Raw genomic sequence first — 179,253 nt, forward strand, 5'->3', positions numbered from 1 at the left:
CCGGGTCCACGACTCCAGTACCTCCCGGTCGCCGTCGCGCAGCGTCAACGCCGGAGCAGGATGATTCGCCATACCCCGATTCTCGCAGGCGTCGAACCGTTCAATGATTAACGACACGCGCCACTAGGCCGCAACGCTTCGGTCACGGGGCCCAAGGATCCTTGGGTTTCGTGACCGAAGTCTTCGGTCACAGCGGCAGGGTCCACGGCTCCCGGGGCAGCCGGGCGGGGTCGAAATCGTCCAGCATCTCGTGTGGCGTGCTCCCGCGCAGCCCCAGGCTCGCGGCGATCTCCGGCAGCACCACGCCCGCCCCACCGCGCTGGGCCAGGGTGACGGCACCGTCGCGCTTGGCCAGGCGGATGCCCGTGGGGCCCAGCACCATCGGTACGTGGGCGTAGGTCGCGGGGACGCCTCCGAGCAGTGTCGTGAGGTGGGCCTGGCGGGGCGCGGAGGACAGCAGGTCGTCGCCGCGGACCACCTGGTCGACGCCCTGGGCGGCATCGTCGACCACCACGGCCAGGTTGTAGGCGTAGGTGCCGTCGCCCCGGCGGAGCACGAAATCATCGACAACGCCGGTGTATTCGCCGTGCAGCACGTCCGTCACCGTGAACGCGTCGACTGCGGAACGCAGGCGCAACGCTGCCGGACGGTCCCGCCGCCGGACCGCTCGCTCGGCCTCGGTGAGATCGCGGCACGTGCCCGGGTAGGCCCCCTCGGGTGCGTGCGGCGCCGACGGAGCGGACAGGATCTCCCGTCGCGTGCAATAACACTCGTAGACGTCGAGCTTCTCCAGCGCCGCAGCGTACCGGTCCGTCCGGGCAGACTGCCGGACGACGGGCCCGTCCCAGTCCAGCCCGATCGAGGTGAGGTCGGCGAGCTGGCGGGCCTCGGCGCCGTCCGCCACCCGGTCGAGGTCCTCGACGCGCAGGAGGAACTCGCGCCCCGTCGAGCGGGCGAACAGCCACGCGAGCAGGGCCGTGCGCAGGTTGCCCACGTGCAGGTCGCCCGACGGACTGGGGGCGTACCGACCGGCTGTCATCGTTCCAGTCTACGAACGCCGCGGACCCGGCCGAGGTTCTCGGCCCAGCGCGCCACGTGCTCGACGAGCTCCGGCGGCTCGACCACTGTGACCGGCGCGCCGAGGACCGCGATCGCCATGGCCGGCCAGTCCAGGGACTCGGTCTCCATCCGGACGACGGTGGCGGCACCGTCGGACTCGATGTGGGCGTACGGGCCGATCGCGGCCCGGACGCGCTCCTCGGGGGCATCGACGAGGAACTCGATGCGCCGACTCGGCGTCCGCGCGACCGAGGAGCGGACATAGGCCGCGGCGTCCTCGGCGGGCAGTTCGCGCGGACGGAACCGGACCCCGGTTCGCGACGGTGCACCCATCCGGTCGAGCCGGAAGCTGCGCCAGTCGTGCCGGTGCAGGTCGTAGGCCACGAGGTACCAGCGGCGCCCGAGTGGCACGAGCCGCATCGGCTCGGCGAGCCGGTCCGTGCGCGCGCCGTCGGCGGCGGTGTAGCCGAATTCGATCCGCTCCTCGGCGCGGCACGCCTCCGCGAGGCCGGTGAGGATGCGCGGGTCGGCCGCCGGGCCACCGGTGAGGACGGCGGGCTGGGTCACGGCGCCCAGTGCCTCGACGCGCTTGCGCAGCCGCGGCGGCATCACCGCCGCGACCTTGCCGAGCGCGCGCACGGAGGTCTCGGCGATGCCGGCGATCCCGGCCTGGGCCGCAGTCTGCAGGCCGACGGCGATCGCCACGGCCTCCTCGTCGTCGAGGACCAGCGGCGGCAGGGCGGCACCGGCGGCGAGTTGGTAGCCACCGTCCACACCGCGGGTGGCGTTCACGGGATAGCCGAGCTCGCGCAGCCGCTCGATGTCGCGCCGCAGTGTGCGAACGGAGACCTCCAGCCGATCGGCCAGTTCGCCGCCCGGCCAGTACCGGTGCGTCTGCAGCAGGGACAGCAGTCGCAGGGTTCGGGAGCTCGTGTTGGCCATGTCTTCCAGTGTGTTTTCCATTAAGGACAGAAACTGACACTAATACCTCATAGCGTCGTCCACATGACCGAGACACAGAACATCTCCGCAGAGCGCACCGACATCGTCGACCTCCTCGCCGAGCGCAGGCATTTCCTGCGTTTCACCGCGCAGAACCTCACCGACGAGCAGGCGAACACCCGCAGCACCGTCAGTGAGCTGACCGTCGGAGGCCTGATCAAGCACGTCACCCAGGTCGAGAAGGGGTGGCAGCAGTTCGCCCGCGGCGAGGGGCACGTGATGGCGGACGTCGATTGGGAGAACCCCACGGGTGGGCAGGTCGAGGCTTTCCAGAACGGCTTCCGACTGGTCGACGGGGAGACTCTGGAGTGGGCGGTGGCCGAATACGAGCGCACGGGCGCCGTCACGGACGAGCTGGTGCGCACCCTCGACCTGGACGTCGCGTACGAGCTGCCCGAGGCGCCGTGGCAGCCGCCCGGCGTGTTCTGGACGGTGCGCCGGGTCTTCCTGCACATCGCCGCGGAGACCGCGCAGCACACCGGTCACGCCGACATCATCCGCGAGAGCATCGACGGACAGAAGAGCATGGGCTGACGGGTTCCCGTCCGCGGGTCCGGTCCGATTGTCGGACCCGACGCCTACGATCGGACCCGTGGACCTCCCCGTGAACCCGCCGTTGGACCCGATGCTCGCGAAGGCCGCCAAAGCGGTGCCGGGCGAGGGGTACTCGCATGAGCCCAAATGGGACGGCTTCCGCGCCCTGATCTTCCGCGACGGTGACGAGGTCTTCATCGGATCGCGCAGCGGCAAGGATCTCGGTCGCTACTTTCCCGAGGTGGTCGCCGCCGCCCGCGCGGAGCTCCCCGAGCGGTGCGTGCTCGACGGGGAGATCGCCGTGGCGGTGCATCGGGAGGGCCGCAAGCGGCTCGACTGGGAGTCGCTGTCGCAACGGATCCACCCCGCGCAGTCACGGATCACGAAGCTCGCGGAGGAGACGCCGGCGATCTTCATCGGCTTCGACGCGCTCGCGATGGCGGACGTGGACCTGACCGGCAAGCCCTTCAGCGCGCGCCGCGAGGTATTGGTCTCCGCCTACGCGGGGACGGGAACCTGCAAGATCAGCCGCGTCACCACCGACGCCGCGGTGGCCGCCGACTGGTTCGAGCGGTTCGAGGGCGCCGGGCTGGACGGGGTGATCTCCAAGCGGATCGACGGACACTACCTGCCTGGCAAGCGCGAGATGATCAAGGTCAAGCACGCCCGCACCGCCGAGGCGGTGGTCATCGGCTACCGCATGCACAAGTCGCAGCCGAACGCCGTGGGGTCCGTCCTGCTCGGGCTGTACCGGGACGAGGAGCTGCTCTCGATCGGCGGCATCGGTGCGTTCACCGCCGCCAAGCGCGAGGAGTACCTGCAGTTGCTCGAGCCGATGCGCACCGCGGAGTCCGCGCAGGGCGAGCCGAACCGGTGGTCCTCGGCGGAGAAGACCGGGGAGTGGGTGCCGGTGCGGCCCGAGCTGGTCGTCGAGTTCGACTACGACCAGATGGAGGGCATGCGCCTGCGGCACACCGCGAAGTTCAAGCGCTGGCGCCCCGACCGCGCACCGTCGAGCTGCGGATACGACCAGCTCGACGTGCCGGTCAACTACGACCTCGACGACGTGCTGCAGGAGGGGAGATAGATGGCCAAGGCCCCGGCAGCCGAGGTGATCGTCCCCGGGCCCGACGGTGACCGCGCCGTCCGGGTGTCGAGTCCGGACAGGGTCATCTACCCCGCGACCGATCTCACCCCCGAGGTGTCCAAACTCCAGGTGGCGCAGTACTTCGCGGCCGTGGCCGAGCCGCTGCTCGGCGCCATCGGCGACCGCCCCACGGCGCTGGAACGGTGGCCAGGTGGTGTGCACCCCGGCGGGCGGTTGGCGCAGGGCCCGCACGACAAGGACGCCGACGGTTTCTACCAGAAGCGGATGATGCGCGGCGCGCCCGAGTACGCGAAGACGGTGCGCATCGCGTTCCCGTCCGGCCGGCCCGCCGACGAGTTGTGTCCCACCGAGCCCGCCATTCCGGTGTGGTGTGCGCAGATGGGCACCCTCACCTTCCACCCGTGGCCGGTGCGCAGTGCGGACGTCGACCATCCCGACGAGCTGCGGATCGATCTCGATCCCCAGCCCGGCACCGACTTCCGTGACGCCGTGCGCGTCGCGGGCGTGGCGCGCGAACTGGCCGACGATCTCGGCCTGCGCGCGTACTGCAAGACCTCCGGCAACCGGGGCGTGCACGTGTTCGTGCGGATCGCCCCGCGCTGGGACTTCGTAGACGTGCGGCACGCCGCGATCGCCTTCGGTCGGGAGTTGGAGAAGCGTGACGACGGCGTCACCACCGCATGGTGGAAGGAGGAGCGCGGGGAGCGGATCTTCGTGGACTACAACCAGAACAGCCGCGATCGCACCATCGCCTCCGCGTGGTCGCTGCGGGCCGTGCAGGGCGCCACCGTGTCCACTCCGCTCGCCTGGGACGCGCTCGCCGAGCTGCGGGATCCCCACGAGCTCAACCTGTTCACCGTGCCCGAGCGCCTCGCGGAGGGGAATCCCTGGGCCGGCATGGACGACATCGCCCATGACCTGACCCCCCTCCTCGAGAAGTGGGACGAGCACCCCGTCGAACTGAACTACCCGCCCGACTACCCGAAGATGCCCGGCGAGCCGCCCAGGGTGCAGCCCAGCAAGAAGGTCGCCGAGCACTGGGACGCCCAGGGGAACAGGCTGTAGTCGGAGGTGGGAGCGGGCATGCTGGACCTGCGGGACTTCTCCCTCGTTCGCATGGACCGGGGCACGTACATGTGGGTCGACCTCAAGACGTTCGTGATCACGGGTGTCGCCACCGACGACGAGCTGTTGGCCGCCCTGATGGCGACGCCCGCCTATCGCGACGACTACTGCTCGCCGTTCGACCCGGCACGCATGGACTATCCCGGCGCCCCGCGCCATGCGAATTGGTGGCTCGACCGCCTCGCGCCGTCCATGTTCACGCGAGTCGTGGCGGCGCACGCAGTGGACACCGTGACGTCGTGGGCGGTGGATCAGGAGTGGGGCGATGGCTACGCGGGTCCCAGCGACGAGACCCGAAACAGGCTGCGGGACGAGGTCTTCTCGCTGTTCGCCGGCGGTGATGTGCTCGAGTTCCAACCGCCCGGGGACGACGCCTTCCATGACTACGGCGGCGTCGTCGGCTGCACCGGCTACCACGAGTTCGTCGTCATCGACCGCGGGTCGGGAGTGCTCCACCTGATCGTGGCTGCGGACGACTGATGCATGGCGGATCCGCTGCGGCGATCACCGTCCACGCACGGTTCACGGAGGTCTGGTAAGCACAGGGCATGCGTTCACGTCGCCATCTCGTCGTCGCCCTCGTGGCCGTCCTCGCGGGCGGCTCGCTCGTCGCCTGCTCGCCCGGCAAGGGGGAGGATGCGGCCAAGCTCGACCTCAAGACCGGGGCCGGCTCGCCGCTCACGATCAACGCCGGACAGCTGGCGCGTCTCGCGCAGGGCGGCGCGGTCGTCGACATCAAACCGACGGCCGACGGCACCGTCGAGGCGGCCAAGGGCGGCGCCCTGGTGTTCAAGCCCAGGCCCGGCTTCACCGGATCGGTCCAGCTCAAGGCGGTCGTCTCGCCCGCGGTGGCGCTGTACTCGTCGGACATCGCGCCGCTCGCCACCGTCGGCGGAGTGTCCGTGGACGGCAGCGGCTACGGCTCGGCGTGGACGCCGGTCCCCGGCGCGCAGGGCGAGTTCTACGGACTCACCGACCGCGGCCCCAACGTCGACGGTCCCGGGAAGGACGAGAAGGTGTCGGTGACGCCGGACTTCACGCCGCAGATCGGCCGGTTCTCCCTCGCGGACGGGGTGGTGAAGTTGACCAGCGTGATCACGCTCAAGGGTCGCGACGGTAAGCCGCTCAACGGCCGGAACGACACGGCCGCGCCGACCGGGGAGAAGATGCTCGACCTCGATGGCCGGGAGATCCCGCCGACCGACCACGGCATCGACCCCGAGGGGCTCGTCGCGCTGCCCGACGGTTCCTTCTGGGTGTCCGACGAGTACGGGCCCTTCCTCATCCACTTCGATGCCAACGGCCAGGAACTCGATCGCCTCGTGCCCGGCAGGGGGCTGCCGGAGGTGCTCAAGTCGCGCACGCCCAACCAGGGCATGGAGGGCCTCACCGTGACGCCCGACGGTACGCGCCTGGTCGGGATCATGCAGTCGGCGCTCAACGTCCCGGGCCTGAACGGCAACGCGAAGGAGGTGCCGGCCGCGCGGATCGTCGTCGTCGACCTCAAGACCAAGGCCGTCCAGCAGTTCGTCTACCTCCTGGACAACCCGAAGGACACCAAGAAGGCGGTCTCCGAGATCACCGCGATCTCCAACACGGAGTTCCTCGTCGACGAGCGCGACGGCAAGCCCGCTCCCCGGGCGAACAAGACCGTCTACCGGATCAGCCTCGACGGTGCCACCCCGCTCGGTGAGCAGACCCCCGAGACGATCGTGGGCGTGAGCACGACGGTCGAGGCGGAGGCGGCGCTCAAGGGTGCCGGGATCACCCCGGTCCGCAAGACGACGGCCCTCGACCTCAGCGGCCTGGTGGACAAGCTCAACCCCGCCGGGACCTTCTTCGGCCACGACAAGGTGGAGGGCCTCGCGACCACCGACGGCGGGAAGACCCTGTTCATCGCCAACGACAGCGACTTCGGACTGGCGGGGATCGCGGGCCCGAAGCCGCCCTTCCAGCTCAAGGCGAAGATCCTGGCGAACGGTCTGCAGGACAGCCTCGAGGTGCTCAAGGTCGATACCTCGCGGTTGAACGAGCCCGTCGTGGAGCGGACGATCACGGTCACCGTCGGGTAGGCGCGCCCGCGGCAGGGCACGCAGACCCCGCAGCGTTCCGCTGCGGCGAGTGGTGGCTCAGGCCGCCGCGGGGGTCACCTCGGTCTGGTCGGCGGAGTCCTTCTCCGACACGGACCTCGACGGATTCGACGGTGCGTTCGCGCTCGACGCCGATCCGGCCGGCGGTTCGGCCGTGGCCGTACCCGTTTCGGGCTCGGCATTGCTCGTTCCGCCCGGTGCGCCCGGTGCGCCCGGTGCGCCCGGTGCGACCGGTTCGGGCGTCGCCGTGTCGGTAGGCGTGGGAGCTCGCGAAGCCGTCTCGGTCGGTGCGGTGACCGGGGTCGGGTCGGTGGCGGTCGGGGGATCGGCGACGGCGGAGGGCTCGGCCTGCGATGTCGTGTTCGGCAGCGGGGCAGCGCTTCTGGCGAGCTGTAGCGGAGTCGACCGATCGACCGTCGAGGGCGCGGGTGTCGGGACGGCAGCCGAGTCGGTGGCCGAGTCGGCTGCGGTGTCCGGCGCGGTCGCGGTCGGCTTCGGCGCCAGGTAGCGCGATGCGTCGCCCGTGCCCGTCGCGGCCTGGCTCACGCCCTGGACCGCGGCGCCGAGCAGGTCACCGCTGAGCCGCACCGGATCGATGGTGGGCAGCAGCCCGAAGGGCGTCGCCTTCCCGTAATCGGAGCGGTCGTAACCGGTCTCGATGATCACGCGCGCCAGCGGGGAGACGAGGTCGACGAACGGCCGGACGAGAGCGGTCGTGCCGGTCGCGGCGCCGAGGTCGAGCAACGGCAGCATGAGCGGGAGGATCTTCGCCGGCAGCGTCACGTAGCGGGTGTCGCCGCTCACCTGGCAGTAGGTGCCGGCGGTGCAGCTCGCGGTGGCCGCCGCGACGGCCGCGCGGACCTCCTCCGGCGTGTACCCGATCGGCGTCGCCGACGGATCGTCGGAGCCCTTGGGCGCCAGCATCTTCCCGTGCACGTACCAGAATCCAGCGAGCGCGTTGGCGGTCGCGAGGAGGTTCACCGGGTACTTGGGGAAGTCGGTGACTCCGTCGTACTGGAAGCCCACGTCGGTGGTGTTGACCGGCCGGGTCGAGGTGCCGGTGTTCGTCGGCGTTCCGGGGCCGAAGGTCACGTCGAGGATCGGGATGTGTCCCAGGAACGAGGGCCGGGTGAAGAGCCCGCCGTTCGGGCGGCTCGCGTTGCCGATGAGTACGAAGGAGACGTTGTCGGGCACACCGCCGTCCTCGGCGAACTGCTTCTTCACCGCCGTGACCACCGCGCCGCCCTGGGAGTATCCGAAGATCACGATCGGATCGCTCTTGTCCGCCGTGCCGTACGCCTTGTTCAGGCTCGCGACGCCGCTGGCGACGGAATCGTCCCACTTGGCGCCCTGCAGGCCGCCCCAGCCGGCGAGGGGAATCGGCCAGAACTCGGCGAGGTAGGGCACGGGCTTCGCGACGCAGGAGGTCGCGCCACACGCGCCGGTCGGCTGCACGTAGTAGCCGACGACGTTCTCCTGGTACCCCGTCACCTTCGACGGATCCTTGGTCCCTGTTCCGGGGACGACGAGCACCGTCGTGGCCGCCCAGACGACCGCGGAGGTGAAGGTGAGGGCGATCGCACCGAACAGTGCGACCAGGACTAATCCGAGCTTGCGGGCGGTTTCGCGCATGACGATGCGGCCTCTCGTGTTCAGGTTGTGCTCAGTTTTGCACGGCTCGCCCAGGTGTGCCTGCGAATTCATTCCGCCCGCGGTGACTACCGTCCGGCGGCTGCGCGCACCCGTTCTGCGCGGTCGGGGAGCAGGTGGCCCGCGCCGGGCAGCAGGGTCACCGCGGCGTCGCCGAATGCGGCGCGCGCGTGGGCCGCGGCCCGCGGACCGTCGAGCATCTTGTCGCGCTCGCCGAACGCGGCGCTGACCGGCGCGGTGATCCTCGCCAGGGCCTCGTCGGCGAAGACGGGCAGCCCGTCGGTCCGCGGCCGGAAGGCCCGGAAGGTGAGGTCGCTGAACGCCGCGAGGTCGCGCGCGAGGCCGGGCTCGTCCGACGGCGTCCAGCCGGTGAAGTAGCGCATCGCCGCCCGCCGGCCGGGCGCTCCGAGCAGGCTCAGCAGTCCCGCGACCAGCAGCGGCGCGGTCCGGCGCGGCCCGAGTCCGCCCGGTGCCAGCAGGCCGAGCGAACGCACCCGCGACGGGTGCTCCGTGGCGTAGTCCAGCGCCACCCAGCCGCCGAGCGACTCGCCGATCACCGCCGCGTGCGGCGCACCGAGGGCATCCGTCACGCCGGCGAGCCACGCGGCGTGCGCCCCGGGTTCGAGGAGGAGCCGTTCCACGACGGTGCCGCCCGGCTCGCCCGGCAGGTCCAGGGCGTGCACGCGATGCGCCTGTGCCAGCAGGGGGATCTCCGACGCCCAGTTCAGCGACGTGCCGCCCGAGCCGTGCAGCAGCACGACCGTGGGTGCACCGTCGGGCCCGGCACTGAGGACGTGCGTCCCGTCGACGACGGTGCGCTCCACGTCCGGCAGGTACGCCGACAGCAGACGCGCGTACTCCTCGCGCACCTCGCGGGCGCCGTCCTCACTGCGGAATCGGTCGTCGGTCATCGCGTTCCCCCTCGTTCGGTCCCAGTCTGGCAGGACCGAAGCTCTCCGGTGAAGGTCAGGACCGTGCTGTACTGGTCCGGTGTTCGAGATGGAGCGCGACCCGGCGATCGTGGAGCTGGACCGCTTCGTGCCGTGCACGCCCGCCGTGGTGTGGCGGGCCCTCACCGAGCCCGAGATCGTGGAGCAGTGGCTGGTGCGATCCGTCGGGCTCCGGCCCCAGGAGGGCACCACGTTCATCCTCGAGATCCCGTCGCACCCGCCCGGCGAGGTGTCCTGCGAGGTGAGCGCCGCCGTCCCCGGCGAGCGCTTCACCCACAGCTACACCGACCTTCGCGCCGCCAGGCCCACGCGGTGGGTCGTGGACTGGCTGCTGGTCCCGGAGGGGAAAGGCACCCGCGTCGTCATGACGATGTCGGGCTTCGACTCGGGCGATCGTCAGCAGATGTTCGCCCGCAACGCCGCGGAGCGCGGCTACCGCAACACCCTGATCCCCAAGTTGGCCGACGCCGCGATAGCCCTCGACAACTGATCGGCGCCACGCGGATACGGGAACGGCCCGCGACCAACAAAGCTGGTCACGGGCCGTTCCGTGGCGGAGGATAGGGGATTTGAACCCCTGAGGGCTATTAACCCAACCCGCGTTCCAGGCGAGCGCCATAGGCCACTAGGCGAATCCTCCGTGGACCACTGTAGACGAAGGCCCCCGTCGACCCAAACGGGGCCGGACCCGTATAGTGGTCCACGGACTCCGCGCGGCGTCCATCCTGTGAACTCCCCCAGGGCGGGAACGCAGCAAGGGTCAACGGGCTCTGGCGGGTGCGCGGAGTCCCCTTTATGTCCGGGCCCGATTTCCGCCGGAGGCGCACCCGATGTCCACCTATGTGTCCCTGAGTCAGACCGAACTCGCCGATGTCCACGCGAAGCTGACGGAGCTGTTCGAGACGCTGAAGGCCCAGGGGTTGAAGCTGGACCTCACCCGCGGCAAGCCGGCGCCCGACCAGCTCGACCTGTCGAACGCACTGCTCGCGCTGCCCGGTGAGGGGGACTACCGCGCCGCGGACGGCACCGACACCCGCAACTACGGCGGCCTCGCCGGCCTGCCGGAGCTGCGCGCGATCTTCGGTGAGCTGCTCGGTATTCCGGTGTCGAACCTCTACGCGCAGAACAACTCCAGTCTTGAGATCATGCACCGCCTGATCACCCTGGCGTGGATCCACGGCACCGTCGACGGTGAGCGGCCCTGGGGCGCAGAGGAATCGGTCAAGTTCCTGTGCCCGGCCCCGGGCTACGACCGGCACTTCGCCATCACCGCCGAGTTCGGCATCGAGATGATCGTGGTGCCGCTGAACCCGGACGGCCCCGACATGGCGGTGGTCAAGGATCTGGTGGCGAACGACCCGTCGATCAAGGGCATCTGGACCGTGCCGAAGTACGCCAACCCCACGGGCGCGGTCTACTCCGAGGAGGTCACCCGGGAGCTGGTCTCGATGCCGACCGCCGCGCCGGACTTCCGCATCTTCTGGGACGACGCGTACGCCGTGCACCCCCTGGTGGGCGACGCACCGTCGGACCCGGACGTCCTGGGCATGGCCGCCGAGGCGGGGCACGCGAACCGGCCGTACGTCCTGGCCAGCACCTCGAAGATCACCTTCGCGGGTGCCGGCGTGAGCTTCTTCGGCGCCTCGACCGAGAACCTGGCCTGGTACGGCAAGTACACGGGGTTGACCTCGATCGGGCCCGACAAGGTGAATCAGCTGCGGCACGCGCGGTTCTTCGGCGACGCGGAGGGGGTGCGCGCCCACATGCGCAAGCACCGCGACCTGATCGCGCCCAAGTTCGCGCGGGTGCTGGAGATCCTCGAGGCCCGGCTCGGCGCGGCGAAGGTCGCCTCCTGGAGTGAGCCGACGGGCGGCTACTTCATCAGCCTCGACGTGCTCGACGGGACGGCGAAGCGCACCATCGCCCTGGCGAAGGAGGCGGGCATCGCCCTGACGGCGGCCGGCGCCACCTTCCCGCACGGGAAGGACCCGCACGACAGCAACATCCGACTCGCGCCGACCTTCCCGTCGATCGATGAGCTCGAGACCGCGATGGACGGCGTGGCGACCTGTGTACTCTTGGCTTCTGCGGAAAAGCTGATGTCGCAGCCCGAATAGGGCGCGCGAAGAGCAGGAGGATCGCGCCGGTGGCGGACGAGAACAGCCGGCGGTTCCCCCGGCAGTGGTGGGTGCTAGCGCTCTTCGCGGTGTCCGCGGGGGCCGCCGTGTGGCAGCAGTTCGTCCGGATCCCGTTCTCCACGCCGATGTACGGGTTGTTCCACAATCAGATCGACGCGGAGGTCTATCGCAAGGGCGGTCAGATCGTGGCCCGCGGCGGTGCGGGCCTCTACGACGGTGCGCTGCTCAACGACATCCTGCCCTTCACCTACACGCCCTTCGCCGGCGTGCTGTTCGTGCCGCTGAGCTGGATGTCCACGGACGTGATGCGCTGGGTCTGGACCGTGGCGGTGCTGCTCGCGCTGCTGGCGTGCATCATGATCGCGTTCCGCTTGCTGGGCTTCGCCCGGGACTGGCGCCTGTGGTTCGCCGGGGTCTGCCTGACCCTCGTGGCGACGGTGCTCGAGCCCGTCCGCACGACGATCTGGTTCGGCCAGATCAACGTCTTCCTCATGCTGCTCCTGCTGTGGGATCTGGGGCGGCCCAGCGGTGCACGGTTCAAGGGGCTCAGCATCGGCATCGCCGCGGGCATCAAACTCACGCCCGCGTTCTTCCTCGCCTACCTCGTGGTCACCAGGCAGTGGCGGGAGGCGCGGAACGCCCTGGGCGCGCTCGTCGGCACCGTCGTGGTCGGCTTCCTGGTGATCCCGCACGAGTCGTGGCGGTACTGGTCCGGCACGTTCCTCGACGCCAACCGGGTCGGTGAGCCGAACCAGGTGGGCAACCAGTCCATCAACGGCCTCATCGCCTTCCTCACCCACGCCGAGAAGCCCTCGACGGCGATCTGGCTCGCGGTCGCGGTGCCGGCCGCGCTCGCAGGCCTGGCCGTCGCCGCGTGGGCGCACCGCCGTGGCGAGACACTGCTGGCGATCACCGTCGTCGGGCTCACGGCATGCGCCGTGTCGCCCTTCTCGTGGGGGCACCACTGGGTGTGGATCGTGCCGCTGCTGGTCCTGCTGCTCGGCCGGGCGCTGCAGGCGGACACGGGGACGGAGCGCATTCTCGCGCTGCTCCTGGCCGCCGGGCTCGTCGCGGCCACCTTCATCTGGGTGACCTACTTCCCGCATCTGCAGCCGACGGGCGTCGACGACGTGCACGACACCTACGCCATCGGCATCTTCCTGCGGCCGATGGCCGATCCACTGCTCAAGGCCCTCGCCGGCGGCGTCTACGTGTGGATCTTCGCGGCGACGCTGATCGGTGCCACCTGGCATCTGCGGCGCACGGATCGGGCCGACCGTGCAGCCTGATCGCCTCGCCGAGGACCGTCGGCTGCTCGCCTACCTCGGCACCGCGATGATCGCCGGGGGCCAGCCCGTGCACGAGGTCGAGTACGACCTCAAAGGCGTCGCCACGGCCCTCGGCTATCCGCTTGCGCAGGTCGGTGCCACACCGACGGGGCTCACGCTGGGGCTCGAGCCCGGGGCCGCCGCCAGCTTCGAGTCCGTCGACGGTCCGCTGCGGCTCGACCAGTCGGCCGTCGTCGCGGACGTCCGACGGGGCCTCGTCCGGCGCACGCTCTCGGTCGACGAGGCCTTCGCCCGGCTCGGCAACCTGCGCTCGCTGCCGCACCACTATCCGCGCTGGGTGCAGGACATCTCGTGGCCCGCGATCGCCATCGGCATCGCGATGCTGCTGCAGCCGGGGTGGCCGAACATCCTCGCCGCAGCGATCGGCGGGGTCGTCGTGATGCTGCTGGTCAAACTCGCCGGGCGGGTACGGCTCGCCGCGACGCTGCTCCCGACGATCGCGGCGTTCGTGGTGGGCACGGGCGTGTTCGCCGCCGCGCAGGCGGGCTGGCTCGACGGTCCGCTGCGCACCCTCCTCGCGCCGCTCGCGGTCCTGCTGCCGGGCGCGCTCGTGGTGACCGGCATGTCGGAGCTGGCCGCCGGCGCGATGGTGGCGGGTAGCGCCCGGCTCACCTTCGGCACGGTGCAGTTGCTGCTCTTCTCGCTCGGCGTCCTCAGCGCGACGACGGTGCTCGGCGTCGCACCCGAGTTGCTGGCGAACGTGCGGGTGAACCAGCTCGGGACGTGGGGGCCGCCGGTCGGGCTCGCGGTGATCTGCGTCGGGGTGTGCCTCAACGAGGGAGCGTCCATGCGGCTGCTGCCCGCGATCGCGCTGGTGGTGGCGGCGGCTTTCGGAGCGCAGCTCGCAGGGCAGGCGGTATCGGGAGCGGTGCTGGGCGGGTTCCTGGGCGCGATCGCGGGCAGCCTGGGCGCGTCGCTGGTGGCGTATCTGCGGCCGCAGCTGCCCCGGCTCGTGGTCTTCCTGCCCGCGTTCTGGGTGCTGGTGCCCGGCAGCCTGGGACTACTGTCCGTCACCTCGGTGGGCATCGACCCGCAGCAGGGCGTGCGGACCGTGGTCGACGTCGGCGCCGTCATCTGCGCCCTGGCGTTGGGCCTGCTGTTCGGATCCGCGATGGCCCAGGCCGCCGCCGGTCAGCTCGCGCGGGTGCGCACACCTCGGTAACGGGGTGTTCCGGGCCGCTGCTCCCGGCTTTCGGCCTCTCCGCCGTCGGTGCGCCCGCTACCGTGGGGTGCAGACGTGAACGTCGAGGGGGAGGGCCCACATGTATCCGAACGTTGTACCGATTCCACGCGTCTACCGCGCGCTCGCGCTGATCCAGGCGCTGATCGCCGGGCTCACCCTGGTGGGCCTCGTGATCTGGTGGATGTCGTCGTACTCGTCGACGGGGAACGAGTACGACAGCGACCTCGGCTTCGGCGGGATGATGTTCCTCCTGCTGGCGCCCGTGCTGATCCAGGTGGCGCTCCTGTTCGTGCCGCTCATCGGGCTCGCCGTCTTCGTCGCGCGCGGGTCGCTTCCGGCCCGCGTCGCCAGTTGCTGCATCTGGGGCGTGCTCATGCTGCTGGGTATGGTCGCGGTGCAGGTGCACCCGGCCTACGTGCTGGTGCTGTTCGTCTCGCTGTGCATGCTGCTCGCGATCTCCTTCGCCGACCGCCTCGGCGGTGCCCGCCCGCCGCAGCCGCCGGTGCCGGGCCCGGGACCGGGGCAGTTCGCACCACCGCCCCCGTATTCGACGGGGCAGTTCCCCGCGGTCCCGCCGCACCACACCGGGCAGTTCCACGCCGATCCGCCGTCCCCGTCGGACCGGTTCCCCGCGAGCCCGCCGCCGTCGGACGAGCGACCGTGACGGCGCCGTCCGCGGGAAGTGCGGACGGTGTCGGAGCGAGCTGCGCCGCTGTCGGACCCTGCCGGTAACCTGGCACCGTGGCTCTCTATCGGAAGTACCGTCCAGCGACGTTCGCCGAGGTCGTGGGCCAGGAGCACGTCACCGAGCCGCTGAGTACGGCGCTCGATTCCGGCCGCATCAACCACGCCTACCTGTTCTCCGGACCGCGCGGCTGCGGCAAGACCTCGTCGGCCCGCATCCTGGCGCGCTCGCTCAACTGCGAGCAGGGCCCCACGAGCACGCCGTGCGGGGTCTGCAACTCGTGCGTCGCACTCGCCCCCGGCGGCCCCGGCAACCTCGACGTCACCGAGATGGACGCGGCCAGCCACGGCGGTGTCGACGATGCGCGTGAACTCCGTGATCGCGCCTTCTACGCCCCGGCGGAATCGCGCTACCGCGTCTTCATCGTCGACGAGGCGCACATGGTCACGCCGCAGGGCTTCAACGCTCTGCTGAAGATCGTCGAGGAGCCGCCGGAGCACCTCATCTTCATCTTCGCCACCACGGAACCGGAGAAGGTGCTCACCACCATCCGCTCCCGGACGCACCACTACCCGTTCCGGCTGCTGGCGCCGAACGTGATGCGGCCGCTGCTGGAGCGGATCACGGGCGCCGAGCACGTCGCGGTCGAGCCGCAGGTCTATCCGCTGGTGATCCGGGCCGGCGGCGGCTCCCCGCGTGACTCGCTGTCGATCATGGACCAGTTGCTCGCCGGCGCGGGTGCTGAGGGCGTCACCTATCAGCGCGCCCTCGGCCTGCTCGGCGTCACCGATACGGCGCTCATCGACGCCGCGATCGACGCCCTCGCCACCGCTGACGGTGCCGCGCTCTTCGGCGCTGTCGAGCGGGTGATGGAGGCCGGGCACGATCCCCGTCGGTTCGCCACCGACCTGCTGGAGCGCCTACGCGACCTGATCCTCTTGCACACCGTGCCCGATGCGGCCGATCGCGGTCTCATCGACGTCCCGGTGGACGTGCTCGAGACCATGCGCGGCGAGGCCGCGAAGCTGGGCCTGGCCACGCTCACCCGGTGTGCGGAGGTCACGCACGCCTCCCTCGCCGAGATGCGCGGCGCCACATCGCCCCGGCTGTTGCTCGAGGTCATGTGTGCGCGCATGCTGCTCCCCGCCGCCGACGACTCGCAGGCCGCCCTGCTCCAGCGCATCGAGGCGCTCGAGCGCCGTCCCGCCGGTGCGCCGCTCGCCGTCGGGTCGGTGCCCACCGGTCCGGTGTCCGACGGTGCCGCCCCTGCCGCTCCCCAGCCCGACGGTGCTTCCCGGTTCGTTCGGCCCAGCCAGCGGCAGGCGGAGACCTCTCCCGCGGCTCCGCCGGAGCCCGCGGCGCCGGCGCCCGCAGCGCCGGCGCCAGCAATGCCGGAGCCGGCGACTCCGGAACCCGCCAGTGCGGCGTCGGTCATGCCGGAGCACGCGGCACCGGAGGTCGTTACGCGCGAGCCGGCGCCGGTCATCGAGTCCGAGCCGGTGTTGCACAGGCCGGCTCCGGAGCCCGAGCGTGCCCCGGAGCCGACGGCCCCGGAGCCGACCGCCGAGCCCGTCGCTGCGTCTGAGCCCGTCGCTGCGCCTGAGCAGGGCGGGGCGGCGCGCGCGGAACCGACCGCACCCGAACCGGTCGGACCACCCGAGCCCGAACCCGCACCTCAATCGGCCCCCGCACCTCAGTCGGCCCCCGCGGCGGCGCAGGCCCCGTCGGGTCCGTCGATCGACGAGGTCCGTACCGCCTGGCCCAAGGTGCTCCGCGCGGTCAGCGGCCGCAGCAAGGTCACGGCCACGCTGATGACGAACATGCAGGTGCTCGGCCTGTCGGGTGATGTCCTGCATCTCGCGCTGCCGATCCCGGCGCTGCTCGGCCGATTCAGCGATCAGCAGCACGTGGGCAACCTCCGCGAGGCGGTCCGCGAGGTCTTCGGCACCCAGTGGAACGTCGAGGTCGGCGACGGCAGCGGCGGTGCTCGCCCGCAGCAGGGTGCGTCCGCGGCGCCGCCGCAGCAGCGCCCGGCCGCAGAGCCGCAGCGCAAGGCCCCGCCCACCTTCGAACGCCGCAGCCGCGCGGGCGATCAGCGGCCCGACCCCCGGCCCGCGGCGCGGGAGAACCGCGCACCGTCGCACCACGACGACATCCCGCTCCCGCCCGAGCCGGACCCCGAGCCGGCGCCGGTCGAGGAGATCTCCGAGGAGGAGATGATGGACGCGGCGCACCGCGAGGACGCGGTGTCGGGCGCTTCCTCAGCGCCCCGCCGCGATCCCGATGAGATCGCGCTGGAACTGCTGCGCAACGAGCTCGGCGCCCGCCCGATCTGATCGAGGCGAGCGCCGAGCTCGGGGTGGGCGGCTAGGCCTCCCACCAGGGGCGCAAGGGCAGGTCGCCGGCTCCGCCCTTCGCGTCCAGCTTCACCGCCAGAACCTGATGGAGCTGGACCACGTTGCGCTCGAAGCCGAGCCGCGATCCGGCCATGTACAGGCCCCAGACCCGGGCGGTGCCGATGCCCACCTCGGCCACGGCCTCGTCCCAGTTGGCGTCCAGGTTCTTGCACCACTCCGCGAGGGTCAGCGCGTAGTGCTCGCGCAGGTTCTCCTCGTGCCGAACCTCCATGCCGCCGATGTCCTGGATCGCGGCGATGACCTTGCCGGAGCCCGTGAGTTCCCCGTCGGGGAAGACGTACCGGTCGATGAACTGGCCGCCCTTGCCCGACAGCTTGTTGTCGTGCCGGGTGATCGTGTGATTGAGCAGCAGCCCACCGGTTTTCAGCTTGTCGCGCAGCGACGTGAAGTACGACGGGTAGTTGTGCACGCCGATGTGTTCCGTGAGGCCGATGGAGCTGATCGCGTCGAAATCGCCCTCCCGGACGTCGCGGTAGTCGCTGTAGCGCACCTCGGCGAACTCGCCGAGGCCCTCGGCTTCGATCGCTGCCTGCGCCCACTGCGCCTGCTCCTTGGAGAGCGTCGCGCCGATGGCGTGCACACCCCGCCGGGCGGCGTAGCGCACCATGCCGCCCCAGCCGCAGCCGACGTCGAGCAGCCGGTCGCCGGGCTTCAGCCGGAGCTTCTCGAAGACCAGGCGGTACTTGTTCTCCTGCGCCTCCTCGAGCGTGGCGTCCGCATTCGGGTAGCAGGCGCACGTGTAGGTCATCGACGGGCCGAGGACCAGTTCGTAGAACCGGTTGGACACGTCGTAGTGGTGCTGGATGGCGTCCGCATCCCGGGCCTTGCTGTGCCGCAGTCCTTCTGCGATGCGGCGCCAGCGGGGGATCGCCTCCTGCGGTGGCGGTGCCACGGGGATCATCCGCTCGGCCCCCACGGACCGCGCGATCTGCGCGATCAGCTTCGGCCCGGGCTTGGCGAACTGCAGGTCGTCCGAGAGCGCCTTGAGCGCCTCGTACGGATCTCCCGGGGGAGCGCCGATCAGCTCGAGGTCGCCGGCGATGTAGGCGCGGGCGAGGCCCATGTCTCCGGGGGCCGTTGCGAGATACGTGGTTCCGCGTGGGGTGAGCAGGTCCAGCCCGTACTGTGCATCGTCCGGGCCGGCGGAAGAGCCGTCGTAGGCCCGCACGCGGACAGCGAGATTCCCGCCCGCGACCTTCTCGATGATCTCCGCGAGACTCAGCTTCGGGAGATGCTCCGTGGCGCGCGTCAAATCACTGCCTCCTGACTGTCTTGTCGTACAGGCCCAGGAGACGATCGTCCGGATCGTACTGGGACTTGTACTTCTCCAAGTGGATTCCGCCGTAGAGCTCGTCGAACTCGGCGCGCTCGTAGAAGGCCTCGGAGTACAGGGACTTGTGTCCACCGAGCTCCGAGACCTTCTCCTCGATCAGGCGGTTCGCCCGGCCCTCGATCTGGCCGGGTTGCTTCGGGACCGCGGACCAGAACCCGACGTTGACGTAGGTCTCGCCGGGCTCCAGCGGGTAGAGCGGCCACGGCCGATCGGCGTCGGCGCTCAGCGGTAGTGGTTCACGCAACCGTAACGGGCACAGCCAGATCGGCTCGATCGGGATCTCGGCGAGGAACCACTCGAGGAACTCGGTGGTCTCGTCGATGTGCACCTCGATGTCCTGCACCACGCGCTCGCCGTGCGGCTCGCCCTTACGGTCCGATAGCCGATCGCCGATGTCCCACTTGCGGTCCAGTGCCACGAGCTTCCAGTAGAAGCTGCTGCGCAGCAGGTTTTTCGGCCAGAGTCGTCGGACGGTGGGGTTCTGCGCCCCGAAGGCCCGCGAGCACCAGAACCAGTCGGTGTCCCACCGCCACAGGTAGTCGTGGGTGGTCAGCCGGTCCCGGGTCACGCCGTCGGCGTGCTGGATCGACCGGTAGTAGATCTCCCGGCCCGTGTAGTCGCTGACCGGCCCGTCCTCGTCGGTCTTACGGCCCAGGACGAGGTAGGACTCGTCGGCGGAGAAGACCACGCCGTCGAGGTAGTCGACCGGTTCGCCGTCGTACGCGCGCTCGTCGACGATCCGGGTCATCGTGTCCTGCAGGTCGTCGAGCGTGTGGAAACGAACATGACGCAGCTCCACGTACCGCCCCACCGGCTCCAGCTCGATGGTGAGCCGGGTCGAATAGCCCAGTGTGCCGTATGAATTCGGGAATCCGAAGTAGAGGTCCGCGTGCGGCCCGTCCGGTGCGGCGGTCACGACCTCGCCCGCGCCCGTCAGGATGTCCATCGAGCGGACCGCCTCGTGCGGCAGGCCGGCGCGGAACGAGCTCGACTCGATGCCCATGCCGGTCACCGCGCCGCCGAGGGTGATCGTCTTGAGCTGCGGCACGACGGTCGGAGCCAGCCCGAAGGGCAGCGTCGCCGCCACGAGGTCCTCGTAGGTGCACATCCCGCCGACATCGGCCGTGCGCGCCTGCGGGTCGATCGAGATCACCTCGCTCAGGCCCGAAACATCCAGGCCGGGCGCGTCCGTCGCGGCCCGGGCCCGGAACAGGTTCGAGGTCTTCTTGGCCAGGCGCACCCGGGCGCCGGCGGGAATCGCGCGATAGCTGGCGAGCAGGCGCTCGAGCCCCTCTCGGTAGGCGGATTCGCCCCCGATCGCGACGGTGGTCGGGGTGCGGGCCGGCGCGGTACTGCGATCGCTCACGTTTACCGACGCTATACCTCTCGGGCGCGCCGCGCGCGGGTCGTTACCAATTGGTTAGGCTGGCGTTGAACACGTCGGCGCGCCGACGTCCATGCCGCCGGTACCGCCGTCGGTACCGTCACCGAAGAGGATCGAAGTACGTTGGCCCAGGTAACCGCCACCAAGTCCACCACCATCGCCGCGGCGCCCGAGACCGTTCTCGCCGCGATCGCCGACTACACCCGGCGGGCCGAGATCCTGCCCCCGAACTACCGCGACTTCCGCGTGGTCGAGGGTGGGCAGGGCGCCGGCACCGTCGCCGAGTGGGTCCTGCAGGCGACCGAGAAGCGCTCGCGGAACGTGCGGGCCACCGTCACCGTGTCCGGCGACTCCGTCACCGAGACCGACGCGAACAGCTCGATGGTCACCGTCTACCGCGTGACCGGCACCGGAGACCAGTCCACCGTCACGGTCACCACCACCTGGCAGGGGGCGGGCGGCATCGGCGGCTTCTTCGAGAAGACCTTCGCCCCCAAGGGCCTCGCCCGCATCTACGACGAGCTGTTGACCAACCTCAAGGTGCAGGTCGAGTCCAACGGCTAGGCGCCCCCGCCGGCATCGCGGCGCCCCGGTCGCGCCGCTGCCGCTGCGCGACGGGGTCGACCCGACGCGCCTCGTGATCGCCGAGGAGGAGGCCGGGCGCACGCTCGGTGATGTCCTGGAGGCCCGGTTCCCGGGCACCTCCGAGTACGTGATCCGGGAGAGCGCCAACGGATGCGTCCTCGGGTCCGACGGTGCGCCGCTCGCCCCGTCGACGCCGGTCACCGCCCGGCAGGCGGTGTGGATGTACCGCGAGCTGCCCGACGAGGTCGACGTGCCCTTCGCGATGCCGGTGCTCCACGCCGACGAGCGGATCGTCGTGGTGGACAAGCCGCACTTCCTCGCGACCATGCCCCGCGGGGCGCGGGTGGTGCAGAGCGCGCTGGTTCGGCTGCGCCGCGAGCTGGGTGAGCCCCTGCTCTCGCCCGCGCACCGCTTGGACCGGCTCACCGCCGGCGTCCTGCTGTTCACCCGCGACCCGGCGGTGCGCGGCGCGTACCAGCAGCTGTTCGCGACGGGCAGCGCACGCAAGGAGTACATGGCGCTGGCACCCATCCGGCCGGGCCTGGACCTCCCCGTCGTCGTGGAGTCCCGGATCGAGAAGACGGCGGGCATCATGCGGGCCTACGAGGTCGACGGGCCGGTGAACGCGCGGTCGCACGTCGAGCTGGAGGCGGAGGTCCCGGACGGCAGGGGCGGCACCGTCGGGCGGTACCGACTGCGCCCGGAGACGGGGAAGACGCACCAGCTGCGGCTGCACATGTCCGGTCTCGGCGTCCCCATCCTGGGCGATCCGCTGTACCCGGAGCAGCGGGACGTGGTCGATGGCGATTTCACCGACCCACTGCGGCTGTTGGCCCGCAGCCTGGCCTTCGTCGACCCGATCGACGGCGCCGAGCGCGAGTTCGTCAGTGATCGGGTGCTCTCCGGCTACCTCGTCGCGCCCGAACCCAGGTAGGCGGCGATCCCGGCGGCGATCGCGTCGGCGAGCCGCTGCTGGCCGTCCGCCGATTCGAGGACCTTGGCCTCGGAGGCGTCCTTGAGGTTGCCCGCCTCGACGAGTACGGACGGCACCGTCGACAGGTTGAGCCCGGCCAGGTCGGACCGGGGGTAGAGACCGCCGGATCCGATGTAGGTCGCCGGGGTGAACCCGCCCGTGGTCAGCGCGGCCACCATCGCCTTGGCGTACACGGGATCGGCGTTCTGCTGCACGGCGTTGAGCGGCGGCGAGGAAAGATTCACGTGAAACCCTCGGTTGCCGGGAGCGGAGCCGTCGGCGTGGATGCTCACGGCGGCGTCGGCGCCCCACGTGTTGGCGGCCGCGGCGCGGGCGTCGATGCACGGTCCGACGGAGGTGTCGTCGGTGCGGGAGAGCATCACCTGGGCACCGGCGGCGGTGAGCACCTGGTACAGCTTGTAGGCCACGGCGTAGTTGAAGGTGTGCTCGGGCACGCCGTTCACGCTGGTGGTGCCGGTGGTCTGGCAGGGCTTGGTCCCGCCGCGACCGGTGGGAACCTGCTTGTCGATCGACGCGTCGTTGGCGCCGTTGTGGCCGGGATCGACGAAGATCTTCTTCCCGGTCAACGTGCCCGCGCCGAGCGGCGCCGCGTTGTTCACGAGCGCCGGCGCGTCGGACGATAGTCTGGAGGGAGCGGCCGCGTCCCGTCGCTGTCCGGCGTCACCGATGGTGCAGCCGGAGAGGACCAGCGCGGGGATCATGGTCGCGGCCAGGAGGGCGGAACGGCGGTTCTTCACAGATCGCACTGTACCGCCCCAACCGGCACAGTGGTATCACGAGTAACACGAATCGGACATTGCGGGTCGCGAGACCGGCGTAGGGAGACAAGCATGCAGCCCGGAGGCTCGATGGAAGACCTGATGGCCCAGGTCGGCGCGATGCAGCAGCAGCTCATGGCGGCACAGCAGGAACTCGCGGTGACCACCGTCGAGGGGCAGGCCGGCGGCGGCCTCGTCAAGGTCGCCGGCACCGGCGACGGCCAGGTGACGTCCGTGACCATCGACCCCAAGGTGGTCGACGCGGATGATGTCGAGACCCTGCAGGACCTGGTCCTGGGTGCGCTCACCGATCTCCAGAACAACACCGCGGCGGTCGCGCAGCAGAAGATGGGCCCGCTGGCCGGCGGCCTGCCCTTCTGACGGTCGGCACGTGTACGAAGGACCCGTTCAGGAGCTCATCGACGAGCTGGCCAAGCTCCCGGGAGTAGGGCCGCGCGGCGCCCAGCGCATCGCGTTCCACCTCCTGGGGGTGCAGCCCACCGACATCGACCGGCTCACCAATGCCCTCGTCCGGGTGCGCAACGACGTGCGCTACTGCGAGGTGTGCGGCAATGTCTCGGCGGAGACGCGCTGTCGGATCTGCTCCGATCCGCGGCGCGACACGTCGAAGATCTGCGTGGTCGAGGAGGCCAAGGACGTCCAAGCGGTGGAGCGCACGCGCGAGTACCGCGGGCTCTACCACGTGCTCGGCGGCGCGCTGAACCCGATCAAGGGCGTCGGACCGGACAAGCTGCGGATCCGGGAACTGCTCGTGCGGCTCGGAACCGCGGTCGACGGGGTCGATGTGGACGAGGTGATCATCGCCACCGATCCCAACACCGAGGGCGAGGCCACCGCGGCGTTCCTGGTCCGGATGCTCAAGGACTTCCCGGGACTGAGCGTGACCCGCCCCGCTGCGGGCCTGCCCATGGGCGCCGAGCTCGAGTTCGCGGACGAGCTGACCCTCGGCCGCGCGATGAGCGGACGTCGTACCCTCGCCGAGCCGCCCCGCGTGCTCGAAGAGATGCCGCCGAGCTGACCCGTGAACGCCGCTGACGTGCTGGCCCGGCTGGGCGCGCCCGAGGGCATCGTGGCCGTCGACGGGCCCTCCGGGGCCGGCAAATCGACCTACGCGCAGAGGCTCGTCGACGATCTCCGGGCCGCCGGTGCCCGGGTCGCCCTGGTGCGCACGGATCATTACGCGACCTGGGACGACCCGGTGTCGTGGTGGCCGCAGCTCGTCGCCGAGGTGATCGACCCGCTGATGCGCGGCCGCGACGCCTGCTATCGCCCGATGGTCTGGCGGGACGGCGTCCCCGCGCCGGGTGAGGAGCTGCGCCTGCCGTGGGCCCCGCTCATCGTGATCGAGGGCGTCTCCAGTGCACGCCGTGCGTTCGCCGACCGGATCTCGCTGGCACTGTGGCTCGACGGCGGCACCGCGCAGGAGCGGCTGGAGCGCGCAGTCGCGCGCGACGGCGAGGAGGCCCGCGCGGAGCTCGCCCGCTGGCAGGAGTTCGAGCGCGGCTGGTTCGCGGTCGACGGTACGCGGGAGCGCTGCACGATCGTCGAGTCCCCGGTCGGAGCCTAGAAACCTATCGGTGCAGTGTGGAAGGGTCGGGATATGGATGCCCCGCCGAGCGAGAAGGCGCTGAAGGCCGACCGGCAGCACTACCTGGACCAGGCGCGCAACGCGCTGATCTGGAAGCTCGACGGGCTCGGCGAGTACGACCTGCGCCGTCCCATGACGCCCACGGGCACGAACCTCCTCGGGCTGGTCAAGCATTGCGCAATGGTCGATTCCGGGTATCTCGGCGGGTGCTTCGCGCGGCCCTTCCAGCATCAGTACCTGCCGGATCCGCTCGCGCCCGGGGCCGACCCGAACGATGACCTGTGGGTGCGCGCCGACGAGTCGACCGAGGCGATCCTCGATCTGTTCGCGCAGTCGCGCGCCCATGCCACGGCCACCCTCGCGGCGCTCCCGCTCGGCACCACCGGCACAGTGCCGTGGTGGGGCGAGCGCGGGCGCGCCGTCACCCTGCACAGGCTCGCGGTGCACACCTTCTACGACCTCGACCGGCACGCCGGCCAGGCCGATATTGTCCGTGAACTGATCGACGGTGCCGCGGGCCTGCAAGCGGACAACGCCAACCTGCCGCAGGCGTACGACCGGCCGGCCCACCGGGCGCGGGTCGAAACGGCCGCGCGGGCCGCGGAATAGGATTCGAGCATGCGTCTGCGCGACAACCCCACCGTCGAGGTCTCCCGTACCGTGAACTGCTCGCCCGAACGGGCGTGGGCGCTGGTCACCGATATCGCGCTACCTACCACGGTCGGCGGTGAGCTCGAGCGCGTCGAATGGCTCGACGGTGCCACCTGCGTCGCCGAGGGAGCACGGTTCCGCGGGTACAACAGCAACGAACAGTTGGGGCAGTGGGCCACCGACTCCGTCATCGTCGAGGTGGAGGACGGGCGCCGCTGGGTATGGGCCGTCGGACTCGATGGCGATGTCCCCTGGGCCACATGGGGTTTCGAGGTCGATCCCGCCCGGCAGGGCGCGATCGTCCGGCAGTGGGCCCGGGTCGGCGACGGCGCCTCGCCCTTCGCCGCCGTGGTCGCTGCGCAGCCCGAGAAGGAGGGGCGCATCATCGACTACCGCCTCGGTGTCTGGCGGGCGGGTATGGAGGCCAACCTCGACGAGATCGCGCGGCGGGCACAGACGCCGTGACGGTCCGGTACGCCCTCTTCGATACCGCCGTCGGGCGGTGCGGGATCGCGTGGGGCGCCGACGGTGCCGTCACCGCTGTCCGGCTGCCGGAGGAGTCCCAGGAGGCGACGGCCGGCTACCTCGGCGGTGGCTCGGAGCCGTCCGATCCACCGGCGGAAGTGGCGCGGGTGATCGCCGCGATCGTCGACCTGGTCTCGGGCTCGAACCTCGACGACGACCTGGCCTGGGTGCCGCTGGACATGAGCGGGCTCACCGAGTTCCAGCGCGCCGTCTACGACGTGGCGCGTCACATTCCGCCGGGAGCCACGCGCACGTACGGCGAGATCGCCACGCAGATCGGCCTTCCCGGTTCTGCGCGGGCGGTCGGCCGGGCGCTGGGCGAGAACCCGTACCCGCCCGTCGTGCCCTGTCACCGCGTGACCGCGGCGAACGGCCTTACCGGGGGCTTCTCCGCCGGGGGCGGCGTGGAGACGAAGATGCGCCTCCTCGCGACCGAACAGGCGGTCCTGGGGCTCTGGTGACGTTGCGCCGGTCCTCCGGACGGTGCGTGATCGCCTCGGGATGCGGCGGCCGCCGTCGACCGTGCGCGCCGGCACCGACCGATCAGGCCGTGACGCGCCCGGAGCCCCTGGCGCCCGCGATCAGTGCGCTCAGCGCGACCGGCGCGTCGAGGATGCGCTCAGCCGCCCGGTGACCCGACAGCAGCGCGCTGTGCACGGTCGCCGGCTCTGCGCCCCAGGTGGCCTCGCCCGCCAGGTGCAACGCCCCTCCGCCGATCGGGGTAGCGATCACATCGTGGTCGGCATAGGTCGAGCCGGTGGCGACGTAGCTGTACGACCCGCGTGCGTACTGGTCCGAACCCCAACGGGTGACCCACGAGTTCACGGGATCCGGGACGGAGTCGGGGTACAGGCGGCGTAGCGGTGCGACCGCGGATTCCGTGACTGCGGAGTCGCTCATCGTCTCGATCTCGCGGCCCCAGCGCCCGCCGGCGAAGGTGAGCAGCATCGGACGGCCGCTGATCGCGGAGATGTCGTACCACGTGTGCCAGGGGAAGCTGGGGGCGCCCAACTGTCGAACGGCGTACACGTCGTCCGGCCAGAACCGGTGCGGGAACTCCAGGAAGACCTTGTTGAACACTCCCATGCCGAGGCGGTCGATCGCTCCGGCCACCGGATCGGGAAGCGGGGGACGAATGTCGATGGCCCCGGCCTTGAGCACGCCCAGAGACACGGTCACCACGGCGTGTGCGGCCCGGAAGCTCCCCTCGGCCGTCCCGACGCGCACCCCGTCGGCGGACCATTCGATCGAGGTGACCGGTGTACCCAAGCGGATGTCGAGGCCCTCGGCGAGGATCCGGGGCAGTTCGTCGTATCCGCCCGGGAAGATCACCTCGTCGCCGTCGATCGCGTCCTCGTCGAGACCGGAGGCCGCCACCTCGGTGATGTGCGCGCCGCACTGTTCCTCGGTCCGGTGCCGGTAGAAGGCGCCCACCCGGGAGGCGCGCGCCCCGTCCCAGCCCAGGTCCGCCACCGCACGCGCGGTGACCTGCTCGTAGGTCTCTTGCGGGCCGGCGGCCGTCACCGTCGAGACCACGCGTGCGTCCGCTTCGGCGACCTCCGCCGTCCACGCGCGGGTCGCCTCGGGCGACAGCACGTGCGCCTCCTCGTCGTAGTTCGCGATCGGGCGCCCGCCGGGCTGGAAGCTGCCCACGGTGAACTCCAGGGTGTCGATACCGAGACCGGCGACGATGTCCGTCAGCGGATTCCCCGTGAGCCCGTGGATCCAGGACGCTCCCCGGTCCACGCAGAAGCCCGCGGTGCGGTCGGTCAGGATCCGGCCCCCGATGCGGTCCCGTGCCTCGAGCACGACCACCCGCCGGCCCGCGTGCTGTAGCAGGCGCGCCGTTGTGATCCCGGCGATCCCCGCGCCTACGACGATGGTGTCGATCATGATTCGTCTTTCTCCGTGCTGTGTCGCAGTAGTGGTCGGTGGCGTGGGCGGCGCTAATCCGGCACCAGGATCTCGGTGTCGCGATTCAGGGAGCGCTTCTCGAAGAAGTCCCGGGCCGCCGGGAAGCGGGCCCAGAGCAGCATCAGTGCGACACCGAGCAGCAGGGAACCGATGCCGATCAGAAACGTGCTTCCGACGCCCGCGAGGGAGGTGGATCCGTATCCCGGGTCGGCCATGTCGATGGCCGACCGAATGAAGGCCCAGGTCATGAACGTGGCTCCCAGCAGCGGGAGGACGAATCGGTACAGCGCGTGCCGCCGGCTGTCGAAGAGATTCCGCCGGAAGTACCAGATGCACGCGTAGCCGGCGATGCCGTAGAAGAACGCGATGGCGAGGCCGATCGACAGGATCGAGTCCGCGAGCATGCTGGTCGACACCAGATTCATCCCCGCGTAGTACAGGATCGAGACGACCCCGACGAGGATGGTCGAGAAGGTGGGGGTCCGCGTCGTGTCGTCGACGGTCGCGAACCGCGCGGGAAGAGCCCGGTAGATGCCCATCGCGAAGGTGCCGCGGGCGGTGGGCAGGATGGTGGTCTGCGAGGAGGACAGCGCCGAGACGGCGACCGCGATCACCAGGAACCAGCCCATGGGGCCGAGTGCCTCGCCGGCGAGACCGGAGAAGACGTCCTCCGCATTGTCCTGATTCGCCAGTCCGACACCCGAATTGCCCAGCCCCGCATACATGATCGCGACCACCGTGACTCCCACATACGTGATCAGCAGGATCACGGTGGACAGCGTCGCCGCCCGCCCCGGTGTCCGGCGCGGATCCTTGGTCTCCTCGGTCAGCGCGAGGCAGGCGTCCCACCCCCAGTAGATGAAGAGGGCCAGCAGGATCGCCTTGCCCAGCGCGGTCCCGTCTGCCGCGAGGGGGTTGAACCAGGTCAACGACGGTGCCGTCGGGTGCGGTGCGGTGCCGGTGCTGTACCCGATCACGCAGCCGACCACGAACCCGACCAGTGCGAGGTACTGCACGGCGAGCAGGGCCTGCTGCATGCGCTCGCCGATCTGGACACCGCGCAGTGAGATCCACGTCATCGCCGCGATGACCGCGCAACCGAGCGCGGTCACGACTGTCCGATTGTGCGCGAGGGAACCGTCGCCCACCAGGTCGAGAAGGTAGATCGCGGAGATCTCGGCGAGGTTGGCCATCACCAGGACGCCGGCCATGGCGATGCTCCACCCGGCCATCCACCCCCGTGCGCGGCCCGAATGCCTTGGTGGCCCACGTGAAGACGGTGCCGCAATCGGGCATGTCCTTGTTCAGTTCGCGGTAGGCGATCGCGGTGAACAGCATGGGGATGAAGGCGAGCACGAAGGCGATGGGGGCCTGCGCGCCGACGGCGATGACGACGAGTCCGAGGGTGGCGGCGAGGGAGAAGAGCGGTGCGGTGGAGGCCACGCCGATCACCGTCGAGCCCAGGAGTCCGAGCTTTCCGGGCGCGAGTCCCTTGGGGGCGACGGTGCCCGGTGCGGGCGTGGGGTCGGCCACGGGTCGATCTGCCATCTCGTTCCTCGTTCCATTCGCGAGCCGGATGTGAGGCAGCTTACATACAGACCGACCAGTCGGTCTGTCGAATGGCGAAAGCGCGGCCACCGGTGGAACCGATAGGGGTTACGAGCGCCGCTGCGCGTACATCGACTCGAAAGCGACGGTGAGTGACTCCACGTGGTCGGGGGTCAGGACCTGCTCGTTCTCCTCGAGGCTGAGCAGGGCGTTGTAGTTCAGCCCGTCGCCCACGAACAGCGCCATGCGTGCGAGAGTGGGGTCACCGAGCGCCGACTCGAGCAGATTCAGCCATCCGGCCCGGCACTCGCGCAGCACGGTGAGGGCGTCGGGGTTGCCTGTTTGGGCGATTCGGACGCACGCCTCGACCAACCGCTCGAGCCTGCTCTGACGGTCGAGCGAGGAGCGCAGGTAGTAACGGAGCGCCCCTTCCGGGGCCTCGCGCATCGTGTTCACGTCCCGCTCGGCCTGCGCGCGCAGCTCGGTGAACAGCCCCTCCTGCAGCGCGGCCATCGAGGAGAAGTGGTGGAGCGTGCCGGACTTGGACAGTTCCGCCCGAGTCGCGACGGAAGCCAGTGTGGCGGCACGGATCCCGCGCTCGACGACGAGGTCCGTGTACGCACTCAGGATGCGCGCTGCGGGGCCGACGGCGGTGATCACCACCGTATTCTACGACGGGTCGTCGTGGAGGAGGTCAGCCGCGCAGACGCTCTCGGCGCAGCGGATCCACGTCCGCAGAACCCAGCAAGCGGTCCTGGGTCACCGCTGCTGATGTGCCAGCATCGAGTACTGTGCGCTGGCCTGCTTCGACCAGGTGACGAGCGCGCGGATCCGGGGCAGTCGGAGCGCCTCGAAATGGGCGAACACCTCCGCCGGCGACTCGCCGTCACGCTGCTGAAGGAGACTCGCGAGGACGGCGCCGTCGTCCATCGCGCTGGCGTAGCCGCCGCCCGTCATCGGCGAGACCGAGTGTGCCGCATCGCCGATGATGGCGATCGAACCGCGGGCCATTCGCTCCGGCAGGTACTCGGAGATGGGGGAGCCGCTGAGTACGGCGGGATCGGCGACGCCCGTGGCCACCGCCTCGGCCCACGGGGAGGGCCACACCTGGGGCACCAGGTCGAGCAGGTCGCGGCGCACCTCGTCGGAGATGTTCCGGTGGTTCAACGTGCCGACCACCGCGCCGTCGTCGGTGAGGCTGCCGGTCCGCCTCAGCAGATCGGCGCGGTGCGCGTCGAACCAGGCGAAATTGATGTACCGGCGCCCGGGCTCCAGCGAGCCGTCCGGGCCCGGATTGACCGCGCCGATCAGGCGGTATCCGCGACTGAAGACGATCCACAGGCCGCCCGACGAGGGCCAGTCCACGGGTTGCGACAGTGTGCTTTCGTCGACCAGTCCCCGCCACGTGATGTAGCCCGAGTAGGTGGCGAAGGGCTCCTGCGGATTCACCGCCGCGCGTACGGTGCTGCGGTAGCCGTCGGCGCCGACGACGGCGCCGACGGTCTCCTGTTCACCGTCGTCGTACGTGACCCGCACGCCCACCCCGGTGTCCACCACCGAGGTCACGTTCCGTCCCTCGGTGAGAGTGATGGCGGGTGAGCGCAGCGCGTGGTCGCGCAGCCACTCGTACAGTGCGGACCAGCTCACGAGCTGGGGGAGATCGAGGTCATGGGCGCCGTCGATCGCGGGTGAGGTGGGGAGCGAGGGTTCGGCGGCGAGGTCGAAGCCCACGGTCCGGGCGAGCGATTCGGGCTGGATCTTCAGTCCGTCTCCGCCGCGCACGCGCGCGTGCGCACGCTCCACCACTCGGACGGGGATCCCCCGTGCGGCACATGCCAGCGCCAGGGTGAGACCGGCGAGCGATGCCCCCACGATCAGTAGCTCCGTCGCGGAGCTCCGTGCGGCCGATTGCTGCTCTGACGTCTCGCCGCTCATATCGGAAAGTGTACGCAACGCGCGTTCCGGATGGTTGAACGTCCGTGCTGGCGGCCGACGGTGCCCCTACCGCAGGCGCTCGCGGCGCAGCAGATCCACGTCCGGTAGCTCCAAGGGCTCGAGCGGCTTCTGGATCGCCTGGGAGAGAAGGTGATCGGCCAGCTCCGGGTTCCGCGCCAGCGCCGGGCCGTGCATGTAGGTGCCGAGCACGCTGCCCTGGACCACACCGTCGACCGGCGAACCGGCACCGTTCCCCGTGCCCCGGACCACGCGCTGCAGCGGTGCGGCGTCGGGGCCGAGTGCGGAACCGCCGCGGTGGTTCTCGAACCCGGTGAGCGGCTGCGTGAGGCCCTCGATCAGCGGCGTGCCCTCCACCTCGCCGATGGAGCGCTTCTCCTGCGGCGTGGTGGTCAGGTCGAACAGCGAGATGCCGTCCACCCGTTCGCCCTCGGCGGTCTCGTACCAGTGTCCGAGCACCTGGATGGCGGCGCAGATCGCCAGCACGGGAGCGCCTTTCGCGGCCGCCTCCTGCATGCCGGGATACCGCGCCAGGTGCCGCGTCGCGAGCCGCTGTGCGTAGTCCTCGGCGCCGCCGAGGGTGTAGATGTCGCAGGTCGCGGGGACGGGATCGGACAGGGTGATGGGCAGGACCTCGGCGTCGATGCCCCGCAGCCGCGCGCGTTGGCGCAGTACGAGCGCGTTGCCGCCGTCGCCGTAGGTGCCCATCACATCGGGCAGGACGAGGCCGATCACCAAGGTGGACTCGGTGATCCGCTCCGCGGATCCGGAGAAGTCGATCATCGGTTGCGCCCCTCCAGTGCCGTGTTCAGGTCGCGGAACGCCGTGTAGTTGGCGAGCACCTCCACCCGCCCGGGCGGACAGGAGGCGATGGCCGCGAGCGGATCGGCCACCAGGGTGTGCTCGGCGCCCGCGTAGGTCAGGCGGACCGCGAGGTCGGCGCCGCGCTCACCGGAGGCGACGACCTTGCCGTTCTCGAACCGCTCGAACTGCACGTCCCACAGCCAGGAGAGGTCCTCGCCGTCGGGCACCTGCCCGTTGACCGCGATCACCAGGCCCTCCGCCGTGCCGTCGATCATCGACATGGCCTCCTGCCAGCCGGCGGGGTTCTTCGCGAGCAGCATGCGGACGGTGTGCTCGCCGACGGTCACGACGCCGTACCGGCCGGCGACCTCCCCGACGGTGCCCACGGCCTCGACGGCGGCGAGGGGGTCGGCGCCCATCGCGACAGCGGCGGCCACGGCCTGCGCGGCGTTGCCCCGATTCGCCCGGCCGGGAAGGCGCAGGGTGAGCGGTGCGACGAAGCCGTCGGGCCCGTAGATCGAGGTGTCGTCCACCCACCAATCGGGCTCCGGACGGGAGAAGTCGGTCCCCGTCGAGTACCAGTGGTCCCCGTCGCGGACGATCGGCTCGCCGGAGCGCGGGCAGGAGGTGGAGTCGCTGGTCCAGCCCGCCCCGGCCGCGACCCACACGACCTTCTTCGCGTCGTAGGCGACCGAGGTGACGAGCACGTCGTCGCAGTTGGCGACGACCGTCAGTTCGGGGTGGGCGTCGACGCCGGCGCGCAGCCGGCGCTCGATGGCGTTGATCTCGCCGACCCGGTCCAGCTGGTCGCGGGAGAGGTTGAGCAGCACGAGGGCCTGCGCGGCCGTCGCGTCGAGGACGTGCGGCACATGCAATTCGTCGACCTCGAGCGCGGCGAGCGGCGCGCCCTGGTGCGCGGTGAGCGCGGCGACGATGCCGGCGTCCATGTTGGCCCCGTCGGCCTGCGTGGCGACGGCGCGGCCCGTGGTCGCGAGCGCGGCGGCGGTCATCCGCGTCGTGGTCGACTTGCCGTTCGTGCCGGTCACGACGACGGTCCGCTTACCGTCGGCCAGCCGGGCCATGAGGTTCGGCTCGATCTTGAGCGCGACGAGGCCGCCGATCATCGAGCCCTTGCCGCGCCCGGCGCGCTGCGACGCCCAGGCTGCGGAGCGGGCGGCGAGCAGCGCCGCGCGGGCGCGGAGGGGGAGTCCGGGCATGCGCTCCAGGATAGGGCAAGGTGGTGGCATGGCTGAACTGCACGAGGACCGGGGCCGGGCACTGTCGTTCGGGGCGCTCGCGGAGGACTACGACCGCCTCCGGCCCCGCTACAGCGATGCGACCCTCGATGCGATCGCGACGGGCCGCTCGGCCCTCGACGTCGGCGCCGGGACGGGGATCCTGGCTCGTCAGCTGCGGGACCGGGGCCTGGACGTGCTGGCCGTGGAACCCGACGGTGCCATGGCCGCGCTCGCGCGGGCCTCGGGCGTGCCGGCCGAGGTCGCGACCTTCGAGGAGTGGGACGCCCGCGGCCGCACGTTCGACCTCATCACCTTCGGGCAGTCCTTCCACTGGGTGGACGCGGACCGGGCGATTCCGCGCTTCGCCGAGTTGCTCAACCCCGGCGGCCGGGTGGTCCTGCTGTGGAACAAGCTCCGGCCGACCTCGCCGCCCAACGAGGAGCTCCGCGTCGCGAGCAGTGACTACGTCAACGTCGAGGCCGCCGGCGCGGGGACCCTGGAAGACCTGATGGTCCGGATGGCCGCGCTGCAGAAGCGGTTCGAGGACGCGGGCTTCGCCGTGACCGAGCGCGAGGACACCTGGACCGAGACGCAGTCCAAGCAGCGGTGGCTCGACCTCGCCTTCACCTACTCGTCGCACTCAACTCTGCCGGACGACCGCCGGTCCGCCCTGCGCACCGCGCTCGCCGAGGTCATCGGCGATCGTGACGTCGAGCTCGCCGCCTCGACCACCGCTCTCATCGCCACCAGGTAGGGCAGCGGGTCTGCGCAGCATCCCGAGCAGGCAGCCGGCGATCACCGTCGCCGCCCCGGCCAGGGCGAGAGCGGTCGGATGCTCGCCGAACACGACGGCGCTCGCCGCGATACCGACGACGGGGACCAGAAGCGTCGCCGGCGCCACCGTCGAGGCGGGGTAGCGCGCCATCAGCGCGCCCCACAGCCCGTATCCGACGACGGTGCTCATGATCGCGATGTAGGCGACGCCCAGGAGCGCGAGGCGACCCGACGCACCGTCGAGGCTGTGCGCCAGGGCCTTCCAACCCGTGCTGGGCCCCTCGACTGCGGCGCTCAGCGCCAGCATGGGCAGGGGCGGGATGACCGACATCCACAGGGTGAACCGGAAGGGCTCCGACGGTGCCGCGAGTCGCTGTCCGATGTTGCCGAACGCCCAGCTCAGCCCGCCCAGGAGGGTGAGGACGACGCCCAGCACGCCGACCCCTGCCGCGGCATCGGCGCGGTCGGCGATGATCAGCGCCATCCCGACGACGGCGATCCCGATGCCCGCGACCTGCCGAACGGTCAGCTTCTCGTGCAACAGCACCGCGCCGAGCAGCACGGTGAACGGTGCCGAGGACTGCAGCACGAGCGAGGCCAGCCCCGTCGGCATGCCGATGTGCATGGCGGTGAACAGTAGCCCGAACTGGAAGGTGCCCGAACCGAGGCCGTAGAGCACCAGCCACTTCACCGGGCCCTTCGGCGGCCGCACGAACAGCAGGACCGGGATCGCGAGCACCAGGAAGCGCAGTGCGCTCAGGAACAGGGGCGGGAAGTAGTCCAGGCCGTAGCGGATGGCCAAGAAGTTCAGTCCCCACAGCACGACGACGGCGAGGGCGACGAGGCGGTCACGGGGGCTCATGATCTCCACTGTCCCGGCCAATGAACGGAAGTACAATCGAATATTTCTTGACCAACCATGTAGCGTGACTACATGGATGTTCATCGGCTACGGATCCTGCGGGAACTCGCCGACCGCGGCACGGTCGCTGCGACGGCGCGGGCGATGGACATGACCCCGTCGGCGGTGTCGCAGCAGCTCAAGGTGCTCGCGCGGGAGGCGGGTGTGGACCTGCTCGAGCCCGACGGCAGGCGCGTGCGGCTCACCGACGCAGGGCTCGCGCTGGTCGTCCGGGCGGAATCTGTACTGGGGGAACTCGATCGGGCGCGGGCGGAGATGGACCGCTACCGCTCGACGCCGGTCGGCGTGGTCCGGCTCACGCTGTTCCCGTCCGCGGCGGAGCTGCTGCTGCCGGGCGTGCTGCGGAGGACCAGGGCGGCGGGGGTGCGGGTGACGGCGTCGGACGCGGACCTGCCGGGTACGGAACTCCCGGCGATGCTCGCGGACGCGGACATCGTCGTCGCGCACCGGGACGAGCGCGCCTCACCCCTCGGCGGCCCGCGCATCGCCTCTCGCGTCCTCATGCGCGAGCCGATCGATCTGGTCGTGCCGCTCGGGCATCCCTTGGCGGCGGCGGGCCGGGTGGACGCGACGCAGTTGGCGGACCTGGACTGGATCAGTGTGCGCGACGGTTTCCCCGTCGACGACGTGCTGCGCTCGCTGGCCACGCTCACGGGCGTGCAGCCGCGGGTGGTCCAGCGGATCAACGACTTCCACACCATCCAGGCGATGGTCGCCGCGGATCTCGGCGTGGCACTCGTCGCCCGGCACGCCGTGACCCATCCGGGCGTCCGCGGGCTCGAGATCGTCGGCGTGCTCGCCGCTCGCATCCTCGAGGTCGCGATCCGGCCCGGCGCCGAGCGCCGCCCCGCTGTCGCCGCGGTCCTGCGCGCCCTCGACGAGGAGGTCGCCGCGGTCCAGCCGTGAGGCGGAATTGACCCTGAGCCGGATACATCCCATGATTCGAGGTGTGACCGTTCGTGAGGTTTCCGCAGCACCTGCCGCCCTGCGGGCGGTCGGCGCCCTGACCTGCGCGTTCGCACTGATCGTGATGGGGGTGTGTCTGCGGCTGATCTTCGGCAGCTCGTCGGCGGTGCTCTCCGAGATCCGCGAGGCCTACGGATTGAACGGCGCCGAGGTCGCGCTGCTGACCACTGGCCCCGTCCTCTGCCTCGGCCTGTTCTCGGCCGCGACGCCCCGCCTGGCCCGCAGGTACACCGCTCCGCTGGTGGCGACGGTGGCCGTCGCGATGATCGTCGTCGGGAGCGCGCTGCGGATCCTGCCGAGTTGGCCCGTGCTGCTCGGCGGGACGATGCTGGCCGGCGCGGGGATCGCGCTGGGCAATGTTCTCGGTCCCGTGCTCGTGCGGATCTTCTTCCCGCACCGGATCGGTCTCATGACGGGCCTGTTCACCGCGATGGTCTGCGTCTCCACCGGGTTCGCCTCCGCCCTGACGGTGCCCGGCGCGACCGCGCTCGGCGGCAACTGGCGGGCCGCGCTCGCGCTCTGGGCGATCCCCGCCCTGGTCGCGGTCGTACTGCTGGGCGTGGTGACGGTGCGCTACCTCCGGTTCCGCCGGAGCGTCCCCGAGATCGACGGTGCGGACGCGCCCGGTGCCGTCCGAACGGTGCTCCGCAGTCCCGTCGCCTGGGCGGTCACCGGCTTCATGGGCCTGCAGTCCCTGCAGGCCTACGCCCTGATCGGGTGGATCCCCACGATCTACCGCGACCGCGGGGCGTCCGCCGAGACGGCCGGCGCGATGCTCGCGATCGGCGGCATCCTCAGCGTGCTGACGGCGCTGACCTTCCCGCAGTGGGCGGCTCGGCGGCGGGAGCAGCGGATCGTCGCCGTGGCGGCCGTGGCGCTGCAGGGGGTCGGTTTGCTCGGCGTCCTCGCCTTCGGGAACGGGATCGGGGCCTGGATCGCGAATGTCTTCGTCGGCTTCGGCCTGGGCGCGATGATCTCCCTGGCCGTCACCATGATGAACCTGCGCGCGGCGACCACCGCTGAGGCGGTCTCGCTCTCGGCGATGTCGCAGACGGTCGGCTACCTGCTCGCCGCGTGGGGGCCGATGCTCATGGGCGTGCTGCACGGCGTACGCGGGAACTGGAACCTGCCACTGATCAGCCTGCTGATCCTGCTGATCCCGCTCCTGCTGTGCGGGCTCGTCGCCGGGGGCGACAGGACGGTGGGTGCGCCGTCACCGCTGGGCGACGGTGTGCAGCCCGGCGGGCAGAAAGCGTAGGAGCAACTCCCGGGCCGCGGCCGAGTCACCGTCGACCAGGTGGGTGAGCTGGGCGCCCTCGTACAGCGCGATGGCGAAGCGAGCGAGTGCGGCGGCGTCGTCCGCGGGCACGAACCGGGACAGTGCCCGGGACAAGCGCTCCCGGATCGCACGGTCGCGCTCCGTCAGGCGCGCCGCTGCGGCCCCGTCACGAGCGGCGAAGATGGTGAACTCGGTGGAGAGCAGCCCCCAGCGACGCTCCTCGGGATCGTCGGGGGCAGCGGCGAGGGCAGCGGCGACGATCGCATCGTCCAGCGACTCGGCCCCGTCGATCACGGCGGCGACGCGCCCGATCTGTCGCTCGGTGTGCCGGTCGAAGAGGGCCAGGAACAGCGCTTCCTTGCCGGAGAAGTTGGAGTAGAAGGCACCGCGGGACAGGTCCGCGCGCCGGCAGATCTCGTCCATCGACGCCGAGTGATAGCCGCGCTCGGCGAACACGTCCAGCCCCGCGTCGAGGAATCGCTCCACGGTGCGGGCGCGGGTCTGCTCGCCCTTGGCCATCGTTCGTCCTCCTCGTTGACGCGGGGTGTGATGCGTGCCATGCTAGCGATAAGTAGAACAGTCAGTCCAGTTATGAACCTCGAGAGGTGGGCGCATGGCCGAGGAAGCATCGTCGGAACCGGGTGGCTTCGTGCCCGACGCGATCGTGGTGGGGGCGGGCCTCGCCGGCCTCGTCGCGGCGTACGAGCTGACGCGGGTGGGGCGCCGGGTACTGATCCTCGACCAGGAGAACCGCGCGAACCTGGGCGGGCAGGCCTTCTGGAGCCTCGGCGGGCTGTTCCTGGTCGATTCGCCGGAGCAGCGGCGCCTCGGCATCAAGGACTCGTTCGAGCTGGCGCTGCAGGACTGGATGGGCTCGGCGGGCTTCGACCGCGATGACGAGGACCACTGGCCCAGGCAGTGGGCTCGCGCCTATGTCGAGTTCGCGACGCACCGCAAGCGCGACTACCTGCGGGGACTCGGGCTCGGCATCACCCCCGTGGTCGGCTGGGCGGAGCGCGGCGGCGGGGCGGCCGACGGACACGGCAATTCCGTCCCGCGGTTCCATCTCACCTGGGGGACGGGGCCCGAGGTGGTGCGGGTGTTCCGTGAGCCCGTCGAGCGCGCTGAGGCGCAGGGGCTGGTGCGGTTCGCCTTCCGGCACCGGGTCGACGAGCTGCTGCGCGACGACGACGGCGCGATCGTCGGCGTCCGCGGCGCGGTCCTCGAACCCTCGGAGCTCGACCGCGGCATCGCGAGTAGCCGAGAGGCGTTCGGGGACTTCGCGTTCCGCGCCCCGACGGTGCTCGTCACCTCCGGTGGCATCGGCCACAACTTCGAGCTCATGCGGCAGTACTGGCCGACGGAGCGGCTCGGCCCCTACCCGGAGCACATGATCGCGGGCGTGCCGGCGCACGTCGACGGGCGCATGCTCGCGATCTCCGAGAAGGCGGGCGCGAGTATCGTGGGCCGCGATCGGGTGTGGGCCTACACGGAGGGCATTCACAACTGGAATCCGATCTGGCCCAACCACGCGATCCGCATCATCCCCGGGCCGTCGTCGCTGTGGTTCGATGCGAACGGAAACCGCTTCGCCGCCCCGAACTTCCCCGGCTTCGACACCAACTCGACGATGAAGGCGATCCTCGGCACCGGGTACGACTACTCGTGGTTCGTCCTCACCGAGTCGATCATCGAGAAGGAGTTCGCGCTGTCGGGCTCCGAACAGAACCCCGATATCACCGAGAAGGACCTGAAACTGGCTCTGGGCCGGGTGAAGTCGAAGGGCGCGCCCGGGCCCGTCGAGGCCTTCAAGGAACACGGCGAGGACTTCGTCGTCGCCGACACGCTCGAGGAACTGGTGGAGGGCATGAACGGCCTCGGCCGCGGCGGGCACGTCGACCTCGACCACCTGCGTCGCCAGATCGAGGCGCGCGATCGTGAGGTCGCCAATTCCTTCAGCAAGGACGCCCAGCTGCAGGCGATGCACAATGCGCGGAACTACCTGGGCGACAAGGTGGTACGGGTCGCCAAGCCGCACCGCATCCTCGACCCGGCGCACGGCCCGCTCATCGCCGTCCGGCTGAACATCCTCTCCCGCAAGACCCTCGGCGGGCTCGAGACGGACCTGTCGGCGCGCGTCCTCGGGGCCGACGGTGTGCCCATCCCCGGCCTGTACGCCGCCGGTGAGGTCGCCGGGTTCGGTGGCGGCGGGGTGCACGGCTACAACGCTCTCGAGGGCACCTTCCTCGGCGGGTGCATATTCTCGGGGATGACGGCGGGCCGCGCAGCCGCGGCCGCCACTTCCGGACGAAAGGGAGAACGAGCGTGAGCGTACGGACGGCACTGGTGACGGGGGCATCGTCGGGCATCGGGTACGAGACGGCGAAGTTGCTCGCACAGAAGGGCTACCGGGTGCTCGGCACCAGTAGGAACCCGGACACGATCCCCGCCGACAAGCGGATCTCAGGTGTCGAGTACCTGGCACTGGACCTGGCCGACCGCGAGTCGATCGCGGCGTGCGCGGCAGCGGCGGGCGCCGTCGACGTCGTGGTCAACAATGCCGGTGAGAGCCAGTCCGGGCCGCTCGAGGAACTGCCCGCCGACGCGGTGGACCGGCTCTTTCAGACCAACGTCTTCGGCGCGGTCCAGCTCACCCAGCGACTCCTGCCCGCGATGCGCGAGCGGCGGTACGGCCGCGTCGTCATGGTCGGCTCCATGCTGGCGAGTTTCCCGCTCGCCTACCGCAGCTCGTACGTCGCGGCGAAGGCCGCCCTGAAGGGCTTCGCCTCCGCTGCACGGCAGGAGCTTTCGCCGTTCGGCGTGTGGGTGTCCACCGTCGAACCCGGCTCGATCGCCACCGGGATCGGCGAGCGTCGCACCAAGTACGTCGCCGACGATTCCGTGTACCGCGCCGACTTCGACACGATGATCGAGACCCTCGACGCCAACGAGCGCGGCGGGATCACCCCCGCTCGGGTCGCGGAGCTCATCGTCAAGGCCGTCGAATCGGAGCACCCCCGCGAGTTCTACGCCGTGGGCAGCAATGCGCCACTGGTGTTCCTGCTCAAGCGGTTGGTGCCGGTCGAGGTCGTCTCGTCGATCGTGGCGCGTCGGCACGGCCTCCGGCGATAGACGTCCTTGGTCATCGGGACATCCATCCCTGGCCGGAGAAGGGATCTACTACGTAGTGTCGTAGGAGATCCCATCCTTCAGCCCGAGGACCGATGCCCCATGCTCACCGAACCCCAACGCACCGTCATCCGCGACACCCTGCCCGCCGTCGGCGGCGCGATCGACGAGATCACGCCCAACTTCTACCTCCGCATGTTCGCGGCGCATCCCGAGTTGGAGCGCGACCTGTTCAACCGCGGTAACCAGGCGGTGGGCGCGCAGCAGCGCTCGCTCGCCGCGTCGATCGCGATGTACGCCACGGCGGTCGTGGACGACGAGGTCTCCGCACGGATGATGCTCGAGCGCGTCGCGAACAAGCACGCCTCCCTGGGTGTCGCGCCCGATCAGTACCCGATCGTGTACGAGCACCTGTTCGGGGCCATCGCCGAGGTGCTCGGGGCGGCCGTGACGCCGGAGGTTGCCGACGCCTGGACCGCGCTGTACTGGCAGCTCGCCGACGAGCTCATCGCGATCGAGAAGGGGCTCTACGCAGACGCCGCCATCACGCCGGAGACGGTGTGGCGCACCGTCGTCGTGGCGGAGCGGCAACAGGAGACTCCGCGCACCGTCGCCTTCGTCCTGGCGGACCCGTCCGGGGCTCCGCTTCCGGCCTTCCTTCCCGGGCAGTACATCTCGGTCGCGGTACGCCTGCCCGACGGTGCCCGTCAGATCCGCCAGTACAGCCTGTCCGGTGCCGGCGAGGGGCGGTGGCGGATCGGGGTCCGGCGTGACGGCGAGGTCTCGTCGTACCTGCACGAGTACGCCTTCGAGGGCACCTCGCTGCAGGTCTCCCCGCCCTTCGGGGACATCGTGCTGGACAGCGATCCGACGACGCCGCTGGTCCTGGCGTCGGCGGGCATCGGCATCACACCGGTGCTCGGCATGCTCTACCACCTCGCGGAGGAGGAGGGTGGGCGGCAGGTCGTCGTCGCGCACGCCGACCGCACTCGAGCCACGCACGCGCACCGGGCCGAGCTCGCCGAGCTGGTCGCGCGGATCCCGGGTGCCGCGCTGCACACGTGGTACGACGAGCTCCCCGACGGATATCCGTTGGCGGAGGGGGAGTCCCGCGGACGTATCGACCTGTCCGAGATGGCGATCCCGGGCGATGCGCACGCGTACCTGTGCGGACCGCTGCCCTTCATGTCGGGGACGGCCGATCAGCTCGAGGCCGCGGGGCTGCCGCGGGAGCGCGTGTGGTTCGAGGCGTTCACGCCGTCGGTATGACCGAATCCCAGGTGAGTCGGGGGCGGCCCCCAGGTCCCTGACAGGTCGGCGGTCGACGGTGGGTGCCTCAGTCCACCGACCGAAGGAATCCTCATGAGCACCCTGCCCCGCCGTATCGGCCTGGTCTGCGGCGGCACCGTCGAAGCACGCCGGCACGCGCAATGCCGCGTACCGGCAGTGCCTCGAGCAGAACGGCGTCGTGTTCCCATCCAAGGGAGCGAAGCCGTCCGGCACCGCGACGCCGAGTGAGGGGACTCAGCCCTCGGGGGCACCGTCCGCGAAGCCGCACGGCGGCGGGCGCCGGATGGGACCGCCGGCCGGCGTCTCCCAGGACACCTGGGACAAGGCGGTCGCGGCCTGCGCCTCGGTGAAGCCCTCGAAGGCGCACACCGCGCCGACGACGTGACGGTGGCTCAGGCGCCCAGCGTCGAGCCCGCGACGGCTGCGGCGAGGATCCGCGCCGCCTCCGGGAAGCGCTCGGGCTGCGGCCCGGCGTAGGCGAGACGGAGGTGGTTCCCCGTGGGCTCCGCGGGGAACCATTCGTCACCGGGCCCGACGACGAGTCCGTCGCGGCGGCAGCGGTCGACGACGGCCGCGAGGTCCACGTCGTCCGGCAGGCGCGCCCACAGCGCGAGGCCGCCGCGGGGTACCGCGTCCACGCCGACGTCGGGTGCGTGCTCGCGCAAGCTGCGCAGCAACAGATCTCGACGGTCGCCGAGCTGCCGCCCGAGCCGCCGCAGGTGCGTCCGCCAGGCGGGCTGCGTGACGACGTCCAGCGCCACCGCCTGGAGGACACCGCTGACGTACATCGCGTCCGCCTGGGTGTCGGCGAGGATCCGGTCCCGTGCCGGGCCGCGCGCGATGACCGCCGCCACGCGTACCGCGGGCGCGACGCTCTTGCTCAGGGATCTGATGTACACCACGTGCCCGGAGTCGTCCCGCGTCGCGAGGGGGACCGGCGCGGCGTCGATGCCGAAGTCCCGCGCGTAGTCGTCCTCGATGAGGAACGCACCGGCGTCGCGTACCGCGGCGAGGATGTGCCCGGCACGGTCCGGATCCCACACGGCCCCAGTCGGACTCGCGAACGCCGGCTGCGCGTAGAAGGCGCGCGCCCCGGTCTCCGCGAGCACGCGGCGCACGACGTCCGGATCCGGGCCCGACGGTCCGCTCGGTACCGGAAACACCTCCACCCCGGCCTGTTCCGCGGCGAGGATCGCGCCCCAGTAGGTGGGTGACTCCATCACCAGCGGCCGTCCGGCGCCGACCAGCGCCCGGAAGGCGGTGAGCAGGGCGCCCTGGCTGCCGGGCGTGACCACCACGTCGCGGGCGCCGGCGGGGCCGGTCCCGGTCGGCGTCTGCGCGGCGAGTTCGGCGGCGAACCAGGATCGCAGCTCGGGGAGCCCGGCGACGGGCGGGCGCCCCATCAGCGCCTCGCTCCGCGCCGCGCGCGCGAGGGCCGGCCGGACCAAGCGTTCCGGTAGCAGCTCCCGCGCGGGGTACCCGGAGTGCAGGCCGATCGCGTCCCCGTCGAAGGGCTGCAGGGCGGTGGGGGCGGCCGGCGTGCGGCGCCCCGAAGCGCCCAGGGCGGCTGTCTGCCAGCCCAGGTCGACGGGCCGCGCGGCGCGCTCAGTGCGTACGAAAGTACCGACACCCGGCCGTGTCTCGACGACACCGAGTGAGGTGAGCGAGCGCAGCGCCTGCTGGACCGTGACGGGGCTGACACGGTGCTCGGCTACGAGCGCCCGAGTGGAGGGGAGCTTGGCGCCGGGTGGAGCCGCGGCGATCCAGGATCGGAGTGCTGTCGTCAGACGTGCCCCACTGCTATCGTCAGACATGAATCAACATGATAGCGCTACTGTCCAGCGCCGACCAGTGATACCGGGGTCGCCGATCGTGCGATCGGGGCTGCTGTGGGGACTCCTGGGGGTGCTCGCCTTCTCCTTCACCGTGCCCTTCACGCGCGTCGCGGTCGCCGGCGGCGGCCTGCCGCCGCTCTTCGTCGGCGCCGGACGCGCCGTCGTCGCCGCAGCGCTGGCAGCGATCGCGCTGTTCGTCACCCGGCAGGCGCTCCCTCGCGGCCGACAGTTGGTCCGCGTCGGCATCGTCGCGTTCGGCGTGGTGATCGGTTTCCCAGTGCTGACCTCCTTCGCGTTGACCACGGCCTCCGCCTCGCACGGCGCCGTCGTGATCGCCCTCCTGCCCGCCGCGACCGCGGTGACCGCCGTGTGGCGGGTCGGAGAACGCCCGCGGCCAGCGTTCTGGGTGGCGGCGGGTGTGGGCGCAGTGTGTGCGGTGGTCTTCGCGGTGCTGCAGGGCGGTGGCCTCGGCACACTGCACGTCTCGGATCTCCTGCTGTTCGGTGCGGTGGTCGCCGCAGCGATCGGCTACGCCGAGGGTGGGTTGCTCTCGCGGGAGCTCGGTGCGTGGCAGACGATCTCGTGGGCACTCATGGTCGCCGCGCCGGTGATGCTGGTGCTCACGGCCTTCAGTGCCCGAGGCGGGGTGAGTGGCACGGCATCCGGCTGGTGGGCCTTTGCCTACCTCGGCGTGGTGAGCATGTTCCTGGGCTTCTTCGCCTGGTACCGCGGCCTCGCGATCGGACCGATGGCCACCGTCAGCCAGGTGCAACTGGTCCAGCCCGTGTTCGGGATCGCCTGGGCCGCCCTGCTGCTGGGCGAGTCCGTCGGGTGGTCGACGGTGCTCGGCGGCCTCGCCGTCGTCGCTTCCGCCGCCCTCGCCGTGCGTACCCGCAGCCGCTGACGGTGCCGGCGCGACAGAAATCCCCGCTCGCCCCATGAGAACACGGGGCGAGCGGGGATTTCTGGTGTGACCGAAGAGATCTACGGCGCCCAGGTACGGGTCGAGGCCTCGCCGACGGCGGCCTCGGCCGATCGGACGCTGCCGTTCGCGCGGTTCACGGCGGAGACCACGGCGCGCAGCGAGGCGGTGGTGATCGACGGTGCGATGCCCACGCCCCAGACGGTGCGATCCTCGTCGCCCACCCGCACGATCGCCTCGACATAGGCCGCGGCCTGGGCGTCGTCTCCGGCGGACAGGGCGTGCTCGCTGTAGTCGAGCACCCGGACATCGAAGCCGACGGTGCTGATCGCGTCGACGAACGACGCGAGCGGGCCGTTGCCCTCGCCCGAGATCTCCTGCTCCTTGCCGTCGACCTTGACCACGACGTCGATGTGGTCGACGCCACCGTCGACCTCGGAGGCCGTCACCTTCTGGCGCATGCGCTCCAGCGGCAGGATCGGATCGATGTACTCGCCCGCGAAGACATCCCACATCTCCTTCGGCGTGACCTCGCCGCCCTCGCCGCCCTCGCCGTCGGCGATCTTCTGCACCGACTGGCTGAACTCGACCTGCAGGCGCCGCGGCAGCTGCAACCCGTGGTCGGTCTTCATGATGTAGGCGACGCCGCCCTTGCCGGACTGGCTGTTGACGCGGATGACGGCCTCGTAGCTGCGGCCCACGTCCTTGGGGTCGATCGGCAGGTAGGGGACCTGCCACAGGATGTCGTCGGCGTCCTTGTCGGCCTGGTCGGCGTCGACCTTCATCTGGTCCAGGCCCTTGTTGATGGCGTCCTGGTGGCTGCCCGAGAAGGCGGTGTAGACCAGGTCGCCGCCGTAGGGGTGCCGCTCGGGCACGGGCAGCTGGTTGCAGTACTCGACGGTGCGCCGGATCTCGTCGATGTCGGAGAAGTTGATCTGCGGGTCGATGCCGCGGCTGAACATGTTCAGGCCGAGCGTGACCAGGCAGACATTGCCGGTGCGCTCACCGTTGCCGAAGAGGCACCCCTCGATCCGGTCCGCGCCCGCCAGGTAGCCCAGCTCGGCGGCCGCGACACCCTCGCCGCGGTCGTTGTGCGGGTGCAGCGACAGGATGATGCTGTCGCGGCGGTTCAGGTTGCGACTCATCCACTCGATCGAGTCGGCGTAGACATTGGGCGTGGCCATCTCGACGGTGGCCGGCAGGTTCAGGATGATCGGCTTCGCGGGCGTCGGATCGATGACCTCGACGACCGCGTCGCACACCTCCTTGGCGAAGGACAGCTCGGTGCCGGTGTACGACTCGGGGGAGTACTCGTAGCGCCAGGTGGTGTCCGGGTACTTCTTCTCCTCGCGGCGCACCAGGTGGGCGGCGTCCACTGCGATCTTCTTGATGGCGGCCTTGTCCGCGCGGAAGACCACTCGGCGCTGCAGCACGGACGTCGAGTTGTAGAAGTGCACGATCACGTTCTTCGCGCCCTGGCAGGCCTCGAAGGTCCGGATGATCAGCTCCTCGCGACACTGCACCAGCACCTGGATCGTCACGTCGTCCGGGATGGCCCCGTCCTCGATGATCTCCCGGACGAAGTCGAAGTCCGTCTGGCTCGCGGACGGGAAGCCGACCTCGATCTCCTTGTAGCCCATGCGGACCAGCAGGTCGAACATGCGGCGCTTGCGCGCGGGGCTCATGGGGTCGATGAGCGCCTGGTTGCCGTCGCGCAGGTCGACGGCGCACCACAGCGGGGCGGTGGTGGCGACCTTGTCCGGCCAGGTACGATCGGGGAGCGCGATCTGCTCGACCTCGTCCGCGTAGGGGCGGTAACGGTGGGCGGGCATGGCGCTTCCGCGCTGCGGGTTCCATGCGGGCTGGCCGGGATTGCTGGGACCGGCCGGGGCGGTGATCTTCGATACGCCGGAGGTGAAGGAATCGGCTGCAGGGCTCATGGTGTCGAGGCTACTTTCTCGGAGCGCCCCCGCGGCTGGCAGGGACGTGAATCGGTCGCGGAGCGACCGGAAGGGGCTCGACCGGCGATGCCGCGAAGCCACGGCTCAACCCGCGACGGGGAGCCGGTCTGGATCAGACCCCGCCGCGGCAACCGAGGAGAAGGGCACGCCACTGCACGCCATGAATATAGCGCACGGTGCAGCCGCGCTGAAGGGGGCGGTACGAGCGACCGCGGCGAACTGTGACCTAGAACACGTTTCGCCATATTTTCGGCGCGATTGCGGCCTCGAATTAATGATCGTGCATTCCAAGCTGCTATTGATGATCGGATCCGTCTGTGAATCCGCAGGACGGATGCCGGTTGGTGAACTTTCTTGAACCGTGATGTGTCTCACCTGCTGACTTGCTGTGACCTTCACTCGCGGGAATCCGCGCTGAAGATGTTGCAATTTCAAGGATGACCTCCCTACAATTCTGCGATTGCAACCGTTCTGCGTTGTGATCGCGATGTGAGGAGAGCTTGGTGGAGCACGTGGTGCACTCCTTGACCGGAGCCCAGTACGGAATGTGGCTCAGCCAGCAGATGTCTCCGGACGTCGCTTACACCGTTGCGCAGTACGTGGACATCCGCGGGCCGTTCGACGTCGAGACGATGCAGGCCGTGACCCGCGAGGTCGGCGACGAGTTCCAGTCGCCGTACCTGCGCATCGATGTCGATGAGTCGGGTGCGCCGGTGCAGCGCCTCGATCGCTCCATCGACGGCGCGGCACAGGTAATCGACCTGGGACTCGCCGACCTTCCGGAGGACCAGCGCATCGACGCCGCCGTCGCCTGGATGCGCGCCGAGTACTCCCGCCCGCTCGACCTCGCCGTCGACGACCTCATCATCAACCGGCTCATCCGAGTCGCCGAGGACCACTGGCTCTGGTACGCCCGTGCGCACCACGTCGTCATCGACGGGTACGGCGCCTCCACGCTGCAGCGTCGCGTCGCGGAGCTCTACACCGCCCGTGTCACCGGCGCGGAGACCCCTGTGCTCAAGCCCGCGCCGCTGGGCCCCGAGGGGTTCCTGACGGCCGAGGAGAAGTACTTCGCGTCCGCGCGCGCCGACGGTGACGCCGAGTACTGGGCGGAGATCGTCGCGACGCTTCCCGAGGCCGCCGGCCTCAGCCGCATGGCCGCGGCACCGTCGCCCCTGAACCTGCGCCGCAACGGGGTCCCCAGCTCCGAGGCGGGAGCGCGCCTGGAGGCGGCGGCCGAGCGGCTGGGCACCAACCGCACCGGGCTCGTGATCGCCGCCTTCGGCGCGTACGTCGCCGCCGTGTCGGGACGCGAGGAGATCTCGCTGTCGGTCCCCGTCGCCGCGCGCACCACCGCCGCCCTGCGCGGCTCGACGGGCATGACCGCCAACGTGCTGCCCGTCCCCGTGCGGGCCGGATCCGGCGCCACCGTCTCCGATGTCATCGACGGCACCGGTCTCGACCTGCGCAACGGGCTGCGACACCAGCTCTACCCCGCGGCCCGGATGGAGGCGCCCACGCTCCGCGAGGGCGTCGTCGGCTCCACCTTCGGCGACACCATCAACATCATGATGTTCTCCTCGGCGATGACGCTGGGCGAGGCCGCCGGCACCCTGAACCTGCTCACCTCCGGTCCCGCTGAGGATGTCGCGGTCACCGTCTACGAGTCCGAGCAGGGCGCGCTGCGGATCGACATGGAGGCCAACCCCGCGTCCTACTCCGTCGCCGACCTCGATGCGCACTACGCGCGGTTCATGGAGTACCTCGACCGGTTCGCGGCCGCCACGGGTGGCACCCCGCTCTCCGCGCTCACCGTCGCGACCGAGTCCGAGGCCGCCGAGTGGGCCCGGTTCGCCGGTGCGGCCGACGGTGCGCCGCAGGCCGCCGGGCCGGCCGTTCCGATGCCCGACCTGCTGCGCCGCGCCGCCGCCTCGCACCCGGATCGGGTCGCTGTCGTCGACGGTGACCGCACCATCACCTATGCCGAGCTCGATCGCTACAGCGACCGCCTCGCCCGCTACCTGATGACGGTCGGCGCGGCCCCCGAGGCCAGTGTCGCGCTGCGCATTCCGCGCTCGCTGGAGTCCGTCATCGCGGTCTGGGCCGTGACCAAGACCGGTGCCGCGTTCGTCCCGATCGATCCGAAACTGCCGGCGGACCGCGCCGAGCACATCGCCACAGCGGCGGCCCCGGTCGCCACCCTGACGCCCGCCGACCTCGCCCGCGTGTGGGGGCCCGGCGCCAACGCGGGGAGCAGCGACGCGGACTGGCCCGTGATCGACCTCGCGAACCCCGCCTACCTGATCTTCACATCCGGCTCCACCGGTCGGCCCAAGGGCGTGAGCGTCACCCACAGCGGCCTGTCGAGCCTCGCCGCGGAGCTGGTGCGCTCGCACGGCCTCGCCGAGGGCTCGCGCGTCATGCACTTCGTGTCGCCGGGCTTCGACGCCTCGGTGCTCGAGCTGCTCATGGCGGTCGAGGGTGCGTCCACCCTGGTCGTGGTGCCGCCGGATGTCTACGGCGGCGAGGAGCTCGAGGAGGTCCTCGCGCAGGGCGGCGTCAACGGCGGCTTCATCACGCCCGCCGCGGTGGCCACGATGGATCCGGAGAAGCTGCCCGCGCTCGGTTCGCTCGGCGTCGGCGGCGACACCGTCCCGCAGGCGCTCGTGGAGAAGTGGGCCACCGAGGGCCGGACCCTGGTCAACGTCTACGGCCCCACCGAGACCACCATCGCCGTCACGCTCGGCGCCCTCCACGCCGACGCCCCGGTCCGGCTCGGCGGGCCGATCCCCGGAACGCGGCTGTACGTGCTCGACCCGTACCTGCGTCCGGCGCCCGCCGGTGTGCCCGGCGAGCTCTACATCTCCGGCCCGGGCATCGCCCGGGGCTACCACGGCAACCCGGCACTGACGGCGGAACGCTTCGTGGCCAACCCCTTCGAGGCCGACGGTGCGCGCATGTACCGCTCGGGCGACCTCGTCCGGTGGGACGTCGACGGCGCGCTGGAGTTCCTCGGCCGCATCGATTCGCAGGTCAAGCTCCGCGGCTTCCGCATCGAGCTGGGCGAGATCGATGCCGCCGTCATGCGGGTGGACGGCACCGAGCGGGCCATCACGGTGGTCAACGGTGACGACACCGCCACCGCGGAGCTGGTGACCTATGTGACCGGAACCGCGGAGCCCGAGGCGATCTCCGCGAGCATCGCCGCGGAGCTGCCCGCGTACATGGTTCCCGCGCACATCGTTGCGCTCGACGAGTTCCCGCTGACGGTGAACGGCAAGGTCGACCACAAGCAGCTGCCCCAGCCCGAGCGCTCCGCGGTCGCGGTCGTGGCCGGGCGAGGGCCGCGGACCGACGCCGAGCTGCTGGTCGCGGACGCCTTCGCCGAGGTGATCCCCGGCGTCGTCAAGGAGGACCTCAACGTCGCGACCACGCTGTTCGATCTGGGCGGGAACTCGTTGTCCGCCACGCGTATCGCGGCCCGCCTGGGCTCGGCCACCGGAAGCCGCGTCAGCGTGGCGACGGTGTTCGCCAACCCGACGGTGGAGGGTCTCGCGGCCGCCATCGGCGGCGCGCCGGTGCCCGCCGCTGCGCTCGCGACGTCCACGGCCATCGCCGATGCGGCCGGCGTCGACCCGGAGCCGGAGTTCGCGGCACCGTCGGACCCGGAGGAGGCGGCCGAGCTGCTCCCCGCCCAGCATCAGATGTGGGTTCGCAACCGCCTCAGTCCCGATGGCTCGTACCACATCCCGGTCGCTCTGCACCTGCGTGGAGACGTGGACGTCTCCGCGATGCGCGTCGCACTGGGCGATGTGGTCGCGCGGCACACCCCGCTGCGCACCGTCTACCGCAACGGCCCCACGGCTGGCGAGCCCGAGGTGCAGGTGCTGCCGGCGGGTCCGAACCTGGTGCCGTTCACCGAGCGGTCCGTGGATCTCGACGAGTTGACCGCCGCCGCCACCGATTACGCGGGCGAGCCCTTCGACCTGGCGGCCGACGTGCCGATCCGCGCGCGGCTGTACCGCATCGACGACCGGCATCAGGTGCTGGTGCTGGTGATTCATCACATCGCCGCCGACGGTTGGTCGATGATGCCGCTGGCGGGCGACCTCGCGACCGCGTACGCGTCGCGCAGTCAGGGCAAGGCGCCGAAGTTCCCGCCGCTGCCGCGGACCTACACCGAGCACGCACGCTCCTACAAGCACCGCCTCACCGGCGCCCCGCGCCAGGCGCTGGACCGGTTCTGGGCCGATGTCCTGGCCGATCCGCCGGCCGAGTCGGTGCCGCCCGCCGCAGTCCCCCGCGCGGGCGGAGTGGTCTCCGCGGCCAGCGCGATCGACACGCGCGTGGCACCCGAGGTGTGGGCGGGTGTGGCGGGCCTGGCCCGCGCGCACACCACCACGCCGTTCATCGTGGTGCACGCGGCGCTCGCCGCCGCGATCGCCCGGCTGTCGGGCCAGGGCGACCTGGTGATCGGCACCGCCGTCGCCGGCCGCGGTGAGGCGGAGCTCGACGGACTGGTCGGCATGTTCGTCAACTCGATCCCGTTGCGCACCCGCACCACCGACGACCAGACCTTCGCGCAGCATCTCGCCGCGGTGAGCCAGGGCGACCTGGACGCGCTCGACCACTCCGACCTGCCCTTCGAGTCCGTGCTCGAACTGGTCGACCCGCCGCGCGCCGCCGGCCGCCACCCGATCTTCCAGGTGATGCTCAACCAGCGCCCCTTCGACACGACGCACTTCCCGATGGCGGGCGTCGACGTCGAGGTCGTCCCGGTCGACGTCCCGATCGCCCGCTTCGACCTCGAGGTCACGCTCGGCGCCGATGGCACTATCGAGCTGCGCTACGCGTCCGAGCTCTATCGGACCGAGCAGGCCGAGTCGATCCTCGACGCGCTCGTCGCGGTCCTCACCGCGGTGGGCCACGACCCGCAGACCACGATCGGCGAGCTGCCGATCATGTCGGCGCAGCGGCTCGCCGAGCTGACCCCCGTGCGGGGCGTGGCGGCCGACTTCCACACGCCGCTGGGCCAGCTCATGCGCGAGGCCGCGCGCACCTACTCGAACCGGCCCGCCGTGATCGACGGTGCCCGCGTGCTCACCTACCGCGAGCTCTACGCGGACGCCCGCAAGGTGGCCGCAGCGGTTCTGGCCGCCGGATCGCGCCCGGGTGAGGCGGTTCTCACGGACCTGCCCCGCTCCGCGGAGTCCATCACCGCCTTCTGGGGCATCACCCTGGCCGGCGCCGCCGTGGCCCCGGTCGACCCGAAGTACCCCCAGGACCGGCGCGACTACATCGCGAACGACGTGCGGGCACGCGTGGGCGTCACCGCGACGGGAACCGGTGTGCAGGGCGTCAACTGGGTCGCGATGGACCAGCTCGGCGGCGAGGGCTACGACCCCCAGATCGTGCCGAACTTCGACGACGCCGCGTATGTCATCTACACCTCCGGCTCGACCGGACAGCCGAAGGGCACCGTGGTCACGCACCGCGGGCTCGGCAACTTCGCCGAGGAGCTGCACGTGCGGCTGCAGAGCGGCGCCGACACCCGCGTGATGGCCTTCGCCTCCACGGCGTTCGACGCGACGGTGCTCGAGCACCTGCTCGCGATCCGCGTGGGCGCACCCCTCGTCGTGGTTCCCCCGGGCACCACCGGCGGCCGTGAGCTCGAGCGGATCATCGCCGATCACGGTGTGACCCACGGCTTCCTGACGCCCTCCACCCTGGCGACGGTCAACCCCGACGCCGTCCCGTCGTGGACCCACGTGCTCGCCGGCGGCGAGGCGCTCGGCCCCGGCCTGGCCAAGAAGTGGAGCGTGGGCCGCCGCCTGCACAACGGCTACGGCCCCACCGAGACCACCATCATGACCGCGATCTCCGACGCGCTGTCCGGCGACGGCCGCGTGCCGATCGGGCCGCCCGTCCGCGGCCAGGGCCTGCTGGTGCTCGACGACGAGCTCCGCCCCGTCCCCGTCGGCATGCCCGGCGAGCTGTACGTGGCCGGCCCGCAACTGGCCCGCGGGTACCACCGCCGACCGCAGCTCACGGCGTCGCGGTTCGTGGCGAACCCGTACGGCGAACCCGGCGACCGCATGTACCGCACCGGCGACGTGGTCCGCTGGACGCGTAGCGACGGCGGCCAGCTGATCGTCGACTTCGTGGGCCGCAACGACTTCCAGGTGAAGATCCGCGGTATCCGGATCGAGCTCGGCGAGATCGACGCCACGATCGACACGATGCCCGGGGTCGAGTTCGTCTCGACCCAGGTGCGTCCGGGGCCCGACGGTGCCCCGGCCCTCGTCGCCTACGTCAAGGGCGAGGTGGACCCGTCCGAGGTCCGCGCGCACGTCCGGAAGCGACTGCCCGGCTTCATGGTTCCCGCCGCGGTGATGATCATCGCGAAGGTGCCCATGGGCAACACCGGCAAGCTCGACAACGCGGCGCTCCCGGAGCCCTACTTCGGCGGCACCGGCAACGCCGCCGCGAAGCCGACCACCCCCGGTGAGACCCGCGTGGTGGAGGCCTTCCGGAAGGTGCTCGGCAGCGATGCGATCGGCGTGGAGGACGACTTCTTCGACCTCGGCGGCAACTCGCTCTCGGCGAACGAGCTGGTGAGCCTGCTGGGCAACGGGATCGAGGCGCGCACCGTCTTCGATCTGCGTACCCCGGCGGCGATCGCGACCGCCCTGACCGGCGATCCCGACCGCATCTCCAACGAGTCCGCCCTCGAGGACCAGGGGCTGCGCCGGGTCCAGCGTGGTGATCGCATGCCGCTCTCGTCCGCGCAGGAGCGGATGTGGCTGCAGAACAAGATCGATCCGGGCCCGACCTACAACATCGGCGCCGCCTTCCTTGCGAGCCGCCCGGTCGACAAGGCCGTCCTCGACGCCGCGCTGCGCGATCTGCTCGAGCGGCACGAGAGCCTGCGTACCCGGTACCCGTCGTCGGCGGAGGGCCCCTACCAGGAGATCCTCCCGGCGGATGCGCCGATGGTCCGCGAGTTCTCGGCCGAGTTCGGTACCGCGACGTCGAACGTCGCCGGCCAGGAGTCGGCGATCGCCGAGTTCGTGGCGCGCCCGTTCGCGCTCAACAGCGACCTCCCGCTGCGGGTCATGACGGCGCCCACCGGCAAGGGGTCCATCCTTGCGATCGCGGTGCACCACATCGCGGCCGACGGCGCCTCCGTGGTGCCGCTGACCCGTGACCTGATGGCCGCCTACCTGGCCCGCACCACCGGCACGGAGCCGCAGTGGGCCGAGCTCCCGCTGCAGTACGCCGACTACGCGGTGTGGCAGCGCGGCCAGGCGGACAAGGACGCCGGCGCGGTCGACTACTTCGCGGAGCGCCTGCGCGGCATCCCGGAGGAGAGCTCGTTCCCCGCGGACGGACCGCGACCGACCATCGGTTCCACGGACGCCGGTGAGGTCGCCGTCGTGCTGCCGCTGGCCGAGCGCGAGGCCCTCGCGGACTTCGCCGGTAAGCGCGGCGTCTCGATGTTCATGGTGCTGCACGCGGCCCTGGCCGCCCTCCTGCATCGCGTGAACGAGGCGGACGACGTGGTCATCGGCACGCCGGTGATCGGCCGTACGGACCGTCGCCTGCGGGACGTCGTCGGCATGTTCGTCAACACCGTCGCGCTGCGGACCTCGGTGACGGGCACGGAGACCTTCAACGCCCTCGTCGATCGGATCCGCAGTGGTGACCTGGACGACCTGGTGCATGCGACTGCGCCGTTCGAGCGCGTCATCGAGGCGCTGGCGCCCCCGCGCAGCCGCGACCGGCACCCGGTGTTCCAGGTCGTGCTCAGCCATCAGAACCTCGGCGACCCGCTGAGCGTGCTGAGCTCCGACGGCGGCGGCCTGTTCGACCTCGAGCCGTTGCCCCTGGCCGCCGCCACCACGACCTTCGACGCGACCTTCGAGATCCGCGAGGTCGAGGAGGGGCTGCGGTTCAACCTGCGGTACCGGACGGACCTGTACCGTCCCGGCACCGCGGAGGGGATCGTCGGCCGCCTCGTGCGCCTGGTGACGGCCGGCGTCGCATCGCCGGACACTCCGGTCGCCGACCTCCCGGTGCTGCTGCCGGAGGAGGAGGAACTGTTCCGGCGGGCAGCCACCACGATCGAGCCGCACACCATGGCCGAGATCCTGGCGCGCGCCGTGCGCCAGCGTCCCGGCGCGCCCGCGCTGCGGGCGGGCGATGTGCGGTACACCTACTCCGAGTTGGATTCGGCGATCTCCGCGCTCGCCAACCGGCTGGCCGGCCTGGGCGTGGGAACGGGCACCCGGGTCGCGGTGTCGATCCCGCGTTCCGCCGCGTCCGTCGTCGCGTTCTGGGCGGTCGCCCGGCTCGGTGCGGTGTATCTGCCCGTCGACCCGAAATACCCCGCCGAGCGGATCCAGTACATCCTCGAGGACGCCAAGCCCGCCCTGGGCCTGACGGTGCGCGACGCGGCGGGCGACCTGCCCGAGCTCGTGGACTGGGTGACGGTGGACCTGAGCACCTCCCGGGTACAGCATCCGTCGGCGGAGCTCGCGCAGATCGGGATGGACGATCCGGCGTACGTGATCTACACGTCCGGTTCCACCGGCAAGCCCAAGGGCGTCGTGGTCCCGCATCGCGGTCTGGCCGCGATGGCGGACACGCTGGTGCGCCAGCACGCCGTCGGAGCGAACGCGCGGGTCCTGCACTTCGCGTCGCCGAGCTTCGACGCGTCGATCCTGGAGTTGCTGCTCGCGACCTGGTCGCGCGCCGAGCTCGTGGTGGCGCCGGTCACCCTCTACGGCGGCTCGCCCCTCGGTGACTTCCTCGCCGAGAACGAGGTCACGCACGCCTTCATCACGCCCGCGGCACTGGCCACGATCCCGGATCGTGACCTGCCGCTGCTGGAGGCGCTCAGCGTCGGCGGCGACGTGCTGCAGACCGAGCTGGCGCGCCGCTGGTCGGACGGGCGCATCCTGATCAACGCCTACGGCCCGACCGAGGTCACGATCGCCGCGACCATCGGCGCGGTCGATCCCGACAACGTGGGCATCGGCAGTGCCGTCACGGACGCGCAGCTGATGATCTGCGACGAGCGGCTGAACCTGGTGGCACCCGGCACCGTCGGCGAGCTGTACGTCGCGGGACCCGGTGTGGCGCACGGCTACTTGGACCGCCCCGACCTCACGGCGTCGCGGTTCGTCGCGAACCCGTACAACGACGCGCAGGGCTACAAGCGCATGTACCGCACGGGAGACCTGGTGCGCTGGCGCGCTTCGGACTCCGGCGAGCCGGTGCTCGAGTTCGTCGGGCGCAGCGACGATCAGCTCAAGGTGCGCGGCTTCCGCGTCGAGCCCGGCGAGATCGTCACCGCGCTCGAGGGACACCCGAACGTGCGGCAGGCGGTCGTGGTCGTCGACCGTCCCGAGGGTTCGCTCGAGGCGCAGGCCGCGGCGCGGCTGGTCGCGTACTACGTGGCCGACGGTGCCGTCACCGTCGACGGGCTCCGGGCGTACGTCGCGGATCGACTTCCGCGGCACATGGTTCCGGCCGTGTTCCAGGAGATCGAGAGCGTTCCCGTCACGGCCCACGGCAAGACGGACCTCAAGGCCCTGCCCCCGGTCGGTGCGCCGGTCGCGCCGGCACCGTCGGCGGACGAGGCTCCGGCCTCGCCCCTGGCGGCATTGGCCGAGCCCGCTGCGCCCAAGCAGCGTGCGATCTCGTCGGCCAGCCTGGAGGGTGCGGTCGCGGAGATCCTCTCCGACGTGCTGGGTGTCGCATCGGTGGGCATGGAGGACGACTTCTTCGCCGTCGGCGGCACCTCGCTGCAGGCCGCGATCGCCGTCGACCGACTGCGCGAGCGCTTCAACTCCGAGGACGCCAGCATCCGCTGGTTCTTCGAGGACGCGCGAGTCGGGAGCATCGCGGCGCGGATCGCGGGCGCTCCGGCCCAGGTATCCACGACCGCCGTGATCACCGGTGTGGCAGCGGATTCCGATACCGCGATCACCGACCCGATCCTGCCCCTGCGCGCGGGCACCCCGGGCGTGGACCCGCTGTACTGCATCCACCCCGCGGTCGGTCTCGCGTGGAACTACCTGGGGCTCTCCAGCGAGCTCGACCCGAGCATCCCGATCATCGGCATGCAGGCGCCCGGGATCTCCTACCCGATGCCGCCCGCGGACTCGATCAAGGAACTGGCCCGCACCTACGTGCGGTCGATCCGCGCGAGCCGTCCGCACGGTCCGTACAACCTGCTCGGCTGGTCGCTCGGCGGCCTGATCGCGCACGAGATGGCGGTCGAGCTGCGGGAACTGGGCGAGAAGGTCAACCTCGCGCTCATGGACGCGTACCCGCTGGGCGACTACCGCGGACCGCGCGAGGAGATGTCGATCGCGGCACTGCTGCGCGAGTTCGTCGGCCTCGACATCGACGAGGACGCCGAGCTGAGCACGGACGACGCCCTGGACCTGCTGGCCTCCGCCGGCGGACCGGCGCGGGAGCTCTCGCGCGGCCAGATGGAACGGCTGCTGACCAACTACCGGCACAACACCTCGCTGGGCTACTCGCACCGTCCGCGCGAGTACGACGGCAACATGCTGGTCTTCCGGGCCACGGAGCAGCCCACGGGCGGCCTGGTGCCGCAGCTGTGGCGGCCGTACGTGACCGGGCTCGTGCAGGTGCACGACATCGAGGCCACGCACAACCAGCTCGGTTCGGCGCCGGCGATCGACGAGATCGCCCGCACGATGAACGTCTTCCTCACGGGCAACTACACCGCCGTGGTGAAGTCGACGAGCAAGACGCTCGATGACACCAAGCCCCTGGTCAGCGTGCGGGGCCTGACCCGCAAGTACGGCCGCGGCAAGAAGACGGTGTACGCCCTGGGCGGGGTGGATCTCGATATCGCGCCGGGCAGCGTGCACGCGCTGCTGGGCCCGAACGGCGCCGGCAAGACGACCACCGTGAAGATCATCTCGACGCTCATGAAGCCCTCCGAGGGCTCCGTGACCATCGACGGTGTCGACGCCCTGGCGGATCCGCGCCGGGCGCGCTCGATCATCGGCCTCTCGGGCCAGTACTCGGCCGTGGACGAGAACCTCACGGGCCGTGAGAATCTCGAGATGTTCGCCCGCCTGTACGGCTTCGACAAGGGCGCCGCGAAGGCTCGGGCGACGGAGTTGCTCAAGCAGTTCCGGCTCACCGGCGCCGCCGACCGCGCATCGGGCACGTACTCCGGCGGTATGCGCCGGCGTCTCGACCTGGCCGGCGCGATCATCGCGCGGCCGCGCCTCGTGGTCCTCGACGAGCCGACCACCGGTCTCGACCCGCGCAGCCGCAAGGACGTGTGGGATGTGATCGCCCGGCTCAGCAAGGAGGACGGCATCTCGGTGCTGCTCACCACGCAGTACCTGGACGAGGCCGAGCTGCTCGCCGACCTGGTCACGATCATCGACCAGGGTCGGATCATCCGGTCCGGCACGGTGCCCGAGCTCAAGTCGGCCGCCGCGGCCGACCTGATCCAGATCGGCATCCGCGAGCGCGATCGGGTGACCGCATGGCCGATCCTGGCCCGCCACGCGATCGACGGCACCGCGATCCGCGAGGCCTCCGGTCTCAGCGCCATCCGCGTGGCGGACGGCCAGTTCAAGCTGGTCGCGGTCCTCAACGACCTGCGCGAGGCCGGTGTCCACGTCGAGTCGGCGATGCTGCGCGAGGCCACCCTGGACGACGTCTTCTTCGCCCTCACCGGCGAGGACGCGAACAAGACCGAGGAGACGAACTGATGACCGCGATCACCTTCCCGCAGGAGCGAGAGAGCTCGGTCGCCGGATTCCTCAGCGACTGCGCGGTGATGACCCGCCGCAACCTGACCACCCTGATCCGGATCCCGCAGCTGCTCCTGGGCGCGACGGTCCAGCCGATCATGTTCGTGCTGCTCTTCAGCTACGTGTTCGGTTCGGCGCTGGGGGGCGAGGTGGGTGGCGACCGCTACCGCGAGTTCCTGCTCGCCGGCATCCTGGTCCAGACGGTGGCCTTCAGCTCCGGCCAGACGGCGATCGGCGTCGCCTCGGACATGAAGAACGGCATCATCGACAGGTTCTGCTCGCTGCCGATGTCGCGGCTGGCGGTCATGGTCGGGCGCACGCTCTCCGACCTCGTCGTCAACGTGATCAGCGTGGCGGTGATGCTCGTGGTCGGTCTGCTGGTCGGCTGGCGGTTCCGCGGCAGCTGGGTCGACGCGGCCCTGTCGCTGATGACGCTGCTGCTGTTCGGCTTCGCGATGTCCTGGCTGGGCGCGCTGATCGGCCTCTCGGTCTCGACGCCCGAGTCCGCGCAGGCGCTCTGCATGATCGTGATGTTCCCCATCGCCTTCATCTCATCGGCGTTCATCGCGTCGGGCGACCTGCCGGGCCCGTTGCGCACGATCGCGTCGTGGAACCCGGTGACCTCCATGGCCCGTTCGCTCCGTGAGGCCTTCGGTAATCCGCTGAGCCCCAAGCCCGTGTTCAACGAGCCCGTCAACTGGGCGGCGCAGCACGCCACCGCCTACTCCGCGATCGTCTCGCTCGTGATGATCGTGGTCATCGTGCCCTTCGCCGCGCGTGCCTACATGCGCCACTGACCCGCGCTCGCGCCGCGAGCGTGCTCACCGACAACCCAGCCGCTCATCCCTCACAAAGGAGAAATGAAATGAACAATCCCTTCGACAACGAGTCGGGCGAGTTCGAGGTCCTCGTGAACGACGAGGGCCAGCACTCCCTGTGGCCGACCTTCCGTCCGGCGCCCCGCGGTTGGACCGTCGCGTTCGGCGAGGGCGGCCGCTCGCGGACCGAGTGCCTCGAGTACATCGAGTCGGCGTGGACGGACATCCGTCCGCTCAGTCTGCGCGCCTGAGAGTTCCGATCGGCGGGGCCGGCAGGGCAGTCGTCCTGTCGGCCGTTTCCGTGCCCGAATCCCGTCACATGGCGTGTGGATAGACGCTCACCATGTGGGCGCCGTACCAGCAGGTGGCCGTGACGATGCCGACGCAGATCCAGATCTGCGCCGGGCGGGACGCTCGCGCAAGGGCGATCGCGATCGGGATGAGCAGCACGAAGGCGGGCAGCAGCAGCCGGGGCCGCGACATCATGAGGCCGCCGGAGCCGAGGAGTGAGATCACCACGAGTGCGCCGTAGAGCGTGATCGGCCACGGCATCTTCGCCCGGATCGCGAGCACGATCAGCACGATCGACGCGGCCAGTAGCCCGACCACCGACAGTTCGGCGACATCGGAGCCGTTGATCAGGCTGTAGTTGACGAACTGCCAGGTCTGCACGCCCAGGTCGAAGGTCGTGCCCCAGCCCTCCGTCTGGATCCGGAACCACCCCGTGAGGCTCCCGGTGTGGTGCGCGACGATCAGCAGATAGGTCAGCCACCCGAGCGGGGTGAGCAGCACGCAGACGACGGCCCTGACGCGCTCGGCACCGTCGGACGAGAGGACCGCGAGGAGGGCCGCCAGGGCGACCACCCCGATGAGGACCACGGAGGTGGGGCGGCACAGCCCCGCCAGCGCCGTGCAGACGCCCGCGAGGATCCACCTGCGCTCCATGACCCCGACCAGCGCCCAGCCGGCGAGGGCGCAGTACAGCGCCTCGGTGTAGGCCATGGTCAGCACGATCGACATCGGCGCGGCCGCGAACAGGACGGTCGTGAGCAGGCCCGCCCGCTCGGCGAGGTGGGTGGGGACGCCCGGCATGTGCTCGACGCACAGCTTGCCCAGCCTGTACGCGGCCACCGCGGCGACGCAGCCCAGGATCGTGTTGACCGTGAGCGCCGCGCGGTAGGCGTCGAAGCCGGGCAGCTGCGCCACGGCCCGCACCAGCATGGGGAAACCGGGGAAGAAGGCGTAGGCCGTGTCGGCGGTGTGCTCCCCGCGCGCGTCGACGAACCGCCAGGGCATGTCGTTGTAGCCGTAGGTGGCCAGCCCGATCATCCACTTGCCGTCCCACGCGGTCAGCAGATCGGCGAGGTTCTGGTTGCGGAGCTGCGCGAATCGCGCGAGCACCGCCAGCCCGATGCCGCGGATCGCGAGGTAGAACACGATCGGCAGCCAGATCGACCGGGTGCGGTCGAGCAGGGACGACGGTGCCGTCGCGGCTCCGGTCTCGGCGAGGTCGGGGGCGGTCGGCACGCGTTGCATCGTACCGACGGTCCGGTTCGTGGCGCCCCCGCGCGCGCCGACCGCGGTCACGACGTGCTGACTCGCGTGATGGTGCAGTTGACGTAGTTGTCGCCGGACTTGGCGAATTCCTGCCCGTTGACCGTGATGGTGCAGGTCACGGGGCCGGTTCCGGTGACGATCAGCGACATGGTGCGCCCGATCGTCGCGGTGCCCTGCCAGTCCCACGGCAGCGTCGAGGCCTTGGGGACCGTTCCCTCCTGGATGCCGGTGACCATCACGACGCCCGCGCCGCTGCCGCCCGCGGACAGCTTGAGCTGCACGGACACGCCGCCCGACGGTGCGCCGCTGGTCGGCCTGGGCGTGGTGGTGAGGAAACCGTCCGATTCGGTGGCGGGTGCGGTGCCCGTCGTCGGGGCCGCGCCCGTGGTGGGTGCGGCGCCGGTGGTGCTGGCATCGGCGGAGAAGGTGACGGGGGAGGCGTTCGTCGAGGAGCCCTTGTTCTGCGTCGCGACCACGATCCCGATCACGCCGGCGACGGCCAGGACGGCGACGATCGCGGTCAGCGCGATGATCAGGCCCTTGCGGCCGCCGCCCTTGCCGGGCCCGCCGTTCCCGGGCCCACCGGTCCCGGGGGTGGCGTACGGGGGCTGCGGCGGGCCGGCCGGGTATCCACCCGGCCCCTGCGGGTACCCGCCCTGCTGCGGGCCGAAGGGCCGGGTGCCCTGCGGGCCCTGGTTCGGGCCCTGCGGGTGACCCTGCTGACCCGGGAATCCGCTCTGCGCGGGCCGGCCGCCGTACTGCTGGCCGCCGTACTGCGGGCCCGCGGGTCCGCTGCCGGGCCGCGGGGCACCGCCCTGGGGGTGGGAGCCGCCGGGGTACTGACCGGGGCTCTGGCCGCCGCCGTAGGGGTTCATCGGATCTCCTGAGGTTTCGCGTTCCCACCGATCATCCCCGATGTCGCTGAACGGTGGGTTGCGCACCACTTGGAACGGTGCCCTCGTGTCGGAAGAAACCCAGGTCGGTAGGATCTACTCGCACCTGCCAAGCCCGCAACGGAGAGGTTCCACGTGGCACTCGTCGTCCAGAAGTACGGAGGCAGCTCCGTCTCCTCCGCCGAGCGCATCCGGCGCGTGGCCGAACGGATCGTGGAGACCAAGCGAGCGGGCAACGACGTCGTCGTCGTGGTCTCCGCGATGGGCGATACCACCGATGAGCTGCTCGATCTCGCCAACCAGGTGTGCCCGGCGCCGCCCGCCCGCGAGATGGACATGCTGCTCACCTCGGGCGAGCGCATCTCCAACGCGCTCGTCGCGATGGCCATTCACTCCCTCGGTGCCGAGGCGCAGTCCTTCACGGGCTCGCAGGCCGGTGTGATCACCACCAGCAAGCACGGCGCGGCGAAGATCATCGACGTCACCCCGGGGCGCGTCCAGGCCGCGATCGACGACGGCAAGATCGTCCTCGTCGCCGGCTTCCAGGGCGTCTCGCAGGACACCAAGGACGTCACCACGCTCGGCCGCGGCGGCTCGGACACCACGGCCGTCGCCCTGGCCGCGGCGTTGAACGCCGATGTCTGCGAGATCTACACCGATGTCGACGGCATCTACACCGCCGACCCGCGCATCGTGCCCAACGCCCGCCACCTCGAGAAGGTCTCCTTCGAGGAGATGCTGGAGATGGCCGCGTGCGGCGCGAAGGTGCTCATGCTCCGGTGCGTGGAGTACGCGCGTCGGTACAACGTCCCGGTCCACGTGCGCTCCTCGTACTCGACCAAGCCCGGCACCATCGTCAACGGATCAATGGAGGACATCCCCGTGGAAGAGGCAATTCTCACCGGAGTCGCCCACGACCGCAGCGAGGCGAAGATCACCGTCGTCGGCCTCGAGGACAAGCCCGGTTACGCCGCGCGCGTGTTCCGTGCCATCGCCGACGCCGAGATCAACATCGACATGGTGCTGCAGAACGTGTCCAAGGTCGACACGGGTCGCACCGACATCACCTTCACGCTGCCGCGCGAGCTCGGCCCGCTGGGTGTGGAGAAGCTCGAGGCCCTGCGCCAGGAGATCGGCTTCGACTCCGTGGTCTACGACGATCACGTCGGCAAGGTCTCGCTGGTCGGCGCGGGTATGAAGAGCCACCCGGGCGTCACCGCGACCTTCTGCGAGGCGCTGTCGGCGGCGGGCATCAACATCGAGCTGATCTCCACCTCGGAGATCCGCATCTCGGTCCTCATCCGCGATACCGAGCTCGACGAGGCGGTCAAGGTGCTGCACGATGCCTTCGACCTCGGTACGGACGAAGAGGCCGTCGTCTACGCAGGAACGGGGCGGTAGTCATGGGTGTACGGGTAGGAGTCGTCGGCGCCACCGGCCAGGTGGGCGCCGTCATGCGGCAGTTGCTGCTGGACCGGAACTTCCCGGCCGACGAGGTGCGGTTCTTCGCGTCCTCGCGGTCCGCGGGCAAGACGCTGCCCTTCGGCGACCGGGAGATCGTGGTCGAGGACGCCGAGACCGCCGACCCGACGGGCCTCGACATCGCGCTGTTCAGCGCGGGCGCGACGATGTCCCGCGTGCAGGCGCCCCGGTTCGCCGCCGCGGGCGTCACCGTGATCGACAACTCGAGCGCCTTCCGCAAGGATCCGGACGTGCCGCTCGTGGTCTCGGAGGTGAACCCCGAGCAGGTCCGCGACCTCAAGAAGGGCATCATCGCCAACCCGAACTGCACCACGATGGCCGCGATGCCGGTGCTCAAGGTGCTGCACGACGAGGCGGGCCTGCAGCGGCTCATCGTCTCCTCGTACCAGGCCGTCTCCGGTTCGGGCCTGGCCGGCGTGGAGGAGCTGGTCTCCCAGATCCGCGCCGTGGAGCCCGAGGCGGAGAAGCTCGTGCACGACGGCTCGGCAGTGGATTTCCCCGCGCCGAACAAGTACGTCGCGCCGATCGCGTTCAACGTGTTGCCGCTGGCCGGCGCGATCGTGGACGACGGCTCGGGCGAGACGGACGAGGATCAGAAGCTGCGCAACGAGTCGCGCAAGATCCTGGGCCTTCCCGATCTGCTGGTGAGTGGCACGTGCGTGCGCGTGCCGGTGCTCACGGGCCACTCCCTGTCGATCAACGCCGAGTTCGCCTCGCCGCTGTCGGTCGCGCGGGCGCAGGAGCTGCTGGCTTCCGCGCCGGGAGTCAAGCTCGTCGACGTGCCGACCCCGTTGGCCGCCGCCGGGGCCGACGACTCGCTCGTCGGCCGCATCCGCCAGGATCCGGGCGTGCCCGAGGGGCGTGGCCTCGCGCTGTTCATCAGCGGCGACAACCTGCGCAAGGGCGCCGCGCTGAACACGGTGCAGATCGCGGAGCTGCTGGTCTAGACCTCGCCCGGGCCGGTGCTTCCGGGTTTTCGACGGTCCGCCGTCAGGCCGGGGTGGGTGCGATCCTGCCGGTGACCTCGCCGAGGTCGATGCGGGTGCCGTTCGGTCCGGACGCTGTGGCGCTGATGGTGACCACGTCGCCGTCCTCCAGGAAGGTGCGCTCGGAGCCGTCGGCGAGACGCAGCGGTTCGGTGCCGTTCCAGGTGAGCTCGATGAGCGAACCGCGCTGGTCGCGCTCCGGGCCGGAGACGGTGCCGGAGGCGAACAGGTCGCCGGTGCGCAGGCTCGCGCCGTTGCTGGTCATGTGCGCCAGCATCTGCGCGGGCGACCAGTACATCTGCGCGTAGGGCGGGCGGGAGATCCGCGTGTCGTTGAGCTCGACATCGAAAACGATGTCCAGGCCCCACATCTCGGTCTCCCGCAGGTGGGGGAGCGGCACGGGGGCCTGCGTGGGGACCGCGACGCGAGCGGCATCCAGGGCCTCCAGCGGGACGATCCACGGCGAGATCGAGGTTGCGAAGCTCTTGCCCAGGAACGGGCCCAGTGGCACGTACTCCCACGCCTGGATGTCGCGCGCCGACCAGTCGTTCACCACGCACACGCCGAAGACGTGCTCGGCGAAATCGCCCGTGCCGACGCTGCTTCCGAGCGTGCTCGGCGCCCCCACGACGAAGCCCAGCTCGGTCTCGATGTCCAGGCGACCGGACGGACCGAACACCGGTGCGTCGTCGGACGGTGCCTTCCGCTGCCCCGCGGGCCGCACGACGGGCGTCCCGGAGGGGACGACGGTGCCCGCACGACCGTGATACCCGACCGGCAAATGCTTCCAGTTCGGCAGCAGCGCAGCGGAATCCGGGCGGAACATGCGGCCCAGGTTGGTGGCGTGGTGCTCACTGGCGTAGAAGTCGACGTAGTCGGCGACCGCGAAGCGGAGATGCAGCGTCACCTCCGTCAGCGGATGCAGGGCCGCGGCTCCGTCCGTCTCGCGCGCGGGATCGGTGAGCAGCGAGCCGATCTCGGCGCGCACTCGGCTCCACTCCGTGCGGCCGCGGGCGAGGAAGCCGTTCAGTGACGGCGTCGCGAACACGGGGTCTCCGAGGGCGGCCGCGAGATCGAGCACATGGTCACCGATACGCACGCCCACGCGAGCGGCGCCGTCGACCGGACGGAAGACCCCGTAGGGCAGGTTCTCGACGCCGAAGCCGGAGCCGGCGGGCACGGGCGCCCAGGTGGTGGTCACGATCGGTGTCCTTCTGTGTCGAGAGCGGCGGAGACCAGCGCGTTCGCGACCTCGGCGGGCTCCGGGAACAGGCCGGCGTCGTCGACGAGCCCAGCCAGGAGCGGGGTCATCGCGACCAACTGCGGTAGTAGACACTGTCGTCCGTGGCGCGGGCGCCCTCGCCCAACTGCAGCGGCGCGAAGGTGTCGACCATGACGGCCAGCTCGTCGAACCGCTCCATGCCGATGCTGCCCTCCATCGCGCCGGGCTGTGGGCCGTGAGCGTGGCCGCCCGGATGCAGCGAGATCGATCCCGGGCCGATGCCCGTTCCCTTGCGCGCCTCGTAGTCGCCCGCCACGTAGAACATCACCTCGTCGGAGTCCACGTTCGAGTGGTAGTACGGCACGGGGATCGACAGCGGGTGGTAGTCGACCTTGCGCGGCACGAAGTTGCAGACCACGAAGTTGTGTCCCTCGAAGACCTGGTGCACGGGCGGCGGCTGGTGCACCCGGCCCGTGATCGGCTCGAAGTCCTCCACGTTGAACGTGTACGGGTACAGGCAGCCGTCCCAACCGACCACGTCGAACGGGTGCGTCGGCAGGACGTAGCGGGTGCCGGTCGCGCCGCCGGGGCCGCGATGCTTGACCAGCAACTCGACATCGGTACTCTCGCGCAGTAGGGGCTCCGACGGTCCGTGCAGGTCCCGCTCGCAGAACGGGGCGTGCTCGAGCAGCTGCCCGTACCGCGACAGGTACCGCTGGGGCGGGGCGATGTGACCGCCGCCCCCGCCGCACGCCTCGATCGCGTAGGCGCGCACCGTCGTCCCCTCCGCCGGCACCCAGCGATGGGTCGTAGCGCGAGGCATCAGCACGTAGTCGCCCGTGCGGAACTCGAGTGCGCCGAAGACGGTCTCGACCGTACCTGCGCCGTCCTCGATGTACACGCATTCGTCGCCGATCGCGTTGCGGTACAGGGGCGACGGTGTCCCCGCTGCCACGTAGGAGATTCGCACGTCGGCGTTGCCCAGCACCAGCCGCCGGCCGGTCACCGCGTCCGCGGCGGAGGCCGCGGCGTCGTCGAACAGGTCGTGCAGCCGCAGGTGCCGGGGCAGCAGTGGGGCATTGGGCGTCAGGCTCAGGTCGCCCGGCTCCCATGGCGCGGCCGCGGTGATCGCCGACGGGATGCCGCGGTGGTACAGCAGTGAGGAGTCGGACGAGAAGCCCTCCTCGCCGACCAGCTCCTCGTAGTAGAGCTCGCCGTCCTCGCGCCGGAACTGGGTGTGGCGCTTGGGCGGAATCATGCCGACGCTGCGGTAGTAGGCCATGGGAACCCTCCTGGTGGTGGTGTCTCTTCAGAGGTTGCCGCGGCTGTCCTGCTCGCGCTCGATGGCCTCGAACAGGGCCTTGAAGTTGCCCTTGCCGAACCCGAGCGAGCCGTGCCGCTCGATGAGCTCGAAGAACACCGTGGGCCGGTCGCCCAGCGGCTTGGTGAAGATCTGCAGCAGGTAGCCGTCCTCGTCGCGGTCGACCAGGATGCCGCGCTTCTGCAGTTCCTCGACGGGCACCCGCACCTCGCCGATCCGGGCGCGCAGCTCGGGGTCGTCGTAGTAGGCGTCGGGGGTGTTGAGGAACTCCACTCCCTCCGCGCGCAGCGCGTCCACGGAGGTGAGGATGTCGTTGGTCGCGACGGCGAGGTGTTGCGCTCCCGGCCCGTCGTAGAACTCGAGATACTCGTCGATCTGTGACTTCTTCGCCGCGATCGCCGGCTCGTTGAGGGGGAACTTCACGCGGTGGTTGCCGTTGGCCACCACCTTGGACATGAGCGCCGAGTAGTCGGTAGCGATGTCGTCGCCGATGAACTCCGCCATGTTGGTGAAGCCCATGACGCGGTTGTAGAAGCCGACCCACTCGTCCATGCGGCCCAGCTCGACATTACCGACGATGTGGTCCAGGGCCTGGAAGATCCGCTTGGGGGCACCGTCGCGCTTGCGGAAGGTGCTGGTGGCCGGAACGTAACCGGGCAGGTACGCGCCCTGGTACCGCGCACCGTCGACAACGCGCTGCACCAGCGTGTGCCGGGTCTCCCCGTAGGTCGCGATCGCGCCGATCCGGACCGTGCCGTGCTCGTCGGTCATGTCGTGCGGCTCCTCGAGCACCGTCGCGCCGGAGGCCCGGGCGTGGGCGATGCACCGGTCCACGTCAGGGACCTCGAGCGCGATGTCGACGACCCCGTCGCCGTGACGGCGGTGGTGGGCGATCAGCGGGCTGTCCGGGCTGACGGCGCCCTGGACGACGAACCGGATCGAGCCGGAGCGCAGGACGTAGGACTTGTGGTCGCGGGCGCCCTGCTCCGGGCCGCGGTACGCGACGAGCTCCATGCCCCAGACGGACTGGTAGTAGTGCGCGGTCTGGGTTGCGTTGCCCACCACGAAGACGATCGCGTCCCAGCCGTTGACGGGGAAACTGTCGCGCGTGGCGTCGTAGGAGACGAGGCCGACGAGCTGCTGCAGCTGGTCGGCGCCGAGGCCTGCGAGCCTCTCCTCGTCAGTCAGTGTCTGCTCGAGGGTGGACTGCGGGGCGGTGGTCTGCGTCATGGTCTGCTCACCTTCCGGGATGGATGTAATGTGCGTCACTACGATCGGCCCCGCACGGCTAGGTGGCAATGTCGACAGCTCTGGATGCTCAAACTGTCGCGATCCGCCGGTGATACACCGAATGATGTAGTCAGATCGACTAGGAAAGAGGTCGTCATGCAGGAAGCGGTGACGCTGGATGATGTCGACTTCGCGCTGCTCGACTCGCTGAACCGCGACCCGCAGATCGGCGTGCTGGAGACGTCGCGCCGCGTGGGCGTGGCCCGCGCGACAGTCCAGGCCAGGCTGAAGAAGCTGGAGGATGCGGGCGTCATCGCCGGCTATCAGCCGCACCTCGATGTCGCGGCCGCCGGCTTCGGCGTCCAGTGCTTCGTGCAACTGGAGACGGCGCAGGGCGAGCTGAGCGCCGTCGCCGATGAACTGGCAGGGATCCCGAACGTGCTCGAGGCTTTCGCCACCACCGGCGGCAGTGACGTGCTCTGCCGCGTGGCCGCCGACTCGCATCGGGGACTGCAGGAGACCCTGCTCCGGATCGGGCGATCGCCGCTGGTCGCGCGGTCGATCAGCATCGTCGTGCTGTCCGAGATCGTGCCCTTCCGGGCGATGCCGCTGTTGCGGACGCTCGACGCCCGGCCGGTGTCGAGAGCACCCCGCTATCGCGGTTGATCACGTTCGACGCGGGTCGCTGCGCAGATTGCGCAGTTCTCGATCGCGGAACCGGCACGGGATGGGCATTCTGCGCGGTCAGTCGTGCATCGGTTGTCCGGCGCCGTCACCCGGTCGCACAGTGGTCTCGTTCACACCCGATCCCGCAGCCCCACAGGAGCGACATGAAGCAGCTGCTCACCCGGTTCGAAGCCAAGGCACCCGAGGTGGTCTTCGAATGGCACGACCCCGAGACCTCCGCCCGCGGCTGGACCGTCATCAACTCCCTGCGTGGTGGCGCGGCCGGCGGCGGTACCCGGATGCGACGCGGTCTGGACCGTCGTGAGGTCGAGTCGCTCGCCAAGACCATGGAGGTCAAGTTCACCGTGGCCGGTCCAGCGATCGGTGGTGCCAAGTCCGGCATCGACTTCGATCCCACGGATCCGCGCAAGGACGAGGTGCTGCGCCGCTGGTTCACGGCCGTCACGCCCCTGCTCAAGGCGTACTACGGTACGGGTGGCGACCTCAACGTGGACGAGAAGCTCGAGGTCGTCCCGATCACGGAGAGCCTCGGCCTGTGGCACCCGCAGGAGGGAGTCGTCAACGGCCACTTCGCCCCCGACGCCCGCGATCACGTGCAGCGGGTGGGGCAGCTGCGGCTCGGCGTCGCGAAGATCGTGGAGGACCCTCGGTTCACGCCGGACCACGGCCGCCGCTACAGCGTGGCCGACCTCATCACGGGGTGGGGCGTCGCGGAATCGGTGCGCCACTTCTACCGCGTGTACGGCGGCTCGCTCGAGGGCAAGCGCGTGATCGTGCAGGGCTGGGGCAATGTCGGTGCGGCGGCGGCCTACTACGCGGGGCAGGCCGGGGCGCGGATCGTCGGGATCATGGACCGTGACGGCGGCATCGTGCGGCCCGAGGGCATCAGCGCCGACGAGGTGACCGACCTGTACTTGGCCAAGCAGGGCAACCAGCTGGTGGCCGACGACCTGCTGACCTTCGACGAGGCCGCAGAGCGGATCTGGTCGGTCGGCGCCGAGGTCTTCCTGCCCTGTGCCGCATCGCGTCTCGTCACCCGCGAGCAGATCGACGAGATGATCGGCGCCGGCCTCGAGATGGTCGCGTGCGGCGCGAACGTGCCCTTCGCCGACCCCGAGATCTTCTACGGTCCCGTCTACGAGCACGCCGATCAGCAGGTTGCCGTGATCCCCGACTTCATCGCCAACTGCGGCATGGCCCGCGCGTTCGCGATGCTCATGGAGGGTGAGGTCGAGGTCTCCGACGAGTCGATCTTCGGTGATGTCTCCCGCACCATCGGCACCGCGCTCGAGCGCTGCCACGCCCGGTCCGCGAGCTCGACGCTGGTGGCCGCCACCGCGTTCGAGATCGCCCTGGATCAGCTGGTCTGAGCCGCGCGCCGATCACATCCGCCGGAGGTCCGGCCACAGCTGCGACCAGGGCGCGCGGGCATGACACAGTCGGATGTCGACATCGGTGGAGGCGCCCGGCATTCCGATCCGGTGATGCACGCTCCGCAGTGTGCGGGACGAGGTGCACATGTCGGTCGCCGCGGGATCGTCGGCGTCGGCGATCCACAGCACCGTCGTCGCGGAGTCGGCGGGGCGGCCGAAGAATCCGTAGCCGCGGGCCGGACTGTAGACCGGTGGAAGACGGGATCCGTAGTAGTCGAGCGCGGCCGCCTGCCAGTAGGAGTTCGTGACGATCGCGGCGGGGTGATCCGCCGGCGGCAGCGCGGCGATGGATTCCTCGACGGCCAGAGTCATTTCGGGCCATCCGAACTGTCCGTAGACGGAGATCCGTAGGCCGGCCTCGACCTCCGAGGTCGGCTCGGGGATCTTCGTCTCGGGCGTGAAGGGCAGACTCGTGATCACGACCGCGACGGCGATCGCACCGAGAGGCATTGCGACCCAACGGATCCGTCGCCGACGGAAGTGTTCGACCGCCACGGCGCCCGCGGCGAACACCACCGCGAACATGCCTCCCGGGTAGTACGGACGTCCGCTGGTGACGATGAAGACGATGACCAGCAGGATGAACGCGGGAGCGAGGAATCGATAGGGGCGCAGGCTATCCGAGCGCAGCAGTGCGTACAGGCCGACGAGGAGCAGCACGGCGCCGAGTACCCCGGCCATCACGAGCATGAGGGGCAGGAACAGCAGGCGGCCACCCGTGTACTGGCTCTCCTGCGCCACCTGACCGGTCAGCTCCAGGTACGGCCATGCGTGCCGTGCCTGCCAGAGCAGGGCCGGCACCATCGTCACCGTGGTGACCGCGCCCCGCCCACAGCGCCGGGCGCCGCCACAGATCGCGCGGCCCCCAGATCGACGAGGCGGCGATCACACACACCCAGAACAGCGGGATCAACCACTTGACCTGCATGTCGACCGCAGTGACCGTGCCGGCCGCGAACAGCAGCCAGTCGCGCCGGGTTCGCACCCAGCGCACCACGAGCCAGGAGATCGCGACCCACAGCGGGGTGTCGATCGCATTCGTCGCCAGCAGGGAGGACTGCAGCAGTAGGAAGGTCGACGTGGCGTAGGCGAAGGCGGACAGCGCTTGCGCGAACCGCCCGCCGCCGAGCTCGCGGGCGATCAGGGCGGCGAGCACCACACCGATCAGCGTCACGATCACCGAGGGCAGCCGGAAGAGGATGAGGGAGTCGCCGGGCATGGCCTCGCCGAGTCGCGCGAGGAGCGGCAGGATGGGGCCCTGGTCGGCGTAACTCACCGAAAGGTGATGCCCGGCACTGATGAAGTACAGCTCGTCGCCGAACAGGTGGTAGCGGCTCGCCCCGAACAGTGCGGCGACTGCCGCGAGCACGGTGATCGGGACGACCGTCGCGTAGTCGAAGGGCGACGGTGCGGCGGGTGCACCGTCGGAGGAGGTCTCGTCGGCGAGAGTGGGTGGGATCATCGAGCGCCCTCCGGATCGGTGACGGTCAGACGGTGCCGGGCCCGGGCGGCGATGGCTGCACCGCCCGGAGGTGAAGCGCGAGCATCTGATCAGCGTAGGGGTGGAGGCCTCGTTCCGGTTCGCGCGCCGCGCGGGACGAAAAACGGGGCCCTCCGCGAGCGGAGAGCCCCGTTTCCCGGGCTGCAATAGGTGGTCTGATCAGGCCTCGGTCGTGCGCGTGGGGCGCGACTTGAGTTCCTCGTCGAGACGGAGCAGGCCGGGGCCGTCACCGTCGATGAGCTTGAGACGACCGACGATCTCGCTGACCGTGGCCTCCTCCTCGACCTGCTCGTTGACGAACCACTGGATGAGCGCCTTCGAGTCGATGTCGTCGTTCGCCGCGCGGTACAGGTTGCGGATCGAGTCCGACACGCGACGCTCGTGCTCCAGCGCGACCTCGAACACGTCGAGGACGGTCGTCACATCCACCTTCGGGGCCGCCGAGGCGCCGATCTTCGGGTGGTTCCCGCGGTCCGACAGGTGGTCGATCCACTTGTTCGCGTGGACGATCTCCTCATCGGCCTGGTGGCGCAGCCACGCGGCGATGCCCGACAGGTCACGGATCTCCATCTCGATGGCCAGCTGGCGGTAGACCAGCGAGGCCTCGAACTCGAGCGTGATCTGGTCGTTGAACTTCTCTTCGAGTGCATCCGTCAACTTCATGTGGACGACTCTAGAACCGTTCCAGCTATCGCGCAATGCAGGCAAGGCGACCCTTTGCGCAGGTCAGCCCCTATTTCTTAGGTTAGCCGCACCCCTCTTAGTCGCTCCTATCGCAAGATCGAGCGCGATGAAGCAGAGCAGGGAAACGCCGAACACCGGCAGGAACCAGCCGAGGAAGGCCACGCCCAGAATCGCCGGAATCGCATGCGACGGTTCGACCTTCCGGATCGCACCCCGTGCGGGCGGCGTCGGGAGCCCGCCGCGCTTCGGGCGCCGCTGCCACCACATCAGGTAACCGCGCACGATGACGACCACGAGCAGCGCGGCGAACGCGACGAGCGCGATCTGATTGAGCAGACCGAACTGCCACCCCATGTGGGTGTTGATGAGGATCTCCGTCGCCTTCGCGAGCAGCGGCCAGGAAGCGAAGGAGAGCACGGTCGCGACCCGGCCCGTCTCCGGGTCGATCGCCGCCGAGTCGATGCCCATGCGCCAGGGCTGCCGGGTCTGCGCCACCGTGATCGCGACGGACGGATCCGTCGGGATCGAGACCTGGACGGCACCGTCGACGCCCCGTTCGGCGGCCGCCGTGACGGCCCGGTCCAGGACGGCGATGTTGCGGGCCCGCGTCTGCGCGGCGACCTCGGGCGAGACGGTCGGCACCGCGGTGGGCATCTGATGATCGGCGTGCTCGCCGCCACCACCGGTGTGCTCGCCGCCCGGGGTGAGCGAGGTGGACAGCGTCGGCTTGACCCAGCCCATCTCGGCGCGCAGCTGGCCGATGTTCTCGCCCGCGTACTTCGACCAGGTCAGGCCCGTCACGGAGAAGAACAGCAGGCCCACCAGGAGCCATGTGCCCATGGCTGCGTGCCGGCTCATCCTGCCGCCTCGGCCCTTCTGCTCGCGCGGATAGGCCAGCATGCGCTTCGGGTTCCCCCGTCGCTGGCGCCACCACAGGTACAGCCCGCCCAGGGCGACCACCCAGAGCCACGACGCCGCGAGCTCGCTGTAGAAGCGGCCGACGGCGCCGAGATGCAGATCGACGTGCAGCCGGTCGATCCAGAACCGGATCGGCAGCGCCTCGGTCGAGCCGTAGACCGGCAGCGCGCCCTGGACCCGGGCGGAGGCGGGGTCGACGTACACCGAGAGCTGGCGCCCCTCGGCCGCGAGAGCGGGGTCGTCGAACAGCACGCGGGTCGTGCGGCCCGGGCCGTCGCCGGTGCGGACCGCCGCGACCGGGAGGTCCGGGCGGCTCGCCTGCGCCGCGGCGACCTGTTCCGATAGCGGCCGTGCCGGTCCGTCCGTTGTCGCGGTGATCCGGTCCGCATAGACGAATCGCTCGACGGTGGGAGCTGCGGCGTAGAGCCCGCCGCTGATCGCCGCGATGAGCAGGAACGGGCCGACGAGCAGGCCCGCGTAGAAGTGCAGCCGCAGGATCGCGGCGCGCCACCCGGGCCGCGCCTGCGGGCCGGCGGGTGGGGGTGTTCGGGTCGGGGGCGCGTCTTCGGCCGCCGATTCGGTCACTGACATGGGTCACCTCAAGAGTTGTGCGCGTACGCGCGGGAAGCCCGGGCGGCGGAGCCGATCCGGGCGGAGAACAGCGGGAGGTGGTGTCAGAGCGGCGGCGCGCGCAGCGCCCCGTGCCGCGCGAGCACGGGGAGCGGGACGGCGCGGAAGGTCCAGACCGGGGCGACGACGGTGCCGCGCGGCTCCCACCGGATCGTCGCCAGGGGGGTGAGTGACGCGAGCGCGGAGCGCAGCGCGTGCTCGGCGCCCGCGACGACGGCGCCCACCGCGACGGCCGAGGCGAGGTGCGCCGCGGCCATGGTCGGGCTCATCGCGAGGTGCCCCATCGAGACGCCGAGTACAAGGTGGCCGAGGCCCTGGCCGAGCAGCAGCATCGCCGCTGCGCCGACGGGGCCGGTCGCACGCGGGCGTGCCGCGAGTGCTGCGAGCGCGGCGCACACCAGTGCCAGGAGGAGCACCGCGGTCATCGGGACCGACGGTGCCGCCGCCGGCATCGCGGTCGATGTCATGTCGTGCATCGCGTGCGCCCCTGCGACACCCATGTCGTGGCCGGGCATCGACGCCATCGACGCCGACGTGTGCCCGGCGTGCACGGACGCCATCGGCATCGCGCCACCCATGTCGTGGCCCGGCATCGTCGCCGGGCCGCCGCGCATGGCGAGTGTGTGCGCCGTCAGGCTCGCGGCGAAGGAGACCAGGCCCACCGCGGCGCCACGGATCGTGGCTTCGGGGCGGGCGGGGCGGAGCATGCGCCGAATACTACCCCGTGTAGGGGACGCGGCCGAAGGGGGAAGCGGCAGGTCAGGGCCGGGCGGCGGCGATGAACGCGCGAATGCGGGCCGGGTCCTTCACCCCGGGAGCCGACTCCACGCCGCTGGAGACATCCACCCCGGACGGCCCGAACGCCGCGATGAGTTCGGCCACGTTGTCCGGCCGCAGGCCGCCGGCGAGCAGCCAATCGGCGTCCGGGGGGACCGGCAGGTCCGCCGGGTCGAAGGCGGCGCCCGAGCCGGGCACCGTCGCATCGATGAGCAGGCGCTCGGATCCGGCGTGGCCGGAGGCGGTGTACCGGGCGGCGGAGATCGCGCGGATGGTCGCGAATCCCGCGGCGGCGGCGCGCACGAAATGGTCGTCGGGTTCGTCGCCGTGCAGCTGGATCGTGTCGACGCCGGCCGCGCGGGCCAGGCGCAGCACCTCGTCGATCGGCTGACCGCGGAACACTCCGACGGTCTCGACGCCCTCGGGCACTGCCGCGACCAGGGGCGCGGCCGCGCCCGCGTCGATCAGCCGGACGCTGCCGGGCGCGAAGACGAAGCCGACCGCGTCGGCGCTGGCAGCCACCGCGGCGGCCACGGTCTCGGCCGTCCGCAGCCCACACACCTTGACGAACATCGCGCCGAGCCTACCGGCCCGTTCAGAAGGGCTGGCCGGGGATTCCGCTCGGCCCGGTGATCCCGGGAGTCGGGGTCGGCGTGGGCAGGGGCATCGTGCACGGCGGGAAGGTGGGGTTGTACGGCGGTGTGCACAGCTGCATGATGCAGTTCTTGCCGTTGTAGAAGGGCATCTGTCCCGGCGGGCAGGGCTCGAGCGCGTTCGCGGCGCCGACCGCGATCGGTGAGACGAGGCTCATCGAGATCAGTCCGAACGAGGCGAGGCCGGTGGCCAGTGCGCGGCGGCCGAGCGGGCGACGGTGTGGCATGGGAACCCCTTCGCAGTGAATGTTCGTTTCAGTCTATCAATCCAGGGTGTGGCCGCACCCGCGATCACGGCAGGTCGTCACCGGCCCCGCGGAGGAAGGCGCCGCTCACCGCGACGGCGGGCCCGGAGCTCTCGCCGGACACAACCAGGGTCGCGAAGGCCAGATCGCCCACGATCCCGGCGAACCAGCCGTGCGCGTGGGTGTTGTCACCGAACTCGGCGGTTCCCGTCTTACCGCCCAGGCCCTCGATGTCGCGCAGGGCGGTCGCGGTCCCCGAGGTCACCGTCTCCCGCATCGCGGCGCGCAGCGCCGCGGCGATGCCGGCGTCGATGGGCCGGGCCTCGGTGTCCGCGCGGGCGGGCTCACCGTCGAACAGCGCGGGCCGGACCGTGCTGCGGGCGGCGAGCGAGGCCTCCACGACGGCGAGCCCGAAGGGCGAGGCCGTGACCTGCCCCTGTCCGATGGACTCCTCGACGCGCTCGGCCGGCGTGCGCGCAGCGGGTACCGAGCCGGTCACGGTGGTGATGCCGGGGACGGTGAAGTCCACGCCGAGGCCGAAACCTTTCGCGGTGTCGCGCAGCGCGGTGTCGCCGAGTTCGGTGCCCAGGCCGGCCATCGTGGTGTTGCAGGACTTGGCGAAGGCGGTGTGCAGAGGCATTGTGCCGAGGGCGAATTCGTTCTCGTTGGGGATGGTGCGGTCGCCGAAGGTCGCGCGACCGGGACAGGCCAGCCGCGCGTCCGGGGTGGTGATCTTCGCGTCCAGGGCCGCGGCGGTGGTGACCGTCTTGAAGGTCGAACCGGGTGGGTACAAGCCGGTCAACGCGACGGGGCCCTGCGCGTCGGCGGCGGCGTTCTGCGCGACCGCGAGGATGCCTCCGGTGGACGGGCGGATCGCGACGAGCATCGTGGCGCGCTTCTCGCCCGCGACGGCGGCATTCGCTGCGCGTTGCAGCCCCGCGTCGAGGGTGGTTCGGACGGGCGGGATCTGTTTCGTCGGAAAGGAATCGACCAGACGGACCGGTGCGCCGTCGCGGTCGACGACGGTGACCGACGATCCCGCCGCGGCATCGACGTCGCGGCGCCAACGCTCCTCCAACCCCGTGATCACCGGGGAGCGGAGCATCGGGGAGGCGGTCACCAGGCGGCCCTCCTCGCGGACCGTCACCCCGTCGATCCCGGTGAGCGGGCCGACCCGCCTCGCGTCGTCGGCCCGCAGCGAGATCACGGCGGTGGAGGAGGTCTTGCCCTCCAAGGACTTCCGGAGTCCGGCGGCAGTCACCGACGGATCGACGGTGCGGAGCCTGGTGGCGAGCGTTTTCGGCCGCGGAGGCGGCCTTCCCCGGGGCGAGGTTCACGACGGTGACCGTCTGCCGGGTCATCAGCGGCGCATTCTTCCGGTCGACGACCGTGGTGGTGTACGGCTTCTCGTCGGCGTATCGCAGACGCGAGCCCGCGGCGGTGGCGTCGGGGTGGATCAGCGTCGGCGCCCACGTGACCTTGCCGCCGCCGGCCGCGATCTTCGTGGTGTACCGGATGCCGTGTCGGCGCGGTAGGGCCGAGGAGCAGATCGCGCACACTCATCTCCACCGGATCCGACAGTGCCGCAGGTGCCGGATCAGATCCATGAGCCGGAGTCTAGGTCGAGTCGGGGGCGGCTTCGAGCTACTCCGGAGCCCGCGACGCGCCACACGCGGCGAAATCGGATACGCGGGAGGGCGGAAGGCAGCACAATCGGCAGCTGTGAGTGAGGTAGAGATCGCGCAGATCCAGGAGGCGCTGATCGCCCGGATGAGCGATGTGACGGTGGCCGTCGCCGCGTCGATCCGCGCGGACATCCCCTTCTACGGGGCATCGGACCGGGTCTCCGACGAGTTCCTCGCCGAGTCCGTGCGGGACAACCTGACGTACATGGTGGACGCGCTGACGGCCCCGTCGTTCGACACCGCGCCCGCCGCGGCGACCGGTCGTTCCCGGGCCGAGCTCGGCGTGCCCCTCGCCGCCGTGATGCACGCCTACCGCATCGGCGTGCACCGGATGTGGCAGGAGGTGATGGCCATCGCGGAGGAGCAACCCGGCCTCAGTAAGCAGTCCCTCCTCGCCGCCGCGCAGCACATGTGGGAGGCGCAGGACCAGTTCGTCGACGCGATGGCCGGAGCCCATCGCGATCGCACCACAGAGCAGGCCCTCGACGATGCCGCCGAGCGTGCCGCCCTCGCCGAATACCTTCTGCAGGGGCGTATTCCGAGCGATCAGAGTCTGTGGGAGATCGCCACGCTGCTGCGCCTGCCCACGACGGGGCCCTACCTCGCGGTGGCCGCGGCGACCACGGAGGTGGGCAAGCAGCCCCTGCCCGGCATCGTCGACCGGCTCCGGGCGATCGATGTCTACTCCGCGTGGCGGCTGCTGCCCGACCAGCAGATCGGCGTCGTGCACGCACCCACCGTCGCCGTCCGGACCGCCGTGATCGACCTGCTGCGACGCATCGCGACGGCCCGCGTCGGGGTCAGTGCGCCGTTCAGCGAACTCCGAGACACCCCGCACGGCTTGAACTTCGCGCGGCGCGAGTTGGTCGGGCCGGGGACCGGGGTGTCGGTGTTCGACGGTTCCGTGCTCGGCACGGCGGCGATCGCCGCGCCCGAGACCACCGTGGACCTGGCCCGCGCGGTACTGCGCAAGCTCCACGCACTGCCGGCGGAGGACCGGGACCCGCTGTTCGCGACCTTCCGCGCGTGGGTCGCGCACGACGGCAACGTCAAGGACGCCTCGGCCGAGCTGTTCGTGCATCCGAACACCGTGCGCCACCGCCTGCGACGGATCGAGCAACTCACCGATCGGTCGATCAACGCGCCCCGCGAGGTGGCCGAGTTGTGCCTGGCGTTCGAGGTCGACGCGCGTGTGCGTCTGCAGATCGACGCGCCGCGCGACGGGACCGCCTGAGGAGGCGGCGCCGCACGCCGCCTGGCCGGGCGCGCTCCGAAGAAACCGGTCGGGATTCCCAGCACGGGTGATTGTGCTCGGTAACACTGACGGCCGCAAAAGGCTGTTTCCATCACCATCGACCCAATGGGGTGTGGGAGGTCACTCTGGAAAGGACGAAGACGACACCACCACACGAAGGAGCCCTCGATGACGAACCTCGCCGAGAACCTCGTCGCCGCGACCGCCGCCCATCCCGACGCGGTCGCCCTCAAATGCGACGATCTCGAGTACTCGTACGCGGCGTTCGACGAGGCGACGGCGAAGTTCGCGACCCACCTCGCCGCGCTCGGCGTGGAGCCGGGCGATCGCGTCGGCGTGATGCTCCCCAACATCCCGGCCTTCGCGATCGTCTTCTACGGCATCCTCCGCCGCGGCGCGGTGGCGGTCCCGATGAACCCACTGCTCAAGGCCCGCGAGGTGGAGTTCTATCTGGCGAACACCACGGCCAAGGCGGTTTTCGTCGCCCCGACCTTCGGCGCCGAGGCCGCCGCGGGCGCCAAGGACGCGGGTGCCGAGGCGCACCTGGTCGACGACGCGGTGCTCGCGGAGCTGCTCGCCGATGTCGAGCCGACGCCCGGAGTCGTCCCGCGCGAGGACCTCGACACCGCCGTCGTGCTGCACACCTCGGGGACCACGGGGAAGCCCAAGGGCGCCGAACTGACGCACGTCGGCCTGGCCAACAACTGCGAGATCGCCGGCCGCACCCTGTTCCACGCGCGACCCGGCGACGTGATGATGGGCTGCCTGCCCCTGTTCCACGTCTTCGGTCTCACCTGCGGCCTCAACGCCGCCGTGCGCTTCGGGCTCACGCTGACCCTGGTCCCGCGGTTCGACGCCCGCAAGGCGCTCGAGGTGATCGCCCGCGACCGGGTCACGATCTTCGAGGGCGTGCCCACGATGTACTCGGCGCTGATCGCGGCGAAGCAGCCCGGCGATGACGTCTCCTCACTCCGGGTCTGTGCGTCCGGCGGTGCCGCGCTGCCGCTCCAGGTCATCTCCGACTTCGAGAGCGACTTCGGCGCAGCGATCCTCGAGGGTTACGGCCTGTCGGAGACCTCGCCCGTCGCGTGCTTCAACCACCCCGACAGGGAGCGCAAGGCCGGCACCATCGGCACCCCGATCGAGGGCATCCGGATGCGGATCGTCGACGCCTCCGGCTCCGAGGCGCCCCAGGGCGAGCGCGGCGAGGTCCAGATCGCCGGCCACAACGTGATGAAGGGCTACTGGAATCTGCCCGAGGCCACCGCCGCGTCGATCGACGCGGAGGGCTGGTTCTCCACCGGCGACATCGGGATCATGGACGCGGACGGCTACTTCTCCATCGTCGACCGGAAGAAGGAGCTCATCATCCGCGGCGGCTACAACGTCTACCCGCGCGAGATCGAGGAGGTGCTCTACGAGCACCCCGCGGTCGCCGAGGTCGCCGTGATCGGCGTCCCCCACACCGAGCTGGGCGAGGAGGTCGGGGCCGCCGTCGCGCTCAAGCCCGGCATCGCCGCCACCGTCGACGAGCTGCGCCAGTACGTCAAGGACCGCGTGGCCGCCTACAAGTACCCCCGCCACGTCTGGCTTCTTGACACCCTGCCCAAGGGCGCCACCGGGAAGATCCAGAAGCGCGACATCACCGTCCCCTCCGAGATCAACTGATCACCCCACGAACGAGAGAGTCGAGGCCGCCCGTCATGACCACCACCGCAGAAGGCGCCGACGAGATCGTCGCCCCCCTGGATCTGTTGCTCGTCAACTCCACCAAATCGTTCGCGTCCCGCATGGTGCCGAACGCCGCCTGGGCCCGGTTCGGGCAGGCGCTCGCCGGCCAGCCGGTGACCGTGGCCGAGCGCATCGCGGGCCTGACGAAGGAACTGGGCCTGATCGCCGTCGGCCGCAGTGGCCGCGAGCCGAAGAAGGGCGACTTCCGGTTCAAGGATCCGGCCTGGGCCAACAACCCACTGCTCAACCGCATCGAGCAGGCCTACCTCGCCATCGCCGACCTGGCCGACCGGCTCTACGACGACGCCGACCTGGATTGGAAGGACGCCGAGAAGATGCGGTTCGTCCTCGACAACCTCATCGAGGGCCTGTCGCCGACGAACAACCCGTTCGTCTCGCCGCTCGGCTGGAAGGCGATGATCGACACCGGCGGCCTGTCGATGGTGCGCGGGCTCACCGCCTTCGCCAAGGACATGGCCTCCAAGCCGCGCGTCCCGTCGATGGTCGATCCGAAGGCCTACAACGTGGGCGAGACCGTCGCGACGACGAAGGGCACCGTCGTGCTGCGGACCCGGATGTTCGAGCTGATCCAGTACGCCCCGCAGACCAAGCAGGTGCGCGAGGTCCCGCTGCTACTGGTGCCCCCGGTGATCAACAAGTTCTACATCATGGACCTCGCGCCCGGCCGCAGCCTCGTGGAGCACTACGTCAAGGGCGGCCAGCAGGTGTTCGCCATCTCGTGGCGCAATCCCTCGGCGCGGCACCGGGACTGGGGATTCGACGAGTACGGCAAGGCGATCATCGAGGCGCTCGATGCGCTGCAGGTGATCACGGGCGTCGACACGGCGAACGTGTTCGCCACCTGCTCCGGCGGCATCCTCACCGCGATGGTCATGTCGCACCTGTACGCCACGGGCCACGGCGACCGGATCGCCGGCCTGACCTTCGGCGTGACCGTCCTCGACCAGAGCCACGCGGGCTTCGCGTCGGCACTGGCGGACCGTCGGGCGGCCGACGCCGCGATCCGCACCTCCGCGAGCAAGGGCTACCTCGACGGTGCCGCGATGGCGGAGATGTTCGCCTGGCTCCGCCCGACGGACCTGGTGTGGCGCTACGTGGTCAACAACTACATCCAGGGCCGCCCGCCAGCCGCGTTCGACGTGCTGTTCTGGAACGCCGACACGACCCGGATGGCGGCCGCCCTGCACCGCGACATGGTGCTCATGGGACTGGAGAACAAGCTGGTCACGCCCGGCGCCTCGACGATGCTGGGCACCCCGGTGGACCTCTCCAAGGTCGAGGCCGACCTGTACGTGCTCGGCGGCATCTCCGATCACATCTGCCCCTGGCAGGCCACCGAGCGCAGCGCCGCGCTGTTCGGCAGCAAGGACAGCACCTACGTGCTGTCCACGGCCGGTCACATCGCCTCTCTGGTCAACCCGCCCGGTAACCCGAAGGCCTCCTACCGCACCGCTCCGGTCCTGCAGGAGCAGACGCCGGAGGAGTGGTTCGAGACCGCCGAGAAGCAGTCCGGCTCCTGGTGGCCGCACCACCTGCAGTGGCTCGACGCCCGCAGCGGGGCGGAGGTCGGCGCACCGTCGGCCTTGGGAGCCCCCGGTTTCGAGCCCCTCGCCCCCGCACCCGGCACCTATGTGATGGAGAAGTGATCGCGTGAGTACCACCGTCAAGACCCCGCAGGAGCTGCTCGGAATGGTCGGGCAGACGCTCGGCACCACCGAGTGGGTGAGCATCGACCAGGACCGGATCGACCTCTTCGCCGACGCCACCGACGATCATCAGTGGATCCACGTGGATCCGGAGCGGGCGGCCAAGGGCCCCTTCGGGGGGACCATCGCACACGGCTACCTGACGCTGTCGCTCGCGCCGGTGCTGTTGCAGGAGGCCCTCGTCGTTGAGGAGTACTCGGCCGCGCTGAACTACGGGCTCGACAAGGTCCGCTTCCCGTCGCCCGTGCCGGTCGGCTCGCGGTTGCGGGCCACCGTCGGCCTGGTGTCCGCCCAGGACAAGAAGGGGGCGATCGAGGCGGTCTTCCGCCTGACCTACGAGGTCGACGGTGCCGAACGTCCCGCTTGCATCGCCGATACGGTGGTGTTGTACCGATGAGCGACAACACATCCGACACGAGTAAGAGCGCCGAGGGTTCCGAGGTGGAGCTGCCCGAGGACCTGCTGATCGCCACGGGCGGGCAGCGGATCCGGGTGCGCCACCGGCCGGGAACCGGTGTTCCGCTGGTGCTGTGCAACGGAATCGGTGCGAGCCTCGAGGTGCTGGACCCGTTCGTCGAGGCGCTCGACCCCGAGCGCCCGGTGGTCCGGTTCGATGCGCCCGGCACGGGTGAGTCGCCGACCTCCCTGCTGCCCTACGGTTTCCCGTACCTGGCCTGGATCGTCGGGCGAGTGCTGGACGAGCTGGGCATCGGCGTCGTCGACGTCCTGGGTCTGTCCTGGGGTGGTGCGTTGGCGCAGCAGTTCGCCTTCCAGAACCCGATGCGCTGCCGGCGTCTGATCCTCGTGTCGACCGGCACGGGCGCGATCATGGTGCCCGGCAACCCGCGGGTGCTGTCGAAGATGGTCACGCCGAAGCGCTTCCGCGATCCCGCCTATGCGGCGCAGGTGGCTGGCGAGCTGTACGGCGGGTCGGTCCGGGAGGACTCGGCGGACATCGGCGAGACCTTCTCCCGGCAGATGCACGCGGGATCGAAGATGGGCTACCTGCACCAGCTCATGGCCGGATCGGTGTGGACCTCGATCTTCGCGCTGCCGGTGATCCGCCAGAAGACGCTCCTGGTGTTCGGCGAGGACGACCCGATCATCCCCATGATCAACGGCCGGATCTTCGAGCTGCTCCTCCCGAGGGCGACGCTCTACCGGCACGACGGAGGCCACGTCGACCTGGTGACCCGCCCGCAGAAGCTGGCGCGGGAGGTCGAGGACTTCCTCGGGACGCCGCACCTGGGGCGGCGTCAGTGGCGCAGGAGGACGGGGCTGCTCACAGCCCGCGACTGAACCTGGAATCGTTCTGACATCGGGCGTACTCTATTTCGCATGAGCGAGGTGGACACCGCCGAGGATCGGCTGCGCGGCGTGGGGTTGCGGATCACCGCGCCCCGCGTCGCCGCGCTCGGCTTCCTCGACGGGCATCCCCATGCCACCGCGGACGATGTCGCGGAGTTCCTGCGGGGCCGGCTCGGCACCGTCGCCACGCAGACCGTCTACGACGTGCTGCGGGTCTGCGCGGAGAAGGGCCTGCTCAGGCGCATCGAGCCCGCCGGATCCGCGGTCAGGTACGAGGCGCGGGTCGCCGATAACCATCACCACCTGGTGTGCCGCTCCTGCACGAAGATCGTCGACATCGATTGCGCCGTCGGGGCCGCCCCGTGCCTGACGGCCGACGAGGACCACGGCTTCGTCATCGACGAGGCGGAGGTGACCTTCTGGGGTTACTGCCCCGACTGCGCCGCCGCGCGCTGATTCCTCCAGGTACTCGCTTTCCCCGGACCGCATGCTCCGGGCACCTGCCGCCTCGGGTCGGCGCACCGTCGAACCCCGGGGACGCGCGGCGTGATGCGGACTACTGTCGAGGGGGACGCCGCCCGGAATCGGGCGGCACGAATGCGAAGGAGCGCACGATATGAGCCTGGACGTCGTCTACACCATCTCCTCGACCGCCACCGGCGGTGGCCGCGACGGTCACGTGAAGTCGGCCACCGGCCGCATCGACCTCGACACCCGGCCCCCGAAGGAGATGGGCGGCAACGGCGAGGGCACCAACCCGGAGGAGCTGTTCTCCGCCGGCTACGCCGCGTGCTTCCTCGGTGCCGTCCGCGCCGTCGGCCGCACCGAGAAGGTCACGATCCCCGACGACGCCACCGTCGAGGTGACCGTCGGTTTCGGCAAGACGGAGACCGGGTTCGGCATCAACGCCGCGATCACGGCGACCCTCCCGGGTCTCGCGCAGGCCGACGCCGAGGCGATCGTCGCCAAGGCGCACCAGCTCTGCCCCTACTCGAACGCGACGCGCGGCAACATCGACGTCGACCTGACCACCGCGGTCTGATCGTCCGCTGAGCACCCTGCTCCGCCCCGCCGCCCTGGGACTGGTGTTCCTGGGCGGCGCGGTCGGCACCTTCGTGCGCGCCGAGGTCGGGCACTGGTTGCCGCACACGCCGTTCCCGTGGGCAACCTTCGCGGTGAACATGGTCGGCACGTTCCTGCTCGGCGGCATCGTCTCCGCGCTCGCGCAGCGACCCGACGACGAGCGGCACCGTCGGGTCAGGCTCCTGTTGGGCACGGGTTTCTGTGGGGGACTGACCACCTACAGTGCGTTCGCGCTGGACATCCACGGCGCCTCCCCGGCCGTCGGTGCGCTGTACGCCGGTGCGACGGTGCTGCTCGGTCTCGTCGCGGCCCTCGCCGGGGCGTTGTCGGTGCCCAAGGTGATCCCGGCGTGACCACCCTCCTGATCACTCTCGGGGGCGGGCTCGGGGCCGTCCTGCGATACCTGGTCGACGGTGCGCTGCGCCGTCGGCTCGTCGAGTGGTCCACGGCCGTGATCAACACGACCGGCTCCTTCGTGCTCGGGGTCCTCGCGGGCCTCGCGGCGAGGAACGGGATCGGCGGCGAGGCCCTGGCGATCCTCGGCACCGGTGTGTGCGGCGGCTACACGACCTTCAGCACGGCCACCGTCGAAACGCTGACTCTGTTGCGGGACAGGCGGTATCGGGAGGGCGTGGGCTACGGACTGTGCACGCTGGTCGCGAGCGTGGTCGCGGTGTGGGGCGGCTACGCCCTCGGCGCGCTCTGAAACCGAGCTACCCGCCGCTGCGCTCCTGCGCGTACCGGTACACCGGCCGCGTGAGGATCAGCGAGAACAGCATGAGCAGCATCACGATCACGGCGCCCCACATCGGTAGACCCGCGAGCGGGGCGCCGTTGTGGTCGATACCGTAGCGGCTCACCGGATCCGAGTAGGCGCGCTCATTGCCCAGCAGCGCCGCGGCCGCGGCCGCGAGGAACCCCGCGAACACGGCGAGGCCGTAGAGCGCCGCCGCCCAGCGTTGCCCGAACAGGGCGAACAGGCCCGTGAACGCCATCGCGGCGCACACCACGAGCCCCGCGATCGCGAGCACGAGGATCGTGATGGTGCGCACGCCGAGCGGCGATCCCGGGAAACTCCCCGGGTAGCCCATCGTGCCCAGCAGGGCCGAGCACTGGATGATCGCGGTCAGGTACAGGGCGATGGCCCCCGCGCCCGCAGCGAGCGAGACGAGAACCCACAGCCACATCGCGCCGGGCCGCCGCCGGGAGCGGCGCGAGCGGGGCGAGTCGTCGCGTGCACCCGCCACTAGGCGAGCTTCGCCTTGACGGCGGTGGACAGCCGCTTTCCGTCCGCGGCGCCCGCCGCCTTCGCGTTCGCGACCTTCATGACCTGGCCCATCTGGCGCACCGTCGGGGCCTCGCCGAGCTCGGCGGTCACCTCGGCGACCGCGGCGTCGACGAGCGCACTCAGTTCGTCGTCGCCGAGCTGCTTCGGCAGGTAGCGCGACATGACCTCGGCCTCGGCACGCTCCTTGTCGGCGAGCTCGTCGCGGCCGTTCGCGGCGAAGATCTCGGCCGCCTCGCCACGCTTCTTCACCTCACGCGCGACCACCTTGAGGAACTCCTCGTCGGTGAGGGCGTGCGCGGTGCCCGAGGTCTCCTCGTTCTGGATCGCGGACAGCAGCATCCGGAGCGTGCCGGTGACCAGGGTGTCCTTGGCCTTCATCGCGGTCTTGAGATCGTCGCGGATAGCGGCCTTCACTTCTGACATGGCCTCCAAGTTACGCGGTGTGCGCTGGGGCGGCAGCTGAGTATCCTGGGGCAATGGCAGTTCACCCACTTGTCCGCGCCGGTGCCGGCCTGGCGGGCGCGGGCATCGCGTCCATCGCCTACGCCACGGTCCTCGAGCGCAACGCGTTCACGCTGCGCGAGCACACGCTGCCGATCCTGCCTCCCGGCACGCCCACCCTCCGGATCCTGCACATCTCGGACCTGCACATGACGCCCGCGCAGCGACTCAAGCAGGGGTGGGTGCGCGAGCTGGCGGCTCTCGAGCCCGACCTCGTGGTCAACACGGGTGACAACCTGTCGCACCCGCGGGCCGTGCCGTCGGTGGTCCAGACCCTCGATCCGCTGTTGGCGCGCCCCGGCCTGTTCGTGTTCGGGTCCAACGACTACTTCGGGCCCACCCCGAAGAACCCGGCCAAGTACTTCGACAAGGACCACGAGCGCAAGCACGGCGAGCCCCTGCCCTGGCAGGACCTGCGCGCCGCGTTCTCCGAGCGGGGCTGGCTCGATGCCACGCATCAGCGCCGTCGCCTCGAGGCCGGAGGAGTCACGATCCAGGTCGCAGGCGTCGACGATCCGCACATCGAGCGGGACCGGTACGAGACGATCGCGGGCCGCGCCGACGAGGCCGTCGACCTACGGCTCGCGCTCACCCACTCCCCGGAACCGCGCGTGCTCGATCGGTTCGCCGCCGACGGCTACGACCTCGCCCTCGCCGGCCACACCCACGGCGGCCAGCTGTGCCTGCCCGTGTACGGCGCGCTGATCACCAACTGCGGGTTGGATCGCTCGCGGGTGAAGGGTGCCTCCGCCTGGGGCGCGCATATGAAGCTGCACGTCAGCGCTGGCCTCGGCACGTCACCATGGGCACCGTTCCGCACGTTCTGCCGCCCCGAGGCATCGCTGCTGACCCTCGTGGGCGCGCCCGTCCGCGACCGGGAGCTCGAGCTCGGCCCCGTCATCGCCCCGGAGTCGGTACAGGCCTGACCTGCCGATTTCCCGCCCGACGGTGGCTGTAGTAACCTTATCGAGGTTGTCACCACGGGGTGTGGCGCAGCTTGGTAGCGCGCTTCGTTCGGGACGAAGAGGTCGTGGGTTCGAATCCCGCCACCCCGACTCGTTGGTTGAGACGACAGCAGGGCGCTGACCTGGGATTTCCTGGGTCAGCGCCTTACTTGTCTCTGTGGTCAGGGACCGCGGGTCTCTCTTCCCAGCTCAAGCTCCAACTCGGCGATGCTGGCGAGCACGGACGCAATCATGCGGCCCGCCGCCGTGGACGTGTCGATGCCTTCCCTCAGCGAGCGCAGCGTGATCCCGCGCGCGGACAGCTCGGCGATGGTCGAGGACACCTCGGCGACGGACCTGCCCAAGCGCTCAATGCCCACCACCAAGATCACATCGCCCGCGCGGGCGTAGTCCAGCATCGCTTGCAGCCCTGGGCGTTCCGTACCCGCTTTCCCGCTGAGGCGATCCCCGAACATGCGCTCGCAGGGGAAGCTGTGGGCGAGGAGTTGATCCTCCTGCTGATCGAGCACCTACGCGGTCGTCGATACGCGGACGTACCCGAGCATGTGCGGACGCGCGGTGGTGTCAGTTCCCCATGTGTCCCAGTGTGGGAGGGGATGCTCGTCCGGCGTCTGACCGTGTGTCATGTCCCCCAGTTCTGGGTGAGTATTCCCCAATCGGGGTTGGGGTGTGGTCTTGGTGATCAGTGCTGGTTACCGTTCGCTGTGCAAGGTATCGAATCGGGTTGAGGACTGGTGAACGGGAGTGTTGCGGGTGCGAGAGCGCTTGGGATGGAATCGGTTTCGTTCTGATGATCGGTGGGGTTCTTTAGCTTGTGGGCGTTCGTTCGCATCGCGGATGTGGTGCCCGGTGGTGCTGGTGTCGGCGCTGCTGGCGGCAGCGGTGGCACTGTTCGGTACGGCGACGGCAGGTGCTGACCCCGCCCCAAAGCCGTCCGGTGACATCACGCGGGTCAAGACCACACCTGATGGATTCACGATCACGATCAAGCTGCTCAAGAACCGCTTGGACGCAGTGCCCCCGCTCGACTCGTCCCCGTTCAGCCGCGAGGCGTTCTTGGCGGGGGACAACACGGTGAAGATCGATGGACCCCCTGGGGGCAAGCTGCTCGGCGCGAGCTTCGAAACGGGTTATCAGATTGGTTACCCCGCCAAGGTTGGCGCGGAAGGCGGCGCGACGGTGACTCTCACGACGCCTGATCTGTCGGTCAACGGCGGGGTGAACACGGGGCTGAACGCCTCCGTAACTCCCTCTGTCCAGGGCCAGGGCGGGATCAGCGGTGGTCAGCCGTCGGGGTCGGTCGGCGGCGGTGTCACGGGCACGGTCGGCGGCAACGTCGGCGCGAACGTCGGCGCGCAGTCCAAGATCATCCCTTCGCAGACGGCGACGTTCAAGATCGAGCACGGTGGGATCACCGAGGTGCCTATCGCGAAGATCGCCCTGACCTCGCCGTCGGCCTACCTGAGCCTAAGCGGCGTTCACCTGTCCGCCAGCGGTGCAGCGGGCCAAATGACCGTTCGCACCTTCACCCGCGTGATCATGCGCACCGAGCTGGGCTCGACCCAGCAGGTTGCGTACGGTCCTGCGATCCGACTTTAGGGAGATACGATGCGAGTGTCTGCGAGTGTCCGTGCACTAATCGGCTTCGTGATCGCATCGCTCGTCGCAGCGATGCTGTCCGTCACTGCCAGCGCTCCTGCGGGGGCTGATCCTGCTGCTGATTGCCAGCGCGCGTGGACGCAGTACTGGACTTCAAACTTCCCAAACCAGCCTGTTCCACCCGTTCCTGCCGGGTGGTGCAAGCCGACACAGGTTCCGACACAGCCGACAATGACCCCGCTTCCCACGGGGCCAACGAACACAGTCCCGCCGTCGCCTGTCTCGCCCACCGAGACTGCTGGGGGTACGCCTCCTGCTGCGACGGCACCGCCCGCGCAAGGGACGGGCACCCCAGCACGGACCCCTGCCAACCCTGCGGAGACGACATCGGCATTCCAACTGCCTGGTGGCGAGAGTTCGACACCGAACACGACGGCTGAAACCTCGACAACTGCGGAAACCACGTCAACGCAGCCTGAGACAACCTCTGCTACGACCAGCGCGCCCACAGAGACGACCGACTCCACGACGACGACGGACGCACCTTCCGAAGAGACGACTGGAACGACTTCTGCGCCTGCGACTACTGAGCAGACATCGCAGACCAGCGCGACGAGCAGTGAGCAATCAACCGAGTCTCAGTCTACAGGAGACTGTTTCAAGCAGAATTATCCACAGGGGCTGGGTAAGCAGATGGTCAAGTCGGGCTTTATGGGTGCGCTCCGAGGCGCTGTCCAAGGTGCCATTGTCGGATGTGTCGGCGGTGCCGTCATGGGCGCGGGCGTCGGCTGCGGACCTGCTGCTTTGGGCGGCGGGGTAATCGGTTTCGTCGGCGGCTTCGCAGGCGGCGCAATCGCTGGTGGCCCAGCCACTCAGGCTGGAAAGACCCTATACAACTGCAAGAAGAAGTAGTACGGCTCTAGGAGGTGAAGATGAGTGATTCGAGACGAATTCTAGGGATCGCAGTCGCGGGACTCCCACTGTATGTGATTGTTTCAGCGCTCGCGTACCAGTCAGTTGGTCAACTAGATGTAAGTTCGCAGTCAGATGACCTTCCGACATGGATTCTGGTCGGGTTTTTGCTATTCGGAGCGTTATCGTTGGTGATGCTCGTATGGCTTATCCGCTCTCTGCGGTCAGGCGATGACCCTGCGTCTATCGAAGCACGCAGAAACATTGCGATTGCAGTTGCTGTCGCGGTAATCGGCTCAATGCTGTTGGAGGGTGTGCTGCGAGTAGCATTTGAAATCGCGACTCCTGTACCGACCTTGATCTTGAGTGCGTGTACGTACCTCGCGGGAATCGCCCTGGCTGCGCTCGTTTTCTGGTGGCAGAATTCTAGCCAAGCTGAGCATGGTAGGGGCTAGTAGTTGACTCCGCGCGCGTAGGGCATTAGGGGGAGCTGAGCGATGGACACCTTGTGGAATGTTCTTGCGTTCGTATCGGCTTGTTGGCTAGTCGTGGTTGGTGCGATATGTGGGCGTAGGCTTGTGTGCATCAGCAATAACCGTGGGAGCGGTGGGGGTGCCTTACGTGTGATTTCGACGCACTTCGTCGTGAACTGGCGCAACTACCTGTGGTGCGCCGTTGCTGCCTCGGCCTTCCTGCTGATTTCCATCGTGCTAACCTCTTCAGAAGCCTCTTATCATCGTGCGGCAGGAGTGGGGATCACGGTAGTGATCGCCTTTCTGTGCCTGGCAGGTTTGGTTGCGTCGGGCGTTGGGCGGAGGAAGCTCGATAGCTATTTCTGGGTGGGTGCACTGTCTCTTGCGTTCGTCGTCGCCGCAATGAATGCGCCCTTATTTTCGAAACCGCCGGGAACGGTACGTTCCCTATCACACTTGGCTTCTATTCCAAACCAGTTCCCGTCTGAACCTGGAAGTGTGAAAGCGCCGATAGCGCAAGGAGATTGTACAAAGGTGACACCAAATCAATCAGGCAAGGGCGGCAAGTTTGTTGTCGCTAAGGTAGCATGCGGGGACGTCAGTCCTTATCGAGTCAATGCCGTTGTTGGAGTCGGTAGGTCGTGTCCCACGTCGGACTCCGACCTTGAGTTTAAAGCGAACGGGTACACGGCATGTCTCGATTATGACTGGGACGCAGTGAATTGCATGGTGATTAGTGGACCCGCAGTTGTGAAATTGCCGTGCAGTTCCCAAGTGACGTCGGGTAGAAAGCTGGTAGCTGACGCGCTAGTTACCGAGTCAACGGATGTCCAGCTGTGCTTAGAGGACGGTATCGTGCATGCAGACAGACGATTCACTGTGTGTACGAAGTCTGTTCCCTAATCCTTCTCTCGGCTGACCCGCGAGATAAGAAGCCCACCGAACCCTAGATAGCTTCCATATACAAGGAATGCGAGACTGTAGATCAGCACGGTGGTTGTTGTCGCGGTATTCGCAGTTGCGAACGCCGCAGTGCCGAAGAGTGCTATCGCCAGTACGGGGGCGGCTATCCAAAATGTAGCCTTCATTTTCGAGTCTCGGAGACGTCGAGGGATCGTTCCCGAAAGCATTGCTTCAACAAACCCCCATGATGGATTATCGTGCTCGTCGCCCGTCGAATGCTCAGCAGCCTGGGTTTTTGTTCGATCCGCATTCGGTTTGTGTTTGTCCTCCATGATGGGGGCGATCCTCTCTTGTCTTGCTCGTTTAGAGCGCCACGCGGCTCAAGCATACCTGGATGTCCGAGAGCTTCTGCCTGGTCTGATTCTCGCGCTCACCTGCGCGTATCTAGTCCCCGAGCGAGCCCGTCCAACCACTCCTCGACCGCCCCACCACCGCGTATCCGCAGCCCCCTGTCCTGCTCGCGGTACAGGTCGAGCACGCTGATGTACGCGCCCAGCTCCTCTGCGCGGGCGACCGTGTGCGCCTCCTCGACCCGCCCGAGAAACACGGCGCGGGACAGGGCTGGGCGGTGGATCGTCATGCCCCCATGCTCCTCGCTCACGGCCCATCCAGGACCGCCAAGGCGTGCAGTAGATCAGCCCGACCGTACGCCGTGCCGACGGTGCGAGCACGGCCCCGTCCGCCCTCGTCATCACAGACGGGTGCACGAGCACGGCCACGGGCACCCCGTTGCGGGTCAGCGTGACGGGCTCGGACTCGCACCTGGCGATGAGCGCGGACAGGGCCGCGCGGGCGCGGTGCAGTGGGATGGTCGCGGTCACGGGCACCGACCACCGCGATGCGGCACGGGCAGGCCCGCTCGGCGTAGGCGGCTCGCGAGGTTCCGTGTGCCGCGCCAATCGCTCGGCGTGCGGGCGAGCACGAGCACGGGCAGATCGGGGCGGCACGGCGGTGGGACAAGCCGCAGGTGTCGGCGGCACGTGAACCGCCCCGGGTAGTCCGGAGACTGACTCAAACAGGCACCGGCACCGGGTGGTGGGGTGCTCTTGCAGCGTAGTACGCGGCTTCGAGTTCGGCGGGTGGGATGTCGCCGCAGTACTCGTAGGGCCGCTGGTGATTGAACCAGTCGACCCATTCGGTGGTGCCGTATTCGACCTGCTCGACGGTCCGCCAGGGCTTGCGGGGTTTGATCAGTTCGGTCTTGTAGAGCCCGTTGATCGTCTCCGCGAGTGCATTGTCATACGAATCGCCAGCGGTACCAATGGAACCAGTGATTCCGGCGCCGACGAGACCTTCGGCGAAGCGGGCCGCGGTGTACTGCGCTCCCGCATCGGTGTGGTGAATGACCTCGCGCGGGTCATGCCCGTCGCGGTGGCGGGTCCACACCGCGTGGTCGAACGCCGCCAGCACCAGGTCGGTGGTCATGGTCGAGCCGACGGCCCAGCCGATGATCCGCCGGGCGTAGGCATCAGTGACGAACGCGACGTACGCCCACCCCGCCCACGTCGAGACGTAGGTCATGTCTGCCACCCACAGCTGGTTCGGGCGGGTCGGCGAGAAACTGCGTTGGACCAGGTCCGGGTAGCGATCAGCTCGGTGGCCGGAGATCGTGGTGCGTTTGACCTTCCCGCGCACCGCGCCGGCCAGGCCGGCCTCACGCATCAACCGTTCGACCGTGCAGCGGGCCACCGCCACGCCCATCCGATTGAGCACGATCCACATCTTCCGTGCCCCGAACACCGCGTAGTTCGCTGCATGAACATCCCGGATCTGATTGCAGAGCACCGCTTCCCGAACCTCGGCAGCGGTCGCGGGGCGGTCAACGTGCTCGTAGTACGTCGAGGGGGCGATCTTCACACCGTGCTCGGTGAGCACCGCGCAGATCGGTTCGACACCCCACCGCAGACCACCCCCGTCACGCCGGTCGGCATGAGCACGGATGAAGTCCACGATCAGCCGTGTGGCCGGTCGAACTCGGCCGCGAAGAAAGCCGACGCCGCCTTCAAAATCGCGTTCGCGCGTTTGAGCTCGGCGTTCTCCCGCTTGAGCCGGCGGATCTCCTCCGACTCCACCGAGGTGACCCCCTCACGCTGGCCCGCGTCGACCTGCGCGGTTCGCACCCACTTACGGATCGACTCCGCCGTTGTCACCCCCAGCAACGGCGCGATCCGCTGCATCGCCGACCACTCCGACTCCCCGTCAGGCCGCTCGGCGACCATCCGCACCGCGCGCGCCTTCAACTCCGTCGGATACCGCCTCGATGTGTTCCCTGCCATGACTCCAACCTTCCAACATTCGGAGTCTCTGGACTACCCGGGGCGGTTCAGGGGATGCTCGTCCGGCGTCTGACCGTGTGTCATGTCCCCCAGTTCTGGGTGAGTATTCCCCAATCGGGGTTGGGGTGTGGTCTTGGTGATCAGTGCTGGTTACCGTTCGCTGTGCAAGGTATCGAATCGGGTTGAGGACTGGTGAACGGGAGTGTTGCGGGTGCGAGAGCGCTTGGGATGGAATCGGTTTCGTTCTGATGATCGGTGGGGTTCTTTAGCTTGTGGGCGTTCGTTCGCATCGCGGATGTGGTGCCCGGTGGTGCTGGTGTCGGCGCTGCTGGCGGCAGCGGTGGCACTGTTCGGTACGGCGACGGCAGGTGCTGACCCCGCCCCAAAGCCGTCCGGTGACATCACGCGGGTCAAGACCACACCTGATGGATTCACGATCACGATCAAGCTGCTCAAGAACCGCTTGGACGCAGTGCCCCCGCTCGACTCGTCCCCGTTCAGCCGCGAGGCGTTCTTGGCGGGGGACAACACGGTGAAGATCGATGGACCCCCTGGGGGCAAGCTGCTCGGCGCGAGCTTCGAAACGGGTTATCAGATTGGTTACCCCGCCAAGGTTGGCGCGGAAGGCGGCGCGACGGTGACTCTCACGACGCCTGATCTGTCGGTCAACGGCGGGGTGAACACGGGGCTGAACGCCTCCGTAACTCCCTCTGTCCAGGGCCAGGGCGGGATCAGCGGTGGTCAGCCGTCGGGGTCGGTCGGCGGCGGTGTCACGGGCACGGTCGGCGGCAACGTCGGCGCGAACGTCGGCGCGCAGTCCAAGATCATCCCTTCGCAGACGGCGACGTTCAAGATCGAGCACGGTGGGATCACCGAGGTGCCTATCGCGAAGATCGCCCTGACCTCGCCGTCGGCCTACCTGAGCCTAAGCGGCGTTCACCTGTCCGCCAGCGGCGCTGCGGGGCAGATGACCGTTCGCACATTCACCCGCGTGATCATGCGCACCGAGCTGGGCTCCACGCAGCAGGTTGCCTACGGTCCTGCGACAAAACTGTAGGGGGCTGACCAATGAGACTTGACGTAACTGCGCGTACCTTCGTTTCCGCTCTGATTGGCGTATCGGTTGCGGTGACTGCGGTGGGGTTCGCTGCGCCCGCGTACGCTGATCCTGCCGCTGATTGCCAGCGTGCGTGGACGCAGTATTGGACTTCGAACTTCCCAAACCAGCCCGTTCCACCCGTCCCCGCTGGCTGGTGCAAGCCGCCGACAACTCCGACGCAGACGACTATGGCGCCTCTTCCGACCGTGCCAACCAACACGGTGGCTGTCTCGCCCGTATCGCCCACAGAAACAACGCCAACCACGTCGGCTCCGTCTGCGATTGCACCGACTGGGTCGCCATCTGCACCCCTTACGCCTGCAAACCCCGCAGAGACTACAGCGCCGTTCCAGCTCCCAGGAAACGGCTCGCCGTCGGGTGGTGATTCTGAGGTGGTTGCGCTTCGCGCCATCTCCGCGCGAAATTACAACGTCCCAATTGATCGCCTCCGTAGCGAGTTTACGCAGTACGCGAAGGCGAATGATAAGCGCTATATGGACGTTTTGAATCAAGCCAAGGTCAATGCGGACAGGGCGGTCAATAGCGACGACACGGTATCAATTGGCGGTTCAGGGGGCGTGTGCGGAAAGCCGCCGAACCAGCAGCTTGGGCGGGCAAGAAATGTAGGCGACTTCTTCTTCTCCGACTCGTGTAAGGGAAATGGCATAGCGGCGTACAACCATGGGCACAATGGCATATTTGTGACATTGGAGGACACTGTTGAATCCAATGACGAGAAGGGGGTTCACTACGTTTATCGCGCAGATTTGACAATGCGTCTTAATCCGCGCAAGTACAGTGTGAAACTCAGCAACGCAGCGCGCGAAGGCGCTGCGTCTTACGCCAAGTCGAAGATCGGCAAGGGGTATAATGCGGCAGGGTTCGCCTTCAATAAGAAGGGTGGTCCGTCGGTTAATTCGTTCAACTGCTCTCAGCTGATCTGGGCTGCGTACTACGAAGCGCCAGGAGGTCGTGACCTTGACGACGGTGGGGGTCCTGGTGTGTATCCTCGCGATCTGACCACTGGTCCATACGTGTCAAGCTACTAGCGAGGAGCTGGCAGTGCAGCTACGACGACGGGTGCTCGGTATCGGAGCCACGATTGTTCTGGCGATCAGCGCTCAAGGGTGTGGTCCCGGGGAAGCTGACATCGATGTCTCTTTATTAGGCCCGTCTGTGGAACGCCTGCCTTCGGATGCTGTGGCAGCAGTGATGTTGAGTCCGCTCGATGTCCAATTCAAGAAGGGGTCGATCGCAGACATATCACGGCTGGTTTTCTTAAATCGCGACATGCAGCCCGTCGGACACTTGCGCGCCTTAGGGATGTTTCGATCTCAGTTGGTCAGGGTTGGGGACGTTCTCGGGTTCGTCGACCGTGAAAACTCTCTGACTGTCTCCAAAGACGGTCTGCAGCGCCGCCAGATGGGGCCGTTCGGTATCTCGGCGGTTGGCGCTTCTGCACGGCAATCGGGCCAGCAGGCTGTGATTTGGACCGACGGCGGGATTAAGTCCGCGCAGACTGGCTACGAATCGCACCTCGTGCGATTCAGGCCGAACGGTACCGTGGAGAGTGCCCAAGTTGAAGGTCGACTCGTCGCCTCTGGGGTGTGTGGCTCCGACCACCTTGCGATCATGGAATCGGTCGGTTCAACCCCAGCGTCGCGAGTTGTATCGGTCAGTGACTCAGGCATTCGACAGGGCGCGCCCTGGGCGGGCGGATCGTCCCAGAGTGGACGTGAAATGCCTTGGGCTTGCCTCAATCAACAGGTGAGAGTTTACCTCACCAACTCCACCTACGGCAACGGAGTCGGGGGCACGGGAGTGTGGACAATTGCGCTGGGAACCTTAGCGTCCGACGACGGCGAGAGCCACTATTTCAACAACTCGACCCCTGCCGAGTACGCAAATCTTCAAAATGAGTGGCGTTCGGTTGTTGCGACGGGTGATGCCTGGTGGCAAGAGGGCGGGGAGAGGCGATTCGTTCGTGAGGATGGAGCCGTTGCTCAACTCGCGGCGGACGGATTGAGCGTAAGCGAGGTCTTCCGAGCCAAGGCGCGCAACGAAACTGTTATGGCAGCTGACATGGTCTCGCCTCAAAGCTCGGGGTTGACCTATTCGATTGTTCGCAACGGTGATGCGGAGGATCAGGTGCTGTCCATAGTGTCCAAGCATGACGGTAGCGCGAAGAGGTTCGCCAACCTGGAGTGGTTGCGAAAGGCGACTCTGGGGCAGCCTTTCGGGATATCCGACGTGGCGGCCCTTCGAGAGATCGGCTGACTCGTCGCTGGGCGCGAACGGCACAACGATGAACCGCCGCGAGGTCGCTGTCGGCGGCGGGATCAAGCGCACGTGCCGACGACGCCGTTCCACGCGCCAGCCGTACTCGCGGGCGAGGTCGATGAGGTCGGGCAGGTCAATGCGTCTGACCTGACTAATGGGAAGTACTAGGTCAGTCGACATCAGTTCGGCAGACTTGGTATCGGTAGCCGCTGCTGGGTGAGCACTCAACCTGACCGGGCGTGTTCTGGAGCCCTTTGTTAAGACCGTGCCCTCAGCGGTGCGCCAGGAAGGTCGATCGCTGGTGGGATGTCGTGCCGGCTCCTGTCCATCGGGGGTGTGAGCACTGATCCATTAGTTCGCGGCTTACCTTCTCGGCTCGGTCACCAGAACCCTCGATCCCCGGGGGTGACGAAGAGGAGGAGGTGCTGAAGATGTTGTTCATCGGAGATGACTGGGCCGAAGATCACCACGATGTGGAGCTTCAGGACGAAGAGGGGCGGGTGTTGGTGGTGACGGTGGCCGCCGCCGTGGTGCAGTCAGTGCTGGTGCGCCGATGGTGGCGTGGTGTCGCGACGGTGGCAGCGCCCGTGATCGGCGGGCTGATCATCCTGTGGGCGCTCGCGCACAGGGATGGATACCTCGGCGTCGACGGACCACGGCTGCCGATTCTGGTCGTATTCGTTCTGGTGCTCGTCGGCGTCGGCGTCGGGGTACGGGAGATCGGGAGTCGAGTCGGCATCGCGTCGAGGGCTGGACTGGGTGAGCAGTAGCGCCCTCTGCCAGAACCGACCGCCAGGCCGTGGTGCTCACGGTGCCGCCGAAAGGGGCACGGTGGTTGGAAGCGACGAAGCCTTACGCGCTGCGGGCCGGTCGATCTGGACGACGGTGACCGGGCGCTCGCCAGCGCCGACGTACGGCGCGCTCAGGACGATGTCGGACCGTGGACGGCGGAGCCGGTGGCGATACCGGTGACCGTGCACACTCCGAAGCGCCCGCCGCGGTCGAACATGCTGGCCGAGGAGATGCTGACACCGGCGACGGTGACGAATTGATCTGCCTCCAAGCCGATCTCGTCACTGATCGGGGCGCGAGCGAGCGCCATCGAGACATCGCCGTTGATGGTCTCGACGCCACCCGTGCCCATGCCGGTCACCAGGTTGGTGCAGTCGGAGACCATCGCGGCGCGGGCGAAGGGCGTGGTGTCCTCGCCGTCGAGCACCCGCCAGCCGACCGTCCAGATCCGTTTGCGCTCGGCGTTCGCCCACACGTCGGGAGTCTCGGCGGAGATGTAGTCGCCGCTCCCGCTCGCCATCGCCAGACGCAACCCGTCATCGTGCGGTGGCGCGGGGACGTGCGGATCGGACCAGACGACACCGTCGGGCTGCGGGGCGGGGTGGTAGAACGTGGCGGTAGCGCGGACGACGGTCTTGTCCTCCTGGACGATCTCGGCCTCCGACACCCGGATCCGGCGACCCGAGCGGACGAGGCGGGTGCGCACCTCCAGGTGCCCGGAGCGGACCATGCGGAACATGTCGCAGTGCCAGCGAGCGCCGACCAGCCCTTCGCCGAACTCGGTGTCGAGGACCTGCGCGAGGAGACCCGTGATCGCCGGGCCCGATAGGGTGCCGGGCGCCCAGCGCCCCTCCGCTGCGGCCAGCGAGTCGAAGCCGCCGCCGCTACGGGTGAATTGTGGTGATACGTCCTGCCTGGTCACCCCTATCGGTCTACCAGGCGCCCCGACGGCACCCGTCGGCAACCCGGCTGTCAGCAGCGCAGTCCGCCCCGAACGACGACCTCGGCCCTCGACCGGGCCGCCGGACGGTAGAACTGACGGATGGCGATCGACGCGATTCACCTCCCGCTGGATACTCGGCTCACCCTGCTCGCCGCCGGCCTCGTCTTCCTCTGGGCGCTCGCGTTGGGGGTGTGGAAGTACCACGGGATCCTGACCTCGCCCGAGCATCAGGCGCACGTGTACGTGGACATCGCGCACCGCGCCGCACTGCTGTACTCGTTCGCGCTCCTGCTGACGGCGGTCTTCGTGCAGCTGAGCGCCTGGCCGCAGTGGGTCGACCTGACCGCCGCCGCTGTTCTGACCTTCTTCTTCGTCGCCGCGATCGCCAGCTACTGCTGGCACGGGGCGCGCCGCGACACCGACAACCAGCTCGCCGCTCCCGCTCATGGGGTGCGAGGGTTCATGATCGCGCTGATCGTCGGCGAGATCGGCGCGTTCGTCGTTCTTCTGGCGGGATTCGTCGCAGCCTGGTAGGCGGAGCGCCCCGAACCGGGCGCCCCGTCTGTCGCAAAAGCGGGCGACGAAGATCGTCACAACTGGTCCAACCAGTTGATCTATTGATCTGTCTGTGTCATCGTGGGGTCATGGAACTTGAGCCCATCACCCGCGTCGCGGTCTCAGACGAGGTGTTCGCGCGGCTCGCCGACGAGATACTGTCGGCGCGCCTGTCACCCGGGGAGCCGCTGCCCGCTGAGCGGCTCCTCGCCGAGAAGTTCGCGGTGAATCGTCATGCGGTGCGCGAGGCGCTCAAGCGTCTGCGTCAGGCCGGCCTGATTCACATCGCCCAGGGCGGGAGGACGCGAGTCCTGGACTGGCGGGAGAACGCGGGTCTGGACATTCTCAGCGGCGTGGCCGCAGCGGGAGTGGTTCCGCCTCTCAAGGTCCTGCTCGACATCACGCAGATGAGGCTCGTGGTCGCAGCAGATGCGGCGCGGCTGTGCGCCGTACGCGCTGACGATGAACGTCGTGCGCTCATCGTCGATCTGGCGCAGCAGTACCCGCAGGGCGGCTTCGAGGCGGATGAGCGGTTCTGGACCGCGGTCATCGACGGTTCGCAGAACGTCGCCTATCGCCTGTCCCTCAACACGCTGCTCGCCGGCATGCACGACGTCGGCGAAACCGTTTTCCGCGCTCTGGAACTCGACCGCGAGTTGCTGGACAGGCAAGCGCATCTTGATCTGGCTTCAGCCATCGCGCGCGGCGATGCCGATGAGGCCCGCGCGGTGACGACTCAGATGCTCGGGGGAGTCATCACGGCACTGCAGGAAATGACCCAATCGATCGAGGAGACCACGAACTAATCATGTTTGACATCATTCTGCCGGCGATACCGGTCTTCGTCGTCCTGCTGGTCGTGGAGTACCTCTCCTTCCGGCTCCGCCCCGACGATCACGAGTTGGGCTACGACATCCGGGACTCGCGCACGAGCCTGACGATGGGTATCGGCAACGTCGTCATCAACATCGGATGGAAAATGGTCTCGCTGGTGGTGCTGGCCGCGGCGTTCATGATCTCACCGTTCTCGTTGTCGCCGACGAACCCGCTCACCTGGGTCATCCTGTTCTTCGCTGACGACTTCCTCTACTACTGGTTCCATCGCACGCACCACACCATTCGAATCCTGTGGGCGAGCCACGTCGTGCATCATTCGAGCCGGTACTTCAACTTCTCCACCGCCCTCCGGCAGACGTGGACGCCGTTCACGTACCTGCCGTACTGGATTCCACTGGCACTGCTGGGCATGCCGCCGTGGATGATCATGCTGCAGCAGTCGATCAGCTTGATCTATCAGTTCTTCATCCACACCGAGCGTGTGGGAAAGCTCTGGCGTCCTATCGAATTCGTACTCAACACCCCCTCGCATCATCGGGTTCACCACGGCTCCAATGCGCAGTACCTCGACCGCAACTACGGCGGCATCATGATCATCTGGGATCGACTGTTCGGAACCTTCGAAGCGGAGGGCGAGCGGGTCGTGTACGGCCTGACGAAGAACATCGACACGTACAACCCGGTCAAGGTGGCCACGCACGAGTACGCCGCGATCTACCACGACATGCGCGGAGCCTCGAACTGGCGCGATCGATACGGTTACCTCGTGCGAGGGCCCGGCTGGGTTCCGCAGTCCACCGCGGAAGCAGCCGCGGCGGAGTCCGCATCGAAGTGATGATGCGGTGGAGGCGGATCGTCGGGTAACGGACACGCAACGGTCACCTGCAATTCGTCACACGGGCCACTCGAGCCACCTACTGTGCGGATGGAACGGCCCCGTCCGGGGGCCGCGCAGAGAGGGAACATCATGGGGCTCGCAGGCAGCGTCCGCAGCGAACTCGACGATCTGACCACCCAGCTCACACTCATCGCCGATTCCATCGGTCGCACCGGCGACGACCTCCAGATCGATGCCCGCAGCCTGCACGAGACCGGTTCGTGCGACGCGGTCAACTCCATCGCCCGTCGCCTCGACGATCAGGGGCAGCAACTGCGCAAGCTGCAGGCGCGGATCACCACGGTGGCGCACACCCTCGCCTGATCGGCCGGGGCCGGCTCAGCCCCGGCCGATCCGCATCTCCGCGAGCCAGGCGCGGAAGTCCGTGTAGGCCGCGGTGAGCGCCTCCGCCGGCCAGTCCGCGGGAGACAGCGCCGGCGGCAGCAACGGGTCCTCGTAGAGATGGCGCACCAGGGCCACCATGGTCAGGAACCGGGCCTGCCCGTCGTCGCCGGCGTCGTCGACCGCGGCCAGCAGAGCGTGGCCGCGTCGGGACCACTCCGGCAGGTTCCACAGCGTGTGCGCGAGTTCGACGGGGTCGTCCTCGGGTCGGGCGGAGAAGCGTGTCGCGACGTCCCGCACCGCAGCGGGCCACGGACGGTCGATGTTCGCCGGCCGCATCCACACCCCCTCGCGGAGCTCCGCGAGGCGCAGCCGGGTCATCTCGACGCGCAGGCCCGCGCGGTGGCCCGCGCTCCGGCCGCTCGTCGTGATGATCGCCGTCTCCCAGGTCCCGTCCCACGCCGTCGTCGCGGGGGCGTCCGTGCGCGCCTGACGGTGCACCAGCCGCTCGGAGAGCGCGTACCGTCCGCCTTCGCGCACCAGGTCGCCCGAGGTCACCATGCGCGACATCGCCGCGCGGGTCGTCGATTCCGAGATCCCGAACAGCCGCATCGCCGCCACGATCTCACGTCCCTCCAGCTCGGGCGGGTGAGCTCCGAGCAGCAGGCTGAGCACGGCCGAGCGTGCCGAGACCGTCGTGGTGAGGGAGGGGGACATCGGCGTCGACGCTACACCGCGGTGCCCGGCCGCCCAGCGGGTCGACGGTCCGGGAGGAAGCGATGACGGAGGCGAGCCGGTGCGCACTCGGGGTCACGAATCCATTGCATTTCTGGTGCGGCTGTCATGGATATGCAACACTGAGTGCAACGGCTCGGGAGGGTCGCGCACCGTCGAACCGGAGGAACCGCAGCATGCCCACGCACGAAGTGACCAATCAGGTGCCGCCGCTGCTCGGCTTCAACACCGCCGAGACCCCGATGATCGACGACGCGTTGCGGCGTGCGCACGTGGACGCCGCGCAGTTGGACGAGATCCACGCGCTCGGGGCGCTCGGCGGTACCGCCGAGGCCCTCGAGTGGGGCGATCTCGCGGAGGCGCACCCGCCCGTCCTCAAGACCCACGACCGGTACGGCAACCGCGTCGACGAGGTGGTGTACGACCCCGCCTACCACCAGCTCATGAAGGTCCCGTCGAGCACGGCCTGCACGCCGCGCCGTGGGCCGAGTCGAGCCCTAACGCCCACCTCGTCCGCGCCGCGAAGTTCAGCGTGTGGGGCCACGTCGACGCCGGACACGGCTGCCCGATCTCGATGACCTACGCCGTCGTCCCGGCCCTTCGCGCGAATCCGGCGCTCGCCGCGCAGTACGAGCCGTTGCTCACCGCGAAGGAGTACGACTTCGGTCTGCGCGCCCCGCTCAGCAAGCGCGGCCTCATCGCCGGCATGTCGATGACCGAGAAGCAGGGCGGCTCGGACGTGCGTGCCAACACCACCCGCGCGATTCCGCAATCCGATGGGACGTACCGGATCACGGGCCACAAGTGGTTCAGCTCGGCCCCGATGTCCGACCTGTTCCTGACGCTCGCGCAGACCGAGTCGGGTGTCTCGTGCTTCTTCATCCCTCGCGTGCTGCCCGACGGGACGCGCAATGCCTTCGCCCTGCAGCGCCTCAAGGACAAGCTGGGCAACCACTCCAACGCCAGCAGTGAGGTCGAGTACGACGACACCGTCGGTTGGCTGGTCGGGGAGGAGGGCCGCGGGGTGCGCACCATCGTCGAGATGGTGAACATGACCCGCCTCGACTGCGTGCTGGGCACCGCGACCGGCATGCGGGCCGGACTCGCCCAGGCCGCGCACCACGCCGCGCACCGGAAGGCCTTCGGCGCCGAGCTCATCGATCAGCCGCTCATGCGCAACGTGCTCGCCGACCTCGCCGTGGAGGCCGAGGGCGCGACCACCGCGGGCCTGTGGCTGGCCGCCCTCACCGACCGTTCCGTCGCGGGCGACGAGGACGCCTCGGCGCTGCGCCGGATCGCCCTGGCGGTCACCAAGTACCACGTCTGCAAGCGCGGCCCGATCCATGCCGCGGAGGCGCTGGAGTGCTTGGGCGGCAACGGATACATCGAGGACTCGCGGATGCCGCGCCTGTACCGCGAGGCCCCGCTGCTGTCCGTCTGGGAGGGATCCGGCAATGTCGCAGCCCTGGATGTCTTGCGCGCCATGGCGCGGGAGCCGCAGGCCGTCGCCGCCTTCTTCGAGGAGCTCGACGCCGCCACCGGGGCGGACGCCGCGTACGACGCCGCGGTCGCCGAGCTCAAGGGCGCCTTCGGGGCGCTCGACCTCGGTGATCAGCAGGCGCTGCAGTTCGGCGCCCGTCGCCTCGTCGGTCAGATGGCCGCCGCCCTGCAGGGATCGCTGCTGGTCCGCTTCGGCCACCCCGCCGTCGCCGACGCCTACACCCGCAGCCGGCTCGCGGGCGACCGCGGCGATGTCTTCGGCACGCTCCCACAGGGTGTCGACACCGCCGCGATCCTCGACCGCGTGACGCCGAAGATCGGCTGAACAATTCACCTTCGGCCCCGCACTGGGACGTGATATCGCGCTATCATGGCATTGGAGGTGGTATCGATGCCGAACGTGCTCATTCGCGGACTCAGCGCCGCGGCCGTCGAGAGGATCGACGAAGATGCGGCCGCCCTGGGATTGTCTCGCAACGAATACCTTCGGCGCCGATTCGAGGACGGACTTCCGATGCAGTCGGACGTAGCGGTGAGCGCTGAGGACTGGGCCAGGTCGGCGGACGCCTTCGTCGATCTGGCAGATCCGGATGTCATGGACGCCGCATGGCGGTGACGGAATGGCTGATCGACAAATCGGCCTACGTTCGGCTCCAGCAAGGAGTCGCCGCGGATCGCGACACGTGGAACCGACGGATTGAGCGTGGCCTCGTTCGGCTCTCGCCGATCACACGACTGGAACTCGGATTCTCCGTCCGCTCCGGCGAGCTCGGCCGAGAAGCCTTCGCAACCCCACCGTTGTTGCTGATGCCCATCGAGCGCCTCACTCCGGCAATGGAAGACCGTGCCTGGGAAGTGCAGATGCTGCTCGCGGACAAGGGGCAGCACCGCGCCCCCTCGATACCGGACCTGTTGATCGCCGCGACCGCGGAGAAGGCGGGATTGACGGTGCTCGCCGTCGACAAGGGTTTCGGACTGATCGCGGAGATCACGGGGCAGCCGATAGAGACGCTCGTTGTCATCCAGTCGTGACGGAGTGGCCGATCAGGATGTGATGACCGGCCACATCGCCGGCGCAACCACCTCTTTGAGCTGCGCCCACGGCACGGTGATCGGGTAGTAGTCGCCCGATGCATGGCTCACGCCCGCATACACAGTGAGCCCTTCGGGTGAGGGGACCCAGTTCGCCATGTCGCGGGCCGGGTCATCGATGAAGGGGGCGAACCCGCCGGGTGCTGCAGTGCTCGACTTAACCAGCGAGGCCAGCTTGTTCAGGCCGTCGGTGCTGTCGGTGAACAGCCCGGCTACCACGCCGCCGCCGATGTACGTGCGTCGGCGATCCCGATGTCCCGGACGAGCAGGAGACGACGGTCACCGTCGAACCCGCCAGGAGGAGCGCCACGACGGCGCGTCCGCCGCGCACGTCAGTTCCCCGGGGTCGGCGCCGGCGCGGGCACCGGGCCGCCGCCCTGGCCACCCGCACCGGGGATGGTGAACTGCCCGAAGCCCGGGATGGTGATGGTGGTGCCGCCCGGCCCCGTCTGGACGCCGGGGAGGGACGGGGTCGCCGGTGCGGGGGCGATGCCGTTCGACAGGTTCAGGGTGATCGTCGACCCGGGCTGCGTGAAACCGGACGGCGAGGTGGAGACGACGGTGCCGTTCGGCGCGGAGTTGTTCACGTACGCGACCGTCGCCTTGAAGCCCGCGGCCTCGATCCGGGACCGCGCCGCGGCCTCGTTGAGTCCGATCACGTTCGGGATCTTGCCGGGGCCGAAGCCGTCCCGGTACTTCGGGTCGACGGAGGGCAGCGCGACGGGCCCGTAGATCGTCGAGATCGGTTTCATCGCGGTGTACCAGGCCAGCGCCGGCTCGTTGCCGCCGTAGACATTGCCGTCGCCGCAGGGCCGCAGCGGGCTCGTGCAGATGGGGCCGGGGGAGTTGCCGTCGTTGTAGACGTAACTGGCGCCCGCGTACTGGTTCGTGAACGCGAGGAAGGCCGACGAGCGGAAGGTCTCGGTGGTGCCGGTCTTGCCCGACAGCGGCAGTGTCCACCCCGCGCGGGAGGCGGAGCCGGCGGAGGTACCCGCGCCGCGGTCGTCCTGGCTCAGCGCGTTCGCGAGGGTGTTCGCCAGGCCCTTGTCGATGACCTGCTCGCACTTCTCGGACTTGAAGGGCACCGGGGTCGTCTCCGGCTTACCGTCGGGCCCCACGGACTGCGTGCCGTCGCTGTTGCGCTTGGGCTGGGTGATCGACTGGATCGGGTTCGCGGGGCACCACATGCCGCCCGACGACAGCGTGGCGGCGACATTGGTCAGCTCGAGTGCGCTCACCGCGGTCGGACCGAGGGTGAACGACGCCAGGTTCTGCTTCTTGAACATGTCGGCGAGGCTGTCGCTGCCGAAGCCCGAGCTCCCGGGCAGGGTGTACGAGCGCATGCCGAGCTTGACCGCCATATCGACCACCGGGGTGACGCCCACCTGCTCGATCAGCTTGACGAAGGGCGTGTTCGGCGAGGTCGCGAGGGCCTGCGTCAGCGACATGGAGTACGGGTACGAGCCCGCGTTCTTCACGCAGTAGGAATCGGACGGACAGCCCGCGTAGCCGCCGTGCCCCATCCCCTTGACCTGCACCGTGGACGGCACGGTGACATTGGTGTCCAGGCCCATGCCCTTCTCCATGGCCGCGGCCACCGTGAAGATCTTGAAGGTCGAGCCGGCGCCGTCGCCGACCTGGGCGAAGGGCTCGGGCTGGACGGTCTGCCCCTTGCCCACGTCCAGGCCGTACACCCGCGAGGAGTTCATCGCGACGATGTCGTGCGAGGTCTCGCCGGGCTTGATCACGTTCATGACCTGCGCGACATTGGAGAGCGTCGGGCTGGCGGTGGCGGTGAGCGCCGATTGCACCGAGTCCTGGACCCGCGGGTCGAGCGTGGTGCGGATCGTGTAGCCGCCGCGCATCACCAGGTCCTTGGAGATCCCGGCCTGGGCGAGGTACTGCAACACGTAATCGCAGAAGTAGCCGCGGTTGGCGACCGCCGAGATGCAGCCGCCGGGCAGCGTGTTCGGGCGCGGGAGGACGCCGAGGGGCGCCTGCTTGGCCGCCCGGTACTCCTCGGCCTGCTTCGGGAAGTTCGCGATGAGCGTGTCGAGGACGGTGTTCCGGCGGATCGTGACGCCCTGGGGGTTGGTGTACGGGTCCAGCGACGAGCTCGACTGGACCATGCCCGCGAGCATCGCCGACTCCGGGATGCTCAGCTGCGAGGCCCGCTTGCCGAAGTAGGTCTGCGCCGCCACCTCGATGCCGTAGGCGCCGTTGCCGAAGGGCACCAGATTCAGATAGCGCGCGAGGATCTGCTCCTTGGCGATCACCTTCGCCTGCGCGTCGTCGACCCCGTGCTCCTTCTTCGCGCGTTCGGTGAGCGTGCGCTCGAGCGTGAGCGCCATCCGGACCTCGCGGAGCTTGCGGGCCGGGGTGGTCTCGACCGCCGCGCGCCGATCCGCGTCCGACTTCGCGAGGACGAGCAGCTGGTAGTTCTTGATGTACTGCTGATCCAGCGTCGACGCGCCCTGTTGGACCTCGCCCGCCGACTGGTTCTTCAGGAAGGCCCGCAGGGTGCCCTGGTAGTCCACGCCGTCGTGCTCCATGAACCGCTTGTCCTCTATCGAGATGATCGAGCGCACCATGTTCTGCGAGATCTGATTGAACGGGACCTGCACGCGCCGCTGGTCGTAGAGGTAGGCCATCGGCGCTCCGGTCGAGTCGACCACCGTGGTCACCTCGGGCACCTGGCCCTCGAGCAGCTCCGAACTGATGTTGTCGACGGTGTCCGCCGCACGGTTCGAGATGAGGCCGACGCCGCCGACGTACGGGAACAGGACACCGGCGACCAGCAGACCGGCCAGCAGGATGCAGCCGACCAGTTTCGCGATCACTCCGGGTTTCGACACGGTCACCAGGATACGTGCCGACCCGCACGATTCCGGGGTCCCGACGCGCCGACCAGGGCGTCGGTACGGGCGTACAGATTTTCTTGGACCACTGTTCCGATCTACCTCGGTCCTCGACTTGTGTCCTCCGTGTGATTCAGGTAACACTATTGCAGAAGATGTGGTGACCACCTCGATCGGCCCCCCGTACACCTCCGGGACGGACCGAGGGAGGGCCGGGGCCATGACACGCGAAAGGGGATGTCACATGACAAGTGCACGGGTTCTGGTCGACGACGAGGATCGCCTGGTTTGGGTCTCCAAGGCCAAGTGTCGCGACGTCGATCCCGATGAGCTGTTCGTCCGTGGCGCCGCCCAGCGCAAGGTCGCGACCATCTGCCGCCATTGCCCGGTCCAGCTCGAGTGCGGTGCCGATGCGCTCGACAGCCGCGTCGAGTTCGGCGTCTGGGGCGGGATGACGGAGCGTCAGCGCCGTGCCCTCCTCCGCCAGCACCCGGAGGTCACCAGCTGGCGTGCCTTCTTCGAAGCTCAGCGCGAGCGCAAGCGCGTCGTCGCCGGCTGACTCCCCGCCTCCCAGCGGGAGGTATCAGGGCCTCGTACCTTCGACGGTGCGGGGCCCTTTCGTATGCTCGGCTACTGAGTTCGGCCGACGATCTGCTCCGCGACGGCCTGCAGCGCCTCCAGGTTGGCCACCTCGAAGGGCAGCGAGGGCACGCCCACCACCGGGACCGTCGGGCACCGTCGGACGAACTCCCCGAGCACGTGCACCTCGCGCGCCGCGATCTCCGCACGCCATGCGTGCACGCGGAGGACGGCCTCGGCGGTGCGGGCGGCACCGTCGGGCCCCAGGCGCCCGGACGCGGCGCGGGCGGCCTCGACGGGGAGCGCGGCCAGCCCGGGGTGCGTGCGGTTGACGATGAGTCCGGCGAGCGGCATCGATTCGCCCGCGAGCCGCTCCACGAAGTACGTGGCCTCGCGCAGCGTGTCCTCCTCGGGTGAGGCGACCACGACGAACCGGGTGCTGGGCTGTGCGAGCATCGCATAGGTGCGATCCGCGCGTTCCTGGAAGCCGCCGATCAGGGTGTCCATCTGGGAGACGAATCCGGAAGCGTCCGAGAGCATCTGGCTGCCGACGATGGTCGAGACCAGCTTCAGCGCGATCCCCATGCCGCCCGAGACCAGCCGGCCGAAGCCGCGGGTGGGGCCCGCGATCAGCCCCATCAGGCGCGAATCGAGTAGGGAGCCGAAGCGTTTCGGCGCGTCCAGGAAGTCGAGGGCGTTGCGTGACGGCGGCGTGTCCACCACCACGAGGTCCCAGCGCTCGTCGGCGGTGAGCTGGCCGAGCTTCTCCATCGCCATGTACTCCTGCGTCCCGGAGAACGAACTGGCCACGGTCTGGTAGAAGGGATTGGCCAGGATCTCCTGCGCCCGTGCGGGATCCGCATTCGAGGTGACCATCTCGTCGAAGGTCCGCTTCATGTCGAGCATCATCGCGTGCAGGGTGCCGTCGCCGGGGACGTCCACCTCCTGCGGCTCGTTCGTCAGGTCGGCCACGCCGAGGGCCTGCGCGAGCCGGCGCGCGGGATCGATCGTCAGGACCACCACCCGCCGGCCCTGTTCGGCCGCCCACAGCGCCATCGCCGCAGCCGTCGTGGTCTTGCCCACCCCACCGGAGCCGCAGCACACCACCACGCCCGTGCCCGGATCCATCAGCTGGGGACCCAGTTCCAAGCCGATCATCGAACCCCCGCCTCTTCCAGCGCGCCCGCCAGTTCGCGGATGCCACGCAGGTCCACCCCACCGGTCAGCAAGGGCAGCTCCAACCGGCCCGCGACCTCGATCGCCAGCAGGTCCGCGCGCGCCTCCTCCTGGCCGTCGACCGTCCGCGCGAACTGGATGGTCTCCGTGAGCAACCCGGCCAGGTCGTCGTCGGACAGGGCGAGCCCGGCACCGTCGAGCGCGGCCCGGACCGCAGGGCCGTCGACGGTGCCGTCGGCGGCGGCCCGCAGCTGATCGGCGTCGAGGAGTTGCGGCAGCGTCCGGTTGACGATGACCGCGCCGACCTTGAGATCGAGTTCGCGCAGCTCCCGCGCGGCCTCCGCGGTCTCCTGGATCGGCAGCGACTCGAGGAGCGTGACCAGGTGTACGACGGTGCCGGGGGAGTGCAGCAGGCGCACCACCCGGTCCGCCTGGCCGGCGATCGGGCCCGCCTTCGCGATCTCCTTCATCGCCCGCGTGACGTCCAGGAACTTCCCGATGCGGCCCGTCGGCGGCGCGTCCACGACGATCGCGTCGTAGGTGTACCGGCCGTCGCGGTCGCGGCGCTGCGTGCACTCCATGATCTTGCCGGTGATGAGGATGTCCTTGAGGCCCGGCGCCAGCGTCGTCGCGAACTCGATCGCACCGATCGACTTGAGCGCGCGAGCCGCGAGGCCCATGCCGTAGTTGGTCTTGAGGTAGTCGAGGAAGGTGGCCTCGACGTCCATCGGGAGCGCGAAGACGGTGCCGGTGCCGGCGGTCGCGATCTTCGTCTCGGTCGGCGGCAGTTCGCCCAGCTCGAAGGTGGGGGCGATGCCGGCGCGGCCCTCGACCTCGATCAGCAGGACCTTCTTGCCGCCCTCGGCCAGCGCGAGGGCGAGCGCTGCGGCCACCGTCGACTTGCCGGTCCCGCCCTTACCGGACACGAAGTGCAACCGGGAGGCCCGCAGATCCTCGGGCCATGCCGTCGCCGTGTCCTGCGCGACCCCGCTCGGGTCCGCCTCGCTCACCACCACGACCGGAGCATAGCGATACCGCCGTGCACGCCCGGGCCGATAGCCTGAACCTCCCCGTGCAATGCGACCGAGAACACGTTCCCGCGGCGGCTCCGCCTCCGCGCATCCCCGGGGTTGGGGGATCGCGCCTATCGCGCCGCCCGGGTGGTGGATAGGGTGAGGCCATGAGTGAGAAGACCACGTGGGAGTACTCCACCATCCCCCTGCTGACCCATGCCACCAAGCAGATCCTCGACACCTGGGGCTCCGACGGCTGGGAGCTCGTCACCGTGCTTCCCGGCCCCACCGGTGAGCAGCACGTGGCCTACATGAAGCGGCCCCTCTCGTGAGCGCCGTCTCCGCCCGGCTCGCCGAGCTCGGCATCGTGCTGCCCGAGGTCGTGCCGCCGCTCGCCGCGTACGTTCCGGCCACGCAGGTGGGCGACCTGGTGCACACGTCCGGCCAGCTGCCCCTCGTCGACGGCGTTCTCCTCGCGCAGGGCAAGGTCAGCGAGAACGCGGAGGGTGTGGTGGACGTCGAGACCGCCGTCGCCGCCGCCCGGCAATGCGCGCTCAACGCGCTGGCCGCCGTGCACGCCCTCGTCGGGATCGACAGTGTCAAGCGCGTGGTCAAGGTCACCGGCTTCGTCGCCTCCGCGCCCGGATTCTCGGGTCAGCCCGCCGTCGTCAACGGCGCGTCCCTCCTGCTCGGTGAGGTCTTCGGGGACGCGGGCGTGCACGTCCGGTCCGCCGTCGGCGTCGCGGAACTGCCGCTGGGTGCGCCCGTCGAGGTCGAGCTCACGGTCCAGGTATGACCCGCGAGCATCCCGCGCCGGGGAAGCTGCGGCAGGTCACTCCCTTCGCCGCGGTGCTGCTCTGCGACAACCCGTCGGTGATGACCCTCGAGGGCACCAACACCTGGCTCCTGCGGGCCCCCGGGCGCGAGGAGTCCGTGGTCGTCGACCCCGGCCCCAAGGGCGACAAGAAGCACCTGCGGCGGGTCGCGAAGGCCGCGGGCACCGTCGCTCTGACGCTCGTGACGCACCGCCACGCCGACCACACGGGCGGGCTGAAGAAGTGGGAGGAGCTCACGCGCAGCCCCATCCGCGCCTTCGCGCCGAAGTTCTGCATCAACACCGCGACCCCGCTCGTCGGCGGCGAGGTGATCGAGGTCGCGGGCCTGCGGATCACGGTGCTGCACACGCCGGGCCACACGGCCGACTCGCTGAGCTTCCTGGTCGACGTCGACGGTGCCACGGACCAGCCGGGAGCCCTCGTCTCCGGCGACACCCTGCTCGGGCGCGGCACCACGGTGCTCGACGCCACGGACGGCACGCTCGCCGACTACCTCGGCTCGCTGGAGTCGTTGTCGACGGTGGCCGACGGTCGCGTCCTGCTACCGGGCCACGGCCCGGACCTGCCGGACGCGGGGCCCGTCGTCGCGGCGTACGCCGCGCACCGTCAGGACCGCTTGCAGCAGGTGCGCGACGCGCTCGACGAGCTGGGCCTGAGCGCCGCTGACGCCAAGCCCATGAAGATCGTCAAGCACGTCTACCGCGACGTCGACAAGAAGGCCTGGCCGGCCGCGCGCATGTCCGTCAAGGTCCAGCTCAGGTATCTAGCCGAGCACGGCTGAGCGAACAGGTGGGACGCCTGCCGGACGAGGGATGGGGCGGGGAGACGCTGCAAACGATTCTGCAGTGCCCGAGGCGCTGGCCGAGGGCGCGAAGCCTAGTGCGCAGCGACTCCCCGCCCCAGACCGGTCAGCGAGCCCGACGCGCCAGGCGCTCGCTGTCCGTGATCACCACGGACTTGCCCTCGAGGCGGAGCCAGCCGCGGTGGGCGAAGTCGGCGAGTGCCTTGTTGACCGTCTCGCGGGAGGCGCCGACGAGCTGTGCGATCTCCTCCTGTGTGAGGTCGTGGGTCACGCGCAGGGCACCGTTCTCGTGCGTGCCGAAGCGCTGCGCGAGCTGCAGCAGCTGCTTTGCGACGCGGCCGGGGACGTCGGTGAAGATGAGATCGGCCAGGTTGTTGTTGGTGCGCCGCAGGCGGCGGGCGAGTACGCGCAGCAGCTGCTCCGCGATCTCGGGCCGGTCGCGGATCCACGCGCGCAGGGCCTCGCGGTCCATCGTCATCGCGCGGACCTCGGTGATGCAGGTCGCGCTCGACGTGCGGGGGCCCGGGTCGAAGATCGACATCTCACCGAACATGTCCGACGGGCCCATCACCGACAGCAGGTTCTCGCGACCGTCCGGCGAGCGGCGGCCGAGCTTCACCTTGCCGGCGAGGATGATGTACAGCCGGTCACCCGGCTCGCCCTCGTTGAAGATCACATGCCCGCGGGGATAGTCGACCTCGTGCAGATCCTTGGTGAGCGCATCGACCGCGCCAGGCTCGACACCTTGAAAAATGCCGGCCCGCGCCAGGACCTCGTCCACGGGGTACCTCGTTCCTTGATCGACCAACCGCCGCAGGCGGCGATCGCCGCGACCTGGAGTGTGAGTTTATAAAGCGTTCCGCGCTGGTGTGGGAAATCGCACAGACCTCTGTGGTGAACATTACCCGCTCGCACCATGAACGGCACGTCTGCGTTCCACATTTGGCCCGTCCGATGCCGTGGCGAGGTCCGCGAAGGCCGGCTGGGCGAGGGCCCGTCAGGTCGAGGAATGCGGTCTCAGCTGGCCCGGCGCTCGGCTCCACCGTCGAGGTCGAGACTGTCGACGGCCTTGGGGAGGCCGATCCGCGCCAGCGTCTCGACATCGGGTGCCTCGTCGTCGCCGGTGACGGGTGGCACCGCGGGTTCGGCGGTCACCCGCCTCTCGATTCGCTCCATGGCCAATGCGAACAGCATCAGCACCACCGGGAACAGCAACCCGAGCAATCCTTGCATGCCGGACAGTAAACACAGCCAAGGTCTCGATACGGCAACGAATGAGCGACGTCGCCGTCGTTAGAATCGATTCTCATGCCCCCGAAGCCGGAGTCCCACCTCGCGCTGGTGCGGCGTGCCCGCCGGATGAACCGGACTCTGGCGGCCGCGTTTCCCCACGTGTACTGCGAACTCGACTTCACGGATCCGCTCGAGCTGTCGGTCGCCACGATCCTCTCGGCGCAGTGCACCGATGTTCGGGTGAATCAAGTCACACCGGCGTTGTTCGCCCGCTATCGGACGGCCGCCGACTACGCGGGGGCGAACCGGGCGGAGCTCGAGGAGTACATCCGCTCCACCGGCTTCTACCGCAACAAGGCCACCTCGATCATGGGGCTGGGGCAGGCGCTCGTGGACCGGTTCGACGGCGAGGTACCGCGCACCCTGAAGGAGCTCGTCACGCTCCCGGGCTTCGGTCGCAAGACGGCGAACGTCGTCCTGGGCAATGCCTTCGACGTCCCCGGAATCACCGTGGATACGCATTTCTCCCGCCTGGTGCACCGCTGGGAGTGGACCGAGGAGCAGGACCCGGTGAAGATCGAGCTCGCCGTGGGCGAGCTGATTCCGCGCAAGGAATGGACACTCCTCAGTCACCGGGTGATCTTCCACGGTCGTCGCGTCTGCCACGCCCGCAAGCCGGCGTGCGGCGTGTGCGTCCTGGCCAAGGACTGTCCCTCGTTCGGCACCGGCCCGATCGACCCCGTCGAGGCGGCGGAGCTGGTCAAGGGCCCGGAACGCGACCACCTGCTGGAGATCGCGCCGCCCCCGCCCCGTCGGCGGCGGGTGCAGGCGGGAGCCGGTCGATGAACTCACCCGCCCCGTTGCTTCCGGGCGAACGGCGCAGCCGCGTCCCCGCCCGCGTGCGCGCTCTCGTCGTCTGCGCGGTCGTCGTGGTCGCGCTGGCCGTCGCGATCTGGCCCCGGGGCGGCGACGGTGCCCCGGCCTCGCCGACGCAGGGGGCGGCACCGTCGACCAGCGTGAGCCCCGGGCAGGTGACGGCGGCCCGGGAGCGGGCGGCGCAGCCGGCGTGCCCCGCCGGGATCGGCGCGGCGCAGTTGAGGAGCCTGTCGCTGAGCTGCCTCGGCGACGGCGCGCCCGTGGACCTCGCGGCCCCGACCACCCGCCCGACGCTGATCAACGTCTGGGCCTGGTGGTGCGGGCCGTGCCGCGTCGAGCTGCCCGCCCTCGCGGAGATCGCCGCACGCGCCGGTGACCGCCTGACGGTGCTCGGCGTGCACGCCGACCCGAACGCCGTCGCGGGCCTGGACCTCCTGGCCGAGCTGAAGGTGAAGCTGCCCACCGTGCAGGACCCGCAGGCGGTCGTCGCGGCGCTGCTCGGCGCCCCGCGTGCCTACCCCGTGACCGTTCTGTTGCGTTCCGATGGCACTGTTGCCGGTGTGCACGCCCAACCCTTCACCTCCGCCGACGACGTGGCCGCCCTGGTGCGCACCGAGCTCGGGGTGAGCCTGTGAGCACCCCGCAGTGGCTCGATCCACTGCTGGGCAACCTCGGCGGTGTCGCCGACGAGCTCCGGCTGCGCGGCGGTGCTGTCGCCGCGCTGCAACGGACGAAGCATCCGCGTCCGGCGTCCGTCCTGATCCTGTTCGACGGTGACCCGGGCGCGTCCGGCTCGACCCCGCCCGAGGACGCGACGGTGCTGCTCACGCAGCGCGCGTCCGCCCTTCGCCAGCACTCGGGCCAGGTGGCCTTTCCCGGCGGCAAGCGGGATCCGGAGGACGTCGACGATGTCGCCGTCGCGCTCCGGGAGGCCTGGGAGGAGACGGGGTTGGATCCGTCGTCGGTCGAGATCGTCGCCGAGCTCGACCCCATCGAGGTGCCAGTGTCGGGCTTCCGGGTGGTTCCGGTCATCGGCTACGCCGCGCGGCCCTCCGAGGTGGGCGTCGTCGATCCCGGTGAGACCGCGCTCGTCCGGCGCGTGCCGCTGGCCGAGCTCATCGACCCCGCGCACCGGTTCATGGTGCGCAAGTCCTTCTACCGTGGGCCGGCGTTCGCGGCCGGGCCGATGCTGGTCTGGGGCTTCACCGGCGGGCTGATGAACGCGCTGATCGGCGCCGCGGGCTGGGAACGTCCGTGGAACACCGGCGACGTGCGGCCCCTCACCGACGAGGTGCGCGCCGCCGCGGCGCGTGCCGCGACCTGGCAGGAGAACGCCCGATGACCGGATCGACCTGGGTCGACGTGGTCGTCGTCGGGCTCGTGCTCCTCGCCGCGCTGTCCGGCTACCGGCAGGGCGCCGCGGCCTCGGTGCTCGCGTTCGTCGGCGTGGTGCTGGGCGCCGCGGCGGGTGTTCTGCTGGCCCCGCACGTCCTCGACTCGGTGAACAACCCGACGGGGCGCGTCGTGCTCGGCGTCGGCCTGCTCGCGGGCCTGGTGATCATCGGGGAGCTGTCCGGCATGGTCCTCGGCCGCGCGGTGCGCAGTTCGATCCGGCACGGCGGCCTGCGGACGGTGGACTCCGGCGTGGGCGCGGTCGTGCAGGTGGGCGCGCTGCTGGTGGCGGCGTGGCTGGTCGCGATCCCGCTCACCACCGCCGCCGCGCCGCAGATCGCGCGGTCGGTGAACGGTTCGTACGTGCTCGGCAAGGTCAACGGATTCGCCAAGGTGGTCGGGGCCGATGGGCTGCCGCAGAAGTTCGCGTCGATCATCGACGACTCCGGGCTGCCGCAGGCACTGGGGCCATTCGTCAACACCCCGGTGGTCAGCGTCGACGCCCCCGATCGCGTCGACTTCACCGACCCGGTGGTGCAGCGGGTCCGCTCCTCGGTGGTGCGCATCGACGGCCAGGCCCCGTCGTGCAGCCGCGCGCTCGAGGGCTCGGGCTTCGTCTCGACCGCCGGCCGCGTGGTCACCAACGCGCACGTCGTCGCCGGCACCCGCAGCGTGCAGGTCACCGTCAACGGCACCAAGAAGTACAGCGCCCAGGTCGTCTACTTCGACCCCCAGACCGATGTCGCGGTGCTCAACGTGCCCGGCATGACGGCCGCACCGCTGCGGATCGTGTTCAACGGAGCCAAGCCGGGCGACCCGGGCTTCGTGCTCGGATTCCCCGGCGGCGGGCCGCTGACGCTGTCCTCGTCGCGCGTGCGCAGCCAGCAGACCCTCGAGGGCCGCAACATCTACCGCGACGCGCAGGTCCGGCGCGATGTCTACCTGCTGCGCGGGCAGGTCCGCCCGGGCAACTCCGGCGGGCCGATGTTCGACCGGCAGGGCAACGTGGTGGGGGTGATCTTCGGCGTCGCGGTCGACGACGCGGACACCGCGTTCGCGCTGACGGCCAAGCAGGTCGAGCCGGCGCTGCAGGCCGGTAGCACCGCCACCGCGGGTGTCTCGACGGGCGACTGCGTCAACCGCTGACGACGCCCGACTCGCCGGGCCGGGCCGCGGCACCGTCGGACGGGCGGCCGGCTCAGGGCAGGAGACGGGGACCGGGCAGGTCCGCGAGGAAGTCCGCCAGCTGCGGCCCGACGATGCCGGGCGCCTCCTCGTGGGCGTAGTGCCCCGCGTTCTCGACGGCGCGCACCCGGTAGTCGTCGGCCCAGTCGTGGCTCGAGTACACGGGCTGCGGCAGGACGTACGGGTCGACCTCGCCGCGGAAGGCGAGCACCGGGATGTGCAGCCGCTGATTCATGCTGCCGAGGAAGCGGCTGCCGTCGGGCCGGAACTGGCTGCGCCACGCCCAGCGCGCGTATTCGAGGGCGCTGTGCGCGGTGCCCGGGATCTGGATGGCGCTGCGGTACTGCGTGAGCGCCTCCGCGTAGTCGGCGCTGCGCCGCCAGGTCGAGCCGCTGCGGGCGGCGTAGAGAGCGCCGATCTCGGCACCGTCGTCCCTGGTCAATCGGTCCTCGGCGACACGAGGGAGCTGCGCGAAGGTGATCGGGCCGAGCATCGCCGAACGCTGGTCCTTGTTGCGCAGTGCCGAGCGCTTGAGCGCGATCGGGTGCGGCGAGGAGATCACGGCGATCGCGGAGACCACCCGCGGGTGCAGGGTGGCCGTGGCCCAGCAGCCCAGGCCGCCCTCGCCGTGCCCGACCACCGCGGCGGACGTGTGCCCGAGCGCGCGGATGAGGCCGCTGATGTCCCCGGCCAGGGTCCAGCCGTCGTACCCGCGGGGCGGCTTGTCGCTGTCGCCGTAGCCGCGCAAGTCGACGGCGACGGCCCGGTGGCCGGCGTCGTGCAGCTGGGGGAGCAGGTGCCGCCAGCTCCACCAGAAGCCGCCGAAGCCGTGCAGGAACACCACGAGCGGCCGGTCGGCGGCGGCCGGACCGGTGTCCGGCCGGTACTCGACGGCGTGCAGCCGGATCCCGTTGGCGCGGACGTCGAGATGCTCCCACGGGCCGGCGAACCGGACGCTCGACGGGTCGGGACTGGTCACCTTCTCCTCGCCTCGGGCTCGTCGGGTCAGCGCCCGGCGTCGCCCGACGGTGCGCCGCTCTTCAGGGCCGCCATCGGGTCGACATCGCCCTTGAGGAGCGACTGCGACTCCTTGAGCGAGGCGATCGTCTTCTGCGGGCCGCGGATCTTGCGCACCTTGAGGAAGCCGAAGAGCGCCGCGAGACCGGCCACGATCAGCATCAGGACGAACACGATGAGCGAGGCCGCCCACATCGGCAGCCACACGTTGAGCAGCCAGGCGAGGAAGAAGAAGAAGAAGAACGACGAGTACAGCGCGACGACGCCGGCGACGGCGAAGAACGCCGAGCCGGTCGCGGCCTTCTTCACGTCCCGCATGGTCTCGGCCTTGGCCAGCTCGACCTCGGCGCGGACCAGCGAGGAGACCTGGGCCGATGCGTCGCGCACGAGACTGCCGATCGTCGGATCGCCGGAGGCGGTCACGCTGGGATCGGTGAGCGGGATCGCCGAGAGTGTGCGCGGGGTCCCGCTCGTGGGTGTGCTGTCCAAGCTCACTGTGGTCCTCCTCTAGTTGTAGTCATCGTGCCAGAGGTTACGAATGCGCGTGCAGCCTCCCACGCCTGAGCAGCAGCAGGGACCCGATGACAGACGCCGCCACGGAGGTCAGCAGGACCGCCGCCTTCGCCAGATCGGCCTCGTCGGCGGGCAGCGCGAGCTCCGCGACCAGCAGGCTCACGGTGAAGCCGATCGCGCCGAGCACGCTGAGCGCCAGGATGTCCCGGCCGGCCAGGCCCTCGGGGCGCTCGGCGAGCCGGAGCCGCACGGCCAGCGCGGCGGCGCCCGAGATGCCGATGATCTTGCCGACGAACAGGCCGATCATGATGCCGAGCGCCAGCTCGTCGGTGAACAGGTCGCGGAAGACCCCGCCGTTCACGGCGACGCCCGAGGCGAAGAACGCGAAGATCGGCACGCAGATCAGCGCCGAGACCGGCTGGATCCGGTGCTCGAGCCGTTCGGCCGGAGACGAGAGCTCGCCGGGGTCCGGCCGCACCCGGGTGAGCAGGCCGAGCGCGACGCCCGCGATGGTGGCGTGCACCCCCGACTGCAGCACGGCCACCCAGACGACGATCGCGATCGGGACGTAGAGCAGGGGCGTGGAGATCCGACGGTGCTGGGCGAACCAGTACAGCGCGCAGCCGCCGGCGGCGACGGCGAGCCAGCCCGCGCGGAGCTCTCCCGCGAACAGCACCGCGATGACGACGATCGCGATCAGGTCGTCCACCACGGCGAGGCCGAGCAGGAACACCCGCGCGCCCGAGGGCAGCCGGGACCCGATGAGCGAGAGGATGCCGAGCGCGAACGCGATGTCGGTGGCTATGGGGATGGCCCACGCGGTGCCGATGTGCGGGTCGTCGTGGGCGACCGTGAAGGCGATGACCGCGGGGACGACGACGCCGCCGACCGCGCACAGCACGGGCAGTGCCGCGCCGCGCAGAGTGGACAGTTCCCCGACCACCAACTCGCGCTTGAGCTCCAACCCGGCCACGAAGAAGAAGATCGCGAGCAGGCCGTCCTTGGCCCAGTCGGCGAGCGAGAGCCGCAGGTGCAGGCTCTGGCCGAAGAGGCTCCAGTCGTCGCTGCCGAGGTGGATCTCGCTCAGGTGCGCGTAGCCCCCGGACCACGGCGAGTTGGCCCAGACGAGGGCGATCGCGGCGGCGACGAGAAGCGCTGTGCCGCCGACGGTCTCGGTACGGAGGAAGCGGATCAGCGCGCGTGAGGCCGTGAACCGTGGCGGTGCGTCGGTCATCCGTCGAACGTACCGCAGCACAGCCCGGTGATCCGGGTCACGCGCGTTCGTGCGCGTCGCGAACGGTAATCTCTGCGCTCATGACCGTGACCGAAACCGACCGGCCCGTGAACCGCCGTCGGATCGTCGTCGCCTCGATGGTGGGCACCACCATCGAGTTCTTCGACTTCTACATCTACGCGACCGCAGCAGTGCTGGTCTTCCCCACCCTGTTCTTCCCGAAGGGCAACGACACGGCGGCGCTGCTCAGCTCGTTCGCGACCTTCGGGCTGGCCTTCGCCGCGCGGCCCCTCGGTTCGATCCTGTTCGGCCATTTCGGCGACCGGATCGGCCGCAAGGCGACGCTCGTGGGTTCGCTGCTCACGATGGGCATCGCGACCTTCCTCATCGGCCTGCTGCCGACCTACGCCGTGGCCGGGTACTGGGCTCCCGGACTGCTCGCACTCATGCGCTTCGCGCAGGGCCTCGGCCTCGGCGGCGAGTGGTCGGGTGCGGCGCTGCTCGCGACGGAGACCGCCGAGAAGGGCAAGCGCGCGTGGGCCGCGATGTGGCCGCAGCTGGGCGCGCCCTTCGGCTTCTTCCTCGCCAACGGCGTCTTCCTCATCCTCATGGAGGCGCTGGACTTCGACTCCAAGAACCCCACCACCAGCCACGCCTTCATGACCTGGGGATGGCGCGTGCCCTTCCTGCTGTCCGCGGTCATGGTGATGGTGGGTCTGTACGTGCGCCTGCGGATCTCGGAGACGCCCGTCTTCGCGAAGGCCGTCGAGGAGGGCAAGAAGGTCAAGGCGCCCATCGGCGAGGTGTTCCGCACCGCGTGGCGTCCGCTCATCATCGGCACCTTCGTCATGGTCGCCACGTACACGCTGTTCTATCTGGTGACCACGTGGATCGCCTCGTACGGCGTGGGCAAGGTCGTGGACAAGTCCGGTATCAAGCTGACCTTCTCGTTCACCGACTTCCTGAAGATGCAGCTGATCGCGGTGCTCTTCTTCGCCGCCTTCGTGGCGGTCTCCGGGTGGCTCGCGGATCGGTTCGGGCGCCGCCTCGTCCTGATCATCGTGACCGTCGCGATCATCGTCTACGGTCTGCTGTTCAAGTGGATCCTCGACCCCGCGACGACCACGCAGGGCTCGATGCTGGCGGTGCTCATCGTGGGGTTGACGCTCATGGGCCTGACCTTCGGCCCCATGAGCGCCGTGCTGCCAGAGCTGTTCTCGACCAACGTCCGGTACACAGGCAGTGGCGTCTCGTACAACCTCGCATCCATCCTCGGCGCGGCGATCGCCCCCTTCATCGCGACCTGGCTGGTGCACAGCTACGGCGTGACCTGGGTGGGCGTCTACCTCGCGATCGCGGGCGCGACGACGCTGATCGCGCTCGTCGTCATGCGTGAGACGCGCGACGTGGAGCTCGATAAGGTCTGATCCATGCGGATCCTGATCGTCGGCGCGGGTGCGACCGGTGGCGCGTTCGGCACGCGCCTGATCGAGGCCGGGCGGGACGTGACCTTCCTCGTCCGGCCCGCCCGCGCAGCCCTGGTGCGGCGCGAGGGACTCCGGTTCACGGACCCGTCCGGCACGCGCACGCTTCGCGTCGGCGTGCGCACGGCGGACGAGATCGCCGCTGCGCCGGAGGTCTTCGATCTCGTGGTGATCACGGTCAAGGCCCCCGCGCTCGAGGCGGCGATCGCCGATGTCGCGCCCGCCGTGGGGGAGGGCACCGTCGTCCTGCCCATCCTCAACGGCATGGCCCACCTGGACCGGCTCGAGCAGGCGTTCGGGAGTCGCGTCCTGGGTGGGCTCGCCATGATCGTCGCCACCCTCGACGACGGTGCCGTGGTCCAGATGAACGACTGGTCCGCGATCACCATCGGCGACGGTGCGCCCGCGGTCGCCCGGGCCCTCGACGTGCCGGGGATCCGGCTCACCGTCGAGGGTGACATCGTCGGCGCGATGTGGGCCAAGTGGGCGTTCATCGCCGCCAGCGGCATCGACTGCTGCCTGTTCCGCAGCGCGGCGGGCCCGGTGATCCGCGCCGGCGGAGAGCCGCAGGTGCGGGCGCTCATCGCGGAGACCGAGGCGGTGGCCGCGGCGGCCGGCCACCCGGTTCCCGCGGCCTCCCACGAGCGGACCGTCGCGACGCTCGTGGACGCCGATTCGACGATGACCTCCTCGCTCTACCGGGATCTCGTGGCGGGCTTGCCCCACGAGGGAGAGCAGATCCTCGGCGACCTCGCGGCGCGCGGGCGAGCGCTGGGGGTGGCGACGCCCCTGCTCGACCTCACCCTGGTCCAGGTGCGGGCGGACGCCCTGCAGCGGGCAGGATCCTGACGCCGGCGGCCTCCGCGGCCGCGCGATAGGCCGCCGCCAGCGTGTCCACGGTCTCGTGGGCGTTGAGCCCGCTGGGATTGGGCAGGACCCATACCTGTGTCTCGCCGATGGTCCGGTCCTGCGGGCCGGGCGCGGCCTTGGGCTCGTGGAAGGCCGTGCGGTACGCGGTGATCCCGAGGACGGCGAGGATCGTCGGGGCCACCTCGTGGACGCGCTCGACGAGCGCCTCGCCGCCGGCCCGGAGCTCGTCGGCGGAGAGCTCGCTCGCCTTCGCCGTCGCCCGCGGCGCCACGTTGGTGATCCCGATCCCGGCCTCCACCAGTGCGTTCCGGTCCGCGAAGGTCATGCCGTCGGACGCGTCGATGAGGTGATCGACGATCCCCGCGGTGTACAGCGCCGGGTAGAAGCGGTTACCGGGCCGGGCGAAATGCGCCCCGGTGGCGGCCGTCCAGAGGCCGGGGTTGATCCCCGAGAACAGCAGCCTGCAGCCGGGACCGATCAGGTCGGGCACCGTCGTATCCGAGTAGGCGAGGAGTTGCTCGCGCGTGAAGCCCATGGATTACTGCCTACAGGGTCGCGCCGGCGTGGTCCACTGGGGCATGACCGTCGACGACCTCCTCGCCCGCACCGAGATCCACGACGTGGTGCTGCGCTACTGCCGGGGCATCGACCGGCTCGACCTCGATGCGGTCCGCGCCTGTTATCACCCCGGCGCCGTCGACCACCACACCGGTTTCGACGGCCCCGTCGAGGAGTACGTGCCCTGGGTGCGTGGACAACTGGAGTCGCTCGGCGGCACGCACCACCAGGTGGGCAACCACCTGTGCGAGGTGTCCGGGGACGTGGCGGTGGTCGAGACCTACTGCACCGCGACGCACTGGTCCGCGCCCGGCGCCGAGCTGCAGGCCTACCTGACCCTCGGCCTGCGCTACGTGGACCGGTTCGAGCGCCGGGCCGGATGGTGGGCGATCGCGGAGCGCTGGGCCGTCACCGATTGGACGCGGTGGGAGAAGGACCTGACGGGACCGCTCGGCGTGCCGGAGGCGGGGCCGCCGCCCGCGCGCGGCGGGGGCGACCCGGTCGACGTGCTGCGGGCTCAGGTGCTCGGGCGCGAGCGCTCGTAGATCCGCCGGACGACGTCCTCGATGTTGGGTTCCTCGACGGTGGGGTCGCGGACCGTACGGGAGAACGAGGGGCCGGACGGAACGGATAAGGGCGGCAGGCCCGGACACCGCGGTCGCGTGGTGCGACGTCACAGTGGCCTGACGTTACCGCCCTCCCGTGTCTCGGGCCAGCCCCCGGCTACCCCTTCTGCTTGCGGATGTTCTCGAACACCGACGGATCGACGAGCGTGGACGTGTCGCCCAGCTCGCGGCCCTCGGCCACGTCGCGGAGCAGGCGGCGCATGATCTTGCCGGACCGCGTCTTCGGGAGCTCGGGCACGATGTTGATCTCGCGCGGCTTGGCGATCGGCGAGATGTCCTTGGACACCTGCGCCTTCATCTCGTCCACCAGCCGCGCGGGATCGGAGGCGTCGACGCCCTGACGCAGGATGACGAACGCGGCGATGGCCTGGCCCGTGGTCGCATCGGAGGCGCCCACGACCGCGGCCTCGGCGACGGCGGGATGGCCGACGAGGGCCGACTCGACCTCGGCGGTCGAGATGCGGTGACCCGAGACGTTCATGACATCGTCCACGCGGCCCAGCACCCAGAGGGCACCGTCCTCGTCGTACCGCGCACCGTCGCCCGCGAAGTACCAGCCCTGGTCGGCGTAGCGCGACCAGTAGGTGTCCACGAAGCGCTCCGGATCGCCCCAGATGCCGCGCAGCATCGCCGGCCAGGGCTTGTCGAGCACGAGCAGGCCGGACTCGCCGCGGGGCAGGCTGTTCCCGTCGTCGTCGACGATGTTCGCGCTGATACCGGGCACGGGCTCCATCGCCGAGCCGGGCTTGAGCGTCGTGGTGCCGGGGAGCGGTGCGACCATCGCGGCGCCCGTCTCCGTCTGCCACCAGGTGTCGACGATCGGGGCCTTCCCCGCGCCGATCACGTCGCGGTACCAGCGCCACGCCTCGGGGTTGATCGGCTCGCCGACGCTGCCCAGCAGGCGGATCGAGCTCAGGTCGTGCGCGTCGGGGACCTCGCGGCCCCACTTCATGAACGTGCGGACCAGCGTGGGCGCGATGTAGTAGATCGAGACGCCGTACTTCTCGATGATCTCGAAGTGCCGGTGCTCGTTCGGCGAGTTCGGGGTGCCCTCGTAGATGATCTGCGTCGCGCCGTTGGCGAGCGGGCCGTACACGATGTAGGTGTGCCCGGTGACCCAGCCGATGTCGGCGGTGCACCAGAACACGTCCTTCTCGGGCTTGAGGTCGAAGAGGTAGTGGTGCGTGTACGCCGCCTGCGTCAGGTAGCCGCCGGAGCTGTGCACGATGCCCTTGGGCTTGCCCGTGGTGCCGGAGGTGTACAGCAGGTACAGGGGATGCTCCGCGTCGAAGGCCTCGGGCGTGTGGTCCGACGATGCCGCGCCCACGCTCTCGTGCCACCACACGTCGCGGTCGTGCCAATCGATGTCGTTGCGGCAGCGCTGTACGACGATGACCTTCTCGACCGACTCGGCCTGCTTGCCGTCCACGTCCATGTCCAGCGCCTCGTCGACATTGGCCTTGAGCGGCGTCGGCTTGCCGCGGCGGAACTGGCCGTCGGTGGTGATCACGACGCGGGCCTGCGCGTCGTCGATGCGGGAGCGCAGCGCGCCGGCGGAGAAGCCGCCGAAGACCACGGAGTGCGTGAGACCCAGACGCGCGCAGGCCAGCATCGCCACGATGGCCTCGGGAACCATCGGCATGTAGATCGCAACGCGATCGCCGGCGTTCAGGCCCAGCGAGCTGAGGTAGTTGGCCGCACGGCTGACCTCGTCCTTGAGGTCGGAGTAGGTGATGTCGCGGCTGTCGCCGGGCTCGCCGATCCAGTGGATCGCGACGCGGTCGCCGTTGCCCGCGTCCACGTGGCGATCGACGCAGTTGTACGCCACGTTGAGCTTGCCGCCCACGAACCACTTGGCGAACGGGGCACCGCTCCAGTCCAGGACCTCGTCGAACGGGGTGTCCCAGTGCAGCCGGTTCGCCTGCTCCGCCCAGAAGCCCAAACGGTCAGCTTCGGCACGATCGTACAATTCCCGACCGTGCGTGTTGGCCTGAGCTGCGAATTCAGCGGAGGGCGGGTAGGCGGCTGTCGCGGAATCAGTCATAAGTCGAATCCTAGGTACGGCGTGGGTGGCGGGCGGTGGGAAAGCTGAAATTCGACCGTATCGACCAGGGGTTGCACGAGGGTTGCAGGTCCCCGAGGCCGGGCGCCCGCATCGCCCGGCGGCCGCAATCCAGAGCATTCCGGTAGGAGTGCTCACGTTTGCCGGGACAGGCGGCGTGGACACCTTTAAGGTTCTGTTCACCAGATAGCCGAACTCAGGCGGAGGAAGTTGTGGGAATACGAAGTAGGCGGTGGCCGGCGGCGCGGGCGATCCTCGCTACCGCGGTCGCGGCGACCCTGGCGGTGTCGGGGTGCAGCATGGAGGGCGCGAGGTCCGTCAACACGACGGGGCCGAACGCGATCATCCGCGCGTACGCGGGCGAGCCCCAGAACGGGCTCGTGCCCACTGACACCAACGAACAGATGGGCGGGCGCATGATCCGCTCCCTGTTCACCGGTCTGTATCAGTACGACGCGGACGGCAAGCTGCAGCTGGCGAATGCGCAGTCGGTGGACACCACCGACAACAAGCATTTCGTCGTCAAGCTCAAGCCCGGTTGGAAGTTCACCGACGGTACGCCCGTGAAGGCCTCCAACTATGTGCGGGCGTGGAACTTCGGTGCTGCGGTCGGGAACCTGCAGAAGCAGCAGGACTTCTTCGCCGCGATCGACGGTTTCGAAGACGTCTCGCACAAGGGCACGTCGACCACCGAGATGCGCGGCTTGAAGGTCGTCGACGACAACACCTTCACGATCGACCTCACGGAGCCGAACATCGACTTCAAGCTGAGTCTCGGCCACACCCCCTTCGTTCCGCTGCCCGACGTCTTCTTCACCGAGGGCAAGGACAAGTTCGGCCAGAACCCGATCGGCAACGGCCAGTACAAACTGAAGCAGTGGCGACACAACGTGCAGGTCGACATGGTGCGCAACGACGACTACCAGGGTACGAAGCCGAAGAACGGCGGCTTGACCTTCATCCTCTACGCCACGCTCGATGCGGCGTACGCCGACCTCGGGTCGGGCAACCTCGACGTGATGGAGATCCTGCCGCCCAGCGCGCTGCGCTCGTACAAGAAGTCGCTGGGCTCGCGCGCGATGGTCAAGCCGACCGCGCAGACCCAGGCCTTCTCGATCCCGGAGTACCTGGACCACTTCAAGTACGACGAGGAGGGACGGCTGCGTCGTGAGGCCATCTCGATGTCGGTCGACCGGGACCTCATCGTGGACAAGATCTTCTTCGGTACCCGTATTCCCTCGGTGGACTTCACGGCCCGCACGATCCCCGGTTGGGATCCGAACATCCCGGGCAACGACACGCTCAAGCACAACCCGGACAAGGCCAAGCAGCTGTGGGCACAAGCCAACGCGATCCGCCCCTGGGATGGGATCTTCAGCATCGCGTACAACACCGATGGCGGCCACCAGACCTGGGTGGACGCGGTGTGCGGCCAGATCACGAACACGCTCGGCATCCAGGCGCAGGGCAAGCCCTACGCCACCTTCAAGCAGATCCGCACCGAAGTAACCGCGCGCTCGCTGAAATCTGCGGCTCGGACCGGCTGGCAGGCGGACTACCCTTCGCTCCTCAACTTCCTGGGGCCGCAGTACATCAGCACCGGCAGCTCGAACGACGCGGTCTACAGCAATCCAGAGTTCGACGCGAAGGTCCGCGCCGCGGAGCAGGCTCCCGACCAGACGGCGTCGAACCGGCTGGCGAACGAGGCGCAGGTGATCCTCCTACGCGATCTGCCGGTGGTGCCGTTGTGGGACTACCTGGCGGTGGGCGGCCGCGCGGACGGTGTCAACGCGGAGCTCACCTGGAGCGGTGACCCCGACTATCCGAACATCACCAAGGAGTGACGACCGATGCTGAGATTTCTCCTGAGCCGGCTCGGGCAGTTGGTCATCGTCTTCTTCGGTGCCACGCTGCTGATCTACGCGCTCGTCTTCCTCGTGCCGTCCGACCCGATCGCCGCGCTCGGCGGTGACCGGCAGCTGCCGCCCGACGTGGTCGAGGGCCTGCGCGCTCAGTACCACTTGGACCAGCCCTTCTTCGTGCAGTACTGGTACTACATCAAGGGCGCGCTCACGCTCGACTTCGGCACCTCGTTCTCGGGGCAGCCGGTGTGGGACGTGATGAAGCGGGCCTTCCCCGTCACCGTGAACCTGGCGCTCATCGCGCTCGCGGTGGAGGCGATCCTCGGAATCTTCTTCGGTGTCCTGGCCGGCCTCAAGAAGGGGAAGATCTTCGACACCACGATCCTGTTCGTGTCGCTGATCATCATCGCGGTGCCGATCTTCGTGCTGGGCTTCATCGCGCAGTACGTCTTCGGCGTGAAACTGCAGTGGTTCCCGGTCACCGTCGGCGGCAACCTGGACTTCTACCACCTGCTGCTGCCGGGCATCGTCCTCGGGTTGGTGTCCTTCGCGTATGTCGTGCGGCTCACCCGCTCGCAGGTGGCGGAGAACCTGACCGCCGACTTCGTGCGGACCGCCACCGCCAAGGGCCTCCCGCGCTGGCGGGTCGTGGTGGTGCACGTGCTGCGGAACTCTCTGATCCCGGTGGTCACCTTCCTGGGCGCCGACCTCGGCGCGCTGATGGGCGGCGCCCTCGTCACGGAGGGAATCTTCAACGTGCCCGGCGTGGGCGGCACCATCTACCAGGCGGTGATCCGCGGCGAGGCACCCACGGTCGTCTCGTTCGTCACCGTGCTCATCCTGATCTATCTGATCTCCAACGTGGTGGTCGACCTGCTCTACGCCGCCCTCGACCCGAGGATTCGCTATGCCTGACAACAAGATCTACCCGGGACAGGAACGCTTCGTCGCCTCCGCGGAGGACGTCAAGGTGGGAGCGGTCGACGCGGTCGACACCGACTCGGCACCCGCGGGCTTCTGGAAGTCGGCGTGGATGGAGCTTCGCCGCAAGCCCGTCTTCATCATCGCGTCGATCATGCTGATTCTGATCCTGCTGGTCGTCATCTGGCCGAGCCTGTTCAACTTCGCCGGTCAGGACCCGCAGTTCAAGGATCTCCAGCAGTCCCTGCTCTCGCCGGGCGGTGACCACCTGCTGGGAACGGATCAGCAGGGCCGGGACATCTTCGCGCGGATGGTCTACGGCGCTCGGGCATCGGTGCTCGTCGGGGTCCTCACGACGATCGTGGTGGTGGTGATCGGCGGTCTGTTGGGCACCATCGCCGGCTTCTACGGCGGCTGGCTCGACTCCGTGATCGCCCGCGTCGCCGACATCTTCTTCGGCATCCCGCTGATGCTGGCCGCGGTCGTGGTCATGCAGATGATCAAGGACCGCACCGTCTTCACCGTGGTCTTCGTGTTGGCGATCTTCAGCTGGCCGCAGATCGCCCGGATCGCGCGGTCGGCCGCCATCTCGATCCGGAACGAGGAGTTCATCACCGCGTCGAAGTCGTTGGGGGCCTCCAAGGTCCGCACGCTGTTCACGCACGTGATCCCGAACTGCCTCGGCCCGATCATCGTGATCGCGACCATCTCCCTCGGTATCTACATCGTCACCGAGGCCACGCTCTCGTACCTCGGCATCGGCCTCCCGGCCACCGAGGTCTCGTGGGGCCAGGACATCGCCTCCGGGCAGGACCTGCTGCGCGAGGGCACCCCGATCCTGTTCTACCCCGCCGGCGCCCTGGCGCTCACCGTGCTCACGTTCATGATGCTCGGTGACGTCCTGCGCGACGCTCTCGATCCGAAGGCGAGGACCCGCTGATGAGTGCTCAACCCGAACCCCTCCTCGAGATCCGCGACCTGGTCGTCGAGTTCCGGGTGCAGGACCGCCAGGTACAGGCCGTGCGGGGTGCCAACCTCACGGTCTACCCGGGCCAGACGGTGGCCATCGTCGGCGAGTCCGGCTCGGGCAAGTCCACGACGGCCGCGGCCGTGATGGGCTTGCTGCAGGGCACCGGCAAGGTGGCCGGCGGCCAGATCGTGTTCGACGGCCAGGACCTCTCGCACGCCTCGGAGAAGGACTTCCAGAAGATCCGCGGAAGCGGCATCGGCCTGGTGCCGCAGGATCCGAACACGAACCTCAATCCGTTGTGGCGGGTGGGGTTCCAGGTCCGGGAGACGCTCAAGGCGAACAACGCGGAACAGGGTGACGCCAAGAAGCGGGCGATCGAGCTGCTGGCCGAGGCCGGCATGAAGGATCCCGACAAGCGCGTCAATCAGTACCCGCACGAGTTCTCGGGCGGCATGAAGCAGCGCGCGCTCATCGCGATCGGCCTGGCCTGCCGGCCGAAGCTGCTGATCGCCGACGAGCCCACGTCGGCCCTGGACGTGACGGTGCAGCGACAGATCCTCGACCACCTCGAGTCGCTCACGCAGGAGCTGGGGACCGCGGTGCTGCTCATCACGCACGACCTGGGGCTGGCCGCCGAGCGGGCCAGCCATCTGGTGGTGATGTACAAGGGGCGGGTCGTGGAATCCGGTCCGGCGCTGGACATCCTGCAGGATCCCCAGCACGAGTACACCAAGCGGCTCGTCGCCGCGGCACCGTCGCTCGCGGCCCGCAGGACGGACGCACCGTCGGTCACCGAGGTCCGGGAGCCGGCGGCCGTTGCGCGGGACGAGAAGGTGTACGGCGAGACGCTCACGGGCGAGGCCCAGGACGCGTCGACGAAGGGGATCGAGGAGGTGGTCGTCGCCTCGCACCTGGTGAAGGACTTCCCGATCCGTGGGTCGCTGCCCTTCCAGAGCAGCGACTTCCGCGCGGTCGACGATGTCAGCTTCACCATGCTGCGCGGCACCACGACCGCGGTGGTCGGCGAGTCCGGCTCGGGCAAGTCGACGGTGGCGCAGATGGTGTTGGGCCTGCTCGAGCCGACCAGCGGCACCGTCGAGTTCGATGGGACGGACGTGCGCGCCCTGCAGGGCGCGGAGGCCAAGAAGTTCCGGCGGCGGGTGCAGCCCGTGTTCCAGAACCCCTACGGCTCTTTGGATCCGATGTACTCGATCTACCGCGCCATCACCGAGCCGCTGGTGGTGCACGGTGTCGGCGACAAGAACTCGCGGGTGGATCGGGCGAAGGAACTGCTCGAGATGGTGGCGCTCCCGAACGACACCATGCACCGGTACCCCAACGAGTTGTCCGGCGGTCAGCGGCAGCGCGTCGCGATCGCGCGGGCGCTGGCGCTCAACCCCGAGGTCATCGTGCTCGACGAGGCGGTCTCGGCGCTCGACGTGCTGGTGCAGGCCCAGATCCTGACCCTGCTCGAAGGGCTCCAGCAGGAGTTGGGCCTGACCTACCTGTTCATCACCCACGATCTGGCGGTGGTCAAGCAGATCGCGCACCAGACGCTGGTGATGGCCGGTGGCAAGGTGATGGAGCAGGGACCGACGGACCGGGTGTACGACAACCCGACCTCGGACTACACGCGCAAGCTGATCGACGCCATCCCCGGCGGGTCGATCGAGCTCGCGGGCTGATCCGCGGGGCGCCGGGCAGGGCGGCCGGGCGGCGGCGCGACCGGGCTAGGGTGGGCTCATGACCGACCCGCTGAGCCCGCTCGTCGCCGTGCCCGCCGTCGCGGAGGCGGCCGCCGCTGCCCGGGAGGCGCTCGCGAAGGTGCACCGTCATCCCGCGAACCGTCGTCAGTGGCGGGCGACGGCCACGGAATCGTCGTTGCGCGGTGCCCGCGCGTCGGCGGCGCTCGACGGTGCCGCGGTCGCGCTGAGCCGCGACGAGCTGATCAACGACCCCGTCCTGGCGGGCGCGATGCGCGCCTACCAGGCGATCGACGGCGACCTGCTGGACGCGAGCGTCGGGGTGTGGCGCCGCGCGCCGCTCCAGGTGCTGGCCCGGCTGCACACCCTGGCCGCCGCCGATCTGGTCGACGGTGACGATTCCCGGCTCGGCCGGCCACGACCGGGCGCGGGCGAGCGGCTCTCGCTGCTCGCGCAGCTGGTCACGGGCGGTACGCAGGCACCCGCACCGGTGATCGCGGCTGTCGTGCACGGGGAACTGCTGTCGCTGCGGCCCTTCGAGGTGTCCGACGGGGTGGTCGCCCGCGCGGCGTCGCGCCTGGTGACCGTGGCGTCCGGCCTGGACCCGCACGCGCTGGGGATCCCCGAGACCACATGGCTCAAGTTCGCCCCGAGCTACGCCGATGCCGCGGACGCGTTCGGGATGGGCGACCCCGACGGTGTGGTGGCGTGGGTGGTGCTGTGCTGCCAGGCGCTGGAGGCCGGCGGCGGGGAGGCGTTGGCCCTCGCTGAGCGCTGACCGGACGAGCGCTCCGTACCCCGGACATGCGCAACGGCGACCCGGCCTGAGCTCCAGGTGCGCACCTGGCGGTGTGTCCTGGAGAACGGGTCCGAATCGCCGTTCGCTAGCACGGATCCCGGTTACCAAGCGTGCGTGAGGGTGGGCTGTATTACGGCCTCGGCGTACCCGGAGAGAGGTCCACTAGCCGCAGACCTTGTGCTGACCACGAAATTTCTCCGGTGACGCAGGCTGACAGCGCTTTCCGCCATAGGTGGCGAGCTCCGCGTGGGTGCCTGGTGTCCGTGCTGGGAGCCTTGACGCTCAGGGATCCTCGACCTTCTCTTCCGGTGAGGATCTGGCTTTGCGCCGCTCCGTGATTCATTTCTACCCTGTGATCGGCGTCACAGCAAGGGGTGTGCGCGAAATTTCCACGAGGATGTGGATCGAGAGCCGCTATCAGCGCTTCTTCCGGTGCAGCGCAAGGTAAGTCGCGAACCCCGCACCTGCGGTGATCACGCCGAGGCCCGCCGTCGCGAGGACGGAGTTCCGCGACGGGGTCGGGATCCGGTCCCGGAGCGGGGCGGGGTTGGAGAAGGACACGACGGGCCAGCCGCGCTCGGACGCCTCTTTGCGCAGGCCGCGGTCGGGGTTCACCGCGGTCGGGTGGCCGACGGCGGCGAGCATCGGGACATCGGTGATCGAGTCGGAGTACGCGAAACTCTGCTCGAGGTCGTAGCCGTGCTCGGCGGCGAGCGCCTCCATGGCGACCACCTTGTTCTCGCCGTAGCAGTAGAACTCCACCTCGCCGGCGTACTTGCCGTCCTCGACCTTCATCTTCGAGGCGACGGCGTAGTCGGCACTCAGCATGTCGGCGATCGGGGCGACCATCTCCTCGCCGGAGGCCGAGACGATGACCACGTCGTGCCCGCGGGCGTGGTGCCCGGCGATCAGCTCGGAGGCCTCCGCGAACACCAGCGGATTGACGACATCGTGCAGGGCCTCACGCACGATGGAGGAGACCTGCTCGACGTTCCAGCCCTCGCACATCTGCGTGAGGTGATCGCGCATGCGCTCCATCTGGTCGTGATCGGCGGCGGTGAGCATCATGAGGAACTGCGCATAGCTCGACTTGAGCACTGCGCGGCGGTTGAGGAGCCCCTCATCGAAGAAGGGACGCGAGAACGCCAGCGCGGACGATTTCGCGATGATCGTCTTGTCCAGGTCGAAGAAGGCGGCGACCCGGCGCACCGGGGCCTCGTCGGGCGCGGTTGGGCTCACGCGGAACACACTACCGTTGCCACATCGATCGGTGCTCCGCAAGAGCGGACCCCGGATTCCTCCACAGGTTTCTCGAACGGTGCGATTCATCCACAGGCCGGGGTGGGATCGAGGGAACCCGCCGGTCCGGGACGCGATGCTGGGCACATGCGAGGGATCGAGATCGGCATGGCGGTGGCCGACGGTGCGCTGGCGGACGACGTGCGGCGCGCGGCCGCGGCGGCGGCGCGCGCGGTCACGGACATCGACCGGGGCCGGCCGCGCGCCGGGTGGGCATCGGCCGCGGGCCTGGTACTGGACCTGGGCGCGGCCACGGCGATGGCTGAGGCCGCCCGGGGCGGCGGGCTGCCCCGTCGGGAGGGTGTCGCGATCGTGGCGTCCCAGGCCGGGATGGCGGAGCTCGCGGCCGCGGTGGACGTGGGCGCCGCGCAGGTCTTCGTCCTTCCCGCGCAGGTGCGGGACCTCGCTCGATTCCTCGCCGCCCGCGAGCCGGACGATGGTGAGCGGTCCAGAGTCGTGGCCGTCGTCGGCGGGCACGGCGGCGCGGGCGCCTCGGTGCTCGCCGCCGCGGTGGCGGTCGCGGCGCCGGGCCGGGGCGTTACGGCGCTGGCCGTCGATGCCGATCCGTGGGGCGGCGGCCTGGACCTGCTGCTGGGCTGCGCGGATCTGCCGGGCCTGCGCTGGGGCGATCTGGCGGTGCGGGGTGGGCACGTCCCGTCCGATGCGCTCGTGGCGGCGCTCCCCGGCCGGGCCGGCGCCGTGGCGGTGCTCTCCGCGGGCGGGGCCGGCGTCCCCGAGATCCCCGTCGAGGGCCTGCTCGCGGTCATCGACGCGGGGCGACGCAGCGTCGGGGTCACCGTCGTCGACCTGCCACGCCGAGACGACCCGGCCACCTCGGCGTGCCTGGAGGTCGCGGATGTCGTGGTCGTGGTGGTCGGGGCCACCGTTCGCGGCTGCGCGGCGGGCCGGGCCGTCGCCGCCGGGGTGGCGGGCCGGGCCCGATCGGTCGGACTGGTCGTCCGCGGACCGTCGCCGGGCGGGCTGTCGGCACGTGATGTCGAGCGGGCCGTGGGGCTCCCGCTCCTGGCGTCGATGCGCCCGCAGCCCCGCCTCGACGAGCAGCTCGACGGTGCCGGGCTGCGCCTGCGCCGGGGCACGCCCCTCGCGGTCGCGGCCGGACGGGTTCTCGACGGCGTGCGGCGAGGTGCGGCGTGACCGCGCCGGATTCGGATCTGCTCGCCCGGGTGCGGGAGCGGCTGGCCCACACCGCCACCGCGCTCACGCCCGATGTCATGGCCGCCGCGCTGCGCGCGGAGTGCGGCGGCGTCCTGGGCGACACCGACCTGCTCGACGGTCTCGCCTACCTCGAGACGGAGCTCGTCGGCGCCGGCCGGCTCGAGCCCCTGCTCGCCGACCCGGCAGTGGCGGACGTCCTCGTCGTGGGCCCACGGCGGGTCTGGGTCGACCGGGGAGCGGGCCTAGAGCTCACGGACGTCGTGTTCGAGGACGACGATGCCGTCCGCAGGCTCGCGGCCCGGCTCGCGCTGACCGCGGGTCGCCGTCTCGACGACGCGCAGCCGTGGGTCGACGGGCATCTGCCCGCGGGGCCCGGCGGCCGGGCGGGCAGCGGGATCCGGCTGCACGCCGTGCTCCCGCCGCTGGCGCACGGTGGCACCTGCATCTCGCTGCGCGTGCTGCGGCCGGCCACCCAGACACTCGACACGCTGATCGCCGGTGGCGCGGTACCGGCGGACGTGGCGGAGCTCGTGCGCCGGGTGGTGGCCGCGCGGCTCGCCTTCCTCGTCGTGGGCGGCACCGGTTCCGGGAAGACGACGCTGCTCAACGGGCTGCTCGGCGCGGTGGACGCGGACGAGCGGGTGCTGTGCGTCGAGGACGCGCACGAGCTCGATCCGGTGCACCCCCACGTGGTCTCGCTGCTCGCGCGCGGGGCCAATGTCGAGGGCGTCGGCGAGGTGACGGTCCGCGACCTGGTGCGACAGGCGCTGCGGATGCGGCCGGACCGGATCGTGGTCGGCGAGGTCCGCGGCGCGGAGGTCGTCGACCTCCTCACGGCGCTCAACACCGGCCACGACGGAGGTGCGGGCACCGTCCACGCCAATTCCCCGCGGGAGGTCCCGGCCCGGCTCGAGGCGCTCGCCGCGCTGGGCGGGCTCGGCCGGGAGGCGCTGCATGCGCAGTTGGCGGCCGCCTTCCAGGTGGTCTTCTCGGTGCACCGCTGGCCGTCGGGCCGGCGGGGGCTGCGCAGCATCGGCGTGGTCGAGCGCGGTGCGAGCGGGTACGTGCGGGTACTGCCGGTCTGGGAGCGCGACGGCGGTTTCACGGGGGCCGCGGATCGGGTGTCCGCGCTGCTCGCGGAGCGGGGTGCGTCATGACGGCCGTGGTCCTCGTGCTGCTCGCCTGCGCGGTGGTGGTGTGGCCCGGTGCGGCGGGTGCGGCCCGGCTCCGGGCGGCGCACGAACGGGCCCGGGGGCAGCGGGTGATGCGATGGGGCCGGTTGGCGCTCGTCGTCCCCGTGGCGGCGCTCGCCATCGGACCCGGCCAGGCCCTCGCCGCAGCGCTGGCCGCGGGCACCGCCCGGGAACTGTGGGCGTGCTCGCGCGCCCGGAACGAAGCCGCCGCGCGGCTGTCTGCGGTGCTGGCGGGCGTGGACGCGATGGTCGCGGAGCTGTCGGTCGGCGCGCACCCGGCCGCGGCATGCGCCACGGCGGGGCGGGACGCGGAGGATCCACACGTGCGCGCGGTCTTCGCCGAGATGGCGGGGCGGGCGGAACTGGGCGGCGACGTGGCGGCGGGCCTCCGGGCGCATGCCGCCGAGAGCGCGGCCTGGGCGCGCATCGCGGCCGCATGGGAGACGGGGACCAGGCACGGCATCGGCATGGGTGAGCTGCTCGCGTCGGTGCGCGAGGATCTCCGCTCCCGCGAAAGATACCTCGGTCGTGCGCATTCCGCTCTCGCCGGAGCCCGCGCCACCGCGCAGGTGCTCGCGGCGCTCCCGGTACTGGGCGTTCTGATGGGGCAACTCATCGACGCCGATCCGGTGGGCACGCTGCTGGGCACCGGGGCCGGTGGGGTGCTGCTCGTCGTGGGGACGTGCCTGACCTGCGCGGGGCTGCTCTGGTCCCGCTCGATCGCCGACGGAGCTGCCGGCGCCCCGGCGGGCGGGGGATCGTCGGGAGGCGGACCGTGAACGGGAACGGGCCGCTCGCGGCGGCCCTGATCCTGCTCGCGGCCGCCGCCCTCATGCTCCCGCTGGCGGCGCGCGCGCGGCTCGCGGCGGACGCACCGGGTGGTGCGGGGCGAGGCCGGCCACGGATCCCGCGTCGCGCACCGAAACCGGACCCGTTCGACGCCGCAGCGGCGTACGACCTGTTCGCGGTGTGCCTGCGCGCGGGCATGCCGACGGCGGATGCGGCCCGCGCGGTGGCGATCGAGGCGCCGACGGCGCTGGCGGCAGTGTTGAACCGGGCGGCGGAGCTGCTCTCCCTCGGTTCCGACGCCGAAACCGCCTGGCGCACCGATTCGGCGGACCAGCAGGTCGTCGCGCTGACCCGCATGCTGCGACGGTCCGCCCGGGCCGGTTCGCCGCCCGCGATCGGCCTCGCGGACCTGGCGCGCACGGAGCGGGCGCAGGCCGAGGACAGGGCGGTGGCGGCGGGCGAGCGCGCGGGTGTCGCGGTGGCGGGGCCGCTGGGGCTGTGCTTCCTCCCGGCATTCGTATGCCTCGGCATCGTGCCGGTGGTGATGGGACTCGCGGGCAAGGTGCTCGGGGAGGGGCTGCTGTAGCGGCCCGACGGAAGGGGGATGGAATGTGGATTCGATTGCGGTGCAGGATGACCGAGTTGATGGTGGAGGACGAAGGCATGTCGACCGTCGAGTATGCGATAGGCACTATCGCTGCCGCGGCGTTCGGCGCGGTGCTCTACGGGGTCGTCACCGGCGACAACATCATCAGCGGCCTGACGTCGATCATCGGCAGGGCGCTGGGCACCTCCACCGGCTAGCGGGCGACGCGGGCGCGGTCACCGTCGAGGCCGCGTTCGCCGTCGCGAGCCTGATCGCGGTGCTGGTGCTCAGCGTCGGGGCGGTCGTCGGCGTCACCGCGCACGTGCGGTGCGTCGACGCGGCGCGGGAGGCGGCTCGGCTCGCCGCCCGCGGCGACGACGGTAGAGCGTCCCGCGCGGTCGCCGAGGTCGGGCCGCCGGGCGCGTCCTCGACGGTGAGCCGCGACGGCGAGACCGTCACGGTGCGGGTCCGGGCGCCGGTGGCGCTGCTCCCGGGACTGACGGTATCCGCCGTCGCGGTGGCGGCGGTGGAGCCCGGGACGGGGCCGTGACCTGCGCTCGGCGGCGGGCGGTGCCCGTGCGGGCAGGTGGGGACGACGGGGTGGCCACGGTGCTGGCCGCGGTGATGGTGGCCGCGATCATCACCGTGGTCGTCATGGTGGTGGACGTCGGCGCCGCGGTCTCCGCGCGGCACCGGGCCCAGTCCGCCGCCGACCTCGCGGCGCTCGCCGGTGCGGCGAGCGCGATCGACGTCGACGCGGCGTGCGCGGCGGCGGACCGTCTGGCCCGGGCCAACGCGGGATCGCTGCGCGCGTGCTCCGTGGACGGGTTCGAGGTGGTCGTGCGTGTCGGCGTCCCGGTCTCCCTCGCGGTCTTTGGCGCCGACGAGGCCGTCGCCGTCGCGCGTGCGGGTCCCGAGTGAGCGCGCCCGATTCCGGGGCGGCCGTCGACATGCCGGAACTGACCGCCCGGCAACGGAGATCGGTACTCCGGTGGCAGGGGACTGACCGGTTCTACAAGGCATGATCGAGCGAGCCGGGTGGGGTGACCTGCTGAGCCCCGCCGCGTAATGGGCTGCGCGGCGCCGTCGACCGGCGCAGACTGGGACGATGGCGTACGACGAGGGGCTCGCGGACAGGATCCGGGACGCGATCGACGGTGAGCCCGGGGTCACCGAGAAACGAATGTTCGGTGGTCTGGCGTTCCTCGTCGACGGCCACATGGCGATCGCGGCGAACAGCCGCGGTGAAGCGATGGTCCACCTGCACCCGGACGTCACGGACGGGTTGATCGGCCCGCACGTGCGCGCCACCGTCATGCGCGGGCGCGAGATGCGGGGTTGGCTGGACCTCTCCGCGGAGGCGACGGCCTCGGACGTCGAGCTCGCGGAGTGGGTGCGGCGCACCGTCGACTACGTGCGGTCACTGCCGCCGAAGTAGCGGTTCACTCCCCGTCGAAGGCGTCGGGGTAGTCGTGCTCGACGATGGATCGCAGGTACTCGCGGTGCCGCTGCAGGAAGTCGTCGGCGGTCTGGTCCTTGATGGTCCATCCGCCCTCGTCACGCGTCGCGAGTTGCTCGAGCAGGCGTCCCAGCCGGCGGCGCGCCTCCTCGGGCAGCGACATCGCGAACGCCACGTACCGGTCCAACTCGGGCGGCTCCGGCAGCTCACTCACCGCGGGCCACCGCGGCGAGCACCAGGTCGAGGACGATCACCGCGCCCTCCTTGTCGAGCGGATCGTTCCCGTTGCCGCACTTGGGTGACTGCACGCACGAGGGGCAGCCGGACGGGCACTCGCACGCCGCGACGGCGTCCCGCGTCGCCACGAGCCACGTCGCGATCGACTCGTAGCCGCGCTCGGCGAATCCCGCTCCGCCCGGGTAGCCGTCGTAGACGAAGATCGACGGCAGGCCGGTGTCCTCGTGCAGCGCGGTCGACAGGCCGCCGATGTCCCACCGGTCGCACGACGCCACCAGCGGCAACAGGCCGATCGCGGCGTGCTCGGCGGCGTGCAGGGACCCCGGCCACCGCTCGGGGACCAGGCCCGCGTCCTCGAGCACCTCCGGCGAGAACGTGAGCAGTGCCGCGCGCGTCGCCAGCGTGGTCTCCGGGAGGTCCAGCTCGACCGCGTCCAGCACCTCGCCGCTGCGCAGCGTGCGCAGGTAGCCCACCACCCGGCTGGTGACCTCCACCGAGACGAACCGCGCGGCCACCTCGCCCAGCACCTCCGTCGCGTGCACGGCGGTGACGTGCACGTCCAGATCCTCGCGCGCAGAGGTGGTCCACTCGGGCTCCTCCGCGTGGACCAGCGCCAGCCCCTCGTCGAGGTCGAGCTCGTCGACCACGTAGGACTCGCCCTGGTGCATGTGCACCGCGCCCTCGTGCACCGTCGACAGCGCCCGCGTGAAGTCGACCGTGCCCAGCAACCGGCCCGAGGCCTCCTCGACGATGAGGATCTCGCTGCCGGCGCCGCCCCGGATGTTCACGCCCGCATGGGGATCGATCCCCGCAGCGAGGAAGTAGCCGGCCGGGCGTTCGCGGAGCAGCCCGTCGGCCACGAGTCGCCCGACCACGTCGACGGCACCGAGGTCGACGACCTCCGCTCGGGTGAGCGGGATCTCGCCGGCGGCGCACAACAGCTGCGGTCCCAGGACGTAGGGGTTCCACGGGTCGGTGACGGTGGCCTCGACCGGCCTGCCGAGCAGCGACTCCGGGTGGTGCACGAGGTAGGTGTCCAGTGGGTCGTCGCGGGCGATGAGCAGGATCAGCGAGCCCTGCCCGCGCCGCCCGCTGCGGCCCGCCTGCTGCCAGAAGGAGGCGACGGTGCCGGGGAAGCCGGCGATGAGCACTGCGTCCAGGCCCGCGATGTCCACGCCGAGCTCGAGTGCGTTCGTGGTCGCGACGCCCAGCAGCGCACCGTCGTTCAGCCCCCGCTCCAATGCCCGCCGGTCGTCGGCGAGGTAGCCCGCCCGGTAGGCGGCGATCCGCTCGGCCAACTCCGGGGTGGCCTCCGCGAGCATCCGCCGGGCCGAGAGCGCGACGGTCTCGGCGGACCGTCGGGACCGGACGAACGCGAGGGTGCGCGCACCCTCGACCACCAGGTCGGCGAGCATGCGCGCCGCCTCGGTCGTCGCGGCGCGGCGCACGGGCGCGCCGTTCTCGCCCTCCAGGTCGGGCAGGAGCGGGGGCTCCCACAGCGCGACGGTGCGCGGCCCGTGCGGTGACGAATCCTCGGTCACCGCAACGCAATCCGCTCCGATCAGCCGGGACGCCGCGCCGGCGGGATCGGAGGTCGTGGCGGATGCGCAGATCACCGTCGGCGCGGCACCGTACTTCGCCGCGATCCGCAGCAGGCGGCGCAGGACCAGCGCGGTGTGCGAGCCGAACACCCCGCGGTAGTGGTGGCACTCGTCGACCACCACGTACCGCAGGCCGCGCAGGAATCGCGCCCACTTCGCATGCCGCGGAAGCAATCCCACGTGCACCATGTCCGGGTTCGTGAACACCCAGCGGCTGTCCGATCGCGCCCAGCGCCGCATCTCCTGCGAGGTGTCACCGTCGTACATCGCGGGGGAGGAGTCGCTCGGGCCGTACTCCGTGGTGAGCCGCACGGCGGCACGGTGCTGGTCCGTGCCGAGTGCCTTCGTCGGCGAGAGGTACAGCACCGTGGCGCGCGGATCGTCGGCGAGCGCTGCGAGCACCGGCAGCTGGTAGGCGAGCGATTTGCCCGATGCGGTGCCGGTGGAGATCACGGTGTGGTGGCCCGCGTGGGCGTGTTCCGCCGCCTCGGCCTGATGGCGCCACGGGCGCTGGATGCCCTCGTCGATGAGCCCGTCCCGCAGGCGGGGCGGAACCCATGACGGCCAGTCGGCGAATTCCGCGCGCTGTGACGGGATATCCGCGACATGGGTCAGGCTGTCGGTTCCGGGGCCCGCGCCGGCCTGGATCCTGGCCAGGAGCTCGCGCCCGAAGGTGTTGTGCTCCACCGTGTCAGCCCTCGCTTCGAAACGTGCGCCCGCGACCGTGGGTGGCGGTGACGGCGGGCTCCGTCCAGTCTACCGGCGGCCCGCAGGGCCGATCGAGGGGTGGGACGGAGGGTTAACGGGAGGCGAATTCCCGCCGCCCGCTGTCGCTCGCCCGGAAATCGTGATTGACTGTATGCGGTCGCAGCTCCCGCCGGGGGTCCTAGAGGACCATCGGGGGATCGATGTTGCGGGCGTGGTACTGAAGGTTTTTGTGTGCGGTCTCCGCAAACGGCTCCAGAAAGTATGGCGGCCGGAACCGGCCAGGAGTCGCACCCCACTCGGGGAACGGTTCCTACACCGGTAGTTAGACAAGTTAGGAAACATCTCAATGGCACAGGGAACTGTGAAGTGGTTCAACGCGGAGAAGGGCTTCGGCTTCATCGCACCGGCCGACGGCTCGGATGACGTGTTCGTCCACTACTCGGAGATCCAGGGCAACGGCTTCCGTACCCTCGAGGAGAACCAGCTCGTGGAGTTCGAGGTCGGCCAGGGCACCAAGGGTCCGCAGGCCACCGGCGTCCGCGCCCTCTAAGAAACCCCGCACCACGCGATAAGCGTTTCTCGCAACACCCCTCCGCTGTCACAGCGGAGGGGTGTTGTGCATTTCGGTCACGTTCTCGTGTCGACGGAGCTCTGCCGCATCATGGGGCTCTAGGCTCATCATGTGTCCCAACTGTCACTATTCTCCGCGGAGCAGACCGAGCCGTCGCCGCGCGACCTGGCCGGTCTACTGGCCGCGTCGGGGCAGATCGTGCAGCTGGGCGGTAGCGCCCGCCTATCGGTGGTCGTTCCGGACCAGTGGCGCGCCGATGCCATCGCCGTGATGATCGACGAGGCGGGGCTGCGTGCCGAGCAGGGCGTGTCCGAAGAGGGGACGCCGCTGGTCCGGACCCTCGCGACGCCCGAGCTGCAGCCGATGTCGCTGGCCTGGACGCGCGGTGCGGTGAAGACGGCACCGTCGACCTGGGTACCGGGACCGCGGGCGCTGCGCGCCTGGGCGTTGGCCTCGGGCGATGTCGACGGGGTGCATTACCTGCTCCACCTCGACCCGCACGCGCCCGAGAGCGCCCCCGTCCTCGCGACCGCCCTGATGCGTGCGGGCGTCGCCCCCACCCTCGTGGGCACCCGCGGGACGCGGCCCGCCCTGCGGGTCTCCGGGCACCGTCGGTTGTTGCGTCTGCGGGAGAACATCGGCGACCCGCCGGCGCATCCCGACGCCCTCGCGCACTGGCCTCAGCCGTAGCACCGGACCGACCGTGAGCGTTTCCGCGGGCCGTGCGACGGACCCCGTATATAAGGTGGGGCGCAAGGTGCGGCAGAATACGTACCGGAGTGACCGCGGCGTCGTAGGTGGCGCGAGGGGTATTTGGTGGTGACGCAGGTGCCACCGGAACGGATCAGGAGGGCCCATGGCGGCACGCGGGAAGGCAGCAGGCGGCGACGGTTTGCAGCGTCTGGTCATCGTGGAGTCCCCGGCCAAGGGCAAGAAGATCGGCGACTTCCTGGGGCCGAACTACACGGTGCGGGCGTCGATGGGCCACATCCGCGACCTCCCGAGCCGGGACAACCCCCTCCCCGAGGCCGACCAGGGCAAGCCCTGGGCCCGTCTCGGCGTCGACGTGGACCACGACTTCGAGGCCCACTACGTCACCTCCGCGAGCAAGCGTTCCACCGTCTCCGAGCTGAAGTCGCTGCTCAAGCAGGCCGACGAGCTCTACCTCGCGACAGACGGTGACCGCGAGGGCGAGGCCATCGCGTGGCACCTGCAGGAGGTGCTCAAGCCGAAGGTGCCCGTCAAGCGGATGGTCTTCCACGAGATCACCCAGCAGGCGATCCTCGCCGCCGCGCAGGAGCCGCGCGAGCTCGACATGAACCTCGTCGACGCGCAGGAGACCCGCCGCATCCTCGACCGTCTCTACGGCTACGAGGTCAGCCCCGTGCTGTGGCGCAAGGTCAACCAGGGTCTCTCCGCCGGTCGCGTGCAGTCCGTCGCGACCCGCATCATCGTCGACCGGGAGCGCGAGCGCATCGCCTTCCGCACCGCCGGCTACTGGGACATCGCCGCGCAGCTCGACGCCGGCGCCAAGGCGACGCCGCGCACCTTCGGCGCGCGCCTGGTCACCGTCGACGGCGACCGCGTCGCCACGGGCCGCGACTTCGACGCCACGGGGCAGCTCCGCAAGCCCGCCGGGATCACCGTGCTCGACGGTGCCCGGGCGAACGCCCTGGTGACGAGCCTGCAGGGCGCCAGCCTGACGGTGACCTCGGTCGAGGAGAAGCCCTACACGCGCAAGCCCTACGCGCCCTTCATGACCTCGACGCTGCAGCAGGAGGCGGGCCGAAAGCTGCGGTTCACCACCGACCGCACCATGCAGATCGCGCAGCGCCTCTACGAGGGCGGCTACATCACCTACATGCGTACCGACTCGACCACGCTGTCCGAGACCGCGATCACCGCGGCCCGGGACCAGGCGCGGCAGCTGTACGGGCCCGAGTTCGTGCACCCCACGCCGCGGCAGTACACGCGCAAGGTGAAGAACGCACAGGAGGCGCACGAGGCGATCCGCCCCGCCGGAGAGACCTTCCAGACGCCGGGCGCGCTGGCGTCCGTGCTGAACTCGGACGAGTTCCGGCTCTACGAGCTGATCTGGCAGCGCACCGTCGCCTCGCAGATGGCCGACGTCAAGGGCACCACCCTGAGCCTGCGCATCGGCGGCACCGCCGCGTCGGGCGAGAACTGCGAGTTCGCCGCGTCGGGTCGCACGATCACCTTCCCCGGTTTCCTCTCGGCCTATGTCGAGACCGTCGACGATCAGGCGGGAGGCGAGGCCGACGACGCCGAGTCGCGCCTGCCGCAGCTGGTCACCGGGCAGGCCATCACGGCCGCCGAGCTGACCGCCGCCGACCACGTCACCAGCCCGCCCGCGCGCTTCACCGAGGCCTCCCTGGTGAAGACGCTCGAGGAACTGGGCATCGGCCGACCGTCGACCTACGCGTCGATCATCAAGACCATCCAGGACCGCGGCTATGTCGTGAAGAAGGGCAACGCCCTCGTCCCGCAGTGGGTCGCCTTCGCCGTGATCGGCTTGCTCGAGGGCCACTTCGGCGGCCTCGTCGACTACAACTTCACGGCCTCGATGGAGGACGACCTCGACGAGATCGCGGGCGGCCGCGAGGGGCGCGTCGACTGGCTCACCCGGTTCTACTTCGGCTCCGACCTGGTCGAGTCGAACGGTACCGAGCGCGTCTCGCCCGGGCTGAAGAACCTCGTCGCCGAGAACCTCGACGCGATCGACGCCCGCGAGATCAACTCGATCCCGCTCTACACCGACACCGACGGGAACGTCGTCTACGTGCGGGTGGGCCGGTACGGCCCGTACCTCGAGCGCACCGTCGCACCGGCCGACGGTGCCGGGGAACCGACGGTCCAGCGCGCCAACATCCTGGCGTCCATGACGCCCGACGAGCTCACCGAGGAGGTCGCGGAGAAGCTGTTCGCGACCCCGCAGGACGGCCGCCCGCTGGGCGTGGACCCGGCCACCGGTCACGAGATCGTCGCCAAGGAGGGCCGGTTCGGCCCGTACGTCACCGAGCTGCTGCCGGCGCCCGAAGAGGTCGCCGCGGACGCCGAGGAGCTCGACGAGACGGGCGCCGCCAAGGCGAAGCCGAGGTCGCGGAAGAAGAAGGTCGAGGGCCCGAAGCCGCGGACCGGCTCGCTGCTCAAGACCATGGACATCGAGACCGTGACGCTCGAGGATGCGCTGCGGCTGCTGTCGCTGCCCCGCGTCGTCGGCGTCGATCCCGAGTCCAAGGAGGAGATCACCGCCCAGAACGGCCGCTACGGGCCGTACCTGAAGAAGGGCACCGACTCCCGCTCACTGGCCACCGAGGATCAGATGTTCACGGTGACCCTCGAGGAGGCGCTCAAGCTGTACGCGGAGCCCAAGCGCCGGGGTCGCGGCGCGGCCGCCGCGCCGCCGCTGCGCGAGCTGGGCAACGACCCCGTCTCCGGGACCGCGATGGTGATCAAGGACGGCCGGTTCGGCCCGTACGTCACCGACGGCGAGACCAACGCCTCCCTCCGCAAGGGGGATGAGGTCGCGACGATCACCGACGAGCGCGCCTCCGAGCTGCTCGCGGACCGTCGCGCTCGTGGTCCGGTGAAGAAGAAGGCCACCAAGAAGGCGGCGGCGAAGAAGGCCCCGGCCAAGAAGGCGGCCGCCAAGAAGACTGCGGCGAAGAAGACGGTGGCCAAGAAGACCACGGCGGCGAAGAAGACCGTGGCGAAGAAGGCCGGTGCGGCGAAGGCGAGCGCGGCGAAGGCGACGACGCCCGACGACGCGATCTGAGCGGCGCTCAGTCCTCGACGGGGCGCGCCAGCTGCGTGAGCTGGCCGCGCCCCCGCAGTTCGATGGCCTCGCCGAGCACCCACAGGGCCTGCTCGGCGGGCGTCGCGGCCTCCACGGCCCGGCCCGCGGCGAGCAGCGACGAGGGCTCCGACTTCGCGATCTCCGTGATCCGGGCGGCCTCGTTGACCGGGTCGCCGATCACCGTGTACTCGAACCGGGCGCGTGCGCCGATGTGACCCGCGACCACCTGACCGGCGGAGACGCCGATCCCGAAGCCCGTCCCACCGAGGACGTCGCTGAGCTGGATCCGCATCTCCCGGGACGCCGCCAGTGCGGCGCCCGCGGCATCCGGGTGCGGTAGCGGGGCGCCGAAGATCGCCAGTGCGGCGTCGCCCTGGAACTTGTTGACGAAGCCGCCGTGCAGGTCGACGAGGTCCACGACCACCTTGAAGAAGTCGTTGAGCAGGTCCACGACCGCCGCGGGTTCCTCGGTGACGGCGAGCTTCGTGGAGCCCACCAGGTCGACGAACAGGACGCCCACCTCCTGGATCTCGCCGCCGAGGTGCGTGCCGTGCTCGAGCGCCTGCCGGGCGACGTCCTCGCCCACGTACCGGCCGAACATGTCGCGCATCCGCTGCCGCTCGGCGAGGTCGTGCACCATGTCGTTGAACCCCGCCTGCAGCAGGCCCAGCTCGCTGGAGTCGTAGATCTTCACCGACGCGGTGAAGTCCCCGCCCCGTACCCTGCGTTGCGCGCGGAACAGGTCGCTGATCGGATCGCCGATCGACTTCGCCGCGCGGACGGTGCCGAGCAGCCCCGCGGCCAGGGCCACGACCGACAGCAACAGCACGGGATTGACGACGGTGCTCGCGTCCGGGTCGATCACGCCGGTCTCCTGGGAGACGACGACCATGATGATGCCCACGATCGGGGTCGCGGTGCCCAGCACCCAACTCAGCAGGATGCGCGTGGTCACGGACAGTCCCGCCGTGCCCTGCGGCTCCTGGGCCAGCGCCGCGACGGTGATGGGCCGCAGCACCCGCTCCGTCTGCATGTAGCTCAGCGCACACGTGGTGATCGCGCCCAGCAGCACCGTCATCGCGATGACGATCGGGATGCCGTGCGAGGTGTTGAAGTTGATGGCGACGAACATCGCGCCACCCACGAGCCACAGCACGGCCTGCAGGAGCGCCATGCGGCCGGGGATCGCGAGCGCGCGACGGGAGATCTCCGGATCGTGCGGCGCGCTGCGGCGATGCCAGCGCAGCACCGGCACCACGAGCCAGAGGCCCACGACCATGCCGACGGCCGTCGCGAGCACCAGGTAGGTGATGAACACCAGCAGGTTGACCCCGCTGATCTGCTGCAACTGCACCGACTGCTGGACCGGCAGTGCGAATCGCAGGAAACCGAACACGAAGACGGCGCCCAGGATGTTCGACCGCAGGATGTCCAGCGCGAAGATCGGCCACGGCGTCTTGGCGAGCCACCGCGCCAGTCGCAGTGCGCGACTGAGTCTGCTCTTCGGTGCTGCCACCGCTCCAACTTAGCCTGCGCTGTGTGATCGAGGGAGGACCAGCCGGATGGCTAAGCTGTGGGGGTGAGCTCAGTGTTCGATCGCCTGGTGGGGCAGGAAGCGGTGGTGGTCGGACTCCGGGCCGCCGCGACGGCCGCGCGGGAGGTCGTCGCGAGCGGGGGTACGGTCGCGGACCTCGCCGGGTCGGCGATGACACACGCGTGGCTGTTCACGGGGCCGCCCGGGTCCGGGCGATCCGTCGCGGCGCGCGCGCTCGCGGCGGCGCTGCAGTGCGAGGACGTGGCCGAGCCGGGGTGCGGACGCTGCCGCGCCTGCACGACGGTGCTGGCCGGGACCCATGCCGACGTGCGATCCATCGCGCCGGACGGGCTGTCCATCGCGGTCAAGCAGATGCGCGAGGTGGTTGCCGACGCGTCGCGGCGGCCCTCCGTCGGGCACTGGCAGATCGTGCTCATCGAGGACGCCGACCGTCTGACGGAGCAGGCCGGCAACGCGCTGTTGAAGATGGTCGAGGAGCCCCCGGGGCAGACGATCGTGCTGCTCTGCGCGCCCACCGTCGACCCCGAGGACATCTCCGTCACCCTGAAGTCCCGCTGCCGGCACGTGCCGCTCGTCACCCCCTCGGCGTCCGCGATCGCCGCGGTGCTCGAGCGCGACGGCATCGACCCCGAGCGCGCCGCGTGGGCCGCCGGGGTGTCCGGCGGCCATGTCGGTCGGGCCAAGCGCCTCGCGACGGACCCCGAAGCGCAGAAGCAGCGCAAACAGGCGCTCGGACTGGCCCGTGCCGCCACCTCGGAGGGCGTGTACGGCGTCGTCGAGCAACTCCTGCGCGACGCGGAGAGCGCCGCCAAGGAGATCAACGCCGATCTCAACGAGCGGGAGACCGAGGACCTGAAGACGGCGCTCGGCGCGGGCGGCAGCGGCCGGGGCACCGCGGGCGTGATGCGTGGCTCAGCGGGCCAGCTCAAGGACCTCGAGAAGCGGCAGAAGGCCCGCGGCACCCGTGCGGTCCGGGATGCGCTCGACCGCGCGCTCATCGACCTCGCGGCCCTGTTCCGCGACGCGTTGGTGCAGGGCACGGGCGCGCAGGTGACCCTCATGCATCCCGACGAGGCCGAGCAGACCCGGCGCCTGGCCGGCTTCGCCCGGCCCGAGGGGCTGCTGCGGTGCGTCGAGTCGATCCTCGAATGCCGGGAGGCGATCGACCTCAACGTCAAGCCGGTCGTCGCACTCGACGCGATGGCCGCCGGCGTCTCCTCGGCGCTGCGCGAGCACCGCCGCTGAGCGGCCGCCCCGCTACTTGCCGCGGAGCCTGACCTGCGCCAGGGTCGTCGACCACTGGCCGTTGTCGACCTTCACCAGCCCGGTGATCCACACGAGCACGTACCTGCTCGACGGTGCGCCGCTCGCCGAGAAGGTCGTGTCGCCGTCCGCGAGGGTTCCGTCCCAGACCTTGGTCGTCGCATCCACCGACCCCGGCGACGCCGAGTCGGCGATCCGGATCTCCACCGTCGACCCCGCGCTCGGCGAGGTGATGGTGCCGCCCGTGATCGATACCGCCTTGTCCAGCGTGATGAGCAGGCCGGTGCCCTGCTTGAGGCCGCCGAAGCCCGGCCCCGAGAAGTAGTAGTCCGTGCGCCACGAGGGCTTGTCGCCCGTGAGCACGTTGTCGGCGCTCGACGACTTCTCCGCGCCGCCCTGGAAGTAGACCTGCTTCACGGAGGAGGCGGTCACCGTCGAACCGCCCCCGCCGGACCCGCTCCCGGGGCGGTCCACCACGTAGAACACGCCGGCTGCCAGCGCGACGATCACCACGGCCACCAGCGCGGCGACCGCGCGGCCCCACTTGCGGGGCTTGGCGGGTGCGGGCGTGAGCGGCTCCTGCTGCCGGGCCGAGGCGGCGAGCTGCTCGGCGCGGGTGGGTGCGGGCTGGGCCGCGGTGTGCGGCCCCGGGTACTCGCCGGTCGGAACGTACTGCCCCGTCGACGGTCCCGGGTACGGCGCGGTGCCGGGACCGGCGTAGGCGCCGGTCTGGGCGGGCACCGGCTGCCCGGCCGTACCTGCCGGCACCCGCTGCGGTGCGGTCCCGGACGGCGCGGACGGAACCTCCCCGCGGAGCCCGGCGACGAACTCGGCGCAGGTGGCGTACCGGTCCTCGGGGCGCTTGGCGAGGGCCTTGCGGAAGACGGCGTCGAGATGGCTCGGCAGCGCGGTGTTGCGGGTGGTGATCTTCGGTGCGGGCTGGTTCAGGTGCGCGGCGATGACGGCCGCGGGGGAGTCCCCAGGGAACGGCGGTGCGCCCGTGAGCAGCTCGAACACCGTGCAGCCGAGGGAGTAGAGGTCGGCCCGGTTGTCGAGGTTCTTGTTGTCGAAGGCCTCCGGCGACATGTAGGACATGGTGCCGACCGTGATGCCGGTCGAGGTGACACCGACGGCCTCTCCGGCGGCTTTCGCGATGCCGAAGTCGGCGAGCTTGACCTGCGGCGCACCGTCGGCGTCGAAGGCCACGAGGATGTTGGCGGGCTTGACATCGCGGTGGGTGATCCGGGCCTGCCGGTAGGCGTAGTCCAGGGCCGCCCCGGCACCGTCGGCGATGTCGATGGCGAGCGGCAGGGGCATCGGCCCGCGCTGGGCGAGCATCTGCGCGGTGTCCGGCCCGGCGACGTACTCCATCGTGATCCAGAGCCGGCCGTCGACCTCGCCGCGGTCGTAGAGGTGGATGATGTTGCGGTGGTTGAGCTGGGCGAGGACATACGCCTCGCGCTCGAACCGCGCCTTGTACTGCGGGTTGCTGCTCACGGACGTGTGCAGCAGCTTGAGGGCGTCCTGCCGGGGGAGGCGCGGATGCTGGACGAGGTACACCTCGCCCATGCCGCCGCCGCCGAGTTTGCGGACCACGCGATATCCCGCGACCTGCTGCTCGTCCATCCACTCCCCTACAACGCGACCGCCCGTCGACCGCACCGAGTCAACGGTAGCGGTAGACGGGCGGGAACGGGATCGTCCCAGGTCAGACGGTGACCTTGGCGCGGCTGCTGGAGCTCAGCCGCAGGCCCGACTCCTCGCCGAAGGAGAGCTCCTTGCTCAGGCGCTTGGCGTCCTCGAAGTAGCTCATGGACATGCGCCAGTCGTCGGCCTCGCCCTGGCGGGGCAGCTCGCTCAGCGCGCGCTGGACGTAGCCGGCCTCGAAGTCGAGGGCGGGGCGGGTCGGCATGTCGGGGTCGGCGACCGCGACGGCGGTGTCGAGGCCCTTCGAGTCCATCTCCGTGATCAGCTTGGTGATGTACTTCCACAGCATCCCGACTTTGAGCGTCCACGACGAGTTCGTGTAGCCGATGGCGAGGGCGGCGTTCGGGACGCCCGAGAGCATCGCGCCGCGGTGGATGACGGCGTTCGGAACGTCGACATCGCGGCCGTCGACCGACAGGGTCACCCCGCCCAGCAGCTTCAGCTTCAGGCCGGTCGCGGTGACGATGATGTCGGCGTCGAGGTGCTCGCCGCCGGCCAGCTCGATGCCGGTCTCGTCGAAGGTGGCGATCTTGTCGGTCGCGACGGCGGCGTCGCCGCTGCGGATGGCCTTGAACAGGTCCCCGTCGGGAACGGCGCACAGACGCTGGTCCCACGGGTTGTACGGCGGGTTGAAGTGCACGTCCACCGGGTAGCCCTCGGGCAGTCGCTTGGCATTCTCGTTGCGGATGATCTTGCGGGCGAGGTCGGGGAAGCGCTGCGCGAAGACGTACACGCCGCGCTGTTGCCAGATGAAGCGCTTGCGTGAGAGCTCGTGGCCGATCTTGTGGCCGAAGGCGCGGTGGAACAGATTCGTCAGCGGGTCCTGCTTCGGGACCGGCATGATGTAGGTCGGCGTGCGCTGCAGCATCGTCACGTGCGCGGCGCGCTTGTCGCCCGTGAGCAGCGACGGGACCAGGGTCACCGCGGTCGCGCCGGAGCCGATCACGACGACCTTCTTGCCGGTGTAGTCCAGGTCCTCCGGCCAGAACTGCGGGTGGACGATCTGCCCCTGGAAGGTGTCTCGGCCGGCGAACTCGGGGGTGAAGCCCTCGTCGTAGTCGTAGTAGCCGGTGCCCGCGAGGATCCAGCCCGCGGTCAGCACGCGCCGCTCGCCGGCGTGATCGATCTGCAGCGTCCAGCGGCCGTCCTCGCTCGACCAATCGGCGGAAACCACCTTGTGGTCGTAGCGGACCTTGTCGAGGAGGTCGTTCTCCTCCATGGTCTCGTGCAGGTAGTCGAGGATCTTGTGCGCGTCGGCGATCGAGTCCTTCGACTCCCACGGCTTGAACTCGTAGCCGAAGGTGTGCAGATCCGAGTCGGAGCGGATGCCGGGGTACTTGAACAGGTCCCAGGTGCCGCCGAAGGTCGACCGGCCCTCGAGGATCGCGAAGGACTTCGACGGCAGCTCGGTGGTGATGTAGTGCCCGGCGCCGATGCCGGAGATGCCGGCGCCGATCACGATGATGTCGAGGTGTTCGGGGGTGGTGCTCGTCATGCGTGTTGCTCCTGGTCCGAGGGCTCCGTGATAGAACCGATGACTCACTCTCTCGCTCGGCGGCCCCTCGCAGCCAGCACAGATTGCACCGGGTTGTCCCGCCGGTTGGTGCAGATCGTCACGCCGGGCCGTCGGGGCCGAGCCAGCGCAGCACGTCCAGCGCCACGGCCACGCCCGTCGGGTTGTCCGCCAGCGGGCGGGGAAGCAGCTCGTCCGCCCTGGCCAGGCGCCGGATCACCGTGTTTCGGTGGGCGTAGAGCCGCTCCGCGGTGCGGGAGGTGTTGAACTGTTCCTCGACGTACGCGGCCACGGTCTCGCGGGTCTCCTGGTCGGCGGTCAGGAGGTCGCCCAGGGTGTCCCGGACGAACTCGTCGGCCTTCCCGGTGTCGCTCGTGACCAGCGAGATCAGCGCGATGTCGTCGTATCCGGCCACTCGGCGACGGGTCCGCAAGCGGGTCATCACGCGCTGCGCCGTTGCCGCGTCCAGGTGGCTGCGGCGGAATCCCTCGAGGTCGTCGCCCGGCCGACCGATCGCGACGCGGACCTCGGGGTGGTCGGATAGTTCGCGGGCCAGGTCCGCGGAGTTCGGGACGACGGTGCCCGGGAGCCAGAGCCACAGCGCCGACGCGCTCGCGACGACGGTGAGCGGCCGGGTCACGTCGGCGTGCCGAGCGAGGGCGTGGGCGGCGGCGTCGAGGTCGCCGACGGTGCCGGTGGTCCAGATGACCGCGGCGGTGTGCGGGCCGGTGAGCCGGTAGCCCAGCTGTTGCTCGGCGCGCGACCGGGTGATCGGCGCGCCCTCGAGGATCAGCGAGACCGCAGCCAGACGGTCCGCGTTGGTCCCGGTCGTGAGCTGCTCGCGTTCGCCGGCCATCCGGATCGTGATGGCGTCGATGGTGTCGTCGACATAGGCCGACATCGACGCCCAGGTGATGGCGAGCAGTTCCCGCAGTTCGGCGGGGTCGTCGGTGAGTTCGAAGCAGACCTGCATCCACAGCGTCCACGCCGTGTTGAGCCCCTTGCGGTAGGTGTCGATCCCGTGCAGGTCGAGGCCCCGTCGGACCAGGTCCCGAGCGACGGCGAGAGCGTCCGCGGAGTCGATGTTCGGCGGCACCCGGCGGCCCGGGTGGGCGAGGTTGTGTGCCGCCCAGTGCAGCATCACCGCGGTGTCGGAGTTCCGCACCAGCTCAGCGAGTGTCGGATCGGCGGCGATCGGCGCGAGGATGACGCCGGACAGCGTCGCATCCTGCAGCGCGGTCACCCATTCGTCGGGGGCGTTGCTCGCGAACTCCGCGGCGCGGCGGATCAGATCCTTCACCCGGTCCGAGGGCTCGGGCCAGTTCTGTTCCGTCGGCGCACCCATGGTGGGAACCCTACTGACCGGCGGTTGAACTAGGGTGTGCGCGTGACGGGAATTCGGACACTGGTCGATCGGATGGAACAGCACCAGGTCGCGTTGTACCTCGCCGGGCTGGTTCTCGGAGCCGTCCTCGGCCTCGTCGTCCCGACGGTGGCGGGCCCCGCCGAGGCCGTCATCAACCCGGTGCTCGCGCTCCTGCTGTACGCCACCTTCCTCGGCATCCCGTTCGCGCGGATGGGGGAGGCGCTGCGGGACGTGCGCTTCCTCGGCACCGTGCTGGCGGTGAACTTCGTGGCGGCGCCGGTCGTGGCGCTGCTGCTGTCGCGGATCGTCGCGCACGACCGGGTGCTGCTCGTGGGCGTGCTGTTCGTGCTGCTCACGCCGTGCGTCGACTACGTGATCGTGTTCAGCGGCCTCGCGGGCGGTGCGAAGGACCGGCTGCTCGCGTCCGCGCCGCTGCTCATGCTGCTGCAGATGCTGCTGCTGCCGCTGTACCTGTGGCTGTTCGTCGGTGGGGATCTTGTGCGGACCGTCGAGTACGGGCCGTTCGCGGAGGCCTTCGTGTGGGTGATCGTGGTGCCGCTGCTGCTCGCGGGGGCGACGCAGTGGGCGGCGGACCGGACCCGATGGGGCGCGACGGTGGCGTCGGTCGTGGCGGGGTCGATGGTGCCGGTCATGGTGCTGACGTTGGCCGTCGTGGTGGCCTCGCAGATCGCGGGCGTGCGTGATCAGCTGGCGTCGCTGCTGCTCACGATCCCGGTGTACGTGCTGTTCGCGGCGGTGATGACACCCGTGGGCGCGGCAGCGGGCCGGCTCGCCGGGCTCGATGTGCCGAGCCGCCGCAGCGTGGTCTTCAGTGGTGTCACGCGGAACTCGCTGGTGATCCTGCCGCTGGTCCTCGCGCTGCCCGCCGCGTACGCTCTGGCGCCGCTGGTGGTGGTGACGCAGACCCTCGTCGAGCTGGTGGTCATGGTGCTCTTCGTCCGCCTGATCCCGCGGCTGATCCGCTAGTCGAGGTCGGCGGGTCGCTATCGCGACGTGATCGATGCGGCTCCCGGTCGCTTCACGTCCCGGTAGGTGCCGGGCGTGTGGCCGGTCACCCGCCTGAAGGCGGTGATGAACGCGCTGGTCTTGCGGTAGCCGACCGCGCGGGCGACAGTCCCGACCGGGGCGCCGCCGGCGAGCAGGCCGATGGCTGCATGGACGCGCGCATGGGTACGCCACTGACCGAAGGGCAAACCCGTCTCGGCGGCGAACAACCGGGACACGGTGCGCGGGCCGACGTGTACCTCGTCGGCCCATGCTTCGACGCCGCGGTCGTCGGCCGGGTCGGCGACGAGGTGTTCGGCGATCGGCCGGATCCGCGGATCGGTGGGCATGACGAGTCGAAGGTCATGCGACGGTGCGGGCCGGAGCAGTGTGAGCAGCAGGCTCTCGGCGGCCGGTCGTGTCGGATCGTCGTGCTCGGCCTGCTGCAGATGACCGATGAGCTCACGCAGCAGCGGACCGACGATCACGCCGGTCGGCTCCTGCCAGTCGACCGGGGAGCGATCGGCTGCGAAGACGAGTACGAATCCCTCACCCCGCCGCAGTATCTCGCCCGAGTGCTCGATGTTGCCCGGGATCCACAGGCCGTATCCCGGAGGCACCAGCCAATCGCGCCCGCCGGCCGTCACCATGGCCGTCGCCGTGGCCGTCCCCATGAGCAAATGCCTCGGGATGAGAGTGGGCGGCCGGTAGGTCCATCGCCGACGAGACCATCCCGTGCGCGATGCTCAGGATCGGCGAGGCGCCGCCGCCAATGGCCGTTTCGGGGTATTGATGGTCCACTATGCGCATTCGGGACACCTTAGCATTAGGTAAACCTAACTTCTAAGGGGATGATCAATGACCACCGCCCATACCGGTTCGCGATTCGATCTCGGGCGAATGCTGCTCAGCGGCGGCCACGTCACCGAAATCGAGCGCCTCACTCCGACCTCCACGCGCGTTCGGATGGAGGGGCCGAAACTCGTCGGCTACGAATGGAACGTCGGGGCCCACATTCGTGTGCGGATGTCATCGATCGTGACACTGCGGTGCTACAGCATCTGGGACAGCGACCCGGTGCAGGGGTGGCTCGACGTCGTCGTCCACGACCGGAAATCGCCCGACGGCCCGGGTCTCCAGTGGCTGAGAGCGGTGAAGGCGGGCGATTACGCGGTGTTCTTCCGCGATACGAGCGGACTGAAGATCCGGCCCGACGCCACCTGGCACCTGTTCGCTGGAGAGGAGACGGCGGCGCCCGGATTCGGCTCGCTGCTGCGCGCGATCGGCCCGAAGGTGCCGGTCGTCGGCGTCCACCAGGCGGACGCTGTCGGCGACCACATCGAACTACCGCGAGAACTGACGCGCGTCACGCGTGACGGTCGTTCCGCGGCCTCGAGCAACGACCTGGTCGATGCGGTCGCCGCCCTGGACCTACCTGACGCTGACGGTGGTGCTGCATACCTCGCGGGCGAGGCTCGAACGATCCAGATGGTGCGCACCTTCCTGGTGCGCGAGCGCGGCTGGAACCGGCGCAGCATCGTCACCAAACCGTTCTGGACACCGGGCAAGCGGGGGATGGACTGACGTTTCCTACAGTCGAGCCTCAGCCCCGCCGGGCCCCTATCCCGCCGTCACTACGGCGATCGCGCCGTCGTGGTATCGGACTCAAGGTGCCCTCGATGAGTTTTCGACCCGTATTCGTTCCGTAGAGGGTGCGGATACGACAGGGGCCAGGTCAGAAAGTGTATCTGACCTGGCCTGATTGAGCCGCCTGCGAGAATCGAACTCGCGACCTTTTCATTACGAGTGAAGCGCTCTACCGACTGAGCTAAGGCGGCGTGGTCCTGCACGGATGCTGGACCGAGGACCAAGTGTACTGACCGCCCCGTCGACCACCAAATGCACCGCTCAGCTGGGCCGTCGTGCCAGCATCTGCTCCCGCAGGATGTCTACGGAAGGTCGTCGAAGATCCCGACCGACCGGGCTACTTCCCCGAGATCCACGCCGGAACCACGGGCCCCGGCACGTCGAAGGCCTTCGCGATGTCGGCGAGGATGCGGTACGCGCCCTGCACGCTCACTGCGCTCATCCACTCGGAATCCTTGACCTCTGCGACCCGCGGTGCCAGCGGCGCCCACAGCGGGTTCTGGCGGAAGGTGTTCAGGGATTCGGATCCCTTGTTCCCGTTGGTGGTCACGAAGATCTTCGTGCCGTCCGCGGACGGAATCCGCTCGGCGCTGATCTCGGTCATGAAGTCGTCGATGTTCTGCGAGGCGGGTCGTGCGAGGCCCGCGTCCTGCAGCACGATGCCGGAGAAGGACTTCTTCGCGTACAGGCGGGTCGGGCCGTCGATGAAGCGCACCACGGAGATGGTGGTGTCCGGACCGGCCTTCGCCTTCACGGCGGAGCCCACCGCCCGGGCCTGCGCCTCGTACTCGGCGAGGCGCTGCTCGGCGAGCGTCTCCTTGCCGAGGGCCTTCGCGAGCAGCCGGATGTTGTCCTTCCACGTCGGGCCGGTGGTCTCGCTGAAGACCGTCGGCGCGATGCCGGAGAGCTGCGGATACTCCTTGCCGTGCCGCACCTTTGCGCTCACGATCAAGTCGGGCTTGGTGGCGATGACCTTCTCGAGCGACGGCGTCGCGAGCTTCCCGACGCTCACCGCCTCCGCGCCGTAATTCGTCGCGGACGCGCCGAGGTAGTCGGGCAGTGTGCTGCCGAGGGTGTTGTACTCCGTGAACGCGACGACCTTCGTGTCCAGCATCAGCGTCGCGTCGGTGAAGGAGGCGTCCAGGGCCGCCACGCGCTGGGGCTGGCTCGGGATGGTCGTCGTGCCCATCGCGTGTTCGACGGTCCGCGGGAATCCGCCGGCGGCCGCGCTGCTGCCGGCCGCCGTGTCCGACGGTGTGCCGCTGCCGCACGCGGTGAGCGCGCCGATCGTGAAGGCGGCGAGCGTCACGCGCGCCAGGGAGAGCTTCATGGGTCTTCGGTTCCTTCCGTCACGCGAGGATCGCGAGAGAGAAGGTTACGCTATCCTTATCGGCGCGGCAAAGACTATGAGCGCTGGTCAGGGTTTGCAGGCGGGCGTCCTGGACCGCGCATCGGTCGTGCCTTCGTGGGCATGCGTCCGGCATCGTCGAGCGCGCGACGCAGCAGGAACTCGATCTGCGCGTTGACGCTGCGCAGATCGTCCGCGGCCCATTTCGCCAGCGCCTGGTACACCGCGGGATCGATCCGGAGCGGGACCGCCTTGCGGCCCCGCTCCTTTCCCGCCTCCGGTGCGTCCACTAGCTGTACAGGCTCCCCGTGTTCACCACCGGCGTGGTGCGACTGTCGGAGCACAACACCACCAGCAGGTTGGAGACCATCGCGGCCCGGCGCTCGTCGTCGAGTTCGACGGTGCCGTTCTCCTCGAGCCGGGTGAGCGCGTTCTCGACGATGCCGACGGCGCCCTCGACGATCTTCTCGCGCGCCGCGAGCAGGGCGGAGGCCTGCTGTCGCTGCAGCATGGCCTGCGCGATCTCCGGGGCGTAGGCGAGCGAGGAGATGCGCGTCTCGAGGATCTCGAGCCCGGCGAGTTCGACGCGCGCGGCGACCTGTTCGGCCAATTCGGCGGCCACCTGGTCGGTGGATCCGCGCAGCGATGTCGCGTCCACCACCGCCTCGTCGGCGTCGTAGGGATGGCTGGTGGTCACGTGCCGCAGCGCGGACTCGGCCTGCGAGGCGATGAATTCCTCGTAGTCCTCCACGGCGAAGGTGGCCCGTGCCGTGTCCGCGACCTGCCAGACGATGATCGACGCGATGTTCACCGGGTTGCCGGTGGAGTCGTTCACCTTGAGCTCGGCGGTCTCGAAGTTGTGTACCCGCACCGAGACTCGCTGCCGTGTCGTCAGCGGTAGAACGAGGCCGAGGCCCTGGGTGCGCACGGTTCCCACGTACTTGCCGAACAGCTGCACCACCAGGGTGTGCCCGGGTGCGACGACCACGACCATGCTGGCCACCAGCAGTGCGGCGATCGCCAGCACGACCGCGCCGACGATCAGCGCCGGCGTCTTCGCCGAGATGGACAGGATCACCAGTCCGACGGCGCCTGCGACGAGCGCGAGAAAACCGACGAACGCCGCCACCGCGGCGCCGGCGCCCGCATGCCACGCGGCGCGCTCCGTGACGGTCACCTGGGTGTCCTCGGGTTGAACGATGCCTGTCATCACCCCTCCTTATTCTGATATCACTTAATTAAGTGATATCACTTTGACGTCGCCGCCGTCAAGGTCCCGTCCGACCGCATCGCCGGCGCGTGAATGCGCATCCCCTCGAATCGCGCTGAATCGAAGCTTGACCTGAACCGGGGTTGATAAGCGAGCCTGGAGGCATGGCTGACGACCGCTTCCGCGACCTCCCCGACATCCTCGGCGACGGCACTCCCGCCGACGCCACCGCGATCGTGGAGTTCGTCTCCGAGGTGCTCGAATCGCAACGCGAGGGCAGCGTGCCTCGAGTGCGTTCCCTCTTCCGCGACGACGCGGTCTGGACCACCGCGCACGGCCGCCGCCTGCACGGCAGGGCCGCGATCGACGGCTTCCTCGCCCGGACCGTCCGTGGTTCCGGCGGGCAGGGAGGGGCGCACTACCGGGTCGAGCGCATCCTGTTCATCCGCCCGGACGTGGCCGCGGTGAGCGTCCGGGTGCGGCCCCTCGGGTCCGACGGTGCGCCGCAGCTCGAGTCCGCGCCGCTCTACGTGCTGTCCAAGGAGGGCGGGGTCTGGCGGATCGCCGCAGCGCAGTCGACGGCGGTGTTCGACGATCCGGCCGCGCGTCAGTCCCGTGCCGGGTAGCGTGCGGGCCGTTGCGCCGGCGTGACGTCAGGCTCCGGGAATCGTCTGCGAATCGCTCCGAGTAAAACTGGAACGTGTTACAGTTCTGCCCACGATACCGTGAGCGCCGAGCTGTCCTGCCTGGGCATTCGAGGACGGCGCCGCGGAGAGGGGTAGCACCATGGCGGCAACGAAACCGGATTCGGACGGGACTATCGACGACGCGGCGGACGAGGCCGATGCGCCGACCGCGCCGGTGACGCCGAAGGTCACCAAGAGGGCTGCGGAGGACGAGCCGTCCGCGGAGCCGGAGAAGAAGTCCCGGGGCATCGTGGTCACGCCGCTCATGCTCGGCCTGGCGGCGATCGTCGTCGTCCTCGCCGTCGCCGCGACCGCCTTCGGATTCCTGTGGCTCTCGGCGTCGTCCGCCCGCGACGACGCGCGTGGGCAGCTCGCGTCGATCACCCGTACCGACGACCGGAACGCGCACGCCAAGGACGTGGCGGTCAAGTACGCGATCGGCGCTGCCACGGTCGACTACCAGAACCTCGATCCCTGGCGCACCGCGCTGGTGGCGAACACGACGCCGGAGCTGGCGAACACCCTCAAGACCGCTTCCACGGACTTGGAGCAGGTGTACGTACCGCTGCAGTGGCAGTCCACCGCCACTCCGCTCGGCGCCATCGTCGTCTCCGACAAGGACGAGATCATGGTGGTCAATGTCTTCGTCAATGTCGTCACCAAGAGCACCCAGCGGCCTCAGGGGATCCCGTCCGTCACCACCTACGCGCTGACGATCGACACCAAGCAGAACTGGGTCATCAGCGACGTGAGCAGCATCGACGGGGCGCTGGGCGGCAAGAAGTAGGGCGCGCGGCCCGGGCGCGCGATCCGCTCCCCGGCGGGCCTCAGGGCTGGCCGGGGAGCAACTGCACCATCAGGCCCTCGCCGTCGGCCAGCAGCGTCCCGTCCTCCTCGGTGAGCCGCGCGGTGATGAAGGTCTTGCGCCCGTCCACCCGATCGACCTTGCCCTCGATCACCAGCGGGACATCGAGCGGGGTCACCTTGCGGTAGTTGACGTGCAGGTACGCAGTGCGACTGATCGGCCGCTTCGCGGCGAACACCACGTTGCCGAAGTTGTCGTCGAAGATCAGCGGCAGCACGCCGCCGTGCGCCACCCCGCCGCCGCCCAGGTGGTAACGGCGCAGCACGCCGCGGGCCACGACCGACTCCTCGTCGAACTTCTCGACCGTGAACGGCGGCATCAGCAGGCTGCCGCGCCCGGGGAGCAGCATGGACCGGTTCGCGGGTCCCTTGCCCTCGCGGGCCTCGAACGGCGTCAACAGCTCGACCAGTTCCGCTGCGCGGTCCCGGGCGTCCGCGTAGACCTCGGCGGGCGCATCGATGCACACCGCGAGGTCCTGTAGTCGGCGCATGGTTTCGACGAACTCGCCGAACGCGGGCGGCGGGGTCGCTGGCTTGAATCGCGGGATCTCGCTCCGCAGGTCCACCTTGTCCGAATCCGGCTCACTCATCCCTCAAACCTTACTCAGCACCAAACCGCTGGTCGGAACTCCGGTCCCGGCGGTCACCACGGCCCGCTCCGCTCCGGCGATCTGATTGGCGGCGGTCCCGCGGAGCTGGCGCACCGCCTCGGCGATGCTGTTCATGCCGTGGATGTACGCCTCGCCCAGCTGCCCGCCGTGGGGGTTGAGGGGCAGGGCCCCGTCGAGCTCGCAGGTGCCGGCCGCCAGGTACGACGGTGCCTCCCCCCGCCCGCAGAAGCCGAGCTCCTCGAGCTGCATGAGTACGTAGGGGGTGAAGTGGTCGTAGAGGACCGCCAGGTCCATGTCCGACGGTGCCATCCCCGCCTGCGCCCACAGCTGGCCGGCCACGACGCCCATCTCGGGCAGGCCGGTGAGCCCGTCACGGTAGTAGCTGGTCATCACGTACTGGTCGGGTCCGCTGCCCTGGGCGGCGGCGGCGATGAGGGCCGGGGTGCGCTGCAGGTCGCGGGCGCGCTCCGCGCTCGTGATCACCAGCGCGACACCGCCGTCGGACTCCTGGCAGCAATCGAGGAGGTGGAGCGGCTCGGCGACGAACTTCGATGCCTGGTGCTGGTCGAGGGTGATCGGCTTCCCGTGGAACCAGGCCCGCGGGTTGGTCGCGGCCCGGGCACGGTCCAGGACCGCCACGCGGCCGAAGTCCTCACTCGTGGCGCCGAAGTCGTGCATGTAGCGGCGCGCGGCCATGGCGACGGTGGCCGCGGGCGTGGCGATCCCGGCGGGGTAGTGGAAGGCGTTGTCGATGCCGTTGGTGTTCACCTGCTGCGCAGCGGCATTGGACACCTGCCCGAACCGGTGACCGGAGCGCTCGTTGAAGGCCCGGTAGGCCACCACCACCTCGGCCACGCCGGTGGCGACGGCCATCGCCGCCTGCTGCACGGTCGCGGCCGCGGCCCCGCCGCCGAAGTTGATGCGGCTGAAGAACTTCAGCTCAGGGATCCGCAGCTCGCGCGCCACGGCGATCTCCGAGTTCGTGTCCATCGTGAAGGTCACCAGTCCGTCGACGTCCTGCGGGGTCAGGCCCGCGTCGTCGAGCGCCGCACGCACGCATTCCACCGCCAGGCGCAGCTCGCTGCGGCCGGAGTCCTTGGAGAACTCGGTGGCACCGATGCCGGCGATGGCGGCCCGGCCGCTCAGCCCGCTCATGCCGGCAGCACCACGGTCGCGGTGCCGGAGATATGGTCGCCCAGGCTGTCTTTCGCCGTCACGGCGACGGTGACGGCGGCACCGTCGACCTGTGTGACCGTGCCCGAGAACGCGAGGGTGTCGCCGGCGTAGCAGGGTGCGCCGAGCCGGATGGAGATGTTCCGCACGAAGGCCTCCGGGCCCGCCCAGTCGGTCACGTACTTCTGGACCAGGCCGTTGTCGGTGAGAATGTTGACGAAGACGTCCTTGCTGCCGCGGGCGATCGCCGCATCGCGATCGTGGTGCACGTCCTGGAAGTCGCGAGTCGCGATGGCGGTGGTCGCCACGAAGGTGGTGCTCGCGTGGATCGTCATGGGCGGCAGCGCGGTCCCGACGGTGACCGCGTCCGCGCGCAGGGTGGTGGGGTACGTCATCGTGCCTCCCAGGCGGGCAGGGTGAGATCATCATCGACTCGCAGAAACACAGCCTGCACGGGCATGCCGATATCGACACTGCCGGGATCGACGTCGATCAGCTCGCCCAGCACGCGCACGCCCTCGTCGAGCTCCACCAGTGCCACCACGAAGGGCAGCCGCTTGCCGGGGACCTTGGGGTGGTGGTGCACCACGAAACTGAAGACGGTGCCGGTGCCGGTGGAGACGACGTGGTCGGGGACGAGCGAGAGGTCGCCGCCCGGGTCCATCGGCCCCGGCGGATGCCGCAGTGTCTGTCCCCAGCGCTGGATCCGCAGCTCGCCGAGCTTCGCGCCCTCCCAGTAGAACGCCGTATCGCGTGAGATCACGGGCCGCAGAACGCCACCCGCGTAGCCCGAGGCATCGACGATGCGCCCGCTCGGCCCCGCGGTGGGTGCGGAGGCCTCCTCCGGGGCGGCGTCGGCGGACGGCGGCCGGAACTTGAGGATCCGGAAGACCATCTCGGCGACCACCTCGTCGCCGACCCGCCACAGCGTTCGGGTCGTGAAGAACCAGCCCTCGCCGAGCCCGGTCTTCTTGGGGCCCACCACGTCCTCGAGGCGCGACGACGCGGTGATCTCCTCACCGGGCCGCAGGTGCCGGTGGTAGGTCTGATCCGAGTTGGTGGCGACGACCGAGGTGAACCCGAGCTCGTCGAGGGCCTCGGTCATCAGGCCCAGCGGATCGTCGCCGGCGCGCTCGCCGTGCAGCCCCCGCATGGACCACACTTGCGCCATGGCGGGCGGTGCCACCGGCCCGCCGAACACCGAGTTGTTCGCGAACTCGGTGTCCGAGTACAGCGGGTTGGCGTCGCCGATCGCCTCGATCCAGTTGTTGATCATGGGCTGGTTCACCGGGTCGCGGCCCGCTCGCGGCGCGGAGTCGCCGAGGGCGCGGATCCGTTCCGCGGCGGCGAGGACGGCGGCCGTGGTCGGGTCGGAGCCGGGCGTGACGGGGACGCCCGCCGCCCCGCTCATCGGGGCACCCGCGGCAGCTGCAGGCCCATGAGGGCGATGAGTTCGCGCTGGATCTCGTTGACGCCGCCGCCGAAGGTCAGCACCAGGTGCCGCTTGGCCTGCACATCGAGCCAGCGCAGCAGCTCCGCGGTCGCGGGATCGGACGGGTCGCCGTGCGTCCCGACGGTCTCCTCCAGCAGCGCCGTGAGGCCCTGGATCCGGTCGGAGCCGAAGACCTTGGTGGCCGAGGCGTCCGCGACATCGACGGGCCCGCCCGCCTCGGCGGCCGCGACCTGCCAGTTCAGCAGCTCGTTGATGAGTTCCGCCGCGCGCACCCGCGCCAGCGCCGCGGAGACGTCGGGGTCGCCCAACAGCTCCTTCTCGTGGGCCCAGGCGTCCACGCGGTCGTACAGCGCGCCGATCCGGCCGGACGGGCCGAGCATGACCCGCTCGTGATTGAGCTGGGTGGTGATCAGCTTCCACCCCTCGTTCTCGACGCCGACCAGCATGTCCGCGGGCACCCGGACGTCGTTGTAGTAGGTGGCGTTCACGTGGTGTGCGCCGTCCGCCGTGATGATCGGCGTCCAGCTGTATCCGGGATCGGAGGTGTCGAGGATGAGGATCGAGATGCCCTTGTGCTTGGGGGCATCCGGGTCGGTGCGGACCGCGATCCACACGTAGTCGGCGTCGTGGCCGCCGGTGGTGAAGATCTTCTGGCCGTTGACCACGTAGTGGTCGCCGTCGCGGACGGCCGTGGTGCGGATCGACGCGAGGTCGGTGCCCGCCTCGGGCTCGGTGTAGCCGATGGCGAAATGAACCTCGCCCGAGAGGATCTTGGGTAGGAATCGCGCCTTCTGCTCCTCGGTCCCGAAGGCCTGCAGCGTCGGCCCGACGGTCTGCAGCGTCACAGACGGCAGCTGCACGTCGGCGCGGGAGGCCTCGTTGACGAACAGGTACTGCTCGATCGGTCCGAAACCCTTGCCGCCGAACTCCGTCGGCCAGCCCACGCCGAGCCGGTCGTCGCGGCCCATGCGCCGTACCACGTCCCGGAACACCTCGCCGTGCCGCTGCACGAGCATCTCGGTGCGCTCCGCGGGCGTCATGAGGGCGGAGAAGTAGTCGCGCAGCTCCGCCTGCAGCGCCCGCTGCGCGGTGGTCAGTGCCAGGAACCGCCCGGACTCGTCGGGGCCGGTGGCGTCGTCGCGGTCCGCCGCGGCGAGCGCGCGTACCGTCTGCGGGCCGCCGCCCACGAACCGGGTCAGGTCCTTGATGGTCGAGTAGAACCGGTGCAGCGGGTACGTGACATCGACCCCGATCCCGCCGTGCAGGTGGTGGCAGGTCCGCACGGCCGACGGTGCCTCCGTCGCCAGCCAGTGCGCGGCGAGCGCACTGGCCTCGTCGGCGGGGGATCCGGTGCCCACGCGCCACGCGGCGGAGGCGGCGGCGAGGTGCAGCGTGCGGGAGGCGATGTAGACGTCCGCGATCTGCTGCGCCACGGCCTGGAAGGCGCCCAGCGGCCGCCCGAACTGCTCCCGCTTGCGCAGGTGGTCGACGGTGAGCGCCAGGGCCCCGGCGAGCGCACCGTCGGCGATGGCGGCCGCGCCCGTCAGGCCGCACTCCCGCACGGCCTGCGCGACGGTGCCGTCCGTGGAGGCGCCCAGCACCGCCTCGGTGGGCACTTCCACGCCGGCGAGGTCGACGGTGCCCTCGGGCGCCCCCGTCGAGGTGGGGCTCGGAGCGACGGTGACGCCGGGTGCGGACGCGGGCACCAGGAAGATCGCGGCGCCGTCGTCGGTGGCCGCGCTCACGAGCAGGTGCGCGGCGTGTTGCGCGTAGCCGACCGCGACCTTGCGCCCCGTCAACGCCCACCCGCTCGCGGTGCGGACGGCGCGCGTCGACGGTGCGGTGGGGACGGCGTCACCGGCCTCGCCGAGAGCGCCCACGACGAGCACGTCCCCGGTCAGGGCACCGGGCAGCAATGTCGCGCGTTGCTCGGGGGTGCCGTGCGCGGCGACGGGCAGGACGCCGAGCGCGAGTCCCGCGAGCAGGGGCGCGCCGATCGCGAGCCGCCCGCCCTCGGTGAGCACGGCGGCCACCTCCTCGGCGCCCAGGCCGGCACCGCCGAGGTCCTCGGGCGCGGGGAGTCCGAGCAGATCCGCCGTGGCGAGGTCGGCCCAGGTGTCCCGCCAGGCCTCCTCGGGGTGAGCTGTGCCGTCGGTGCGGCGTGCGGCGGCGTGGCCGAGCACGTCGGCTGCGAGGCCGGCGACAGCCACCTGGTTCTCGTCCGGACGGAAGTCCACGCGCACTCCTGATCTCGATACCGCGTACAAACGGTGAAACGTGTTCTATTTTTAGCAAGTGGGGCGAACGCCCGCAAGCGGATCGACGAAAGGGTGACCATGCGATTCACGTACGCCGAGGCGATGACGGACCCGTCGTACTACGTGCCGCTCGCACAGGCGGCCGAGGAGGCCGGCTATCACAGCATGTGCGTGGCCGACAGCATCGCGTACCCCGAGGTCTCGGACTCGACGTACCCGTACACGCCCGACGGGAGCCGGGAGTTCCTCGACGGCAAGGAGTTCATCGAGACCTTCGTGCTGGCCTCCGCGCTCGCGGCGTCCACGAGGTCCCTCCGGTTCACGCCCTTCGTGCTCAAGCTGCCGATCCGCCCGCCGGTGCTGGTCGCCAAGCAGGCGGCCTCGTTGGCGGCGATGAGTGGGAATCGGTTCTCACTCGGCGTCGGGATCAGTCCGTGGCCCGAGGACTTCGAGATCATGGGCGTCCCGTTCGAGCGCCGGGGTAAGCGCATGGACGAGTGCATCGAGATCATCAAGGGGCTCTCGACAGGTGAGTACTTCGAGTACCACGGCGAGTTCTTCGACATCCCGTCGATCAAGATCGCCCCCGTGCCCACGGAGCCCCTGCCGATCCTGGTGGGCGGTCACGCGGATGCAGCCCTGCGTCGCGCCGTGCGCCTGTGTGACGGGTGGATGCACGCCGGTGGCGACGGCGAGGAGCTCGACCGGATGCTCGCCCGGATCGACGAACTGCGCGCCGAGCACGACAAGAAGGAGTTCGAGATCCATGTGATCTCGCTGGACGCCTACACCGTCGACGGCATCAAGGGACTGGAGGACAAGGGCGTCACCGATGTCATCGTCGGCTTCCGCCTGCCGTACCAGGTGGGCCCCGACACCGAGCCGCTCCAGCCCAAGATCGACCACCTGCGGCGCTACGCCGATTCCGTGATCAGCAAGTTCTAGGAGGCCTCATGAAAGACGATCATCCCGCCGTCCTCGCCGGACGCGCCTCCCAGGCGGCGGCCAGCGGCCACCGCAAGCAGGAGTGGCTGGACCTGTTCGCCGCCGACGGGGTCGTCGAGGATCCGGTGGGCCCCTCCGGATTCGACCCCGAGGGCAAGGGGCACCACGGCCGCGAGGAGATCGCGGCCTTCTACGACAAGACGATCGGCGTGGCCGAGTCCCTGGAGTTCCTCTTCGGCGACGGCTTCGCCTGCGGGAACGAGGTGGCCTTCACTGGCCTCATCCGCACCGTGATCGGCGGGCACGTCATCGACGCCGAGGGTGTGTTCACCTACAAGGTCGACGACGCGGGCAAGATCGTTGCGCTGCGGGCGTTCTGGGAGGTCGACCGCGCCATGGCCACGGCCCGCCCCGCCTGAACTCCCCGCTATCGCTTCCACCTCGTCATAGCGTTGCAGCGCTATGAATAGCACGAACGGATCGGTGGACTGCGGTCCGGTATGGCTGCGGGGACGGTGCCGAGCCCGTCGCACCCCGCGGGCCGGCTACACCGCGACGACCGCGAGGTATGCGAGAAACGCATACCCGCGCAGTTGAAAACAGTCCCGACCTGCGCATTTCTAGGTATGCGTCGCGCGCATGACTCGTCAACCGCAACACATTCCACAGGGAAGGTGCGCGTCCGGCGGTTGCCCCTCGTCCGCAACGGCTGCCGGCGGGCTCAGCGCGCGGTGAACACCGCGTCCGCGAGCACGGGGGCGGCGCGCTCCACCGACTCCGCGGTCACCAGGTGCCGATCCCCGTCGTGCCAGATCCGCACCCGCAGCGTCTCGCCCGGAAGCATGATCCCGGCGAACTTCGCCGACCACGAACCGACTGCGGAGGCGTCGCCGTCGAGCACGGCATCGGTCACGGCCTTGGCGACGATCCCGTAGGTGCACAGCCCGTGCAGGATCGGGGCGCCGAAGCCCGCGGCCCTCGCGAATCCGGGATCCGAGTGCAGGGGGTTGCGGTCGCCGCACAGCCGGTACAGCAGGGCCTGCTGCGGCAGCGTCGCCACGTCGACGGTCACATCGGCATCCCGCTCGGGCAGCTCGATCCTCTCCGACGGTCCGCGTTCGCCGCCGAATCCACCTTCCCCACGGGCGAAGATGGACGATCGCGCGGTCCACAGGGGTTCACCGGCGTCGTCGACCACCTCGGTCTCCTGCCAGATCACGGCCGCCTTGCCCTTGTCGTGCACGTCGCTGATGCGGGTGCGGGCGACCGCGGTCCCGGAGGTCGGCAGCGCGCGATGCGCGGTCACGGACTGACTGCCGTGCACCACCTTCGCCAGATCGATCTCGACGCCGGGGAAGGAGACCTTGGGAGCCTCGGTCGCGTGGAAGCTCTGTGCGACGGTCGCGAAAGTGGGGAGCACGACGGTGCTCTGTTCGGTCGCGTAGCGCAGCTCGCGCGGCGAGAGCGGGTCGGCGCCGGCGCCGAGCGCCAGCTGGTAGAGCAGGACATCCGAGGTGCTCCAGGAGAACTCGGCGGAGCCGAGGTCGGCTCCGATGGCGACCGACGGGTCGATGGGCATGGAACTCCCTTGTGCAGTGGGTCTATTCGTAGGTGATGTGCACGGCCGCGCTGCGGCGCATCGACTGGCACGCCAGGATGAGGCCGTCGTCGAGGTCCTCCTGATCGAGCACCTCGTTGTGCGCGAGCTCGACCGCACCGTCGACGATGCGGCACGCGCACGCGCTGCAGGCGCCCTCGCGGCACGAGTACGGCGCATCGAGGCCCGCGGCCAGCATCACGTCGAGCAGCTTCTTGTCCGCGGGCCAGGCGAGCTCGGTGGTCTTCCCGTCCAGTTCGACGGTGACGGTGCCCCCGTCGTCCGCGGGAGCGGGAGCGGGGCCGGTGGCCGCGGCCGCCGAGTCGTCGACGGGCAGGTCCTCCGCCTCGGCGATCGCGGCCCGCTCCTCCGCCTCCTCCTGTGCGGCCTCCACCTCGAAGGGGTTGCGTGGCAGGGAGCGGAACTTCTCGATGTGCACCTCGCGGCGGCCCTTGCCGAGCGAGGTCATGGCCTCGGAGACCGCGTCCATGAACGGCCCGGGGCCGCACACGAAGACCTCGCGGGATGCGTAGGGCGCCGTCAATGCGGCGAGGTTCGCGGCGCTGGGCAGCCCCTGCACCGATTCGAGCCAGTGCATCACGACGAGCCGGTCCGGGTACGTCCGCGTGAGCTCGGCCAGCGCCGAGGAGAAGATCACCGACTGGGCGTCGCGGTTGGCGTAGACCAGCGCGACGGAACCGGTGCCGGTCTCGAGCACCGAGCGCAGGATCGACATGATCGGCGTGATGCCGCTACCGCCGGCGAACAACAGCATGTCGACGTCGACGGATTTCGGGGTGAAGATGCCCGCGGGCACCAGCACATCGATCTCCATGCCGGGCGTCGCGTTGTCGCACAACCAGTTCGAGGCGTAGCCGTCGGCGGTGCGCTTGACGGCGACGCGCAGCGGACCGTCGTCGTGCGGCGCGCTGCACAGCGAGTAGCAGCGCGCGACGGAGCCGGTCCGCTCGCTCGGGACGCGGAGTGTGAGGAACTGGCCGGGTTTGTAGGTGAAGGTCGGAGCCAGCTCGGCGGGCACCTCGAACTCGATGGAGTGCGCGTCGTGCGTCTCCGCGACCACCTTGGCGACCAGTAGGCGGTGGATGCTCACTTACGGGGTCCCCTCCTGAATGCCTTCCGGCACGGGCACCGTGCCGAGTTTCGCCGCACGGGCGATCGATTCCATCAGTCGCGGGCACGTCGGGCGCAGGGCGGAATCGGCGCCGTCGGCGGCGAACACCGTGCAGTCGCGCGCGGAACCGCGCCACTGGATCGACGTCTGCTCGCGGCTGTTCTTCTTGACCTGCACCGCGACGCCGCAGGTCCCGCACGCGAGCGGGACGTACCCGTCGGTGAGGAAGCCCTCGCGGTCGGCCACCGTCGACGGTTCCGTCACCGGTTCACCGAACATCGTCACGGTCGGGGGCATGTGGATCAGGCCCCTGCGCCGGGCGCGTCGGCGGCGGCCTTCTCGGCCTGCTGCCGTGCGATGTTCCCGGCGACCTCGGCCTCCCATGCCTCCACGGCGTGGGAGGTGTCGATCTCGAACTCGAAGCGCTGCGTCATGTCCTCGGAGACGTCCGCTGCATCGACGTAGAACTGCTCGTACCAGCGGCGCAGTTGGTAGACGGGGCCGTCCTCCTCGCACAGGAGGGGATTGTCGATGCGAGTCTTGTTCTTCCAGATCTCCACGTCCTGCAGGAAGCCCAGGCCGACGTTCTTGGCGAACTTGCCGGCCAGGTAGTCGGACTTCTCGTCGTCGAATCCAGGGAGCTTCTTGACCTTCACCCCGTACATCAGCTTGAACGAGTGCTGATCGATCGGGTAGTGGCAGTTGATCAGGATGTTCTCGATCAGGAAGCCCTTGTAGTCGTTGTGCAGGTAGTTGATCATGTACGACGGCCCGAAGTAGTGGGCCTCGGACTTGAGCAGCACGTCGTCGCCGCCGGAGAGCCCGATGTCGCTGACATCGTTGCGCCCCTTGGTGTCCAGGTACTGCGAGGCGATGTGCCCGTCGAAGACGTTCTTGAAGTACGTGGGCAGGCCGTAGTGGATGTAGAAGAAGTGCGGCATGTCGACCACGTTGTCGACGATCTCGCGGCAGTTGCTGTTCTCGATGACGATCTCGTTCCAGACCCAGTTGGACCACTCCGGTCCATCGACGTCACCGTCGATCTTGGGAATCGTGAGTTCCGCACCGGGCTTGGAGTTCTCGATGTCGTGCCAGACGAACAGCTGATCGTTCTCGATCATCGTGGGCCAGGTACGGGTGCGGGCGCGCAGCGGGACGCGCTTGGCGTAGGGGATCGCCTTGCACTTGCCGTCGCCACCCCAACGCCAGTCGTGGAACGGGCAGGCGATCTCGTTGCCCTTGACGGTGCCCTGCGTCAGGTCGCCGCCCATGTGCCGGCAGTACCCGTCGAGCACGTTGACGATGCCGTCCTCGCCGGCGAACACCACGAGCTTGGTACCGAAAGCCTCTACGGCGTGCGGCTTCCCGTCGGTGAAGTCCTTCAGCAGGCCGATGCAGTGCCAGCCGCGGGCGTACCTGGTGGGTGCGCTGCCGCTGTCGATGATCCGGGCCGCGGGCTCGGTGGTGCTGCTCATGCGATCTCCTCCTCCGTGCGGGCGGGGGCTGCCGCCGCGGGTGTCGATTCCTGACCGGCCATGTCCTCGACCGCGAGGTACGCGAAGACCATCGCGGGGCCGATGGTGGCGCCGGGGCCGGCGTAGGTGTGGCCCATGACGGGCGAGCTGGTGTTGCCGGCGGCGTAGAGGCCGTTGATGACGGTGCCGTCCTCGCGCTGGACGCGGCCCGCGACATCGGTGCGCAGACCGCCCTTGGTGCCGAGATCGCCGGGAACCATACGAGCAGCGTAGAACGGCCCGGTGGTCAGTTCGGCGAGACTGGGATTCGGCTTGTTGCGCGGATCGCCGTAGTAGTGGTCGTAGGCGCTCTCGCCGCGATGGAAGTCCTCGTCACGTCCCGCGCGGGCGAATCCGTTGAACCGCTCGACGGTGGCGGTCAGTGCCTCGGCGGGTACGTCCATCTTCTCGGCGAGCTCGGCGAGGGTACGGGCCCGCACCATGCAGCCGGACTCGAACCAGCGCTTGGGCAGAGGCTGCCGCGGGCTCTGGCCCGCGAACAGGTAGCGGTTGCGGTAGCGCTGATCGAAGACGAGCCACGCGGGCACGTTCTCGCCCGGTCCCTCGCCCTGGCCGTACTCGCCGCCGTACATGGCGTGCACCGCCTCGACGTACGGAGCGGACTCGTTGACGAACCGCGCGCCGGAGGTGTTGACCATGAGGCTGCCGGGCAGAGACCGCTCGGAGAGTGCGAACCAGGCCATCTTCGGCAGCTGGATCGACGGGCCCCACCAGGCGTCGTCCATGAGCTCCAGAGCGCCGCCGACCGCCTGTCCGGCGCGGATCGCGTCTCCGGTGTTGGCGGGCACGCCGTTGGTCCACTCGGTGCCGATGGGCTGGCGCTGGTACTGCGACCGCATCTCGGCGTTGGACTCGAAGCCGCCGGCCGCGAGGATGACGCCGCGGCGCGCCGTCAGTGCCAGCGGCTGTCCGTTCCGCTCGACGGTGATCCCCGTGACGCGGTCGCCGTCCTGCTCGATCGAGACGAGCGGCGTGTTCAGCCAGAGCGGCACGTTCGCGCGCTGCAGCCCCACGCGCAGCGCGGCGACGAGCGCCTGTCCGCGGCCGAGCAGGTGCTTGCCGCGAATCCGGGCGCCGTAGTAGCGACCGGCCACCCGGAGCGCGCGCAGCGGCCCCTTGGGGTGGCGCATGATCAGGTTGAGCCACTTGAAGTCGGCCTGCGTGACCACCAGGTTCATGGGGGCCTTGGTGTAGTCGGGCTCGAGGTTCTTCAGCTCCTCGCCGAGCTGCTTGCCGTCGAAGGGCTTGGGCTCGCAGGAGCGGCCGTGGGCGCGCCCGCCGGGCGCCTCCGGGTAGTAGTCGGAGTAGCCGGGGACCCAGGTGAGCTCGAGCGGGCTCATCCGGTGCACCATCTCGATCACCTCGGGGCCGCGGTCGATGTAGGTGTCGATCCGTTCGGCGGGGACCACATCGCCGATGATGGCGTGCAGGTACTTGCGGGCCTCGTCGGGGGTGTCCTTGATCCCGGCCTTGACGAGGGCCTCGTTCCCGGGGATCCAGACGCCGCCGCCGGAGCGAGCAGTCGACCCGCCGTAGTGCGCCGCCTTCTCCACGACCAGGACGCTGAGCCCGGTGTCCGCGGCCTTAAGCGCGGCGGCCATCCCCGCTGCGCCGCTGCCCACCACGATCACGTCGTACTCGGTGGCTTCCGCCGTCATCGACTCTCCTCGTTGCTGAAACAAGTTCTCTAGCCCCACCTGCGCTGATGTTCAGTAGGTAGACGCTATGACTGCAGCATAGACTAGAACACGTTCCAGTATCTAGAGATGGGTGGTGATCGCTCAGCAGGGGAGCGTGATCCGCTCGTAGGTCCCGGTGCTGGGGCGGAAGACCCACCGCGAGCCGGGTGTGCACCGCGCGGGCCCGGTCGTCGTGCGCGTCGCGCGCGGCGGTGCGGTCCCGACCGGGGAGGCGGTTCTCGCCCGTGCGGTGGGCGCCGGTGCGGTGGTCGCACGCGTGGGCGGTGGCGCCACTCCCGTGGGGGTCGACGGTGCCGGCACGGACCGCGGGGCGGGGGCGCGCGGCGGTGTTCTCGGGCTCGTGGAGGCGGGCGCGGATCGGGCGGCCGACGACGGCGCCTCGGCGGTTCCGGACTGTGCGAGCAGCGACCGTGGCGGCGTCGGGGGCCCGCTGATCATGCTGACGTGACGGCGATCGCAGCGACGCAGAGCGTGGCGGCCGCGGCGAGAGCGAGAATCCGGCCGGCGAACCCGCCGCGGCGTCGTGAACCGGACGTGTCCACTCGATGCGTCATGCTCCGCGCCCCTCACCGTCGGAGTGGGGACGCGGCAGGAGTGGTCGCATTCGTGCCGACATCTTCCCAGTGTGCGACACGCGAGTCGACCCGGGGCACCCGGCGCGAGTGACGATGCGGCACTGGGTGTTCGGTGCTCGAACTTCTTTTCGCGATACCGCACCACGGGGTGGCTGTGATCGCGACGATGCGGTGGTCGAGGCCCCATTCGATCGGCGCGGTCGCAAAGCCTCACCTACCCGGATGCAGCCGAGACCCCTGCGCGCCGGCCGAAGAAACTTCCGTCCCCGAGGCTGGTTCCGCTCGCGTAGCCGCCCGCGCACACGCCGGACGTGCAGCGCCCGGCGGCGTACAGGCCGGGGATCGGCGCACCGTCGACGTGCAGCACGCGCGAGTCGACGTCCGTGCGCAACCCGCCCAGGGTGAAGCCCGCGGTGAATCCGCGCATGTCCCACGCGGCCACGGGGCCGGTCAACGGGCGCAACCATTGCGCCTTCTTGTGCAGGACGGGATCGCGGCCGTCCGCCGCGTGCCGGTTGTACGTGTCGACGGTGGCCGTCAGCGCCCCGGCGGGCAGGCCCATGTCGGACTCGAGCTCCTCGACGGTCTCCGCCGCCCAGGTCGGCGGCTGCCGGAAGTACGGGGTCGAGGTCTCGGTCCCGAGCGCTTCCTCGTGTGCGTCCATGTCCATGATCAGGTAGGCGGCGTTGTCCTGCTGGATCAGGACGGCCTGGCCGATCCTGCCGCCGTAGGTGTCCTCGGCGATGAAGCGCTGGCCCCGCCCGTTGACCAGAACGCCGCGGGCCATCATCTGCGGGTCGCCGAAGAACGCGACCTCGGTGGCGTCCATGTGGGCGAGCGCGGCGCCGGCGGCCTGGGCCATGAGGATCCCGGCGCCGTCGTGTTCCTCGATGGCGGCGGCGGGCCGCCCGATGAGGCGCGGCGCGTAGGTCTCGATCATGTCCGCGTTGTAGGCGAAGCTGCCCGTCGCGAGGACGACGCCCCGCCGGGCCCGGATGTGGACGTCCTTGCCGAAGCGGCGGGCGGTGAGGCCGTGGACGGCACCGTCGGGGCCCGTGACCAGGGCTCGGGCCCGGATGTCGTACTCGGCCCGGACGCCGAGCGCCTCCGCGGTCTCGACCAACGGCTTCATCAGCATGTATCCGGCGCCGCGTACGCCCGTCCGCTTGTCGGCCATCTGCGGGATGTGACCGCGCGGTGCGGGCGTCGCGAGCGCGTTGAAGGGCGCCGCGTTCTCGCCACCGGAGTACCCCAGGCCCTCGTCGTGCGGCACCTCCCAACCCGGCTCGCCCCAGAACTCCTCCTTGAACACCACGCCGCAGTCCGTGAGCCAGTGGTAGTGCTCGAGGCTGCCGTGCGCGTAGGCGTGGATCTTGTCGCCGTCGACGCCCGGCCCCAGAGACGCGGTCATGAAGGTCTCCATGTTCTCCGCGCTGTCCTCGAAGCCGAGGGAGCGCTGGAGCGGGGTACCGCCGCCGAGATAGATCCATCCGCCCGAGAGCGCGGCGGCGCCGCCCCAGCCTCCCGTCCGGTCGAGGACGAGGACCTCGGCGCCGGCGCGCGCGGCCTCGATGGCTGCGCTGACGCCGGCGATGCCGTACCCGGCGATCACCACATCGGCTTCCAGATCCCACGTGTCCACGTCGGTGGAGGCGACGGGGCGGCGGCTTTCGGGCATGGCTCTCCTCGGACGGTCTAGGAACCGATTACATCAGCAAGATAGGCGGATCGAGACCTTTGATGTAACGTTTCGGCGCAGAAAACAAGAACGTGTTCTAGTATCGTATCCAGAGGCGGGCATCCGTGCCGGCCGGACGTCGTAGAAGAGCGAGGAAAGATGAGCGATCAGAGCGTCGACGCGGTGCTGGCCGAGGTGGCGGAGTTGCTGCCCACGCTCCGGGACCGGGCACAGGAGACGGAGGACGCCCGCCGGATCCCGGCCGAGTCCATCAAGGCACTGCAGAAGAGCGGCTTCTTCCGGCTCCTGCAGCCGAAGCGCTACGGCGGCTTCGAGGCGGATCCCGTCGATTTCTACACGGCGGTCAAGATGCTGGCGAGCGCCTGCGGCTCGACCGGCTGGGTCTCCTCCATCCTCGGCATCCACCCGTGGAACGTCGCGCTGTTCGACGACCGGGCGCAGCAGGAGGTGTGGGGCGAGGACCAGGACACCCTGATCTCGTCGTCCTACGCCCCGATGGGCCGCTCGGAGGTCGTCGAGGGCGGCTACCGGCTCTCCGGCAAGTGGAGTTTCTCCTCCGGGTGCGACCACGGCACGTGGGCGCTGCTGGGTGGCCCCGCGTTCGAGGACGGCAAGCCGGTCGATTTCCTGACCTACCTGGTGCCGATCAGCGACTACACGATCAACGACGTGTGGCGCACCGTCGGCCTGCGGGGCACCGGCAGCAACGACATCGTGGTCGAGGACGTCTTCGTGCCCGCGCACCGCGCGCTCAGTTTCAAGGACGTCAGCAAGTGCAAGGGGCCGGGCCAGGAGGTCAATGACGGCCCGCTCTACAAGATGCCCTTCGGCTCCGTGCACCCCTCCACGATCACCGCTCCGATCATCGGGATGGCGCAAGGCGCGTACGACGCGCACGTCGAGCATCAGCGCAAGCGGGTGCGCGCGGCCTACGCCGGCGAGACCGCGAAGGAGGACCCGTTCGCCATGGTCCGCGTCGCCGAGGCCGGCAGCGAGATCGATGCCGCCTGGCTCCAGCTGATCTCCAACATCAACGAGGAGTACGCCCTCGTCAAGGCGGGCGAGAAGATCCCGTTCAACCTGCGGCTCAAGGTGCGTCGTGATCAGGTGCGCGGTACCGAGCGGGCGATCTTCGCCGTGGACCGCATGTTCGAGAACTCCGGCGGTCGCGCTCTGGCCGAGGGCACGCCGATCCAGCGGTTCTGGCGCGATGCCCACGCGGGTCGCGTGCACGCCGCGAACGATCCCGAGCGCGCCTACAAGATGTTCGGCACCGGTGAGTTCGGTCTGCCCGTCATGGACGGGATGGTCTAGCGGTGGCAGAGGTCGATGTGGACGTCCTCAAGGAGGGGAAGTTCGCCACCACGGCAGCGGGTCTCACGCTGCACTACCACGAGGCCGGCGAGGCGAACCGGGCGAACGGCACCGTCGTCCTGCTGCACGGCAGCGGCCCCGGCGTGTCCTCCTGGAGCAATTTCGGGCGCAACATCCCCGTGCTGGCGCAGCGCTTCCACGTGCTCGCGGTCGATCAGCCGGGCTTCGGCCGGTCCGACAAGCCGACCGAGCACCCGCAGTACTTCGTGCACAGCGCCACCGCGCTGGCGGGCCTGCTCGACACGCTCGGCGTCACCGGACGCGTTCACCTGGTGGGCAATTCGCTCGGCGGCGGCACCTCGGTGCGGTTCGCGCTCGACTTCCCGGACCGCGCAGGGCGGCTCGTGCTCATGGGGCCGGGCGGGCTCAGCGTGAACACCTTCGCGCCGGACCCCACCGAGGGCCTGCGCACCCTGCAGAAGTTCTACGCCGCGCCCAGCAAGGAGCGGCTCGAGGACTTCCTGCGGATCATGGTCTTCGACCAGAAGCTGATCACGCCGGAGCTCGTCGAGGAGCGCTTCGAGCTCGCTCTCGACCCCGAGGCGATCGCCGCGTTCAAGGCCATGGGCGCATCGTTCGCCTCAGCGGACTACGAGAAGGGCATGCTCTGGCGGGACGCGTACAAGCTGCGTCAGCCGGTGCTCATGATCTGGGGGCGCGAGGACCGGGTCAACCCGCTCGACGGTGCGCTGCTGGCCCTCAAGCAGATCCCGCGCGCGCAACTGCACGTCTTCGGGCAGTGCGGTCATTGGGCGCAGCTCGAGAAGTTCGACGAGTTCAACCGGCTCACGGCCGACTTCCTGGCCGGCTGACAAGGAGTAGTAGGACATGGCGATCAAGGCCCTCGGGTACATGCGCATCGAGGCCACCGACATGGCGGCCTGGCGCGAGTACGGGCTCAAGGTGCTCGGGATGATGGAGGGCGCCCCGCCGGCGGGTGCGGGCGACACCGCGCAGAATCTCTACCTGCGCATGGATGATTTCGCGGCTCGCCTGGTGATCGTGCCGGGGGAGAAGGACCGCCTGCTCGTATCCGGGTGGGAGGTCACCGACGCGACCGGCCTGCAGGAACTGCGCGAGACGTTGACGGCCGCCGATGTCGCCTTCGAGGAGGGGACGAAGGAGGAGAAGCTCGAGCGCCGTGTCGAGGGACTCATCCGGTTCCGGGATCCGGCGGGCAACACGCTCGAGGCCTTCCACGGTGCGCAGTACCTGGGCCGCCGCTTCGTCAGTCCGTACGGCCACCGGTTCGTCACGGGGGAGCAGGGGCTCGGACATGTCGTGCTCACCTGCTCCGATGATGCTGCGGCGCAGTCCTTCTACCAGGGGGTGCTCGGCTTCAAGCTGCGGGACTCGATGCGCCTGCCCCCGCAGATGGTGGGCCGGCCCGCCGACGGCGACCCCGCGTGGCTGCGCTTCTACGGCTGCAACCCGCGCCACCACGCGCTCGCCTTCCTGCCGCTGCCCAACCCGACGGGGATCGTCCACCTCATGGTCGAGGTGGAGAACTCCGACGACGTCGGGCTGTGTCTCGATCGCGCGAACCGCAAGAAGGTCAAGATGTCCGCGACGCTCGGTCGTCACATCAACGACAAGATGTTGTCCTTCTACATGAAGACGCCGGGCGGGTTCGACATCGAATTCGGCTGCGAGGGACTGGAGGTCGACAATGATGACTGGATCGCCCGCGAGTCCACCGCGGTGAGCCTCTGGGGTCACGACTTCACCATCGGCTTCAAGGAGCAGTGATGACAGCGCCGACGATCGAGCCGCTCGACTACCGGACGGCCATGGGGCACTTCTGCACCGGCGTCACGGTGATCACCGCGGCCGACGAGGAGGGCCCCGTCGGCTTCGCCTGCCAGTCGTTCTCGGCGTTGTCCCTCGACCCCCCGCTGGTCCTGTTCTGTCCCATGAAGACCTCGGGGGCGTGGCGCACCATCGAGCGCACCGGGCGGTTCGCGGTGAACGTGCTCGGGGAGGGCCAGCAGGACGTCAGCTCCGTCTTCGGTTCGCGGCAGCCGGACAAGTTCGGCGCGGTCGCCTGGAAGCCCTCGCGCACCGGCTCTCCGCTGCTCGACGGTGCGCTCAGCTGGATCGACTGCGCGGTGGAGAGCGTGCACGACGGCGGCGACCACCACATCGTGATCGGGCGCGTGCTCGAGCTCAGCGCCCCCAACGCCGGTCGGCCGCTGCTGTTCTACCGCGGCCGCTACACCCAGACCGTGACGGATCCGGGCCAGGCGATTCCCCGGGCCCTGTCGCTCGACTCGTTCCTCACCTGGCCCGTCGGCGACGACTGGATGTAGTCAGGTCGTCAGCCCGTGCGTCCGCGCCTGGCTCAGTGCCAGCGCACACGGGTCGGCGGGTGCGCCGGCCTCGCGCGACATCACGGTGCACTCGGGCACCGCCGGGTCGCGGACTCCCGCGGTATCGGAACGTCCGACCTCGGCCACGGTGCGGAACCGTCCGGCTACGCGGGTGGAGAAGGTCACGGCCCATCCGCCGCCGGAGGAGTAGCTCCCGACCAGGCCCGAACCGGCATCCCAGAATTCGCGGCCGTAGAGGGTGCCGATCGTCGTGAACGGGCCGCCGGAGGAGTGCCACACCGACCAGGTCGAGTTCTGGCCGTGCGCCCCCGAGGTCGTCGTCGACACCAGGATGTCAGGGGTCGCAGCTGCGGAGAGGCGGCGCAGGAGCAGTGCCCCCGATCCGGTGAAGCCGTCGATCGGAATCGTGATCGTCTGGACTGCGCCTCCCGCGCGCTGCACGGTCACGACGGCGTGGCCGTCGCGCACCCGCTTCGTTGCGCGGTATCCGTCCGATTCGGCGAAGCAGTCCGGTCCGCCGGTGCCCGGATAGGGGTCGGGACACCGCTCACGCACCGTGTCTGGGGAAGCGGACGTCGTCGATTCGACGACCGCGGTGGTCGTCGCCACCGGCGTGCTGTCGGGTGGCGGCGCGCATCCCACCACGCCGAGTGGGATCGCCGCGGCTGCCAGCACTGCGTATCGTGAAACTGAAGTCGATCTGCGCTCCATGCAAGTTGATGCTACGTCGGCATCAACCGGCGGGCCGTATAGCGGTGAAATAGCCGATTGCGCCGGACAGGGGCGCCGCGTCGGCGGGTACGGTGTGCTGCACGCCGTAGCTGCGGCCCAGTTCCACCGGATTCCCCGCGCGCGTGACGGGTCCAGCCCTGCGCGGCGAGGAAGTCCGCGGGATCGGCGCGGCCCTCATCGGCGACGAACAGCGCGGTCACGTCGAAGTCGCCCAGGGGATTCCCCTCCTGCGAGTACTTCTCGGTGACGGCGCGGAAGCCGTCGAGGTCGAGCGCGCCGATCTGGCCTTCGACGGCGACGCGGCTACCCGGCGCGGACAGCGCGACGATCCGCTCGAAGAGCAGGGCCTGAGCCGCGGCGGGGAGGTACGGGAGGAGGCCCTCGACCAGCCAGGCCGTGGGCGCGGCCTCGTCGTACCCGGCGGACCGCAGGGCGGTCGGCCAATTGTCGCGCAGATCGACGGGGACGTGCCGGAGGCCGGCCGCCGGGCTCGCCCCGTGCGCGGCGAGCGTCTCCTCCTTGAACGCCAGGACCTCGGGCTGGTCGAGCTCGTGGACGACGGTGTCCGGCGGGAGGTCGAGCCGGTAGGCGCGGGAATCGAGTCCGGCGGCCAGGATCACGATCTGCCGGACGCCGGCGGCGACGGCGTCGCGGGTGAAGTCGTCGAAGTACCGCGTGCGGACGCCGAGGTGGCGGGTCGCGGCCATCGGGCTTCCCTCGCCGTCCCCGGCGTCGGCCAGGGCGACGGCGCGGCGGTCGCCCGCCGCCTCCAGGAAGATCCGGGCGTACGGGTCCCGGGCGAGGGCGTCGGGGCGCTCCGTCTCCACGGCGCGCGCTGCGGCGACGAGGAGTGCGGTGAAACCCACGCTCGTGGTGATGGTCCAGGTGTCGCCGTCGGACCGCGTGCTGATCGGCATCGGATTCCTTTCGCAGGTAGTTCGTCTACGAAAGTACATCGCTCTGCGGGGCGCGGCAAGAACATGTTTCAGGAATGCGTCAGCGTGCGTCGTCCCAGGTGATACGCCGGATCGCCGAACAACTGCGACGACGAGTGGGCGCGCTTGAAATACAGGTGCGCGTCGTGCTCCCACGTGATGCCGATGCCGCCGTGCAACTGGATCATCTCCGCGGCGACGGCGCTGAAGGCCTCCGAACAGTAGGTCTTCGCCGTCGCGACCGCGAGCGGAGCGTCCGCATCGCCCCGGTCGAGGGCCTCGCCCGCGGCGGCGACCGCCGACCGCGCCGACTCCACGAGGACGTACATGTCCGCCATCCGGTGCTTGAGCGCCTGGAAGGAGCCGATGGCCCGGCCGAACTGTACTCGGGAGCTCGCGTATTCGACGGTGAGCGCGAGCGCTCGCGCGGCGGCCCCGGCCTGTTCGGCGGCGAGGACGGCGGCCGCGATGTCGAGCGCGTGCGCCAGGGCGGCCTCCGCGTCGCCCGGCAGCAGCCTTCCGGCGAGGCCGTCGACGGTGACCTCCGCGAACCGTCGAGTGGGATCCATCGAGGGAGTGTGCCGTCGGTGTGCCGACGCCCCGTCGACGAGGTACAGCTCGTCTCCCGCGACGACGACGAGGTCGTCGGCGAGGTCACCGTCGAGCACGTATTGCGCGGTGCCGGAGAGTGTTCCGTCGACGGCGCGGAGGGGACGGTCGGTGAACGACGTGCCGGCGAACACCGCCGCCGCCGTCCGCTCGCCGGAGGCGAGGGCGGGCAGGAGCCCCGCATCGCCGGTCCGCGCGAGCAAAGCGGTCGCCAGCACCGAGGAGCCCAGGAACGGCGACGGGATCAGCTGGCGGCCCAACTCCTCCGCCACCACCTGCAGCGCGCGGACGCCGGCGCCCACGCCGTCGTGCTCTTCGGGGACGGCGAGCGCCGCGACGCCGACCTGCTCGCACAGCACCGACCACAGCTCGCGGTCGTAGCCCTCGGGGGAGTCGATCGCGGCGCGGAGCGCAGCCGCGGACCACCGCCGGTCGACGACGCTGCGGACGGCATCGGCGAGGTCGTTCAGCTCGTCGGTCATCGCGCCGCCTTCCGGACGGCGTCGAGCACGATCGCGCGGTGTTCCGCCTGGGTTCCCCACGCCGACTGCAGCGCTCGTACCTTCGTGATCCACAGACCCAGATCGTGTTCGGCGGTGTAGCCGATCGCGCCGTGCACCTGCAGCGCGGTGCGCGCGGCCAGGTACGCGGCGTCGGCCGCAGCGATCCGCGCCGCGGACACGTCGCGCACCGGGTCGAGATCGACGCCGCGCGAGGAGGCCCCGGACAGCGAGACCGCCGCGCCGTTCAGCAGCGGCGCCGCGAGTTCGAGCCGCGTCGCCACGTCGGCGAGGAGGTGCTTGATCGCCTGGTACTCGCCGATCGCCTTCCCGTACTGCGACCGCGCCTTCGCGTACCCGACGGTGTCGTCGAGCAGGCGCCGACCCGCACCGAGCAGCTGCGCCGCCACCGCGAAGGCCCCCGCCACCTCCCCCGATTGAACACCGTTATGGAGAATCCGACCTGCGGCGGATCCAAGAGGCTAGCGCAACACGGCTCTATGCTGCTTGTTCGGATAGTAGTTGGTCGAGTGCCTCGGCTGGTGTCTGCCAGTCGAGGCGCTTGCGGGGCCGGCGGTTTAGCTGGGCGGCGAC

General features: G+C 69.9%; 165 protein-coding genes, 3 tRNA genes, 1 other RNA gene and 5 pseudogenes. 97 read left to right on the top strand and 77 right to left on the bottom strand.

What is annotated here, in order from left to right; genetic code table 11:
- Positions 1-187 precede the first annotated feature (187 nt).
- Together gluQRS and HF999_RS05780 are read right to left on the bottom strand one after the other, a co-directional pair.
- The gene (gene gluQRS, locus HF999_RS05775; protein WP_068571441.1) at positions 188-1,039 is read right to left on the bottom strand and encodes a tRNA glutamyl-Q(34) synthetase GluQRS; all 852 of its coding nucleotides are present in this window, start codon (positions 1,037-1,039) and stop codon (positions 188-190) included.
- Positions 1,036-2,001 carry a helix-turn-helix transcriptional regulator gene (locus HF999_RS05780; RefSeq protein WP_168544965.1) on the bottom strand — a complete coding sequence of 322 codons (966 nt, stop codon included), beginning with the start codon at positions 1,999-2,001 and terminating at the stop codon, positions 1,036-1,038. The genes gluQRS and HF999_RS05780 overlap by 4 nt, the downstream gene beginning before the upstream one ends.
- Positions 2,002-2,064: 63 nt before the next feature.
- Here HF999_RS05780 and HF999_RS05785 point away from each other — a divergent pair, with 63 nt between their 5' ends.
- The 5 genes from HF999_RS05785 (at position 2,065) to HF999_RS05805 (ending at position 6,900) form a co-directional block, all read left to right on the top strand.
- Positions 2,065-2,595 carry a DinB family protein gene (locus tag HF999_RS05785; RefSeq protein WP_168544966.1) on the top strand — a complete coding sequence of 177 codons (531 nt, stop codon included), beginning with the start codon at positions 2,065-2,067 and terminating at the stop codon, positions 2,593-2,595.
- A 58-nt stretch (positions 2,596-2,653) separates the two neighbouring features.
- Positions 2,654-3,682: an ATP-dependent DNA ligase gene (locus HF999_RS05790; RefSeq protein ID WP_168544967.1), complete on the top strand. Its 1,029-nt coding sequence runs from the start codon at positions 2,654-2,656 to the stop codon at positions 3,680-3,682.
- Positions 3,683-4,768 carry a DNA polymerase domain-containing protein gene (locus tag HF999_RS05795; protein ID WP_168544968.1) on the top strand — a complete coding sequence of 362 codons (1,086 nt, stop codon included), beginning with the start codon at positions 3,683-3,685 and terminating at the stop codon, positions 4,766-4,768.
- 18 nt (positions 4,769-4,786) lie between these two features.
- Entirely contained in the window at positions 4,787-5,308 is a 522-nt protein-coding gene (locus HF999_RS05800; RefSeq protein WP_168544969.1) for a hypothetical protein, read from the top strand.
- A 68-nt stretch (positions 5,309-5,376) separates the two neighbouring features.
- Positions 5,377-6,900, top strand: a complete 1,524-nt coding sequence (locus tag HF999_RS05805; protein ID WP_168544970.1) for an esterase-like activity of phytase family protein — start codon at positions 5,377-5,379, stop codon at positions 6,898-6,900.
- Between the two features lie 57 nt (positions 6,901-6,957).
- On the opposite strand, the gene HF999_RS05810 is transcribed toward HF999_RS05805, so the two are convergent.
- Both HF999_RS05810 and HF999_RS05815 read right to left on the bottom strand, forming a co-directional pair.
- Complete coding sequence (locus HF999_RS05810; RefSeq protein ID WP_168544971.1) at positions 6,958-8,550, bottom strand: PE-PPE domain-containing protein; 1,593 nt, start codon at positions 8,548-8,550, stop codon at positions 6,958-6,960.
- An 86-nt stretch (positions 8,551-8,636) separates the two neighbouring features.
- Complete coding sequence (locus tag HF999_RS05815) at positions 8,637-9,479, bottom strand: alpha/beta fold hydrolase (protein ID WP_168544972.1); 843 nt, start codon at positions 9,477-9,479, stop codon at positions 8,637-8,639.
- 88 nt (positions 9,480-9,567) lie between these two features.
- Here HF999_RS05815 and HF999_RS05820 point away from each other — a divergent pair, with 88 nt between their 5' ends.
- On the top strand, positions 9,568-10,008 hold the full coding sequence (locus tag HF999_RS05820; protein ID WP_210733520.1) for an SRPBCC family protein: 441 nt from the start codon (positions 9,568-9,570) through the stop codon (positions 10,006-10,008).
- A 61-nt stretch (positions 10,009-10,069) separates the two neighbouring features.
- Here the strand turns inward: HF999_RS05820 and HF999_RS05825 are convergent.
- A tRNA-Ser gene (locus HF999_RS05825) sits at positions 10,070-10,158 on the bottom strand.
- A gap of 61 nt (positions 10,159-10,219) precedes the next feature.
- On the opposite strand from HF999_RS05825, the gene ffs reads away from it, so the two are divergent.
- The 6 genes from ffs (at position 10,220) to HF999_RS05855 (ending at position 17,209) form a co-directional block, all read left to right on the top strand.
- Positions 10,220-10,314, top strand: an RNA gene (gene ffs, locus HF999_RS05830) — signal recognition particle sRNA small type.
- A gap of 34 nt (positions 10,315-10,348) precedes the next feature.
- On the top strand, positions 10,349-11,635 hold the full coding sequence (locus tag HF999_RS05835) for an aspartate aminotransferase type Ic (RefSeq protein ID WP_168544974.1): 1,287 nt from the start codon (positions 10,349-10,351) through the stop codon (positions 11,633-11,635).
- Between the two features lie 29 nt (positions 11,636-11,664).
- A complete protein-coding gene (locus HF999_RS05840; RefSeq protein WP_168544975.1) occupies positions 11,665-12,945 on the top strand; it encodes a glycosyltransferase 87 family protein in 1,281 nt (426 codons plus the stop codon).
- Entirely contained in the window at positions 12,935-14,167 is a 1,233-nt protein-coding gene (locus HF999_RS05845) for a threonine/serine exporter family protein (protein ID WP_312854033.1), read from the top strand. Before HF999_RS05840 ends, HF999_RS05845 begins: the two co-directional genes overlap by 11 nt.
- Positions 14,168-14,267: 100 nt before the next feature.
- On the top strand, positions 14,268-14,852 hold the full coding sequence (locus tag HF999_RS05850; protein WP_168544976.1) for a M48 family metalloprotease: 585 nt from the start codon (positions 14,268-14,270) through the stop codon (positions 14,850-14,852).
- Positions 14,853-14,929: 77 nt separating this feature from the next.
- Positions 14,930-17,209 (top strand): DNA polymerase III subunit gamma and tau, encoded by a 2,280-nt coding sequence (locus tag HF999_RS05855; RefSeq protein WP_168544977.1) that lies wholly within the window; start codon positions 14,930-14,932, stop codon positions 17,207-17,209.
- Between the two features lie 31 nt (positions 17,210-17,240).
- On the opposite strand, the gene HF999_RS05860 is transcribed toward HF999_RS05855, so the two are convergent.
- Together HF999_RS05860 and HF999_RS05865 are read right to left on the bottom strand one after the other, a co-directional pair.
- Positions 17,241-18,542 carry a class I SAM-dependent methyltransferase gene (locus tag HF999_RS05860; protein ID WP_168544978.1) on the bottom strand — a complete coding sequence of 434 codons (1,302 nt, stop codon included), beginning with the start codon at positions 18,540-18,542 and terminating at the stop codon, positions 17,241-17,243.
- A gap of 1 nt (position 18,543) precedes the next feature.
- Entirely contained in the window at positions 18,544-19,941 is a 1,398-nt protein-coding gene (locus HF999_RS05865) for an FAD-binding oxidoreductase (RefSeq protein WP_168545102.1), read from the bottom strand.
- Positions 19,942-20,130: 189 nt separating this feature from the next.
- On the opposite strand from HF999_RS05865, the gene HF999_RS05870 reads away from it, so the two are divergent.
- Together HF999_RS05870 and HF999_RS05875 are read left to right on the top strand one after the other, a co-directional pair.
- Complete coding sequence (locus HF999_RS05870) at positions 20,131-20,571, top strand: SRPBCC family protein (protein ID WP_168544979.1); 441 nt, start codon at positions 20,131-20,133, stop codon at positions 20,569-20,571.
- A 73-nt stretch (positions 20,572-20,644) separates the two neighbouring features.
- On the top strand, positions 20,645-21,526 hold the full coding sequence (locus tag HF999_RS05875; RefSeq protein WP_376766477.1) for a pseudouridine synthase: 882 nt from the start codon (positions 20,645-20,647) through the stop codon (positions 21,524-21,526).
- Here the strand turns inward: HF999_RS05875 and HF999_RS05880 are convergent.
- The gene (locus HF999_RS05880) at positions 21,499-22,287 is read right to left on the bottom strand and encodes an N-acetylmuramoyl-L-alanine amidase (RefSeq protein WP_168545104.1); all 789 of its coding nucleotides are present in this window, start codon (positions 22,285-22,287) and stop codon (positions 21,499-21,501) included. The two genes, HF999_RS05875 and HF999_RS05880, sit on opposite strands and share 28 nt — an antisense overlap.
- A gap of 129 nt (positions 22,288-22,416) precedes the next feature.
- Between HF999_RS05880 and HF999_RS05885 the strand changes: the two genes are divergently transcribed.
- From HF999_RS05885 to HF999_RS05910, 6 genes are read left to right on the top strand one after another with little or no spacing between them, the layout of a single operon-like run.
- Positions 22,417-22,725 carry a YbaB/EbfC family nucleoid-associated protein gene (locus HF999_RS05885; protein ID WP_168544980.1) on the top strand — a complete coding sequence of 103 codons (309 nt, stop codon included), beginning with the start codon at positions 22,417-22,419 and terminating at the stop codon, positions 22,723-22,725.
- 10 nt (positions 22,726-22,735) lie between these two features.
- A complete protein-coding gene (recR, locus tag HF999_RS05890) occupies positions 22,736-23,383 on the top strand; it encodes a recombination mediator RecR (protein WP_168544981.1) in 648 nt (215 codons plus the stop codon).
- A 3-nt stretch (positions 23,384-23,386) separates the two neighbouring features.
- Positions 23,387-23,932, top strand: a complete 546-nt coding sequence (locus HF999_RS05895; RefSeq protein ID WP_168544982.1) for a uridine kinase family protein — start codon at positions 23,387-23,389, stop codon at positions 23,930-23,932.
- A 33-nt stretch (positions 23,933-23,965) separates the two neighbouring features.
- Positions 23,966-24,562, top strand: coding sequence for a DinB family protein (locus HF999_RS05900; RefSeq protein ID WP_168544983.1), 597 nt, complete (start codon positions 23,966-23,968; stop codon positions 24,560-24,562).
- 9 nt (positions 24,563-24,571) lie between these two features.
- Entirely contained in the window at positions 24,572-25,069 is a 498-nt protein-coding gene (locus HF999_RS05905; protein ID WP_168544984.1) for an SRPBCC family protein, read from the top strand.
- The gene (locus HF999_RS05910) at positions 25,066-25,590 is read left to right on the top strand and encodes a methylated-DNA--[protein]-cysteine S-methyltransferase (protein WP_168544985.1); all 525 of its coding nucleotides are present in this window, start codon (positions 25,066-25,068) and stop codon (positions 25,588-25,590) included. The genes HF999_RS05905 and HF999_RS05910 overlap by 4 nt, the downstream gene beginning before the upstream one ends.
- A gap of 82 nt (positions 25,591-25,672) precedes the next feature.
- On the opposite strand, the gene HF999_RS05915 is transcribed toward HF999_RS05910, so the two are convergent.
- The 6 genes from HF999_RS05915 to HF999_RS05940 form a co-directional block, all read right to left on the bottom strand.
- On the bottom strand, positions 25,673-27,022 hold the full coding sequence (locus HF999_RS05915) for a flavin monoamine oxidase family protein (RefSeq protein WP_168544986.1): 1,350 nt from the start codon (positions 27,020-27,022) through the stop codon (positions 25,673-25,675).
- Between the two features lie 53 nt (positions 27,023-27,075).
- Positions 27,076-28,275, bottom strand: a complete 1,200-nt coding sequence (locus tag HF999_RS05920; RefSeq protein WP_246207362.1) for an APC family permease — start codon at positions 28,273-28,275, stop codon at positions 27,076-27,078.
- 424 nt (positions 28,276-28,699) lie between these two features.
- Positions 28,700-29,251 (bottom strand): TetR family transcriptional regulator, encoded by a 552-nt coding sequence (locus HF999_RS05925; protein ID WP_168544987.1) that lies wholly within the window; start codon positions 29,249-29,251, stop codon positions 28,700-28,702.
- A 99-nt stretch (positions 29,252-29,350) separates the two neighbouring features.
- On the bottom strand, positions 29,351-30,526 hold the full coding sequence (locus HF999_RS05930) for an FAD-dependent monooxygenase (protein ID WP_168544988.1): 1,176 nt from the start codon (positions 30,524-30,526) through the stop codon (positions 29,351-29,353).
- A gap of 66 nt (positions 30,527-30,592) precedes the next feature.
- Complete coding sequence (locus HF999_RS05935; protein ID WP_168545105.1) at positions 30,593-31,297, bottom strand: type 1 glutamine amidotransferase; 705 nt, start codon at positions 31,295-31,297, stop codon at positions 30,593-30,595.
- Positions 31,298-31,323: 26 nt separating this feature from the next.
- Entirely contained in the window at positions 31,324-32,565 is a 1,242-nt protein-coding gene (locus HF999_RS05940) for a MurT ligase domain-containing protein (protein WP_168544989.1), read from the bottom strand.
- A 28-nt stretch (positions 32,566-32,593) separates the two neighbouring features.
- Here HF999_RS05940 and HF999_RS05945 point away from each other — a divergent pair, with 28 nt between their 5' ends.
- The gene (locus tag HF999_RS05945) at positions 32,594-33,340 is read left to right on the top strand and encodes a class I SAM-dependent methyltransferase (protein ID WP_168544990.1); all 747 of its coding nucleotides are present in this window, start codon (positions 32,594-32,596) and stop codon (positions 33,338-33,340) included.
- On the opposite strand, the gene HF999_RS05950 is transcribed toward HF999_RS05945, so the two are convergent.
- Positions 33,227-34,222 carry an EamA family transporter gene (locus HF999_RS05950; protein ID WP_168544991.1) on the bottom strand — a complete coding sequence of 332 codons (996 nt, stop codon included), beginning with the start codon at positions 34,220-34,222 and terminating at the stop codon, positions 33,227-33,229. The genes HF999_RS05945 and HF999_RS05950 overlap by 114 nt on opposite strands.
- Before the next feature lie 72 nt (positions 34,223-34,294).
- Here HF999_RS05950 and HF999_RS05955 point away from each other — a divergent pair, with 72 nt between their 5' ends.
- Both HF999_RS05955 and HF999_RS05960 read left to right on the top strand, forming a co-directional pair.
- The gene (locus HF999_RS05955; RefSeq protein ID WP_168544992.1) at positions 34,295-35,188 is read left to right on the top strand and encodes a LysR family transcriptional regulator; all 894 of its coding nucleotides are present in this window, start codon (positions 34,295-34,297) and stop codon (positions 35,186-35,188) included.
- Between the two features lie 43 nt (positions 35,189-35,231).
- The gene (locus HF999_RS05960) at positions 35,232-36,506 is read left to right on the top strand and encodes an MFS transporter (protein WP_168544993.1); all 1,275 of its coding nucleotides are present in this window, start codon (positions 35,232-35,234) and stop codon (positions 36,504-36,506) included.
- On the opposite strand, the gene HF999_RS05965 is transcribed toward HF999_RS05960, so the two are convergent.
- The gene (locus HF999_RS05965) at positions 36,462-37,046 is read right to left on the bottom strand and encodes a TetR/AcrR family transcriptional regulator (protein ID WP_168544994.1); all 585 of its coding nucleotides are present in this window, start codon (positions 37,044-37,046) and stop codon (positions 36,462-36,464) included. The genes HF999_RS05960 and HF999_RS05965 overlap by 45 nt on opposite strands.
- A gap of 94 nt (positions 37,047-37,140) precedes the next feature.
- On the opposite strand from HF999_RS05965, the gene HF999_RS05970 reads away from it, so the two are divergent.
- From HF999_RS05970 to HF999_RS05985, 4 genes are all read left to right on the top strand, one after another.
- Positions 37,141-38,856, top strand: a complete 1,716-nt coding sequence (locus HF999_RS05970; RefSeq protein WP_168544995.1) for an FAD-binding dehydrogenase — start codon at positions 37,141-37,143, stop codon at positions 38,854-38,856.
- Positions 38,853-39,659, top strand: coding sequence for an SDR family oxidoreductase (locus HF999_RS05975; RefSeq protein WP_168544996.1), 807 nt, complete (start codon positions 38,853-38,855; stop codon positions 39,657-39,659). The genes HF999_RS05970 and HF999_RS05975 overlap by 4 nt, the downstream gene beginning before the upstream one ends.
- Positions 39,660-39,758: 99 nt before the next feature.
- Positions 39,759-40,925, top strand: a complete 1,167-nt coding sequence (locus HF999_RS05980) for a globin domain-containing protein (RefSeq protein WP_168544997.1) — start codon at positions 39,759-39,761, stop codon at positions 40,923-40,925.
- Positions 40,926-41,124: 199 nt separating this feature from the next.
- Positions 41,125-41,331 carry a hypothetical protein gene (locus HF999_RS05985; RefSeq protein WP_168544998.1) on the top strand — a complete coding sequence of 69 codons (207 nt, stop codon included), beginning with the start codon at positions 41,125-41,127 and terminating at the stop codon, positions 41,329-41,331.
- Between the two features lie 7 nt (positions 41,332-41,338).
- Here the strand turns inward: HF999_RS05985 and HF999_RS05990 are convergent, their stop codons facing one another.
- Positions 41,339-42,760, bottom strand: coding sequence for an aminotransferase-like domain-containing protein (locus HF999_RS05990; RefSeq protein WP_168544999.1), 1,422 nt, complete (start codon positions 42,758-42,760; stop codon positions 41,339-41,341).
- Here HF999_RS05990 and HF999_RS05995 point away from each other — a divergent pair.
- Positions 42,759-43,685 carry a DMT family transporter gene (locus HF999_RS05995; RefSeq protein WP_168545000.1) on the top strand — a complete coding sequence of 309 codons (927 nt, stop codon included), beginning with the start codon at positions 42,759-42,761 and terminating at the stop codon, positions 43,683-43,685. The genes HF999_RS05990 and HF999_RS05995 overlap by 2 nt on opposite strands.
- A gap of 80 nt (positions 43,686-43,765) precedes the next feature.
- On the opposite strand, the gene leuA is transcribed toward HF999_RS05995, so the two are convergent.
- On the bottom strand, positions 43,766-45,643 hold the full coding sequence (gene leuA / locus HF999_RS06000; protein WP_168545001.1) for a 2-isopropylmalate synthase: 1,878 nt from the start codon (positions 45,641-45,643) through the stop codon (positions 43,766-43,768).
- A 524-nt stretch (positions 45,644-46,167) separates the two neighbouring features.
- Here leuA and HF999_RS06005 point away from each other — a divergent pair.
- The 3 genes from HF999_RS06005 (at position 46,168) to HF999_RS06015 (ending at position 58,546) form a co-directional block, all read left to right on the top strand.
- A complete protein-coding gene (locus HF999_RS06005) occupies positions 46,168-57,435 on the top strand; it encodes a non-ribosomal peptide synthetase (protein WP_168545002.1) in 11,268 nt (3,755 codons plus the stop codon).
- Positions 57,435-58,274: an ABC transporter permease gene (locus tag HF999_RS06010; RefSeq protein WP_168545003.1), complete on the top strand. Its 840-nt coding sequence runs from the start codon at positions 57,435-57,437 to the stop codon at positions 58,272-58,274. Before HF999_RS06005 ends, HF999_RS06010 begins: the two co-directional genes overlap by 1 nt.
- Positions 58,275-58,342: 68 nt before the next feature.
- Positions 58,343-58,546 (top strand): MbtH family protein, encoded by a 204-nt coding sequence (locus HF999_RS06015; protein WP_168545004.1) that lies wholly within the window; start codon positions 58,343-58,345, stop codon positions 58,544-58,546.
- Between the two features lie 64 nt (positions 58,547-58,610).
- Here HF999_RS06015 and HF999_RS06020 read toward each other — a convergent pair whose 3' ends face one another.
- Both HF999_RS06020 and HF999_RS06025 read right to left on the bottom strand, forming a co-directional pair.
- Entirely contained in the window at positions 58,611-59,831 is a 1,221-nt protein-coding gene (locus HF999_RS06020; RefSeq protein ID WP_168545005.1) for a mannosyltransferase family protein, read from the bottom strand.
- A 47-nt stretch (positions 59,832-59,878) separates the two neighbouring features.
- Positions 59,879-60,727, bottom strand: coding sequence for a hypothetical protein (locus HF999_RS06025; RefSeq protein WP_168545006.1), 849 nt, complete (start codon positions 60,725-60,727; stop codon positions 59,879-59,881).
- A gap of 153 nt (positions 60,728-60,880) precedes the next feature.
- Here HF999_RS06025 and HF999_RS06030 point away from each other — a divergent pair, with 153 nt between their 5' ends.
- Together HF999_RS06030 and HF999_RS06035 are read left to right on the top strand one after the other, a co-directional pair.
- Positions 60,881-62,146: an aspartate kinase gene (locus tag HF999_RS06030; protein ID WP_168545007.1), complete on the top strand. Its 1,266-nt coding sequence runs from the start codon at positions 60,881-60,883 to the stop codon at positions 62,144-62,146.
- Between the two features lie 2 nt (positions 62,147-62,148).
- Positions 62,149-63,174: an aspartate-semialdehyde dehydrogenase gene (locus HF999_RS06035; protein ID WP_168545008.1), complete on the top strand. Its 1,026-nt coding sequence runs from the start codon at positions 62,149-62,151 to the stop codon at positions 63,172-63,174.
- Positions 63,175-63,217: 43 nt separating this feature from the next.
- On the opposite strand, the gene fahA is transcribed toward HF999_RS06035, so the two are convergent.
- The 3 genes from fahA to hppD all read right to left on the bottom strand — a co-directional run bounded on the left by fahA (position 63,218) and on the right by hppD (position 66,986).
- The gene (gene fahA, locus HF999_RS06040) at positions 63,218-64,414 is read right to left on the bottom strand and encodes a fumarylacetoacetase (RefSeq protein ID WP_312854036.1); all 1,197 of its coding nucleotides are present in this window, start codon (positions 64,412-64,414) and stop codon (positions 63,218-63,220) included.
- A 106-nt stretch (positions 64,415-64,520) separates the two neighbouring features.
- Positions 64,521-65,717 (bottom strand): homogentisate 1,2-dioxygenase, encoded by a 1,197-nt coding sequence (locus HF999_RS06045; RefSeq protein ID WP_168545009.1) that lies wholly within the window; start codon positions 65,715-65,717, stop codon positions 64,521-64,523.
- Between the two features lie 27 nt (positions 65,718-65,744).
- Entirely contained in the window at positions 65,745-66,986 is a 1,242-nt protein-coding gene (gene hppD, locus HF999_RS06050) for a 4-hydroxyphenylpyruvate dioxygenase (RefSeq protein ID WP_168545010.1), read from the bottom strand.
- Between the two features lie 156 nt (positions 66,987-67,142).
- On the opposite strand from hppD, the gene HF999_RS06055 reads away from it, so the two are divergent.
- On the top strand, positions 67,143-67,652 hold the full coding sequence (locus tag HF999_RS06055; RefSeq protein ID WP_168545011.1) for an Lrp/AsnC family transcriptional regulator: 510 nt from the start codon (positions 67,143-67,145) through the stop codon (positions 67,650-67,652).
- Between the two features lie 164 nt (positions 67,653-67,816).
- A complete protein-coding gene (locus HF999_RS06060) occupies positions 67,817-69,043 on the top strand; it encodes a Glu/Leu/Phe/Val dehydrogenase dimerization domain-containing protein (RefSeq protein WP_168545012.1) in 1,227 nt (408 codons plus the stop codon).
- Between the two features lie 12 nt (positions 69,044-69,055).
- Here the strand turns inward: HF999_RS06060 and HF999_RS22425 are convergent, their stop codons facing one another.
- The 8 genes from HF999_RS22425 to HF999_RS22435 form a co-directional block, all read right to left on the bottom strand.
- Complete coding sequence (locus tag HF999_RS22425; protein WP_246207364.1) at positions 69,056-69,787, bottom strand: hypothetical protein; 732 nt, start codon at positions 69,785-69,787, stop codon at positions 69,056-69,058.
- A complete protein-coding gene (locus HF999_RS22430) occupies positions 69,723-70,568 on the bottom strand; it encodes an ArnT family glycosyltransferase (protein ID WP_246207366.1) in 846 nt (281 codons plus the stop codon). Before HF999_RS22430 ends, HF999_RS22425 begins: the two co-directional genes overlap by 65 nt.
- Before the next feature lie 198 nt (positions 70,569-70,766).
- On the bottom strand, positions 70,767-71,270 hold the full coding sequence (locus HF999_RS06070) for a ferritin (protein WP_168545013.1): 504 nt from the start codon (positions 71,268-71,270) through the stop codon (positions 70,767-70,769).
- A 63-nt stretch (positions 71,271-71,333) separates the two neighbouring features.
- Positions 71,334-72,800: a PepSY-associated TM helix domain-containing protein gene (locus HF999_RS06075; protein ID WP_168545014.1), complete on the bottom strand. Its 1,467-nt coding sequence runs from the start codon at positions 72,798-72,800 to the stop codon at positions 71,334-71,336.
- A gap of 83 nt (positions 72,801-72,883) precedes the next feature.
- Positions 72,884-73,546: a hypothetical protein gene (locus HF999_RS06080; protein WP_168545015.1), complete on the bottom strand. Its 663-nt coding sequence runs from the start codon at positions 73,544-73,546 to the stop codon at positions 72,884-72,886.
- Positions 73,547-73,598: 52 nt separating this feature from the next.
- Positions 73,599-74,189 carry a phosphoribosylanthranilate isomerase gene (locus HF999_RS06085; protein WP_168545016.1) on the bottom strand — a complete coding sequence of 197 codons (591 nt, stop codon included), beginning with the start codon at positions 74,187-74,189 and terminating at the stop codon, positions 73,599-73,601.
- A gap of 22 nt (positions 74,190-74,211) precedes the next feature.
- Complete coding sequence (locus HF999_RS06090; RefSeq protein WP_168545017.1) at positions 74,212-74,496, bottom strand: hypothetical protein; 285 nt, start codon at positions 74,494-74,496, stop codon at positions 74,212-74,214.
- Positions 74,497-74,560: 64 nt separating this feature from the next.
- Positions 74,561-75,775: a penicillin-binding transpeptidase domain-containing protein gene (locus tag HF999_RS22435; protein WP_312854037.1), complete on the bottom strand. Its 1,215-nt coding sequence runs from the start codon at positions 75,773-75,775 to the stop codon at positions 74,561-74,563.
- A gap of 461 nt (positions 75,776-76,236) precedes the next feature.
- On the opposite strand from HF999_RS22435, the gene HF999_RS06100 reads away from it, so the two are divergent.
- The 9 genes from HF999_RS06100 to crcB all read left to right on the top strand — a co-directional run bounded on the left by HF999_RS06100 (position 76,237) and on the right by crcB (position 84,009).
- Positions 76,237-77,433 (top strand): PucR family transcriptional regulator, encoded by a 1,197-nt coding sequence (locus HF999_RS06100; protein ID WP_312854038.1) that lies wholly within the window; start codon positions 76,237-76,239, stop codon positions 77,431-77,433.
- A 189-nt stretch (positions 77,434-77,622) separates the two neighbouring features.
- A complete protein-coding gene (locus HF999_RS06105; protein ID WP_168545019.1) occupies positions 77,623-79,122 on the top strand; it encodes a long-chain-fatty-acid--CoA ligase in 1,500 nt (499 codons plus the stop codon).
- Between the two features lie 35 nt (positions 79,123-79,157).
- Entirely contained in the window at positions 79,158-80,852 is a 1,695-nt protein-coding gene (locus HF999_RS06110; RefSeq protein ID WP_168545020.1) for a PHA/PHB synthase family protein, read from the top strand.
- 4 nt (positions 80,853-80,856) lie between these two features.
- Complete coding sequence (locus tag HF999_RS06115; protein ID WP_312854039.1) at positions 80,857-81,309, top strand: MaoC family dehydratase; 453 nt, start codon at positions 80,857-80,859, stop codon at positions 81,307-81,309.
- A complete protein-coding gene (gene phaZ, locus HF999_RS06120; RefSeq protein WP_168545021.1) occupies positions 81,306-82,211 on the top strand; it encodes a poly(3-hydroxyalkanoate) depolymerase in 906 nt (301 codons plus the stop codon). The genes HF999_RS06115 and phaZ overlap by 4 nt, the downstream gene beginning before the upstream one ends.
- Positions 82,212-82,250: 39 nt before the next feature.
- Positions 82,251-82,676 carry a Fur family transcriptional regulator gene (locus HF999_RS06125; protein ID WP_168545022.1) on the top strand — a complete coding sequence of 142 codons (426 nt, stop codon included), beginning with the start codon at positions 82,251-82,253 and terminating at the stop codon, positions 82,674-82,676.
- 160 nt (positions 82,677-82,836) lie between these two features.
- On the top strand, positions 82,837-83,262 hold the full coding sequence (locus tag HF999_RS06130; protein ID WP_168545023.1) for an organic hydroperoxide resistance protein: 426 nt from the start codon (positions 82,837-82,839) through the stop codon (positions 83,260-83,262).
- A 43-nt stretch (positions 83,263-83,305) separates the two neighbouring features.
- Complete coding sequence (locus HF999_RS06135; RefSeq protein WP_312854040.1) at positions 83,306-83,656, top strand: fluoride efflux transporter FluC; 351 nt, start codon at positions 83,306-83,308, stop codon at positions 83,654-83,656.
- Entirely contained in the window at positions 83,653-84,009 is a 357-nt protein-coding gene (gene crcB, locus HF999_RS06140) for a fluoride efflux transporter CrcB (RefSeq protein WP_168545024.1), read from the top strand. The genes HF999_RS06135 and crcB overlap by 4 nt, the downstream gene beginning before the upstream one ends.
- Positions 84,010-84,016: 7 nt before the next feature.
- Here the strand turns inward: crcB and HF999_RS06145 are convergent, their stop codons facing one another.
- Both HF999_RS06145 and HF999_RS06150 read right to left on the bottom strand, forming a co-directional pair.
- Positions 84,017-84,550, bottom strand: coding sequence for a hypothetical protein (locus HF999_RS06145; RefSeq protein ID WP_168545025.1), 534 nt, complete (start codon positions 84,548-84,550; stop codon positions 84,017-84,019).
- Positions 84,550-85,014, bottom strand: a complete 465-nt coding sequence (locus HF999_RS06150) for a GatB/YqeY domain-containing protein (RefSeq protein ID WP_168545026.1) — start codon at positions 85,012-85,014, stop codon at positions 84,550-84,552. The genes HF999_RS06145 and HF999_RS06150 overlap by 1 nt, the downstream gene beginning before the upstream one ends.
- Positions 85,015-85,067: 53 nt before the next feature.
- Here HF999_RS06150 and HF999_RS06155 point away from each other — a divergent pair, with 53 nt between their 5' ends.
- Both HF999_RS06155 and HF999_RS06160 read left to right on the top strand, forming a co-directional pair.
- Complete coding sequence (locus HF999_RS06155; protein ID WP_168545027.1) at positions 85,068-86,018, top strand: metallophosphoesterase; 951 nt, start codon at positions 85,068-85,070, stop codon at positions 86,016-86,018.
- Between the two features lie 55 nt (positions 86,019-86,073).
- Positions 86,074-86,147 (top strand) — tRNA-Pro (locus HF999_RS06160).
- An 80-nt stretch (positions 86,148-86,227) separates the two neighbouring features.
- Here the strand turns inward: HF999_RS06160 and HF999_RS06165 are convergent.
- A pseudogene (locus tag HF999_RS06165) lies at positions 86,228-86,566 on the bottom strand (recombinase family protein); the annotation flags it as partial.
- Positions 86,567-86,906: 340 nt separating this feature from the next.
- Here HF999_RS06165 and HF999_RS06170 point away from each other — a divergent pair.
- The gene (locus HF999_RS06170) at positions 86,907-87,656 is read left to right on the top strand and encodes an MspA family porin (RefSeq protein ID WP_168545028.1); all 750 of its coding nucleotides are present in this window, start codon (positions 86,907-86,909) and stop codon (positions 87,654-87,656) included.
- 2,284 nt (positions 87,657-89,940) lie between these two features.
- Here the strand turns inward: HF999_RS06170 and HF999_RS06175 are convergent.
- From HF999_RS06175 to HF999_RS06185, 3 genes are all read right to left on the bottom strand, one after another.
- A complete protein-coding gene (locus HF999_RS06175; RefSeq protein WP_168545029.1) occupies positions 89,941-90,276 on the bottom strand; it encodes a hypothetical protein in 336 nt (111 codons plus the stop codon).
- A gap of 98 nt (positions 90,277-90,374) precedes the next feature.
- A complete protein-coding gene (locus HF999_RS22440; protein WP_246207368.1) occupies positions 90,375-90,584 on the bottom strand; it encodes a hypothetical protein in 210 nt (69 codons plus the stop codon).
- 431 nt (positions 90,585-91,015) lie between these two features.
- A protein-coding gene (locus HF999_RS06185; RefSeq protein ID WP_168545031.1) for an IS3 family transposase occupies positions 91,016-92,280 on the bottom strand; the annotation gives its coding sequence in 2 pieces (ribosomal slippage) (positions 91,016-91,995 and positions 91,995-92,280; 1,266 coding nt in all).
- A 307-nt stretch (positions 92,281-92,587) separates the two neighbouring features.
- Between HF999_RS06185 and HF999_RS06190 the strand changes: the two genes are divergently transcribed.
- From HF999_RS06190 to HF999_RS22175, 4 genes are all read left to right on the top strand, one after another.
- Entirely contained in the window at positions 92,588-93,337 is a 750-nt protein-coding gene (locus tag HF999_RS06190; protein ID WP_168545032.1) for an MspA family porin, read from the top strand.
- Between the two features lie 536 nt (positions 93,338-93,873).
- Positions 93,874-94,428: a hypothetical protein gene (locus HF999_RS06195; protein ID WP_168545033.1), complete on the top strand. Its 555-nt coding sequence runs from the start codon at positions 93,874-93,876 to the stop codon at positions 94,426-94,428.
- 13 nt (positions 94,429-94,441) lie between these two features.
- On the top strand, positions 94,442-95,656 hold the full coding sequence (locus HF999_RS06200) for a hypothetical protein (protein WP_168545034.1): 1,215 nt from the start codon (positions 94,442-94,444) through the stop codon (positions 95,654-95,656).
- A 425-nt stretch (positions 95,657-96,081) separates the two neighbouring features.
- Positions 96,082-96,429, top strand: coding sequence for a hypothetical protein (locus HF999_RS22175; RefSeq protein WP_210733543.1), 348 nt, complete (start codon positions 96,082-96,084; stop codon positions 96,427-96,429).
- 152 nt (positions 96,430-96,581) lie between these two features.
- On the opposite strand, the gene HF999_RS06210 is transcribed toward HF999_RS22175, so the two are convergent.
- Positions 96,582-97,373, bottom strand: coding sequence for an acyl-CoA thioesterase domain-containing protein (locus HF999_RS06210; protein ID WP_168545035.1), 792 nt, complete (start codon positions 97,371-97,373; stop codon positions 96,582-96,584).
- Positions 97,374-97,493: 120 nt separating this feature from the next.
- Between HF999_RS06210 and HF999_RS06215 the strand changes: the two genes are divergently transcribed.
- The 4 genes from HF999_RS06215 (at position 97,494) to HF999_RS06230 (ending at position 99,987) form a co-directional block, all read left to right on the top strand.
- Positions 97,494-97,928, top strand: coding sequence for a hypothetical protein (locus HF999_RS06215; RefSeq protein WP_168545036.1), 435 nt, complete (start codon positions 97,494-97,496; stop codon positions 97,926-97,928).
- A 110-nt stretch (positions 97,929-98,038) separates the two neighbouring features.
- Entirely contained in the window at positions 98,039-98,755 is a 717-nt protein-coding gene (locus tag HF999_RS06220) for a FadR/GntR family transcriptional regulator (protein WP_168545037.1), read from the top strand.
- A gap of 2 nt (positions 98,756-98,757) precedes the next feature.
- Positions 98,758-99,621 (top strand): sterol desaturase family protein, encoded by an 864-nt coding sequence (locus HF999_RS06225; protein WP_168545038.1) that lies wholly within the window; start codon positions 98,758-98,760, stop codon positions 99,619-99,621.
- Between the two features lie 132 nt (positions 99,622-99,753).
- The gene (locus HF999_RS06230; RefSeq protein ID WP_168545039.1) at positions 99,754-99,987 is read left to right on the top strand and encodes a hypothetical protein; all 234 of its coding nucleotides are present in this window, start codon (positions 99,754-99,756) and stop codon (positions 99,985-99,987) included.
- Positions 99,988-100,002: 15 nt separating this feature from the next.
- On the opposite strand, the gene HF999_RS06235 is transcribed toward HF999_RS06230, so the two are convergent.
- Positions 100,003-100,722 carry a PaaX family transcriptional regulator C-terminal domain-containing protein gene (locus HF999_RS06235; RefSeq protein WP_168545040.1) on the bottom strand — a complete coding sequence of 240 codons (720 nt, stop codon included), beginning with the start codon at positions 100,720-100,722 and terminating at the stop codon, positions 100,003-100,005.
- A gap of 194 nt (positions 100,723-100,916) precedes the next feature.
- Between HF999_RS06235 and HF999_RS06240 the strand changes: the two are divergent.
- The 3 genes and pseudogenes from HF999_RS06240 (at position 100,917) to HF999_RS06250 (ending at position 103,272) form a co-directional block, all read left to right on the top strand.
- Positions 100,917-102,565 (top strand): annotated as a pseudogene (locus tag HF999_RS06240) (acyl-CoA dehydrogenase family protein).
- Between the two features lie 45 nt (positions 102,566-102,610).
- Positions 102,611-102,856 (top strand): type II toxin-antitoxin system VapB family antitoxin, encoded by a 246-nt coding sequence (vapB, locus tag HF999_RS06245; RefSeq protein ID WP_246207372.1) that lies wholly within the window; start codon positions 102,611-102,613, stop codon positions 102,854-102,856.
- On the top strand, positions 102,847-103,272 hold the full coding sequence (locus HF999_RS06250) for a PIN domain nuclease (RefSeq protein ID WP_168545041.1): 426 nt from the start codon (positions 102,847-102,849) through the stop codon (positions 103,270-103,272). The genes vapB and HF999_RS06250 overlap by 10 nt, the downstream gene beginning before the upstream one ends.
- A gap of 12 nt (positions 103,273-103,284) precedes the next feature.
- Here the strand turns inward: HF999_RS06250 and HF999_RS06255 are convergent, their stop codons facing one another.
- Both HF999_RS06255 and HF999_RS06260 read right to left on the bottom strand, forming a co-directional pair.
- A complete protein-coding gene (locus HF999_RS06255) occupies positions 103,285-103,551 on the bottom strand; it encodes a hypothetical protein (RefSeq protein WP_168545042.1) in 267 nt (88 codons plus the stop codon).
- Positions 103,552-103,664: 113 nt separating this feature from the next.
- Entirely contained in the window at positions 103,665-106,187 is a 2,523-nt protein-coding gene (locus tag HF999_RS06260; RefSeq protein ID WP_312854041.1) for a penicillin-binding protein, read from the bottom strand.
- Between the two features lie 247 nt (positions 106,188-106,434).
- On the opposite strand from HF999_RS06260, the gene HF999_RS06265 reads away from it, so the two are divergent.
- Entirely contained in the window at positions 106,435-106,749 is a 315-nt protein-coding gene (locus tag HF999_RS06265; protein ID WP_168545043.1) for a WhiB family transcriptional regulator, read from the top strand.
- Positions 106,750-106,820: 71 nt separating this feature from the next.
- Here the strand turns inward: HF999_RS06265 and bagB are convergent, their stop codons facing one another.
- Entirely contained in the window at positions 106,821-107,927 is a 1,107-nt protein-coding gene (bagB, locus tag HF999_RS06270) for an ArsA family ATPase (protein WP_168545044.1), read from the bottom strand.
- Positions 107,924-108,961, bottom strand: coding sequence for an ATPase BagA (bagA, locus tag HF999_RS06275; protein WP_376766478.1), 1,038 nt, complete (start codon positions 108,959-108,961; stop codon positions 107,924-107,926). The genes bagB and bagA overlap by 4 nt, the downstream gene beginning before the upstream one ends.
- Before the next feature lie 164 nt (positions 108,962-109,125).
- Between bagA and sp36 the strand changes: the two genes are divergently transcribed.
- From sp36 to HF999_RS06290, 3 genes are read left to right on the top strand one after another with little or no spacing between them, the layout of a single operon-like run.
- Entirely contained in the window at positions 109,126-109,290 is a 165-nt protein-coding gene (gene sp36 / locus HF999_RS06280) for a Sp36 family protein (protein WP_139057904.1), read from the top strand.
- The gene (locus HF999_RS06285) at positions 109,287-109,754 is read left to right on the top strand and encodes a RidA family protein (protein WP_168545045.1); all 468 of its coding nucleotides are present in this window, start codon (positions 109,287-109,289) and stop codon (positions 109,752-109,754) included. Before sp36 ends, HF999_RS06285 begins: the two co-directional genes overlap by 4 nt.
- Entirely contained in the window at positions 109,751-110,575 is an 825-nt protein-coding gene (locus HF999_RS06290; RefSeq protein ID WP_168545046.1) for an MBL fold metallo-hydrolase, read from the top strand. The genes HF999_RS06285 and HF999_RS06290 overlap by 4 nt, the downstream gene beginning before the upstream one ends.
- A 127-nt stretch (positions 110,576-110,702) precedes the next feature.
- Here the strand turns inward: HF999_RS06290 and HF999_RS06295 are convergent, their stop codons facing one another.
- Both HF999_RS06295 and HF999_RS06300 read right to left on the bottom strand, forming a co-directional pair.
- Positions 110,703-111,377, bottom strand: coding sequence for a Crp/Fnr family transcriptional regulator (locus HF999_RS06295; RefSeq protein WP_068571345.1), 675 nt, complete (start codon positions 111,375-111,377; stop codon positions 110,703-110,705).
- Positions 111,378-111,613: 236 nt separating this feature from the next.
- Positions 111,614-111,829 carry a hypothetical protein gene (locus HF999_RS06300; RefSeq protein ID WP_168545047.1) on the bottom strand — a complete coding sequence of 72 codons (216 nt, stop codon included), beginning with the start codon at positions 111,827-111,829 and terminating at the stop codon, positions 111,614-111,616.
- A 75-nt stretch (positions 111,830-111,904) separates the two neighbouring features.
- Between HF999_RS06300 and nth the strand changes: the two genes are divergently transcribed.
- The 4 genes from nth to HF999_RS06320 are packed head-to-tail and all read left to right on the top strand — an operon-like array spanning position 111,905 to position 115,243.
- Positions 111,905-112,675: an endonuclease III gene (gene nth / locus HF999_RS06305; RefSeq protein ID WP_168545048.1), complete on the top strand. Its 771-nt coding sequence runs from the start codon at positions 111,905-111,907 to the stop codon at positions 112,673-112,675.
- The gene (locus HF999_RS06310; protein WP_168545049.1) at positions 112,672-113,340 is read left to right on the top strand and encodes a TlpA family protein disulfide reductase; all 669 of its coding nucleotides are present in this window, start codon (positions 112,672-112,674) and stop codon (positions 113,338-113,340) included. The genes nth and HF999_RS06310 overlap by 4 nt, the downstream gene beginning before the upstream one ends.
- A complete protein-coding gene (locus tag HF999_RS06315) occupies positions 113,337-114,047 on the top strand; it encodes an NUDIX hydrolase (protein ID WP_168545050.1) in 711 nt (236 codons plus the stop codon). Before HF999_RS06310 ends, HF999_RS06315 begins: the two co-directional genes overlap by 4 nt.
- Positions 114,044-115,243, top strand: coding sequence for a MarP family serine protease (locus HF999_RS06320; protein ID WP_168545051.1), 1,200 nt, complete (start codon positions 114,044-114,046; stop codon positions 115,241-115,243). Before HF999_RS06315 ends, HF999_RS06320 begins: the two co-directional genes overlap by 4 nt.
- Positions 115,244-115,295: 52 nt before the next feature.
- Here the strand turns inward: HF999_RS06320 and HF999_RS06325 are convergent, their stop codons facing one another.
- The 3 genes from HF999_RS06325 to nhaA are packed head-to-tail and all read right to left on the bottom strand — an operon-like array spanning position 115,296 to position 118,046.
- Complete coding sequence (locus HF999_RS06325; protein ID WP_168545052.1) at positions 115,296-116,261, bottom strand: alpha/beta fold hydrolase; 966 nt, start codon at positions 116,259-116,261, stop codon at positions 115,296-115,298.
- A gap of 26 nt (positions 116,262-116,287) precedes the next feature.
- Positions 116,288-116,794, bottom strand: coding sequence for a phage holin family protein (locus HF999_RS06330; protein ID WP_168545053.1), 507 nt, complete (start codon positions 116,792-116,794; stop codon positions 116,288-116,290).
- 37 nt (positions 116,795-116,831) lie between these two features.
- Positions 116,832-118,046, bottom strand: coding sequence for a Na+/H+ antiporter NhaA (gene nhaA / locus HF999_RS06335; protein WP_168545054.1), 1,215 nt, complete (start codon positions 118,044-118,046; stop codon positions 116,832-116,834).
- Between the two features lie 80 nt (positions 118,047-118,126).
- Between nhaA and HF999_RS06340 the strand changes: the two genes are divergently transcribed.
- A complete protein-coding gene (locus HF999_RS06340) occupies positions 118,127-119,473 on the top strand; it encodes an MFS transporter (protein WP_168545055.1) in 1,347 nt (448 codons plus the stop codon).
- 3 nt (positions 119,474-119,476) lie between these two features.
- Positions 119,477-120,379, top strand: a complete 903-nt coding sequence (locus HF999_RS06345) for a 2-dehydropantoate 2-reductase (RefSeq protein ID WP_168545056.1) — start codon at positions 119,477-119,479, stop codon at positions 120,377-120,379.
- Here the strand turns inward: HF999_RS06345 and mug are convergent.
- Entirely contained in the window at positions 120,330-120,935 is a 606-nt protein-coding gene (gene mug / locus HF999_RS06350; protein ID WP_168545057.1) for a G/U mismatch-specific DNA glycosylase, read from the bottom strand. The genes HF999_RS06345 and mug overlap by 50 nt on opposite strands.
- Between mug and HF999_RS06355 the strand changes: the two genes are divergently transcribed.
- On the top strand, positions 120,934-121,503 hold the full coding sequence (locus HF999_RS06355; RefSeq protein WP_246207416.1) for a nuclear transport factor 2 family protein: 570 nt from the start codon (positions 120,934-120,936) through the stop codon (positions 121,501-121,503). The genes mug and HF999_RS06355 overlap by 2 nt on opposite strands.
- A 178-nt stretch (positions 121,504-121,681) precedes the next feature.
- On the opposite strand, the gene acs is transcribed toward HF999_RS06355, so the two are convergent.
- Positions 121,682-123,628: an acetate--CoA ligase gene (gene acs / locus HF999_RS06360; protein ID WP_068571331.1), complete on the bottom strand. Its 1,947-nt coding sequence runs from the start codon at positions 123,626-123,628 to the stop codon at positions 121,682-121,684.
- Between the two features lie 317 nt (positions 123,629-123,945).
- On the opposite strand from acs, the gene HF999_RS06365 reads away from it, so the two are divergent.
- The 5 genes from HF999_RS06365 to HF999_RS06385 are packed head-to-tail and all read left to right on the top strand — an operon-like array spanning position 123,946 to position 129,880.
- Complete coding sequence (locus tag HF999_RS06365; protein WP_168545058.1) at positions 123,946-125,490, top strand: peptide ABC transporter substrate-binding protein; 1,545 nt, start codon at positions 123,946-123,948, stop codon at positions 125,488-125,490.
- Positions 125,491-125,496: 6 nt separating this feature from the next.
- Entirely contained in the window at positions 125,497-126,423 is a 927-nt protein-coding gene (locus tag HF999_RS06370; RefSeq protein WP_168545059.1) for an ABC transporter permease, read from the top strand.
- Positions 126,416-127,369, top strand: a complete 954-nt coding sequence (locus HF999_RS06375; RefSeq protein ID WP_168545060.1) for an ABC transporter permease — start codon at positions 126,416-126,418, stop codon at positions 127,367-127,369. Before HF999_RS06370 ends, HF999_RS06375 begins: the two co-directional genes overlap by 8 nt.
- The gene (locus tag HF999_RS06380) at positions 127,369-129,084 is read left to right on the top strand and encodes a dipeptide ABC transporter ATP-binding protein (protein WP_168545061.1); all 1,716 of its coding nucleotides are present in this window, start codon (positions 127,369-127,371) and stop codon (positions 129,082-129,084) included. The genes HF999_RS06375 and HF999_RS06380 overlap by 1 nt, the downstream gene beginning before the upstream one ends.
- 58 nt (positions 129,085-129,142) lie before the next feature.
- A complete protein-coding gene (locus HF999_RS06385) occupies positions 129,143-129,880 on the top strand; it encodes a Fic family protein (RefSeq protein ID WP_168545062.1) in 738 nt (245 codons plus the stop codon).
- A gap of 438 nt (positions 129,881-130,318) precedes the next feature.
- Here the strand turns inward: HF999_RS06385 and HF999_RS06390 are convergent, their stop codons facing one another.
- Positions 130,319-131,140 (bottom strand): HAD family hydrolase, encoded by an 822-nt coding sequence (locus HF999_RS06390; protein WP_376766479.1) that lies wholly within the window; start codon positions 131,138-131,140, stop codon positions 130,319-130,321.
- Between the two features lie 147 nt (positions 131,141-131,287).
- Here HF999_RS06390 and ssd point away from each other — a divergent pair, with 147 nt between their 5' ends.
- From ssd to HF999_RS06430, 8 genes and pseudogenes are all read left to right on the top strand, one after another.
- Positions 131,288-132,355, top strand: a complete 1,068-nt coding sequence (ssd, locus tag HF999_RS06395) for a septum site-determining protein Ssd (protein ID WP_168545064.1) — start codon at positions 131,288-131,290, stop codon at positions 132,353-132,355.
- Positions 132,352-133,533, top strand: a complete 1,182-nt coding sequence (locus tag HF999_RS06400) for a TadA family conjugal transfer-associated ATPase (protein WP_168545065.1) — start codon at positions 132,352-132,354, stop codon at positions 133,531-133,533. Before ssd ends, HF999_RS06400 begins: the two co-directional genes overlap by 4 nt.
- On the top strand, positions 133,530-134,348 hold the full coding sequence (locus tag HF999_RS06405; protein WP_168545066.1) for a type II secretion system F family protein: 819 nt from the start codon (positions 133,530-133,532) through the stop codon (positions 134,346-134,348). The genes HF999_RS06400 and HF999_RS06405 overlap by 4 nt, the downstream gene beginning before the upstream one ends.
- Positions 134,345-134,944 (top strand): type II secretion system F family protein, encoded by a 600-nt coding sequence (locus HF999_RS06410; protein WP_312854043.1) that lies wholly within the window; start codon positions 134,345-134,347, stop codon positions 134,942-134,944. Before HF999_RS06405 ends, HF999_RS06410 begins: the two co-directional genes overlap by 4 nt.
- Before the next feature lie 23 nt (positions 134,945-134,967).
- Positions 134,968-135,162 (top strand): DUF4244 domain-containing protein, encoded by a 195-nt coding sequence (locus HF999_RS06415; RefSeq protein ID WP_168545067.1) that lies wholly within the window; start codon positions 134,968-134,970, stop codon positions 135,160-135,162.
- Positions 135,163-135,197: 35 nt separating this feature from the next.
- Positions 135,198-135,494: pseudogene (locus HF999_RS06420) on the top strand (TadE family type IV pilus minor pilin); the annotation flags it as partial.
- Between the two features lie 20 nt (positions 135,495-135,514).
- On the top strand, positions 135,515-135,865 hold the full coding sequence (locus tag HF999_RS06425; RefSeq protein ID WP_312854044.1) for an Rv3654c family TadE-like protein: 351 nt from the start codon (positions 135,515-135,517) through the stop codon (positions 135,863-135,865).
- A 187-nt stretch (positions 135,866-136,052) separates the two neighbouring features.
- Positions 136,053-136,382, top strand: coding sequence for a TfoX/Sxy family protein (locus tag HF999_RS06430; RefSeq protein ID WP_168545068.1), 330 nt, complete (start codon positions 136,053-136,055; stop codon positions 136,380-136,382).
- 4 nt (positions 136,383-136,386) lie between these two features.
- On the opposite strand, the gene HF999_RS06435 is transcribed toward HF999_RS06430, so the two are convergent.
- Together HF999_RS06435 and HF999_RS06440 are read right to left on the bottom strand one after the other, a co-directional pair.
- The gene (locus HF999_RS06435; protein WP_168545069.1) at positions 136,387-136,617 is read right to left on the bottom strand and encodes a hypothetical protein; all 231 of its coding nucleotides are present in this window, start codon (positions 136,615-136,617) and stop codon (positions 136,387-136,389) included.
- A complete protein-coding gene (locus tag HF999_RS06440; RefSeq protein WP_168545070.1) occupies positions 136,610-138,928 on the bottom strand; it encodes a DNA 3'-5' helicase SftH in 2,319 nt (772 codons plus the stop codon). The genes HF999_RS06435 and HF999_RS06440 overlap by 8 nt, the downstream gene beginning before the upstream one ends.
- A 367-nt stretch (positions 138,929-139,295) precedes the next feature.
- Between HF999_RS06440 and HF999_RS06445 the strand changes: the two genes are divergently transcribed.
- From HF999_RS06445 to topA, 3 genes are all read left to right on the top strand, one after another.
- Positions 139,296-139,499 carry a cold-shock protein gene (locus tag HF999_RS06445; protein ID WP_068523077.1) on the top strand — a complete coding sequence of 68 codons (204 nt, stop codon included), beginning with the start codon at positions 139,296-139,298 and terminating at the stop codon, positions 139,497-139,499.
- A 132-nt stretch (positions 139,500-139,631) separates the two neighbouring features.
- Positions 139,632-140,210 carry a hypothetical protein gene (locus HF999_RS06450; RefSeq protein WP_168545071.1) on the top strand — a complete coding sequence of 193 codons (579 nt, stop codon included), beginning with the start codon at positions 139,632-139,634 and terminating at the stop codon, positions 140,208-140,210.
- 166 nt (positions 140,211-140,376) lie between these two features.
- Entirely contained in the window at positions 140,377-143,316 is a 2,940-nt protein-coding gene (topA, locus tag HF999_RS06455; protein ID WP_168545072.1) for a type I DNA topoisomerase, read from the top strand.
- Between the two features lie 7 nt (positions 143,317-143,323).
- Here the strand turns inward: topA and HF999_RS06460 are convergent, their stop codons facing one another.
- On the bottom strand, positions 143,324-144,853 hold the full coding sequence (locus tag HF999_RS06460) for an adenylate/guanylate cyclase domain-containing protein (protein ID WP_312854045.1): 1,530 nt from the start codon (positions 144,851-144,853) through the stop codon (positions 143,324-143,326).
- Between the two features lie 63 nt (positions 144,854-144,916).
- Between HF999_RS06460 and HF999_RS06465 the strand changes: the two genes are divergently transcribed.
- Positions 144,917-146,137, top strand: coding sequence for a DNA polymerase III subunit delta' (locus HF999_RS06465; RefSeq protein WP_168545073.1), 1,221 nt, complete (start codon positions 144,917-144,919; stop codon positions 146,135-146,137).
- 12 nt (positions 146,138-146,149) lie between these two features.
- Here the strand turns inward: HF999_RS06465 and HF999_RS22445 are convergent, their stop codons facing one another.
- The 3 genes from HF999_RS22445 to HF999_RS06480 form a co-directional block, all read right to left on the bottom strand.
- On the bottom strand, positions 146,150-147,781 hold the full coding sequence (locus HF999_RS22445) for a serine/threonine-protein kinase (protein ID WP_246207378.1): 1,632 nt from the start codon (positions 147,779-147,781) through the stop codon (positions 146,150-146,152).
- Between the two features lie 82 nt (positions 147,782-147,863).
- Positions 147,864-149,357, bottom strand: a complete 1,494-nt coding sequence (locus HF999_RS06475; RefSeq protein WP_168545074.1) for a flavin-containing monooxygenase — start codon at positions 149,355-149,357, stop codon at positions 147,864-147,866.
- A gap of 118 nt (positions 149,358-149,475) precedes the next feature.
- Positions 149,476-150,720, bottom strand: a complete 1,245-nt coding sequence (locus HF999_RS06480) for a PucR family transcriptional regulator (protein WP_168545075.1) — start codon at positions 150,718-150,720, stop codon at positions 149,476-149,478.
- Positions 150,721-150,762: 42 nt separating this feature from the next.
- Between HF999_RS06480 and HF999_RS06485 the strand changes: the two genes are divergently transcribed.
- Positions 150,763-151,728: an arsenic resistance protein gene (locus HF999_RS06485; protein ID WP_312854046.1), complete on the top strand. Its 966-nt coding sequence runs from the start codon at positions 150,763-150,765 to the stop codon at positions 151,726-151,728.
- Between the two features lie 17 nt (positions 151,729-151,745).
- On the opposite strand, the gene HF999_RS06490 is transcribed toward HF999_RS06485, so the two are convergent.
- Positions 151,746-152,420 (bottom strand): helix-turn-helix transcriptional regulator, encoded by a 675-nt coding sequence (locus HF999_RS06490; RefSeq protein ID WP_246207379.1) that lies wholly within the window; start codon positions 152,418-152,420, stop codon positions 151,746-151,748.
- A 184-nt stretch (positions 152,421-152,604) separates the two neighbouring features.
- On the opposite strand from HF999_RS06490, the gene HF999_RS06495 reads away from it, so the two are divergent.
- Positions 152,605-153,330, top strand: coding sequence for a siderophore-interacting protein (locus HF999_RS06495; RefSeq protein ID WP_246207381.1), 726 nt, complete (start codon positions 152,605-152,607; stop codon positions 153,328-153,330).
- A 181-nt stretch (positions 153,331-153,511) separates the two neighbouring features.
- Here the strand turns inward: HF999_RS06495 and HF999_RS06500 are convergent.
- The 4 genes from HF999_RS06500 to HF999_RS06515 all read right to left on the bottom strand — a co-directional run bounded on the left by HF999_RS06500 (position 153,512) and on the right by HF999_RS06515 (position 155,951).
- A tRNA-Thr gene (locus tag HF999_RS06500) sits at positions 153,512-153,584 on the bottom strand.
- 146 nt (positions 153,585-153,730) lie between these two features.
- Positions 153,731-154,723: an ABC transporter substrate-binding protein gene (locus tag HF999_RS06505; RefSeq protein WP_168545076.1), complete on the bottom strand. Its 993-nt coding sequence runs from the start codon at positions 154,721-154,723 to the stop codon at positions 153,731-153,733.
- A 74-nt stretch (positions 154,724-154,797) separates the two neighbouring features.
- A complete protein-coding gene (locus HF999_RS06510; protein ID WP_168545077.1) occupies positions 154,798-155,031 on the bottom strand; it encodes a type II toxin-antitoxin system antitoxin in 234 nt (77 codons plus the stop codon).
- Positions 155,031-155,951 carry an SPFH domain-containing protein gene (locus HF999_RS06515; RefSeq protein WP_168545078.1) on the bottom strand — a complete coding sequence of 307 codons (921 nt, stop codon included), beginning with the start codon at positions 155,949-155,951 and terminating at the stop codon, positions 155,031-155,033. The genes HF999_RS06510 and HF999_RS06515 overlap by 1 nt, the downstream gene beginning before the upstream one ends.
- A 164-nt stretch (positions 155,952-156,115) precedes the next feature.
- Here HF999_RS06515 and HF999_RS06520 point away from each other — a divergent pair, with 164 nt between their 5' ends.
- The gene (locus tag HF999_RS06520; protein ID WP_168545079.1) at positions 156,116-156,577 is read left to right on the top strand and encodes an SgcJ/EcaC family oxidoreductase; all 462 of its coding nucleotides are present in this window, start codon (positions 156,116-156,118) and stop codon (positions 156,575-156,577) included.
- A 160-nt stretch (positions 156,578-156,737) separates the two neighbouring features.
- A complete protein-coding gene (locus HF999_RS06525; RefSeq protein WP_168545080.1) occupies positions 156,738-157,424 on the top strand; it encodes a hypothetical protein in 687 nt (228 codons plus the stop codon).
- A gap of 40 nt (positions 157,425-157,464) precedes the next feature.
- Here the strand turns inward: HF999_RS06525 and HF999_RS06530 are convergent, their stop codons facing one another.
- The 5 genes from HF999_RS06530 to HF999_RS06550 are packed head-to-tail and all read right to left on the bottom strand — an operon-like array spanning position 157,465 to position 162,975.
- Entirely contained in the window at positions 157,465-158,091 is a 627-nt protein-coding gene (locus HF999_RS06530; protein ID WP_168545081.1) for a PaaI family thioesterase, read from the bottom strand.
- Between the two features lie 3 nt (positions 158,092-158,094).
- A complete protein-coding gene (locus HF999_RS06535; RefSeq protein WP_168545082.1) occupies positions 158,095-159,267 on the bottom strand; it encodes a lipid-transfer protein in 1,173 nt (390 codons plus the stop codon).
- The gene (locus HF999_RS06540; RefSeq protein ID WP_168545083.1) at positions 159,264-159,680 is read right to left on the bottom strand and encodes a MaoC family dehydratase; all 417 of its coding nucleotides are present in this window, start codon (positions 159,678-159,680) and stop codon (positions 159,264-159,266) included. Before HF999_RS06540 ends, HF999_RS06535 begins: the two co-directional genes overlap by 4 nt.
- Complete coding sequence (locus tag HF999_RS06545; protein ID WP_168545084.1) at positions 159,677-160,696, bottom strand: bifunctional MaoC family dehydratase N-terminal/OB-fold nucleic acid binding domain-containing protein; 1,020 nt, start codon at positions 160,694-160,696, stop codon at positions 159,677-159,679. The genes HF999_RS06540 and HF999_RS06545 overlap by 4 nt, the downstream gene beginning before the upstream one ends.
- Positions 160,693-162,975 (bottom strand): acyl-CoA dehydrogenase family protein, encoded by a 2,283-nt coding sequence (locus HF999_RS06550; protein ID WP_168545085.1) that lies wholly within the window; start codon positions 162,973-162,975, stop codon positions 160,693-160,695. The genes HF999_RS06545 and HF999_RS06550 overlap by 4 nt, the downstream gene beginning before the upstream one ends.
- A gap of 99 nt (positions 162,976-163,074) precedes the next feature.
- Here HF999_RS06550 and HF999_RS06555 point away from each other — a divergent pair, with 99 nt between their 5' ends.
- Together HF999_RS06555 and HF999_RS06560 are read left to right on the top strand one after the other, a co-directional pair.
- Positions 163,075-163,941, top strand: coding sequence for a TIGR03619 family F420-dependent LLM class oxidoreductase (locus tag HF999_RS06555; RefSeq protein ID WP_168545086.1), 867 nt, complete (start codon positions 163,075-163,077; stop codon positions 163,939-163,941).
- An 8-nt stretch (positions 163,942-163,949) separates the two neighbouring features.
- Positions 163,950-164,360 carry a nuclear transport factor 2 family protein gene (locus HF999_RS06560; RefSeq protein WP_168545087.1) on the top strand — a complete coding sequence of 137 codons (411 nt, stop codon included), beginning with the start codon at positions 163,950-163,952 and terminating at the stop codon, positions 164,358-164,360.
- Positions 164,361-164,662: 302 nt separating this feature from the next.
- Here HF999_RS06560 and chsH3 read toward each other — a convergent pair whose 3' ends face one another.
- The 5 genes from chsH3 to kstD are packed head-to-tail and all read right to left on the bottom strand — an operon-like array spanning position 164,663 to position 169,863.
- Positions 164,663-165,520 carry an enoyl-CoA hydratase ChsH3 gene (gene chsH3 / locus HF999_RS06565; RefSeq protein WP_168545088.1) on the bottom strand — a complete coding sequence of 286 codons (858 nt, stop codon included), beginning with the start codon at positions 165,518-165,520 and terminating at the stop codon, positions 164,663-164,665.
- A gap of 22 nt (positions 165,521-165,542) precedes the next feature.
- Complete coding sequence (locus tag HF999_RS06570; protein WP_168545089.1) at positions 165,543-166,649, bottom strand: ferredoxin--NADP reductase; 1,107 nt, start codon at positions 166,647-166,649, stop codon at positions 165,543-165,545.
- Positions 166,650-166,934 carry a hypothetical protein gene (locus HF999_RS06575; RefSeq protein ID WP_210733519.1) on the bottom strand — a complete coding sequence of 95 codons (285 nt, stop codon included), beginning with the start codon at positions 166,932-166,934 and terminating at the stop codon, positions 166,650-166,652. It lies immediately after the preceding gene.
- A gap of 38 nt (positions 166,935-166,972) precedes the next feature.
- Entirely contained in the window at positions 166,973-168,145 is a 1,173-nt protein-coding gene (locus HF999_RS06580) for a 3-ketosteroid-9-alpha-monooxygenase, oxygenase component (protein WP_168545090.1), read from the bottom strand.
- Positions 168,142-169,863 carry a 3-oxosteroid 1-dehydrogenase gene (gene kstD / locus HF999_RS06585; protein WP_168545091.1) on the bottom strand — a complete coding sequence of 574 codons (1,722 nt, stop codon included), beginning with the start codon at positions 169,861-169,863 and terminating at the stop codon, positions 168,142-168,144. The genes HF999_RS06580 and kstD overlap by 4 nt, the downstream gene beginning before the upstream one ends.
- Positions 169,864-170,020: 157 nt before the next feature.
- Here kstD and HF999_RS06590 point away from each other — a divergent pair, with 157 nt between their 5' ends.
- The gene (locus HF999_RS06590) at positions 170,021-170,353 is read left to right on the top strand and encodes a hypothetical protein (protein WP_168545092.1); all 333 of its coding nucleotides are present in this window, start codon (positions 170,021-170,023) and stop codon (positions 170,351-170,353) included.
- Positions 170,354-170,694: 341 nt separating this feature from the next.
- Here the strand turns inward: HF999_RS06590 and HF999_RS06595 are convergent, their stop codons facing one another.
- Positions 170,695-172,158 (bottom strand): FAD-dependent oxidoreductase, encoded by a 1,464-nt coding sequence (locus tag HF999_RS06595; RefSeq protein WP_168545093.1) that lies wholly within the window; start codon positions 172,156-172,158, stop codon positions 170,695-170,697.
- A 159-nt stretch (positions 172,159-172,317) separates the two neighbouring features.
- On the opposite strand from HF999_RS06595, the gene hsaA reads away from it, so the two are divergent.
- From hsaA to hsaB, 4 genes are read left to right on the top strand one after another with little or no spacing between them, the layout of a single operon-like run.
- On the top strand, positions 172,318-173,493 hold the full coding sequence (gene hsaA, locus HF999_RS06600; RefSeq protein WP_168545094.1) for a 3-hydroxy-9,10-secoandrosta-1,3,5(10)-triene-9,17-dione monooxygenase oxygenase subunit: 1,176 nt from the start codon (positions 172,318-172,320) through the stop codon (positions 173,491-173,493).
- Positions 173,494-173,495: 2 nt separating this feature from the next.
- The gene (gene hsaD / locus HF999_RS06605) at positions 173,496-174,365 is read left to right on the top strand and encodes a 4,5:9,10-diseco-3-hydroxy-5,9,17-trioxoandrosta-1(10),2-diene-4-oate hydrolase (RefSeq protein WP_168545095.1); all 870 of its coding nucleotides are present in this window, start codon (positions 173,496-173,498) and stop codon (positions 174,363-174,365) included.
- Positions 174,366-174,381: 16 nt separating this feature from the next.
- The gene (gene hsaC, locus HF999_RS06610) at positions 174,382-175,302 is read left to right on the top strand and encodes an iron-dependent extradiol dioxygenase HsaC (RefSeq protein WP_168545096.1); all 921 of its coding nucleotides are present in this window, start codon (positions 174,382-174,384) and stop codon (positions 175,300-175,302) included.
- On the top strand, positions 175,302-175,862 hold the full coding sequence (gene hsaB / locus HF999_RS06615) for a 3-hydroxy-9,10-secoandrosta-1,3,5(10)-triene-9,17-dione monooxygenase reductase subunit (protein WP_168545097.1): 561 nt from the start codon (positions 175,302-175,304) through the stop codon (positions 175,860-175,862). The genes hsaC and hsaB overlap by 1 nt, the downstream gene beginning before the upstream one ends.
- Here the strand turns inward: hsaB and HF999_RS06620 are convergent, their stop codons facing one another.
- From HF999_RS06620 to HF999_RS06635, 4 genes and pseudogenes are all read right to left on the bottom strand, one after another.
- Complete coding sequence (locus HF999_RS06620; protein WP_168545098.1) at positions 175,863-176,492, bottom strand: hypothetical protein; 630 nt, start codon at positions 176,490-176,492, stop codon at positions 175,863-175,865.
- Positions 176,493-176,616: 124 nt separating this feature from the next.
- Positions 176,617-177,532, bottom strand: a pseudogene (locus HF999_RS06625) (SAM-dependent methyltransferase).
- 68 nt (positions 177,533-177,600) lie between these two features.
- Positions 177,601-178,641, bottom strand: coding sequence for an acyl-CoA dehydrogenase family protein (locus tag HF999_RS06630; RefSeq protein WP_168545100.1), 1,041 nt, complete (start codon positions 178,639-178,641; stop codon positions 177,601-177,603).
- A pseudogene (locus tag HF999_RS06635) lies at positions 178,638-179,081 on the bottom strand (acyl-CoA dehydrogenase family protein); the annotation flags it as partial. The pseudogene HF999_RS06635 and the gene HF999_RS06630, both read right to left, overlap by 4 nt.
- Positions 179,082-179,253 lie beyond the last annotated feature (172 nt).

The organism is Tsukamurella spumae, from assembly GCF_012396015.1.
In the GTDB taxonomy this organism is placed as follows: domain Bacteria; phylum Actinomycetota; class Actinomycetes; order Mycobacteriales; family Mycobacteriaceae; genus Tsukamurella; species Tsukamurella spumae.

Coding starts and splice junctions, on each gene's coding strand:
- gluQRS (WP_068571441.1), bottom strand. CDS start 1,039: ATGACAGCCGGTCGGTACGCCCCCAGTCCGTCGGGCGACCTGCACGTG.
- HF999_RS05780 (WP_168544965.1), bottom strand. CDS start 2,001: ATGGCCAACACGAGCTCCCGAACCCTGCGACTGCTGTCCCTGCTGCAG.
- HF999_RS05785 (WP_168544966.1), top strand. CDS start 2,065: ATGACCGAGACACAGAACATCTCCGCAGAGCGCACCGACATCGTCGAC.
- HF999_RS05795 (WP_168544968.1), top strand. CDS start 3,683: ATGGCCAAGGCCCCGGCAGCCGAGGTGATCGTCCCCGGGCCCGACGGT.
- HF999_RS05800 (WP_168544969.1), top strand. CDS start 4,787: ATGCTGGACCTGCGGGACTTCTCCCTCGTTCGCATGGACCGGGGCACG.
- HF999_RS05805 (WP_168544970.1), top strand. CDS start 5,377: ATGCGTTCACGTCGCCATCTCGTCGTCGCCCTCGTGGCCGTCCTCGCG.
- HF999_RS05810 (WP_168544971.1), bottom strand. CDS start 8,550: ATGCGCGAAACCGCCCGCAAGCTCGGATTAGTCCTGGTCGCACTGTTC.
- HF999_RS05815 (WP_168544972.1), bottom strand. CDS start 9,479: ATGACCGACGACCGATTCCGCAGTGAGGACGGCGCCCGCGAGGTGCGC.
- HF999_RS05820 (WP_210733520.1), top strand. CDS start 9,568: ATGGAGCGCGACCCGGCGATCGTGGAGCTGGACCGCTTCGTGCCGTGC.
- HF999_RS05835 (WP_168544974.1), top strand. CDS start 10,349: ATGTCCACCTATGTGTCCCTGAGTCAGACCGAACTCGCCGATGTCCAC.
- HF999_RS05850 (WP_168544976.1), top strand. CDS start 14,268: ATGTATCCGAACGTTGTACCGATTCCACGCGTCTACCGCGCGCTCGCG.
- HF999_RS05880 (WP_168545104.1), bottom strand. CDS start 22,287: ATGATCCCCGCGCTGGTCCTCTCCGGCTGCACCATCGGTGACGCCGGA.
- HF999_RS05885 (WP_168544980.1), top strand. CDS start 22,417: ATGCAGCCCGGAGGCTCGATGGAAGACCTGATGGCCCAGGTCGGCGCG.
- HF999_RS05900 (WP_168544983.1), top strand. CDS start 23,966: ATGGATGCCCCGCCGAGCGAGAAGGCGCTGAAGGCCGACCGGCAGCAC.
- HF999_RS05905 (WP_168544984.1), top strand. CDS start 24,572: ATGCGTCTGCGCGACAACCCCACCGTCGAGGTCTCCCGTACCGTGAAC.
- HF999_RS05915 (WP_168544986.1), bottom strand. CDS start 27,022: ATGATCGACACCATCGTCGTAGGCGCGGGGATCGCCGGGATCACAACG.
- HF999_RS05920 (WP_246207362.1), bottom strand. CDS start 28,275: ATGGCCGGGTGGAGCATCGCCATGGCCGGCGTCCTGGTGATGGCCAAC.
- HF999_RS05930 (WP_168544988.1), bottom strand. CDS start 30,526: ATGAGCGGCGAGACGTCAGAGCAGCAATCGGCCGCACGGAGCTCCGCG.
- HF999_RS05940 (WP_168544989.1), bottom strand. CDS start 32,565: ATGCCCGGACTCCCCCTCCGCGCCCGCGCGGCGCTGCTCGCCGCCCGC.
- HF999_RS05945 (WP_168544990.1), top strand. CDS start 32,594: ATGGCTGAACTGCACGAGGACCGGGGCCGGGCACTGTCGTTCGGGGCG.
- HF999_RS05950 (WP_168544991.1), bottom strand. CDS start 34,222: ATGAGCCCCCGTGACCGCCTCGTCGCCCTCGCCGTCGTCGTGCTGTGG.
- HF999_RS05955 (WP_168544992.1), top strand. CDS start 34,295: ATGGATGTTCATCGGCTACGGATCCTGCGGGAACTCGCCGACCGCGGC.
- HF999_RS05965 (WP_168544994.1), bottom strand. CDS start 37,046: ATGGCCAAGGGCGAGCAGACCCGCGCCCGCACCGTGGAGCGATTCCTC.
- HF999_RS05970 (WP_168544995.1), top strand. CDS start 37,141: ATGGCCGAGGAAGCATCGTCGGAACCGGGTGGCTTCGTGCCCGACGCG.
- HF999_RS05980 (WP_168544997.1), top strand. CDS start 39,759: ATGCTCACCGAACCCCAACGCACCGTCATCCGCGACACCCTGCCCGCC.
- HF999_RS05995 (WP_168545000.1), top strand. CDS start 42,759: ATGAATCAACATGATAGCGCTACTGTCCAGCGCCGACCAGTGATACCG.
- HF999_RS05990 (WP_168544999.1), bottom strand. CDS start 42,760: ATGTCTGACGATAGCAGTGGGGCACGTCTGACGACAGCACTCCGATCC.
- leuA (WP_168545001.1), bottom strand. CDS start 45,643: ATGAGCCCTGCAGCCGATTCCTTCACCTCCGGCGTATCGAAGATCACC.
- HF999_RS06010 (WP_168545003.1), top strand. CDS start 57,435: ATGACCGCGATCACCTTCCCGCAGGAGCGAGAGAGCTCGGTCGCCGGA.
- HF999_RS06015 (WP_168545004.1), top strand. CDS start 58,343: ATGAACAATCCCTTCGACAACGAGTCGGGCGAGTTCGAGGTCCTCGTG.
- HF999_RS06020 (WP_168545005.1), bottom strand. CDS start 59,831: ATGCAACGCGTGCCGACCGCCCCCGACCTCGCCGAGACCGGAGCCGCG.
- HF999_RS06025 (WP_168545006.1), bottom strand. CDS start 60,727: ATGAACCCCTACGGCGGCGGCCAGAGCCCCGGTCAGTACCCCGGCGGC.
- HF999_RS06035 (WP_168545008.1), top strand. CDS start 62,149: ATGGGTGTACGGGTAGGAGTCGTCGGCGCCACCGGCCAGGTGGGCGCC.
- HF999_RS06045 (WP_168545009.1), bottom strand. CDS start 65,717: ATGGCCTACTACCGCAGCGTCGGCATGATTCCGCCCAAGCGCCACACC.
- hppD (WP_168545010.1), bottom strand. CDS start 66,986: ATGACGCAGACCACCGCCCCGCAGTCCACCCTCGAGCAGACACTGACT.
- HF999_RS06055 (WP_168545011.1), top strand. CDS start 67,143: ATGCAGGAAGCGGTGACGCTGGATGATGTCGACTTCGCGCTGCTCGAC.
- HF999_RS06060 (WP_168545012.1), top strand. CDS start 67,817: ATGAAGCAGCTGCTCACCCGGTTCGAAGCCAAGGCACCCGAGGTGGTC.
- HF999_RS22425 (WP_246207364.1), bottom strand. CDS start 69,787: ATGGCCGGGGTACTCGGCGCCGTGCTGCTCCTCGTCGGCCTGTACGCA.
- HF999_RS22430 (WP_246207366.1), bottom strand. CDS start 70,568: ATGATCCCACCCACTCTCGCCGACGAGACCTCCTCCGACGGTGCACCC.
- HF999_RS06070 (WP_168545013.1), bottom strand. CDS start 71,270: ATGAAGTTGACGGATGCACTCGAAGAGAAGTTCAACGACCAGATCACG.
- HF999_RS06075 (WP_168545014.1), bottom strand. CDS start 72,800: ATGTCAGTGACCGAATCGGCGGCCGAAGACGCGCCCCCGACCCGAACA.
- HF999_RS06080 (WP_168545015.1), bottom strand. CDS start 73,546: ATGCTCCGCCCCGCCCGCCCCGAAGCCACGATCCGTGGCGCCGCGGTG.
- HF999_RS06085 (WP_168545016.1), bottom strand. CDS start 74,189: ATGTTCGTCAAGGTGTGTGGGCTGCGGACGGCCGAGACCGTGGCCGCC.
- HF999_RS06090 (WP_168545017.1), bottom strand. CDS start 74,496: ATGCCACACCGTCGCCCGCTCGGCCGCCGCGCACTGGCCACCGGCCTC.
- HF999_RS06105 (WP_168545019.1), top strand. CDS start 77,623: ATGACGAACCTCGCCGAGAACCTCGTCGCCGCGACCGCCGCCCATCCC.
- HF999_RS06110 (WP_168545020.1), top strand. CDS start 79,158: ATGACCACCACCGCAGAAGGCGCCGACGAGATCGTCGCCCCCCTGGAT.
- phaZ (WP_168545021.1), top strand. CDS start 81,306: ATGAGCGACAACACATCCGACACGAGTAAGAGCGCCGAGGGTTCCGAG.
- HF999_RS06125 (WP_168545022.1), top strand. CDS start 82,251: ATGAGCGAGGTGGACACCGCCGAGGATCGGCTGCGCGGCGTGGGGTTG.
- HF999_RS06130 (WP_168545023.1), top strand. CDS start 82,837: ATGAGCCTGGACGTCGTCTACACCATCTCCTCGACCGCCACCGGCGGT.
- HF999_RS06150 (WP_168545026.1), bottom strand. CDS start 85,014: ATGTCAGAAGTGAAGGCCGCTATCCGCGACGATCTCAAGACCGCGATG.
- HF999_RS06155 (WP_168545027.1), top strand. CDS start 85,068: ATGGCAGTTCACCCACTTGTCCGCGCCGGTGCCGGCCTGGCGGGCGCG.
- HF999_RS06175 (WP_168545029.1), bottom strand. CDS start 90,276: ATGGAGGACAAACACAAACCGAATGCGGATCGAACAAAAACCCAGGCT.
- HF999_RS22440 (WP_246207368.1), bottom strand. CDS start 90,584: ATGACGATCCACCGCCCAGCCCTGTCCCGCGCCGTGTTTCTCGGGCGG.
- HF999_RS06195 (WP_168545033.1), top strand. CDS start 93,874: ATGGACGTTTTGAATCAAGCCAAGGTCAATGCGGACAGGGCGGTCAAT.
- HF999_RS06215 (WP_168545036.1), top strand. CDS start 97,494: ATGGCGATCGACGCGATTCACCTCCCGCTGGATACTCGGCTCACCCTG.
- HF999_RS06220 (WP_168545037.1), top strand. CDS start 98,039: ATGGAACTTGAGCCCATCACCCGCGTCGCGGTCTCAGACGAGGTGTTC.
- HF999_RS06225 (WP_168545038.1), top strand. CDS start 98,758: ATGTTTGACATCATTCTGCCGGCGATACCGGTCTTCGTCGTCCTGCTG.
- HF999_RS06230 (WP_168545039.1), top strand. CDS start 99,754: ATGGGGCTCGCAGGCAGCGTCCGCAGCGAACTCGACGATCTGACCACC.
- HF999_RS06235 (WP_168545040.1), bottom strand. CDS start 100,722: ATGTCCCCCTCCCTCACCACGACGGTCTCGGCACGCTCGGCCGTGCTC.
- vapB (WP_246207372.1), top strand. CDS start 102,611: ATGGCATTGGAGGTGGTATCGATGCCGAACGTGCTCATTCGCGGACTC.
- HF999_RS06250 (WP_168545041.1), top strand. CDS start 102,847: ATGGCGGTGACGGAATGGCTGATCGACAAATCGGCCTACGTTCGGCTC.
- HF999_RS06265 (WP_168545043.1), top strand. CDS start 106,435: ATGACAAGTGCACGGGTTCTGGTCGACGACGAGGATCGCCTGGTTTGG.
- bagB (WP_168545044.1), bottom strand. CDS start 107,927: ATGATCGGCTTGGAACTGGGTCCCCAGCTGATGGATCCGGGCACGGGC.
- sp36 (WP_139057904.1), top strand. CDS start 109,126: ATGAGTGAGAAGACCACGTGGGAGTACTCCACCATCCCCCTGCTGACC.
- HF999_RS06290 (WP_168545046.1), top strand. CDS start 109,751: ATGACCCGCGAGCATCCCGCGCCGGGGAAGCTGCGGCAGGTCACTCCC.
- HF999_RS06300 (WP_168545047.1), bottom strand. CDS start 111,829: ATGCAAGGATTGCTCGGGTTGCTGTTCCCGGTGGTGCTGATGCTGTTC.
- nth (WP_168545048.1), top strand. CDS start 111,905: ATGCCCCCGAAGCCGGAGTCCCACCTCGCGCTGGTGCGGCGTGCCCGC.
- HF999_RS06310 (WP_168545049.1), top strand. CDS start 112,672: ATGAACTCACCCGCCCCGTTGCTTCCGGGCGAACGGCGCAGCCGCGTC.
- HF999_RS06320 (WP_168545051.1), top strand. CDS start 114,044: ATGACCGGATCGACCTGGGTCGACGTGGTCGTCGTCGGGCTCGTGCTC.
- nhaA (WP_168545054.1), bottom strand. CDS start 118,046: ATGACCGACGCACCGCCACGGTTCACGGCCTCACGCGCGCTGATCCGC.
- HF999_RS06340 (WP_168545055.1), top strand. CDS start 118,127: ATGACCGTGACCGAAACCGACCGGCCCGTGAACCGCCGTCGGATCGTC.
- HF999_RS06345 (WP_168545056.1), top strand. CDS start 119,477: ATGCGGATCCTGATCGTCGGCGCGGGTGCGACCGGTGGCGCGTTCGGC.
- HF999_RS06355 (WP_246207416.1), top strand. CDS start 120,934: ATGGATTACTGCCTACAGGGTCGCGCCGGCGTGGTCCACTGGGGCATG.
- mug (WP_168545057.1), bottom strand. CDS start 120,935: ATGGGCTTCACGCGCGAGCAACTCCTCGCCTACTCGGATACGACGGTG.
- acs (WP_068571331.1), bottom strand. CDS start 123,628: ATGACTGATTCCGCGACAGCCGCCTACCCGCCCTCCGCTGAATTCGCA.
- HF999_RS06365 (WP_168545058.1), top strand. CDS start 123,946: ATGGAGGGCGCGAGGTCCGTCAACACGACGGGGCCGAACGCGATCATC.
- HF999_RS06370 (WP_168545059.1), top strand. CDS start 125,497: ATGCTGAGATTTCTCCTGAGCCGGCTCGGGCAGTTGGTCATCGTCTTC.
- HF999_RS06375 (WP_168545060.1), top strand. CDS start 126,416: ATGCCTGACAACAAGATCTACCCGGGACAGGAACGCTTCGTCGCCTCC.
- HF999_RS06380 (WP_168545061.1), top strand. CDS start 127,369: ATGAGTGCTCAACCCGAACCCCTCCTCGAGATCCGCGACCTGGTCGTC.
- HF999_RS06385 (WP_168545062.1), top strand. CDS start 129,143: ATGACCGACCCGCTGAGCCCGCTCGTCGCCGTGCCCGCCGTCGCGGAG.
- ssd (WP_168545064.1), top strand. CDS start 131,288: ATGCGAGGGATCGAGATCGGCATGGCGGTGGCCGACGGTGCGCTGGCG.
- HF999_RS06405 (WP_168545066.1), top strand. CDS start 133,530: ATGACGGCCGTGGTCCTCGTGCTGCTCGCCTGCGCGGTGGTGGTGTGG.
- HF999_RS06415 (WP_168545067.1), top strand. CDS start 134,968: ATGTGGATTCGATTGCGGTGCAGGATGACCGAGTTGATGGTGGAGGAC.
- HF999_RS06430 (WP_168545068.1), top strand. CDS start 136,053: ATGGCGTACGACGAGGGGCTCGCGGACAGGATCCGGGACGCGATCGAC.
- HF999_RS06445 (WP_068523077.1), top strand. CDS start 139,296: ATGGCACAGGGAACTGTGAAGTGGTTCAACGCGGAGAAGGGCTTCGGC.
- topA (WP_168545072.1), top strand. CDS start 140,377: ATGGCGGCACGCGGGAAGGCAGCAGGCGGCGACGGTTTGCAGCGTCTG.
- HF999_RS22445 (WP_246207378.1), bottom strand. CDS start 147,781: ATGGACGAGCAGCAGGTCGCGGGATATCGCGTGGTCCGCAAACTCGGC.
- HF999_RS06475 (WP_168545074.1), bottom strand. CDS start 149,357: ATGACGAGCACCACCCCCGAACACCTCGACATCATCGTGATCGGCGCC.
- HF999_RS06480 (WP_168545075.1), bottom strand. CDS start 150,720: ATGGGTGCGCCGACGGAACAGAACTGGCCCGAGCCCTCGGACCGGGTG.
- HF999_RS06490 (WP_246207379.1), bottom strand. CDS start 152,420: ATGGGGACGGCCACGGCGACGGCCATGGTGACGGCCGGCGGGCGCGAT.
- HF999_RS06495 (WP_246207381.1), top strand. CDS start 152,605: ATGACCACCGCCCATACCGGTTCGCGATTCGATCTCGGGCGAATGCTG.
- HF999_RS06505 (WP_168545076.1), bottom strand. CDS start 154,723: ATGAAGCTCTCCCTGGCGCGCGTGACGCTCGCCGCCTTCACGATCGGC.
- HF999_RS06515 (WP_168545078.1), bottom strand. CDS start 155,951: ATGACAGGCATCGTTCAACCCGAGGACACCCAGGTGACCGTCACGGAG.
- HF999_RS06520 (WP_168545079.1), top strand. CDS start 156,116: ATGGCTGACGACCGCTTCCGCGACCTCCCCGACATCCTCGGCGACGGC.
- HF999_RS06525 (WP_168545080.1), top strand. CDS start 156,738: ATGGCGGCAACGAAACCGGATTCGGACGGGACTATCGACGACGCGGCG.
- HF999_RS06530 (WP_168545081.1), bottom strand. CDS start 158,091: ATGAGTGAGCCGGATTCGGACAAGGTGGACCTGCGGAGCGAGATCCCG.
- HF999_RS06535 (WP_168545082.1), bottom strand. CDS start 159,267: ATGAGCGGGCTGAGCGGCCGGGCCGCCATCGCCGGCATCGGTGCCACC.
- HF999_RS06540 (WP_168545083.1), bottom strand. CDS start 159,680: ATGACGTACCCCACCACCCTGCGCGCGGACGCGGTCACCGTCGGGACC.
- HF999_RS06545 (WP_168545084.1), bottom strand. CDS start 160,696: ATGAGCGGGGCGGCGGGCGTCCCCGTCACGCCCGGCTCCGACCCGACC.
- HF999_RS06555 (WP_168545086.1), top strand. CDS start 163,075: ATGCGATTCACGTACGCCGAGGCGATGACGGACCCGTCGTACTACGTG.
- HF999_RS06560 (WP_168545087.1), top strand. CDS start 163,950: ATGAAAGACGATCATCCCGCCGTCCTCGCCGGACGCGCCTCCCAGGCG.
- chsH3 (WP_168545088.1), bottom strand. CDS start 165,520: ATGCCCATCGACCCGTCGGTCGCCATCGGAGCCGACCTCGGCTCCGCC.
- HF999_RS06580 (WP_168545090.1), bottom strand. CDS start 168,145: ATGAGCAGCACCACCGAGCCCGCGGCCCGGATCATCGACAGCGGCAGC.
- kstD (WP_168545091.1), bottom strand. CDS start 169,863: ATGACGGCGGAAGCCACCGAGTACGACGTGATCGTGGTGGGCAGCGGC.
- HF999_RS06595 (WP_168545093.1), bottom strand. CDS start 172,158: ATGCCCGAAAGCCGCCGCCCCGTCGCCTCCACCGACGTGGACACGTGG.
- hsaA (WP_168545094.1), top strand. CDS start 172,318: ATGAGCGATCAGAGCGTCGACGCGGTGCTGGCCGAGGTGGCGGAGTTG.
- hsaC (WP_168545096.1), top strand. CDS start 174,382: ATGGCGATCAAGGCCCTCGGGTACATGCGCATCGAGGCCACCGACATG.
- hsaB (WP_168545097.1), top strand. CDS start 175,302: ATGACAGCGCCGACGATCGAGCCGCTCGACTACCGGACGGCCATGGGG.
- HF999_RS06630 (WP_168545100.1), bottom strand. CDS start 178,641: ATGACCGACGAGCTGAACGACCTCGCCGATGCCGTCCGCAGCGTCGTC.